The organism is Stenotrophomonas maltophilia (assembly GCF_006970445.1).
In the GTDB taxonomy this organism is placed as follows: domain Bacteria; phylum Pseudomonadota; class Gammaproteobacteria; order Xanthomonadales; family Xanthomonadaceae; genus Stenotrophomonas; species Stenotrophomonas maltophilia_AU.
In genome coordinates, this window is the sequence record NZ_CP033877.1 from 1 (window position 1) to 230,101 (window position 230,101).

Here is a 230,101-nt window from a genome sequence, read left to right on the forward strand (position 1 = left end):
GATGGATGCTTGGTCCCGTAGTCTCGAGCGCCTCGAAGCGGAGTTCCCGCCGGAAGACGTTCATACCTGGTTGAAGCCGCTGCAGGCCGATCTGCGCGTGGACAGCCTGGTGCTGTATGCACCGAATGCCTTCATCGTCGACCAGGTCCGCGAGCTGTACCTGGCCCGGATCCGCGAACTGCTGGCTCATTTCGCCGGTTTCAGCGACGTTTTTCTTGAAATCGGCTCGCGCCCGCGTCCCGTGGAGGCGCAGAATGCGCCGGTTTCCACGCCCTCGGCGCATGTGTCCAGCGAACCGCAGGTGCCCTTCGCCGGCAACCTGGACAATCACTACACGTTCGCCAACTTCGTCGAAGGCCGCAGCAACCAGCTGGGCCTGGCCGCCGCCTTCCAGGCAGCGCAGAAGCCGGGCGACCGGGCGCACAACCCGCTGCTGCTGTACGGAGGCACCGGCCTGGGCAAGACCCACCTGATGTTCGCCGCCGGCAACGCGATGCGCCAGGCCAATCCGGGGGCGAAGGTGCTGTACCTGCGTTCGGAGCAGTTCTTCAGCGCGATGATCCGGGCCCTGCAGGAAAAGACCATGGATCAGTTCAAGCGCCAGTTCCAGCAGGTGGACGCGCTGTTGATCGATGACATCCAGTTCTTCGCCGGCAAGGACCGCACGCAGGAAGAGTTCTTCCACACGTTCAACGCGTTGTTCGATGGCAAGCAGCAGATCATCCTGACCTGCGACCGCTATCCGCGCGAAGTCGAGGGCCTGGAAGCGCGCCTGAAGTCGCGGCTTGCCTGGGGCCTGTCGGTCGCGATCGAACCGCCGGACTTCGAGACCCGCGCCGCGATCGTGCTGGCCAAGGCACGCGAACGCGGTGCCGAGATTCCCGATGATGTTGCGTTCCTGATCGCCAAGAAGATGCGCTCCAACGTGCGCGACCTCGAAGGTGCGCTCAATACCCTGACCGCCCGCGCCAACTTCACCGGCCGCGCGATCACCACCGAATTTGCCCAGGAAACCCTGCGCGACCTGCTGCGCGCCCAGCAGCAGGCGATCAGCATTCCCAACATCCAGAAAACCGTTGCCGACTACTACGGCCTGCAGATCAAGGATCTGCTGTCGAAGCGTCGGACCCGCTCGCTGGCCCGCCCCCGCCAGGTCGCCATGGCCCTGACCAAGGAACTGACCGAGCACAGCCTGCCCGAGATCGGCGACGCCTTTGCCGGTCGCGATCACACCACGGTGCTGCACGCCTGCCGCCAGATCCGGACCCTGATGGAAACCGACGGCAAGCTCCGCGAGGACTGGGACAAGCTGATCCGGAAGCTGAGCGAATGATGCACGGATGCCGATGAGGCGTCATCGCACAAAACGGTGCAGAATCCGGTAGCAAGCGCGGGACACGTTGTGGATAAAAATGGCGTTTGAAATCGCGCCAGATTTATCCACAGCTTTCCCCACCCCCTGGGGGTCGGTAATACAGAGGGTTTCGATGTCTGAAATCTCTTTATTTACAAAGACTTAGCATTGTTTTCCAGCGATTCTGTCTCTACCAGCACCACCAAGCTTTTGATTTATTCCACATTTTTTTAAAGCATAGGGGCACGGAACCACATGCGTTTCACACTGCAGCGCGAAGCCTTTCTCAAGCCGTTGGCACAGGTCGTCAACGTGGTCGAACGCCGCCAGACCCTTCCGGTTCTGGCCAATTTCCTGGTCCAGGTGCAGAACGGCCAGCTGTCGCTGACCGGTACCGACCTGGAAGTGGAGATGGTGTCGCGGATCGCGGTTGAAGATGCCCAGGACGGCGAAACCACCATTCCCGCCCGCAAGCTGTTCGAGATCATCCGTGCCCTGCCCGACGGCAGCCGGATCAGCGTCTCGCAGACCGGTGACAAGATCACCGTGCAGGCCGGTCGCAGCCGCTTCACCCTGGCGACCCTACCCTCCAATGACTTCCCGTCGGTTGACGAAGTGGAAGCCACCGAGCGCGTGGCCATCGGCGAAGCGACCCTGAAGGAACTGATCGAGCGCACCGCGTTCGCGATGGCCCAGCAGGACGTGCGCTACTACCTCAACGGCCTGCTGTTCGACCTGCGCGGCGATGCCCTGCGTACCGTCGCCACCGACGGCCACCGCCTGGCGCTGTGTGAAACCGACCTGGCCAAGCCCAGCGGTTCCAAGCGCCAGATCATCGTGCCGCGCAAGGGCGTGACCGAACTGCAGCGCCTGCTGGAGAGCGGCGATCGCGAGATCGAGCTGGAAGTCGGCCGCAGCCACGTTCGCGTCAAGCGCGACGATGTGACCTTCACCTCCAAGCTGATCGACGGCCGCTTCCCGGATTACGAAGCGGTGATTCCGATCGGCGCCGACCGCGAAGTGAAGGTTGATCGCGAAGCGCTGCGCGCCTCGCTGCAGCGCGCCGCGATCCTGTCCAACGAGAAGTACCGCGGCATCCGCGTGGAAGTCTCGCCGGGCAACCTGAAGATCAGCGCGCACAACCCGGAACAGGAAGAAGCCCAGGAAGAGATCGAAGCCGATACCACGGTCAGCGATCTGGCCATTGGCTTCAACGTGAACTACCTGCTGGACGCCCTCTCCGCCCTGCGCGATGAGGAAGTCATCATCCAGCTGCGCGATTCCAACTCCTCTGCGCTGGTGCGTGAATCCAGCAGCGAGAAGTCGCGTCACGTGGTGATGCCGCTGCGTCTCTGACAGCAGCGCTGTTCCACGTGGAACCGAACGACGCCTGGGATCTTCCCGGGCGTTTTTTTTTTGCAGGTTCCACGTGGAGCATCGAGAAGACGTGGTCCTCCGGACGACGTCACTTCCGTCGACGAGATCGGTTGGACCGGTTGCCCTTACGGGCTGTTCGTCTCGAGCGTTCGGATCAGGATCACTGGGCAGGAACAACATTCAGCTGCGTTTGGTCGAGAGCCCAGTTGCCGACTCCTCGACCTGGTCGCACATGACCAGATCTGGCTGGACAGGAAACGACCACACGCCATTGTGCCTCCCTCTGCAAATGTCTCTGTCCACAGGCAGGATTCGAGGCAGATCGGGGCAAGCCTAGCTTCTAAATCTGGGTATAAATCTAAAGCATGGTGGTGATGGTAGAGCCAGATTTCGTGGAAAAATGCCTTATCTACATGATTTAAAAGAAATTTATGCACCTGAAACCCCCTGTATATCGGCCTCTCAGCCTGGGGGGGAACCTGTGGATAGTTTCGAAGGCATGGCAAAAGGGCTTTTTTATCCACAGATTGCCCATACCTTGTGTATAAGTCATACAAACCTGCTGTGGACAGCGTGGAACGATTGCTCTGAATTCTTTGAAATCTGTGGAACCGCCCAGGGCACGGGATCGTAGATTTCAAGGAATCTGCAGGGTCCCCCGCTGATACGAGGCGGCGACGAGGCAAATGCTGTCCTCGGCATCCCCTGAAATTGATGAAATCTGAAGGGCTGCACCCAGCAACCCCGCGCAGAATGGAAGGATTTTCGGGCTCACCGGGGGCGGCACCTGTCGGAACGAGATAGCAGCACCACGTGGAACCAGCGATCGGGAATCTGGCAGACCCGCGGCATCCGGCTCGACAGCCGGCCCGGCACGTCCGGCTTGACCGATGCAGTAAGCTGATGGATTCCCTGCCCCTCTACCGCCCCGTGCGGATGGTCCTTCGCGCCCCATGCTTATCCGCCGCCTCGCCTTGCACCAACTGCGTCGCTTCAGTGCGGTGGACCTGTCGCCCCAGCCGGGATTGAACCTGCTGACCGGCGACAACGGTGCCGGCAAGACCAGTGTGCTCGAGGCCCTGCATCTGATGGCCTATGGGCGCAGCTTCCGTGGCCGGGTCCGTGATGGGTTGGTGCGTCAGGGCCAGGAGGCGCTGGAGATCTTCGTGGAATGGGACGAACAGCGCGCCAATCACCCCCCGCACCGTCGAAAGGCCGGCCTGCGCCATAGTGGGCAGGACTGGAAGGGACGATTGGACGGCGAAGACGTGGCCCAGCTCGGCAATCTGTGCGCTGCGCTGGCAGTCGTAACCTTCGAGCCTGGCAGCCATGCACTGGTCAGCGGAGGGGGCGAACCCCGTCGCCGTTTCCTGGATTGGGGCTTGTTCCACGTGGAACCTGATTTCCTGTCCTTGTGGCGCCGCTACTCGCGGGCGTTGAAGCAGCGAAACGCCCTGCTCAAGCAAGGCGGCCCGTCGCGGATGCTGGATACGTGGGATCACGAGCTGGCCGAGGCCGGAGAACCCCTGACCAGCCGCCGCCAGCACTACCTTGAGCGCCTGCAGCAGCGCACCGTGGCGCTGGCTGCCAGCCTGGCCCCGCAACTCGGTATCCAGGCCCTGGAACTCAGCCCGGGGTGGCGTCGGCACGAGCTTCCGCTGGCCGATGCCCTGCTTCTGGCCCGGGAACGTGATCGCCAGGCCGGGTACACCTCGGTTGGCCCGCACCGGGCAGACTGGAGTGTGGATTTCCACAGCATTCCGGGCCGCGATGCACTGTCACGTGGTCAGGCAAAGCTGACGGCATTGGCTTGCCTGTTGGCGCAGGCCGAGGACTATGCGGAACAACGCGGCGAATGGCCGGTGATCGCGCTGGATGATCTGGCCTCCGAACTGGATCGCACCCATCAGGCGCGGGTACTGGAGCGACTGCTCAGTGGACCGGCACAGATCTTCATCACCGCGACTGAAACCCCGGCGGCGCTGCAGGAACTGACCCACATCACCCGGTTCCACGTGGAACATGCACAGATCGTGGCTGTGCCATAGTGGGCACATCAGGGCCACTCGACCCCGGCTGGTATAATTCGGGTTGGAATCCTTTCATTCTCGGCTCATCGCTCCAAGCGGTGGCCGACCTGCGGAGCCTACGGCAAGCGCAATGAGCGACGAACAGAACACCCCGGCAAACAACGGCAATTACGACGCCAACAGCATTACCGCCCTGGAAGGCCTGGAGGCTGTCCGCAAGCGACCCGGCATGTACATCGGTGACGTGCATGACGGCACCGGTCTGCACCACATGGTGTTCGAGGTCGTCGACAACTCGATCGACGAAGCGCTGGCCGGCCACGCCGACCATGTTGCGGTGACGATCCATGCTGACGGCTCGGTCTCGGTGTCGGACAACGGTCGCGGCATTCCGACCGGCAAGCATGAGCAGATGAGCGCCAAGCTCGGCCGCGAAGTCTCCGCCGCCGAAGTGGTGATGACCGTCCTGCATGCAGGCGGCAAGTTCGACGACAACAGCTACAAGGTTTCCGGCGGCCTGCACGGCGTCGGCGTCAGCGTGGTCAACGCGCTGTCGCAGAAGCTGCTGGTGGACGTGTTCCAGAATGGCTCCCACTACCAGCAGGAATTCAGCAACGGCGCCGCCGTGACCGCGCTGGCCAAGCTGGAAGCCACCACCAAGCGTGGCACCACCGTGCGCTTCTGGCCGTCGACCGTCGCCTTCCACGACAACGTGGAATTCCACTACGACATCCTGGCCCGCCGCCTGCGCGAGCTGTCGTTCCTGAACTCCGGCGTCAAGATCGTCCTTGCCGACGAGCGCGGCGATGGCCGTCGCGATGACTTCCACTACGAAGGCGGCATCCGCAGCTTCGTGGAGCATCTGGCCCAGCTGAAGACCCCGCTGCACCCGAACGTCATCTCGGTTACCGGCGAGCACAACGGCATCGTCGTGGATGTGGCGCTGCAGTGGACCGACTCCTACCAGGAGACGATGTACTGCTTCACCAACAACATTCCGCAGAAGGACGGCGGCACCCACCTTGCCGGTTTCCGTGGTGCGCTGACCCGCGTGCTCAACAACTACATCGAGCAGAACGGCATCGCCAAGCAGGCCAAGATCAACCTGACCGGCGACGACATGCGCGAAGGCATGATCGCGGTGCTGTCGGTGAAGGTGCCGGACCCGAGCTTCTCCAGCCAGACCAAGGAAAAGCTGGTCAGCTCCGACGTGCGCCCGGCGGTGGAAAACGCCTTCGGTGCGCGCCTGGAAGAGTTCCTGCAGGAAAACCCGAACGAAGCCAAGGCAATTGCCGGCAAGATCGTCGACGCCGCGCGTGCACGTGAAGCCGCCCGCAAGGCCCGCGACCTGACCCGCCGCAAAGGCGCGCTGGACATCGCCGGCCTGCCGGGCAAGCTGGCCGACTGCCAGGAAAAGGATCCGGCGCTGTCCGAACTGTTCATCGTCGAGGGTGACTCGGCAGGTGGCTCGGCCAAGCAGGGCCGCAACCGAAAGAACCAGGCCGTGCTGCCGCTGCGCGGCAAGATCCTCAACGTGGAACGCGCACGCTTCGATCGCATGCTGTCCTCCGACCAGGTCGGTACGCTGATCACCGCGCTGGGCACCGGCATCGGCCGCGACGAGTACAACCCGGACAAGCTGCGTTACCACAAGATCATCATCATGACCGACGCCGACGTCGACGGCGCCCACATCCGCACCCTGCTGCTGACGTTCTTCTACCGTCAGATGCCGGAGCTGATCGAGCGCGGTTACGTCTACATCGGCCTGCCGCCGCTGTACAAGATCAAGCAGGGCAAGCAGGAGCTGTACCTGAAGGATGATCCGGCGCTGGACAGCTACCTGGCCAGCAGTGCGGTGGAAAACGCCGCCCTGGTGCCGGCTACCGGCGAACCGGGCATCGAAGGCCTGGCGCTGGAAAAGCTGCTGCTGGCCTATGCCGCCGCGCTCGATTCCATCGAACGCAACGCCCACCGCTATGACCGCAACCTGCTCGAAGCGCTGGTCGATTTCGTGCCGATGGACATGGACAGCCTGCGCAATGCGGGCGAAGGCGAAGGCCTGGATGCGCTGGCCAAGCGCCTCAACCAGGGCAGCCTGGGCAGCCCGCGTTTCAGCCTGGAACTGCAGGACGCCAACGAGGAGCGCCCCGCCGCCGTGCTGGTGACCCGTCGTCACATGGGCGAGCAGCACATCCAGGTGCTGCCGATGTCGGCGTTCGAAAGCGGCGAGCTGCGCGCGATCCATCAGGCCTCCAAGCTGCTGCACGGCCTGGTGCGCGAAGGCGCGACGATTTCCCGCGGCGCCAAGTCGATCGAAGTCGACAGCTTTGCCAAGGCGCAGAACTGGTTGCTCGAGGAGGCCAAGCGCGGCCGTCAGATCCAGCGATTCAAGGGTCTGGGTGAAATGAATCCGGAGCAGCTGTGGGATACCACGGTGAATCCGGAGACCCGTCGCCTGCTGCAGGTGCGTATTGAAGATGCGGTCGCTGCCGACCAGATCTTCAGCACCCTGATGGGCGATGTCGTCGAGCCGCGTCGCGACTTCATCGAAGACAATGCGCTGAAGGTCGCCAACCTGGATATCTGACACAATCGGGACCTGGCCGGTGCGCGGGGAGCTGCACCGGCCTTCGTCCCTTGAACGCAGGTACCTGATGTCCGCATCCGCTCCGGTCTCCGCCGCCCCGCCTCCGGTTCCGCCGGCGTCTAACCCGCCGCGCGCCGTGGCACCGTTGGCAGGTTTCTTCATCGACCTGGGCATCGCCGCCGTCACCCTGGTCGGGCTGAGCATGGTCACCGGTCTGTTCTGGGGCTTCTACCGTGCGATCGTGGTCAGCCGCGCCAACGCCGAGGCCAATGGCGGCGGACTGACACCTGACACTGTCGGGGCGGCAGTGGGCCAGCCCGGTGCGCTGGCGCAGATCCTGATGGCCCTGATCGCCACCGGTGGCGCCGCACTGCTGCTGTACTTCTGGCGACGCCCGGCAAACGCCGGCGAACGCCTGGCCTCGCGACAGGCGTTGCTGCGGCCTTCCACCTGGGGCTGGACCCTGCTGGTGGCCACGCTGATCGTGCTTGGCAGCAACGGCATCGCCTTCCTTTCCAAACAGTTCGGCATCGAGCCGGTGCCCACCAACGTGGAACTGATGCAGAGCGCGATCGCTCGCTTCCCGTTGTTCCTGGTGCTGTTTGCGGTCGTCCTTGCCCCCGCCTACGAAGAGCTGCTGTTCCGCCGCGTTCTGTTCGGGCGCCTGTGGCAGGCCGGCCGCCCCTGGCTGGGCCTCATCCTGAGCAGCCTGGCGTTCGCCCTGGTCCATGAAGTGCCCGGTGTCAGCAAGAACTCATTGCTGGGCATGGCGCAGCTGTGGCTGGTGTACGGTGGCATGGGCGCCGCCTTCTGCTGGCTGTACCGCCGCACCGGCACGCTGTGGGCGGCGATCGCCGCGCACGCACTGAACAACGCTGTCGCCCTTGCCGCCATGGTGTTTCTTGGCGCAACGTAACGCCGTGTCCGCTTGACGAAAGATTAAGCAGGTACGTTACACACTGCACTTATGAACACGGGGGTGGACCCATGAAACAACTGCTGCTGGCCCTTGTCGTCACCACCCTGCTCAGCGCCTGCGCGACGACCACGTCGCCGACCGGGCGTCGGCAGATGGTCGGCGGCGTGTCGCAGGCGCAGCTGGACCAACTGGGTGCGCAGGCGTTCGCCGAGACCAAGCAGAAAGAGAAGATCAGCACTGATGGCCGCCAGAACGGCTATGTGCAGTGCGTGGTCAACGCGTTGGTCGCACAGTTGCCGCCTCAGTACCGTGGCGTACGGTGGGAGACCGCCGTGTTCGTCGACAAGGAACCCAACGCCTTTGCCCTGCCCGGCGGCAAAGTGGGCGTGAACACCGGCATCTTCACCGTCGCCAAGAACCAGGACCAGCTGGCTGCCGTGATCGGCCATGAGATCGGCCATGTCATCGCGCGCCACCACGAAGAACGCATTACCCGGCAGATGGGCGCGCAGACCGGCCTGGCCGTGCTGGGTGCGCTGGCCGGTGCCGCTTATGGCGATGGTGCCGCCAGTACGGTCAACCAGCTGGGCGGCATGGGCGCGCAGACGGCGTTCCTGCTGCCAGGCTCGCGGACCCAGGAAAGCGAGGCCGATGTCATCGGCCAGCGACTGATGGCACAGGCCGGATTCAACCCGGCCCAGGCCGTGGACCTGTGGCAGAACATGATGGCCGCCAGCGGCGGTCGAAGCCCGCAATGGCTGTCTACCCACCCCGATCCGGCCAACCGGATCCAGGAGCTGCGACGTGATGCACCGGGCCTGACCCCGGTCTATCAGCAGGCGCAGGCGGCCGGGCTGCGGCCAAAGTGCGGATGAGTGCGCAGTTCTATGCTGTATTGCAGCACATAAAACGATTTCTCACGCCATCTGTTTCTGATACGTTTGGCGGCTCAGATTTTTCTGACAGTCCGACTTTGCCGCTATCCGGCGGTTCGATCGAGGTGAACGATGATTTTCCGTAACCACAAAGCTGTGCTTTCCGTCCTCGTCGCGACCGCCCTGACCGGCGCCGTGGTCACCGATGCCTTTGCGCAGTCCTCGCGTTCCTCCGACCGTGGCAGCCGCGGCGGCAGCAGCAAGCAGGCCAAGGCCGAACCGCTGTACCCGAATGCGACCCGCCAGGAGCCGGCCGCCAAGGCCTCGGCCAAGATGGGCAGCAAGCTGCAGAAGATGATCGACAGCTACAACAAGGAAAAGTTCCCAGAGACGCGCGAGCAGGCTGACGCGATCCTGGCCGACAGTGCCTCCAACGAGTACGACAAGTCGCTGGCCGCGCAGCTGGCCTCGCAGGCTGCCTACCAGACCGACGACACGCCGGGCGCCATCGCCTACCTGAAGCAGGTCATCCAGTTCAACGGCCTGGACAACAACGGCCACTTCCAGTCGATGCTGATGCTGGGCCAGCTGCAGCTGCAGGAAGACAAGACCGCCGAAGGCCTGGCCACCCTGGACAAGTACTTCGCCGAGAGCAAGTCGACCAAGCCGGAAGAGCTGATCGCCAAGGGCCAGGCGCTGTACCAGCTGGAGCGCTACCAGGAAGCGATCCCGGTGCTGAAGCAGGCCATCGCCGGCGCCGCCGAGCCGAAGGACAACTGGAACCAGCTGTTGATGGCGGCCCTGTCCGAAGCCGGCCAGACCGGTGAAGCCGTGCAGGCCGCAGAAGCGCTGGCGGCCAAGAACCCGACGGACAAGAAGGCCCAGCTGAATCTGGCCAACATGTACATGCAGGCTGACCAGATGCCGAAGGCCGCCGCGGTGATGGACAAGCTGCGCAGCAGCGGCCAGCTCACCGAAGAGCGCGAGTACAAGCAGCTGTACTCGATCTATGCCAACACCGAGAACAAGGAAAAGGACGTCATCGCGGTCATCAACGAAGGGTTGCAGAAGGGCATCCTGAAGCCGGACTACCAGGTCTACCTGGCGCTGGCCCAGTCCTACTACTACTCCGACCAGGTGCCGCAGGCGATCGATGCGTGGCAGAAGGCCGCCCCGCTCTCCAAGGACGGTGAGACCTACCTGAACCTGGCACGCGTCCTGCATGCCGAAGGTCGCGTACCCGAGGCCAAGCAGGCCGCCCAGCAGGCGCTGGCGAAGGGCGTGAAGAACCAGGCTGATGCCAAAAAAATCATCAACCTGAAGTAAGTAGGAATAACGCCTGAATGCCTGCTCAGTTGATGCGCAGGCGCTCAGGATTGGTATAAGCTTGGAGGTTCCTGCGGTGTCATGCACCGCTGATCAGGGATCCCGCCCCCGGGATTCCGGCCCCACTATTGAGCTCTTGGCGCATGACGGAACAACTAGTCGTTCACCGGTACGAACAACCCGATGACAAGGGGCTGAGCTGGCCTCGCATCGTCGGCATCGCGTTTGTAATCGCCCTGCATCTGGCCGCCTTCATGATGCTCCTGATCCCCGCCGTGGCCCCCAAGGCCGTGGCTGAGAAGGAGCGTAACGTCATGGTGACCATCGTCGACGCACCGCCGCCGCCGCCCCCGCCGCCGCCGCCCCCGCCGCCGACCGATACTCCGCCGCCGCCGGTGAAGAATCTGTCGCCGCCGAAGCCGTCGCCGGTCCCGCCGCCGCCGCAGGCGCCGGTCGTGGACGTGCCGGAACCGCGTCCGAACGATATCGTCACCCCGCCCTCGCCCCCGTCGCCGCCGGCTCCGCCGACCTCGATCGAGGCCAGCGTGGACATCTCGTCGAAGGCCATGAATCCGCCGCGCTACCCGCCGGCAGCCTTCCGCGCTGGTATCCAGGGCGAAGTGATCCTGATCATTGATGTCGATGCCAGCGGCAACGTCACCAATGTCACGGTGGAAAAGTCCAGCCGTAACCGCGACCTGGACCGTGCTGCGATGGAAGCGGCTCGCAAGTGGCGCTTCAACGCCGCTGAATCTGGCGGTAAGAAGGCGGCAGGTCGCGTTCGCGTCCCGGTCAACTTTGCGCTGAACTGATGCGCCCGGGTGGCCGCCTGGCCACCCCCGCTCCCAGTTCGATTGTTTAGCTTAGCTACACCCTTTATCACCACACACAACAAAGGTAAGCGTCATGCTGCAGGAAATTTTCATCGCCGCTGCTGCCGGGGGCAATCCGTCCAACGCCCTGTCGCAGATGGGCTTCGAGCACCTGATCCACGAAATGACCACCAAGCCGGGTGATTTCGCGGTTTCCTGGGTCGTGCTGCTGACCCTGATCGTGATGTCGGCCATGTCCTGGTACTGGACCGTCATCAACATCTTCCGTTCGGTCCGTCTGAAGAGCGCTGCCGATCGCGTCGTCAGCCTGTTCTGGGACACCCCGAACGCACAGGACGCCATCCGTGCGATGGAAGAGCAGCCGGCTTCGGAGCCGTTCTCGAAGATCGCCCTGGACGCTGCCCAGGCAGCTGCCCACCACCAGCGCGCTGAAGGCGGTGCTACCGGCGGCGTCGGTGAGAACCTGAGCCGTTCGGAGTTCGTCGACCGCGCTCTGCGTCAGGCCGTCACCCGCGAAAGCAACAAGCTGCAGTCGGGCATGACCCTGCTGGCCACCGTCGGCGCGACCGCTCCGTTCGTCGGTCTGCTGGGTACCGTGTGGGGCATCTACGGCGCGCTGATCAAGATCGGTGCCACTGGCTCCGCTTCGATCGACGCCGTTGCCGGCCCGGTGGGTGAAGCGCTGATCATGACCGCGATCGGTCTGTTCGTCGCAATCCCGGCCGTGTTCGCCTTCAACTTCTTCAGCAAGATCAACAGCGCGACCATCAGCAAGTTCGATACCTTCGCGCACGACCTGCACGACTTCTTCGCCACCGGCTCGCGCGTCCGCTAATTGCGGCGCGCGTCACCCAGCGACGAAGTAAGTAGTCACCAAGATCTAGACGGAGCCCGTTATGGCTTTCAGTAGTGGTAACAGCGGCGGCCCCATGGCCGACATCAACGTTACGCCCCTCGTGGACGTGATGCTGGTGCTGCTGATCATCTTCATCATCACGGCGCCCCTGATGTCCCACAAGGTCAAGGTGGATCTGCCGGAAGCCAACCTGATCCAGAAGCCGGAAGATGCTGAAAAGCGTCCGAACCCGATCACGCTGGCAGTCAAGGAAGACGGCTCGATCTACTGGAACGACGAAGAAATCAACAAGCAGACTCTCGAGTCCCGCTTGGCGACCGCCGCACAGCAGACCCCGCAGCCGCCGCTGAACCTGCGTGGTGACCGCACCACCAAGATGCGCGTCATCAACGACCTGACCAAGGTCGCGCAGGAACAGGGCATGCTGGACGTCGGCTTCGTTGCGACCAAAGAAAAGGGGCAATAAGCCATGGCATTCAGTAGTGGTGGTGGCAAGGGCCCCATGGCAGACATCAACGTCACGCCCCTCGTGGACGTGATGCTGGTTCTGCTGATCATCTTCATCGTGACCGCGCCGATCATGACGTACCCGATCGCCGTGGACCTGCCGCAGCGCGTGCTCAACCCACCGCCGCAGCTGGTCGAACCGCCGCCGCCGATCGAGCTGAAGATCGACGCCAGCAACCAGGTCTCGTGGAACAACAGCCCGATCAATACCAGCGAGCTGCAGCAGCGGATGGAGCAGGAGGTCCAGCGTGACCCGACCAACCAGCCGGAACTGCGCATCGACGCCAGCCCGGATTCCGAGTACGACGTGATGGCCAAGGTTCTGGCCGCCGCGAAGAATGCTCAGATGAAGAAGATCGGTTTTGTGCAGCAGTAAACGCTACATCGCAACACAACAGTCATGACGCGACTGCAGACGCCCCTGGAGACAGGGGCGTCTTTTTTGTGCCCGTGGGGTCCTGTCGAGGGCACCGATGGGGTCAGATCCCTTTTCGCAGGAAAAGGGATCTGACCCCAACAGGCAGCAGGCGCCGCTATGATCGGCGGATGCTCGCCCTCTTCGACTCCCTGCGCCACTGGCTCGACGGCATCGCCCACCTCGGCACGATCCTGGCGGTGGCCTACCTGCTGTACCTGTTCGCGCTGGCAGGCTGGATCATGCTGCAGAAGCGCGAGCCGGTGGCCACGCTGAGCTGGATCCTTTCGCTGGCACTGCTGCCCTATCTCGGGCTCTTCATCTACTACCTGCTGGGGCCGCAGAAGGTGAAGCGGCAACGGCTGCGGCGTGGCCGTGCACGCTCGGGCATGGAGCACTACAGCGATGTCTGCCCGCCCGATTCGGACTGCACCGAGCTGGCCAAGATTGCCCAGGCGACCACCGGACTGGCGCCAAGCAGTGCCACCGAGGTGACCTGGCTGGTCGACGGCGCAGCCACCTATGCCGCGCTGCTCGACGCGATCGCGCAGGCGCGCGACCACGTGCACCTGGAGTACTACATCTTCAATCCCGACCATGCCGGCACCGCCCTGCGTGATGCCCTGGTCGAACGTGCGCAGGCCGGTGTGCAGGTGCGCCTGCTGCTGGATGCGGTCGGCTCTTCCGCCCTGCCCCATCGCTTCCTGCAGCCACTGCTGGACGCCGGCGGTGAAGCGATCTGGTTCCATCCGCGGCAGCTGCTGAAGCCGTTCAAGCGCCCGTGGCTGAACCTGCGCACCCACCGCAAGCTGGTGATCGTCGACGGCCGCGTCGCCTTCACCGGCGGCATCAACATCACCGACGAGGAAGACGAGAGCCGCAGGCCGGACGCCTACCGCGACCTGCACATGCGTATCCGCGGCCATGTGGTGCGCAGCCTGCAGCTGGTGTTCGCCGAGGACTGGCTCTATGCCAGTGGCCAGGACCACTCCCGTTTCGACATCGCCCGCCTGTGGCCGGCCGACATGCCGCTGCGCGCGGATGGACCGATCAGCGCACAGGTGCTGGTGTCCGGGCCCGACTCGGGCTGGGAGACCATCCATCGCCTGCATGTGGCGGCGATCCAGGAAGCGCATGAGCGGGTGTGGCTGGTCACGCCCTATTTCGTGCCGGGCGAAGCGGCGCGGATGGCACTGACCTCGGCTGCACTGGGCGGCCTGGACGTGCGCCTGCTGGTACCGAAGATGAGCGATTCCTGGTTCGTCACCCAGGCCGCACGCTCCTACTTCGATGAGCTGCTGCATGCTGGCGTGAAGATCTACGAATACGGCCCGCGGATGCTGCATACCAAGGCGTTCATTGCCGATGACGATGTCTGCATTGTCGGCAGTGCCAACTTCGACCACCGCAGCTTCCGGCTGAACTTCGAGCTGTCGATGATGATCAGCGACCATGACCGTGTCGCCGCACTGGCCGAACTGCTGCAGGGCGAATTCGACCGCGCCACCCGGGTGCATGACCAGGCCGGCCGCTCGCTATGGCTGCACCGCCTGCCCGAGGCCTTCGCCCGGCTGGCCTCGCCGCTGCTCTGACGCAGCGCTACACTGCGGCGATCATCCGGGGAGCCCGACTATGTACTGGTTGTACCTGCTGCTGGCGCTGGGCTGCTTTGCCTTCGCGCTGAAGACCCCGAGCGCGGGGTTGATGACCCTGTGCCTGCTGGCTGCCCTCGCCTTCCTGCTGGCCTGGGTACGCGGCCGCTACGTGGCCCGTTTCGGCGACCTGCAGCGCGACCCCGCCACCCTGATCGATGCCGAAGAGCTGCGCCGCTTGCGCGAACAGGCCCAGGCCCGTCGCGGTGACAACCACAACGACCACGACCCATCCCCTCTTTCCAAGTAGTCCCGTTCCATGACCCAGCTCAGCGTCAACGTCAACAAGATCGCCGTCCTGCGCAATTCGCGCGGCGGCGCCGAACCGGACGTGGTGCGCGCCGCCCAGGCCTGCCTGGATGCCGGTGCACATGGCATCACCGTGCACCCGCGGCCAGACCGCCGCCACATCACCGCCGAGGACGTGCTGGCCCTGTCCACGTTGACCCGCGCGCGTGGCGTTGAATTCAACATCGAAGGCAATCCGTTTGCGCCGCCGCGCGAGGGCTACCCGGGGCTGCTGCCGCTGTGCGAACAGACCCGCCCGGCGCAGGCCACCCTGGTGCCCGACGGCGACGGCCAGATCACCTCCGACCACGGTTTCGACTTCGAACGCGATGCCGAGCGCCTGCGTCCGCTGGTGGCCGCGCTGAAGGCGATGGGGTGCCGGGTCAGTCTGTTTGTCGACGCGGGCAACCCATTGCTGGAGCAGGCAGCCGAGGTGGGAGCAGACCGCATTGAGCTGTATACCGGGCCCTATGCGGAGGCGCATGCGGCCGGCGACGCCGACGCGATGCTGGCGTTGTTCGCCACTGCCGCCCGCCGTGCGCAGGCCGTTGGCCTGGGCGTCAATGCTGGCCACGACCTGTCGCAGGACAACCTGCGCGACTTCCTGGCCCACGTGCCGGAGGTGCTGGAGGTGTCGATCGGCCACGCGCTGATCGGCGAGGCACTGTATGACGGGCTGGATGCCACCGTGCGCGGGTACCTGGCGCTGCTCTGACCCTTCCCCTGCAGCGTCGAGCCCTGCTCGACTCCGCACCGCCCTGAACCCTTCAGGCGGCCGTCGCAGCCATTGAGACGGTGGCGACGTACGCTGCCGCAATGGGTATCGCGATCAAGGGCCGAGGTTCCACGTCCCACCTTGCCGGGCGCTTTGAAAGCACCGTCAGCGAGGCGGTGGACGACGGCTGGGCGGTCGACGAAAGCGAGGAATTCCTCGCCCCGCGCCTGCGCACCGAAGTGCGTGCCGAAACCGCGCGCAGCATCATCACCCGCAACAATTCACCGGACGTCGGCTTCAGCCAGTCGGTGAATCCGTACCGCGGTTGTGAGCATGGGTGCTCGTACTGCTTTGCGCGCCCCTCGCATGCCTATCTGAATCTGTCGCCGGGCCTGGACTTCGAGACCAAGCTGTTCGCCAAGACCAATGCGCCGCAACTGCTGCGCAAGGAGCTGTCGAAGCCGGGTTACGTGCCGCAGCCGATCGCGCTGGGCATCAACACCGATGCGTACCAGCCGATCGAACGCAAGTTCAAGCTGACGCGCCAACTGATCGAAGTGATGCTGGAAACCAAGCATCCGTTCTCGCTGATCACCAAGAACGCACTGGTCGAGCGCGACATCGATCTGCTCGCGCCGCTGGCCGCGGAGAACCTGGTCAGCGTGCACTTCTCGGTGACCTCGCTGGATCCGCATCTCTCCGCGAAGCTGGAACCGCGTGCATCGGCACCGCATGCAAGGCTGCGCGCGATGAAGCGCCTGCATGACGCTGGCATTCCGGTCGGTGTGATGGTGGCGCCGGTGATTCCGTGGATCAACGACAGCGAGCTGGAAGCCGTGCTGGAGGCAGCGCACGACGCAGGTGCGAGCACCGCAGGCTACGTGCTGCTGCGCCTGCCACTGGAAGTGGCGCCGCTGTTCCGCGACTGGCTGGATACGCACCATCCCGATCGCGCCGCGCACGTGATGAGCACCATCCAGCAGCTGCGCGGCGGCAAGGACTACGACAGCCAGTTCGGCACCCGCATGCGCGGACAGGGCGTATATGCAGATCTGTTGAACAACCGCTTCAAGCTGGCGCGCAAACGGTTGGGATTCAATGCACAGAACAGCCACTGGCCGAAGCTGGATTGCAGCCGGTTCGTGAAGCCGCTGCCGCCGCGGAAGGATTCGCCGCAGGGTTCGCTGTTCTGAGTCCTTCAGTCGAGCATGGCTTGACTCTACATCCGAGGCCGAAGAGCAGCTCGGCATTACCCCCCAAACAACTTCTGCGCACTCTGGAACAGGATCCAGCTGGTGGCGATGAACTTGTCCCCACCCTGCGGCCGATTGCCACGATGGGTATGAGTAAACGCCGTCGGCGCAATCAGCAGGCTGCCGGTACGTGGCGCGATCTTGCGGCCCTGGAACAGGAACTCGGTTTCGCCTTCGTCGAAGTCGTCGTTGAGGTACAGCGTCCACAGCACATGCCGGTGCAGGGTCTCGGCCTGGGCATCCTTGGGGTACAGCTCGCAGTGCCAGTACGGGTAGCCGCCCTCGCCTGCCGCATACCATTGCAGGTTGATTGCACCCGGACGCAGGCAGGTACGGGCCAGGTCGGCCAGCTGCTGCGGCGGCATGTCGGGAAAGTCCTCGGCAGACAGGCGTCGCGGTTGGCCGTTGCTGTCCTGGATCTGCAACATCAGCGGAGCGATCAACGCCTGTGGATAACGGCGTAGATAAGTCAGCAGGCCGTTGAACACCGCGATCTGCAGCTGCTGGTCGACATCCTGCCAGCCATCCAGGCCACTGATGCGCAGATCCTTGCTGTGCTTGAGTTCCGGGAACACGCCACTGCCCACCGCACCGGGCAGCAGGCCACGCGTGGCACGCATGCGCTCGACGATGGCCGCGCAGACCTCGCTGGGGACGGCGTTGTGGATGACTTCGATGAAATCGACCGGGCCCTGCTCGTGCATGCGTGCATTCCTTAGGCGGCAACGGCTTGATGGTGCCGTTTGCCGCCCTCGGTGTCACCCCACGGTCATGTCATCGTTCCGCCATGACCGCTGTCGGAGGACCTGCCTCAGCCCTGCGCGTCGTCGTGCGCGTGGTGGTAGCGCACGGCCTCGGCCACTTCCTCGCGCGAACCGAGGAACACCGGCACGCGCTGGTGCAGCTGGTCGGGCTGGATGTCGAGGATGCGCTCGCGGCCGGTCCAGGCAGCGCCGCCGGCCTGTTCGACCAGCAGGCCCATCGGATTGGCTTCGTACATCAGGCGCAGCTTGCCGGCCTTGGACGGGTCCTTCTTGTCCCACGGGTAGATGAAGATGCCGCCGCGGGTCAGGATGCGATGCACGTCGGCCACCATGCTGGCGATCCAGCGCATGTTGAAGTTCTTGCCGCGCGCGCCTTCCTTGCCCGCCAGCAGGTCGCCGACGTAGGCCTGCATCGGCGCTTCCCAGTGGCGCTGGTTGGACATGTTGATGGCGAATTCCTGGGTGGCCGCCGGAATCTGCATGTTCTCGGTGGTCAGCACGAACTCGCCCTTCTCGCGATCGAGGGTGAAGGCGTGGGTGCCATGGCCGACGGTCAGCACCAGCTGGGTGCTGGGCCCATAGATGCAGTAACCGGCGGCGATCTGCTTGCTGCCCGGCTGCAGGAAGGCGTCATCGCCCGGCAGTTCGACGTTGGTCGGGCAGCGCAGCACCGAGAAGATGGTGCCGACGGAGACGTTGACGTCGATGTTGGAGCTGCCATCGAGGGGATCGAACAGCAGCAGGAAATCGCCGCGCGGATAGATGTCCGGCACCGGCTGGCTGTGGTCCATTTCCTCCGAGGCGCAGGCGGCCAGGTGGCCACCCCAGGCGTTGGCCTCGAGCAGGATCTCGTTGCTGATGACGTCCAGCTTCTTCTGCGCTTCACCCTGCACGTTGCCGGTACCGGCGTCGCCGAGCACGCCACCAAGGGCGCCCTTGCTGACGGCGATGGAGATGCTGGTGCAGGCGCGGGCGACGACCGCGATCAGCTGGCGCAGGTCGGCATTGATGCGGCCGGCGTGCTGTTCCTGGATCAGGAAGCGGGTCAACGAAGTACGGGACATGAGCGGGCAGGTCTCGGCAGCGGGAAAACGCCTATTGTCGCCCGTCTGGTGGGGGCGTGCGTGAGCGCGGGAAGGCGTAATCGTTTCCAGAGGCGTTGCGCTGATGGCGCCTCCGCTGATCGAGGCTCGCGGGAGCGAGAGACGATGCAGGACACGCTGCAAGTACCTCCATATAAGCTCGATGGCGCCATCCATGGCGCCAACGGTCCTGCATCGCCTCCCCCTCCCGCGCGCTTCAGGGTTCGCCGCGAGCGCGGTGGGGGTAGCAAAGGCAGAGGCAGGAGCAAAAACAAAGGCGCCTCGCGGCGCCTTTGTGATCAAACCACTGGAGCGTTGTTTCAGCCGTTGGCGACGGTGGCCACGGCCTTGGCGACGTATTCCAGGTTGTTCTGGTTCAGCGCGGCCACGCAGATGCGGCCGGTGCCGACGGCGTAGATGCCGAACTCGTCGCGCAGGCGCTCGACCTGCTCACGGCTCAGGCCGGAGTAGGAGAACATGCCGGCCTGCTCGTTGATGAAGCCGAACTGCGGTGCACCTGCAGCGGCCAGCTTCTCGACCAGGCCGTGGCGCAGGGCGTGGATGCGCTCGCGCATCTCGGTCAGCTCCTGTTCCCACATCGCGCGCAGTTCCGGGTTGGTCAGCACGCCAGCCACCAGCGCAGCACCGTGGGTGGACGGGCTGGAGTAGATGGTGCGGATCACGCGCTTGACCTGCGACTGCACGGCCTTGGCGTCCGCGGCGGTCGGCGCCACCATCGACAGCGCACCCACGCGCTCGCCATACAGCGAGAACGACTTGGAGTACGAGTTGGCGACGATGAAGCTGTCGATGCCGGCTTCGGCTATGATGCGCACGGCGGCGCCGTCCTGCTCGATGCCCTTGTCGAAGCCCTGGTAGGCCATGTCGATGAAGGGGAACAGCTGGCGGTCCTTCAGCAGCTGTGCGACCTGCTTCCACTGGCTGACCGTGAGGTCGGCACCGGTGGGGTTGTGGCAGCAGGCATGCAGCAGCACCACGGTGCCGGCGTCCAGCTTGCCCAGGTCGGCCAGCAGGGCGTCGAAGTTGACGCCATGGGTGGTCGGGTCGAAGTAGGAATACTCCACCACCTCGAAGCCGGCCGCGCTGAACACGGCGCGGTGGTTTTCCCAGCTCGGGTTGCTCAGCGCAACGGTGGCGTGCGGCAGCAGCTTCTTCAGCACGTCGGCGCCGACGCGCAGCGCACCGCTGCCACCGACGGTCTGTGCGGTGGTGACGCGGCCGGCGGCCAGCAGCGGCGAATCCTTGCCGAACACCAGCTCACGCGTGGCCTGCGTGTACGCGGGCAGGCCATCGATCGGCAGGTAGCCGCGCGGTTTCGCTTCAGCGGCAAGCTGCTGCTCGATCTGCTTGACGGCGCGCAGCAGCGGAATGCGGCCGCTCTCGTCGTAGTAGATGCCCACACCCAGGTTGACCTTGGTCGGGCGGCTGTCGGCGTTGTACGCCTCGGTCAGGCCCAGGATCGGGTCGCCTGGGACCAGTTCCACGTTTGCAAAGAAGGACACGGCGGTACTCGTTCGGTAGACGGAAAGGGGGAGGAAGTGCGCTACGCGGTCTGCGGCATTTCAGCCGGAAACAGCCCATCGTAACAAAGCCTGCCGGGGCTGGCCGCCGCCATCGTCATCCGTGGCCCCGTACCATGGCGTGCGTTGCCGCCTGATCCATCAACCTGAATCATGAATCCCGCCGCACGCCGCCGTTGCCTGCCGTTGTCCGTCCTGCTGCTGTCGCCCTGGGCGGCCGTGGCCGAGCCCGCACCGACCGCCCTGCCCAGCGTGCAGGTGCAGGCTGCGCGGGTGCCGGGCATCGACCCGTTCGCGCTGCCCGCCAGCCAGGATACGGTCTGGATCGATGCCAGCCGCGCCGGCGCCGGCGCGCAGTTGTCCGAGGCGTTGGCCGGGGTCCCGGGCCTGGTCGCGCGCGACCGGCAGAACTTCGCGCAGGACACGCAGCTGTCGATCCGTGGCTTCGGTGCGCGCTCGACCTTCGGTGTGCGCGGGGTGCGGGTATTGATCGACGGGGTACCGGCGACCATGCCCGACGGCCAGGGCCAGCTGTCGCACGCCAGCCTGTTGGGCGCCGAACGCATCGAGGTGCTGCGCGGGCCGTTCTCGGCGCTGTACGGCAACTCCTCCGGTGGCGTGCTGCAGGTCTGGAGCGCACAGGGCCAGGCCGGCGACCCGTGGCGGCTGCGGCTCAACGCCGGGGCCGACAACACGCTCAGCGTCGGCGCGCAATTGAAGGGTGCCGGCCGTGTTCTGGATTACAACATCGCCGCCAACCACTTCCGCACCGATGGCTGGCGCGACCACAGCCGTGCGCGCCGCGAATCGCTCACCGCGCGTATCGGTGGCGATCTCGGTGGGGGCCGGCTGGAGCTGCTGCTCAATGCCCTGGATGCCCCTGATGCGCAGGACCCGCTGGGCCTGAGCCGTGCCCAGGTGGCGGCCGATCCGCGCCAGGCCACTGCCGTGGCGTACCAGTACAACACCCGAAAATCGGTGCGCCAGCAGCAGGCCGGTCTGCGCTGGACCCGGGAGACCGGGGCGCAGCGCTGGCAGCTGATGGGCTATGCCGGCCAGCGCGCGGTGACCCAATACCTGCCGATTCCGCCGACTGCCCAGGCCAACCCACTGCATGCCGGCGGGGTGATCGATCTGGAGGGCGGCTATGGTGGGCTGGACGCGCGCTGGGGCTGGCACGGCGACCTCGCCGGTCGACCGCTGGATCTGGTGGCCGGGCTCAGCGCCGACCGTCAGCGCCAGCACCGCACCGGCTACGAGAACTTCATCGGCAGCGCCCTGGGCGTGCGCGGGCGCCTGCGCCGTGACCAGATCGACGTCGTGCAGAACGTGGACCAGTTCGCCCAGGCCTGGTGGCAGTGGAGCCTGCGCTGGTCGTTGCTGGCCGGCGTGCGCCACAGCGCGGTGCGCTTCGCGTCCGACGACCGCTACATCGTCGGCGCCAACCCCGATGACAGTGGCCGCCGCCGCTACCAGGCGACCACGCCGGTGGCCGGGATCAGCTTCGAGGCCAGCCCGCAGTGGCGCCTGCATGCCGCCGTGGGCCGCGGCTTCGAGACACCCACCTTCAACGAGCTGGGTTATCGCGCCGACGGCCAGGCGGGACTGGCGCTGGACCTGGCGGCGGCGCGCAGCCGCAGCCTGGAGGTGGGCAGCAAATGGCACGCACAGGATGGGACCCAGCTCGATATCAGCCTGTTCCGCGCAGATACCGACGATGAGCTGGCAGTTGCCAGCAACATCGGAGGTCGCAGCACCTATCGCAACATCGGCCGTACTCGCCGCCAGGGCGTGGAACTGCAGTACCGCCAGCCGTTGGCCGAACAGCTGGAACTGCAGCTGGCCTGGACCTGGCTGCAGGCACAGGTGCGTGCGCCGTACCTGACTTCGAACACCTGGGTTGCCGCAGGCAGCCGCCTGCCCGGGGTACCGCGCCAGCAGGCCTTCGCCCGGCTGCAGTGGACCCCCGGCGACTGGCAGTGGGCGCTGGAGGCCTCCGCCAGCAGCGATACCGTGGTCAACGACCTGGCCACCGAGCGCGCGCCGGGCTACGCATTGCTGAACCTGGAAGCCGGCCGCCGCTGGACGCTGCCGGGGGGCGAGCTGCGCGCCTTTGCCCGGCTGGAGAACGTGCTGGACCAGGCCTATATCGGTTCGGTGATCGTCAATGACGGCAACGGGCGCTTCTACGAGCCGGGACCGGGACGACGGGCCAACGTCGGCCTGCAATGGTCGTGGCGCTGAAGGGGTAGTGCCGGCCGCTGGCCGGCATCGCGCCGTCCAGGACGTCAGGAGGCTGCCGGCCAGCGGCCGGCACCACCCTTAAATCGGGGGGCCTTGGCCGGCGTTGCTCCGTGCACAGCAGTTCAGACGTTGCCGGTCAGCGGCCGGCGCCACCGGTCAGTCGGGCGCCTTGGCCGGCACGAACGGCGAGGTCGGGTCGCTGGCCGGGAAGGTCTCCTCCAGCGCCTCGTCCTGGTTGTCGCTGGCGCGCTGCTTGCGTTCGCGGCGCTTGAGCGGGCTTTCCTGGCCGCCGCGATGGCGGTCGCCGCCGTCCTTGCGATCCTGGGCCGCCTGTTCAGCCTCGTGCTTCACCGGCAGGTGGTCGCCACCGTGCTCAGCGTCGAAGAAGGGCGCACCGGTACCACGGTAATCGGCATTGTCGGCATCGTGCTTGCCGCGCTGCTCGCCGGGAATGGGCGGGTGGTTCGCGCGCAGCGGGTCGCGGGAGGTCTCTCGGCTCATGGTCTGGCTACCTGCGCTCGGGGCGACCACTACACCGCGCCACAGGTAAAGCCGCCGCGAACCCGGCGTCATGAACATCTCGCTCACCCCCCGGTAACGGCACCGCGCGTATTCCTGCCCACCCGCCCCCGCTGCAGGAGCCGGCCATGCCCCGTCTTGAACGACCCGCACCGTCCGTGTTCAACGCCCTGCTCGATCCGCTCGGCCAGCGCACGGCGCAACGCCGCACGCGCCGCCATGAGGATCCGCAGGCGGTGGCGCAGGACTACCTGCAGTACATGCTCAGCGATTACGAGGAGCGTCGCGGGCAGAACCACCGCAACTGGCGTGATCTGTGCCCGGTCTATGCCTTTGCGCTGACCACCCATGCTGCCGACTGGCCGCGCGGTGACGCCGCCGATACCTGCGAGGAACTGGCCGAGCACTGGGAACAGATGCGCGGGCAGTCGCGGTTGAGCTGGTCGCAGGCACGGCCGGTGGTGGAAGACGCCTGGCGCGCGCTGGACCACATTCCGACGGCGGCGGTGAGGCCCTTGCTGCAGTAGTGTAGGGGTTCGGCATGCACACTCGGCTGTCCTGTGGTTGCCGGCCAGCGGCCGGCACTCCCGGATCTGCGTAGAACCCACGTGCACGGCACGGACACGGCTGGTTTACGCCCTCCGGACCACGCTGGGCACCCTGCCCTGCGCCAAAGGTGCACCCATGGCTCGTCCGATCTGGACCGGCACGCTGTCGTTTGGCCTGCTCAACGTGCCGGTGTCGCTGATGTCCGGCGAACGCAAGGTCGACCTGCAGTTCCGCATGCTCGACTCGCGCGACCGCAAGCCGATCCGGTTTGAGCGGGTCAACGCCGATACCGGCGAGGAAGTGCCCTGGAAGGACATCGTCAAAGCCTACGAGTACGACAAGGGGAGCTATGTCGTGCTGGAGGAAGGCGATATCCGCTCGGCGGCACCGGAAAGCCACGAAGCAGTGGAAGTGGAATCGTTCGTGGATGCGGCGCAGATCGACCCGCGCTATTACGAGAAACCGTATCTGCTGGTACCCGGCAAGAAGGCCGAAAAGGGCTACGTGCTGCTGCGCGAGACGTTGCGCAGCACCGGCAAGGTGGGCATCGCACGGGTGGTGGTGCGCACACGCGAATACCTGTGTGCGGTGATGCCACAGCAGGACGCGCTGGTGCTGATGATCCTGCGTTATCCGCAGGAACTGGTGGATCCCGAGGACTACAAACTGCCCACCGGCAAACTGTCCGACTACCGCATCACCAGCAAGGAAACGGCAATGGCCGAGCAGCTGATCGAGTCGATGGCCGGTGATTGGGACCCATCCCAATACCACGACGAGTTCCGCGAGCGACTGCAGCAGGTGTTGAACAAGCGCATCAAGTCCAAGGGCGGCACCACCCGGGTGGAGGATGAGCCTGCACCACGCGAGGATGCGACAACGAACGTTGTTGACTTCATGGCGTTGCTGCAGAAGAGCCTTGATGCGAACAAACGTACGCCGGCGAAGAAGACCGCAACGCGCAAGGCAGCCACAAAGTCGACGGTGAAGAAGGCCGCAAAAAAGGCGACGAAGAAAGCTGCAAAGAAGACCGCACCACGGCGCAAGGCAGGTTGAGCCATGTCGTTGCACCAGTACAGGCGCAAGCGCCGACTTGGAGGTGGCGCCGGGCAGACGCCGGAACCTGACGGAACGCCTGCACGCGCTGATCCCAAGCGGCGGCCGGTCTTCGTCATCCAGCTGCATCACGCAAGCTCGCGTCACTACGATTTCCGTTTGGAGATGGACGGTGTACTGAAGAGCTGGGCGGTGCCGAAGGGGCCGTCGCTGCGTGTCGGTGAGAAGCGACTGGCCGTGGAAGTGGAAGACCATCCGCTGTCCTACGCCGGGTTCGAAGGAGACATTCCTGAAGGCCACTATGGTGCTGGCCACGTGGATGTGTTCGATCACGGCACCTGGGCCTGTGAAGGCGATCCACTGCAGGCGCTGGCTGCTGGAAAGATCGACTTCGTGCTGCATGGGCAACGCCTGGCCGGTGGCTGGAAGCTGGTGCGGACCGCGATGAAAGGACGCCAGGTGCAGTGGCTGCTGATCAAGCGTGACGACGGCGAAGCGCGCGACGCCGAAGCAGATGATCTGCTGGGCGTGCCCGCGCCGAAGCGCGCGTCCGCAGTGATGAAGCGCACTGCGGGCAAGACGGGGCGTGCTGCACCAGCCGCACGCACTTCTATCCGCAAGGCCGATGCACGCTGGCATGCGCACGCGCTGAAACTGGACGGCGCACGTGACGCGCCCTACCCGCAGGGGTTCAAACCGCAATTGACCGATCATCGCGACAGTGCGCCGGACGGCGAGCGCTGGCTGCACGAGATCAAATGGGACGGCTATCGCCTGCTGGCCGATCTGCACGACGGCGAGGTGAAGCTGCGCTCCCGCAATGGCCTGGACTGGACCGATGATTTTCCCGAGGTGGTACAGGCCGTGCAGGCGCTGCCGGTGCGCGATGCACGCCTGGACGGCGAGTTGGTAGTGCTGGACAAGGAAGGACGCAGTGACTTCGCAACGTTGCAGCGCGTGATCGATGGCAGTTCAAAACAACCGCTGCGCTACATCGTGTTCGATCTTCCGGGTGTGGCCGGCGTGGACATCAGCCGTGCGCCGCTGGTGGAGCGCAAGGCGCTGCTGAAGGAGCTCATCGGGCCCGCGCCCGGCACTCTGGCCTTCAGCGAACACGTGATCGACCATGGACCGCAGGTGTTCGACGCCAGCGGTGGGGCCGGCTTCGAAGGCATCGTCAGCAAACAGGTGGATGCGCCCTATGTGAACACCCGCGCGCGCAGCTGGGTGAAGGTGAAGCACGAAGACACCGACGAGTTCGTGATTGTCGGCTATACGGCGCCGAAGGGTTCACGCGTGGGCTTCGGATCGTTGCTGCTGGCAACGCCGGACAAGGGTGGATTGCGCTACGTGGGCCGGGTCGGTACCGGCTTCGATGACGAGAACCTGCGCGCGCTGCTCAAGGCACTGCAGCCACTGGCAATAAAGACGCCCGTGCTGCAGCTTCCGGCGCATGTTCCGTTCCGCGCCGCCAGCGTGCGCTGGGTGAAGCCGGTGACGGTGGCGGAAGTGGCATTCCGTGGCTGGGGCAAGGAAGGCTTGCTGCGCCAGGCCAGTTTCAAGCGGCTGCGCAGCGACAAGCAGAAGGAGGACCTGGGAATGAGCACAGCAACAGCAGATGCTGAAGTCGGGGGCGAGGTCCAGATCACTCATCCGGAGCGGGTGGTGTTTCCCAGTCAGAGACTGAGCAAAGGCGACGTGGCCGACTATTACCGGCGCATGGCGCGCTGGATCCTGCCCGAGATCGTCGGACGTCCGCTGTCATTGCTGCGCTGTCCGGATGGCGCCGGCAAAGTCTGCTTCTTCCAGAAGCATCATGGCCCCGGCCTGGGTGACGCGGTGCATGCAGTGCCCCTGCAGCAGAAGAGTGGCCGCGAGGATTACGTCTACATCGATGATGCGCGGGGCTTGCTGCAGCTGGTGCAGATGAACACGCTGGAGCTGCATCCATGGGGTGCGACCGTGGCCGACCCGGAGCATCCGGATCGACTGGTGTTCGACCTCGACCCTGGTGACCGCGTCAGCTGGGCACAGGTGAAAGCCGGTGCACGCGATGTGCGTGACCGCCTGCAGCAGGTAGGTCTCGAGAGCTTCGTGCGGCTGTCCGGTGGCAAGGGCGTACATGTGGTGGTACCGCTGCAGCCCAAGGCGGACTGGGAACAGGCGAAGGCATTCTGCGAGGCGTTTGCGCAGGCAATGGCACAGGAGCAACCTGAGCGCTACGTGGCGACGATGAGCAAGGCCAAGCGCAGTGGTGTCATCTTCATCGACTGGCTGCGCAACACGCGCGGGGCCACCAGCGTGTGTTCGTGGTCGCTGCGCGCGCGCGATTCCGCCGGTGTGGCGGTGCCGCTGCGCTGGGAGGAACTGGCTCGTATCAGTGCCGCCGACGCATTTCCCATGGGCAAGGCGCTGGCGAGGGCGAAGCGCTTGAAGGGTGACCCTTGGCAGGGCATCGAGCGGTTGAAGCAGACGCTGCCGTCGCTGAAGCGGTAGTGCCGGCCGCTGGGCGGCAACAGCAGGATGGCCGAGGTTGCCGGCCAGCGGCCGGCACTACCTGTATGCGCTCAGCGCGGATCGCGCGAGGCGCGACGGCCGAACCACCAGCCGACCAGCAGTTGCAACGGCAGCGATGCCAGCAGCGAAATGACGAACCAGAACGGGTAATCCGCACCTACCGTCCACATGGCGTAGCCACAGCCCAGCGCGATCAGCGACCAGATCGAGAAGCCGTGCGAACGCGGCCAGCAGGGCGCGTAATAGGTGGCGAAGGAAATGCCCGCGATGCCACCGAGCACGCTGAAGGTGAGATCCCAGCCCAGCTGCACGCTGTTGCTGTCCGGCGACATGCCCAGCAACGGGGGCAGCCAGCTGGCGACGCTGCTGACCAGCGCAAGCGACAGCACGCCGCCGATCAGGGCGACGATGGACAGGAACAGGGTCTTGAGCAGGCCGGGCATGCGCGCATTGTACGGCTGCGCGAAGTGCCTGGGGTTCCCGGCCAGCGGCCGGCACTACCGATGGGTCGGCATGGCCGCCGCGTCCGTGGGAGAGGGGGACGGAGCGACGGCGGCCATGCACAGGCGGTCAGGCGGCGAAGTCGAGCACCACGCGGCCTTCGATGGTGCCCGCACGCATGCGCGCGAACACGTCGTTGATGTTTTCCAGGCGGTCGGTGCTGACTGTCGCCGCGACCTTGCCCTCGGCGGCGAACTGCAGCGATTCCTGCAGGTCCAGCCGGGTGCCGACGATCGAACCGCGCACGGTGATGCCGTTGAGCACCATGCCGAAGATATCCAGCGGGAAGTTGCCCGGTGGCAGGCCATTGAGCGAGACGGTGCCGCCACGGCGGACCATGCCCAGTGCCTGCTCGAACGCCTTTGGCGACACCGCGGTGACCAGGGCGCCGTGCGCGCCGCCGATCTCCTTCCTGAGGAACGCGGCCGGGTCGGTGGTACGCGCGTTGACGGTGACCTGCGCGCCCAGCTGCCGCGCAAGTGCAAGCTTGGTGTCGTCCACGTCCACCGCGGCCACGTTCAGCCCCATCGCGCGGGCGTACTGCACCGCCATGTGGCCCAGGCCACCGATGCCGGAAATCGCCACCCAGTCACCGGGTTGGGTATCGGTGACCTTCAGGCCCTTGTAGACGGTCACGCCGGCGCACAGCACCGGCGCGATCTCGACGAAGCCCACGTCCTTCGGAAGCAGGCCGACATAGTTGGCATCGGCCAGTGCGTATTCGGCGAAGCCGCCGTTGACCGAGTAGCCGGTGTTGCGCTGCGTCTCGCACAGCGTTTCCCAGCCCCCCAGGCAGTGTTCGCAATGACCACACGCCGAGTACAACCAGGGGATGCCGACCCTGTCGCCTTCCTTGACGTGCCCTACCCCGCCTCCCACGGCCACGATGTGCCCCACGCCCTCGTGACCGGGGATGAACGGCGGGTTCGGTTTCACCGGCCAGTCGCCCTCGGCGGCGTGCAGGTCGGTGTGGCAGACGCCACAGGCCTCGATCTTGACCAGCACCTCGCCCGCCCCCGGGCGCGGTACCGAGACTTCCTCGATCACCAGTGGCTTGCCGAACTCGCGCACCACGGCGGCCTTCATGGTCGAATTCATGTTCGGATCTCCGTAGTGCGCTTGCCCACAGAATGACGCCGGCTCGAGGCCGGCGCTTTGATCACGATCAAACCTTTGAAGATTCCTGCGCCGGGTTCAGCTGGCCAGCACAGAGGCCTCGCGGGCCAGGCGTTCAATGGCATCCCAGTCACGGGTCTGCAGCAGCGCCGGGGTGGTCAGCCACGAACCGCCCACGCACAACACGTTGGGCAGGTGCAGGAACTGCGGCGCGGTCTGCGCACTGATGCCGCCGGTCGGGCAGAACCGCACATCGGCGAACGGGCCGTGCCAGGCGGCCAGCAGCGCGGCGCCGCCGGCCTGCACTGCGGGGAAGAACTTGAAGGTGTCCGAGCCGTGCTCCAGGCCCAGGATCAGGTCCGAGGCGGTGGCGGCACCGGGCAGGTACGGCAGGTCGGCATCGCGCGCGGCGGCATACAGCGCCGGCGTGGCACCGGGGGAAACGGCAAAACGTGCACCAGCCTGCTTCGCCGCCTGCATCTGCGCGGCGTTGAGCACGGTGCCGGCACCGATCACGGCATCGGGCACTGCCTCGACCATGGCCTTGATCGCATCCAGCGCCTGCGGTGTGCGCAGGGTCACTTCGATCACCGGCAGGCCGCCGCGGAACAGCGCCTGGGCCACTTCGACCGCTTCGTTCACATCTTCGGGGGTGTACACCGGGATCACCGGTGCCAGCTTCAACAGCGCGCGCAGGCGCGGATCAGCGCTGGACATCGTCTTGCTCCTTGCCCGACCGGGCATCGCGGATGCTGCCGGGCCCGGCAGCGCAGCGGCGCATGATGCCACGCGGGCCGCGACGGTGCCCTGCCCCGCACCGCGCCGGATTCAGGCCGGGTCGGCCTGCAGTGCCTGGATGCGACGCTGGTACCAGTCGCCGCCGAGCGGATCGAACACCGCCGAGCGCTCCATCTGCGCCTCGTACACGTGTACCGAGATCGCCAGTGCGTCATCGCTGGCGTTGCGCAGGGTGTGGTACTCGTGCGGCGGGATCAGGCTGCCGGCACTGCCGCAACCCCCGCGCAGCGCAGCGTGGCGGCGGAAGCGCCAGCGCTCGCCGGCGCACTCCAGCAGTTCGTAACGGGTGATCTCCAGTTCGCCCAACCACACTCCCTCCACACACCACATGGCATCGTGGTCGTGCAGCGGCGTGCCCTGCCCTGGGCCCCAGCTCATGGCAATCACGCTGTAGCCGTGTTCGCGGCTGTGGTACAGCGGACGTCGTGCGTAATGATCACTGACCGGCCGATGCACGCATTCGGGCAACTCGATGCGGCTGTCGGCTATGGCCTCCTGCAGCGCCAGCTGCAGGTCGGCGGTGATGCGCCCGGCATCACCGGAGGTCATCGCCGCGTCGACGGCAGCGATCAACCGGTCGCGGCCACGGAACGGCGGAAACGGAGAAGTCTGCAGGTCCATGCCCCGAATGTAGCGAAGCATGGTTAAGGGAATGTTGGCGTTCGCGCGCGTCGCGTCCGCATTCAGGGTGAACACGCGCGGAAGAACGGTTCAGATGCAGAGGCAGTAGAGCGATCACAATGGAACCTCGCGCAGCAGAACGTGTCGAACACGACGCGATTCAGTTCCGCTGCGACATTCCGCAACTTCGCGCCCGACGGGCGCAAGGCTAGAATTCTCCGACTTACCTGGTTCTATACATGTCAGTGCGAAATATTAGCGATGCCGCGTTGCCGGCATCGAAGGGCAAGGCTGCCACGATCAACGACATCGCACGACTGTCGGGAGTTTCCAAGAAAACGGTTTCAAGAATCATCAACAACTCGCCGCTGGTGCGCAAAGACACCCGCGACAAGGTCGAGGCGTTGATGCGCGAGGTCGGTTACGTGCCCGACCCCCTGGCGCGCGGACTCGCGTTCCGCCGCTCCTTCCTGATCGGCCTGGTGTACGACGACCCCGGCGCCCAATGCATTGTCGACCTGCAGCACGGCGCGCTGGAAGCGCTGCGCGGCACCGGCTATGAGCTGGTGGTACACCCGTGCAACAGCCAGGATCCGGACTGTGCCGACGGCGTGCGCCGCTTCGTGCAGCAGCAGAAACTGCATGGCGTGATCCTGGGCCCGCGCGCATCCGAATCGATGGCGCTGGCGCAGATGCTCGACGCGATCGACTGCCGCTACATCCGCATCAACGCGCATGCGTCGGAAGAAGACGTGCAGGCGGTGGTCACCCACGATCGCGACGGTGCCGCTGCAGCTGCGGGCTATCTGCTCTCGCTCGGCCACCGCGATATCGCGGTGATTGCGGGTCCGGGAGATCGTCGTAGCGCACGCGAGCGTACCCATGGTTTCCTCGATCGGCTGGCCCAGGTGGGGCTGACCCTGCCGGGCGAGCGCGTGCTGGAAGCGGGCGACACCTTCGAGTCCGGCGTGCATGCCGCCGAGCGGCTGCTGATGGGCGGACAACGCCCCAGTGCGATCTTCGCCGGTAACGATGAAATGGCCGCTGGCGTCTACCAGGTGGCATTGCGCGCGGGCATCGCGGTGCCGCAGCAGTTGTCGATCGTCAGCTACGACGACAGCCCGCTGGCGTCGCGGCTGTGGCCGCCGCTGACGTCGGTGCGCCGCCACGTCTCCGACATCGGCCGCATGGCTGCCGCGATGCTGGTGCAGACCGACGTACCGGAGGCGCCGACTGCGGCCAGCGTGCATCCGCAGCTGATGGTGCGCGGTTCCTGCCGGGCCGTGGACGGCTGAGTGCCCTGCCCTCGCCTGCGCCGTGGCAACGGTGCAGGCCGGTGGAAACGAGAACGGCGCACCAGGGTGCGCCGTTCCAGTGCGAAGCGGTGTGCGTTGCGCGCTTACACGTCGCCGCCGTCGGCCCAGCCTTCGCCCGTGCCGGCCTGGAATACGCGGTCATCGCCCTGCACTTCACCGGCCGGAAGATGCGCCTGGTCGGCCAGTGCCGCGTAGATCGGGGTGAAGTCGGGTGACGTCGCCTGCATCAGCTGTTCGAAGCTGTCGATGACGAAGTAGGTCTTCTGGAAGGTGTCGATGCGGTACTTCGTGCGCATGATCCGCTGCAGGTCGAAGCCGATACGGTTGGGTGCGGCCGATTCCAGCGAGTACAGCGACTCGCCCTTCGACGACACGATGCCGGCGCCGTAGATGCGCAGGCCGTCGGGCGTATTGATCAGGCCGAATTCCACCGTGTACCAGTACAGGCGGGTCAGGTTCTGCAGCGCATCCGGGCCGATCGCGTGGGCTTTGACACCGCCACGGCCGTACGCCTCCATGTAGTCGGCGAACACCGGGTTCATCAGCAGCGGCACGTGGCCGAACAGATCGTGGAACAGGTCCGGTTCGGCGATGTAGTCGATCTGGTCCGGGCGACGGATCCACCAGGTCACCGGGAAGCGTCGATTGGCCAGGTGGTCGAAGAAATCCAGTTCCGGCAGCAGGCCTTCAACGCCGACCAGGGTCCAGCCGGTGGCGGCGCCGAGCACTTCGTTGAGCTGGTCGAAGCGCGGAATCATGTGCGCGTTCATGCCCATCTCGTCCTGCGCGTCCAGGAATTCCTGGCAGGCGCGGCCGACCAGCAGTTCGCGCTGGCGCTGGTACAGGGTGCTCCAGGTGGCGTGGTCGTCGGCGCTATAGGTGTCCCACGGCTGCTCGACGAGCGCGGTGGTATACACCGGCACGTAGCCCTTGTCGGTCTGCTGGTGTTCGACGCGGCGGGGCTGTGCGAGGTCCATGGGGCACTCCTTGACGGGATACCCGAGATGCTAGGGCAGGGCGCGCGCAACAGGGTTGCAAAAGTTGCGTCGATTGGCCTTGTTGGCGCAATATCCTTGCGTACTCACCATGTTGCGGGGCAACAATGGCCGGAGAAGTCCAGTTCGATCGCACGGATATACGCCTGCTGGCTGAAATCCAGCGGGATGGTCGCGCCACCAACGCCGAGCTGGCGACGCGGGTGAACCTCTCACCCTCGGCCTGCCTGCGCCGCCTGCAGCGGCTGGAAAGCGAGGGCGTGATCGTCGGCTATGGCGCGCGGCTGGAACCGCGTCAGCTGCGGCTGGGCCTGCAGGCCTTCGTGCGCGTGCAGCTGGAAAAGCACGACCAGGCCGCCATCGGCCACTTCGTGGACAGCGTGCAGGGCTGGGATGAGGTGGTGGCCTGCCATGCACTGACCGGCGACATGGACTACCTGCTGCACGTCTACGTGCGCGACCTGGAGCACTTCTCGCACTTCCTGCTGGACCGGCTGCTCAACGCCGGTGGCGTGGCCGATGCCAATTCCAGTTTCGTGCTGCGCACGGTGAAGGGCTTCCAGGCATTGCCGCTGTCGCAGCTGGAGCCCTGAGCGACCACCGGGCGTGCCCGGTGGCCACGCATCAAGGAATCAACACTTGTCCTTGCGGCCCATCAGCTTGCCCAGGCGCGAGGCTTCCTCGCACTTCGGCGCGGCCACCGGGGCCGGTGCAGCTGCAGCGGCACGCGCGCGCTGCAGTTGCTGGATCTTCGCGCGGATCTGCGGCATGGCTGCCATCGCGGCCTTTTCGCCTTCCAGGATCGCGGTGCCACGCTGGCTGAAATCGGCGGCACCGATGTCCAGTACCTTCGGGCGGATGACGATGTCGGCGCGCGCCAGTTCCTGCTCACCCAGCCGCTGGCCCATGATCGAGATGGACTGGTTGACGATGCCCAGCATGTCCGTCGGCGCCTTGCCGCTGGCCTTGCTGGAGATGTCCACGGCAATCACGAAGTCGGCGCCGAGCTGGCGTGCGGCGTCCACCGGCACCGGACTGACCACGCCGCCGTCGATGTAGTTGCGGCCACCGATCTTCACCGGCTCGAACACACCGGGGATGCTGCTCGACGCGCGCACGGCCTGGCCGACGTTGCCGCGCACGAAGATCGAGCGCTCGCCGGTTTCCAGCTGGGTGGCAACGGCGGCGAACGGCTTTTTCAGACGCTCGGCGGGACGGTTGGCGACCTGCTCGTTGACGTAGTCCTGCAGCTTCTGGCCCTGCACCAGGCCACCGGAGAACAGGCGCACGTCGCGGATGCTGGCTTCGTCCAGCGCCACCGCCTTGCTCTGCATCTGGAAGGCGTCCATGCCGCTGGCATACAGCGCACCGACCACGCTGCCGGCGCTGGTGCCGGAGACCACGGCCGGCTCGAAGCCGTTGGCTTCCAGCATCTTGATCACGCCGATGTGCGCGAAGCCCTTGGCTGCGCCACCACCGAGAGCGATGCCGATCCTGATCGGCTTGGCCTGCGGCACCACGGTCGGCGCAGGCGGCGGCGTGGGACGGACCGGATCGCCACCGCAGCCGGCCAGCAGGCCGATCAGGGCGACGGACAGCAGCATGCGGGGGCGGAACAGGCTCATCGGCAGTGCGCTCGCGGCGCCGGATTCAGGAAAGGGCGCCAGCATACCGAAGCGATGGCGGGCCGGGCAGGGTGGGGGAGTTCCCTATTCATAAAGGTAGTGCCGGCCGCTGGCCGGCAATTGCTGGGATGCTGGCAGAGGTGCAGGAGGTTGCCGGCCAGCGGCCGGCACTACCGGAGCCGGTCAGAACCGGTTGTCGCCGTCCAGCATCCGGCCCAGGCCGCCCAGCACCGAGCCTTCGCCGCGGCTCTGGCCGCCGCCCTGCGGCGCGGCCATCCACATGCGGCCGGCCAGGCGCGAGAACGGCAGCGACTGCAGCCAGACCTTGCCCGGGCCGGTCAGCGTGGCCAGGAACACGCCTTCGCCGCCGAACAGCATGCTCTTGATGCCGGCCACCCGGCGCACGTCCATGTCCACGCTGGAGTGGTAGGCGACCACGCAGCCGGTGTCCACGTCCAGGCGCTCGCCGGCGGCCAGCTCGCGCTCGATCACGCAGCCACCGGCGTGGATGAACACCCAGCCGTCGCCTTCCAGCTTCTGCATGATGAAGCCCTCGCCGCCGAACAGGCCGGTCATGATCTTGCGCTGGAACTGCACGCCGATCTGCACGCCGCGCGCGCCGGCCAGGAAGCTGTCCTTCTGGCAGATCAGGCGGCCGCCGTGCTGGTCCAGCTTCATCGCCAGGACCGTGCCGGGGTAGGGCGCGGCGAACGCGACCTTGCCCTTGCCATGGCCGCTCTGGGTGTAGACGGTGGCGAACAGGCTCTCGCCGGTCAGCACCCGCTTGCCTGCGGCCATCACCTTGCCCATGAAGCCGCCGCCCTGGTCGCCATTGGCGGCGCCGAACACCGTATCCATCTGCACGGTCGCGTCCTTGAACATCAATGCGCCGGCCTCGGCAATAGCGCTCTCGCCGGGGTCGAGCTCGATTTCAACGAACTGCATTTCATGGCCAACGATGCGGAACTCGATGTCATCGGCGCGGCCACTGGCGGCCGCCGGAACCGGCGGTGGAGAGTTGGGCATGCCCGGGGCCGCTGACTGCAGTTCGGGCACCTCGGCAATCGACGTCCACCCGCTCATGCCCTGGCACCAGGCCAGCGCACGCGGGTTGGCCTGCGCATAGCGGCGCGCGGCCTGGTCATCAAGCGGTCCGATGCGGTCGGCCTGGGCGGAGGCATGGAAGTACCACTGGGTCATTGCGGCGGCTCCGCGGCGCTGGAAAACCCCGAGTCTAGCGAGCCGGCCGGGGCCAGGGCGACGGGGCCATGAACGGCCGGCATTTGCGAGGCAGGTGCTGTATTGCAACAATTATCTGGTAGCGCCGTTTTACCACCCCTCCAAACACAGCCTACCGCCATGTCCCCGACCCGCACTTCCCGTGGCCGATTTCCGGTCGCGCGCCCCCTCGTTGCCGCTCTTTCCGCCCTGCTGCCGCTGGTAGCAGCCGCCCAGGAAACCCCCGCTGCCAAGGATCCGGTTGCCCTCGACGCCCTGCAGGTGACCGCGCAGCGCCGTGTCGAGAACGCCAAGGACGTGCCGGTCGCGGTCTCCGCGATCCAGGGCGAGAAGCTGGATGTGCTCGGCTCGGCCGGCGATGACATCCGCTTCCTGGCCGCACGCGTGCCCAGCCTCAACATCGAGTCGTCCTACGGTCGTGCCTTCCCGCGCTTCTACATCCGCGGCCTGGGCAACACCGACTTCGATCTCAATGCATCGCAGCCGGTGTCGCTGGTGTACGACGACGTGGTGCAGGAAAGCCCGCTGCTGAAGGGCTTCCCGCTGTTTGACCTGGCCAACGTGGAAGTGCTGCGTGGCCCGCAGGGCACCCTGTTCGGCCGCAACACGCCGGCCGGTGTGGTCAAGTTCGATTCGGCGCGCCCGTCGCAGGATGCCGATGGCTACATCCGCGTCGGCTACGGCAGCTACAACAGCTGGAACGTGCAGGGCGCCTACGGCGGCCCGCTGACCGACCGCTGGTCGGCACGCGTCTCGGCGATCTACCAGCGCCGCGACGACTGGGTCGACAATACCCGTGTCGGCGCTCCCAACAGCGGCTTCGAAGGCTATGACGAAGCCGCCGGCCGCGTGCAGTTCCTGTACGAAGGCGACGACTTCGAAGCGCTGTTCAACCTGCACAAGCGCAAGCTCAACGGCACCGCACGCCTGTTCCGCGCCAACATCATCGAGAAGGGTGGCAACTCGCTGGTCGAGAACTTCGATCGCGACAAGGTGGCCAACGATGGCGTCAACTTCTCCGACCTGAAGACCTGGGGCGGCAGCGCGCGCCTGCAGTGGAACCTCGGCTCGGTGACGCTGCACTCGATCACCGGCTATGAAACCGCCGAATCGCTCAACCGCGGTGACATCGACGGTGGTTACGGCGCGGCGTTCCTTGGTGCCGGCAACTACGGCCCGGGCCTGATTCCGTTCTCGTCGGAGTCGGCTGATGGCCTGCCGCATCACCGCCAGTGGACGCAGGAATTCCGCATCGAGTCCAACGAGTGGGGCCGCTTCGACTGGCAGGCCGGCGTCTTCTACTTCGATGAAGACGTGACCATCAACAACTTCAACTACGACTCGCTGGCCCCGGGCAATCCGCAGACCGGCCACGTGGTGCAGAACCAGCGCAACAAGGCCTGGGCGGTGTTCGCCTCGGGTGACTTCGACGTTACCGACCGCTTCAAGCTGCGTGCCGGCGTGCGTTACACCCAGGACAAGAAGGACTTCAGCGCGAGCGTGCTGCAGGCCGTTCCGTTCGGCACCCCGGTCAGTGGCCCGTACCTGGCCAACACCGACGTCAACGACGTCAGCTGGGACCTCAGCGGCGTCTACAAGCTGACCGACGACATCAACGCCTACGCCCGCGTGGCCAAGGGCTTCCGCGCGCCGTCCATCCAGGGCCGCCTGGCCTTCGCGCCGGGCCTGTCGCAGGCTGATTCGGAGAAGGTGATCTCGTACGAGGCCGGCATCAAGGCCGACCTGTTCGAGCGCCGCGCGCGCCTGGGCCTGAGCGTGTTCCGCTACAACGTCGATGGCCAGCAGCTGATCGCGGTGGGCGGCACCAACAACACCGCCACCCTGCTCAACGCCAACAAGACCATCGGCCAGGGCGTCGAGCTGGACCTGGAGGCCTACCTGGCCGACAACGTCCTGCTGACCTTTGGCAGCAGCTACAACGACACCGAGATCAAGGACAAGAACCTGGCGGTGGCGATCTGTGGCGGCGGCTGCACCATCACCGACCCGACCACCGTGATCAACGGCCAGACCTATGCGCTGGTGAACGGCAACCCGCTGCCGCAGGCGCCGAAGTGGATCCACAACGCGACCCTGCGCGTGGGCTTCCCGCTCAGCGATGGCAGCGAGCTGTACGCCTACACCGATTGGGCCTACCGCAGCGCGGTGAACTTCTTCATCTACGAGTCGCCGGAATTCCGCGGCCGTAGTTCGCTGGAGGGCGGCCTGCGCCTGGGCTACAACTGGGATTACGGCCAGTACGACGTAGCCGTGTTCGGCCGCAACCTGACCAACCAGACCCGCGTGGTCGGCGCGATCGACTTCAACAACCTGACCGGCTTCCTCAACGAGCCGCGTACCTGGGGCGTGGAGTTCACCGCGAAGTTCTGATGCGGTGGCTGCGGTAATGCAATGAAGAAGGGCCGGCGCAATGCCGGCCCTTCTGCTTCATACCGTCAGATCCCTTCCCTTCGGAAAGGGCTCTGACCCAGGATCGTTGCTTACAGCGCGCTCTGCGGGCGGATCTTCAGCACGGCATTTTCGGTAGCGCAGTCGCGGCTGGAGTGCAGGCCGGCCTTGCGCGCGGCAGCGATTTCCCTGCGTGCGGCCAGCAGGTCCTTGTTGAACGCGGCGTTGTCATGCAGGCGGGCCACGGCGGCGGCGCCCATGAAGCGGCCTTCGAGGATGTCGCTCTGCCAGTGCACGTTGCACACCAGGCGGCTCTCGCCGTAGTTGCGGCCGCGGGCCTGGATGGCATCGGCGCGGTCCGGCGCGATCTCGGACAGGATCAGTGCCCAGGCCCAGCCGATCGAGGTGTGGCCGGACGGGTAGGAACCGTTCTTGCGCAGGCCTTCCTCGTCCTTCGGCGAGCAGGTCGGCTCACCGTTGACCATGAACGGGCGCGGGCGCTGGTAGTGGTTCTTGGCCGCCTTGGTGGCGGCGCTGGCATCGATCCGGCTGCGCTCGAGCAGTCGGTACAGCGCCGGGGTCTTCACCGCATCGACGTCGATGTCGGCGGCGCAGGAGAAGTGGTTGGCGCCTTCGGGGAAGCCGAGTTCGGCATCGACGCCGGCCTGGGCGAAGCGCGGGCTGCCACGCAGCGCGCGGGCTTCACGGCTGACCTGTTCGTCCAGGGCGAGGGCGGCCGAACCGGCGACCGGTGGTGCCGGCACCAGGTCCAGGCTGGCCGGTACCGCGCTCTTGTCGAGATAGCCCACCGCCTTGGTGGTGATGTTGGCTTCGACAGCGGTCGGCTTGGCGGCGGTGGCGGCGCAACCGGCCAGGGCCGCGACGACGGCGAGGCCGAGCAGTGGGCGGGCAGGGTGGGAAATCAGCGACATGGGCAGGCTCCGGGCAGAAAACATCGCGCCATGATCGCAGCCCCCATACGACACCGCAGTGGCCATCGGTCATACGGCCAGACCCGGCATGGTCATCGCAGCGGTATGAAAAACGTCATCGACTGTCGTCAGTCTCCTGAATCCGGGCGCAGCGCACGGACTTTCACACGGCCGCGCCATGAGCATCGGCACAACGGTGATCGACAGGCCGTCCAGTTCCAGCCGGGTCGGGGGGATCCGCTGACAGAGGGAGAGAAGCGATGCGCAGCACCGCAACAGGAAGTACCGTCCTGGCCCTGCTCCTCGGGCTGGCAACCGCCCCGGCGCAGGCCGCCGACGTGGTCGGCGTGGCCTTCGTGCATGGCACCGGCGCGCAGACCAATGCCACCCAGGACTACTGGCAGCCGGCGATCATCGACACCGTGCGCCAGGGCCTGCCGAACAGCAGCAACTACGTCGTCATCAACTGTGACTTCACCCAGTACATGTGGAAGCCGGAAGCCGCCGGCTGCCTGGCCAACCAGTTGACCAGCTTCATCGACAGCCGTGGCATCACCCAGCTGGTGGTGATCACCCACTCCAACGGCGGCAACGTGATGCGCTGGATCCTGTCCAACCCGACCTACGACAGCCGCTATCCGAAGATCATCCGCACGGTGCGCAAGGTCAATGCGCTGGCTCCGTCCTCGGCCGGTACACCGCTGGCCGATGCGGTGCTCAACGGCAATACCTTCGAAACGTCGCTGGGCTGGCTGCTGGGCTACAAGAACGACGCGGTACGCCAGCAGCAGGTGGCGAGCATGGCCACCTACAACGCGCAGAACCTGTACGGCACGGCCGGTCGCCCGGCGCTGCCCAAACCGTTCCGTGCGGTGGTCGGCAGCGATGTGGAATCGGCGGTGTGGGACAGCAACAGTTACTGCGGTGGCTATGCAGCCAATGTCGGCCTGGAGTTCACCCAGAACTGGCTGTCGTCCTGCTCCGATGGCTTCCTGGAGTGCAGCAGCCAGAAGGCCGCAGGCACCACCTGGTTCACCGACAAGGCGCGCACCCAGGGCGCGGAACCACTCAGCCATAACCAGAGCCGGCGCGAGTGCTTCGGCCTCGGCACCCTGCTGCGCAACGACCTGAACCAGTGAGGGAGACGACCATGACGATCCATTCCACCCTGCTGGCCAGTGCGGTGCTGGCCGTGCTGTCCCTGTCCCTGTCCACGGCGCAGGCCGCGCAGCCTCTGCAGGCCGCCCGCGCGGGCGATCAGGTGCCTGCCGCATTGGTGGCCGCGCCGCTGCCGGCTGATGAAAGCGAACACGCACCGTTGTCGTTTGCCTGGGCGCTGGACCCGGCACAGCCGCTGCAGGCGGCCACGCCGTATGCCTCGGTCAGCCGCAGCTACTGGCAGCAGGTCGATGGCACGCAGCTGCAGCGCGGCCTGGACCTGCCGCTGACGGCGCCCGATGCGGTGATCCAGCTGAGCCCGGCCGCAGGTGCCCGCGCAGTGCCGGCCAACACCCTGCAGGTGCGCGATCCGGCTGGCCGCAGTAGCGTGGCGCGTAGCGTCGATGCGCGCGCGCTGCAGGATGCCGGCATGCCGGTGGGTGATGGCAGCAGCATGCTGCGTACCGGCGCGACCAGTGCGGCCGGTGCGTACACCCTGCAGAGCGCACAGGCGCAGGGTCGCTATGTGGTGCAGGTGCTGGAGCCGAACAGCCCGCTGCGGCTGGAAGTGCAGGCCAACCAGGCGCAGGTGCTGGCCGGTGGGAACGTGCAGCTGCAGGCACGCCTGCTGGAAGACGGCGCCACCACCGCGCAGCTGGCATCGCGTCGTGGCGGCCTGGGCGGTGAAGCCCTGCTGGTCGCGCCGGATGGCCGCAGCTGGCCGCAGCGCCTGCTGCGCACCACCGATGGCAGCCTGCGCGCGCAGGTACGGATCCCGGCCGATGTCGGCACTGTGCAGGGCCTATGGGAACTGCAGGTGTTCGCCCAGGCCGATGGCGTGCTGCGCGATGGCAAGGTGGCCTTCGCGGTGGCACGGCCGACCGCGCGCTTCAGCGGCCAGGCGGCACCGGACCCGGCCAGCCGCCAGGTGGCGCTGCCGCTGCAGGTGGCAGCGGCCGGACGCTACGAGGCGCGGGGCACGCTGTATGCCACAGCCCGCGATGGCCAGTTGAAGCCGGTCGCGCAGGCACATGCGGCCGCGTGGTTCGATGGCCCGGGCGCAGGCCAGCTGGTGCTGCCGTTCGACCAGGCCGCATTGCCGGCCGGTTTCGGTGCGCCGTACGAGTTGCGCGACCTGCAGCTGCAGGACCAGAGCCGGATGGCACCGATCGAGTCGCGTGCGCTGGCGTTGAAGTTCTGAGCAAGGGTGCAGTGGGCCGGGATATCCGGCCCGCTGCACTGCGCATGTCGATCACCCCGCATATGCGGTCAGCCGGCCTTCCTGCTCGCAGACGGTGATCGCGCCGCCGAACACCGCCGACAACGGTTCGTTGCGCAGCAGTTCGGCACGTGTGCCGTCGGCCAGTACGCGGCCGTCGCGCAGCAGCACCACCCGTTCGATCTCGGGAATGATCTCTTCGATGTGGTGGGTCACCAGCACCAGGGTGATGCCCTGCTGCGCCAGCACCCGCATGGTTGCCACCAGCTGTTCGCGGGCAACCAGGTCCAGCCCGGTGGAAGGTTCGTCCAGCAGGAGTGCCTGCGGCCGATTGACCAGCGCGCGGGCGATCAGCACGCGGCGGGTCTCGCCGGCGGACAACTCGGCGTAGGCGCGGTCGCGCAGGGACAGCGCGCCGGTCATCGCCAGTGTCTCGCCGACGCGTGCACGCATGTCAGCGGTCACCTCGCGGAAGGCTGGTACCACGTAGCTGGCAAAGAAGCCGGACAGCACCGCCTGTTCCACGGTCAGCCCGGGCATGTCGGCCAGGTTGCTGCTGAGGTCGCCGGTGACGATGCCCAGCTGAGAGCGCAGCCGGTCCACCTGCCAGCGGTTCTGGCCCAGGACCTTCACCGCCACCGAGCCGTCGCCCTGGGCCAGCGGGTACAGCTCGCGGGTGATCAGCTTGATGAAGGTCGACTTGCCGCAGCCATTGGGGCCGAGCAGGGCGGTGTGCTGGCCCTGCGCGATGCGCAGGCTGAGCCCGTGCAGCACCTTCACCTGGCCGCGCACCACGGTGGCACGGTCCAGTTCGATCAACGGGGGCTGCTCCGCGACGGGCGGGGCGGCGGTCATGGCGCTGGCGCGTGGATCAAGGCTCGACAACTCAGGTCCCCAACTGTGAACGGTGCCACGGATGGCGATGCGAAGCACCGCCGCAGGGATGCAGTTTGCAACGCAAGCGCCCATCATGTCTGCCATCCCCGCGTCGATCCGGAGAGCTGCCATGCCTGATGCCCTGATGTCCCTGTTGACCGGTGGTGTGCTCGGCCTGGGCTGGTGGGCCATGCTGGCGGTGTTGCTGGTCTTCACCCAGATCACCATCTTTTCGGTGACCCTGTACCTGCACCGCAGCCAGGCCCATCGCGGGGTCGATTTCCACCCGGCGCTGGCCCACGTGTTCCGCTTCTGGCTGTGGCTGACCACTTCGATGATCACCCGCGAGTGGGTGGCCATCCACCGCAAGCACCACGCCAAGGTGGAGACCGAGGACGACCCGCACAGCCCGGTCACCCGCGGCATCGGCAAGGTGTTCTGGCACGGCGTGGAGCTGTACCGGGAGGCACGCGGCATGCGCGCGGACATCGAGCAGTACGGGCGCGGTACCCCGGACGATGCGGTCGAGCGCCATCTGTATACCCCGCACGCCACGCTGGGCCCGGTGCTGCTGCTGGCGATCAACAGCGTGCTGTTCGGCCTGCCCGGCGTGGCCCTGTGGGCGATCCAGATGGCGTGGATCCCGTTCTGGGCCGCGGGCGTGGTCAATGGCCTGGGCCACTGGTGGGGGTACCGCAACTACGAGTCGGCCGATACCTCCACCAACCTCACGCCGTGGGGGTTCTGGATCGGTGGCGAGGAGCTGCACAACAACCATCATGCCTTCCCCAGTTCGGCGCGCTTTGCGATGCGGCGCTGGGAATTCGACATCGGCTGGAGTGCGATCCGCCTGCTGCAGGCGCTGCGCCTGGCGAAGGTGCTGCGGGTGGCGCCGGCCATGGACGTGCGCCCGAACATCGCTGTGCCCGATGCCGAGACCCTGAAGGCGCTGCTGTCGCACCGCTTCCAGGCGATGACCGATTACCAGCGCAACGTGTTCATGCCGGCCCTGCGCGAGGAAGCCGCGCAGGCTGGGGCCAAACTGCGTCGCCTGCTGCCACGCCGGTTGCGCAGCGGCCTGGTCAACGATGGCCGCTGGCTGAAGCCGGACAGCCGTGCCCAGCTCAGCGCATGGGTGGAACAACGGCCGCGCATCCGCACGCTGGTCGAGTACCGCGGGCGATTGGCTGCGTTGCTGGAAGCCCGTGGCCACGATGCCGCCGAGCGCCTGCATCAGCTGCAGGCGTGGTGCCGAGAGGCCGAGGAAAGCGGTATCGCGGCGTTGCAGGCCTACGCCGCACGGTTGAAGGGCTACAGCCTGGTGGGCGCGTGAGGGCAGGGTACGGGTTTCTGCTGGCGGTGCTGCTGCCGGGCGCGGCGCTGGCCCAGGTCACCGACACCGCCAGCTATCTGCAGCGGATGGACAGCGATGGTGACGGCAAGGTCAGCGAGGCCGAGTACGTTCAGTGGATGCTGTATGCCTTCGACCGCATGGACCGCAATGGTGATGGTGTGTTGACGGCCGAGGAGCTGCCCGGCGGCAAGGGGAGGGCGATCAGCCGCGAGCAGCAGCGGCAGGTGATCGTGCAGCGCTTCCACAAGCAGGATGCCAACGGTGACGGCTTCCTGGATGCGCGCGAACTGGCGGCGCCTCCGCGCTAAAGATTCCCGGCGCGCTGCCGATGGTGGGTTCGACGCGATCCCGGGGTGCCGGTCGATCCGCACGGGTAAGGCGAGCTGGCATGTCGACCGCGATGGATCACGGTAGGGGGAAGGACATGGAAGGGAGTGCAGTGCCATTTCGATGATCGATGCCGAACGGAATCGCCTGCACTGGCCTGACACGACCCAAGGATCCCCCATGAAATCGAACCCACCGCTGCTGGCGGCCGCGCTGCTCGGCAGCCTCGTTATCGCCGCGCCCGTGCTGGCCAATGAGCCGCCCCCGTCCGACGCGGCGACGGCTGCAGACGTTCCCGTCGCTGATGCCGGCGTTGTTGCCGCCACGGAAGACACTGTGGCGGCCACCGTGGCCGAGGTACCCGCCTGGGAAGGCCGGGTGCCGTTGAGCGTCAAGCTGCAGATGGGCGCAGATGGCCAGCCGGTCGGCGACAAGACGCTGCGCCTGGTGCAGCGTTCCACCACCGGCAAGCTGGTGGCCGCGCAGGTTGCCGTCTCTTTGTTTTCCGGCACGCTCGGTGGCAGCTCGTTCAAGAAGGACCAGCTGAAGGGAACCCGGGTCGAGACCGTTCCGAACCCGGCCTTCGGCTATCTGCAGGACCAGGTGCGCCTGCGCCTGGCCGAGTACTTCACCGCGCATCCGGGCGCCGTGCCGGCAGAAGCACGGCCGGTGCAGATCACCGCCGATGGCTTCACCCTGATCTACAAGGAACTGGGCGATGCCGATACCCAGTACGAGCTGCGCCAGACCCAGCACGTCGGCTTCCCTTATACCCGCAAGCTGTTGCGCCTGGTCGGTGGCGAAGGCGTGCAGTGCCAGGTGGACGAGCCGGTGGCCGCCCCCCTGGACGCCTGGCAGGCTGACGACTACGCTTTGGTCAAGCAGACGGCCGAGCGCTACAGCGACCAGTGCCTGGCCCGGTTCGTGGAAACGCTGCCGTCGCTGTTCCCGGACCGTTCCGCCGCTGCGGCACCGGTTCCGGCGGAGCCGGCGCGCGCCGGGCAGGACGCCTGATACCCGTCGCTGCCGGGGATCATTCGCTGGCAGCGACGGCCAGGTGCCGACGGCAGAGCAGGGATAGAATCCCTGCATGCCTGAATTGCCCGAAGTCGAAACCACCCGCCGCGGCCTGGCGCCGCACCTGCAGGGCCGCCGCGTGCATGGGGTGATCCTGCGCCGTGCCGACCTGCGCTGGCCGATTCCACCGGAAGTGGCCGAGCTGCTGCCGGGGCAGCGCATCGAGGACATCCGCCGGCGCGCCAAGTACCTGCTGCTGGATACCGCCATCGGCAGCGCGCTGCTGCACCTGGGCATGTCCGGCAGCCTGCGCGTGCTGCCCGGTGATACCCCGCTGCGCGCACACGACCACGTCGACATCAGCCTGGACAACGGCCGCCTGCTGCGTTTCAACGACCCGCGCCGCTTCGGCAGCCTGCTCTGGCAGCCGGCCGGCGAGATCCACCCGCTGCTGCAGGGGTTGGGCCCGGAGCCGCTGGACGAAGAGTTCGACGGCGACTACCTGTTTGCGCGCAGCCGTGGCCGCAGTGCGCCGGTGAAGACCTTCCTGATGGACCAGGCGGTGGTGGTGGGCGTGGGCAACATCTACGCGGCCGAGAGCCTGTTCAAGGCCGGCATCAGTCCGCTGCGCGAGGCGGGAAAGATCTCGCGCGAACGCTACCAGCGGCTGGCCGACGCGGTGAAGGAGATCCTGGGCTACGCCATCACCCGCGGCGGCACCACCCTGCGCGATTTCATCAGCCCCGATGGCGCGCCGGGCTACTTCGAACAGGAACTGCTGGTGTACGGCCGCGACGGGCTGCCCTGCCCGAACTGCGGCCGCGCGCTGAAGCACGCCACCATCGGCCAGCGCGCCAGCGTCTGGTGCAGCCACTGCCAGCGCTGAGCCGGCGGCCAGCGGTAGCTGAACGGGCAGGGCGTGTCTCCGCTGCCCGTTAACGTTTGTCTGCCTATGATGGCCGACCTTCCTTCTGTGCCTGACGCGCCTGCATGCAACGACGCGACTTCATCCGCAATGCCTCCCTCGCCCTGGCTGCATTCGGCCTGCCGTCCCTGCCCGCGTGCGCGGCCAGCAAGAGCGGCCAGATGGGCCTGCGCCGCCTCGGCCAGCCGCAGCCGTTCGACTTCGCCACCCTGAAGGGCCAGGCGCGCGCGCTGGCACAGGCGCCCTACAAGAGCCACAAGCGGGTGCTGCCGGGCCGTCTGGAAGGACTGGACTGGGACCAGTACCAGTCGATCGGCTACCGCCAGGACCACGCCCTGTGGGCCGACCAGCCGGGCAAGTTCCAGGCCAAGTTCTTCCACCTGGGCCTGTACTTCCATTCGCCGGTGCGCATGTTCGACGTGGTCGACGGCAAGGCGCAGGAGCTGGCCTATGACGGCGCGGCGTTCAACTACGGCAAGAGCGGCATCAAGGATGGCGAGCTGCCGGCTGACCTCGGCTTCGCCGGTTTCCGCCTGAACACCCGCAAGGATACCGACCGCGATTTCGCTGCCTTCCTCGGCGCCAGCTACTTCCGCGCGGTCGGCAAGGAAGGCCAGTACGGCCAGTCCGCGCGTGGCCTGGCGATCGACACCGGTATGGGCAAGCCGGAGGAATTCCCGGACTTCATCGCCTACTACCTGGAACAGCCGTCGGCCGATTCGGAGACGATCGTGGTTTACGGCCTGCTGGACTCGCCCAGCGTGGCCGGCGCCTACCGCTTCGCGATCACCAATGGCGACGTGCTGCTGATGGACATCGACAGCGCGCTGTACCCGCGCAAGGCGATCGAGCGGTTGGGCATCGCCCCGTGCACCAGCATGTACCAGGTGGGCGAGAACGACCGCCGCATGGCATGGGACTGGCGCCCGGAGATCCACGATACCGATGGTCTGTCGCTGTGGACCGGTGCCGGTGAATGGATCTGGCGCCCGCTGCTGAACCCGCGCAACCTGCGTTTCAACATGTTCGTGGACCGCAACCCGCGCGGCTTCGGCCTGCTGCAGCGCGACCGCAACTTCGACCACTACCAGGACGACGGCGTGTTCTACGAGAAGCGCCCGTGCCTGTGGGTGGAGCCGAAGGGCGAATGGGGCGAGGGCTCGGTGCAGCTGGTGGAGATTCCCACCGTGGACGAGACCTTCGACAACATCGTGGCGTTCTGGAACCCGAAGGAAAAGCCGCAACCGGGCCAGGAGCTGCTGGTCGGCTACCGCCTGTACTGGGGCGCCGAGCCGCCGGCGCGCCCGCCGCTGGCGCACTGCGTGGCCAGCCGTACCGGCCTGGGCGGCGTGGTCGGCAAGAAGCGCGAGTACTTCAGCTGGCGCTTCGCGGTGGACTTCGAAGGCGGCGAACTGGCCAGGCTGATCGACAAGGGCGAGGTTGAAGCGGTGGTGGAAGCCAGCCGCGGCCGGGTCGAGATCGTGTCGGCGCGCCCGCTGCGCGAGATCAACGGCTACCGCGCGATGTTCGACCTGGTGCCGCCGGAAGGCAGTACCGAGCAGATCGACATCCGCCTGTTCCTGCGCAGTGGCGGCAAGACCCTCACCGAAACCTGGCTGTACCAGTACACCCCGCCGCCGGCCGGCGCACCGGAGCGGACGCTGTACTAAGAAGGGGCTGGGTTTGCAGGGCTTGCAGCCCTGCACCTGCTGACGTCAACGTCAACGTCAACGTCAAAAGCGGGCATTCCGTGGGATGGCGGGGTGGGTCCGGTTGAGGGGGACGGCGTAAATACGTCCATGTAGCCTCGGTCGCGCCATCCATGGCGCTCACGCCCCCTCAACCGGACCCACCCCGCCTTCGACAGATTTCTGCGATCTGTCGGAGCAACTCGTGGGGTCAGATCCGTTTTCCGAAGGAAAACGGATCTGACCCAGAATTTCATTCGATACCTGACAGATGTGTCGACCAAGGTCGACACCTACCAACAGCCGTGGGGATCTGTCGAAGGCGGGGTACTGTGGGTTTGCGGGGTGTGAGCGGCATGGATGCCGCGACCAAGCCCCCATGGACGGGTTTACGGCGTCCCCGCAAACCCACAGTGCCCCGCCATCCCATGGATAGCCCGCTTTTGCCGTTGCTCTGGCTCCGGCCTCGGCAGGTGCAGGGCTGCAAGCCCTGCAAAAGAACACCCCTTACAGCGGCAGGGGTGCCTGCGCCGGATCGATCCGTCCTTCGCCGCGGGTGATCTTCTTGAACTCGGCACGGCTGACCGACACGTAGCGGTCGTTGCCACCGATCTCCACCTGTGGGCCGTCCTGCACGGCGTGGCCATGCTCGTCCACGCGCACCGTCATCGTCGCCTTCTTGCCGCTGTGGCAGATGGTCTTGATCTCCTGCATCTCGTCGGCCCAGGCCAGCAGGTACTGGCTGCCCTCGAACAGCTCGCCGCGGAAGTCGGTACGCAGGCCGTAGCACAGCACCGGAATGCGCAGCTGGTCGACCACTTCGCTGAGCTGCCAGACCTGGGCGCGGGTCAGGAACTGCGCCTCGTCCACCAGCACGCAGCCCATCGGGCCGTTGGCTGCCAGATCCTGCTCGACCCAGCGCTGCAGGTCGGTATCGCGGTCGAAGGCCATGCCATCGGCACGCAGGCCGATCCGCGAAGCGACCACGCCGGCGCCGGCACGGTCGTCCAGGCGCGGGGTCAGGATCGCCACCCGCATGCCGCGTTCGCGGTAGTTGTGTGCGCTCTGCAGCAGGGTGGTGGTCTTGCCGGCGTTCATCGCCGAATAGTAGAAGTAGAGCTTGGCCATCGGCCAATTCTAGTCGCCACCCGGCCCGCCGTCGCGGATCTGCCGCGGTGCACCGATCTCGATGCTGGGCCGCAGCCGGGTGTTCTGCCAGATCTGTTCCTGCAGGCACCAGTAGGCCGCCGGTTCCCAGAAGGCATCGCGGTAGTAGTCATTGCCGGTGACCGGCCGGTTGGCCTCCGGCCCCTCGCCCAGCGCCATGCGCAGGCCCGGGTTGACGAAGCCGGTGCGGCTGCCGGTCATCGCATTGCGGGCGGTCCGCAGCGCGGTTTCCATGCGCGGCTTGGCCACGGCATCGCCGTACTGCGCGTAGAGCGCAGGGCCTTCGGCCAGCACCCGTTGGCGCTGCCCCGCATCCAGCCGTTGCCAGTAGCGCTCGCGTTCAACCAGCAGGTCGCGGTAGCCGCGCTCGGCGGCCAGGTCCATCCAGATGTAGGCCAGCACCGGGTCGGCGTCGATGCCGATGCCTTCCTGGTACATGCGGGCAACCAGTGACTGCGAGAACTTGTCGGCGTACAGGCTGGCGCGCTGGAACCGCAGCCGTGCCTGTGCCGGCTTGCCGCGTCGCCACGACAGCTGGCCCAGGTCGCGCCAGTACAGGTCGGGATGGGCCTGCAGGAAACCCTCGGTCAGCAACGCCGAGGGGATCGACGCGGCCGGGTCGAGCGCGCAGGCGCTGGCGGCGGCGTACCCGGGCGCCAGCAGTGCCAGCGCCAAGGCAACGATGGCCTGGCAGGCGCGGATCATCGCCCCGACCTGGCCAGTTCCTCGTCCTGCCATTGCCGGTAGGCCACCGGATCCCAGTAGCGGGCCAACTGGTGCTTCTCCGGTTGCAGCACACGGGACCCGGCATCGCCGCGGCCCTGGCTGCGCATGGCGCCGCTCCAGCCGGCGCGGCTGCCGGTCTGCTGCATGCTGCCGGCCCGCAGTTCGCGTTCCAGCCGTGGCGTCGCCGCCGGGTCGCCGAATTCGGCGTACAGCGCGCGGCCCTCGCGCACCGCGCGCTCGCGTTCGTCGGCGGACAGCGCCTCCCAGAAGCGTTCGCGCTGCACCACCAGCCACTCGGTGCCGCGCTCGGCCGCCAGGTCCATCCACGCGTAGCCCAGCGCGCGGTCGACCGGGCCGCCTTGCCCGTTCCACAGCATGTCGGCCAGCGCCGCCTGTGACAGCTTGTCGCCGTAGCGCGCGGCGTTGCGGAAGTCGTTGCGGGCTTCTTCATGGCGGCCCCGTTCGCGGGCCTGCATGCCGAGCCCACGGAAGCGCAGGTCCGGATGGTAGACAAGAAACTCGTGCGACTGCAGCACGATCGTTTCATAGGCATCGGCGGGCGGCGCCGGGCTGGACCCGGCCGCAGGCAGGGCCAGCAGGCCGAGCAGGGTGGCCGCCAACGGGCGGGCGATGATGCTCAAGGACATGGACCACGCTCCTGTGTTCCGGTGCCGATTCAATACCTTACGGCCGGGCACCATGCAAGTCAGGTGGGCCTGCCGGCACCCCGCTACAATCCTGTCCCCATGCACGGTCTCAATCCTCCCCAAGCTGCCGCGGTCCTGCACATCGAAGGCCCGTTGCTGGTGCTCGCCGGCGCCGGCAGCGGCAAGACGCGCGTGATCGTGGAGAAGATCGCCCACCTGATCGGCTGTGGCCGCTACCCGGCCCGCCGCATCGCCGCGATCACCTTCACCAACAAGTCGGCCAAGGAAATGCGCGAGCGCGTGGCCAAGCGCCTGCGCGAGCAGGACGCCGACGAGGTGACCATCTGCACCTTCCATGCGCTGGGCCTGAAGTTCCTGCAGATCGAACATGCCGCCGTGGGCCTGAAGCGCGGCTTCTCGATCTTCGATGCCGATGATGCCGCCGCGCAGATCAAGGACCTGATGTACGGCGCCAAGCCCGATGACATCGAGGACATGAAGAACCTGGTGTCGCGTGCGAAGAACGCCGGCCTGTCGCCCGAACAGGCGATGGCTGCCGCGCGCAGCAACCGCGAAAAGGAAGCGGCCAGCGTCTACGAGCGTTACCAGCTGCGGTTGACCGCGTTCAATGCGGTCGACTTCGACGACCTGATCCGTCTGCCGGTGCAGATCCTGGAAGAGAACCCGGAGATCGCCCTGGCCTGGCGCGAGCGCATCGGCTACCTGCTGGTGGACGAATGCCAGGATACCAATGACGCGCAGTACCGCCTGCTCAAGCAGCTGGCCGGTGACAAGGGCAATTTCACCTGCGTGGGCGACGATGACCAGTCGATCTACGCCTGGCGCGGCGCCAACCCGGAAAACCTGCAGCAGATGGGGCGTGATTACCCCGCACTGGAGATCATCAAGCTGGAGCAGAACTACCGCTGCTCCAACCGCGTGCTGCGCGCGGCCAACGCGCTGATCGCCAACAATCCGCACGAGCACCTGAAGAAGCTGTGGAGCGACCAGGCCGACGGCGAGCGCATCCGCGTGTGGGAATGCCGCAACAGCGAACACGAAGCGGAAAAGGTTGCGGCCGAGATCGCCTTCGTGGCGCAGTCGCGCAACGTGCCGTGGAGCGATTTCTGCATCCTGTTCCGCGGTAACTTCCAGTCGCGCCCGCTGGAAAAGGCGATGCAGCTGCTGCGCATTCCCTACCACCTGACCGGCGGCACGATGTTCCTGGAGCGCCAGGAAGTGAAGGACACGCTGGCCTGGCTGCGGTTGCTGGTGAACCCGGACGACGACACCGCGTTCATGCGTGCGGTGCAGTCGCCCAAGCGCGATGTCGGTGCCGGCACGCTGGCCAAGCTGGCTGAACTGGCGCAGGAAAAGGACATGCCGATGGCGCAGGCCGCCGAGGCGATCGGCGCCCTGCAGCAGTTGCCGCCGCGTGCGGCCAACAGCCTGGCGCGCTTCACCGACATTCTGCGTGACCTGCGCGCGCAGACGCGCCAGATCAGTTCCGGCGACATGATCCGCAAGGTGGCCAAAGAGTCGGGCCTGCTCAGCGAACTTCGCCAGCAGGCGAAGGAAGAAGCCAGTTACCAGCGCCGAGCCAACAACATCGAGGAACTGGCGCAGTGGTTCGAGGGCGGCCCGCGCGGTGCCACCGCCGCCGACCTGACTGGTCAGCTGGCGCTGCTGTCGCGCAGCGACAAGGACGAGGGCGGCAACCAGGTGCGCATGATGACCATGCACGCCTCCAAGGGCCTGGAATTCCCGTACGTGTTCATCGTCGGCTGCGAGGATGGCGTGCTGCCGCACCAGGTCAGCCTGGACGAAGGCAACCTGCAGGAAGAGCGTCGCCTGCTGTACGTGGGCATCACCCGCGCCAAGATCCAGCTGTGGATGAGTTACAGCAAGCTGACCCGCAAGTTCGGCGAGCACGTGCGGTTGAAGCCGAGCCGGTTCTTCGAGGAGATTCCGGCCGAGGAGATCCAGCGCGATGGTGCTGATCCGGTGGCCGATGCGGCGCGCAAGAAGGAGCGGGCGAGCGCGGGGTTGGCGGCGATCGAGGCGTTGTTCGACTAAGCCGCTCCAACGGCGCCGCCCCTCCGTGGTGGAGTGCGCGTTGGTCCTGCGGTGTGGCCGGTCGGGGTGGGTTCGCGGGGGACGCCGTAAACCCCCAGACCGGCCCAGCCACTGGGGGCTGTGCGTTCGGGCGCTTGCGAAGCAGTACTTCGCAAGCAAAGCGCCCTCACCCCTGGGGGCTTAGCCGCGCCATCCATGGCGCGGATACCCCCGCGAACCCACCCCGACCGGCCTCTGACAGATTCCGGGCGCGTCCTTCCACGGCAATGCAAGGAAAATCAAATTCAACAGCCGGGGGTTGAGGCAGAATCGGGGTTTCGGCTGGAGGTCTGCGCGTGCATCCGATTGAAAGTGAACGCCTGCGACTGCGTGCGATCGAACCTGATCGCGATGCGGCGCCGATGCTGGCGCTGTTGAATGATCCGGGCTTCCTGCGCTTCATCGGCGACCGAGATGTGCGCAGTGAAGAGCAGGCGAGGGAGTACATCGCGCTGCGGGTGCTGCACAGCTATGCGTTGAACGGGTTCGGCATGTATGCCATCGAGCGCTTGTCCGATGGTGCCTGGCTGGGCAATGCCGGGCTGGTGCGGCGGGATGGCCTGCCGGGGCCGGATATCGGCTATGCAGTGCTGTCGGAATTCGCCGGGCAGGGCTATGCCGGCGAGGCGGCGCGGGCGGTGTTCGCGCATGCACGTGCGGAGCTGGGCATCGTGGATCTGTACGGCATCACCGACCTGGACAATGTGGTGTCCGGGAAGATCCTGCTGGGCCTGGGCATGCAGGAACGCGGGGTGATCCAGCTGCCGGGCGTGGACAGCCCGAGCCGGTTATATGCCTCGCCGGGTGCGGCCGAGGTTTGATCGTGGTGGGTGCCGACCGTTGGTCGGCACTGCATCGGCAGGACATCCGGTAGTGCCGGCCGCTGGCCGGCATCACGGTGAACCTGGGTTGCCGGCCAGCGGCCGGCACTACCGCATGTGGACGTTCAACCGCGCAGTTCGGCCAGCTGTGCCTGCAGATCGGCCACGGCCGCTTCCAGCTGGGCCACGCGCTCGGCCAGGCCCGGGTCGGCGGCCTCGCTGCCACCGCCGCTGCCGGCGTACTTGGCCGCCAGCGCCGCGCCGTCCACCTCGCCGCACAGCAGGTGCATGTAGCGGTCTTCGCGCTGGCCGCTGGCGCGCGGCAGCACCACCAGCAGCGCGCGCTGCTGCAGGCGCTCGATGGCGTGGCGGGCTTCGTCGGTGTCGGCGAAGCGATGCAGGCGTTCGCAGCGCGTCACCAGCTCGCCCAGCGTCTGCGGCCCACGCAGCAGCAGCAGCGCGAGCAGCACGGTCTGCTGCCGGGTCAGGTCCAGCGCGGCCTGCAGGCGGTGCTCGTAGCGGTCGGCACGCGAGGAGAAGTGCTGGCGGGCCAGGCCCAACGCCTCCAGCTGGCGCAGCGCGTGCTGCACGCTGCCGGCGTCCACGTTCATCACCGGCTCGCGCGCGGTCTTCTGGTTGGCCGCCGATTGGGCGGCGTTGACCGTCAGCGGGTAGGTGTCCGGGGTGGTCGCCTCCTTCTCCACCAGGCAGCCCAGCAGGCGGGCCTGCACGGCGTCGAGCAGGGGGACGTCGGGGATCTGGGTGGAATCGGTCATGGCGGCCTCCGGAAGGGCAACGGGTCAACCGCCAAGCATAGCCGTCCCAGGGCCGGCTTTGCCGGTAAAATGCGCCGGTATATCTGATTGCCGGTGAACCCATGCGTCGTCCCGTTTCCCTGTCCCTGACCCTGCTCGCCACCGCGGCGCTGGGCCTGTCCGCCTGCAAGCGCGTGGATGCGCCTGCCGCTGAAGCCGCGGCCCCGGAGGCCCCGGCCGCCGCCGCCAAGGCCGGTGGTGCGCTTGATGCCACCGCCAACGACAACCTCAACGCGGTGCTGTGGATGCAGCGCGCGCAGGAGTACAAGGCGATCACCGAGCAGACCTACCGTGCCGCCGCCGACCACCTGGATGCGGCGCTGAAGGAAGCCCACTGGGACGCACTGGTGCCGGAAGAGCGCGGCAACGACGCCAAGGGCCTGAAGCCGGCCGTGGTGCTGGACGTGGACGAGACCGTGCTGGACAACTCGCCCTACCAGGCGCGCCTGGTGCGCGACGGCAAGGAATACGACGAGCTGACCTGGGACCAGTGGGTGGCCGAAAAGAAGGCCAAGGCGATCCCGGGCGTGGTTGATTTCGCCAAGGCCGCCAACGCCAAGGGCGTGACCCTGCTGTACATCTCCAACCGTGCCGTGCACCTGAAGGACGCGACCCTGGCCAACCTGCGCGAGCAGGGCCTGCCGGTGGCCGATGACAGCGTGTTCCTCGGCCTGGGCACGGTGGTGCCGGGGTGCGAGCAGAACGGCAGCGAGAAGAACTGCCGCCGCCGCCTGGCCGGGCAGAAGTACCGCGTGCTGATGCAGTTCGGCGACCAGCTGGGTGACTTCGTCGAAGTGACCGCCAACACCAACGATGGCCGCGACGCGCTGCTGCAGCAGTACCACGACTGGTTCGGTGAGCGCTGGTGGATGCTGCCGAACCCGACCTACGGCGGCTTCGAGCCGGCGCAGTTCAACAACGACTACAGCCAGTCGCGCCAGGCCCGCCACGACGCCAAGCGCGCCGCGCTGGACTACGCACCGTGAGCCGCGCACCGCTGCCGCTGCGCGATGACGAGCGCCTGATCTTCGCGCTGGACGTGCCTGACCGCGCGCAGGCGCTGGCGTGGGTCGATCGCCTCGGCGACAGCGTGGCGTTCTACAAGATCGGCATGGAACTGCTTGCCTCCGGCGAGTACTTCCAGGTGCTCGATGAGCTGGCCCGCCGCGACAAGCGCGTATTCGTCGACCTGAAGTTCTTCGACATCCCGGCCACCGCTGCGGCCGTGATCAAGCGCCTGTCGCAGTGGCCGGTCAGCTACGCCACCATCCATGGCTGGCACCCGGCCATGATGGAGGCCTGCGCGGCTGCCAACAGCAGCGACATGCGCCTGCTGGCGGTGACCGTGCTGACCTCGATGGGGCGCCCCGACCTGGCGCAGATGGGCATCGACCGCGAGCCGGTGGACGTGGTGGTCGAGCGCGCGCTGGCCGCCCAGGCCGCCGGCATCGACGGCGTGATTGCGTCGGGCCAGGAAGCCGCTCCGATCCGTGCCGCCACCGGCGCTGGGTTCTCGATCGTCTGCCCGGGCATCCGCCCCGGTGGTCCGGTCGGCGATGACCAGAAGCGCACCGTTGGCGTGGCGCAGGCCTTTGCCGATGGCGCCGATGCCATCGTGGTCGGCCGCCCGATCCGCCTGGCGGCCGATCCGCAGGCTGCAGCACGGGCAATCCAGCAGGAAATCGCGTCGGCTCTGGCTGCCCGCTGAGCCCAGCGCCGACGCCGGTCACGCCGGCACCACGAACGCCATCCCGATCCATGCGGGATGGCGTTCGCATTTGTGGGTCTGCACCTGTCGCACACAGCGTCACGCACCGGAACTGTGCGCGCGTTCGCGCTGTGGGCCTCTCCACTGTTCCCCAATCGATGCACCGGCACGGACCGCGGCCGCGCCGGTTTCAACCATCGATAGAGGAGTACAGGGATATGTATCGCAGCACCTCTTTGTTCATCGGCCTGCTGTTGGCCGCGTCTGCCGTACCCGCCATCGCTGCGCCGCAGGCACGCGAAGTACCGCGCATCATCGGCGGTGAAGCGGCTCCGGCCGGCGAATACCCGTTCATGGTCAGCATCCAGGGCATCTTCGACGGCGATTCGGATCATGACCGCCACTTCTGCGGGGGCACCCTCATCTCACCCTCGTGGGTGCTCACCGCCGCGCATTGCCTGCAGGGCGAACAACCGATGGGGTTGGCGGTGCTGGGGGGCCAGGCCGCACTCTCCACCGACGCCACGCGACGACCGTCCAACGTCAAGGCGATCCACGTCCATCCCGCATTCAACAGCGGCAATTCGCTGGAGCACGACGTGGCCCTGATCCAGCTCAGCACCCCCCTGGACGGTGCACAGCCGGTGGCACTGCGGCTGCGGCCCGACGCCAGTTATCTCAAGCCGGGCCGCGAATTCACCGTGATCGGCTGGGGGGACACCGACATCGGCGATGGCCGGATCTACCCGACTCAGCTGCAGACCGTGCAGGTGCCGTTCGTTTCCTTCACCGAATGCCAGCAGGCCTATGGCGGTGAATTGTCACGCGGCAAGGTCATCTGCGCCGGCCGCGAGGGTATCGACAGCTGCCAGGGCGATTCCGGCGGGCCACTGCTGCTGCGCCTGCGCGATGGCTGGACCCAGTTCGGCATCGTCAGCTGGGGTGAGGGCTGCGCGCTTGCTGGCTACCCGGGCGTTTATGCCCGAATCGCCGAAAAACATGCCGTAGATTTCATCGAGGCCGTCTGGCAACGTGATTTATTCAATAAAATCAATTAGATACATCGCATTACGTGAAGTGTTGCCTTAACTTGAGCGGCAGCGTAGGATCGCCGCCATCCGGTCCTTGGACCGGACATGTGCCACAACACTGTCCTCCGGCCTCGTGCCGGCTTGAAGAGCCTGTGATCCCCGTGATCCGGGCTCTTTTTTTATCCCGGTGGCGGCTCTGCGGTCAGATCCCTCCTGCCCGCGGCAGAAGGGATCTGACCCCCTTGGCTGGAAACCGTGACCGCGCGGCTTGCCGCTGTCACGTCGCAGGCCGCAAGATGCGGGCCGGTCCGGGGAGTCCGAGTGCATGAGCGTGGCGGTGCGAGGAAGGTCTGCGCGTGGATGGGGGCTGGCGGCCATGCTGCTGCTGGCCGTGGCGGCGTGCCGCGAGTCTGCCAACGATCCGGCCCGGCCGGCGGCCGAGCCGGTGGCTGCGGTACAGGCGATGGCGTTGCGCCTGGCCGAGGATGATCTGGTCGGCTACGCAAAGCTGTCGGTGCCGCCGGGCCAGTACCAGCGCCTGCAGCAGGCCTGGGCGGAGGGCCACAGCCAGTGGCCGCTGACCGAACTGCCGCTGGGTGACCAGCTGCTACCGATGCTGGCCGCGCTGCGCAAGCCTGATGCCAGCACCGAACTGCAGCGCAGCTTCGATCGCCAGCTGGCCGGCCAGGCCAGCGCCGTGCGCCAGGCTGCGCAGTCGATGGGCAACTTCGGCGTGCAGTACCTGCGCCACCAGAAGGGCTACACGGCGGGCCAGCAGGCCCACTACATCGCCCTGGTCGAGACCTTGGCGGTTTGGGCGCAGGGCGCCCCGATCAGCGACCGCGCACGTGCCCGCAGCACCATCGCCGCGCTGGTCGGTGCCGCCAACAAGGTCGGTTTCGATGACGAAGCCGGCCTGCAGGCCGCCGGCATGGAAGGCAGCCTGCAGCAGCTGGCGCCGTTCATCCACACCCTCAAGGCAGTGCTCGGCAGTTACGGGCTGGGCGTGGACGACGCGCTGCGCAGCGTGCGTGGCGAGCTGCTCTCGGTGGAGGGCGACAATGCGCTGGTGCGCCTGCACTACGACCTGGCCGGCCGCGAGATGACCCTGCAGCTGCCGCTGAGCCGGCGCGAGGGCCACTGGTACCTGACCCGCACCCTGGCCGACACCGACGCGCTGCTGCGCAAGGCCGACGCGGCCCGCGCTGCTGCGTCGCCAGCACCGGCTGAAGCCCCCGCCGAGGGTGGGGAAGCGGCAACGCCGCCGCCTAAGCCATAATGGCGCCGATGTCGAAACAGAACCCGCTGCCGTTCCCCGGCGAAGAATCCCAGTCGACGCCCGCCGATACGGTGCCGGCGTCCCCCTCGACCGGTACCGGCCCGAACCCGGTTCCGCCGCCCGCGCACGCGCGTCCGGCTGGCCGCCGCCCGCTGTGGGCACGGTTGCTGGGCCGCCTGGTCGAGCCGTGGCTGTCGCTGAAGATCGAGCCGGAAGACCCGGGCCAGTACAACGATGGCCGCCCGGTCATGTACGTGCTGGAAGACTACGGCCTGTCCAACGCACTGATCCTGGACAAGGCCTGCCGCCAGGCCGGCCTGCCGTCGCCGCTGGTGCCGCTGGCCGGTGACCCGACCGGCCGCAAGCGCGCCTACCTGGCGCTGTCGCGGCGCAGCTCCAGCAACTCGCTGATCCCTGAGCAGCGCGGCGCCAAGACCCATTCCGATTCGCTGGCCAAGGTCCTGCAGGCGCACCGCGTGCGCGATGACCTGGACGTGCACCTGGTGCCGGTGTCGATCTTCGTCGGCCGCGCGCCGGACAAGCAGAGCGGCTGGTTCGCGGTGCTGTTTTCGGAAAACTGGGCGCTGGTCGGCCGCTTCCGCCGCCTGCTGGCGGTGCTGCTGAACGGCCGCAGCACCATTGTCCGCTTCGCCCCGCCGATCTCGCTGCGCAGCACCGTGGACGAAGGCCTGGAGCCGGAACGCACGGTGCGCAAGCTGCAGCGCGTGCTGCGTACGCACTTCCGCCGCATCCGTGAATCGGTGATCGGTCCTGACCTGTCGACCCGGCGCCTGCTGGTGGACCAGGTGCTGGCCGCCGAGCCGGTGCGCGAAGCGATCGCCTCGCAGGCCAAGCGTGACAACTCGAAGCCGGCCGATGCCTGGAAGAAGGCGCACGCCTACGCCTGGGAAATCGCCGCGGACTATTCCAGCCCGGTGGTGCGCTCGGCCAGCTTCATGCTCAGCCATGTGTGGAACCGCATCTATGCGGGCGTGCTGGTGCACCACCTGGACAAGTTCAAGGCTGCCGCGCCGGGCCACGAAGTGGTCTACGTGCCCAGCCACCGCAGCCACATGGACTACCTGCTGCTGTCCTACCTGTTGTACGACCGTGGCATCGTGCCGCCGCACATCGTGGCCGGCATCAACCTGAACCTGCCGGTGGTCGGCACCCTGCTGCGCAAGGGCGGTGCGTTCTTCATTCGGCGCTCGATCCGCGGCAACGCGCTGTACTCGGCGGTGCTCAGTGAATACGTCGCGCAGCTGGTGGCCGGTGGCTATTCGCTGGAGTACTTCGTCGAAGGCGGCCGCTCGCGTACCGGGCGCCTGCTGCAGCCCAAGGGCGGCATGATCTCGATGACGCTGCGTGCGTTCCTGCGCCAGCCGCGCAAGCCGGTGCTGTTCCAGCCCATCTACATCGGCTACGAGAAGCTGATGGAAGGCGGCAGCTACCTGGACGAACTGTCCGGCCGGCCGAAGGAAAAGGAATCGATCTGGTCGCTGCTGTGGGGCATTCCCAAGGTGCTCAAGCAGAACTACGGCCAGGTGGTGGTGAACTTCGGCGAGCCGATCGCGCTGAACGACGTGCTGGCCGAGAAAGCGCCGGAATGGAAGGGCGAGGCGGTGTCCGAGGACGAGAAGCCGGCCTGGCTGTCGACCACGGTGGATACGCTGGCCGAACGCATCCAGGTGCGCATCAACGGCGCCGCCGACGTCAACCCGATCAACCTGCTGGCGCTGGCCCTGCTGTCCACGCCGAAGCACGCGATGGGCGAGGCCGACCTGATCGCGCAGATCGAGCTGTGCAAGACCCTGCTGGTCGAGATGCCGTATTCGGACCGGGTGACGGTGACCCCGCACTCGCCGGAGCGGATCATCGCCCATGCCGAGGAAATCAACGTCCTCACCCGCATCAAGCACCCGCTGGGCGATGTGCTCAGCGTCAGCGGCGACACCGCGGTGCTGCTCAGCTACTTCCGCAACAACGTGGTGCACCTGTTCACCGCCTCGTCGTGGGTGGCCTGCTGCTTCCAGAACAACCGCCGCATGAGCCGTACCGGCCTGGTCCAGCTGGGCCGTACCGTGTACCCGTTCCTGCAGGCCGAACTGTTCCTGCCGTGGAGCGAGGACGAGTTCGCCCAGCGCATCGACCGGACTATCGACGTGTTCGTGCGCGAGGGCCTGCTGCAGAACGTCAATGATGACGACGGCGGCATCCTGGCACGCAACACCGGGCAGACCGACGAGGTGTTCCGCCTGCGTGCGATCGGCCATTCGCTGCAGCAGGCGTTCGAGCGCTACTACATCGCCATTTCGGTGCTGGTGAAGAACGGCCCGGGCGTGCTCGGCGCCGCCGAGCTGGAAAGCCTCTGCCAGCAGGCCGCGCAGCGGCTGAGCCTGCTGTACGCGCCGGCCGCACCGGAGTTCTTCGACAAGTCCCTGTTCCGCGGCTTCATCCAGAAGCTGCGCGAACTGCGCCTGGTGTGGCCGGACGAAAACAGCAAGCTGCTGTTCGACGAACGCCTGGATGCCTGGGCCAAGGATGCCAAGTTCATCCTCGGCCGCGAGCTGCGCCACACCATCGAACGGGTGAGCCCGGAAGCGGCTCGTCCGGACGAGCCTGCGCCGCAGGATTGAAGGTAGCGCCGGGTCCTGCCCGGCGAACGGCATGCCAACCAAGGTTGGCATCTACCGGGGGCGAAGCAGTAGATCCACGCCATGCGTAGATGGGCCACCGCTCAGGCCGGCTCGTCGGGAATCTGCAGGCTTTCCAGCTTGGCGATGCAGTCCTTCAGCTGCAGCTTGCGCCGCTTCAGCCGCTTGGACTCCAGCTCGTCCTCACCGTTGGCGGCCATGCGGGTGATCTGTTCATCCAGCAGGCGGTGCTCGGCACGCAGGGCGGCGAGGTGTTCGACGATCTCGGCGGGGCTGTAGGTGTCCACAGCCTCCGAGCATACACAGCGATGATGACTGCCGGGAGAGGGAAACCCCGACACGGGGCCCAGGCTGCCGCAAGCCGTTAGAATGGACCGATGACCGCCGTGATTTCCCTGCCCGATCCTTCGCAGCGCGCTTCGCGTGGTCCGCGCGTGGCCGGACCGGGGCTGGACAGGCTGGGCAGGCGCCTGCGCCGCCAGGTCGGCCAGGCCATCTCCGACTTCGGCATGATCGAAGCGGGCGACAAGGTCATGGTCTGCCTGTCCGGCGGCAAGGACAGCTACACCCTGCTGGACCTGCTGCTGCAGCTGCAGAAGAAGGCGCCGGTGCCGTTCGAACTGGTCGCGGTGAACCTGGACCAGAAGCAGCCCGGTTTCCCGGAGCATGTCCTGCCGGAGTACCTGGCCGCGCTGGGTGTGCCGTACCAGATCATCGAGCAGGACACCTATTCGGTGGTCAGCCGGGTCATCCCGGAAGGCCGCACGATGTGTTCGCTGTGCTCGCGGCTGCGCCGGGGGGCGCTGTACAACCACGCCAAGGCGCATGGCTTCACCCGGATCGCGCTGGGCCATCATTGCGACGACATGGTGGCTACGTTGTTCATGAACCTGTTCCACCATGCCAGGCTGGCGGCCATGCCACCGAAGCTGCTCAGCGACGATGGCCAGCACGTGGTGATCCGCCCGCTGGCGTATGTGCGCGAGCACGATATCGCCGAGTACGCGCAGGCCCGCCGTTTCCCGATCATTCCCTGCACCCTGTGTGGCAGCCAGGAAAACCTGCAGCGTCGGCAGGTTGGCCTGATGCTCAAGCAGTGGGACCAGGACCATCCGGGCCGCATCGAACAGATCGCACGCGCCATGGCCGATGTGCGGCCAGCGCAACTGGCCGATGCCACGCTGTTCGATTTCAGGGCCCTGGGCCGCAGCGGGCATGCGGCGCATGCCGATGCCTGGCTGGCCGACGCAGCCCCCGAGACGCCTGCCGTTTAAGGTCGGGCGCCCTTCTACTTCAGACACCGGAATTCCATGTTCTTTCGCAACCTGACGTTCTTCCGTTTCCCGACCACCACCGATTTTTCCGAAGTCGACACCCTGCTGCCGCACGCCCTGCTGAAGCCGGTCGGCGCACTGGAAATGAATTCGCGCGGCTTCATCTCGCCGTTCGGCCGCGAAGAGAAGGAACTGCTGTCCCACCGTATCGCCGAGCACCTGTGGCTGACCGTGGGCGGCGAGGACAAGATCCTGCCGGCGGCCGTGGTCAACGACCTGCTCGAGCGCAAGCTGGAGGAGATCGAGGAGAAGGAAGGCCGCCGCCCGGGTGGCCGCGAGCGCAAGCGCATGAAGGACGACCTGCTGCATGAACTGCTGCCGCGCGCCTTCGTGAAGTCCTCGCGCAACGATGCCTTCATCGACCTGCAGCACGGTTACGTGGCGGTGGATACCTCCAGCCGCAAGACCGGCGAGTACTTCATGTCCGACATCCGCGGCCTGCTTGGCAGCTTCCCGGCGATGCCGCTGAACGCCGAAGTCGCGCCGCGCTCGATCCTGACCGGCTGGATCGCCGGCGAGCCGCTGCCGACCGGGCTGAGCCTGGGCGAAGAGTGCGAGATGAAGGATCCGGTCGAAGGCGGTGCGGTGGTCAAGTGCCAGCACCAGGAACTGCGCTGCGACGAGATCGACAAGCACCTGGACGCCGGCAAGCAGGTGACCAAGCTGGCGCTGATCTTCGAGGACAACCTATCCTTCGTGATCGGCGACGACCTGATCGTGCGCAAGCTGAAGTTCCTCGACGGTGCCCTGGACCAGCTGGAGCATGCCGACGAAGACGGCCGCCGCGCCGAGTTCGATGCCCGCTTCGCCCTGCAGAGCGCCGAGATCCGCCGCCTGTTCCTGTTGCTGGAAGAAGCCTTCAAGCTCAGCAAGGCTGACTGAACAGGCAGCCCGACGGCCGCCGGTCATCCGGCGGCCCGAAGCGGCGCTATGCTGGGCGCATGAGCCGTCTGCTGCGCCGCCTGATCAGCCCGACCCCGCCCGCTACCGTGCAGCGCGACACCGTTCGCCTGCGCCTGGAGGATGCCGAGATCGAGGTGCTGCGCGTGCGCGATCCGCGTGCGCGCCGGATCAAGCTGAGCGTGGACGAGCGTGGCGCACGACTGACCCTGCCGCTGCGGGCCAGCCTGGTGATGGGCGAGCGTTTCCTGGAGCAGCACCGCGACTGGCTGGCGCTGCAGCTGCGCCAGTATCAGGGCCAGGGCCTGCCGGCCCCGCTGCAGCCCGGCGAAGACGGCGTGCTGCCATTGCGTGGCGAACTGTTGCCGCTGCGCTGGCAGGAAGGCCGCTACGCGCGGCTGGAGATCGATGAACACGGCGCCTGCGTGCAGTGGCCGACCCGGGGCGGCGATGCCACCCTGCGGCGCCTGCTGCGCGAGTTCTACGAAGCCCAGACCCGCGCCGACGTCGGCCGCTGGTTGCCGAAGTACCTGCCCTCCCTGCCACGCGCACCCAGCCGCCTGCGGCTGAAGGTGATGTCCTCGCAGTGGGGCTCGCTGGCGCCGGACGGCAGCATGGCACTGGACCTGGCCCTGGTGCTGGGTCGTTCGGAAGCGTTCGAGTACGTGCTGGTGCACGAACTCTGCCACCTGATCCAGCCGAACCACTCGCCCGCGTTCTGGCATGAAGTGGAACAACGCTTTCCTGCCTGGCGCGAACAGCGCGACTACTTCCAGCTCGAAGGGCGCAGACTCAAGGCCATGCTCCGGCAACTGCTGTAGCGCCAGCGCTACAGCAGTTGCCCACGCATTCTTCCTCTACCCCCGCCTTCGGCGCGCCCCTTCAACAGAAGGGGCTTTCCTCCAGACCGTGTGCTGAGCAGTCGAGCAAGCTCGACGCTACAGAGTGAAGAACAACAACTCCGCGGAATGGGAGCGCGCCGCAGAGCGCGCGCAGCGCGCGACCCGCTCCTGCTCTTCCTTCTTTCTTCCGTGGTGGGCACACCGGAATCTGTCGAAGGACGGGCGGGTGGGCCATGCAGGGGCGTTGGCGCCATCAAGCTTACAGGGACGTACTTGCAGCGTCCCCTGCATGGCTCACCCGCCCGGCCAAGCACGGCTTTGCCGTCGGATGCCACCCACCACGAGGGGCTCAGCTGTTGGCCGAAACCCTCACCCCGCCCGCAACGCCGCCGCCGCCGCCCACCGTGCCGCCACCCGCGGTGCCGTGATGCACACCGCCTGGTCGGTCACCGTTGTCACCGCGCGCTCCAGCAGCTGGATATCCGCCTCGTGCTGGCGCGCCACATGCGGGTCCTCGAAGAAGATCGCGCGCTGGCAGCGTCCCTCCAGCACCCGGTCGGCAATCTGCGCATCACCGCCCATCGGGCCGCTCTGGTAACGCGTCACCCACGGTGTATCACTGGGCCAACCCCGGCTCCAGGCCAGCTCGTTCAAGCGCTGGCCGGTGGTACCGGTGGCAACGCGCTGGCCAAACCGAGCCAGCACGTCGAAGTGTTCATCGGCAAAGGCCAGCATCGCCGGCTTCATCGCATCATGCGCGATCAGTGCCAGTGTCTGTTCCTGGAAGGCATGCAGATCGTCGGCACCGGGATCGGCAGCCCGTCCGGCGTGGATGCGTTCCACCTCGATCCAGTCACGCGCGGTGGCCACGGTTGAAATGAACGGCTTGCCGTGGATGACGCACTGCCGCTTGAGCGCGGTTGCCTCCGGAAACACCGAGGAAGGATCGACCGGGTCGATCAGGTAGATCGCACCGTCCAGTGTCCGCTCCGGCCCCATGCCGACCACTTCGGCCACCAGCTTCATCAGGCCACCCTCGCGTCCGTAGGGATACCGGTGCAGGCCACCGTAGCCGGCCAGGAATCCCTGCCGTTCGATCGCATCGTGGGTGCGCCCGACCGCATGCAGTGACACCCCCAGTTCACGCAGGCCTGCCTCGCTGGCACGCAGCCAACGGAACAGCGCGGCGCGCGCATCGTGGTGATGGAGACGGTTGGCGGCCAGGCCGATACGCATCGAGCGCTCCGTAGGGACGGGTAGATGCGGCAGTGTATGTCGGCATTCGCCGATGCGGATGCTTTTCCAATTTTTCTCATTGTCGCGGAAGCCTGCCTCGCTAGCGTGGCTGTCAGCGGTACCGCTGCGCGGCCGTGGTTCCTGCCCGCGAAATGAGGACGTCTACCGTGAATGTCGCCGGCCGCCGTGCCGTCGCCGCTGTCATGGCATCGCTGCTGCTGCCCGGCATCGCCGCCGCGTCCGGCTGCGCGAGTCCCCCGCAGGTGGCATGGCGCTCCGATCGGCCGCCGTTGTCATACGGCGTGCAGGGCGAGCTTGCGGGCCTGGCCGCGAACTATCTGCCGCTGTTGGGCATGCAGGCGGTACAGCATGCGCAGCCGTTGCCCGCTGCGACGCTCGCCGATGGCTCGCTGCCGGCCGGCACCCAGGTGCTGCTGGGCTGGCCGCGCGCGCAGCTGCCGGCCGGCTGGGTGTCCAGCAGGGCCTACCTGGAAGTGCCACAGGTGATCGTGCGGCGCGAGGGCGCAGCGGCGGTGCTGGGGCTGGAGGGCCTGCGTGGCCGCAGCGTGGCCAGCCCGGACCGGCTGCCACTGGACGCGTTGCTGGCCGAACAGGCCCCGGGTGCACAGCTGCTGGCACCGACGCCGCTGGACCACGCGCTGTCACTGCTGCGCGCCGGGCTGGTCGATGCCGTGGTCGCCAATCTCGCTGAAGTCGAAGCCGCGCTCCGCGCGGAGCCGGGTGACCCCCTGGCGATCGCAGCCCCCGCTGGCTTCGGCGATGCGCTGGTGGTGGCAGCCGTGCCGGCCTGTGCCGAGGTGGTCGCTGCCTTCGATCGGCAGCTGATGCAGGAGAGCGAGGCACGTCGCGCGTCGGACCGCAGCGCCTGGCTGCCGGACCTGCCGCGCGCGCGGCTCACCGACTCGGCATTGCGTTGGCTGGTGCCGGTGTCGCTGATCCTGCTTGCGCTGGTGCTGCTGCATGCCTTCGGCTACTGGCGTGTGCATCGCGAGAGCGTGCGTCGCCGGGTGCTGGAGCAGCGGTTGCACGAAGTCACCGCGAACCTGCCGGCGGTGGTCTACCAGGCGCGCCGTTCGGCAACCGGCCACTACAGCCTGGCGCAGATCGCCGGCGACATGCAGGCATTGTTCGGGGTAGGTAAGGAGGCCGCGCGGATCGACCATCTGCAGCTGCTGGCGGCCGTGCATGCCGATGATCGCAGCCGGGTGATGGCGAGCATCGAAGCGGCTGCACTCGTGCGCGGTCCGATCGACGTTACCTTCCGTACCCGGTCGGCGCAGGGCTGGCGCTGAGTCCGTTCGCAGGGGCGACCCCTGCAGTGCGATGACAGCAGCGTGGAGTGGAGCGGCTACTGGATGGATGTCAGCGAAGCGCAGGTGCGTGCGGCGGCGCTGGCCGATGCGCGCCGTGCGGCCGAGCAGGCGGCGCTGGCCAAGAGCCATTTCCTGGCGACCATGAGCCACGAGATCCGCACACCGATGAGCACCCTGCTGGGCATGCTGGAGCGGCTGGCTGGCAGTGACCTGGACGCGGGCCAGCGGCAGGTGCTGACCACCGTGGGTGAGGCCGCGCAGATGCTGCGGCAGATCCTCGACGATGTGCTGCACAGCCAGCGCCTGCAGCCGGCGCCACTGCAGCTGCGGCCGATCGACCTGGCGGCGCTGGTGCGCGCGGTGCAGCAGCTGTTGATGCCCGTTGCGGCCAGCCGCGGCCTGCACCTGCACAGCGAGATCGACCCGACGTTGCAGGCCTGGTCGCTGGCCGATGGGCTGCGCCTGCGGCAGGTCCTGTTCAACCTGGCCGGCAATGCACTCAAATTCACCCTGCAGGGAAGCGTGGTGTTGCAGGCCCACGTGCTGCAGCAGCGCGATGGCGGCCAGCGGTTGCGCCTGCAGGTGACCGATACGGGCGTGGGCATCAGCGTGGAGCGGCAGCAGGCGGTGTTCGCCGCCTACGAACAGGCTGAGACCTCGACCACGCGCCGCTTCGGTGGCAGTGGCCTGGGCCTGTCGATCTGCCGCGAGCTGGCGGCATCGATGGGCGGGCACCTGCACCTGCGCAGCGTGCCCGGCAAGGGCACCGCTGTATGGTTGGAGCTGGATCTGGCGGGCTGTGCGGCACCCAGGGCGGCACCGGCGCTCACAATGGCCACGCAACGCGCGCTGCCGCCAGCGCGGTTGCTGGTTGTTGAAGACCATCCGACCAACCTGCAGTTGCTGGAGCAACGCCTGTGCGAGCTGGGGCTGCAGGTGCACGCCTGTAGCGACGGGCTGCAGGCATGGGAGGCCTGGCAGGCGCAGCCGTTCGACCTGGTGATCACCGACTGCCATATGCCGCACATGGACGGCTTCGCGCTGGCACGTGCGATCCGCAGCGATACCTGCGCTGCCCGTGCGCTGGTGCCGATCATCGCGCTGACCGCCAGCGTGCTGGAGCGCACGCGCGAGGCCTGCCGTGAGGCGGGCATCGACCATTTCCTGGCCAAGCCGGTAGAGGCGCGCGAACTGCGCGCGCTGCTGGAAGCGCTGCTGCTGCCGGACTCAGTGCGCCAGTAGGCGGACGATGCTGGCCGCGGCATCGCGGCCTTCGGCCACGGCAGTCACCACCAGATCGGCACCGCGTACCGCGTCGCCACCGGCGAACAGGCGCGGATGCGCGGTCTGGAAGGGCAGGCGGTCCTTGCCACCTGCGAGGATGCGGCCGTTGGACTGGCCTTCCACGCCCAGCTCTGCCAGCCACGCCGGCACGCTCGGCGAGAAGCCGAAGGCGATGATCACCACATCCGCCTCGAGCAGCGATTCACTGCCTTCGATCGGCACGGCATTCTGGCGGCCATTGGCATCGGGCTCACCCAGCCGGGTTTCGACCACGGTCACGCCGATCACTTCATCGTCGGCGCCGGCTTCGATCGACAGCGGCTGGCGGTTGAACAGGAAGCGGACGCCTTCCTCGCGCGCATTGGCCACTTCGCGCGCGCTGCCGGGCATGTTGGCTTCGTCGCGGCGGTAGGCACAGGTGACCTTGGCCGCGCCCAGCCGCACCGCGCTGCGCACGCAATCCATGCCGGTATCGCCACCACCAAGTACCACCACGCGCTTGCCGTTGAGGTCGGGAAGGGCGATGGTGTCTTCCCAGCCGGCAATCGGCCGGCCCTTCGGATCGTCGCCGCCGACGATGCGGCTGTTCTGCACCAGGAATGGCAGTGCCGGCAGCACGCCCTTCAGGTCCTGGCCGTCGAGGCCACCATCGGTGTAGCGGTAGGCGCCGGTGCCGACGAACACCGCATCATGGGCATCCAGCAGCTGCTGCACGCTGAGGTCGCGGCCGATCTCCACGCCGAGGCGGAACTGCACGCCCATGCCCTCCAGCACTTCGCGGCGGCGATGGATCACATCCTTGTCCAGCTTGAAGCTGGGAATGCCGAACTGCAGCAGGCCGCCGATCTGTTCGTAGCGGTCGTAGACCACGGCGGCGATGCCAGCCCGGGCCAGGCGGTCGGCGCAGGCCAGGCCGGCCGGACCGGCGCCGATCACGGCCACGCTGCGGCCGCTGGGCTGCACTGCGCCCAGGTCCGGGCGCCAGCCGGTAGCCAGCGCGGTATCGACGATGTACTTCTCCACCGCACCGATGGTGACCGCACCGAATTCCTCCAGCGTGCAGCTGCCTTCGCACAGCCGATCCTGCGGGCAGACCCGGCCGCACACTTCCGGCAGCGGGTTGGTGCTGTGGCACAGCGTGGCGGCTTCGTGGATGCGGTTCTCCTGCACCAGCTGCAGCCATTGCGGAATGGCGTTGTGCACCGGGCACTTCCAACTGCAGTACGGGTTGCCGCAGTCCAGGCAGCGGCCGGCCTGGTACTGGGCGTCTTCCTTGCCGAACTTGCCGTACAGCTCGCCCCAGTCGCCGGACGTGCGCAGTTCCACCGGAATGCGCTGCGGCATGGTGCGGGGCAGGTCGAGGAACTGGAAGGCGTGCTTGCGGCTCATGGCGGGCTCTGGAATGCGAGGGGGAACGTTGCCGGCCGGCGGCCGGCACTACCGGAAAACATCACGCAGCGCGTCGCAGGGTTTCGGTCAGCGACTCGATGCTGGCGGCCTTCGGTTTGACCAGCCAGAACTTGCCGATGTAATCGCGGAACTCGTCCAGGATCTGCTGTGCCCAGATGCTGCCGGTCAGTTCGCGATGGCGGCCGATCAGGCGGTGCAGGTGCTGGCGGTAGTTCTCGAAGCCTTCGGCGGATACGCGATGGATGTCGATCAGTTCGTGGTTGTAGCGGTCGACGAAATCGCGGTCCACGTCCAGCACGTAGGCCAGGCCGCCGGTGAAGCCGGCACCGAAGTTCAGGCCGACCTTGCCCAGCACCAGCACCACGCCGTCGGTCATGTACTCGCAGCAGTGGTCACCGGCCCCTTCGACCACCGCCAGCGCGCCGGAATTGCGCACCGCGAAGCGCTCGCCGGCACGACCGGCAGCGAACAGTTCACCGCCGGTGGCGCCGTACAGGCAGGTGTTGCCGATGATCGCGGTACTGCGTGCCTCGAAGCGGGCACCACGCGGCGGGCGCACCACCAGGCGGCCACCGGCCATGCCCTTGCCGACGTAATCGTTGGCCTCGCCTTCCACTTCCAGGTGCAGGCCGCCCACGTTGAAGGCGCCGAAGCTCTGCCCGGCGCTGCCGCGGAAGCGCAGTTCCAGTGGCGCCTCGGCCATGCCCTGGTTGCCATGCGCACGCGCCACCGCCCCGGCCAGGCGGGTGCCGATGCTGCGGTCGGTGTTGTGGATCAGGAAGCGATGCTCGCCACCGCGCTTGTGCTCGATGGCCGGCGCCAGCAGGCCATCCATCTGCGTGGCCAGGCTGTCCGGCGATTCGTACAGGCGCTGCGCGGCGCAGTGGCTGCCCTCGTAGCGGCTGTCGGCCAGCAGGCGCGACAGATCCACGCGCACGCCGTCGCGCGGTGCGGCGTCGATCTGCCGCAGCAGGTCGGTACGGCCGACGATCTCTTCCAGCGAACGCGCGCCCAGGTACGACAGCCAGCCACGCACTTCCTCGGCCAGCAGGCGGAAGAAGTTCTCCACGCGCTCGGGCTGGCCGGTGAAGTGGTTCTCGCGCAGGCGCTCATCCTGGGTGGCCACGCCGGTGGCGCAGTTGTTGAGGTGGCAGATGCGCAGGTACTTGCAGCCCAGCACGATCATCGGCGCGGTGCCGAAGCCGAAGCTGTCCGCGCCCAGCAACGCCGCCTTGACCACGTCCAGGCCGGTCTTCAGGCCGCCGTCGGTCTGCAGCAGGGTCCGCCCGCGCAGGTCGTTGGCCAGCAGTGCCTGGTGCGCTTCGGCCACGCCCAGTTCCCACGGCACGCCGGCGTAGCGGATCGAGCTGACCGGCGAGGCACCGGTGCCGCCGTCATGGCCTGAGATGGTGATCAGGTCCGCACCGGCCTTGACCACGCCCGCCGCAATCGTGCCGACGCCGGCATGGCTGACCAGCTTCACCGACACCAGCGCGGTCGGGTTGACCTGCTTGAGATCGTAGATCAGCTGCGCCAGGTCCTCGATCGAATAGATGTCGTGGTGCGGTGGCGGCGAGATCAGGCCGATGCCCGGGCGCGCATAGCGCAACCGCGCGATCAGCTCGTTGACCTTGTGGCCGGGCAGCTGGCCGCCCTCGCCGGGCTTGGCGCCCTGCGCGACCTTGATCTGCAGCACCTCGGCGTTGACCAGATACTCGGCGGTCACGCCGAAGCGGCCCGAGGCCACCTGCTTGATCTTGCTGCGCTTGGCAGTGCCATAGCGTGCGGGGTCTTCGCCGCCTTCGCCGGAATTGCTGCGGCCACCCAGGCGGTTCATCGCAATCGCCAGCGCCTCGTGCGCCTCAGGTGACAGTGCACCCAGGCTGATCGCCGCGGTATCGAAGCGCGGGAACAGTGCACTGGCCGGTGCCACTTCATCGAGCGGCGTGGGCGTGGCGGCCGGCACCAGTTCCAGCAGGTCGCGTAGTGCCGACGGCGGACGCGCGTGCACCGCATCGCAGTACTGCTGCCAGGCGCGCGGATCACCGCTGCGTGCTGCGCGCTGCAGGGTGGTGACCACGTCCGGGTTGTACATGTGGTACTCGCCGCCGTGCACATACTTCAGCAGGCCGCCGACATCCACGTCCTGCTGCGCGTCCCACGCCTGCGCGCACAGTTCGCGTGCGTCGGTATCCAGGCGCGCGAAGCCGGCGCCACCGATGCGCGAGGCGGTATCCGGGAAGCACAGGTCCACGACCTCCGGTTCCAGGCCGATGATCTCGAACAGCTGCGCGCCGCGGTAGCTGGCCACGGTGCAGATGCCCATCTTCGAGATGATCTTGGACAGGCCCTTGTAGACGCCCTTGCGGTAGCGGCGACCGATCTGCGACTGCTCGCCGCCCTTGCTGAGCTTGAGGATGCCGCGGCGGCCCAGGTCGAACAGGGTCTGGTAGGCCAGGTACGGATACACCGCCGTGGCGCCGAAGCCGAGCAGGCAGGCCATGTGGTGCGGGTCGCGTGCGGTGCCGGTTTCGACGATCAGGTTGACGTCGCAGCGCAGGCCCAGCCGCGAGAGGTGGTGGTGGATGGCGCTGGTGGCGAGCAGGGCATGCACCATCGGCCGCCCGGCCACCGGGTAGCGGTCGGACAGCAGCAGCATCACCATGCCCTCGCGCGCGGCCTGTTCGGCCTCGGCGCAGATGCGCTCGATGCCGGCGCGCAGGCCCTCGTCTTCGCTGTAGGACAGGTCGAGCAGGCGGTTGGCCTGCACGTACTGGTCCATCTTCAGCAGCTGGCGCAGCTTGCGCTGGCTGAGCACCGGTGAGTTGAGGATGACGTGGTTCACCGTCTCCGGACCGGCATGGAAGATGTTGGTCTCCTTGCCGAGCTGGGTGGACAGGGACATCGCGCAGTCTTCGCGCAGTGGATCGATCGGCGGGTTGGTGACCTGCGCGAAGGCCTGGCGGAAATAGTCGTACAGCGGACGGCTGCGCTGGCTCAGCACCGCCATCGGCGTGTCGTCGCCCATCGAGCCGGTGGCTTCCTGTTCGGTCTCGGCCAGCGGCCGCAGCACCTGTTCCACTTCCTCGCTGCTGAGCTGATAGAGCTTGTGGTAACTGCGCAGGGTGCCTTCATCGAACGGCTCCTCTACCAGCGAGGGGTCGATCAGTTCGGTCTGCAGGTAGGTCACGCCCTGCTGCAGCCACTGCTTGTACGGCGCGCGGCCACGGTTGATGCGGTCCACCGCGTCGGAGTCGAGCAGGTCGCCGCGCTTGAGGTCGATGGCGATCATCTCGCCGGGGCCCAGCTTGCCCTTGCGCACCACGCGCTCGGTCGGTACTTCCCACACGCCCGCTTCGGAGGCGACCAGGAAGTGGCGGTCGGCGGTCAGCATCCAGCGTGCCGGGCGCAGGCCGTTGCGGTCGAGGGTACATACGGCGTAGCGGCTGTCGCAGGCGACGATGCCGGCCGGGCCATCCCACGGCTCGCTGTTGAGGCCATGGAATTCGTAGAACGCGGCCAGGTCGGGGTCCTTGAACTCCAGCGACTGGGTGGCCGGGGGCACCAGGATGCGCAGTGCCTGGATCAGTTCCATGCCACCGGACACCATCAGCTCCAGCATGTTGTCCAGGCTCTGCGAGTCTGAACCGTGCATGGAGATCACCGGGTCGAACTCGCCAATGTCGAAGCGCGGCGTCTTCCACACCTTGCTGCGTGCCTGCGCCCAGCGACGGTTGCCCTCGATGGTGTTGATCTCGCCGTTGTGGGCGAGCATCCGGAACGGGTGGGCCAGCGGCCAGCGCGGCAGCGTGTTGGTGGAGAAACGCTGGTGGAACACGATCGCGCTGGAGGCCAGTTCGCGGCGCTGCAGGTCCGGATAGAAACGGCTGAGCTTGTCCGGCAGCACCATGCCCTTGTAGCTGATCGCATCCGGGGTGAGGGTGGTGACGTAGAAATCGGCGTGTTCGCGCAGCTGCTGTTCGCTGCGGCGACGGGCCAGGAACAGCGCCAGCGCGAAGCCGCCGTCATCCTGGCCGACGCCGGCATCGACGAACACCTGCTCGATGCGCGGCAGCGTATCGCGCGCCAGCTGGCCGCAGACGCTGTCGTCGATGGGTACCTCGCGCCAGCCGGCGACCTTGCAGCCGACCGCTTCGACCTGCGCCTGCAGCTGGGTGCGGCAGGCGTGGGCCGCATCGGCATCGTGTGGCAGGAACACGACGCCGGCAGCGAACCGCGCAGCGGGCGTGATGCCGGCTTCGCCGGCCAGCAGTTTCAGGAACGCATCGGGGCGGCGCAGCAGCAGGCCGCAGCCATCACCGGTCAGGCCGTCGGCGGCGACGCCACCACGGTGGGTCATGCGCGAAAGCGCGGCGATGGCGGTATCAACCAACAGGCGCGAAGGTTGATCGTCGAGCTGGGCGACCATGCCAAATCCACAGGCATCGCGCTCGGAGCGCGGGTCGTAAAGCCCTTGGCGGTTGCGGGGGGCCATCTCTACCTCGATGCGGGATGAATTGAACGGGGACACTCAAGCCCGCTCAATCCCTGGAGCGCATCGTGAGGCCACCGGATGCCTCGACTAGATCACAGGTTGCTGCAGCGCCGCAATACACGGTTGCAGGTGCAACAGAACGCGCCGGCAACTCCGTGCCGGCGCGGGGTCGAACTCAGCCGCAGCGCACGCCGCTGACCAGGCCCTTGTCGTCCACTTCGATGTTCAGGCGGTCGCCGAGGAACTCCATCGTGGCCACATCATTGGGCTTCATGACGCGCAGCTGGTGGGCACCGGCATCTTCCTGCGCCTGCTTGCCCAGCGCGTCGGCGTAGGCCTGGCCGACCAGGCTCTGCACCTGGCTGGCATCGCAGGTGCCGACCGGCGGTGCCTCGGTGGCCTTGCCGGCTTCATCGGCCGGTGCCTTGGCGGCTTCGGCAGCCTGCTGGGCATGGGCCGTGGCCGAATCCTGTTCATCCAGCGCCGGTGCCTGGCAGGCGGTCAGGGCCAGCACGGCCGGCAGCAGCAGGGCGGAGAGCGAACGGGCGCGAATCGGGAACGACATCATGACTCCGGAAGGGATTGTGAAAGCCCGAGCATAGCGGCGAACCGACCCTCACGTGTTTGTCTTGTGTTATCGACAGGTTCGCGGCATCGCGGCGGCGACACTGCGGGCATGCCAACCCCCTCTACCCCCGAACGACAGGCTGCGCGTGCTGCAGGCCTGCGCTATGTCGATGACACCCAGCCGGGCATCAGCCGGCGCCGCGCTGGCAAGGGTTTCAGCTATCGCGATGCCGATGGCCACGCGGTCCGCGATGCCGCCACCCTGCAGCGCATCCGCGCGCTGGCGATTCCACCTGCGTATACCGCCGTGTGGATCTGCGCCCACGCCAATGGCCATCTGCAGGCCACCGGCCGCGATGCCCGCGGGCGCAAGCAGTACCGCTACCACGCCAACTGGGCGAAGGAGCGCGACGCCGGCAAGTTCGACCGCATCATCGCCTTTGGCGAGGCGTTGCCCACGCTGCGGCGGCGGCTGTCGCGGGATCTCAAACGGCCCGGGTTTCCGCAGGAAAAGGTACTGGCGATGGTGGTCGCGCTGCTGGCCGATACACTGGTGCGGGTCGGCAACGAAACCTATGCACAGCAGAACCGTTCGTTCGGGCTGACCACACTGCGCAACCGGCATCTGGAACTGCTGCGCGGCGGCCGCGTGCGCATGCGCTTCCGTGGCAAGTCCGGGCAGCTGCAGGAGGTGACCGTGGGCGATCGCAGGCTGGGGCTGCTGGTGCGGCGCCTGCAGCAGCTGCCGGGACAAGCGCTGTTCCAGTACCGCGATGACGACGGTGCGCTGCAGCCGGTGGACTCCGGTGCGGTGAACGATTACCTGCGCGAGGTGATGGGCGAGGACTTCACCGCCAAGGATTTCCGCACCTGGGGCGGTACGGTGGCGGCCGTGCAGGCGTTCGCCGCCACCGAGCTGCCGGAACCGGCCAGCCAGCGTGCCCTGGCGCAGGCGCAGCGTGCGGTGGTGTGCGAGGTGGCGTCGCTGCTGGGCAACACCCCGGCGGTGTGCCGCAAGGCGTACATCGACCCGTGCGTGTTCGCCGGTTGGGAGCGCGGCGAACTGGCCAGGCTGGCCGGCCTGCGTGGGCCGCGCCAGTGGGAACAGGCCACCCTGCGTGTGCTGCGCAGGGCGCGCCGGCTCAGCCGCAGTCGTCAGCCGCAGTAGATCGCGACGATGTTGTTGGTGCGGCCTTTCTCGATGGTCAGGCGGTCGCCGCCTTCGTGTGCCGGAGGCACCCGCGGACCATCGTGGCGCAGCACCCGTACGTGCAGGCTGTCGCTGTCCACGCGTGCGCGGGCCACGGTGGCATCCGACGCAGCAAGACCGAGTGCGCCGCGCACCATGTCGCTGTGGCACTGGCCGGAAATCACGCCGTCGATCGGCTGCACCTGGGCCACCGGCGTGCTGCTGCAGGCGGCGAGGGCAAAGCAGACGGCGGCGGTGGCGATGGCATGTTTCATGGAGGCGTTCCTCGTGTGGTTGCGTGCAGCCTGCGGCGGTGCACGTGGTGGCGCAATGAATACCGTGCACATCGTGGACACGGCGTATTCACCGCTGCCCACAGCATGGGTGGAGACACTGCAGGCGCGGCGGATGCCACCCCCGGTACTGCGGCGCATGCGCCCGGTAGTGCCGGCCGCTGGCCGGCAACCCCATTCCCCCTCGAGGAGACCTGCATGGCCACCACCCGAAAGACCCCCGTCCGCCGCAAGGCCTCGCCCAAAGTGCGCAAAGGCAGCACCGCGACGCAGACCGCTGCCGACCCCGCTCGCCCACGGGTGGTGAAGACCGCGACCCGCAAGGCGGCCGCTAGCGATCCACGGGCCGCGCGCGTGGCGGCCCGGCAGCGACGCCTGCAGGACCAGGAAAAGGCGAAGGATGTGCGCGCGGCAAAGAAGGCTACAAAGAAGACTGCAACCCAGGCCGGCGCACGCCGGCAACCGGAGGCGATGCCGGCCCAGCAGCTGGCCAAGCCCGGGCACGAACACGAACTGCAGCTGGCGCCGCGTTTCCTGGCACCGGACTACGCCGGTAGCGGCAAGCTGCAGGGCATGCGCGCGATCGTCACCGGCGGCGATTCCGGCATCGGCCGTGCGGTGGCGGTACTGTTCGCACGCGAAGGCGCGGATGTGGCGGTGCTGCACCTGGACGAGGCCGAGGATGCCGATGTCACCCGCCAGCATGTGGAACGCGAAGGCGGCCGCTGCGTGGTGATCGCCGGCGACGTGCGCGACCCGCGCTTCTGCAACAAGGCGGTGAAGCAGGTGGCCAAGGCGTTCGGCGGCATCGACATCCTGGTCAACAACGCCGCGTTCCAGCTGCATTGCGAGCGGCTGGAAGACCTGGAAGACGCGCACCTGCAGGAAACCCTGCAGACCAACATCGGCGGTTATATCCAGATGGCGCGCGCGGTGCTGCCGCATCTGGGCGAAGGCGCCAGCATCATCAACACCGGTTCGGAAACCGGCATTTTCGGCAGCAAGGCGCTGATCGATTACTCGGCCACCAAGGGCGCCATCCATGCCTTCACCAAGGCGCTGGCCAGCCAGCTGTTGCCACGCGGCATCCGGGTCAACTGCGTAGCGCCGGGGCCGGTGTGGACGCCGTTGAACCCGGCCGACAAGCAGGCCGAGGATGTCGCCGAATTCGGCAGGGACAGTGACATGGGCCGGCCTGCACAGCCCGAAGAGCTGTCACCCGCCTATGTGTTCCTGGCCTCGCCGGTCTGTGCCAGTTACATCAGCGGGGTGATCCTGCCGGTGATGGGCGGGCCGCGAGGCTGAACCGCCGGGCTGTGCGGAGCCTCCTGAACGAGGCTTCGCGCGGCTGTGTGGCAGGTGTCAAAGGCCCGGCAGGCGCTCTGGAGTAGGCTGGACCCCCACGCCGATCACGTTCAAGGACCGACCATGCCCGAACTGGATATCAACGCAGCGGCCGACGAAGTCGCTGCCCTGTTGCGGCAGAACGACGTGCGCGGTGCCGCCGCCCGCCTGGACGCCCTGCACAGCGGCCAGACCGCGGTGGTGCAGGAAGCGCTGGACCGCTACGTGTCGGTGCGCGCCGCTACCGAGCTCGAGGCGTTGCGGCGCAGCGGAGGTGTTGCCGCAGCAGATGCGGCCACGGTGAACCCGATGCTGGACCGTCTGGGCAACGCGGCGCGTCCACCACGGATGCCCGATGCGGCTGAGACCGCGGGCCTGAGCCAGGCCCAGCAGTACGACGTGTACGGCAGCATCGTGGCCCAGCGCGGCAATACCGCTGCGAATGACGCGATGGCAACGCAGGACCGCGTGGTGCTGGGGCTGCGCGACGAGAACCGCACCACCGAGGCACGTGGGCGTGGCGTCTATGACGATCGCATCGTAGTGCTGTGGAAGGATGCGCAGGGCCATGGCCATGTGCGCGAGTTCAACCAGGCCACGACCGAGCCGACCGCCCAGTACGACGGTCATGCCAAGACCACGCCGCGCAGCCCGGGGTTCGGCGACGTGGCGCCGCGCACCAAGACCGAGGGTGAGGATGTCAACGGCGACCGGGTCAAGGACCTCGGGCGCCTGGGCGAAGGCACCACCGAGATGCGCGCGACCACCCATCCACGCAATGGCCATCCCGATGAGTTCGCGCTGCGTCCTTCGCAGGACGCGATCACCGCGGGCGCCGGACGGGTGGAGCGCGACAGCAATGGCGACGGCTGGTTCGATGCGCGCGATACCCAGGGCGTGCAGGACCTCAACGACACCTTCAAGATCCATCGCGGCAGCCGGTCCAACACCGATTCGGCCGGCTGCCAGACCATCGGCGGCGGAGAGTACGACGACTTCGTGTCGACGGTACGCGGCACGCCTGGGCAGAACCGCTGGCAGTACGTGCTGACCTCGGTTGCACCCGGCCAGACGCGCGAGCTGGGGCAGGACGTGCCGCTCGCGGCCAACGACGACCCCCGCCAGCCGCAGCATCGCGATCATGCCCTGCAGCAGCAGATCAGCACGCGCCTGCAAGCCCTGGGCGGACGCTACGCCGAGCATGCCGAGGACTACAGTCTGGTGATGCTGCGCGAAGCGAAGGCTGCGGGCATCACCCGGGTCGACCAGATCGTGGCCAGCAATCCCAGCGCCGGCCGTGCGGCGGGCGAGACACTGTTCCTGGTGCAGGGCAGCCCTGCTGATCCTGCGGCGCTGCGCGCAGGGGTCAATGCGGCCGAGGTGCGCGAGACCGCGGTGGAATCCAGCCTGCGCCAGCTGCAGCAGCAAACGCGCGAACAGGCTGCGCCTACACCCGCGCCTGCACAACCGCAGGAAGCGCCGGCGATGGGAGGGCGTTGAGCGATGATCCGATCACACCTGATGCCGAGCGTTTCGTTGATGCTGCTGCTGGTCTGCAGCGCCTGTGCGCCCGCTGGAGAGCGCGCCGCGCCGGTAGCGCCCGCCGCCAGCCCGGCGGCGAAACCGGAGGGCTTGCCTGCGCAGACCGTGCCCACTGATCGCGGATTGCCCGCACTGCCGGTAGCCTCCGGCAGCGCCCACCCCGGTGGCCGCTACGAAGCACTGCCGGAACCGGCCAGGCAGGTGCTGGCGCAGTTGAAGTGCAACGTGGAGGGCACCAGCAACGTGCAGGTGCTTTCCATTCCCGCACAGGGTGGCCAGCAGGACGTCATGGTCACCGACAGCAGCGGGCCGCGTTTCCGCTACTGGATGCGGTCGTTCTCCGGCAGTGGCGGTACCACCGGGTATCTGGTGCAGCTGCAGGACTGCCCGGCAACCACCACGGGCATGCGCGCCTACATCGCACAGGGAGCGGCACCGCTGCAGGATGTCACCGCGTCGTTGCTGGCGCAGGCCGAGCTGCCCGACGCGGCGGCGATGGCGGCCTATCAGGGCAAGGGCGCGGGCGATCTGTTCGCCTTCATCGGGCAGCTGGACAAGGTGCCGGTGCTGCGTTGGGTGGCCGAGGCCGATCCCGAACAGCCACTGGCCGCCGATGCGCGCAGCTTCGACCATGGCAATGCGGTTCATGCAGGCTTCCTGCGCTGGAACGAGGACCATTTCGAGGTGGCCAGGACCGTACCTGCCGCGCTGTGGCCCTGCGACGACAGCCCGTTGCTGCCGTGCAAGGGCGACCCGTTCGTGACCGGGCGCTGAGTCGGCAGGTCATCCCCCTACCGTTCGTCGGCCCATGACTTTCGGGGGGTTGACTACAGTTGTCGTCACGCAGACAGTGGCGACACGTGTAGTCAAGGGAGTGGTGTCATGCGTGGCAAGACGATCGGGGACCAGGAACTGGCCCTGCTGCAGTACATCGATGAGCATGCGCCGGCCAGCGTCGGCGAGGTTGCCAGCGGCTACGGCGAGGCCCGCGGCCTGGCCCGCTCCACCGTGCTGACGATGATGGAGCGGCTGCGGGCGAAGGGGTATCTTCAGCGCCAGCAGCAGGACGGCGTCTACCGCTACCAGGCCACCCGTGGCCCGGAGAGCGTTCTGCAGGGCGCGGTGGCGCAGTTCGTCGACAACACCCTGCAGGGCTCGGTGTCGCCGTTCGTGGCCTACCTGTCGAAGCGCCAGCAGGTCAGCGACAACGAACTGGCCGAGCTGGAAGCGCTGGTCGCCCAACTCCAATCGCGCCGCCACGAGGGCTGAGCCATGGACACCACGATGCTGATCCCGATGTTGGAACGCCTGGGCTGGACCAGCCTGCAGACCGTGCTGCTGGTGGCCCTGGTGTATGGCGTGTGCCGCGCGCTGCCATCATTGTCGGCGGCGACCCGCTGCCGCCTGTGGTGGCTGGTGTCGCTGCAGGCCGTGCTCGGCCTGTTCTGGAGCCAGCCGTTGCAGCTGGCCTGGCTGCCGGCACCGCAGGCGGTGGCGATGACCGCGACCGATGTGGCCGCCGATATGGTCTACCCGCTGGCTCCGGAAGCTTCGGCACAGCTGCTGGCCGCAATGCCGATGCCGGCGCCGGACGTGCCGGCGGTGGCGTGGTGGGCCGTCGCACTGGCCGCGCTGTGGGCGTCCGGCGTGCTGCTGATGGCGCTGCGTACCTTCGGTGAGTGGCGTCGCTGCCGCGCGCTGCTGGCAGCGGCCTATCCCTGTGAGGACGAGGCGCTGGTGCAGGCCCTGCAGCTGGCCTCCGATGCGCACGGCGTGCGTCCTGCGCCGCGGTTGTGGATGAGCACGCAGGTGGACGCACCGCAGCTGGTCGGTCCGTTCCGTCCGGTGCTGCTGCTGCCGGCCGGCGACAACGCCCTTCAGGGCGATGCCCTGGACCTGGCCCTGACCCACGAACTGCAGCACCTGCAGCGGCGTGACCTGCAGTGGGGCCTGCTGCCCGCACTGGCCCAGCACCTGTTCTTCTTCCACCCGCTGCTGCGCCTGTCGGTGCGTGAATATGCACAGGCCCGCGAGGAAGCGGTGGATGCAGCGGTGGTTGGCCAGCACGGCGCCAGCCGCCAGGCCTATGGCCGCCTGCTGCTGCAGCTGGGCGTGGCACCGCAGCCGCACCTGGGCGTGGCCAGTGCCGCACCGGATACCACCAGCCTCAAGCGTCGCCTGCTCTCGCTGCAGTCGCGCCGGTCTTGCCCGCGCATCCTGGCGATGGCGTTGACCGCTGTGGTGGTGCTGGTGGGCGTGGCGCCGATGCGACTGGTCGCTGCGCCGGTGCCGCCGGCCCCGCCCGCGCCTCCTGCGGCGCCGAAGGCCGTGGTGCCGCCGCCGCCGAAGGCTCCGAAAGCGCCGCCCGCACCGCCTTCGGCTGCGCGTGTTCCGGCCGCGCCGGTGGCGCCCGTGCCGCCCGCCGAGCCGGCTGACGTCGAGGCGTTGTCAGGTCCGGACGATGTGGATGTGGCGGTCGACGTGGATGTCGATGCCGATGTCGATACCGGCATGCACAGTGAGCACACGACTTCCCGCACCACGTCCATCACCACCTACGGCCGCCTGGACCTGGGCAAATCGCCGCCGGAGGCCTTCGTGCTGGTCGATGGCGATTCGACCTTCGCCAACGGCGGCATGGACGACGTGACGGTCGCCCGCAGGCAGCTCGGCAAGGGCCCGGCGCTGTGGTTCCGCCAGGGTGACAAGCGCTACGTGGTGCGTGACCCGATGATGATCCAGACCCTGCAGCGTGCCTACAGCGGCGCGGTGGATCTGGGCCGCCAGCAGAGCGAACTGGGCCGCCAGCAGAGTGTGCTGGGTCGCCAGCAGGGCGAACTCGGCAGGCAGATGGGCGAGATGGGCCGCCTGCAGGGCGAGGAGGCGCGTCGCATCGCACTGGCCGCCACCGAGGCTGCGCGCAGCGCGATGGCGGCGCATGACATCAACCGCGAAGCGGCGGCGGAAGCGGCGAAGGCGGCGCGCGGTGCGGCCCACGATGCGGCGGCTGCGGCGGAAGCGGTGAAGGCGGTGCGTGGCTTGACCGTAGACGTGGCCGGTGTGCGTGAGGCGGCGCGCAGCGTGACCAACGACATGGCGGGCGCGCGTGAGGCCGCTGCCGAGGCACGTCGTGCGATGCAGGAAGCCCGTGCCGATGCTGCGCAGTCCAGTCGCAGCCGCGACATGCAGCGCCTGGCCAGCCAGCAGTCTGAACTGGCCAGCCGCCAGGCGGCGCTGGGCAGCCAGCAGGCCGCGTTGGGCGAGCGCCAGGCACGCGTGCAGGCCCAGGCATCGCAGCAGGCGCAGCAAGTGATCGCACGCGCACTGGCCAGTGGCAAGGCCGAGCGACTCTGATCGGTAGTGCCGGCCACTGGCCGGCGATGTGGGGTGCCGGCCAGCGGCCGGCACTACCCTGAGCGATCAACCGCAGCTGGCGCGTTCGATCCGGTTCTGCGCGTCCACCTGCACGGTCACGCGGTCCTGGCGGAAGTCCATGGTGACCGCCATGCCCGGCTTGACCACCCGTGCGTTGCGCGCGCCGCTGTCGGCCACCAGCTTCCTGATCGTGGCTTCGTCGGCGGTCTTGCCGGTGAAGGCCTCGAGTGCCTCCGGTTTGCATTCGTGTGCGGCGTCGGCCACGGGCGCTGGCGCGGCATCGTGAGTGGTGCTGCTGCCGGCGTGGCTGCAGGCGGCCAGCGGCAGGATGGCGAGCAGGGCAAACGGAGTGAGGCGCATCGTCGGGCTCCAGGCGTGGATGGTGGCGGCAGTGTCACCGCTGCCACCGTCAGGGCGTGTCAACGCGGCCCTGCGCCATTACTGCCCGACCAGCGCCAGCGTTTCGCGCTCGCGCTGTTCCTCATGCACCAGCCGTTGCAGCAGCAGGGCCAGGGTCACCACGTCCTGGTGGTTGTGATCGGCTACCCGGCGCAGGTTCACCGCATCACCGCCGCGCAGGAAGCGCAGCCATGCACCGGGTGCTTCCGAGCCGGGCAGGTCGTCTTCGCGCACCACGCGCAACAGCTGGCGTTCGATGGTGGACAGCTTGCAGTTCTCCCAGCTGCCGCGATAGCGACGGCGCGTGGGGTAGAGCAGGTCGACATGATCCAGCGCGGTGATCGGGTCTGGCTGCCGGGCCAGCCGGTAGCGCGCCTTCAGCAGGGGCGCATCGTAGCTGCGGCCGTTGTAGCTGCAGAACACGGTGGACGGCTGCAGCCAGCGGGCGAAGGTGGCCAGCATGGCGTCCTCGGCGGCCATCGTGGCCATCAGCAACTGGCGGATGCGCAGGCCTTCGCCACGCTGCGGGCACACGTGCCAGTCGGCCGCGCCGATCATGAAGGCACGCGTGCCGGTGCCACCGGCCAGGCCGGTGGTTTCGGTATCGAAGAACAACAGATCGCGCGCAGCCACGTGCTGGTCTTCGCGCCTGGCGAAGGCCAGCGACAGTGGGGCGGTCGGGATCGGCTGCGGTTGCAGCGATTCGATCAGGAACAGTCCCGGCGCGATCTCCTCGCCGGGCAGTTGTCGATCCTGCGCGCTGGCACGCGTCGGCGCGGCACCGCCGCGCGAGCGCAGGCCGAGCAGGCGATGCAGGCTGCCTACTTCCGGCCGACGCAGCGATGCGGGTGCTGGTGTGGAGGCCGCAGCGCCGGTCGGCTTGTGGCGGATCTCCTGTTCGACCCAGGCGAACACCGAACGTTCGGCCGGTGGTTGCCGCGCATCATTGGCGGCCACGGGTACCGGTGGCGCAGGGGGCACGTCCGGCGCCACCGGCATGGCCGCTTTCGGGTCGCCGGCCTGCTTGCGCAGCAGGCGCAGCTTGTCCAGGCTCAGGCTCACGGTGCCAGCAGCTCCATCGGGTCGCGCGCGGTTACCACCACGTCGGGCACATGCTGGCAGGCGTCGGCATCGAACAGGTCGAGCACACGCAGTGCCAGCGCACGCGGCGAGGTTTCATCTTCTTCCTGCGCGGCCAGTACCGGGCCGACACAGGCCGGGCAGCCGGCCTTGCAGTCACAGCGCTGCACCAGTTCGCGCGCGCGCTGCACCAGCTCGGCCTGGCGTTGCCACAACGGCTCGCTGAGGCCGACGCCGCCCGGGAAGTTGTCGTACAGGTAAACCGTCGGCACGAACTCCTGCAGCAGCTCCACCGCCCCCGGGTCGCCATTGCTGCCGCGCAGCTGGCCACGACCGCTCTGGTCGGCGATCGCAAACCATGCACCATCGCCGTTGCCGACCGACTTCTGCAGGTCGCGCGCATCGGCCATCACCGCGACGGTGGCGACGATGTGCAGCGCATACGCTGCGCCGAGGAAACCATCCAGCGCATCCTGCTTGCTGGCGAACGCACGCAGCAGCAACGCCTGCGGCAACTGCCACCACACCGCGGTGGTGTGCAGTTCCTGGTCGGGCAGGTTCACCGGTCCATAGCCGATGTTCTCGTGGGTGTAGTAGCGGATCTTCTTGTAGCCGGCCACGCGGCGCACCACGTGCACTTCGCCATGGTGCGAATCGCCACGGCCGGCCACGCCACCGTCGAAACGGTCCAGCACCTTGAGCTTGGTGAAGTCGATGCTGTCGGTGTAGTAATCCACATGCGTGCGGGTGACGTAGGCCTTGCGGCCGTCCCAGTCCAGCGTCTCCACCTGGTACGGAGTGGACTGCACCATGTGGATGGCGCCTTCGTACAGGGTGAGTGCGGCGGCGGAATAATCGACCTCGGCGATGATCTGCTGGCGGCCATCGCTGCGGTCGACCACCACGAAGTTGCCGTCGGCCACCGCGCGCAGGCTGACCGCGTTGGCCGGATAGCTGTCGGCGATCCACTCCCAGCGTTCGCCTTCGCGGTGGATCACCTCGGTTTCGGCCAGTGCTTCCAGGAATACCTCCGGATCGATCGGGCCGAAGCCATCGCCGACCCGGAACGGCAGCTCGAACGCTGCGCAGCGGATATGGTCGAACAGGATCAACGGCTGGTCCGGCGCGATGCGCGCGTGCTCGGGCGAGGCCTCGGCGAAGAAGTCCGGATGGCGCACCACGTACTGGTCCAGCGGTTGCGAGCTGGCCACCATCACTCCCAGCGCCGGTTGCTGGCGGCGGCCGGCGCGGCCGAAGCGCTGCCAGGTGGCGGCCACGCTGCCGGGGTAGCCATTGAGGATGACCACGTCCAGGCTGCCGATATCCACGCCCAGTTCCAGCGCCGAGGTGCTGACGATGCCGTCGATGTTGCCGGCACGCATCGCACGCTCGGTCTCGCGGCGTTCGGTGGGCAGGTAACCGCCGCGGTAGGCGCGGATGCGCGGTGGCTTGCGCGGGTCGTGGTCGAAGATGTCCTTCAGGTACTTGGTCAGCACTTCGACCATCAAGCGGGTCTGCGCGAACACCAGGGTCTTCAGCCCGGACTTGATCGCGATGCGCGCGATGCGGTTGCTCTGCGAGCGCGCCGAGGCGCGCAGGCCGAGGTCGGGGTTGATCACCGGCGGATTCCACAACAGCACCTGTTTCGGCCCGCTGGGCGCACCGGATTCAGTGATGGCGGTGACCGGGGCCTCGATCAGCGCCTCGGCATGCGCCTGCGGGTTGCCGATGGTGGCCGAGCACAGGATGAACTGCGGTTGCACGCCGTAGAACGCACAGATGCGCTTGAGCCGACGCAGCACGTTGGTGACATGGCTGCCGAACACGCCGCGGTAGGTGTGTACCTCGTCGATGACGATGTAGCGCAGGTTCTCGAAGAACTGCGCCCACTTGGTGTGATGCGGCAGGATCGCCTGGTGCAGCATGTCCGGGTTGGACACCACGATGTCGCCATGCAGGCGGATCGCCTGCCGCGCATCGCCGGGGGTGTCGCCGTCGAAGGTGAAGGCCTTTACGCCCAGGTCGCCGGCACGGTTGAGTTCCAGCAGCTCGGCCACCTGGTCCTGGGCCAGCGCCTTGGTCGGGAACAGGTACAGCGCCTTGTCCTTGTCCTGCATCGCTGCGCTGACCACCGGCAGGGTGTAGCACAGCGACTTGCCGCTGGCGGTGGGGGTGACGATGGCCACGTGCTCGCCGCGCTGGCTGGCCTCCCAGGCCTCGGCCTGGTGGCTGTAGAGCTGCTCGATGCCACGTGCCTTCAGTGCCGCGGCCAGCGCCGGTGGCACCGAGTCGGGAATGGGGGCGTAGCGGCCCTCGCGGCCGGGAATGGCGAAGCTGCCGGTGATGCGGTCATGGTAGCGGCGCTGCAGTCGCGCGCTGAGCAGGGCGCCGTCGCGGGCGGGCAGGCCATCGCGGGTGGCGAGCTTCTGCTCGGCATCGGCGGTGCGCTTGGCGAGTTCGTAGGCCATGGAAGAGGGAGCCGGGACGGATTGCGAGGGGTCACATGGCACCACACTCACGTCTCAGGATGTGAGACACCGGCATGGGACGGAGTGAACCGTTCAGTGCGCTGGCGGCGGCCGTTCGGCCAGTGCAGCGGAGTACAGGGCCGTCCGACGCAGCGCATGCCGTGTCCTGCGCACGACGCGGATGGGCTGCCACAGCGTGATGGCCAGGGCCAGCAGCCACCACAGCCGCCACGCGTCCGCACGCGCAGCGCCCGCATCGCTGATCAGGTCCGAGCTTGTCCAGCCGAACAACAGCACCACCAGCATCATCCCCAGCCAGGCCAGTGGCCACAGCGCGCCGCTGGGCGGATGGTGGAGGTGGTCCTCCACGCGGGACCAATGCGGTCCCGCGCCCAGTACGACGCCGTCGCTCTCGCGCACGTCCAGCCGTATGCATCTGCCGCTGACGAAGTGCCCGCTGCCCAGCCACTCTGCCGGCAGTTCAATGCGCCGGTCACTGCCGATCAGCCACAACGGCGGATGCTGTGGGTGGAGCGCGAAGTCGGCGAGCCTGCCGCGGACCTGCAGGACACGCTGCGGCGCCGCTGGCCCGTGCCGTCGCGGCCGCGCCAACCAGAACGCAAGCGCGGCGATCGCAAGCAGTGGACTGCACAGCAGCAGCTGCAACCAGAACGGTGAGTCGTCATGCAGGGCGACCGCAGCACCGAGGGCGAGCAATGCCACCAGCAGTCCCGTCCAGCGCGGCGGCCGGTGGCGGCGAAGACGGACTTCCGCAGCATTCTCCATTCGCATGCCAAGTACTTCACTGGGTGCCAGCGAATGCACCCGGTGCCGCCGGGGCCGCAGGACCAGGGGTTCGAAAGGGGCCTCTTCGGCTGCAGTGGTGCGAGCGGCACGCCGCTGAGCGCCGACGATATGGAAGCCGTTCAGGCGCACGACCAGGGCCATGCCATCGGCCAGTACCACCTCGGCGCGATTGTCGGTGGCGATGTGGCGCCAGGCATCGAAGGGCAGCAGGACCGCGATCTCCCCCAGGTCGGCATGATTGATCGCACGCGCACCGAACAGCGAGGCATTGCCGAATGCACCGGACACCACGCGGACCTGGTGGTCGTGGGCGCAACCGGTCAATGCGCGCACCACCGCCAGGGCCGCGTTTTCGTCGTCGCTGAGCACCCGGCAAGGTGGCTGCCGGCGCAGCTCGGCAAAGGCCCGCCTGCGGCGTGACGCCCATTCGGCGTGGGCGACCAGCACCATCGGGGCCAGCAGGAATACCAGGACCAACGCCAGTGCCGGCGACATCAGCAACGGCCGTGGCGTGGAAGACGGGAGGGGAGCGGCATGGGCTTCATCGGCAGCGGATGCAGGGTAGTCCGCAGACTGGGTTTTTCTGCCTGCAAGGGGAATGCAAGTAGTTGCAGATCACCGTCGGGGCCACCACGCAGGGTGCGCCGATGGAAGCTGAACACCGGCGCAGGCCACAACGAAATCTGAAGCCGGCATCCGTATCCTTGAGCGCTGGACGCAACCAACAGGGTGGATGGCTGTGGCACGACGTGGAACGCAGGGAGCACTCCTGGCCAGCATGCTGCTGGCGGGCATCGCGCAGGCACAGCAGGCCACGCCGACAGCGGCGCCCGATCCTGCGCCCGTTCCCCCCGCAGATGCGCCGGCTGCAACCACCGCACCGGTCTCCACCACCTTGCCGCAGGACAACGTCACCACCCTCGGCGAAGTGCGTGCACTCAAGCCCGATGACGAACCGCTGGACCTGTACCGCTTCAAGAACCCGGTGAAGTTCGGCGACAACCGCTTCAGCCGCGACTGGAGCGAGCCGCCGTCGCCAGAGCAGGTCAGCATGGGCGGCGGCTACATCATGATGGGCGTGGTCAAGGGCGTGTTGGCGGCGGGCCGAGGGTTGAACAAGCTCACCGGCGGCCCCGACCAGATCCAGTCCGCCATTGCCCGGCCACCGCCGGAGCTGAGCGCTGAACAGCAGCGGCGGGCGTTGCAGTTCTGCCAGGAGCAGCAGGGCTGCGGCGCACCGCCGGTGAAGTAGGCCGGTATATCCTGCCGGTTCCTCAACCGGTAGCGCTGCCATGTTCCTGCGTTCGTTCTGCCTGCTGGCTGCATTGCTGCCCGCGTCCGCCTTTGCTTCCGGCATCGCCGGGGATGGCGCCTGCCGCAATGGCGCGTTCCCCTCCGAACAGAGCCAGTTCGCGCTGGCACGCGTGGTCGATGCGCCGCGCCTGTATCTGCTCGGCGACATGGACGGCTGCCCTGCCAAGGGCGAACCGGCCTGCCGCCAGCGCAGCTATGTGGTCAACGGCGATACGGTGGTGACCGGTCGCGATCTGGGTCGTTACCGCTGCGCGTTCTTCCCGAACAAGGTGGGTGGCAGCGCCGGCTGGGTCGACCGCAGCAAGCTGCAGCCGTTGCCGGCGGCCGTGCCAACGCTGCAGGACTGGGCGGGCGACTGGAAGGATGGCGACAACGGCCTGCGCATCACTGTGCGTGGCGGGCAGCTGCTGGTGGACGGCGACGCTTATTGGCCCTCTGCCAACCCCACGCCGGAACAGCGCCCGTACGGCCCGAACATGGGCCAGGTGGAAGCGCGTGCGACGCCGCACGGCGCCGACGTCGAGTTCGTCGAGGACACGTGCCGGGTGCGCGTGCATTCGCTGGGCGACGTGCTGATCGTGGCCGACAACAGCGAATGCGGTGGCATGAACGTGCGCTTCAATGGCGTGTACCGGCGCGCGGGCACGCGTTGACCCCGTGGAAAGGCGCCAACCAAGGTTGGCATCTACCCGGCCAACCGGTCAGTAGATCCACGCCATGCGTGGATGCCATTCGCGATCCGATCAGTAGGGTCAGCGCCGCCGCTCCAGCCACCACAGCAGCGATGCGCAGAGCACGAACGCCAGCCACCACGGCCAGCGCGATCCCGGCACGAGCTGCATCACCGACGCGTTCGCCGGTGCACTGGTCGCCAGTACGCGTGTAGTCGCATCGATCATCGCCTGCCGATGCAGTGCAGGTGCATCGGCAGGGTCGAACACATAGCGCCAGACGGTCGTGTCAGCCTGCTGCAGGCGCTGCCAGCCCGCCTCACGCGGCCACCAGCCGGCGCAGCGCAGGGCTGACGTCGCGCCATCGACGATCAGCGGCGTGCCGTCGCCGCGCGCGTTGAATACCTGCAGTGGCGCCTGCACGCCGCACAGTGCCTGCCGTTCGCCCGCCCAGCTGATCGGCTGTGGCGACCACAGCGCATCACTGCTGTCCTGTGCTCGCGCCAGTGTGGCAACCACACCGCTCCAGAGTTCACCGTGTCGATCATCGCGCCCGGCCAGCACCCAGCGCCAGCTGTCGGTGATGGGTAGCTGGCCGATGCGGCCCTTGCCGGTACCGCGCCAGCCGCCGACAGCCCTGCCAGCGCGATCATGCAGCAGCGCATTGCTGCCCGGCGCCTGCAGCGCCACTGCTTCCAGCGTGGGCAGGGCCGCGCTGTGTGAGCTGCGGTCCGCCTCTTCGCCGTAGCCGGTTGGCAGCGTACCTGCGGCGAGTGGGCCACGCCGTGCGGCGAGGATCACGCTTTCGCCGTCGCCGCGAAGGTCGAGGACGTGGCTGCTGCCATCGCCCTGCACCGGCAGGCCCAGATCGTGCAGGCGCTGGCGCGCGCTGGCCGAGGGTGCGCCGGCACTGCGTACCAGCACGCCCAGTCCCTCACGCAGCGCCTGGCGCACGGCGGCCAGCTGGCCTGCACTCAATGCCGCCAGGCTGCGCTCGTCCAGCAGCAGCAGATCGCTGCGCGCCAGTGACGCCGCATCCAGCGGCAAGGCACCGTCGCCGACGCTCACGCCGGCGCCGGTATCTGCCTGCACCTGCACACGGATGCCGGCATCGGCGGCCCAGCGGCGCAGGTACTTCAGTTCGGGCCCCGGCGCGCTGGCACGCACCATCAGGCGCAGCGGTGCCGCCGGCAGGGTCTGCTGCGGCACCGGTGCGCTGTCCACCACATGACCGTCGGCATCAAGCAGGCGCAGCTGGAACACGCTGCGGCCTTCGGCGCGGGTGATGCCACTCAACTGAACGTGGCCGTCTTCGGCAACATCCGTGCGATCGACCACGCTGTCGGCCGGGTCCAGCAGCTCCGCCTTTGCCCCGGCAACGCCGCGCGCCTGCGCCTGTACCTCGAAGCGTGCGCCGGGCGCGGCGTCGGCCGGTGGCTGCAATGCGACCCAACCGCGCGGCGGTGCTGCCGGCTGCCAACGCATGTCGCGTGGCAGGACCGCATCGCGATCGCGTGCGACCAGGCCGGCACCGACCAGGGTGAGCGTGGCGGCTGGATGCTGGCGCAGCGCGGTGGCCAGGTCAGGAACGCGCTGTGCGCCGGGCACAGCGCTCGCTTCCGGCAGCAGCAGCGGTGGGCTGTCGCTGGCCGGTAGCGGGCCGGCCTTGTTGGCGTCAGCCGCAAGTACCACCAGTCCTGCGGCCGGTTGCGGATGGCGGGGAGGGAACAGGCAGACGGACAGCAATGCAGCGGCAATGACCTGCAGCCCGATCACGATCCAGCGGCGGCCACGATGCGGGGTGCTTCCACGCAGCTGGCGCACGCTGGCGATGGCCACGACCACAGCGAGTGCCAGGGCGATCCACAGATTCAGGCCGGAGGGGGTCATGGCTGCGCCTCCAGCGCGTCGAGGTAGCGCTGGCCCATCGCATCGGCGCCACTGCGCCGCATCGCCTGCGGCAGTGGACGCTGCAGCGCCCGCCACAGCTGCGCGCGCAGGCGCTGGCGGCAGTCGCGGCAACCGGGTTCGATGCGCAGCTGCTCGATGGCAGCAGCCAGATCGAGTGCGTCGGACAGGTAGGCGGCATTGCGCTGCTGCCAGCTGGCGAGTGCGTCGAGGTCGGGCACGCTGGTGTCATCGCCGAGGCGCTGCCAGGCTTCGACGATGGCCGGATCGGGCGGGGTGCGGGCGGCCAACGGCAGTTCACGGCTGGCCAGCCCGGCGCGATCGCCGCCCAGCCGGCGGCCTTCATCGATCGGCGGCAGCTCCGGCCCGACCCGGGCCAGGTAGATGCGCTCGGCCTGCTGCACCTGCTTGATGAAAGCCAGCGCTTTATAGGCGAACGGCAGCGCCTGCTCCGGACGGCCCTGGCGCAGTTCGCCTTCGGCCGACCACATCTGGTCCAGTGCGGCCTTCAGCGTGGCACGGGTCTGTGGGTCGAGCAGGGTCGCGGCCTCGGCATGGTCGTGGGTGTGGCCGTACTCCGACAGCACATCGGTGGCGCTGCCGAATACGGGCGGCGAATCGGCATTGGCCGCCTTGCCGCCGTGATCATGGCCATGCTCGTCGTGCGCACCGGCCTCGGCGCCATGGTCGTGATCGTGTTCGTCGTCGTGGCTGTCTGCGGTCGGCGCATCGCTGGTGGGCAGGTCGCTGGTCGGCGGCGGCTTCGGTGCGCCTTCGCTTTCTTCGCCCAGGAACTGGCCATAGCGCAGGCGCAGGATGCGCTGGTCGACGCCGATCGCATCGCTGCGTTTCACGAAGTCGTCGGCGGCGAGGCTGCGACGCTGCCGGATCAGTGCTTCGGCATCGATGATGATCTGCCGCTGGCTGCGGAAGTAGGCGGGCAGGGTCTTCTTGATGCGGCCTTCCAGTTCCGCACCGAGTGCAACCTCGGCGCTGGGCAGGCGCAGGATCACGCTGCTGCTGCGCCCGCTCTGCGGTGTTGGCGCATGGTTGTCGCGCACTTCCAGCTGGGCGATGACATCGCTGCCGGGCTGCGCGCCGAGCGCAGCCAGGTCGAGGGTATGCGCGAAACGTCGTGCAGTCGCTTCGCCGCTGCCGGTGAGGCCGACACTGCGGCGAACGAAGGTGATGTTCTCGCCGCTGCCCTGGGTAACGGTGATCGACAGCGTTGCCTGCGTGGCCACGGCGTAGTCATCGCTGGCTTCGAAGCGCAGCGACCACTGGCGTTGCCCGGGCGTGCCCAGCACCAGGGTCGCGGCCGGCTCCAGCACGCGCACGCTGGGCGCGCGGTCAGCGACCACATCCAGCCGATGCAGGCGGGTTTCAGCCAGTGCGGGCTCGCTCACCACCCGGTACAGCACAGGCGTGCGGGCCACATCCTGCGCCTGCCACTGTCCATCCTGCTCGCGCAGCGAAAGCCGGCGGCCGTCGTGGAACTGCAACCATGCCTTGTCCGGCGCGCGATCGAAGCGCAGCGACCACGACAGCCGGCTGTCAGCGGCAACCTTGGCATCCAGTGCGTTCTGGGTGAGCGTGGGCTGGCCGGTATAGGCCGGCGCGTCGATGCGCAGGCGGGTGGACTGCAGGTGCAACGGACCCGCAGCAGCCGCGCCGCCATGCGCCGGCGTGCGGGCCGGCGCGGAGCCGGGGCTGGAGCGCGGCCAGCCGAATGCCAGCGCGGCGATTGCCAGGCCTGCGACCCAGCCCAGGGCCAACGCCCTGCGCGGCCAGCGCGGACGCAGGTCCGGTGTCGTGCGCTCCAACATGGCCAGCACATGGGCGCGCTGGCGCTGCTGCAGCGGATTGAGCGTTGCGATATCGGCGAACAGCAGGTCGGCACTGTCCTCGCTGGTACCGCCGGCATCGAGCTGGCGCTGCACCCACTGCGGGTCCAGCTGGCGGGAACGTGCCGTGGCGAGCGCTGCGCAGGCGAGCAGGCTGACCGTGCCGACCACGCAGGCGATATCGAAGCCCGCCAGGCGCAGTGCCAGCGTCGTCGCGGCCAGCGCCCACGGCAGGCCCAGCAGCAGGGTGATGAGCGCACGGCGGCGGCGCGCGCGTTGCCAGGCGCGCTGCAGGGTGTTCATGCGGCCACCCTGCGTCGGCTACTGCTGGCCATCCAGCGCTCCAGCGCGAACAGCAGCACGATGGTCAGCAGCAACCAGGGGGTTGGCTCCCGCACCGGCGGTGTTGCCGCAGGCAGCGCAGATCGATAGGGCGCCTGGTCCCGTGCATCGCCGAGGCGCGGCGGAGGGGGCGCTTGCAGCGCCAGCAGCAGGGCACGCGGCAACTGCGGGTCGCGCAGCGCAGCGTTGCTTGAGGCATCCCAGTCGCCGGGCAGTGACAGCAGGACGCCGTGGCCGATGCGTTGCTGCCACAGCAGTGGGGTGCCTTCGGCATTGCGCAGCAGGATGCTGGCGCCGGCAGCAGGTTTGCCAGCGCTCACTGCACGACCGCCGTCGCGCAGCCATGTCTGCCATCTCGCCGGCAGTGCATCGCTGCGGCTCCAGACGCCGATCTCGCCGCGTTCGGGCAGGGCATCCCCCGCCAAGGGCGAGGGCAGTGCCTGCACGCCCCACGCGCGCTGCAGTGCGTTCAACCAGTGCTGGGCTGTGGCGGATGCCTCGCCGTGTACGCGTAGCTGCGGCAGTGCCGCTGCAGTCTGTGGCGGTGCGACCGGCATCGGCTGCGTATGCCATTGCGCCTCGCGCGACAGCTGCAGGCGGGCGCCATCCAGACCGGGCAGGGGATCGGGAACGTGCACGGTCAACGCGGTGCCCGCGGGCAGCTGTGCATCCAGCTCACGCAGCAGGCTGGGCAGCGATGCGCTGGATGCCGGCGGTGCCTGATCGATGGCGGGGAAGCCGGGTGCCAGCCAACGCCAGTTGCCCGATTCGGCGGTGCCGCGCAGTGCGGTCGCGTCCAGTCCGGGAGCCACTACCGTCCAGGCAGTGGGGACCGGGGCAGGGCCGATCAACGCAGGTCGTGCCAGCAGCAAGGCCAATGCCGCCAGCAGCAACAGGCGCACCAGCAGCAACGGCCAGTCATCGAAGCGGATGCGCTGGCGCGGACGGATCTGTGCACGCAGCCAGCGCAGCGCGGCGAAATCCAGCGGCGTATACGGATGGCGCCGGGCGAGGTGGATCAACAGCGGCAACAGCCCTGCGGCGAGCGCGGCCAGGCCCAACGGGAACAGCAGGATCATGCACCGCCCCCACGCCCGAACAGCGCCTGCAGTGGTTGATCCAGCGGCTGGTCGAGCCAGCCGGTGGCACTGGCGATGCCACTGGCCTGCAGGCGCGACTGCAGCGCACTGCGTGCGTCGGCGAAGCGCTGCAGGTAGTCGGCGCGGATCGCCGCACCATCGCCCAGCAGTTCCTCGCCGGTTTCCGGATCGCGGAAGCGGTGGCCGGCATCGAACGGGAAGTCGCGCTCGTCGGCGGTGAGGATCTGCAGCAGTGCCACTTCGCGGCGTGCGCCGGCCAGCTGTTCCAGCAACACGATGCCGGCTTCGTCGAAGCCGTCGCCGATCGCCAGCAGCAGGTCGCCCGGGCGCACACGCTCCCACAGTGGACGCAGGCGATCGGCCGCAGGCCAGGCGCCGCGCGCCTGCAGGGCATGCAGCTGCAGGTGCACGCGATCCCGCTGGCGTGCGCCGTTCGCCGCGGGCACCAGTTGCAGTCCATCGCCATTGATTGCCAGCAGGCCGAAACGGTCGCCCTGCTGCAGGGCCAGTTCAACCATGCAGGCGGCCACGCCGCGCATGTGATCCAGGCGCGTGCGCTGTGGTGCCGCGCGGTCGGCCTGGCCGGCCGAGGCGGTGGCATCGAGCAGCAGCCAGACCGTGATCGGGCTTTCGCGCTCGGATTCGCGTACGAAGAAGCGGTCCGAGCGGGCGTACAGCTTCCAGTCGATCTGGCGCAGTTCGTCACCGGGCTCATAGGCACGGTACTGGGCGAACTCGAGGCCGGCACCGCGGCTGCGGCTGGCGTGCTGGCCGATGCCACTGGCACCGCTGGCCAGGCGCGGCCGCAGCCGCAACATGCGCAGGCGCGCACGCAGTTCCGGTGGCAACGTCAGCGGGGCACCTGCGTTCACGCGTGGATCAACCCGGGAACGGCACGGCCTGCAGCAGGGCGGCGACCACGTCGTCGGCACGCTTCTGCTCGGCCTCGGCGGCGAACGACAGCAGCAGGCGATGGCGCATCACCGGCGCGGCCAGTGCCTGCACGTCCTCGCGGGTGGCGGCGAAGCGGCCCTGCAGCAACGCGCGTGCCTTCGCCGCAAGTACCAGCGACTGCCCGGCGCGCGGGCCGGCGCCCCACTTCACCCATTGGTTGATGGCCGCCGGTGCGCCTTCGCCGGGCCGGCTGGCGCGCACCAGGCGCGTGATCCAGGCCAGCACATCCGGGCTGACATGCACCTGGCGTACTGCGGCCTGCAGTGCGATCACCGCGTCGGCATCCATCACCTTCGGCACCGCGTCGGTGGCACCGCCGGTGGTCTGTTCCAGGATCTGCCGCTCCTCGTCCTCGCTGGGATAGTCCACCAGCACGTGCAGCAGGAAGCGGTCCAGCTGCGCTTCCGGCAGTGGGTAGGTGCCGGCCTGCTCGATCGGGTTCTGCGTGGCCAGCACGAAGAACGGCGCGGGCAGCGCGTAGGTGGTACCGGCGTAGCTGACCGTGCGTTCCTGCATGGCTTCCAGCAGTGCGGCCTGGGTCTTGGGCGGAGTGCGGTTGAGTTCGTCAGCCAACAGCAGGTGGGTGAAGATCGGACCCTGCTGGAAGCGGAAATGGCGATGGCCGGTGCCGTGGTCTTCTTCCAGCAGCTCGGTGCCGAGGATGTCGCTGGGCATCAGGTCGGGGGTGAACTGCACGCGCCGGAACTGCAGCTCCAGGGCCTGGCCGAGCGAGCGCACCAGCAGGGTCTTGCCGAGCCCGGGCGCACCTTCCAGCAGGCAGTGGCCGCCGGCCAGCAGGCCGATCAGCAGCTGCTCGACCACCGTGTGCTGGCCCACCACGGCGCGTGCGAGCGCGGCGCGCAGTTCATCCAGGCGCGGCAGCAGGGAATCGAGGTCGGGGGTGGTCATGGGCGTGCAGGTCCTATCAATTGTTCAACGCGTACATCACGATGTTGACGCCGAAGCGGGTGTTGTCTTCGGCCAGGAAACGCTTGTTGCGCCAGTCGTAGTCCCACTCGCAGCCGTAGTCCTTGTTGCTGTACAGCAGACCCAGGCGGCCGTCGACGTCGATGCCCTTCAGGTAGTCGTGCACCAGGTCGTCGCCCCAGCCGTTGAGTTCGAAGCTGGTGGCAGGCGGGCCATCGGGGAAGCGGAAGAAACTGCGGTACAGCGGATGGCTGTTGGGCAGCTTCTGCAGTGCCTTCGGACCGAACAGGCGACCCATCTGCGCCTCGAACGAGGTGGCGAACAGGCCGTCGATATCGTGGTTGCAGTCGTCGACGAAGACGAAGCCGCCATTGCGCACGTAGCGCACGAAGTTCTGCCGCTCGGCGGCATTGAACTCCACCAGCGTGTGCCCGGCCAGGTAGCAGAACGGCGCTTCCAGCATGCGCGGGTCGGCCAGCGCCACCACGTGTTCCTGCGGGTCTACGCGCAGCGAGGTGTAATCGATCAGCGAGGTGATCAGGTTGGACGGCATGCGCGCGTCCACGTCCCAGTCACCGGAGTCGTACTGCAGGCGGGTGAACCAGAAGTCGTAGCGCGAACTGCGCGGGCCTGACTGCGCCCAGGTTGGCAGCGCCGCCGCCGAAGCGGCAGCGGCCAACCAGCGCAGGCAGGCCCGGCGATCCATCAGACGGCGTCGGACAGCGAGGTGAAGGTGAAATCGCGCAGCTTCATCGGCGGGATCATCATCACGTAGCTGGATTCATCACCGGCCACGCGCACCGGCTTGCCCAGCTCCTCGATGTTGTTGAGCATGATCACCGGCGACTCGTTGAAGCGGAAGTTCTTCACCGGGTGCTTGATCTGGCCGTTCTCGATGTAGAAGGTGCCGTCGCGGGTCAGGCCGGTCAGCAGCACGGTCTGCGGATCGACCATGCGGATGTACCAGGTACGGGTGACCAGGATGCCCTTCTGGGTGCCGCGCACCAGCTCGGCGGTGCTCTTGTCGCCACCGCTCATCAGCAGGTTGCCCGGCGAGGCCTTGGCGGTCTTGCCCTGCTTCTGTGCCCAGAAACGCGAGTAGTCCAGGTTGGCGATCTTGCCGTTCTCGATGATGGCGATGCGCTCGCGCGGCATGCCTTCGTTGTCCCACGGCAGCACCGGTGCATCCGGATGCCACGGGTCGGCGATCATGGTCACGCGCGGGTCGTAGACCTGCTCGCCCAGCTTGTTGCCACCGCCCTTCTTCGACAGGAAGCTGCGGCCTTCATCGGCCGAGCGTGCACTGAAGAAGTTCATCATGAAGCTGATCAGGCCTGCGGCCGCAGCCGGCTCCAGGATGACCGTGTACTTGCCCGGCTCCAGCGCCTTGGCTTCGGCCGATTCGGTGGCCTTGCGCATGGCGATGCGGATGTCCTGGTCAGCCTTGAAGTCGGCCGCATCCTTCAGGTTGCGGCCGACCCAGCCCGAACCGCGGCCATCTTCGGTGCGCACGGTGCAGGTGTAATCGAAGTTGGTGGTGCGCTGGTAGGCGAAGTTGCCGTTGCTGTTGGCGGTGGCCTGGAAGCCCTGGCCGTCCTCGAGGAAGCCGGCGGCGATCAGGCCGTGGCCACGGCACGGGGCGATCGAATCGGCGGCGACCTTGGCGCGGAAGGCCGGATCGATCGCGGCGGTGGATTCGCTGAAGGTCGGGCTGGCGCGGTAGCTCTGCTTGCCGATGGCCGGCATGAACTCCGGGTTCTCCGGGGCCAGGCGCGCCAGGTCTTCGGCACGGCGCACCACGCGTTCCAGCGCGGCATCGTCGAACTCGTTGATCGAGGCGGTGCCGACGCGCTTGCCGAAGGCGACGGTGACCGCCAATTCGGTGTTGTCGACGATGCCGCTGGTGGAGACATTGTTCAGCGCGAAACGGATGTTGCCGCTGATCGCGCCTGCCAGCACGGCGGTGCACTCGTCGGCCTTGGACAGGGCGATGACCTTGTCGAGGATGGCCTTGGCCTGGGCTTCGGTGAAGATACTCATGGTGTAAGGGCTCCTGACCGGTCAGCCGAGGCTGCGTGCGGTGTTGATGACGTTGATGCCGTTGAAGCGCGCGGTGGACGAGCCGTGCGAGACCGCCGAAACCTGGCCCGGCTGGCCCTTGCCGTCGAAGAACGAACCGCCCAGGCGGTAGTCGCGCTCGTCGGCCACGGCGGTGCAGGCATTCCAGAACTCCGGCGTGCGGATCTGGTAGGCCACGTCTTCCAGCATGCGGGTGATCTGGCCGTTCTTGATCTCGTAGAACAGCTGGCCGCCGAACTGCGCGTTGTAGCGCTGCTGGTCGATCGAGAACGAACCGTCACCGATGATGTAGATGCCGTTCTCCACGTCCTTGATCAGGTCGGGCACGCTCAGCGGCTTCTTGCCCGGTGCCATCGACACGTTGGCCATGCGCTGGAACTGCACGCTGGACCACGAGTCGGCATAGCAGCAGCCGTCGGACTCGGTCTTGCCGAGGATGTGGGCCTGGTCGCGGATGGTCTGGTAGTCCACCAGCTTGCCGTTGCTGATCAGGTCCCAGCGCTTGCACTTCACGCCTTCGTCGTCGTACGCCACCGCGCCGAGGCTGCCCTGCTGGGTCTTGTCGGCGAAGATGTTGACCAGCTCGCTGCCGTACTGGAAATGCTGTTCGCGCTTGTCCAGGGTGGCGAAGCTGGTACCGGCGTAGTTGGCTTCGTAGCCGAGCACGCGGTCCAGTTCCAGCGGGTGGCCGATCGACTCGTGGATGGTCAGCCAGGTGTGCGACGGGTCGAGCACCAGATCGTACTTGCCCGGCTTCACCGACGGCGCCTTCAGCTTCTCCTGCGCCTGCTTGGCGGCGGCGATGGCGTCTTCCTTCATGTCGTAGGAAGAACTGTAGTTGACCACGCCATTGGGGCTGACCACCTTGCCGGCGGCGGCGCCATCCAGGTACTCGTAGCCCAGGCCCATCGGCGAGGACAGGCCCGAACGGGTGCGGAACTTGCCGCTGGTCTTGTCGATGGCGGTGACCGTCATCGGCGCCCAGATGCGGTGCACGTCCTGGTCGATGTAGGAACCATCGGTGGAAGCGAAGTACTTCTGCTCGTTGACCAGGAACAGCATCGAGTTGACGAAGCTGGCACCGGCACCCATTGCTGCAGCGTTGACGTCCAGCAGCAGGCCGACCTTGTCCTTGATCGGCACCTCCATCGCATTCTTGCGGATCGGTGTGCGCCAGCTCACCTCACCCACGCCCGGCGCCTTGGCCAGCTGCACGGGTGCGGTCTGCACGCCGGCATTGGCCTTGGCGATCGCCGCAGCCTGCTGTGCGGCCTTGGCCACGTCGGCGGTGCCCAGCGCATTGGTGGCGGCAAAGCCCCAGGCACCGTTGACGATCACGCGGATGCCCACGCCGGTGGACTCGGTGTTCACCACGTTCTGCACCTTGTCCTCGCGGGTGATCACGAACTGCCGCAGGTAGCGGCCGATGCGCACGTCGCAGTAGGTGGCACCGGCGCTGCGCGCGGCCTGCAGGGCGGCGTCGGCCAGGCGCTTCTTCAGCGCCGGGTCGAGGCTGGACTGCAGCTGTTCGGCGGCGATCACCTTGCCGAAGAAGGAGGGCACGATCAGCCCGCCCGCGGTAAGCCCGGTCAGGGCCAGGAAGTCACGTCTTTGCAAGGCTGCTCTCCATGTCGAAGGATGGGTGGCTCAAGCGCCGAGACTGCGCGCGGTGTTGATGATGTTGATGCCGTTGAAGCGGGTGGTGGACGAACCGTGCGAGACCGCCGAGACCTGGCCGGGCTGGCCCTTTCCGTCGAAGAACGAACCGCCCAGGCGGAAGTCACGCTCATCGCAGATGGCGGTGCAGGCATTCCAGAATTCCGGCGTGCGGATCTGGTAGGCCGCATCCTCGACCATGCCGGCGATCTTTCCGTCCTTGATCTGGTAGTACAGCTGGCCACCGAACTGCGCGTTGTAGCGCTGCTGGTCGATCGAGTACGAACCGCGGCCGTGGATGTAGATGCCGTTCTCCACGTCCTTGACCATGTCCTCGACGCTGAGCGGCTGCTTGCCCGGCGCCAGCGAGACATTGGCCATGCGCTGGAACTGCACGCTGGACCAGGAATCGGCGTAACTGCAGCCATGCGATGCATCGCGGCCGAGGATATGGGCTTCATCGCGGGTGGCCTGGTAGTCGATCAGGATGCCGTCGCGCACCAGGTCCCAGCGCTGGGTCTTGACGCCTTCGTCGTCGTAGCCGACCGCACCGAGGCTGCCCGGCTGGGTCTTGTCGGCGAAGAAGGTGACGATGTCGCTGCCCCAGCGGAAACCGGCATCGCGCTTGTCCAGCGTGGCGAAGCTGGTGCCGGCGTAGTTGGCTTCGTAGCCGAGCACGCGGTCCAGCTCCAGCGGGTGGCCGACGTTCTCGTGAATGGTCAGGAACAGGTTGGACGGGTCCAGCACCAGGTCGTACTTGCCGGGCTTCACCGACGGCGCCTTCAGTTTCTCGCGCGCGTGGCGGGCGGCGGCGATGGCATCCTCGACCGGGTCGTAGGAATCGCGGTAGGCGGTGATGCCACCGGGCAGCTGCACCTTGCCGCGCGCATCGCCATCAAGGAACTCGTAGCCCATGCCCATCGGCGACGACAGGCCGGCGCGGGTGCGGAACTTGCCGCTGGCCTTGTCGATGGCGGTGGCAGTGAACGGCAGCCAGATACGATGGATGTCCTGGTCGATGAACGAGCCGTCGCTGGACGCGAAGTACTTCTGTTCGTTGACCAGGAACAGGGTGGAATTGATGTAGTCGGCGCCCGCATTCAGCGCGGCGGCATTGAGTGCCAGCAGCAGCTCGACCTTGTCCTGGATCGGCACCGCCATCGCGTTCCTGCGGACGGGCGTCTGCCAGCGCACCTCACCGACCGAGGGCGTCGGCGCCAGCTGCACCGGCCGGGTCTGGATGCCGGCGTTGGCGCGGGCGATGGCCGCCGCCTGCTCGACCGCAGCGCGCACGGCGGCCTCGGTCTGCTGATGGGTTGCAGCGAAGCCCCAGGCACCGTTGACGATCACCCGCACGCCCACGCCGGACGATTCGCGGTTGGTCACATTGCCGACCTGATGCTCGCGGGTGATGACCGACTGGTTGAGGTAGCGGCCAATGCGCACATCGCAGTAGCTGGCCTTGGCCGTGCGTGCGGTGGCCAGCGCCACGTCCGCCAGTCGCCTGCGCTGGAGGGTGTCGACCGGGGCGAGCAGTTGCTCGGCGGCGATGGCACGGGAATGCGGCAGCAGCAGGCCCGCCAGGCCCAGACCGGAAAAAGCCAGGAACTCACGTCGTTGCACAGCGTTTCTCTCTCTCGCTTGCGTGCGGCTGGCAACAGGCCGAGCCGATCACGTCAACTGCCTGACTTTCGCCAGCGCGGCGCGTCCGGACAAGTGACTGCAGTCATGGTTGGGGAGGGTTTCGGCAGGGCTTGCAGCCCTGCACCTGCTCAATGCAACGGCAACGGCAACGGCAACGGCCAAAGCCAGAGCGAGAGCCAGAGCGGCATTCCGTGGGTTGGCGGGGCGGTGTCGGATTGCGGGGACGCCGCAAGTACGTCCATGTAGGCTTGGCAGCCGCATCCATGCGGCTGACACCCCGCAATCCGACACCGCCCCACCTTCGACAGGTTCACTCGGCTGTTGGTAGGTGTCGACCTTGGTCGACACATCTGTCAGATATCGAAATGAATCCGGGGTCAGATCCGTTTTCCGTAGGAAAACGGATCTGACCCCAATGCCATTCCAACAGACCGCTGGAAACTGTCGAAGGCGGGGTGGGTCCGGTTGCGGGGGTGTCCGCGGCATGGATGCCGCGGCCAAGCCCCCAAGGACGGGTTTACGGCGTCCCCCGCAACCGGACCCACCCCGCCACCCCACGGAATGCCAGCTTTTGACGTTGCTCTGGCTCTGGCTCCGGCTTCGGCGGGTGCAGGGCGCAGCCCTGCTCAGTAATCCCCCCTCGTGCACAATGGGGCCGACCCCGCCTGGACACCGTCCTGATGTCGAGCAAGCCGTATTCAGAAGCCTGCGAGCGCAACCGCGATCCCATCGCCACCGCGCTCGACCCGTGGATGGGCGACCGCCATCGGGTGCTGGAAATCGGCAGCGGCACCGGCCAGCATGCGGCCTTCTTCGCCGAGCGCTGGCCATGGCTGCGCTGGCAGCCCAGCGACCATCCGGACCATCTGCCGGGCATCGAGGCCTGGCGCGCGGAGGCGGCGCTGCTGAACCTGCTGCCGCCGGTGGCACTGCAGGTGGAACTGCCGCCGGCGCCCGGCCTGAGCCTGCCGGAAGGCAGCATGTTCGACGCCGCATTCAGTGCCAACACGCTGCACATCATGGGCTGGGAGTACGTGCAGGCGCTGTTCGCCGCGCTGCCACCGGTGCTGCGCCATGGTGCGTTGTTGGCGGTGTACGGCCCGTTCAACTACGGCGGTCGCTACACCAGCGACAGCAACGCGCAGTTCGATGCCTGGCTGAAGGCGCGCGATCCGCGCAGCGGTATCCGCGATAGCGAGGCAGTGCAGGCGCTGGCCGCCGACAACGGATTCACCCGCCTGGGGGATGTGGCGATGCCGGCCAACAATCGCCTGCTGCTGTGGCGGCTGGGCTGAGCCGCCGGTAGTGCCGGCCGCTGGCCGGCAACCGATTGCCAGGATGGTGCCGGCCAGCGGCCGGCACTACGTTCAAGCCACCTGCACGATGTGCAGCGCCTTCGGGTTGCGCCACTGTGCCAGCAGCGTGGCCTCGCGCGCCTTGGCCTGCTCGAAATGCGCTTCCTTGACGTGGCCGAAGCCGCGGATGTGCTCGGGCACGCTGGCGATCTCCACCGCCAGCGCCAGGCGGTCGTCATCCAGGCCGTCCAGCAGCACCTGCACGGTCGCCTCGTAGTCACCGATCAGCTTGCGCTCCATGCGGCGTTCCCCGGTGCGGCCGAACACATCGAGTCGGCCGCCACGCAGGAACTTCAGCTTGGCCAGCAGGCCAAACGCCTTGAACATCCACGGGCCGTATTCCTTCTTCAGCAACCGGCCCTGCTCATCCTTCTTGGCGAACAGCGGCGGCGCCAGGTGGAAGCGCAGCTGGTAGTCGCCCTCGAACTGCTGCTGCAGGCGGCGCTGGAAGTCGCCGCTGGTATACAGGCGGGCCACTTCGTACTCGTCCTTGTAGGCCATCAGCTTGAACAGGTAGCGGGCCACGGTCTCGGTCAGCGCAGTGGAGCCGCCGATGCGGTCGGCTTCGGCAGCGCGTACGCGCTCGACCAGGCTGCGATAGCGATTGGCGTAGGCAGCGTCCTGGTACTCGACCAGGAACGCGGCACGGCGCTCGATCATTTCATCCAGCGAGCGCGACAGGCGCGCGTCGTCCAGCGGCAGGAACGCCACGTCGCCACCGTGCGAGGGCAGGCCACGCAGTTCGCGTTCGTCGCCGGTGTTGCGCGGTGCCGCGGTGGCGCCCCATTCGTTGCCCTCCCACTCGCCCGGCGGCAGCGGATGCAGCGGGCCCGGGGTGGATTCGGTATCGGTGTGGCGGTTGCGCACCAGGCCGGCCGCCTGCTGCACGGCCTGCGGATCGACCACGGCCAGGCGGCCCCAGGCGAAGGCCTGCTGGTTCATCGCCACGGCTGCGCCATTGAGTTCGATGGCGCGCATCAGCGAGTCGAACGACAGCGGCACCAGGCCCTGCTGCCACGCATAGCCCAGGATGAACAGGTTGGCGGCGATGGCATCGCCCAGCAGTGCGGTGGCCAATTGGGTGGCATCGAGCAGCAGCGGCTCCTGGCCGCCCAGCGCCACGCGCACACCGGCAACGATATCGGCGGCGGGGAACTGCATGTCCGGGCGGGTGGTGAAAGTGCCCGGCATCGCTTCATAGGTGTTCAGCACCACCTGCGAACGGCCGGCGCGCACCTTCGACAGCGCCCAGTAATCGTTCACCACCACCATGTCGCAGCCCAGCACCAGGTCGGCCTCACCGGCGGCGATACGCACGGCGTGGATGTCTTCAGGGCGACGGGCAATGCGGATGTGCGTGGTCACCGCGCCGCCCTTCTGCGCCAGGCCGGTCTGGTCGAGCACGGTCGCGCCCTTGCCTTCCAGGTGGCCGGCCATGCCCAGCAGCGCACCGATGGTCACCACGCCAGTACCGCCGACGCCGGTGATCAGGATGTTCCATGGCTGTTCCAGGCTGCCGCGGAGGGTCGGTGCGGGCAGGTTGTCCAGCAGCGTAGACGCATCGCGCTTGCTGCCCTTGCGCGGCTGGCCACCGTGCACGGTGACGAAGCTCGGGCAGAAGCCGTTCACGCAGGAATAGTCCTTGTTGCAGTTGGACTGGTCGATCTCGCGCTTGCGCCCGAACTCGGTTTCCTTCGGCAGCACCGACACGCAGAAGCTCTTCTTGCCGCAGTCGCCGCAGCCTTCGCAGACCAGCGAATTGATCAGCACCCGCTTCTGCGGATCTTCCAGCTTGCCGCGCTTGCGGCGGCGGCGCTTCTCGGTGGCGCAGGTCTGTTCGTAGATCAGGATCGAAACACCCTTCACTTCGCGCAGGCGCTTCTGCACTTCGTCCAGCTCGCTGCGGTCATGGAACTCGACGTCGCTGGGGAAGTGCTCGCGCTGGCCGGTCCACTTGCCGATGTTGTCCGACAGCACCACGATGGTGTGGATGCCTTCGGCGCGCATCTGCTTTGCAATGTCCGGCACGCTCAGCGGGCCGTCCACCGGCTGGCCGCCGGTCATCGCTACCGCATCGTTGTAGAGGATCTTGTAGGTGATGTTGACGCCGGCGGCGACCGCCTGGCGGATCGCCAGCGAACCGCTGTGGAAGTAGGTCCCGTCGCCGAGGTTCTGGAACACGTGCGGGGTATCGGTGAACGGCGCCTGCCCGGCCCAGGTCACGCCTTCGCCGCCCATGTGGGTGAAGGTGTCGGTGCTGCGGTCCATCCAGGTCACCATGTAGTGGCAACCGATGCCGGCCAGCGCACGCGAACCTTCCGGCACCTGGGTGGAGGTGTTGTGCGGGCAACCGGAGCAGTAGTGCGGCACGCGCGGGAAGCTGGCGCGCGGCAGCGCAAGCTCGGCTTCCTTCTCCTGCATCCACTGCAGGCGCTGCTCGATCGATTCGTTGTTGAAGAACTTCTGGATGCGGCGGCCGATCACGCCGGCAATGGTGGCCGGGGTCAGTTCACCGGTGGACGGCAGGATCCACTCACCGCTCTCGTCGTACTTGCCGACGATCGACGGGCGCTGGCCCCAGCTGGCCGGCCAGTTGAAGAACTGCTCCTTCATCTGGCGCTCGATGAAGGCACGCTTCTCCTCCACCACGATGATGTCTTCCAGGCCCTGCGCGAAACGCGCGATGCCCTGCGGCTCCAGCGGCCAGGTCATGCCGACCTTGTATACGCGGATGCCGATGTCGGCGCACGCGGCTTCGTCCAGGCCCAGGTATTCCAGCGCCTGCAGCACGTCCAGGTAGCTCTTGCCGGTGGTGACGATGCCCAGCCGCGCGCGCGGCGCGTCCATCACCACCTTGTCGATGCCGTTGGCGCGGGCGAAGGCCTGTGCGGCCTTCACCGCATAGCGGTGCAGGCGCATTTCCTGGTCCAGCGGCGGGTCCGGCCAGCGGATGTTGAGGCCACCCGTCGGCATCTCGAAGTCTTCCGGCAGCACGATACGGCGCGCCATCGGGTCGACCTCGACCGAGGCCGACGATTCGACCGTCTCCGCGATCGTCTTGAAGCCGACCCAGCGTCCGGTATAGCGGCTCATCGCCCAGCCCAGCAGGCCCATGTCGAGGATGTCCTGCACGCCGGCCGGATTCAGTACCGGCATCATCGCGCTGACGAACTCATCCTCGCTGCCATGTGGCAGGGTTGAACTGCGGCAGGCATGGTCGTCGGCGGCCAGCGCCAGCACGCCGCCATGGCGCGAGGTGCCGGCGGCATTGGCGTGCTTGAACACGTCGCCGCAGCGGTCCACGCCCGGGCCCTTGCCGTACCACATGCCGAACACGCCCTGCACGTTGGCGCCGGGGAACAGGTTGGTCTGCTGGGTGCCCCATACCATGGTGGCGCCCAGGTCCTCGTTCAGGCCGGGGGTGAACTTCACCTTGGCCGCGTCCAGGTGCTTGCGCGCCCGCCACAGCTCCAGGTCGAAACCGCCCAGCGGGCTGCCACGGTAGCCGCTGACAAACCCGGCGCTGTCGATGCCTTCGTGCGCGTCGCGCAGCCGCTGCATCAGCGGCAGTTTCACCAGCGCCTGCACGCCACTCAGGTAGATCCGCCCCTCGTTGCGGGTGTACTTGTGGTCGAGCGTGTAGTCACGGTCGATCAGGTCGGCGGAAGAGGGCGAAGTGAGTTGCGCGGTACTGGTCATGGCTGGCCCGGTCAGGATCGGCTGGCACCGGCCGCATGCAGGCACGCGGCGGGAAAGGCGCGAATTGTAGCAGCGAGGCCCGACCGGCCCGGCACTCGCGCCGGCGGCCATGCTGGGGTTAGGATCGGGGAGAGAGAGGGAGGCTGCGGTTGCGGCCTGGGGAGAAGGGATGTCAGTTGCAGGAAAGATCCTGGGCAGCATGTTGCTGGTCTCGGGAACGGCCCCGGTGTGGGCCGCGCCGGCGGTGCCGGCACCACAGGAGTTCTACTTCGACAGCGATGCGGCCGCCGTGCCGATGGTCGTGGTCCAGTCCGACGGGGATGAACTGGTGGCGCAGCTGCTCAAGCAGCGCGAGCGCGGCCGGCGTACCGTGGAGGCCACCGTGCAGCTGGCGTCGGTGGCCATTGCGCAGGGCCGTACCGAACTGGGTGAACAGCTGTATCGCGAAGCGCTGAAGGATGCGCCGGTGCAGGGCAGCCTGGGCCGTGGCGTGCGCTGGAATTACGGCTGGGACCTGCTGCGGCAGGGCCAGGCCGAGGCCGCCCTGGAGCAATGGCAGGCCGCCGCAGGTGGTTCGCTGAGCAAGCCGGGCTGGTTGCCGCCCACCTATGCGCTGGCGCTGTGGCGGGCCGGGCAGAAGCAGGAGGCGGTGCAGTGGTATGCCGCAGCGGTGCGTACCGAGCCGACGCAATGGAGCGACAGCAGCCGCTATGCGCAGTTGTTGCCGTTGTGGCGTGACGACGAGCGCGCCTCGCTGGCGGAAGTGCAGCAGGCCTGGGCGGCCGCCCCGCCGGCCTGGCCCTGAGGGAAGGGGGTTGGCCGGGTTGCACCCGGCACCCGCAGAGGCAACGGCTGGAGCCGAAGCCAAAGCCAAAGCAACGGCAGACTTCCCGAGGAAGGCGGGGCGGTATGGACAGGCAGGACACGCCGTGAACCCATCCCTGGGGGCTCGATGGCGCCATCCATGGCGCCAACGGTCCTGCCAACCCACACCGCCCCACCTCTGACGGTTCGACGCTGCTGTTGGTAGGTGTCGACCTTGGTCGACACGGTAGATCCACGCCATGCGTGGATGCATCCGCATCGGAATCGAGTATTCGATATCTGATCGAAAGGCAGCCGAGCGTGGGCTCGGCTCTACAAAGAGCGGCCAGCCAAGCGCTTTTGCTTCTGCTCTTCTACTTTCTTCTACGTGGATGGACGCCCCGGGAACTGTCAGAGGCCGGGCGGGTAGGCTGCGCAGGGGTGTGAGCCGCATGGATGCGGCGATCGAGCTTACAGGGACGTACTTGCAGCGCCCCCTGCGCAGCCTACCCGCCCGGCCCTACCCGGCATCTGCGTTGAGCGACCAGCCACGAGGGGCTGCGCCGTTCGCTGGAAGCCCCTCAATCGTCCGCGGAAACCGTCCGCCCCGACGCCCACGCCCGCAATGCCTCGACCTGCTCGGCCATCAGCACCGACAGCGGCCGCGTCGCACGGATCTCGTTCATCAGCAGCTCGGTATCCAGCGGCCGGCCTTCGGCGTGCGCCGCGTACAGCCCGGCCACGATCGCCTGCTCGATCTCGGCGCCGGAGAAACCATTCGCCGCGGCCGCCAGCGCCGGCAGCGCGAAGTCGTCGCCATTGAGCTGGCGTCGCCCCAGGTGCAGCCGCAGCAGTTCCACGCGCACTTCGGGGGTGGGCAGGTCGACGAAGAAGATCTCGTCGAAGCGGCCCTTGCGCAGCAGTTCGGCCGGCAGCTCGTGCACCTGGTTGGCCGTGGCGACGATGAAGACCGGCGCCTTGCGTTCGGCCATCCAGGTCAGCAGGTAGCCGAGCACGCGGCGCGATACGCCACCGTCCTCGCCACCACTGGCCAGGCCCTTCTCGATTTCGTCCATCCACAACACGCAGGGCGCCAACTGCTCGGCCGAGGCCAGTGCCTGGCGCAGGTTGGCCTCGGTCTCGCCGTGGTACTTGTTGTACAGCGCGCCCACGTCCAGACGCAGCAGCGGCACGCCGAAGCCGGCGGCGGTGGCCTTGGCCAGCATCGATTTGCCGCAGCCCTGCACGCCCAGCAGCAACATGCCGCGCGGCGGGTCCAGGCCGGCCGGTGCCGAGCCGGCGATGAAGGCCACCCGGCGCTGGCTGATCCAGCGCTTGAGCCGGTTGGCGCCGGCCACGTCGCCGAAGCGCGCGCTGTCATGCTCGAAGAACAGGTGGCCGCTACGGTTGAGCAGCTCGAACTTCAGCCGTGCCAGCTGCGGCAGGTCGTCGTCGCGCAGCGCGCCATCGGCGTAGATCAGCTGGCGGGCGATGCGGCGGGCATCGACCAGGCTCAGGCCCTGCAGGTTCTTCAGGATCTTCTTCACCGCCTCGCTGTCGACCTCGACGCGGCGGCCGCCGTGCTCGCGCGCATAGGCGTCGGCCTCCTCGCGCAGCATCTTCAGCAGGGCGTTGGCATCGGGCAGGCGCGGGTTGAAGCGCACCGCCAGTGCTTCCAGCTCGGCCGGCAGCTCGACCTTGGCGCCGATCAGCACGAGCACGTGCGGTTCGCTGTGGCGGCGCTGGATCAGGTCGCGCAGCGCGCGCTGGTGGCTGGCGTAGCCCAGGTAGGGGTGGAAATCGAGCAGCAGGTAGACGCCACGCTGGTCGGCCTGGCGGATCATCTGCAGCGCGGCGCTGGCATCGGGCGGGCCGACCGGCGGATCCTCGCGGTCCAGGTCGATGCGACGCAGGCCCTCGGTGATGGACCAGCGGTGCAGGGCCCGCCACACGTGCATCAGCGTCTGCCGGAACAGCTCGACGATGCGACCCTCATCCTGGGTCTCGATCACGATCAGGGGGGTGTTGGCGCGGATCAGTGCGCTCAGGTCCTGCAGTTCGCTCATGCCGGTTCGATCCTTCGGGGGCGCCACGATAGCAAAGGCGATGGCCACAGGTTCAGCACGGCGCTACCTCCCGTCACCACCGCCGGTGTACGCTCGGGGCACGTACCCGGAAGCGAGGCTGGCATGAAGACGATCCTGGTGGCCGGTTCCAAGGGCGGGGTGGGCAAGACCACCGTCGCCACCCACCTGGCCGCGTACGCGGCATTGCAGGGCAAGGCCACGGTGATCGCCGATGCCGACCCGCAGGGCTCCAGCACCCGCTGGGCACAACGGCGTGCCGGGCTGGAAAGCGCGGTGCTCCCCATCGACGTGTATCGCAAGAAGCAGTGGGCGCAGAAGCTGCCGGACGGTACCGATACCGTCATCATCGACGCACCAGCCGGTGCGCTGGCCGACGATATCCCCCATTTCCTGGATGCGGCCGACGCCGTGGTGGTGCCGGTGCTGCCCTCTGCGCTGGATATCGAAGCCATCGTCGGTTTCCTCAACAGCCTGGCCCAGAACCCGCGCGTGCACAGCCGCAAGCTGCCGGTGGGGCTGGTCCTCAACCGCACCAAACCCTGGACCCAGACTTCGCAGCAGGCGCTGCAGATGCTGGCCGAATGGCCGTACCCGGTGGTCGCGCAGCTGCGTGACAGCCAGAGCTACGTGGTCATGACCGGCCTGGGCCGCAGCCTGTTCGACTACCGCTCGGCCCAGGTGCGCGAGCACCAGGCCGACTGGGAGCCGCTGCTGTCCTGGTTGAAGCTGTAACGCTGCACGTCTCCACCCTCTTTTCATGGAAACCCGCGATGCGTGAATTGATCCTGCTGCGCCATGCCCATGCCGAACCCGCCGTTTCCGGCCAGGCCGACCTCGACCGGCCGCTGTCGCCGGTAGGGCTCGCCGAAGCCGAAGCCGCCGGCAAGTGGTTGAAGGAAAACAACCTGTTGCCCGACTGCGTGCTGTGCTCGCCGTCGCGACGTACCCGCGAGACCCTGGAAGCGGTGATGACGGCCATCGGCTATGTCGAAAAGCGCCTGGAAGACCGGATCTACGAAGCCACCCCGGGCACCCTGGCGGCGCTGGTGGACGAGCGTCGTGACCTGGACCGGGTGTTGATCGTCGGCCACAACCCGGGCCTGGAGCAGCTGGTGGCGCTGATGACCGACGGCACCAGCAGCGACTATCGCGGCATGCCGCCGGGCGGCGTGGCGGTCCTCGGCTTCCCGCGCGAGGCCTCGATCGAACCGGGCGTGGCCAGCCTGAACGCGTTCTGGTGGCCGTGATCCGATGAGCCTGGCGCGGCGCAGCCGCTTCCTGCTGCCCGCGTTGCTGGCGCTCGGCCCGGCCTGGGCCGCGGCGCCCCCACCGACCCCGTTGCCGCCCGTGTCCGCCGAAGCGCCACGGGTATTGCGCCTGGATACCGAGCGCTCGCGGATCGGCTTCGAGGTGCGTACCCGCTTCGGCCAGCGCATCGAAGGCGTATTCCCGCACTTCGAGGGGCGCATCGAGATCCTGTCCGACGGCCGCCACCAGGTGCACCTGAAGATGTTCACCCGTTCGGTGGAGATCCCCGGCAAGGCGCGCTACACCGGCTGGATGCGCGGCGAAGAGTTCTTCGATGCCGGGCGCCATCCGGTGGTCGAGTTCGACTCGCTGCCGTATTGGCCAGAGACGGTGGAACAGGGCGGCGACATCAATGGCCGGCTGACCCTGCGCGGCATCAGCCACCCCGAGTCGTTGCAGGTCGAGAAGGCGGAGTGCGCCCGACCGGGCTATGATTGCGATGTCGTCAGCCGCGGTACCGTGCAGCGAGGCCGGTATGGAATGGACAGCTGGCAGCTAGCCTTGAGTGACCGAGTGACCTTCGTATTGCGTGCGCGCCTGAGCGAGGCGCCGAAACCGTGAACCTCCTGCTGCGTGTCCTGGCGCTGGCAACCGTGTTGCTGGGCAGTGGTTGCGCATCGCTCTCGCATGCCGAGCGCGACCGTGCCGAAGCGATCGCCGTGCAGGCGCGCTCGACCGACGTCGACTGCCAGCGCGCCGATCGCTGCGCGCAGGACTCGCCGCTGCGTGCGCTGGCCGGCCGGGCGTTCACCGAATCCACCCCGGAACAGCCGCGCCACTACGCCACCCTGCTCGACGAGGGCGAGGGCGCCCTGGTGGCGCGCCTGAACCTGCTGCGCAGCGCCACCCGCAGCATCGATCTGCAGACCTACATCTTCGACAAGGACGACAGCGCCCGGCTGGTCATCGACGAGCTGCTGGCCGCGTCGCGGCGCGGGGTGAAGGTGCGGGTGCTGATCGACCAGCTCTCGGCGATCTCCGACCTGCAGATCCTTGGCGCGCTGTCCGGCGCGCACCAGAACTTCCAGCTGCGGGTCTACAACCCGACCTTCGGCAAGGCCCGGCTGAACTACTTCGACTATGCCGGCAGCGTGCTGTGCTGCTTCCGCCGCTTCAACCAGCGCATGCACAACAAGCTGCTGGTGATCGACGATGCGATCGGCGTGGTCGGCGGCCGCAACTACCAGGACGACTATTACGACTGGGACCGCGAGTACAACTTCCGCGACCGCGACGTGCTGATCGCCGGCCCGGAGGCGCGGGCGATGGCCGCCAACTTCGATGCCTTCTGGCGCGCCAAGCGCAGCGTGCCGGCCGAGCGCCTGAACGATGTCGGCCGAACCCTGCTGCGCGAGGGCGTGCCGACCCTGCCGCCGGCCAGCTTCCGCCGCCCCGAGCGGGTACAGCGGGTCAGTGCCGAAGCCAGCGACACGGACTTCGTCACCCGCTCCTTCGTCGATACCGCATTGCCGGTGGCCTCGGTGCGCTATGTTGCCGACCTGCCGCGCAAGCACCGGCGCGAGAAGGCCGATGCGCCGCTGGCCGGCCAGCACGTGACCGAGCCGCAGCTGGATGCGCTGATCGCTGGCGCGCAGAAGGAAGTGATCCTGCAGACGCCGTACCTGGTGCTGTCCAAGCCGGCGCAGAAGCTGTTCCGCGAGCTGCGCAAGCGCCCGCAGCCGCCGCGCGTGGTGGTGTCCAGCAACAGCCTGGCAGCCACCGACAACCCGATCGTGTATGCGCTGTCGTACAAGTACAAGCGGCGCAACATGCGCGAACTGGGCTTCAACATCTTCGAATACAAGCCGTTCCCGCTGGATGCGCCGGTCGACTACCGCAACCTGCTGCCCGACCCGATCGCGGCGGCCGCGGGCGACGGGGACCATGAGCGCAATCCGCTGATCGGCGGCAGCGCCGCTGGCAGCAATGCCGGCGACAGCCGCGATCGCGATGAGCCCCCGGCAGCCACCGGCAAGCAGGGGCCGGTGAACCATCCGCGCACCGGCAGTGCTTACCAGAACGCGCGCGAGCGCCGCCGCGCGGCCGGCAGCGAGGTTGAGACCCGCCTGCTGCGCACCGAGACCCGTCCCTCGTTCCTGGGCAGCAAGGCGGTCAACAAGCCGTTGCCGGTCACCCGCAAGGGCGCGCGCATGGGCCTGCATGCCAAGTCGCTGGTGGTCGATCGCCGCATCGGTGTGGTCGGCACCCACAACTTCGATCCGCGCAGCGAGAACTACAACACCGAAGGTGCGGTGATCATCGATGACCCGGCCTTCGCCGAGCAGCTGGCCGAGAGCATCCTGCGCGACACCCACCCGCAGAACTCGTGGACGGTGGCGCCGCGGGCCAAGCCGCCGGTGCTGTCCGGGCTCAACTACAGCGTCGGCAAGGCCTCCGAAGCACTGCCGATCCTCGACTTCTGGCCGTGGCGCTATGCCACCGACTACGAGTTCAAGCCCGGCCCGGACTGCCCGCAGCCGCTGCCACGGCAGGACCCGGACTTCCACCGCTGCTATGTCGCCGTGGGCGATTTCCCCGAGGTCAATGTCGGCCCGAAGTGGCTGCTGGTACGCATGCTGACCGCATTCGGCGCTGGCCTCGTTCCCATCCTCTGAAGGTGCCCGCATGACCCAGGTGTTCCGCGAAGCCGTTTCCCTCGAGCAGCTCAACACGCTCAGCCGCAACACCGCGATCGAGTCGCTGGGCATCGTCTTCAGCGCGGCCGGTGACGACTGGCTGCAGGCCACCATGCCGGTGGACGAGCGCACCCGCCAGCCCTACGGCATCCTGCATGGCGGCGCGTCGGTGGTGCTGGCCGAGACCCTGGGCAGCAGCGCCGGCAACCTCTGCGTGGATACTGCGAAACAGATCTGCGTAGGGCTGGAAATCAACGCCAACCATGTCCGCGCAGTGCGCTCTGGCACCGTGACCGGCACTGCCCGCGCGCTGCACGTGGGCCGCAGCACCCAGCTGTGGGAGATCCGCATCGAAGACGGGCAGGGCCGGTTGGTGTGCATCTCGCGGCTGACCCTGGCGGTGGTGGCGGCCGGCCACGGCTGAGCCCCGGACGGCCGGTGACGGCAGCGGAACCCAGCGTTCCCCGCCGATTGCCCCGGTCGATCGGTGTTATGGCCTAAATCGGCTGGCAGCGATGACGGCCCTCCGGTATCGTGCGCGGATGACTTCCCCCACTCCGGCCCCCCGTGGCGGCGTGGCGCGTGTGTGCCGTTACCTGTACCGCGTACCGCTGCTGTTGGTCCACATCCTCGTGTTCCTGCCGCTCATCCTGATCGGCATGCTTCGGCCGTGGGGCGAACTGCGCGTGGGCGAAGCCACCTTCGGCGCCAAAGTGGTCAACTGGTGGCAGGGCGGGCTGATGTGGATCTTCGGCTTCCGCCTGGTGCAGATCGGCAGGCCGCTACCCGGTGCCGTGCTGTTCGTCGCCAACCACGTCAGCTGGGTCGACATCTGCATCCTGCACAGCCAGCGCATGATGGGCTTCGTCGCCAAGCGCGAGATCGCCAGCTGGCCGCTGGTCGGGTGGCTGGCCGCGCGTGGCCAGACCATCTTCCACCAGCGCGGCAACACCGAATCGCTCGGTGGCGTGATGCAGGTGATGGCCGATCGCCTGCGCGAAGGCAAGGCGGTGGGCGTGTTCCCGGAAGGGCGTACCCGCGGTGGCCACGAAGTGGGCCCGTTCCATGCCCGCATCTTCCAGGCCGCGGTTGAAACCGGCGTGCCGGTGCAGCCGGTGGCTCTGGTGTACGGGGTCAAGGGCGATGCGCAGACCATTGTCGCGTTCGGCCCCGGCGAGAGTTTCTTCGCCAATTTCCTGCGCCTGCTCGGTGAGCCGGCGCGGCGTGCGGAAGTGCATTTCCTGGCACCGATCGGTGCGCAGGACCTGGAAGGCCGTCGGCGCATCGCGGAGACTTCGCGCGCGCGCATCGTGGCGGCCATGAGCACGCAGTGAGGGTGCGGTGGCCCTGATCCCGCCACCCGTCCTGGACGCCGGCACGCCGACGCTGCATGCGGCTGACTACCAGCCACCGCGCTGGCTGCGCAATCCGCACCTGCAGTCGATGCTCAGCTCCAGCCGCATGCGCCTGCAGCGCGGCCTGCTGCTGCTGGCCGCGACCGGCGCGATCAGCGAAGAACTGATCCTCGACGGCGGCGATGGCGTGCGCCTGCAGGGCTGGCACAGCCACGTCGAAGGCCGCGAACCCAAGGGCATGGCCCTGCTGCTGCACGGCTGGGAAGGCAGCGCCGAATCCAGCTACATGCGCATGGCGGCCGCGCGCATGCTCGAACAGGGCTTCGACGTGGTGCGGCTGAATTTCCGCGACCACGGCAATACCCATCATCTCAACCCCGGCATCTTCCACTCCAACCTGATCGACGAAGTGGTGCATGCCGCGGGCGATATCGCCCAGCGCTGGCCGCAGTTGCCGCTGGTGGCCGCCGGTTACTCGCTGGGCGGCAACTTCGTGCTGCGCCTGGCCCTGCGTGCGCCGGCGGCCGGCGTGCCGCTGCTGCGCGTGGCCTCGGTATGCCCGGTGCTGGACCCGGCGCTGACCATGGAAAGCATCGAGAACGGCCCGGCGATGTACGACTGGTACTTCCGCCGCAAGTGGGCCGGTTCGCTGCGGCGCAAGCGCGACCTGTTCCCCGAGCTGAGCGACTGCGACGACCGCGTGCTGAAGCTGGACATCCGCGCGTTGACCGCCTGGCTGGTCGAACGCCACACCAGTTTCGGCTCGTTGCAGGCCTATTTCGATGGCTACTCGATTGCCGGCGATCGCCTGTCCACGCTGCAGGTACCGGCCGACATCCTGATGGCGCAGGACGACCCGGTGATCCCGTACGCGACCTTCAGCGACTGGCGGCTGCCGCGCCAGGCACACCTGGAAACCGCCTGCTGGGGTGGCCACTGTGGCTTCCTGGAAAACTGGCGCGGTGACGGCTTCTCCGAGCGCTGGGTGGCGCAGCGCCTGCAGCGGGTGCTGCAAGGCTGAACCGGCACGGGCGCGCAGGCCGCTACAATGCGGGTTTGCCCTTGAACCGGACCGCCATGCAAGACCAGATCATCCAAGCGTTGCGCCAGAACGAGGCCGACCAGGCCGTGCAGCTGGCCCAGGCGTGGACCCGTGATGAACCCGGCCAGGCCGAGGCCCACCGCTGGCTGGCGCTTGCGCTGCAGCAGCAGGGCAAGGCCGAGGACGCGATGGTGGCCCTGCAGCAGGCGCTGCAGCTGGCCCCGGACAATGCCCAGCTGCACCTGCAGCACGCCGGCCTGCTGCTGGCCCTGCGCCAGTTCGACGGCGCCGGCGAAGCACTGACGCGCACCACCGGGCTGGACCCGAACGCATTCGCCGCGTACCTGATGCAGGCCCATCTGGCGATCGGCCGCAACGATTTCGATGAAGCGCAGCGCCTGTCCACCCTGGCCTCGCGCGTCGAACCGGACCACCCGGAACTGCTGACCATCGACGGCATGATCGCGCTGCGCCGCGATGATGCCGATCGCGCGCTGACGCTGCTGTCGGCGGCCAACCAGGCCCAGCCCAACGACATTCGCGTGCTCTACGCACTGGGTTTCGCCTACCTGGGCAAGAACATGCTGGCCTTCGCCGAGCAGGCGTTTCGCCGCGTGCTGGAGCTGAATCCGACCATCGCCTCGTTGCATGGCCTGGTGGTGCAGCTGGCCATGCGCCAGGGCAACCTGGAAGCCGCCGCCGAAGCGATGCAGATCGCGCTGCAGCAGCAGGGCCTGGATACGCCGTCGATGCGCCGCCTGGCCGGCGAACTGGCACTTCGCAGCGGCCAGCCGCTGCAGGCGCTGGAGCACCTGCTGCCGTTGCTGGAGTCGCTGCCTGACGACCGCGACGTGCTGCAGCTGCTGCTGATGTCCTGGCAGCGCCTGGGCCGCGAAGACGAGGCCCGCGCCCGCCTGGATGCCGCCCTGGAGCAGCACCCGCAGCTGCACGACCTGTGGCTGGCACGCCTGGCGGTGGAAGAGGTCGGCAGTGCCACCGCCGCCGCCACGGTCGAGCGCTGGATGGACGCGATGCCGGGCCACCTGCCGGCGCTGGAAGCGCGCCTGCGCCTGCACGACATGGTCGGCGAACATGCCCAGGCCGAAGCAATCGCCGAGCGCATCGTCAGCCTCGAACCGGGCCGCGTCAGCGGCGAAACCCGTTTGGTCGAAGGCCTGCTGCAACGTGATCCGGCCGCCGCGGTCGCCCGCGTGCAGGCGCTGATCGACATGGCACCGGAAGGCCACCGCGCCGACCTGCGCACCTGGCTGGGTGAGATCCAGGATCGCGCCGGGCAGCACGAAGACGCGCTGCAGACCTGGCTGGCACTGCAGGCCGACCAGGCCTCGCAGCGCCTGCCGCTGCCGCCGCAGGCCAAGGCGCCGCCGAGCTGGCCGGACAAGGGCGAGATCGACGGCGATGCCACCTCCGCGCCGATCTTCCTGTGGGGCGCGCCGGGTTCGGGCGTGGAGCGCGTGGCGACCGGCCTGGCCGCCGCCAGCCCGGTGCTGCGCAGCGACCGCTATACCTCCAATGCACCCGACGACGCCTTCCAGAACTACCACACGCTGCAGGACCTCGCCTCGGGCGTGCTGACCCCGGAGCGGCTGGTGCAGCGCTGGCGCGAACAGCTGCCGTCGCGCGGCGTGCAGGACGACGCGATCATCGACTGGCTGCTGTGGTGGGACAACGCGCTGCTGTGGGCGCTGCGCCCGCAGCTGCCGCAGGGCCGCCTGCTGGTGGTGCTGCGCGATCCGCGCGACATGCTGCTGGACTGGGTGGCCTACGGTGCCGCCGCACCGCTGGCAATGACCTCCCTGGCCGAAGCCAGCGAATGGCTGGCGCGCGCGCTGGCCCAGGTCGCCGCCCTGCACGAAGACGATCTGTACCCGCAGGTACTGCTGCGCATCGATCAGATCGGCAACGATCCGCAGGCGATGGCCGAACTGCTGGGCCGCCTGTTCGAGCGGCCGATGCCGCCGGCCGCGCAGCTGGGTGCGCCGCGCTTCCCGCCGGGCCACTGGCGCAACTACCGCGACGTGATGAGCGCCGCCTTCGCCAAGCTCACCCCGATCGCGGTGCGCCTGGGTTACCCGGAAGAGTGAGGACACGCCGATGCAATTGAGCAGCCACAGCCTGACCAACGGTGCACCGATCGACCGCGAATTCGCCGCCGGCGATGCCGCTGGCTTTGCGCCGGACCGCAATCCGCACCTGGCCTGGAGCGGCGTGCCGGAGGGCACCCGCTCGTTCCTGCTGGTGTGCGTCGATCCGGACGTGCCGACCGTGCCGGAAACGGTCGGCCGCACCGACATGAGCGTGCCGCGCGACCAGCCGCGCTGTGATTTCGTGCATTGGGTAATGGCCGACATTCCGGCCTCGGTACACGAGATCGCCGCAGGCAGCTGCAGCGATGGCTTCGTGGTGAAGGGCCGGACCCGTCCGGCCGGGCCGGCCGGCAGCCGCCAGGGCCTGAACGACTTCACCGGCTGGTTCGCCGGCAACCCGGACATGGCCGGCGACTACCTGGGCTACGACGGTCCGTACCCGCCGTTCAACGACGAACGCCTGCACCACTACTTCTTCCGCGTTTTCGCGCTGGACGTGGCGTCGCTGCAGCTGCCGGAACGCTTCACCGCCGCCGACGCGTACCGGGCCATGCACGGCCACGTGCTGGCCGAAGCGGCACTGCACGGCACCTACACGTTGAATCCGGCGCTGGGCTGAAGCTGCATATCGGGTCGTGCCGGCCGCTGGCCGGCCACGTCCGTGTGTTGCTGCATTCGCCCGTGGCAGCCGGCCAGCGGCCGGCTCTACCGCTGACGAAGACGGGCGGCCCTGCGGCCGCCCTTTTCATTCGTCCGTACCGGCTACCGGCGCGAACACCAGCACATCGCCGTGCGCATTGCGCAGCAGCAGGCGGCCACGCTCATCCAGCGCAAGCGTCATCTCTGCGCGTGCATTCACCAGCGTGCCGGCGACACGTTCCTGTTCGGCCACCTCGGCCCGGAGGCAAGCGGCTGTGGTGATGACGCCGCCCTCAAGAACCAGCCGGTCACCTTGCAGGTGATAGGTGCTGCTTGACTGGTTGCACAGGTTCAACTCGCTCATGTAGCCGGGTTGGAAGCGCAGCGTGTAGGGCGGTCGACCGCGCACGAACAACGCATCAATGCGCCGGCCCTGCGCGTCGGTGGCGCGCGCAAGTTGCCACGGATGTGCCTCGAGCTGCCCGGTGGTGGGCGTGCTGGCAGCGGCCACATCCGTAGACAGGGCCAGCAGCGCGGCAATGATGAGGGCGGGGACGTGCTTCATGCCGATCTCCCTGATGCATGCGGGTAGTGCCGGCCGCTGGCCGGCAATATCCGTGTGTTGGCGGTGCTCCGCAGGGCAGCCGGCCAGCGGCCGGCTCTACCCACCACGAAGAAGGGCGACCTCGCGGCCGCCCTTCTGTCGTCTTACTTCTTCTCGATGGCCGACTCGACCACCATGTCCAGCACGTACGCCTGCGACGGCGCATCGGCCGGCGGGTTCTTCACTTCGTAGCGCTTCACGCGCACCACGTTGCGCACGCCGTCTTCGTGGGTGTAGCCCTCGATGTTGCCGTAGAAGTTCTCGAACTTGCCCGGCTCACCCTGCTTCAGGCCCTTGTCGTCGAACTTCACTTCGCGCACCTGCAGGCACTGGTAGTCCGGGATCAGCGGGTGCGAGCACTTCTCGGTCTTGGCGGCTACTTCCAGGAACACGGTTTCGCCGGCGCCGCCGTAGCGGGTTTCAGCGGTCGGCTCCGGGTTGAACACCAGCACGTCGCCCTTGGCGTTGGTCAGGGTCAGCTTGCCATCGGCATCCTGCTCGGCCTTCAGCTCACCCTGCAGGCGGCTCGACACGGCTTCGTCCAGCGCCATCAGCGCCTTGTCGGTGCAGGCCATCATGGTCGAGGCCATCGCACTGACCGTCAGCTTGCCGTCGGCCAGGGTGTAGCCGCCGCCCATGTGGTTGCAGGCGTTGCTGACCGACAGGCGGCCATCAGCGAAGTCCAGGGTGACCGGCTTGTCTTCGCGGGCGAACAGCGCGTCGATGCGCTTGCCGTCGGCGCCGGTGGCCTGCTGCAGCAGCCAGTGCTGGCTCTGCAGGCGCTGCGCATCCAGGTGCGCCAGCGTCTGCTGGTCTGCTGCCTTGGCCGCGGCCGGGGCCACGTCGTCGCCGCCATTGCCGGCCGGGGCCGGGGTCTGGCTGCAGGCGGCCATCAGGGCCAGCGGGAGGAGCAGGGTGAGCTTGCGGTTCATGGTGATTCTCCTTGGGGAACCGTGGGGGAAACGGGGTGGGACCGGCAATGGGGTTACCGTGCCCCGGCGCTGTTCAGCTGCCGGACGGCAACCACAGCAGCAGCGCCGCGCCCAGCGCGATGCGGTAGATCGCGAAGGCAGTGAACCTGTGCGACTTGATGTAGCCCATCAGCCACTTCACTACGACGAAGCCGGTGATGGCCGCGGCAACGAAGGCCACGCCCACGTCGGTCCAGTTCTCGCTGCCCAGCTGCCCGGCCTTGGCCATTTCCAGGAAGGTGTAGGCGCTGGCGGCGAACATGGTGGGAATGCCGACCAGGAACACGAACTCGGCGGCAGCGGCGCGGCGGCTAAGGCCCAGCAGCATGGCCAGGAAGATCGCCGAGGCCGAGCGTGAGGTGCCGGGGAACACACCGGCCACCACCTGCGCCAGGCCCACGCCGATCGCCACCGTCCAGGTCACCTGGTCGCGGTCGGGCAGGCGCGCGGTGTAGGCCTCCACCAGCAGCATCCAGACGCCACCGATGATCAGCGCCCAGGCCACCGGGCTGACCGTCTCCGGCAGCGACCAGCCGGCCTTGCGCACCACCAGGCCGACCACCGCGGTGACCAGGAAGGCGGCGCCCAGCTTGAACACGTACTCGCGGTTCTCGCGCTGGTTGAAGCCGGTGGCGAGCTGCAGCAGGCGCTGCCGGAACACCAGCACCACCGCCACGATCGCGCCGGCCTGGATGACGATGTTGAAGAAGTCCGAGCGGGCACCCAGCCAGTGCTGGGCGATGAGCAGGTGGCCGGTGCTGGAGATCGGCAGGAATTCGGTCAAGCCTTCGAGGATGCCCAGCAGCAGGGCGGAGAGCAGGTCGGACATGGACGGTGCGTGCACGCGCGGCGGAAGGAAGAAGGTCGAGAGGATAGACGATCCCTGCTGCACCAAACGGGTGCGTCTGGTGCTGGGCGCACCCGTTTGGTGCGCACCGTTCTGCACCGCCACGGGGCGCCCTTTTTTAAATCAATGACTTGCGGCCAGTGAAAAGTTGGCACGGTCGTTGCTGTACCTCAGCAGGCATTCATCCCCATCCGAGGTCGTACCGATGTCCGTGGAAAACGTTGAGAAGCTGATCAAGGACAACCAGATCGAGTTCGTCGACCTGCGTTTCGTCGACATGCGTGGCGTCGAGCAGCACGTGACCTTCCCGGTCAGCATCGTCGAGCCGTCGCTGTTCGAAGAAGGCAAGATGTTCGATGGCAGCTCGATCGCCGGCTGGAAGGGCATCGCCGAATCGGACATGGTGCTGCTGCCGGATACCGCCAGCGCCTACGTCGACCCGTTCTACGCCGATCCGACCATCGTGATCAGCTGCGACATCCTCGATCCGGCCACCATGCAGCCGTACGGCCGCTGCCCGCGCGGCATCGCCAAGCGCGCCGAGGCCTACCTGAAGTCCTCCGGCATCGCCGAAACCGCGTTCTTCGGCCCGGAGCCGGAGTTCTTCATCTTCGACTCGGTCCGCTTCGCCAATGAAATGGGCCACACCTTCTTCCAGGTTGACTCGGAAGAAGCGGCGTGGAACAGCGGCGCCAAGTACGACGGTGCCAACAGCGGCTACCGTCCGGGCGTGAAGGGCGGCTACTTCCCGGTGCCGCCGACCGACACCCTGCACGACCTGCGCGCCGAGATGTGCAAGACCCTGGAACAGGTCGGCATCGAAGTGGAAGTGCAGCACCACGAAGTGGCCACCGCCGGCCAGTGCGAGATCGGCACCAAGTTCAGCACCCTGGTGCAGAAGGCCGACGAACTGCTGCGCATGAAGTACGTGATCAAGAACGTCGCGCACCGCAACGGCAAGACCGTCACCTTCATGCCCAAGCCGATCGTCGGCGACAACGGCAGCGGCATGCACGTGCACCAGTCGCTGTCCAAGGGCGGCACCAACCTGTTCTCCGGTGACGGCTACGGTGGCCTGAGCCAGCTGGCACTGTGGTACATCGGCGGCATCTTCAAGCATGCCAAGGCCATCAATGCCTTCGCCAACTCGGGCACCAACAGCTACAAGCGCCTGGTGCCGGGCTACGAAGCACCGGTGATGCTGGCCTACTCGGCCCGCAACCGTTCGGCGTCGTGCCGCATTCCGTGGGTCTCCAACCCGAAGGCGCGCCGCATCGAAATGCGCTTCCCGGATCCGATCCAGTCGGGTTACCTCACCTTCACCGCGCTGATGATGGCCGGCCTGGACGGCATCAAGAACCAGATCGACCCGGGCGCACCGAGCGACAAGGACCTGTACGACCTGCCGCCGGAAGAAGAGAAGCTGATCCCGCAGGTCTGCTCTTCGCTGGACCAGGCGCTGGAAGCGCTGGACAAGGACCGCGAGTTCCTGAAGGCCGGTGGCGTGATGAGCGATGACTTCATCGACGGCTACATCGCGCTGAAGATGCAGGAAGTGACCAAGTTCCGCGCGGCCACCCACCCGCTGGAATACCAGCTGTACTACGCCAGCTGACCGGGCGCGATGGCGGTGGGCATCCCCCTCCCACCCGCCGCCATCGCACCCGTTTTCGCGGCTGGGGAGCCGCGGTCAGATCGGGGTCGGATGCCGTTCGTTTACGAATGGGCTCTGACCCCTGATCCAGGGGCAAGAGAGAGACCGGATACGCGACCAGGGCCGCCCTCCCTCCCGCGTCGGTCGTGCAAGGAGAGAGGCACGGCCGTCCCGGCCCTGTACGTGTCCGGTGCAACAGCCAGGGCCATCACCCTGATGGCCGCTGGTTGCCTGATGCCAACGCGCGCTGGCGCGCTGGCCCCATCCACCCTCGGGACATGCGCATGAAACTGATCTCCGCCATCATCCGGCCGTTCAAGCTCGACGAGGTCCGCGAGGCCCTGTCCGACGCGGGCGTGTCGGGCATCACCGTGACCGAAGTGAAAGGCTTCGGCCGCCAGAAGGGCCACACCGAGCTGTATCGCGGCGCCGAGTACGTCGTCGATTTCCTGCCCAAGATCAAGATCGAAACCGTGGTCACCGACGAGCGTGCCGACGCGGTGATCGAAGCGATCCAGTCGTCGGCAGGCACCGGCAAGATCGGTGACGGCAAGATCTTCGTCACTGCCGTCGAACAGGTCATCCGCATCCGCACCGGCGAGATCGGTGCCGACGCGCTGTAACCCCCTTCCGGAGACTCCCCCATGAAGATGCGCCTTCTCACCGGGTGGCAAGCCCGGTTCCATCTGGTGTGCCTGTTGATGCTGCTCAGCGCGCTGGCGGCCGGTGCCTGGCCGGGCAGTGCCCATGCCCAGGTGCAGGTGTCGCCGTTGCCGAGCGAGAGCGTGGCGGTTGAACCGCTGCAGGATCCGGTTGCCGCAGCGGCTGCACCGGCCGTGGCCGAAGCGGCGGCCGCCTATGACCGCGGCGACGTCGCGTGGATGCTCACCTCCACCCTGCTGGTGCTGCTGATGGTGGTGCCGGGCCTGGCCCTGTTCTACGGCGGTCTGGTGCGTTCGAAGAACGTGCTGTCGGTGCTCAGCCAGATCCTGGTGGTGTTCTCGCTGGTGCTGCTGCTGTGGGTGGCCTATGGCTACAGCGCGGTGTTCAGCGCCGGCAATCCGTTCTTCGGCTCGTTCACCGAATTCGCCTTCCTCAAGGGCTTCACGCCCGACTCGGTCGGCAATACGCCGATCAAGGGCCTGCCGGACTACCTGTTCGTCGCCTTCCAGTCGACCTTCGCCGGCATCACCACTGCGCTGATCGTCGGTGCTTTCGCCGAACGCATCAAATTCCGCGCGGTGCTGCTGTTCTCGGCGCTGTGGTTCACCCTCAGCTACATCCCGATGGCGCACATCGTCTGGGGTGGCGGCTACCTGGGTGAGATGGGCGCGATCGATTTCGCCGGTGGCACCGTGGTCCACATCAACGCAGGTGTGGCCGGCCTGGTCGCTGCGTGGTTTGTCGGCAAGCGCCTGGGCTATGGCCAGACCGCGCTGAAGCCGCACAACGTGCCGTTCACCTACATCGGCGCGATGCTGCTGTGGGTCGGCTGGTTCGGCTTCAACGCCGGCTCCGCCGCCGCTGCCGATACCGTTGCCTCGCTGGCCTTCCTCAACACCGTGCTGGCCACCGCCGCCGCCGTACTCGGCTGGACCCTGGTGGAAGCGATCGGCAAGGGCAAGCCGTCGGCACTGGGCGCGGCCTCGGGTGCGGTAGCCGGCCTGGTCGGCATCACCCCGGCCTGCGGCACCGTCGGCCCGCTGGGTGCGATCGTCATTGGCTTCGTCGCCGGCATGGTCTGCGTGTGGGGCGTGACCGGTTTGAAGCGCCTGCTGAAGGTGGACGACACCGCCGACGTGTTCGGTGTGCATGGTGTCGGCGGTATCGTCGGCGCGATTCTCACCGGTGTGTTCAGTGCACAGTCGCTGGGTGGCACCAAGGCCGATCTGGATATCGCCCATCAGGTCTGGGTGCAGGTGGTCAGCGTCGGCCTCACTGTGGTGTGGTCGGCGGTGGTGACCACGCTGATCCTGCTGGTGGTGCGCAGCGTGGTCGGCCTGCGCGTGACCGAGGAAGCAGAGCGCACCGGCCTGGATGTGACTTCGCACGGCGAGTCCGCCTACGAGGCCTGATCGGTTTCACGGTTTCGTGGACGCCCCGTCACTGCTGCGCTGCAGTCAGTGGCGGGCGTCCGTCACCGGCAGCCCTAGTGCGGCCGGTGCCTGCTGGCACGCGGGCAGTTCCGGTACAGATTCCAAGCGTTGCCGGCCCGCGGAAGGTGCTCCGTCGGACATCACACTTTGCCGGGAAAGCCCCGCTCCGCTTGGCTCGCCGGCCCTGTTGCCTGCGATGCGATTCCCCTAAAGTGCTGCCTCTTCCAGCCGGCTATTCGTCGGACTGGCAGCTATCCGCAGGGAACAGAGCATCGTGAAACAGGGACGTAGTGTGCGCAGCCGCGCGTTGCAGTGGCGGTTGTCCGTGGGCGTGGCACTGGCCATCGTTGGCATCCCGGCACCTGTCCTGGCGCAGGCAGTGTCACCGGAGCAGGAGCTGCTCCGGCAGCAGGAGCGCGAGCGCGCGCTGCGGGAACAACAGGAATCCGCGCCGGATGTCCGGCTGCAGCCGGCCACCGAAGACCTCGGCCATCTGCCGGCGGACGAGTCGCCCTGCTTCACCATCAACCGCATCGCGCTGCAGGGTGATCTGGCCGAACGCTTCCGCTGGGCACTGGCGGCGGCCGATCCGCGCAGCGACCCTGCCACCGGGCGTTGCCTGGGCACCGCCGGCGTGGACATCGTGATGAAGCGCGTGCAGAACGCAATCATCGAGCGTGGCTACGTCACTACCCGCATTCTCGCTGCGCCGCAGGACCTGAAGTCCGGCGTGCTGACGCTCACGGTCGTGCCAGGGCGCGTCAATGCCATCCGCTTCGCCGATGGCGAAGGCCGTACACCCGCGCTCTGGAACGCGGTGCGGGTCGCGCGCGGCGAAGTACTGAACCTGCGTGACATCGAGCAGGCGCTGGAAAACCTGCAGCGTGTGCCGACCGCTTCGGTGGACATCCAGATCGCCCCCCCGGCCGATGGCGCGGCGGCCAAGCCGGGCGAGAGCGACCTGGTGATCAGCTGGCAGCAGGCACATCTGGTACGGGTCAACCTGACCCTGGACGATGCCGGCAGCCAGTCCACCGGCAAGATGCAGGCCGGTACCACGGTGTCGGTGGACAACGCGGCCGGTCTCAGCGACCTGTTCTACATCAACGTGGGCAAATCGGTGTTCAACGGCAGCGAGCGCGGCACCGACAGCTGGGCAGTGCATTACAGCGTGCCGCTGGGCGGATGGCTGCTGGGCGCCAACGCCAGCAACTTCGACTATGAGCAGACCGTTGCCGGCGCGTTCGAAAACTACGTCTACAGTGGCTCCAGCCGCAACGCCGAGCTGCGCCTGACACGCATGCTGTTCCGCAATGCGCATGCCAAGACCAGCATGTACGCGCGTGGCTGGTATCGCGAATCGGACAACTTCATCAACGATACCGAGATCGAAGTGCAGCGTCGCCGCATGGCCGGCTGGGAGCTGGGCCTGGGCCATCGTCACTTCATCGGCAAGGCGACGCTGGATGTGAACCTGGCATACCGCCAGGGTACCGGCGCCTTCAATGCGCTGCGTGCGCCGGAAGAGGCGTTTGGCGAAGGTACGGCGCATGGCCGCATCTACACCGCCGACGCGCAGCTGGTGCTGCCGATGCAATGGGGCCGCCAGAGCCTGCGCTACACCGGCAGCTGGCGAGCGCAGTGGAACCGCTCGCCGCTGGTGCCGCAGGATCGATTCTCGATTGGTGGCCGCTACACGGTGCGTGGCTTCGATGGCGAAATGTCGCTGACCGGCGAGCGCGGCTGGTTGCTGCGCAATGAACTCGGCGTGCCTCTGGGCGGCGGCGTGGAGGCCTATGTCGCCGTCGATCACGGGCGTGTCGGTGGACCTTCCACGGCGCGATTGGCGGGCGACCGGCTCACCGGCACGGCCCTCGGGCTTCGCGGCGGCACCCGCCACATCAACTGGGACGCGTTCGTCGGCAGCCCCCTGTCCAAGCCGCGCGGCTTCCAGACTGCCTACACCACGTTCGGAATGAACATGGGTGTCTCGTTCTGACGCCTGCACATGACCGGCCTGCGCTGCCTGCCGCGCGGCCAACACGATGCGGTACCGCGCAGCCTGCTGCGCATACAACCCAACAGCACCGAAAGGAATCAGCGCCGTGAACAAAATCTACCGTCTGGTCTTCAACCGTACGCTCGGGGTCATGCAGGTTGTGTCCGAGCTGGTCAACGCCGCGCACGGCGGCGCCGACAATCGCGAAGGCCGTTCGGTCAGCACGCTACGTCCGATCAGTTTCGCGCTGTGGCTGATGCTGGGGTGGGTGGGTCTGGTGCAGCCGTTGTCCGCGCAGCAGGCGCCGGCCGACCCGGGCCGAATTGCCGCAGACCCCGGCGCGCCGGCGAACCAGCGCCCGACGGTGATCACCTCGGCCAACGGCACGCCCCAGGTGAACATCACCACGCCCAGCGCTGGTGGGGTGTCGCGCAATACCTACCAGCAGTTCGACGTCGGCCAGCAGGGCGTCATCCTCAACAACTCGCGCGGTGAGGTGCAGACCCAGCTGGGCGGCTGGGTACAGGGCAATCCGTGGCTGGCTACAGGTACCGCGCGCGTCATCCTCAACGAGGTCAACAGCAGCAATCCGAGCCACCTCAATGGCTATGTGGAAGTGGCGGGTGCGCGGGCGCAGGTGGTCATCGCCAACCCGGCCGGCATCCAGGTCAATGGCGCGGGCTTCCTCAATGCCAGCCGGGTGACCCTCACCACCGGTACGCCGATCGTGAACAATGGCGTGCTGGAGGGCTATCGCGTGCAGGGCGGCAGCATCGGTGTCGGTGGCGCAGGCCTGGATACCAGTCGCGCCGACTACACCGACATCATCACCCGTTCGCTGCAGGTCAACGCCGGCATCTGGGCCAACCAGCTGCAGGCCAGCCTGGGCAGCAACGTGGTCAGCGCTGACCACAGCAGCGTGCAGCTGCAGAAGCCTGCATCTGCGGCGCCCACCTTTGCCCTGGATGTGGGCGCGCTGGGTGGCATGTATGCCAACCGCATCTGGCTGGTCGGCAACGAACACGGCGTGGGTGTGAGCAATGCCGGCAAGATCGGCGCACAGGCCGGCGAGCTGGTGGTCACCGCCGACGGCCGGCTGCAGAACACCGGCGCGATGCATGCGCAGCAGGACCTGCGCATCGACGCCAGCGCGGGTATCGCCAATGCAGGCACGCTCAGTGCCGAGCGCGAGCTGCGCCTGCAGACCCCGGCAGACGTCGATAACAGCGGCGGCACGCTCAACGCACGGCGCATCGAAGTGAATGCCGATGCGCTGCGCAACCGCGGTGGCAGCATCGAACAGCTTGGAGCGCAGGCGCTGCAGCTGCAGGCGGCCGACGTCAGCAATCTGCAGGGCCGTATCGGCAACGTGGCCAGTGCGTCGCCGGGTACCGGCACCCCTCCGGGCACGGGTACGCCGGGAACCGGAACACCGGGCACCGGCAACCCGGGCACCGGCACGCCAGGCACGGGTACTCCGGGCACCGGCTCCCCTGGCACCGGCACCCCGCCGGTCACGCCGCTCCCGTCTCTGGCAACCGGCCTGCTCAACATCGCCGGAACCCTGAGCAACGATGGCGGCCGCATTGAAGCCAGTGGTGACCTGCAGCTCAGCGCCCGCAACAGCCTGGACAACAGCGACGGCATGCTGGGCGCAAGCACCCTGCAGGTGCAGGGAGAAGCGCTGCGCAACATGCGTGGCACCCTGCAGGTCCAGGGCGCGGCCAGCGCGCAGGTGCAACAGCTGGACAACAGCGGCGGCCGCATGACCTTCGCCCGTGGTTTCGAGTTGAAGGCGCAGTCGGCGATCAATCGCGGCGGCAGCCTTGCCCACGGTGGCAGCGCCGAGACGACCTGGACGATTGGCCAGCTCGACAACAGCGAGGGCAACATCTCCAGCAATGCCGCGCACCTGGGTCTGGACATCGGCACCCTGGTCAACACGCGAGGCAGCATCAACCACGCTGGCAGCGAGGGCTTGCTGCTGCGTGCGGGGGTGCTGGATGGCGTGCAGGGCAGCATCGCCACTGCTGGCGTGGCAGGCCTGCAGCTGGGCCGTGCCGACCACCGCGGTGCGCAGCTGGTCGCCCGCCAGCTCGAGCTGACCGCACAGGACTTCGACAACCGTGGCGGCCGCGTGCTGTCCACCGGGCAGCAGGCCAGTACGCTCAACGTCCGCAATCACCTGGACAACAGCGACGGTGGCCTGCTGGCCAGCAATGCCGACCTGCAGATCGATGCAGCGTCCTTCGGCAATGCTGCCGGCACCGTGCAGCAGGCGGGCGCTGGCAACCTGCGCATTGCCACCGCCAACCTGCAGGGCCAGGGCGGCACTGTTCTCAGCAACGGCACCCTGCAGCTGCACGGCGATACCCTGAACCTGCGCAACGGCACCACCGCCGCGCAGCGCATCGATGTGCGCGCCGGCGACCTGACCACCGCCGGTGGCATGCTGACCTCGACGGGCGGCGACGCGCTGCAGCTGCAGGTATCGCGCACCCTGGACAACAGCGGCGGCACCGTCGGCGCCAATGGTGCGCTGGACATCAACGGCGGCATCCTCATCAACGATGGCGGCAAACTGATCGCCGCAGGCACCGGCACCAGCCACATCCATGCCAGCCAGCGGCTGCAGAACCAGCGCGGCCTGCTGTCCGGCAATGGCGATCTGGACATCAAGGCCGATGGCCTGCTGAACGAGGGCGGCAGCATCGATCATGCCGGCACCGGCACGCTGCAGATCGAGGTGACCACCATGCAGGGCGCTGGCGGCAGCATCGCCAGCAACGGCCATCTGCAGTTGAGCGGGCAGCAGCTGGACCTGCAGAAGGGCAACACCCGCGCCCGTGACGTCAAGATCACTGCCACGGGCCTGGACACCAGCGGCGGCAGCCTGTTGTCACTGGGCAACAACGCGATGCAGCTGCAGGTGCAGGGCCTGCTGCGCAACGACGGCGGCAGCATCAGCGCCAATGGCGCGCAGCAGGTCCAGGCGGGCGCGCTGTCCAACCGCGGCGGTGCGCTCAATTCGGCGGGCACTGCAGCGTCGCAGATCCGGGTCGACGGCACGCTCGACAACAGCGGCGGCAGCATCGCCAGCAATGCGGCCAATCTGCAGCTGAAGAGCGGCACGCTGGTCAATGCCAACGGAACCCTTAGCCATGCGGGCAGCGCCGGCCTGGTGATCGACACGGGACGTCTGGACGGGGCGAAGGGACAGATCGCCACCGCCGGTGCCCTGCAACTCACTGCGGCCGAGGTCGATCACCAGGGCGCGTCGCTGGCTGCCGCGCAGCTGGATATCACGGCGACCGGGTTGGACAACCGCGGCGGGCGCATCATCGCCACCGGCACCAGTGGCAATACACTGCGCGTGCAGGGCGCGCTGGACAACGGTAATGGCGGCACCCTCGCCAGCAATGGCGATCTCGATATCCACGCGCGTACCTTCGGCAATGCCGGCGGAACCGTGCAGCAGGCCGGTTCCGGCAGCCTGGCCATCACCACGCAGGAACTGACCGGCGCCGGTGGCACCCTGCTCAGCAACGGTTCGCTGGACCTGCAGGGCGACACGCTCGATCTGCGCGATGGCACCACGACCGCGCAACGCATCAGCATCGACGGTGACAGCGTGATCACCGCGGGCGGCAAACTGAGTGCGCTTGGCACCCAGGCACTGCAACTGCAGGCCCGCAGCCTGCTCGACAATACCGGCGGAACGCTGGGCAGCAATGGCGCCGTCGATGTACGCGCAGGCCGCTTCGTCAACGACCATGGCAAGCTGATTGCAGCGGGTGAAGCGGCCTCTGCGATCCGGGCCGCACAGCTGGAGAACCGCAGCGGCGCGATCTCTGCAAACGGCAACCTGCACATCGAGGCGGAAACACTGTCGGGCCAGGGCGGCAGCATCGGTGCTGCCAGCGCGCTGTCTCTGCAGGGCGGGTCGCTGGACCTCCGCGGCGGCAGCGTGGCGGCCGAGCAGCTCGACATCGTGGCCGACAGCCTGGACAACAGTGCAGGCGCGCTGCGCGCGACCGGTAGCGGGACGCTGGTGCTGCAGGTCAGCGGTCGGTTGGCCAATGACGCGGGCACCATTGCCAGCAACGGTGCCCAGCACATCGAAGCCGGCGAGCTCTCCAACCGTGGCGGCACACTCAGTTCGGCAGGCAGCGCCACTACCGAGCTTCAGGTAGCGGGTCTGTTCGACAACAGCAACGGCGTGCTGGCCAGCAATGGTGCGGCGCTGAAGATCGACGCTGGCAGCATGGCCAACGTCAAGGGCACGCTCAGCCACGCTGGCGCCCAGGGCCTGCTGCTGCGCACCGGGCAACTGGATGGCCAGGGCGGCACTATCGCCACCGCAGGCGGCATCACCCTGCAGGCGGGCAGCGTGGACCATCGCGGCGCCACCCTGCAGGCCGAGCGCATCGAACTGGACGCACAGTCGTTCGACAACCGGGCCGGCAAGGTCATCGCGACCGGTGCAGAGGGTAGCCGGATCGACGTGGTCGGCAACCTGGACAACGGTGAGGGCGGTCTGCTGGCCAGCAACGGCGACCTGGATGTCCAGGCGGCGGTGTTCGGCAATGCCGGCGGTACCGTGCAGCACGCCGGCGAAGGGGTGCTGTCGATCAACGCCGGAACGCTCGACGGTACTGGCGGCACGCTGGTCAGCAATGGCAGCCTGCTGCTCAAGGGCACCACCACCAACCTGCGGGCGGGTGTCACCTCGGCCAAGCGGATCGAGGTGGATACCGGCACCCTGATCACCGCCGGCGGTACGCTCACTGCGACCGGCAGCGACATGCTGAGGCTGAGCGCGCGCGAGCGCATCGACAACAGCGGCGGCACCGTATCCAGCAACGGTGGGCTGGATCTGCGCAGCGCCGTGCTGGTCAACGCTGGCGGTACGCTGCAGTCCGCTGGCACGGCGGCCAGCCAGCTGATCATCGGCCAGGACCTCAACAACCGCGGCGGCCGCATCGTGGCCAACGGCGGGCTCGGCATCACCTCCGGCAGCATCGACAACCAGGGCGGCACGCTGCACAGCGCAGCACGGCTGGTGGTCAAGGCCGATGGCCTGCTCGACAACAGCAACAAGGGCACCATCGCCAGCGGCGCGGGCATGCAGGTGGCGGCGGCTTCGCTGGACAACCGCAGCGGCAGCATCGAGCAGGCGGGCGACGGCCTGCTGCAGATCGATGCCACCACACTGCAGGGCCACGCCGGCCGCATCGTCAGCAACGGCGAGCTGCAGCTGAAGGGTGAGACGCTGGATCTCAGCGCAGGCACCACTGCCGCGCAGCAGGTCAGCATCGAGGCCGGGCAGCTGGACAACACGGGCGGCAAGCTGAACGCCACCGGCAACCAGGCGATGTCGCTGCAGGTGCGCGGCGCGCTGGGCAATGACGGCGGCACCATTGCCGCCAACGGCGCGCAGCAGATCAGTGCCGATTCGCTGTCGAATGCAGGCGGCACGTTGAGCTCGGCAGGTACGTCCGACAGCCGGATCTCCGTCACCGGCCGATTCAACAACGGTGGCGGCACCATCGCCAGCAATGCCGCCAACCTGCGTATCGATGCTGGGCAGCTGGTCAACGCCGCAGGCAGCATCGTCCATGCAGGCAAGGGCGTGTTGAACGTGCATGCCGACCAGCTGGATGGAGCCGCCGGAAGCATCGCCACGGCAGGCGCATTGCAGCTGGATGCGATGGCTGTGGACCATCGCGGCGCCACGCTCAGTGCCGATCACTTCAACATCAATGCCGACCGCTTCGACAACCAGAACGGCAAGCTGCTGGCGACGGGCACGCAGGCCAGCAGCGTGCAGGCCGCCACCTCACTGGACAATGGCGGCAACGGTCTGATCGCCAGCAATGGCGACCTGACCCTGACCAGCGCACGGTTCGGCAATGCCGGCGGCACCGTGCAGCAGGCCGGTACCGGCACGCTGGCCATCAACGCGCACACCTTGAATGGCCAGGGCGGCAAGCTGCTCAGCAATGGCGCCCTGCAGTTGACCGGCGAGACCACCGACCTGCGTGATGGCACGCTGTCCGCGGCCCGCATCGCCGTGGATACGGGCACGCTGCTCAACGCGGGCGGTTCGATCATCGCCTCCGGCACCGATGCGTTGAAGGTGTCCGCCCGCGATCGGCTGGACAACAGCGGAGGCACCCTTGCCGGCAACGGCGCGCTGGATCTGCGCAGCGCGCAACTGCTCAACAACCGGGGAACGATCCAGGCCGCCGGCAGCGGCAGCAGTACCTTGGCGATCACCCACGCGCTGGACAATCGCGGCGGCCGCATCCTGACCACAGGCAACGCAGGCATCAGCGCGGGCACGCTCGACAATCGTGGCGGCACCGTGCACAGCGATGGCAACAGCGCATTGACCGTGCGCGTGGACGGACTGCTCGACAACAGTGACAAGGGCACGCTGTCCGCGGGAGGCACGCTGCTGGCCGAGGCACAGGCCATCAACAACAGCGGCGGTACCGTGGCCGCGGGGCAGGATCTGCAGCTGACCAGTGCCGATCTGCTGCGCAACGACGGCGGCCTGGTCCAGGCCGGCAAACACCTGCAGGTCTCGGCCGGTGGCCTGAACAACAACAGTGGCCGGATCATTGCCAACGACCTGCAGCTGGATAGCCGCGGCCAGGCGCTGGACAACCGCAGCGGGATCATTGCCAGTCTTTCCGGAAATGCGGAGCTGCGCAGTGGTGCGCTGGACAATACCGGCGGCTTGTTGCAGTCGGCGGGGGCGCTCAGCATCAACACCGCGGGACAGCGGCTGACCAATGCAAGTTCCAATGGCAACGGCATCGTCAGCAGCGGCACGCTGCAGATCCGCAGCGGCGATCTCGACAATCGTGGCGGCGCCGTGTTCGCCAAGGCCGGCGCCGACGTGCAGGCCATCAACATCGACAACAGTGGCGGTGGCTCGCTGGTGAGTGCTGCTGACCTGCTGCTGCGCGCGCAGCAGCTGGCCAACAGCGGTGGCAATGTGACCGCCGGCGGCAATGCCGATATCGGCTTGCAGGGCGCGCTGCTCAACAGTGGCGGCCTCGTGGCCGCGACCGGCCGCCTCGACCTGCAGGCCAGCCATGTCGACAACCGCAATACGCTCAGCCCGGGCAATGGTCCTGTGCTGGGGTTGCAGGGCAAGACCCTGCAGGTAATCACCAGCAACCTGGACAACCAGAACGGCCAGGTGATTGCCGACAACCTGCTGCTGCAGGTGAACCAGCGCCTGGACAACAGCGGTGGCCAGGTGTCGGCGGCGCTGACCTCCGATGTCCGCGCCGATACTCTGGTCAACAGCGGTGGCACCCTGGCGGCCGGCAGGCAGCAGACCCTCCGCACCCGCGAGATCATCGGCGACGGCCGGCTGATGTCGCAGGGTGACATGACCCTGGAGCTGGGCCAGAGCCACACCAACCGCGGCGAGATGGTGGCCAACGGCACGCTGAGCCTGTCCATCCAGGGCAACCTGGACAACAGCGGCAAGCTGGCGGGCGCCAACGTCAACATCAACGCCGGCAACATCACCAACGCCGCCACCGGCGAGATCAGCAGCATCGGCCTGACCCGCCTTGCAGCGGGGGGCGCACTGGTCAACTACGGCCTGCTGGATGGCAACGTCACCCATATCACCGCCGCGTCGGTCGACAACATCGGCAGCGGCCGCATCTACGGTGACCGCGTCGCCATCCAGGCGGGATCGCTCAACAACCTCGCCGCCAACATCGGTGGCGCGGACCGTGCGGGCACCATCGCCGCGCGCCAGCGCCTGGACCTCGGCGTCGGCACGCTGACCAACAGCGGCAAGAGCCTGATCTTCAGTGATGGCGACGCCGCGATCGGCGGCGCCCTGAACGGCCTGGGCGCGGTAGGCAGTGCCCAGAAGGTGGACAACATCGGTTCCACCATCGAGGTCAGCGGCAATCTGGACCTGTCCGCACTGGCAGTGAACAACATCCGCGAGAACGTAGTCGTGGAGAAGGTCACCACCGTGCACGCGCCGGTCCGGCTGGAGCAGCCCGGCTGGTTCAAGAACGCCACCAACAACAACCGGGATTTCCGCGCGACTTCGAACTACCAGCCGTACGAGATCTACTACCTTGATCCGTCGGACATCCTCGAGGACACCCCGTATGTCACGCCGGATGGCCAGCAGATCCGCAAGGCGGTCATCCGGCTGACCAGCAACACCAGCGCCTATGCCTTTGCCCGCGGCGGCGCGTATGGTGCGCGCGCTTCACGCGAACGCCTCAACGTGCAGGACGGTACCGTCACGGTCTACTACATCGGCCGAGCCGACAACCGCAACAACCCCGATCAGCTCGGTGCGGGCGCAGAAGATCCGTTCCGCGACCTGTCCACCCGCGGTCCCGGTTCGCCGCCGGTCGAGTACGTGACCGACACCCTCAGGTACAACAACGCCTACGGCACCTGCACCACCACCTGCGTGCAGATCATCACCTATCCGGACTATGACAATCCGGACGCGACGCTGATCAACATGCAGCGCCACCCGCAGGAGACCAGCGGCAACGAGAAGACCCGCGTCGCCACCCGCACCACCGTGGAAGATGTGGTGGTCTCGGCAGGCAACAACGCCGTGATCAATGCGGGTGGCAACATGCGGATCAGCACCGATCGGCTGGAGAACCGTTTCGCCAACATCGCCGCGGGTCGCGACCTGGCCATTGTCGGCCTGAACCGTGACCAGTCCGAGGTGATCAATGCCGCCGAGCAGCTGACCCGCACCAGTACCTTCGACAACGTGTCCATCACCTACGGTGGCTCCTCCAGCCGCTGGAAGGCGGCCCCCATCACCGAAAAGACCGGCGCGTTGGGTTCGTCGATAACGGCCGGTGGCAAGCTCACCATCGATGTCGGCAACCTGCGCAACGACAACACCGGTGGCAGCAACCCCAACGCCGGTGGTGGCAAGGGAACCGCGCAGCTGGATACTGGCGGCCGCGGTGCGGGTGCGGTCGGTCCAGGCGCGGGCAGCGTGCAGGGGCCTGGCCAGAGCACCGGCCAGGGGGCAGGCAGCGTGGACGCGCAGGGGCCGGGCACGGCCGGCGCGGCGCAGGGCGCCAATGGCGGCCACCAGCAGGCGGTAGCCCAGGCCGACGGTGTGCGCGCGGATGCAGCCAGTGCACAAGGACCGGGCCAGGCCGGTAATGCCGGCACCGGTGCCGGCACGGCGCAGGACATCAGTGCGGCACAGGCCGGGCAGGCCAATGCCAACGGCCCGGGCACGGTCCGCGCTGGGGAGCACACGGGAAGTGGTGGCAACACCGCCGTGGAGGGCAAGCAGGCCACCACGACGACCGGTTCTGACCCGCGCGTGGTGGTGACCACCCGCCCGAATGCCAGTGCGCCCACGGCCAGCCTGTTCAACGTGGACGCCAACCGTGGCAGCCACATCGTGGAAACCGATCCGCGCTTTACCAGCTACCGTGACTGGCTCAGCTCGGATTACCTTCTGCAGCGCGCCGGCTTCGATCCCGCGCAGATGCAGAAGCGCCTGGGTGATGGCTTCTACGAGCAGAAGCTGGTGCGCGAACAGATCGGCGAACTCACCGGCCGCCGCTTCCTTACCGGCCACGCCAGCGACGAGGAGCAGTACCGCGCGCTGCTGGAGGCCGGTGCCACGGTGGCGAGCGAATGGGGCCTGCGCCCTGGCGTAGCGCTTACGGCCGAGCAGATGGCACGCCTGACCAGCGACATCGTCTGGCTGGTGGAAAAGGACGTCACCCTCGCCGATGGCTCGGTGGTTCGCGCGTTGGTCCCGCAGGTCTACCTGCGGGTGCTGCCGGGCGACCTTGGCAACGATGGCGCATTGCTGGCCGGCGCAGAGGTGGACGTCAAGCTGCGCGGTGACCTGGTCAACAGCGGCACGATTGCCGGCCGGCAGCTGGTCAGCATCGATGCCGGCAACATCCGCAACCTGTCCGGTGGCCAGATCAGCGGTGCCCAGGTGGGCCTGTCGGCACGGCAGGACATCGACATCATCGGCAGCACCGTCAAGGCTACCGACGCGCTGGCGTTGAAGGCCGGCGGCAACATCACCGTGGCCTCGACCACCACGGAATGGAAGGACCAGGGCGATCGCCTGTCGCAGCAGAAGACCACGCTCGACCGCGTGGCAGGCCTGTATGTCACCCATCCCAGCGGCGACGGTGTGCTGTCGGTGGTGGCTGGCGGTGACATCGGCCTCAAGGCGGCGGAGATCCGCAATGCCGGCAAGGATGGCATCACCCAGCTGGTTGCCGGCGGCAACCTGGACCTCGGCGCACAGACGCTGGGCCAGAGCAGCGCGCTGAACCACGACAGCCGCAACCACACCAGCAACAGCCAGACCACGCACGCGGTGACTTCGATTGAGGGCGCCGGCGATGTGGTGCTGGCAGCGGGCAAGGACATCAACCTGGCTGCGACCCGCATCACGGCCGATGGCGGCATGGCCCTGCAGGCCGGCGGCGATATCAACAGCCAGGTGCTGGTGGACAGCCGCAGCAGCGACTTCAATGCAGGCGGCAAGCGCAGTTCGCTGCAGATCAGCCAGAGTGATGAGACCGTGCGCGGCAGCCAGTTGCTGGCTGGCGACAACATGGTGCTGAGGGCAAACCGCGATATCAATCTGACCGCTACCCAGGCCACCAGCTCGGATGGCACGTTGAGTGTCACCGCCGGTCGCGACGTCAACCTGCTCTCGGCCAGCGAGACGCATGACTTCAGCCTGGACAGTTACGATAAGAAAAAGAAGACACTTTCGAGCACCACCACCACCCGCCATGCCGAGAGCAGCGACAGCTACGCGATCGGCACCGGTCTGATGGGCGAGAGCGTGAGCGTCACCGCCGGCCGTGACCTGACCGCGGTGGGTGCGGTAGTCGATGCCACCGGTACGGTCGTTCTCGGCGCCGGCAACAATGTGCTGATCACCTCCGCTGAAGACCATCACAGCAGCGAGTCCAGTGAGAGCAGGAAGAAGTCCGGCTTCACCGGTGGCTTCTCCAATGGCACCGCCTCGATCGGTTACGGCAGCTCGAAGAACAGCAGCAGCACTTCCGAGCAGTCGACCACCCAGGTCGGCTCGGCGATTGCCTCACGCGAAGGCAGCGTGCTGATCAACGCGGGCAACCAGTTGACCCTCTCAGCGTCGGACGTGGCGGCGGGCAAGGATCTGACCCTGGTAGGCAAGGACATCAACTTGCTTGCCCGCCAGGATACGGCGGACACCCAGTCCAGCCAGTCGAGCAAGTCCAGCGGGTTCTCGGTGGGCGTCACCTACGATCCCGCCAAGGCCTACCGCACCGCACGCGACAAGGCCACCGAAGGCATGGCCGACAGCGGCACGATGATGGGCCGGATCACGCGCACCGCCGAAGGCGTGGCGGCCGGTGTGGCCGCCGTGCTGCCGGCGATCACGGCCGGCAGCCAGCGCTCGAACAGCAACCAGAGCCACTCCAGCAGTGATGCCCGGGTCAGCAACCTCAATGCAGGCGGCAATCTCTCGCTGATCGCCAACGGCGGCTCCATCACCAGCCAGGGCGCGCAGATGTCGGCCGAGGGCGATGCTGTCCTGCTGGCCACCAAGGACATCGTCTTCGACGTCGCGCACAACACCGAGCGTAGTGGCAGCGACAGCCGTGGCAAGGGTTGGGGTATCGCCACCAACTCCGCAGGCCTGCCGTTCGGCACCAACAACTCACGCAGCGATGGCGCCGGACAGAGCGACACCATCACCGGCACGCAGCTGTCGGTCGGTGGTGGCGTGCGCATGGCCACCACCGAGGGTGATATCAGCCTGACCGCCGCCAACATCGCGGCTGAGAATGATGTCAACATCCGCGCCGCGGGCGACCTGACGATCCGTAGCGGGCAGGATACGGTCAGCAATGCCAACCGCTCGGACAGCAAGGCGATCGGCACTGTGCAGATCTCCGACACCGAGAAGTTCTCCGGCTGGCATCGCGAACAGCATCGCGATGACAGCGCGCAGGTCTCACAGGTGGCCAGCACGGTCGGCAGCCTTGGCGGCAACGTCAACCTCACCGCAGGTGGCAAGTACACGCAGAGCGCCAGCAATGTAGTGGCCGCCAAGGACGTGAACATCACCGCTGCCGAGATCGAGCTGCTGACCGCCGACGAAAGCGGTCACTACTCGCAGAGCGACAAGGATCTGAAGATCGGTGCCTTCGCGCGGGTGAAGTCGCCGCTGATCGATCTGTTGAACAACGTCGACGCCGCGCGCAAGTCCGACGATCGCCTGCAGAAGATGCAGGGACTTGCTGCTGGTGCCAATGCCTATCAAGCGGCCAGTGCCATCTCCAGCATGGCCGGCAAGGGCGGAGGCGGGGCACTGCTCAGTGCCGAGGCCGGCGTCGGCTTCAAGACCTCCAGCAGCAGTGCCGATGGCAGCAGCCAGGTCTCGCGCGGCTCCACCATCCAGGGTGGCGGCAACGTCAACCTGACCAGTACCCAGGGCGACATCCACGTGGTGCAGGGCAATCTGAGCGCGGGCAACACGCTCAGTCTGGATTCGGCCGGCGACATCCTGCTGGAAGCGGGCAAGGCGCATGTGGCCGACCGCAGCAAGAGCAGCAATGCCGGCGCCGAAGTCGGCGTGGGCGTTGCGGTGGGCGCGCAGACCGGTGTGTATGTGTACGCCGAAGCGAGCGTCGGGAGCAGCAAGTCCAATGCCGAGAGCAGCACCTGGCAGAACACCACGCTGACTGGCAAGAACATTTCGATGAAGGCCGAGGGCGATACCACGCTGCGTGGTGCCACGGCGACCGCTGATCGCATCGACGTCAAGACCGGCGGGACGCTGACCATCGAATCGCTGCAGGACATCGCCGAGAGCATGTCGAAGAACAGCCAGGTGGGCGGTCGCGTGCAGGTGTCGTTCGGTACCGCATGGAATGCTGACGGGTATGCCAGTGCGGGCAAGGCCAACGGCAGCTATCAGGGTGTTGGCCAGCAGAGCGGCCTGTTTGCCGGCAATGGCGGGTACCACGTCGATGCAGGTCACGTGAACCTGGTGGGCGGCGCGATTGCCAGCACCAATGCGGGCAACAGTGAACTGACTGCGGATTCGCTGACGTTCACCGACCTGCAGAACCACATGGACTACAAGGCCACGTCGGGCAGCATCAGTGGTGGCTTCGGCAGCAGTGGCAAGGGCCCGACGGACAAGGGTGTGGGAGCGGTTGAGCAGCTGCAAGGCATCGGCAGCAGCATCAAATCCGGAACGTTCGGCGGCGTGGATGGTGTCGCGTTCGGCGGTGGACTGCCGATGCATGAAAGTGGCAGCGACAGCTCAAGCACGCGTGCAACACTGACCGAGGGCAATATCACCATCGGCGGCAGGAAGACCACGGCGGCCGAACTTGGTGTCAATACCGATGCGGCTGCGGCACACCGTGCGCTGGAGGCGATGCCTGATGCCAACAAGATGCTGGCCGACCAGCAGGCACTGGCGAACGCAGCAGGCACAGTACTGGCCACCAGCAAGCAGATCGCATCGGACATTGGCAGCTACGGGATCAACAAGATCACCGATGCCTACCTGGAGGGTAAGAGCGCCGCAGAGAAGGAGGCCTTTGCCAACCTCAGTCCCAAGGACCAGTACACCGCCCTTGCCGGCTTTGACAGCTCTTACCCTGATGCGCTGGTCACGCAGCAGAAGTGGGCACCCGACGGTACCTATGGCCGTGCGCTCAACGCGGTCTCCACCGCGCTGGTCGGCGGCGTGGCAGGGCAGGCGGGTGGTCAGGTCATCTCGAACACACTCGCGCCCTACGCCGCTGAGCTGATTGGAAAGACATTCGATCCCAACAAGCAGAGCGCCGTCCCCAGTGAGGCGATGCAGATGCTCTCGCATGCGCTTCTGGGCGCGCTGCTTGCGGAGGCGAATGGGGGTTCGGCGGGTACCGGAGCCGCTGCTGCCGGAGGGGGTGAACTGGCAGCCAAATTCCTGGGTGACTACTACGCGCGGCAGAATGGCGGGCAGCTGACTCCGGAGCAGGAACAGCAGATCAAGGCATTGGGCCAGGCGGTCGGCGCGATGGCAGGTGGGATTGGTGGAGACGGAGCCATGGGTGCGGCGTTGGGAGCCACCATCGCCAGGAACTCCGTCGAGAACAACTATCTGAATCATGCCGAGCGCATGCAGTTCCTCGACGCCATGCTGAGCTGCATGAAGAGCGGGAAGCGTTGCGGCGAGCAGAAGGAGCTGGCAGCACTGTCGGACGCGCGCAATGCGGCACTGATTGCTGCATGTACCGCGGCTGCCGATTCGCCTGCCTGCCGCGCAGAGCAGACGAAGCTGGGTGACGCCTATTGGTCACTTACCCAGAATGATTCCGCCTATCTGCGATGGATCAAGGACAATGGCCTTGATCTGGCCCAGGCGGCACTGACGAAGGGCAATGGTGGCCAGGTCGCCTCCGATCTGCTGACGCATACGTCCTCGCTGGATGCCCGTTACAAGATCACCTGTGCAGCGGCAGGGCGCTGCGATCCATTCACCGCCGGCATGCTCGCGTTGAATGGGAAGACACAGGAGGCGGCAGCCAACGCGGCACTGAATCTGCTGTTCGACAAGGTGGGCTCGGGAGCAGGCGTGGTGACCAACGCGGGTGGAATGGTCATGGACATGGCGAAGATGAATGCCATCTACATGTCCATTGAGAGCACCAAGCAGGCCTTGAACGACTTCCAGCGCATCGGCGAAATTGGCGGCTGGGGTGTCGTGAAGGAAAAGGGTGCCGGCGCCTGGTCGTCCATTTCAGGCTACTTCGGGAACGGCTGGGATGCGGCGACCTACGAGCTGGGCCTGAACCAGAAGTGGAACCTGGCAGATGTGGCAGCAAACGGCTTCATCAAGGGCGACATGGGACTGGACGTCGCATTGGCCGTGGTCAGCCTGGGTGATGTCACCGCGATGCGGGCGGCCGCGAAGGCCAGGAAGCTGGCGGCGTTGGAGCGTGAGGCCGCCAAGGCGGATGGGTTGCCACCCATGTTGCCCGACGAGATCAAAGACCATGGAACAATTCCTCATCCGGTGAAACCGGATCCGCGTGTCGCTCAAGCGGAACGAACAAGAGTTTCAGATGCGGAAATGACAAGATTGGAAGGTCTATTCAATACAAGTTCAATTCATCCTCGAGATTTCGATGTCGTGGTAAATGGAAGAACCTTGAAGGCTGATCAGACCGTGAGTGTCGGTGCGCCTGTGTTCCCCGGCGCGTCGACGCCGGAAGTCATGGGGTATTACAAGGAGTTGGCTGGAATTGATGCGATGCCGACTGTCAAGACTATTCCCGGCAAAGGTGATGTCTACGTTGCAACTCGGCCTGACGGTTCAAAGGTTACTCTGCGAAGCTTCTCTTCATCAGCCCAGCAGACAGGCGCAGTGTGGACTATTGAAATCAGGCATCCTCTGATTAACAACAATAGAATTGTGGAGATCAAGTTCAAATGATGACTGACGCGATCAGGAATGTTCTTCATTACTCCTATGGATACTCCATGGGAGTCCTATGGAGAAATATGAATATGGAATTTGAGGGGGGCGATATTAATTTTGAGCAGCAGACGGAAGAGTTCTTCTCAATGCTTAGGATGTTGATGGAGGAAGGGAAGCTGAAGCTTGCCTCGGATGGTGTCTTCGCCGATGGCGATATCGATGCGCAATTGGGTGTTCTGCGTCACGCTTGGCCTGCTACAAGAGATCAGGAAGATCTCGATGAGGATGGATTCTGGTTTCTTACGGATGCTCCGTTTGGATTGGTTTGGATCACGCCTGAGGGAGACGTCTGGACCTGATTTGAGCGTGGACTTCATCGGATACAGCCCTTGAATCAACTCGCTTGGCGTGAACAAAAGCGGGGTAATGTTTTGAAGCCAAAGTCCGCTCTTGCGAGTGACTTTTCAGGATTCCGGATCGCGATGGCGCGGTGATCTAAGTCGCCGGGTGGTGTATGTGACTACTGTCGAAGGATGATTGCTATCCACATGCGCTGTTGGGCGCCCTCGCAAAGGAGGGGGCACAAATAGCAGTTGATGCCGAGGCCGGGGAATGAAGCAATCTACAACGAGGCAATCATCAAGTCGGGCTGCAGATCTATGGATGAAAGAATTAGAAAGCTCTGCGGTGAGATGTCTGCAATGGACGCTACGGCCGCATCAGAGTGGCTGATGAGTTACGCGCCATTGAAGTCGGACAATTATCGGGACGCATTTGTTCTGATGAAGTGCCGATCTTGGCCAAGGGCAGAGCAGAAGAGGCTGGCAAACTACTATTTGCAGGGTGTTCCTTTTGCGAGTTCATATCCCTACGAGGTGTTTCTTTCGTTTATGTCGGTGAGGTCGTTCTTGAGTTGTCTTGATGCCTTCATTCCAGAGGCGGGTGCCTATCGTGACCTTCTTTCCTACCATATTGGTCCAGTTCTGGATCGGGCTGGAAAGAATGATTCGGATCGGGTGTTGATTGCGGAATTCATGGGTAGGATCAGCGGATAAAAGGATCATTACGTCCGAATGCCCGATACGTGGATGAGACCGCTCTGCCGCAGCACAAGACCTTTGATGATGACGGCGCTATAACGGTTCGACGATGAGCATTTCGCTGTTTCTCGAAGTCGAGGTCGGTTCCAGCTTCGAGGCCGTGCTACAAGTCTTGGATTCGATCCAGGCCGAGTATTCCGATGATCTGGACAAGCTGCAGGGGCATCTTCCAGCGTCCAACACGGGATTCGGTTTCCGCATCGTTGAACCGCCGGAGGCTGTCGTCGCGGAAGGGCTGGAGGCCGACTGGCGTGTGGGGCTGCTGGGTTCGTTCCATTTCCGCGCAAGCGGATTTGAATGCGCCTGGGAGGAAATTTGCCGTTTCGTCAAGCGCTATGCTGCGGCAAGTGAATCGCGGTTCGTGCTTTCCTTCCAGTTCGAGAGCATCTATGCCGCAAGATTTGGGCAAGATCTGATCTTCCCGGGCCCTGCTGCCCCATAGTGCCGCTTCGATCTTTTCATGTGATCCGCTACATCTTCATGATCAGGCACTGCCATCAGCACGCGGACTGCGGAGCCGTCAGCGATGTCGTTCGGCGCGCTGCGCCGAACCACGGCTGCGGTCCATGGTTACAATCTGCCCATGATCAGCCCCCGCCTCCTGGCTTCCACACTGTTGGCGCTGGCCCTGGCGGCCTGCACCGCCACCGCGCCCGTGCAGCACAACCCGCTCGCCACCTGGGTGCCATCACCCAACCAGAACGCGCGCACGCCGGTCATCATCGTCATCCACCACACCGAGCAGAAGTCGGTGCAGCAGAGCCTGCATACGCTGCGCACGGCCAACAGCGGTGGACCGGTCAGTGCGCACTACCTGATCGGCGCCGATGGCCATCGTTACCAGCTGGTCGCCGATGAGCGCCGTGCCTGGCACGCCGGGGCCGGGCGCTGGGGCACCATCACCGATCTCAACTCCGCCTCGATCGGCATCGAGCTCGACAACGATGGCCGCAGCCCGTTCAGTGCGGCGCAGATCGAATCGCTGATCGTGCTGCTGCGCGATCTCACCACGCGCCTGAACATTCCGCCGCGACAGGTGATCGGCCATGCCGACCTGGCGCCGACGCGCAAGCAGGATCCGAGCCGGTTCTTCCCGTGGCAGCAGCTGGCCGAGGCCGGATTCGGCGTCTGGCCGCGTGCGGCCGATGGTGCTGCGCCGGAAGGCTTCGACGCGTGGAATGCGCTGGCCCGTTTCGGCTATCCGCTGGACAACCGTGAGGCCACCGTTGCGGCCTTCCACCGCCGTTTCCGTGGTCGCGACGACCTGCCGAAGATGCTGGATGCCGAAGACGCCCGCATCCTGCACTCGCTGCTGCTGCAGACGCCGTGACCACGCGCATGAACGCTTGACCCCGCGCTGGGTTGCCGCCCAGCGGCCGGCCCGCCACCATGGCGGCATGATCGATTCCGCCACCTTCTTCAAGCGCAAGCACTGCATCCTGCTGGCAGCGGCCGTGCTCGCAGGCTGCTCCACCACCGCTCCCCGCACCGGATCTGAAGTGCCGACGCCGGTCAACCCGCCCGCGGCCACCTATGCCAAGGCTGCATGGAGTGCACTGCCACTGGTCTCCGACAGCGACCTGCAGGCCGGCTTCGTTGCCTGGCGCAGCAGCTGCACCCGCCTGAAGAACGATGCGGTCTGGGCCAAGCCCTGCGCCGTCGCCGCCGCGGTATCGGACAAGGACCCGGCCGCGATCCGCCAGTTCCTGCAGCGCGACCTCGATGTCTATGCGCTGCGTGCCGGCGGCCACCAGGCCGACGGGCTGATTACCGGCTACTACGAGCCGATCTACGCCGGCAGCCTCACCCGCACCGACAAGGCGACGGTGCCGGTCTACGGCACACCGGATGATCTGGTGGTGGTGCAGCTGGAGAGCCTCTACCCGGAACTGAAGGGCAAGCGCCTGCGCGGGCGCGTCGAAGGCAAGGTGCTCAAGCCCTATGACGACGCCGGCACCATCGCGGCCAAGGGTGCCAAAGCCCCGGTGCTGGCCTGGCTGACCGACCCGATGGACCTGCAACTGCTGCAGATCCAGGGGTCCGGCCGCGTGCGCCTGGCCGATGGCACGCAGGTGCGGCTGGCCTATGCGGAACAGAACGGCCACCCGTACCGTGCCATCGGCCGCTGGCTGGTGGACCAGGGCCAGCTGAAGAAGGAAGACGTCACCATGGACGCCATCCGCGCCTGGGCACGGGCCAACCCCGCGCGCGTGCCGGAACTGCTGCGCAGCAACCCCAGCTACGTGTTCTTCGTGCGCAACCCGGACAGCCCGGAGGGGCCACGCGGTTCACTGAATGTGCCGCTCACCGCCGGCTACAGCGTGGCGGTGGATCGCACCGTGGTGCCGCTGGGCAGCCTGCTGTGGCTGTCCACCACGCGCCCGGACGGCAGCCCGGTGGTGCGACCGGTGGCCGCGCAGGACACCGGCGGCGCCATCGCCGGTGAAGTGCGCGCCGACCTGTACTGGGGCAGCGGCGATGCCGCCGGCAAGCTCGCCGGCGACATGAAGCAGAAGGGCAACATCTGGATGCTGTGGCCGAAGGGCGTGGCGTTGCCGCAGTAGGTTGGCCCCCGGATGCCTGATAATGGCGCCATTCCGAACTTTCCGGCCGCGCCTGCGGCCAGGACCCCTGCAATGACCTACGCAAAGCACAACGCAAGATCCGGCGCCAAATCGGCCGCAAAGAAGTACTACAAGCACTGGGCCGAATCGGGCCTGGGCAAGGGCAACGTGCTGATGGAAGCGCGTGGCGAGAAGATCGTGCGCCAGGTGGAAATCTACGGCACCAAGATGGTCTGGGCCGACGAGCATGCCCACAGCGACGACCGCTTCCTGCTGGCCGACCAGCCGGTGTCGTTCCTGGATTTCGACGAAGACGACGAAATCTCCGCGCGCGAATTCGAAAGCGCCTGGAAGAAGGCCCGGGAAGCCACCGGCTACCCGGTGTAACGCTGCCCGGCCGGGGTCAGAGCCCTTTCCTGACGGAAGGGGATCCGACCCCGAACCCACGTTTTGCACTACATTGGTGCAATGTCCGACCCCGCACCCCCGCCGTCCCTCGATGCCCTGGGCACGCCGCTGGCCTGGGCCGGGGCCGATGGCTGCATTGCCGGCTGCAATCCGGCCTTTGCCCGCTGGCTGGGTGTCAGTGTCCGGCGCCTGCTGGGCCGGCCGCTGGCCGCACTGGAAGTGCAGGGCGAGGCGCTGGCCCATTTCCTGGCCCGCGATGAGCGCGACAGCCTGCGCCTGAACCGGCTGGCGCTGGCGGTGCCCGGCGAGGCACCGCGCTTCGCCGAGGGCTGGATGAGCCGCCGCGACGATGGTGGCTGGCTGCTGGAGGCGCATCCGGTCGATGAATTTCCCGGGCTCGACCCGACCCAGGCCCTGCCCAGCGCGCTCAGCGCAGCGCTGAAGGGGCTGGCCCATGAACTGCGCAACCCGTTGGCCGGGCTGAAGGGCGCGGCCCAGCTGCTGGCCCGCCGCGCGGCCCAGCGCGATGCCAGCGAACGCGAGCTGATCGAGCTGATCGGCTCGGAGATCGAACGCCTCAACGGCCTGCTCGACCAGCTGCTGTCGCCGGCCCCGGCCGCGCCGCATGCCGAATTGAACATCCATGCTGCGCTCGAACGTGTGCTGCGCCTGGCCGAGAACGAGGCCGGCTGGGCGGTACGCCTGCAGCGCGACTACGACCCCAGCATTCCCGAATTCCATGGCGACGCAGACCGCCTCACCCAGGCGGTGTGGAACCTGGTGCGCAACGCGATCCAGGCCGGCGCCGGCAGCATCACCCTGCGCACCCGCGTGGAGCATGGCGTGCGCATCGCCGAGCAGCTGCACACGCTGGCGCTGCGCCTGGAGATCGCCGACGACGGCCGTGGGGTGCCCGAGGAGCTGGCCGAACACCTGTTCCTGCCGCTGGTCAGTGGCCGTGCCGAAGGCACCGGGCTGGGCCTGGCACTGGCCCAGCAGGTCGCGCGCGAGCATCGCGGCACGCTGACCTACCGTTCGCGTCCGGGCCATACCGTGTTCACCCTGCTGTTGCCGATTGGCAACGGCGCCGCCCCGGCCGAGGAGGCCCCGCGCGATGTCTGAGTCCCCAACCACCGCGCAGCGCATCTGGGTGGTCGACGATGACCGTGCGGTGCGCTTCGTACTGTGCACGGCGCTGCGCGAGGCGGGCTATCAGGTCGTCGATTTCGACAGTGCCGCCCCCGCCCTGCAGGCCTTGAGCGAAGGCCCGCCGCCGGCGCTGCTGTTCACCGATGTGCGCATGCCCGGCGACGATGGCCTGGTGCTGCTGGACAAGCTCAAGGCCGCGCTGCCGCAGCTGCCGGTGGTGGTGATGTCGGCCTATACCGATGTCGCCAGTACTGCCGGTGCGTTCCGCGGTGGCGCGCATGAATTCCTGTCCAAACCGTTCGACCTGGACGATGCCGTGGCGCTGGCGCAGCGTGTGCTGCCGGCGGTGGCGCCCGCGCTGGCCGCTCCCAGCCCCGCCGCCGAAACGTCCAGCGACCAGCCGCCGCAACTGGTGGGTGATACGCCGCCGATGCGCGCGCTGTTCCGCGCCATCGGTCGCCTGGCGCAGGCGCCGCTGGCGGTGCTGATCACCGGCGAGACCGGCACCGGCAAGGAACTGGTGGCCAATGCGCTGCATCGCGAATCGCCGCGTGCGCAGGGTCCGTTCGTCGCGCTCAATACCGCCGCGATCCCCGCCGAACTGCTGGAAAGTGAGTTGTTCGGCCACGAAGCGGGTGCCTTCACCGGTGCGCAGCGCCGCCACATCGGCCGCTTCGAGCAGGCCAACGGTGGCACGCTGTTCCTGGATGAGATCGGCGACATGCCGTTGCCGCTGCAGACCCGCCTGCTGCGTGTGCTGGCGCAGGGTGAGTTCTTCCGCGTCGGTGGCCGCGAGCTGATCCGCGTCGACGTGCGCGTGGTGGCCGCCACCCACCAGGATCTGGAAGGGCTGGTCGCGCAGGGGAAGTTCCGCGCCGATCTGCTGCACCGCCTGGACGTGGTGCGCCTGCAGCTGCCACCGCTGCGCGAGCGCCGCGAGGACATCGCGCAACTGGCCAGCACCTTCCTGGCCGCCGCCGCACGCAAGCTGGATACGCCGCCGAAGCGCCTCACTGCCGCGGCGCTGCAGGCGCTGCGCGAGCACGACTGGCCGGGCAACGTGCGCGAGCTGGAGAACGTGTGCTGGCGGATGGCCGCGCTGGCCGCCGCCGACACCATCGGCGTGGCCGATGTCGATACCGCGCTGAACCGCGCGCGCGGCCGCCGCAACAGTGCCAGCGCAGCCGATCCGGGCCAGTGGGAAGCGCTGCTGGCCGAATGGGCGCGCCGTCAGCTGGCCGAAGGCGTGGAAGGGCTGCACGCGCAGGTGCGCGAGCGGGTCGACCATGCCCTGCTGGAGGCCGCGCTGCAGATCACCCATGGCCGCCGCGCCGAAGCCGCTGCCCGCCTGGGACTCGGCCGCAATACCCTTACCCGCAAGCTGGGCGCCGGGCGCCGCCGCGGGGGCCATTGAACGGTCCCTGCACGCGATCCTCGCGCCCGCTTGCCGAACCGTTGATCGTTCATGGACGATGCCGTCCGTAGTGTCACCTGCAAGGAGTCTTCGATGCGTCTGTCCTTTGCCATCCTGCCGTTGTCTGCCGCCGTGCTGCTGTCTGCCTGTGGCAGTGCGCCGAAGAAGGCTGAACCCACCCCGCCACCGCCGGTCGCGGTCAGCGCCGCGAAACAGGCCGAGGCCAATCTGTCGCCGGCCTCGGCCAGCATCGTCAGTGGCCGCATCGCGCTGATGGTGGAACCGGGCGGCATCCATATCACCGGCCTGGTCGGTGGCCTGCAGCCGATGCAGCAGGCTGGCTTCCACATCCACGAACGCGGTGACTGCAGCGCGGTGGATGCCAGCAGTGCCGGCAATCACTTCAATCCCGGTGGCGCTGCGCATGGCCGCGCTGGCACCGGCAAGCACCACCTGGGCGACATGGACAATCTGCGTGCCGACGCCCAGGGCCGCGCCAACGTCGATATCCACCTCAAGGGCGTTACCCTTGGCGGAGGCGCCGCCACCGATATCGCCGGACGTGCACTGGTCGTGCATGCCAACGCCGACGACTATCGCAGCCAGCCCGCCGGCAATGCCGGCGTCCGCATCGCCTGTGGCGTGATCCGGGTCGTCCGCTGATCACTGCAGGCAACATCCAGGGAGAGAATCCAATGCGTCTGATCCACACTTCGCTGTTCGCAGCCATTGCTGCACTGGGCCTGGCGGCCTGCAACCAGCAGCCGGCCGCGCCGCAGGCTGAAACGCCGCCGGCCGCACCGGCTGACGGCGCTACCACCGAACCGGCCGCAGCGCCGGCACCGGCGGCTGCACCGGCTGGCGATGCCTCGGCCACCGCTGAGCTGGCACCGACCCAGGGCAACGAGGCCAAGGGTAGCGTCACCTTCAAGGTGGTCGACGGCAAGGTCCACGTGACCGGCCAGATCACCGGCCTGAAGCCGGGCAGCGAGCACGGCTTCCACATCCACGAAAAGGGCGACTGCAGCGCGCCGGATGGCATGAGCGCCGGCGGCCACTTCAACCCCGGCCACCAGGATCACGGCAACGTCGCGACCGATCCTCACCACGGCGGCGACATGCCCAACATCAAGGCCGACGACAAGGGCGTGGCCACCATCGATGGCCCGGTGTCGAGCAACGTCAACATCGGCAAGGGTGATGACTTCGACATCGTCGGCCGCGGCCTGATCGTCCACGCCGATGCGGACGACTACAAGACCCAGCCGACCGGCAACGCCGGCGCGCGCCTGGCGTGTGCGGTGATCCAGAAGGCCCCGTAAGGACGCTTTTGCTGGAAACGGAAAACGCCGGCTTTTGCCGGCGTTTTTCTTGATCGGTAGTGCCGGCCGCTGGCCGGCAATCGCGAATCCGGAGGTTGCCGGCCAGCGGCCGGCACTACCATCAGGCCACCCGCATCAGCGCGCCAGCAGTTCGCGCGCGTCCTGGCCGGCTTCGCAGTGCACGAACAGCACCGGCACGCCGTGCGCTTCCAGCACCGCGGCCATCTGCCGCTGGCGCATCAGGAACTGCTCGTAGATGCCCTTCAGGCGGTCGCAGTCGTTCTTGCCGTGGTTGTAGTGCGCGCACCAGCCGGCCGGGTCGAACAGCGCCATGCGTGCTTCGCCATGGGTGTAGCGCAGCAGCGGCTCGGGCGCGGCATTGAGCCACTCGTCCTCGCCCGGCGCCATGATCGCGGTCTCGATCAGCGGCCACAGCGCGGCCAGACCCTGGTTGTCGTACTGCATCGACATCATCGCGGCCAGGTCGTTCACGGTGAAATAGCGCGCGTGCTCGATGCGGGCACCGAAGCTGTTCTGCGCCATCAACGCGGTGTCGGCATGCGCCATGCCGTTGGCCAGCAGTGTCTCTTCCAGCGCATTGGCCACTGCATTGGTGGTGGCCACATCGCTGCCGGTCAGCAGGAACGGCACCACGCGCAGTCCACCGCCCACCAGGCTGGCATCGGCCTGGAACGGCAGCGGCACGTCACCCTCGGCATCGGTACCGAACGCCAGCAGGCGCGGGCCCTGGTTGCGGCCCGGGGCACGCATCTGCAGTTCTTCCAGGCGGCGATGGATCGGCCAGCCGGGGCGCAGTACTTCGGCCGGGTCGAAATGGGCGGCGGCGAACACCAGGTCCAGCTCGGCCACCTGCGGCACCAGCTTGGACAGGTCACGGCCGACGCGTTCGGCCAGTTCACCGGCCTGTTCAGCGCTGAGCACCGCCTGGCGGGGGATTTCGCCGCCGGCCAGTTCCAGGGCCAGCACGCCAAGGGCATTCATCGCGGGGTCGGGTTTGCTCATGGTTCCACGGTTGGCCCATCACAGGGCGGCAGCTACACTTGGCTCCATTATGCCTGCTCCGTCGTGCAGGCCATGTTGCAGACACCCTCATCCATGCCAGGTATCTCCATGCCCAACGCTCGTCCCGTCGCCATCCTCGGTGGCGTCCGCATTCCGTTCTGCCGCCAGAACACCGCGTATTCGGATGTCGGCAACCTCGGCATGTCGGTCCGTACGCTGGGCGCGCTGGTCGAACGTTTCGGCCTGCATGGCCAGCAGCTGGGTGAAGTGGCGATGGGTGCGGTGATCAAGCACTCCAGCGACTGGAACCTGGGCCGCGAAGCCACGCTGTCTTCCGGCCTGTCGCCGTTGACCCCGGGCATCACCCTGCAGCGCGCCTGTGGCACCTCGCTGGACAGCATCATCACTGTCGCCAACAAGATCGCGCTGGGCCAGATCGAATCGGGCATCGGCGGCGGTTCGGACACCACCTCCGACGTGCCGATCGTCTACGGCAAGAAGCTGCGCGCGCGCCTGCTGGCTGCCAACCGTGCCAAGAGCACCGGCGACAAGATCCGTGCGCTTACCGCCGGCTTCAAGTTCTCCGAGCTCAAGCCCGAGTTCCCCGGCGTGGCCGAGCCGCGCACCGGCAAGAGCATGGGCGACCACTGCGAGGACATGGCCAAGGAGTGGAACATCTCGCGCGACTCGCAGGACGAGTGGGCGGTGTCGTCGCACAAGAAGCTGGCTGCCGCCTATGAGCGTGGCTTCTTCAACGACCTGATCGCACCGTTCCGTGGCGTCGAGCGTGACAACATCCTGCGCCCGGATACCTCGCTGGAGAAGCTCGCGACGCTGAAGCCGGCATTCGACAAGGTCTCCGGCCGCGGCACGCTGACCGCCGCCAACTCCACCCCGCTGACCGACGGTGCCGCCGCAGTGCTGCTGGCCAGCGAGGAGTGGGCGCGTGCCCACGGCCACGAGCCGCAGGCCTACCTGCGCGACGCGCACGTTTCGGCAGTGGATTTCGTGCATGGCGAAGGCCTGCTGATGGCGCCGACCGTGGCCGTGCCGGAGATGCTCAAGCGCAACGGCCTGACCCTGCAGGACTTCGACATCTACGAGATCCACGAGGCCTTCGCCGCACAGGTGCTGTGCACCCTGCGTGCGTGGGAGAGCGAGGATTACTGCCGCAACCGCCTGGGCCTGGATGCACCGATGGGTCGCATCGACCCGGACAAGATCAACCTGCTGGGCTCGTCGCTGGCCACCGGCCACCCGTTCGCCGCCACCGGCGCACGCGTGATCGCCACCGCAGCCAAGCAGCTCGCCGAACGCGGCGGTGGCCGTGCGCTGGTGTCGATCTGCACCGCCGGCGGCATGGGCGTGGTGGCGATCGTCGAACGCTGAGCATCACGGTAGTGCCGGCCGCTGGCCGGCAGCGCTGGTACGAAAACGCCGCCCGATGGGCGGCGTTTTTTTCTTGCTACGGTGGGTGCCGTCCGTTGGTCGGCACACCTCAGCCATGCTTACGGCAACCGCGGATTACCGAATTCGTCGCGCTCTTTGTTGGCGTCATACACCGGCGGCTGCACCGTAACCGGCTGCTCCTCCACCGTGGCACGCAGCGGCGCTTCGCTGCCGCGCACCAGTTCCACGCTGTCCTCGCCGCGCTGCAGGCGCAGCGCATTGGCCAGGCACTGCGCGGCCAGCGCATGATCGCCACGCTGTGCGAACAGTTCACCCAGCGCTTCCCACGCCGGTGCACCCGCGCCCGCGGCGATGGCTTCGTGCAGGAACGCATCGGCGGCATCCCACTGCTGCTGGCCCAGGGCCACGCGGCCCTGTGCCAGGCGCAGCGCGGCCGAGTCGTCATGCACGTTGCGCCAGCGCGCCAGATTGCTCTGGCGCGTGGCCAGGCGCTCGGCGGGAAGGCGACCATACAGCGTCACCAGTTCGTCGTCCCAGCGATGGTCCAGGGCCTGTTCCAGCGCCAGCAATGCAGGCTCATCCCAGTTCAGTGCCACCGCACGGCTGGCATAGGCGCCCACCACGTCCGGGGTGGGGCGCAATGCTTTCGGCGTAGCTTCCCATTGCGCGGCCAGCGCATTGACGTCGGCCGCTTCCAGCAGCGCCTGTGCGGCCAGGCGCGCTTCCAGTTCGCTGTTCGCGTCGGCCGGAAGCACTTTGCTCTGGCGCAGCGCACCCAACTGGCCATACGCCTCGTGGGCGCGGCCGGCCTGTGCCAGCGCTTCGGTGCGCAGCCACAGGCCGCGCGGCGGCAGCGGCTGGATTGCCGCTACGTCCAATGCGTTGATCGCATCCACCGGCAGATCGCGCGCCAGCAGCTGTTCGGCGCGCAGCAGCGCCTGCAGGGTGGCATCACTTTCGCCCAGGCGCTGCAGCAGCGCCTCTCCGGCGGGGCCGTCGGCCCGTGCCTGCGCGCTGCGCACGGCATTGGCCAGCGCCACCGCGCTCACTTCCGCGTCCTTGGCGGCGCCGTCCAGCAGTTTTTCCGCACGCTGCCACTGGCCATGCTCATAGGCCTGCAGGCCGTCGATCAGGCGCACCCGGCCCTGCTTGCGACGGTAGCGGCCCCAGGCACGGAACGGTGCAGCGATCAGGCTCCACAGCAGCCACAGCACCAGCACCGTGATCACCGCCAGCAGTGCCACCTTCGGCAGGTTGCTGTGGTAGTCGTAGCCGCCGTAGCGCAGGGTCACTTCGCCAAAGCGGTTCAGGTCATCGGCGCCGAGCCATTGCGCGGCGACCACGCCGATGGCCACGGCCAGCAACAGCACGACCAGGGATTGCAGGGGTTTCATGCGGGCTTACCTCCGGTCGGTCTGGGTGCGCAGTTGTTGCAGGGTGCTGCCAAGAACAGCGTCGTTGGCCTGCAGTGGAAGTTCGCGCAAGGCCTTCAGTTCAGCACGTTGTGCGCGCAGGGCTGGTGAATCCGGCCAACGCCGCTGTGCCCAGTGCTCCACGCGGTCCAGTGCAGTATTGCGGCCCGCGCGGTCGCCGCGCTCGATGGCGGCACGTGCCAATGTCAGTTCCAGCTGCAGGGCATCGTCGGCGTTGCGTTGTTCGGCGGCAGTCAGCGGGCCGTTCTGGCGGCTCGGGGTGATGTCCACGAATGGCGCCAGCGTGGCCTGCCACCAGGGTTTGGCGGTGCTGCTGCCGGTCGTGCCGGTGATCTGCGAGGGCAGGCCCTGCAGCGCGCGGGCCACGGCATCCAGGCGCTGCAGCGACTGCACGCGTGGGCCGGTGCCGAGCGCATCCAGTGCCTCGCGCTCCTGCACCAGCGCCTGGCGCAGGTTCAGGCCATCAGTGTCGGGCAGTTCGGCCAGCGCGGTGGCCGCCTGCGCGTACAGACGGCGTGCGCCGTCCACGTCGTCGGCGTAGTTCAGGCGTTGCGCGGCCTGGGTCAGCAGCAGCTCGGCCTCATCGCGCTGCACCGCCTGGCGGCCCTGGTTGGCGCTGTCAGCCAGCTTGGCCAGGTTCTCTTCCAGCAACGCGCTACGCTGTGAGAGTCCCAGCATCTCGTCGCGCAGCACGCGATTGGTGGTCGCCGCGTCCTGCAGGCGCTGGCTGGTCGCGCGCTGGTCACGGCGCAGCGCATCCAGCGTGGCCTCCAGGCCCTTCAGCTGTACGGCCGTGGTCTGGGCCTGCGCTTGCTGTTCGTGCTGTTGCTGCTGCCAGACGTACCAGCCGGCATAGCCGCCCGCGCCGAGCACGACCACAGCGGCCAGCGGCAACAGCCAGCGCACGGGTCGATGGGATGGGGGAGCGGGCGGAGTGTCGTTCATCGGGCTTCCTTGTCGGCAGCGTCGCCGGTCGGGGGCCGGCAGGCCGCGTTGTGCACAGCATCACTGTTGCCGACGACAGCGGCAAGCGTGATCCACGTCCCTGTTCAGGTCGCTGCCGGGACGGTGAGCGTGGCGTGTGCAGCGGCCACCAGCTGCGCAGCGGTGGGGCCGGCGCTGCGCGTGATGCGCTGCAGGCCGAGCGCCTGCGCCTGTTCGCCGAGGCGGTCACTGGCGACCACCACGCGGGCACAGGCCCGCAGGCGCTGCTGCTCGGCCGGCGGGAGCTGCTGCCAGAAATGCTGCAGCGCTTCGCCACTGCTCACGGCCAGCACCCACGGCTGTGCTGAATGCGCCAATCGAGCCAGCGCGCGCGGCGGCAGGCGCAGCAGGCGACGCTGGTAGACGTCGGCGCGTTCGATCGTGGCGCCCGCGGCCTGCAGCTGCGCGGCAATCAGGCCACGCCCGCCGGGCGCGGTCACCAGGCCGATGCGCAGGCCCTGTACGTCGGCCAGCACCGGCATCGCGAGCAGCCCCTCGCTGTCCATCCGCTGCGGCGCATGCACCTCGTCGACGCCCAGTGCCTGCAGCGCACGCGCGGTGCCTTCGCCCACGGTCAGCCACGGGCTGCACTGCGCATCGGCCAGCGGCAGCAGCGATGCCGCCGCGGCGACGGCGGCCGGGCTGGTGAACACCACCCGATCGCAGTTCAGCGCGCGTTGCAGCTGGCGCACCACAGGCGTGCCGTGCAGACGCTGCAGGCGCCAGGGCGCCAGGGCCAGTACATCCCCGCCCAGCCCAGCAGCGGCGCGGCGCAGCGCCGCGTTCTGGCCCTGCGGGCGCAGCGAGATCAGGGTCCAGCGCGCGCCGGAACGGGTGGCGCCAGTGGGTATCGTATGGTCGACCATTGCCTGCATTATGCGGGCCCTTCGTTGTCGTGGTCGCTGCTCCGATGTCCGTTGATGCCCTGACTTCCTCGTTGGCCGCCCTGCAGGACGTGCTGGACTGCATGCCGGCGGTGCGCGCCATGCAGATCCGCCTCGATGGTTATGCCGATGGCGTGCTGCGCATCACCGCGCCGCTGGCTGCCAACGTCAACGACAAGGGCAACGCCTTCGGCGGCAGCCTGGCCTCGGTGCTGACCCTGTCCGGCTGGGCCCTGGTCAGCCTGCGCCTGCGCCTGGCCGGCCACGATGCCGAGGTCTATGTGGCCGACAGCAACCTGCGCTACCTGGCGCCGGTCTACGAAGACCTGCATGCCCACGCCGAAGCGGCCGAAGCCACCGGCTGGGACGCCTTCCTGAATACCTTCCGGCAGCGCCGCAAGGCCCGCATCAGCATCATCGCCACCCAGCCCGGTGCCGATGGCAAGCCTGCCGCCGAGTTCAGCGGTCGCTTTGTTGCCTTCGCCAAAGGGTAGGATGGCAGGCTGACGTTCTGGGGAAACCACCGATGCGCCGCCTCATCCAGTTCCTGATGTGTTCCCTGCTGCTGGTCAGCGCCGTGGTTTCGGCCGACGACCTCAGCCGCAAGCAGCGCAAGCTGCTGGAAGAGACCCAGGTCGCCTATGGCGCCACCATCCGCTGGGGCAGCATGGACGATGCCATCGGCTATCTCGACCCCAAGCTGCGCAAGGAAAAGCCGCCGACCGAGTTCGAGCTCAACCGTTACGCGCAGCTGCGCGTGTCGTCCTACCGCGAGCGCAGCAGCGCCGCGCTGGACGGGGGCCTGGTCGAGCGCCGGGTCGAAATCGGGGTGATCAACCAGAACACCCAGGCCGAGCGCACCGTGGTCGTGGTCGAGCGCTGGCGCTGGGACTCCGAGGCCAAGCGCTGGTGGCAGACTGCCGGCCTGCCGGACCTGTGGAAGGGGCAGTGACGGGCTGCGTCCGGCTTGTGCGACAATCGGCGCCCGCTTAATCGACCCGTGACCTGAGTGAATTACGAAGAGTTGCTGGCCTTTGCAGGCCGAAACCCGATGCTGTCCGCGGCCCTGGTCGGCCTGACCGTGGCCATCATCGTCACCGAGATCCGCCGCCTGTTCCGGGGCTTCAAGGGCATCAAGCCCGCCGAACTGACCCAGCTGATCAACGCGGGCGGCACGGTGGTGGTCGACCTGTCGGCCAGCGGTGACTTCGAGAAGGGCCACATTGCCGGCAGCCGCAATGCCCAGGCCAGTGCCTTCGGCCCGGAGAACAAGCTGGTGGCCAATGCCAAGCAGTCGCCGGTGGTGCTGGTGTGCCGCAGCGGCAACGCTTCGGAAACCGCCGCGAAGGCGCTGAAGAAGGCCGGCTTCGAGAAGGTCTACGTGCTCGACGGCGGCATTCCCGCCTGGCAGCAGGCCGAACTGCCGCTGGTCAAGGGCCGCAACTGATTGTCGCAGGTGGCGGATCCGGCCTTGTTTGGGCCTGATCCCGCCCCCATCGCAGTAGTTCGACCATCGTTTTCATTGCATTCACCTGGAGTTACTGGAAATGTCCGAAGAGATCACCAACGGCGCCGCTGCGCCGGTCGATGCCGCTACCGGCCCCGCTTTCACCGTCGAGAAGATCTACGTCAAGGACGTCTCCTTCGAGTCGCCGAACGCCCCGACCATCTTCAATGACCAGGTGCAGCCGGAGCTGCAGCTGAACCTGAACCAGCAGGTGCAGCGCCTGGGTGAGAACGCCTTCGAAGTCGTGCTGGCCGTGACCCTGACCTGCCAGGCCGGTGAGCGCACCGCCTACGTGGCCGAAGTGAAGCAGGCCGGCGTGTTCGGCCTGGTCGGCCTGGACCCGCAGTCGATCGACGTACTGCTCGGCACCCAGTGCCCGAACATCCTGTTCCCGTACGTGCGCCAGCTGATCAGCGACCTGATCCAGGCCGGCGGCTTCCCGCCGTTCTTCCTGCAGCCGATCAACTTCGAAGGCCTGTACGCAGAAACCCTGCGCCAGCGCCAGGAGCAGGGCGACGCACCGTCGCTGGCTGACTCCGAGCCGGCTGGCAACGCCTGATTCCTGCCGCGACGTCACGGATGAGCACTCCCGCTGACAAGATCGCCGTGCTGGGCGCCGGTTCCTGGGGAACCGCGCTGGCCAGCCTGCTCGCACGGCACGGTCACCCGACCGTGCTGTGGGGGCGCGACGCTGCCGTGGTCGAGGCCATCGACCAGCGCCACGAGAACCCGCGCTACCTGCCGGGCATCCCGCTGCCGGACAGCCTGCGTGCCACCACCGACCTGGCGTCGGCCGTGGAGGGCGCGGCCTGGATCCTGGTGGTGACGCCGTCGCATGCGTTCGGCGAGACCGTGCGTGCGCTGGCGCCGCTGCGTCCGGCCGGTGCCGGTGTGGCGTGGGCCACCAAGGGCTTCGAACCCGGTTCGGGCCGCTTCCTGCATGAAGTGGCACGCGAAGTGCTGGGTGAGGACGTGCCGCTGGCCGTCGTCACCGGGCCGTCGTTCGCCAAGGAAGTGACCCAGGGCCTGCCGACGGCGATCACCGTGCATGGCGACGTGCCCGAGTTCGCGCAGACGGTGGCCGAGGCGATGCATGGCCCGGCGTTCCGCGCCTACACCGGCGACGACATGGTCGGTGCCGAGCTGGGCGGCGCGATGAAGAACGTGCTGGCCGTGGCCACCGGCGTGGCCGATGGCATGCAGCTGGGCCTCAACGCCCGTGCCGGCCTGATCACCCGTGGTCTGAACGAGATGCTGCGCCTGGCCGCTGCGATCGGCGCCAAGCCGGAAACGCTGATGGGCCTGGCCGGCCTCGGCGATCTGGTGCTGACCTGCACCGGCGACCTGTCGCGCAACCGCCGCCTGGGCCTGGCCCTGGGCCGTGGCCAGACGCTGCAGGATGCCGTGCGCGAAATCGGCCAGGTGGTCGAGTCGGTGCAGACCGCCGACGAAGTGATGCGACAGGCGCGCCGTCATGGCATCGACCTGCCGATCTCCGACCGCGTGCGTGCTGTGCTGCACGGCGAGCAGACGCCGGAAGAAGGCCTGCGCGCACTGCTGGCGCGGGAACAGAAACCGGAGTATCCGGATACGCTGTTCAAGTGAATCGAAAAACCCCGGCTACGTGCCGGGTTTTTTTTTTGTGCGCGACCCATCCACGCATGGCGTGGATCTACTGCCGAACCCGCTTCTGGCAGCTGCCGACCTTGGTTGGCGCCCGGCGGCAGCAATCACAGCGCCCGTGGCGGCACGCTGGTGTTGTCCATGTCCGAGAAGATCAACCACGGCCCATCGCCCACGCGCTTCAGCGTCAGCGTGAACTTGCCGGTGTCCCCCACGTTATTGCCGTAGCGGTAGGCACCAATGATGTAGCCCGTGCTCCCGTCCACCGAATATGCCAGGGCACGCAGCCGCAACGGACTGCCGCCCTGGCTGGCGTAGGCGCCTGCAATCGCGTCGCGCCCGCGCACGGGAGGCTGGTTGCTCTGCAGGATGAACCCATCCTCGGCGAACAACCCGGCCAGCGCCTTGGCGTCGCCCGTGTGCCACGCCTGCTCGTAGTCGCGCAGCACGCGATCCAGCGAAGGGGGCAGCGTTACATCCGGCAGCGCAGTGGCAGCCGGTGCCGAGGGTGGGCCATCGGCGGCCAGCAGCGGGCCGGACAGGGCGAGAAGCAGCAGGCAGATACGCATCGGCTCAGTCCTTGGGTGCGCCGGTGAGCGCCAGGGCGAGTATCCCCCATCCGCGCCCGACCGGCGGAGGCACGGGCCCCATTGAAAGCACGCGGACCCTTCGGCATGCTCGACGTCAACCGGGGGAGGGGACGCATGCATTTTTTCCAGCTGGACCAGTTCGCAGGTCATCTCAACGAAACCTTCAGCGCCGACATCGAGAACACCGGTGTTCCGTTCGTGCTGGTGGAAGCCGCGCCGATGCCCGATCGGCAGATTGCAGGCCAGATGCGTGCACCGTTCTCGCTGCTGTTCCGCAATGAATCGGCGGTCCTGTTCCCGCAGCGCACCTACACCATGCGCCACCACGGGCTCGGCGAGTTCGGCATTTTCCTGGTACCGATCGCGCGCGATCGGACCGGCTTCATCTACCAGGCACTGTTCAACTGACCGCTGTCGCCACCCAGCGCATGCGCAGGTGGCTGCCGGTATCGCCTTCGGTGTGGAACGCGAGCCGTTCGTAGAGCCGGCGCGCGGCCAGGTTTTCCCAGGCGACATGCAGGACGACGCTGTGCAGCGGCACGGCGTGCGCCGCGCGTTGTACCCAGCGCACCAGGGCCGAGCCGATGCCGCAGCCACGCACGGCGTCCAGCAGGGCGATATCGATGAGGGTGGCTTCGTGTTCGTCGCAATGCAGGTACAGGCGCCCGATCGGCCGCCCGGCCTGCTCGACCAGCAGATAGTGCGCAGGCTGGTAATGCCGGGTGTAGTGCAGGTGCTGCAGTGCAAACTGGTTGTCGAGGAACGCCTGGCGCAGCGAGTCGGGCCACCCGACATGGGCCAGCTCGGCCGCGCGCGACTCTGCATAGAGCCGCTGCAGGAACGGCAGGTCGCCATCCTGTGCTTCGCGCACGCTCACTCCTGCGGGAAGACCGTCCCCCGTTGCGGGCAGCCAGGCCGCCCGCAGCGAAGGAAAGGCCAGTGCCACGTTCGCAGTCATGGCCGCTGCGGGAAGACGCCGAACAGGCAGATGCAGAAGTTCACGGTGAGATAAGGCTGCTGATTCGGGTGCGGTGCGGTGCCGCCCGTCATTCCGACCGTGTTGGGCGGAAAGACGCTGTTGGCGGTGGTGGTGGGGGTGAGGATCGACGCCTTTTCCGGCGTGATCAGCGCATCGTTGGCCGCGGGGACGCCGCTGCGATGGGCCTTGTTGGGCTGGTTGTAGATGCGGGCTCCGTGCGAGTGCGCCGGCATTTCGGTGGAGAGCAGCGTCACCGTGTCCGACCCGAAGACCTCGCCCATGACGCGTGGCGTCAGGCCGGGTCCGTTGCCCTGTCCGCAGGCGGCATTGCCGGAGAAATCAGGCAGCTGGAAGTTACTGGTTCCGTTGCCTCCAAACGTTACGCCAAGCAGCGAGAACAGCGCTGTGTTCTGCTGGATGGGAATCAGCTGGCCCTGGCTCATGGCCCAGTTGTTGGGAGCGAAATTGAAGCCGAACATCTGGATTTCGCCGGTAAAGGGATCGCTCATGATGGAATCCTTGTAGCCGAACGGAGTGAGTCAGCCCTGCGAGGGGAAAACGCCGGCCCACGCGATGCAGTAGCGCGCGACCAGCGAAGGCATGGTGTTGTCGTGCGGCTGGTTGCCGCCGGCACTGCCCACCGCCGCAGGCGCGAGCAGGCCACCTGCGATGCCGGTGACACTGTCGGTGTACAGCGTCTCGCCACTGACCGCCCCCAACTGCAGGTTGGACCCCGGTGTCGCTGAACTGGCTACCGCATCGACGGCATTGAAGGCGTGCGTATGAGCGGGAAGGTGCGCGCTGGTCAACGTCACCGATTCACTGCCGGCGGCCTGCCCCATCACGTAGGTTCCCAACCCAAGGCCTGTGCCCTGGTGGATCGGTACACGGCCTGAAAGGTTGGGCAACTGGAACGTCACCGCGCCATCGCCGCCGTAGGTGGTGCCGATCAAGGTGTACAGCACTTCGTACTCTGAAATCTGCAATGTCTGGCCATTGCAGTCGAGCCATCCCACCGGCGCGAAGTTGTAGGGAAACAAGCGGATCTCGCCAACAAAGGGTTGCGACATGGCACTGGCTCCGGTCAGCTGCGCGAGGGGAATACGCCTTGCAGCGCAATGCAGAAATTGATTGCCAGGTACGGCTGCATATTGGAATGCGCCGCCGATTGGCCTGCAGGGTCGAGCGGTGCGAGTGCTACTGGAGTGCCACCGGATGGGCCATAGACATTCTGCGTTCCGGTTGCTCCCAGCAGTACGTTGCCGGCCGGAATCCGGGTACTGGCAGGGCTGGTCGTACCGTTGAAACTGTGGTTGTGCGCAGGTATCTGGGAAACGTTCAACACCACACTTTCCACGCCACCGGGCTGGCCGATATTGGTGCCAGCGTTGCTGCCGACAGGCGTGCGGCTACGCAGGTCAGGCAACTGGAAATTGGTCGTGCCGTTGCCGCCGTAGAACGTGCCCAGCAGCGAAAAAAGTGCCTGGTTCTGCGCGATGGGCATCAGCTGCCCATTGCAGAAGGCAAAGGTTCTTGGCGCGAACGCGAACGCCAAGGGCATTATCTGCCCGAGAAAGGGTTGCGACATACGTTTTCCCCTTGAGATTTAGTGCCGGCACGTGGCCCCCTGCCGGTCGCGGCACTCTTGCGCATTTACCGGGGTCTTGACAAGTGTCTTGTCATTTGTAAGAGAATATTGCGCAGCCGCCCGGGGGGGAGACCCGGGGGGAGCGGTCGCCAGGCGCGGCAAGGGATTATCTGGCGGTGAAAACCGGAACCGCGGCCGCTCGTTCGCGAGCCACGGCAGCTTTCTCATCCGCGCCGGCAGGCGCATCGCCCATCGGGAAGATGGGCACCAGGGGGCAGGTCATGTGGCATGCGGAGTCGATGCATCGCGACGCGATGCGCCATGGGCTCGGCCGTGGTGTTTCCGGCCGCCTGGGAGCGTTCCTCCTGCTGTTCCTGGTGCTGGCAGCGCCAGGCGTCGTTCACGCAGCGTGCACCACCTTCACGCCGACCAACGCCAGCGCGGGGTCGCCGATGGCCTCCGGCGGGACGATCACCATTGATGCAAGCACCTGCCAGGGCGCGCCAGGGTTCGGCATCGGCAATGTGATCGCGGCTGCCGGCCATGGCACGGCCACCACCACCAATGGTGCTGCGTCTGAGATCACCTACAGCAACAACGGCGACGGCGCGACGACCGACACCTTCACCTTCGATGACGGGACGGGCTCCAACAACGTCAGCGTCACCGTGCACATCCAGGCCGCCACCTCGCCGATCTTGATTTCCCCGGCAAGCGTTCCTGGCGGAACGGTAGGCGTGGCGTATGCAAGCACCACCTTCAGCGCCAGCGGCGGTACCGCGCCCTACGCATTCACGGTCCCGCCCGGCACGTTGCCCAGCGGCTTGACGTTGGTGGGCGGCGTCCTGTCGGGCACGCCGACCGTGGAGGGTACGTTCTCGTTCTCGATCACCGCGACTGACAGTGCTGTTACGCCGCTCACCCGCGTCGCCAGCTATTCGATCACCATTGCGCCACCGACCATCAGCGTGACCAACACGCCCCCGGCCGCAGCCATCAACACACCGTATTCCTTCACGCTGACTGCCAGTGGCGGTAATGGGCCGTATACCTATGCGATGGATGGTGGCACCACGCTGCCGACCGGCCTGACGCTGGCCAGCAATGGCACGATCAGTGGTACGCCGACCGTCCTGGGTAACAAGATCTTCAGCGTGCGCGTCACCGACAGCAGCACGCCCACGCACTTCTTCGCAGCGGCCAGTCTGTCCATCGACGTGCAGAACGTGGTGCCGCCGGTCGCCAATCCGGTCAGTGCGACGGTTGCCTACGGCAGTACCAGCAACCCGATCACCTTGAACATCACCGGTGGCGTCCCGGCATCGGTTGCGGTCGGTACGCAGGCCACGCATGGCACTGCAACCGCCTCGGGAACGTCGATCACCTACACCCCCACGCCGGGCTATGCCGGGCCGGACAGCTTCACCTACACCGCCACCAATGCCGGTGGTACATCGGCGCCGGCGACCGTGACGATTACCGTCTCGCCGCCAACCGTCACCTACACCCCCACCAGCCCTCCTGCAGGCACCGTCGGCGCGGCGTACAGCCAGTCGCTGGCCGGTGCCAGCGGCGGCGCTACGCCATACAGCTACACGCTCAACTCGGGCAGCCTGCCGCCTGGGTTGACCCTGGCCGGCAACGGCATCCTGTCCGGCACGCCGACCGCCAACGGCAGCTTCAGTTTCACCGTACGCGCCACTGACAGCAGCACCGGAATCGGCCCGTTCAGCGCCAACAGCGGCACATTGACGCTGAACATCGCCGCGCCGGCACTCACCTATGCGCCTGGCAATCCGACTGCTGCAACGGTCGGTACCGCATACAGCGGCTCGTTGGCCAGCGCAGGCGGCGGCACCGGGCCCTACACTTATTCGATCGCCTCGGGCAGCCTGCCGGCCGGCATCACCCTGGCCAGCAACGGCAGCCTGGCAGGCACGCCGACCGCAGGCGGTACCTTCAACTTCACGGTGACCGCCACCGACAGCAGCGGTGGCACCGGACCCTTCAGTGCGACCAGTCCTGCGCTGACGCTGACGGTGAACCCGCCGACGATCTCGATCGCGCCGAACACGCTGGCCAACGCGACGGTGGGAGTTGCCTATTCGCGGACGGTGACCGCTTCCGATGGCACCGCCGGCTACAGCTACGCAGTGACCGCCGGTGCGCTGCCGCCGGGCTTGAGCCTGTCGAGCGCGGGTGCGATCACCGGCACGCCCACCAGTGCTGGCAATTTCAACGTCACCCTGACCGCCACCGACAGCAGTACCGGCACCGGTCCGTACACCGGCAGCCATCCCTATCTGCTCATCGTGAATGCGCCAACGCTGGTGCTGTCACCGGCCTCCGGTGCCACGCTCAATGCAACGGCTGGCATCGCGCTGGGCAGCATCGGCTTTACCGCCGCCAACGGCACGGCACCCTACAGCTATGCGATCACCTCGGGTGCCTTGCCGCCCGGCGTCAGCCTGGCGTCGAGCGGTGGCCTGTCAGGTACGCCGACCGCAGCCGGCAGCTTCAGCTTCAGCGTGACTGCCACCGATGTGTCCAGCGGTACCGGTGCTCCGTTCTCCGTCACCGGCGGCTACACCATGGTGGTGGTTGCCCCGACCATCACCCTGACACCCGCAACCCTGCCGGCCATGTCCGTGGGCACGGCCTTCAACCAGACCGTGGTTGCCAGCGGAGGCCAGCCGGCCTTCAGCTACGCCATCGTCGCAGGCGCGTTGCCTGCAGGCCTGTTGTTGAACACGACCAGCGGGGTGATCAGTGGTACGCCCACCCAGGCGGGCGCCTACAACTTCACCGTCGGGGCAACCGACAACGGCGGGTTCAGCGGCAACCAGCCTTACTCGGGTACCGTCGGTGGCGGTGTCGTGGTACTGCCGGCGGCGAGCCTGAGCAATGCCACTGCCGGCACTGCCTACAGCTACACGTTCTCCGCCAGTGGTGGCACGCCCGGCTACAGCTACGTGCTGCAGACCGGTCTGCTGCCCGCGGGTGTCTCGCTGACCAGCGCCGGCGTGCTGTCTGGCACGCCAACCCAGGTTGGCAACTTCACTTTCACCGTGCGGGCGACTGACAGCAGTACCGGTACCGGCGCACCGTTCAGCGCAAGCCAGTCCTATGCGCTGACCGTGAACGCGCCGACGATCTCGCTGACGCCGTCGACGCTGCCGGCCGCGACCGGCGGCACGGCTTACTCGCAGACGATCACTGCCAGCGGGGGCACCGGCAGCCATACCTTCAGCCTGTCCGCGGGCGCGTTGCCACCTGGTGTCGGCCTGACCAGTGGCGGCATCCTGTCGGGCACACCGACCACCGCAGGCAGCCACGTCTTCACGATCACGGCCACCGACAGCCTCGGCTTCACCGGCAGCCAGGCCTACAGCTTCACGATCAATGCGCCGGCGATCACGCTCACGCCGGCCACGTTGCCTGCCGCAACCGGCAGCACCGCCTACAACCAGACGCTGACGGCCAGCGGCGGCAACGGCGGCTACACCTTCAGCCTGAGCACCGGGGCGCTGCCACCGGGCATCGGGTTGAGCAGCGCCGGCGTGATCAGTGGCACGCCGACCACCACCGGCAGCTATACCTTCACCGTGCAGGCGACCGATGGCTTCGGCTTCAGCGGCAGTCAGGCCTACACGGTGGCGGTGAATGCGCCGGCGATCGTCTTCGTCCAGACCACGCTGCCCGGCGGGCAGGTGGCGACCGCCTACAGCCAGACGCTGAGCGCCGGCGGCGGAAGTAGCAGCTTCACCTACAGCCTGAGCGCAGGCGCATTGCCGCCCGGTATCGCGTTGAGCAGTGCCGGTGCGCTCAGTGGCACGCCCACGGCGGCGGGCAGCTACAGCTTCACCGTCACCGCGACCGATACCTTCGGCTTCACCGGAAGCCAGGCATTCACAGTGGGCATCAACCAGCCGGTGCCGGTGGTGGTCAATGATGCGGCCAGTACGCCGGCCAATGCGGCGGTGACCGTCAACGTCACCGCCAACGACACCGGGCCGATCACCAGCATCGCGATCGCACAGGCACCCGCGCATGGCACGGTGGTGGTCAGCGGGCTGGACGTGGTGTACACCCCGGCAACCAGCTTCTTTGGCAGCGACAGCCTGACCTACACCGCCACCGGCCCCGGCGGCACTTCCACGGTGGCCACAGTGAGCATCACCGTCACACCGCTGGCAGTACCGGTGGCGGCGGCGCACAGCGCCACGGTCCTGGCCGGGCAATCGGTCACCGTGCAGGCTGAAGCCGGGGCGCTCAATGGTCCGTTCACCGCGGTCACGATCGCCCGGGCGCCATCGTCAGGCACTGCCGTGGTGCAGGGCACCAGCATCGTCTACAGCGCCGCTGCCGATGCCTCCGGCGCGGTCGATTTCGATTACACGCTCAGCAACCCGTTCGGGGCATCGGCCCCGGCAAGGATCAGCGTCAACGTCAATCCGCGCCCGGTGGCACCGGCACTGACCGCCTCGGCGATTGCCGGCACCGTGGTCAACGTGGACCTGACCACGACCGCACGCGGCGGACCGTTCACCGCCGCCAGCGTGGTTTCGGTCTCGCCGGCAGAAGCGGGCACGGCCAGCGTCTCCGCCAGTGGCACCGGCTACACGTTGGCCTTCACCGCGGCGGCGACGTTCGGGGGAGCGGTGCGCATCACCTACACGCTGAGCAACGCCTTCGCCACGTCGGCACCCGGCACGGTGGATGTGATGGTCAAGCCGCGCAGCGACCCCTCACGTGATGCGGAAGTGCTGGGCGTGCTCGACGCACAGGTCGAAGGCGCGCGGCGCATGGCGATCGGCCAGATCGGCAACTTGCAGCGGCGCCTGGAAAGCCTGCGGGCCGGCGGCGGTCGCAGTGGCTTCAGCAACGGCATCACCTTCAGTTCGGCCAGCAGCCAGCGCCGTGCGCAGCAGACGGAGCTGCTGCAGAAGGGCATCGGCGCCACCGGCGAGGCACTGTCGATGGTCGAGGAACCGGCGCTGCAGGGCGATACCGCGCCTGCGGCCACGTCGGCCGACGGCTTTGCGTTCTGGACCGGCGGTGCGGTGAACTTTGGAACGCTGAAGCCGGGTGCAGGCAGCAACGGCATCGACTTCACCACCTCCGGCGTCAGCCTGGGTGCGGACCGCCAGCTGGGTCCGTCGTTGAGCCTGGGCGCGGGCATCGGCTATGGCCATGACGCGTCGGATATCGGCCGCAATGGCAGCCGCAGCACGGTGGATGGCTACAGCATCGCCGGCTATGCCAGCTTCCATCCGGAAGGTGGGTTCTATGTGGATGGCCTGCTTGGCTATCAGTGGCTGAGTTTTGATGCGCGCCGCTTCATCACCGACAACGGCAATACCGCCTACGGCAGTCGCGACGGCACGCAGTGGTTCGCCTCGTTCTCCACCGGCTTCCAGCACCGCCTCGACAACCTGCTGCTGACACCCTACGGGCGCCTGGACCTGGCCCGCGCAACGCTGGATGGCTATCGCGAGCGCGGTGATGCGGTGTACGCGCTCGACTACGGGAAGCAGACGGTGAACACCAGCACCGCTACCGCCGGTGTGCTGGCGCAGTGGCTGGTGAAGCGCGACTACGGCATGTGGACGCCGCAGCTGCGCGCCGAGTTCGGCCATGACATGCAGGGCTCCAGCGAGGCCTTCATGCGCTACGCCGACCTGATGTCCGGCCCGGTCTATCGCGCCACCCTGGGCCGGCAGTCGCGCAACCACACGCTGCTGGGGGCGGGTATCGGCCTGCAGACGCTGAAGGGCTGGTCGCTGCGCGCCGAATACCAGAGCCAGCTCGACAGCAGCAGCCGTGACAACCAGGGCATCCAGATCAGCGTGCAGAAGACCCTGCCGCCGTGACGGTGCCCGCGGTGGCGGCTGTTGTGCCGCCACCGCGCGCTGCGGCGCAACCCGGTACCCGTACAATCGCAGTCCCGCCAGGTGTGCTGACCGCACCTGGCGTTGACCTCGATTGGATGGAACAGGACAGGGAATGAAGATTCGAATCACAGGGATGGCACTGACGGTCGCATTGCTGGCCGCCTGCGGGCAGGAACCGGCACCGGCCGCAGCACCGGCCGCACCGGCACCGACCACGGAAGCACCGGCCGCCACAGCGACGGTCGTCGAGAAGGAACCGGCCATCGAAGACGGCGTGGACCCCTCGGTGTGGGACAACGAAGGCGAACCGGAAGACCCGAGTGCCGGCGGCGAACTGACCTGCGCGGACAATCCGCTGGCGACCCATTTCTTCACCCTGGTCGGCGGCAACACCGTGGATGACTGCGGCCGCAAGGACCCGAAGGTGCTGGCGGCCTTCAACACCCTGATGAAGGGCACCGCGGCAGCCGAATCCAGCGACAAGGAGATTCCCTCGCTGCGCCAACGCCTGTTGAGCGGACCCAGCGGGCCCGGCGAGCTGCTGGTGCTGCAGGGCGAGCCATGGTGGTTCTACACCGCCTGCCAGGCCCACGACTGCCCCGGCACCGCGTTGGCGATGCTGTATTCGCCGACGGAAGCGAAGATGGTCGGCCGTCTTACCGCGCGCTGCCGTGTGTGGTGGCTGGGCGAGCCGACGGCGGAACAACGTGCGCAGATCGAACAGCGCCAGCCACTGCAGGATGCCGCCTTGAAGGAAGACAGCGCGCTCTGCGAGTGAGGTGGTGCCCGCGGTAGCGCCGGGCCGTGCCCGGCGGAACCGCGGGCGCTGCTGCCCGGGTCACCTTTCCGGCCGCGTTTGCCGGGCTCGGCTGCCTGTCCTGGTGTGTGCAGGCACGCAATCCGTGCTCAATCCGGAATCGACAGGCTGGCCGGATCCGCGTGCGCGCCTCTGGGGTGGGGCTCCGCCGTCGAAAGTGCCACTGCCGTGCCACTTCGTGTCCCCAGGTCGTACACGACCAGCGCATCATCCCCAGCCCCGGTGCTGCATATCAAGGCGCCGGTGCTGTCCCAGGCAGCAGACTGGCCGGCCATCTCAAAGCCGTCGGCCAGGCCTACACCATTGGATACCATCACCGTCATCCCCAGCTCCCGCGCGACTGCAGCGTAATGGCGGTGAGCACGCTGCATACCGGCCAGGTGCTTTGCAACACTGGCAACGTAGATCGTTGCGCCGGCCTTCTTCGCCTGCACGGCGCTTTCCAACTGCAGCGACTCGAAGCAGATGGCAGGAACCAGGGTTTCCTTTCCCATGGACACCGGAAGCAGCGCGGTTCCCGGTCTGAAGTAAGGCAGCTCGTCGGCATGAAGAATCTGCTTGGTATAGACAGCGGGTGCCTGATTGCAGCGGAAGATGAACATGCCGATCTCTGGCCCGTCCATGCCGCGGAACGGTGCGCCGACTGCAATAAGAATCCGGTGGCGATCACTGAGCGACTGGAACACGGCCAGGCGAGCATCATCTGCCGTCAGCGCCAACCGCTCCGCCATTCGTGGCTCATAGCCAGTGAGCGACATCTCCGGAAAGAAGACGGCCGCACCGCCACAGCAAACAGCCAGATCGATCAAGGGGACATGCCGCTCGATGTTGCCATCGATGTCCCCAGGCGATGACCGAATCTGCGCAGCAACAATCTTCATTCCTGTCCTCTCGATCCAGACGCAGGCCGAGGTGAGGATGGCCTTGTTGGCCGGATTATGCAGCTGGGGCTCTGGCGCAGCCAGCAGGCTTCATCGATCCAACCAGCCGTTCCACTGTTGGGGCAGTTGCGCGTGGGCCGCACACCATGCAATCGACCACGAAGTATCAGACCGCCGTCCAGTCGATGACGAGAGGCGAGGAGACTTTCCCCAAGTCGACATCCGAGCAGTCGGTGTGGTCTCCCAGGAACAGGAATCGATTGCCGCCCGTCACTTCAAAGAGGCGGCTTCCAGCTTCGGCGTACTCGGCCGGTGGCAGGATGGATGAAACCTGCATGGAGTTGAGTCCCACGGTCTGCATCAGCCTGGCAGCATCCTCGGGCGAGATCAGCTGAGGATCGCTTGGCGTGCCGTAGGCCCAGCCGCAGTAGCCATTGTGGACATAGTAGTGCGACATGTTTCACCGTGAGCCTGGGCGGCGAGCCGAGGCAACACACTAGCGCGATCTACTTGCTCGCGCGCCGTGCACCTTTCTCGTCTTCGTCCTTTGCATCGCCCCGGCTCTGCGCGAACTCCGGGAACGTCTTCGCGATCGAATCCTTGTCCGGCAGGATGTAGAACACGCCGCCCTTCTCGAACGTGGACTGCACGATCTGCTCATAGAACGCGGGCGAGACATTGATGCAGCCGTGGGTGACGCGGTTGTCGTCCGGCGTGGGCGATGCCAACCGCGCGGCGCGCTTCTCCTTCGGGCTACCCGGCGGCAGCGGATGCATCGACACGGCGGAATCGTAGTCCACCCACAGCACGCGCCCGGCATCGTCGGAGGGGCCGTAGCCACCAATGAAGCGGCCGGCAGGCGTGGTGCGGTCGTGGCCGGGAATCGCACTCAGTGCGAGCTTGGCGACGCCCGGTGCGGAGTGATCGCCGATGGCCGAACCGAACAGCGCCGGTGCTGCGCCGCGTAGCTTGCCGTCGCCGCCGAAGACCAGAACCTGCGCCGCTGCCTTGTCCATGACCGCAAACGGATAGCCTTGGTTGTCCTTGCTGGCGACGACCCAGCCAGCCAGCTCGATCACTGTTTCGGACACGCTCTGGTCGGGCGGAAGTTCATCAACGGCGGCCACCGGTGGTGCAGGTGCGTCCTTGTCCCTGGCGTTGGCTACGCCGCTGCACGCAACGGCCAGTGCCATGGCCAGTGCGGCATGGAGGGCGCGGCGTGCAGGGGAGGAGGAGGTACGAATGGGACGGCTCCTTGCAATGCAATCTTGGGTGGAAGGATGCCAGTGGCCGGCGAAGGCCACTGGGTCCCGATACAGATGTGGATCAATTCAAACGGTGAGGGAGCGATTACCCGCGCGGCTTGCGGCCGGCAGGTGCCCTTTCAAGCTGCTGGACGCGGCCTTCGATCTGGTCCAGGCGCTGATTGGCCTGCTGTGCGGACTGGTTGGCGGACTCCGCGCTCTGCGCAGCACCCTGCACCTTGACGTCGAGCTGATCGAGACGCGAGTTGATGGTTGCAAACTCGTTCTTGTATGAGGCGCAGGCGCCAAGGCTCACGGTGGCGATGAGCGCTACAGCAAGTGCGCGGGCCGTCTTCATGTGTTGCGGGTTCAGGTTCATTGCACTCCCTCCTTCGTCTGGGGAAGCTGGAATATAGCGGCGTTTGTTCCCGCTGCTACCAAGCGCTTTCAGCTGGAATTTGAATACGTGGATGCACTGTGAAGCCCGCTTCTGACCCAACATTAACAAGCGGGATCAGGCGAGCTGATCTGCGTCGGCGGCGCGCCTTGCGCCTGTTCAAGATCGCCAATTCATCAGTATGAAGCGGGTGTCACAGCGGTTGCGTTTCCGCACCTTTTCCAGCGCTACATGCAGGATGCCATCCGCTCGCCTGAAGCACGGTTGCGGCGGTTTCGGGGCGCACATCGAGCAGCGTGGCGATGGCCCGGGACCTGTCCGGCGCACGGGAAATGTAGGCGCGGGCGATGCGGTAGCCGATCCAGTATCCGAGATCTCCGCGTCGTGCTTCATCGCCAGCGCCGTTGTACAACCACTGCGAAAGATCGGTGCCTGCGCTGTCCTGCACGAACGTACGTTCGAGTGCGCATTCGCGGCCCTGCGTCCAACGACGCAGATGCGCGTTGGCTGGTTCCCCTGAGATCAGCTCGCCCACGTACTCGGCGCCGCCTTCAAGCAACGTCTGATAGAGCAGGGTGGGCCGCGCAACATCGACGCTCGCACCGGGCTGCTGTACATGCACGTACTCATGCGCGATCAGGTGTACGAATCGGTCGCCCACGTCGGGCTGCATCCAGTCAGCGTTGCACAGTGCTTCCAGTCCGATCACCACGCCGTCTTCAGTGGTGACACCGCCGCTGTTTCCCCGACCGACCAGCACGGTGACCGGCGGAAAACGTGCGGAGGGAAGCAGCGTGCCCAACCGATCGAGTGCCTTGGCAACCCGCTCGCGGATCGCCGGCAATGCCGCTGCACAGGTCCGCGCCCTGGCGAACAACGCCGGCTTGTCCTGGATGGTCCTGGCCAAACGCTCCATCGAACCGATGCGGCTATCGGTGAAGCTGCGCAATGCATCCGTGCCGGTGTCCAGATAGCCGCGCTGCAGATCTTCGGCACTCGGTTTTCCTCCACTGGCATCCAGCACGCTGAAGAATCGCGTGACATCGTCTGTCTGAACCACGATGCGCGCAGAAGGTTGGGCGCGCTCGGCGGCGTTGGCTGACAGCTGCATCATCGGCAGGACGACCAGCAGCAGCACCCGCACTGCGCGGCGCGCATGGGGCGGAAACAGCAGTGATGCGGCGAACGCGTGCGGCATGTGGAGTTCCCTGAACGCCAGCCTTATTTATACACCAGTCAGTTCAATATTCAGGGTTGATTAGACCCCCTAACGGATAATTCACACCTGTCGACCGCCTCTTCTCTCTCCCCCTCCCGGGAGGCGGCCGACGAAACCAAAATAATTAAAGGTGTGTCCCGATGAACAAGAATTCGCTGCTTGCCCTGGGTCTTCTGGCTGCTCTGCCGTTCGCTGCATCGGCAACCGATGGCCTGTCGTACAACTACGTTGAAGGCGGCTACGTGAACACCGATGCCAAGGGCGGCGACGCCGACGGCTGGAAGGTGAAGGGTTCCGTGGCGGTGCACCCGAACTTCCACATCTTCGGCGACTACAGCGCGCAGGAGACCGACAAGTTCAAGAATGACGTTGACCAGTGGCGCCTGGGTGTCGGCTACAACTACGGCATCGCACCGAACACCGACCTGGTGGCTCGCGTTGCGTACCAGAAGTTCGACATGAAGCACGGCCTTGACTTCAACGGTTACTCGACCGAAGTCGGCGTGCGCACCGCGTTCAACCCGTACGTGGAAGGCTACGTGATGGCCGGCTACGAGGACTACACCAAGAAGCACGGCATCAACCCGGACGGCGAGTTCTACGGCCGTGTCGGCGCCACCGCCAAGTTCAACCAGAACTGGGGCCTGAGTGGCGAAGTGAAGCTGGCCAAGGCCGGCGACCGCGAGTGGTTCGTGGGCCCGCGCTTCACCTGGTAACAAACGCCTGTCGTTAGTGCGTGTTGTGCTGGCGTGTGACTCTCTCTCTCTCCCACACGCCAACCGAAGCCCGGCCTCGCGCCGGGCTTCACTTTTATGGGCTGCGTGGCGCGACAATGCGGCATGGGCGACCCTTCCTCTCTCGCAGGTACCGGCACGGCCTACCAGGAGCATTTGGCACCTGCCCCGCTGCGTGGCCGCTTCGGCCAGCTGTGGCAGAGCCAGCTTCCTGACGATGCTGATGGGCACATCACCGTGCTGCCCGATGGCTGCGTGGATATCCTCTGGCGCGACGGTGCGCTGTTCGTCGTCGGCCCTGACCGGGTCGCCGCACATCCGGTGCTTGCACCGGGCGCGCAGGTGCTGGGTGCGCGCTTCCGGCCTGGGCAGGCGCTGGCCGCGCTGGGCCTGCCGTTGGCCGAGATCATCGGCCAGGCGGTGCCGCTGGCTGATCTGAAGGGTCGATGGGCGCTAGAGGCTGCGGCTTCCATCGGCGATACCGCGCCTGCGCAGCGCCTGCAGCGGATGGCGCACTGCCTGCAGCCGCACCTCGGGGGCGCGGCGCTCGACAGCCGGTCACAGCGGGCGCACGTCCTGTTCCAGGCGCTTGCCAGCGGGCATGCCACGCTGGATGAGCTCGCGGCACGCCTGAGCCTGAGTCCACGCAGCCTGCGGCGCTTCAGCCAGGTGCAGTTCGGCTACGGGGCCAAGACGCTGGAGCGGATCCTGCGCCTGCAACGCTTCTTGCGGCACAGCCGCGCGCTGCCGCAGCACTCGTTGGCGATGCTGGCCGCCAATGCCGGCTATGCCGACCAGGCGCATCTCAGCCGCGAGGCGCGCGAGCTTGCCAGCATGACCGCACGGCAGCTGCGCGTGGAATGGGGGCGATGATGGCCGTTCCGTTCAAGACCGCCGCACCGCGCTGACCGAAGCTGGGGTTCCAACCACGGAGCCACCCCATGAGCCATGCTGCCACCCACGATGCCGAACGCCGCATCGACAACATCGAATTCAACGTCGCCGACATCGCCCGCAGCAAACGTTTCTACAGCGAGGTGTTCGGCTGGAACTTCACCGACTATGGCCCGGCCTACACCGAGTTCGACGATGGCCGCCTGAAAGGTGGCTTCGTGGCCGACGCACCGGTGCGTGCGCATGGCGGTCCGCTGGTGATCCTGTACTGCGCGGACCTGGCCGGTGCGCAGCTACGCGTGGTCGCCGCAGGTGGCGAAGTGGTGCAGGCGGTGTTCGCCTTCCCCGGTGGCCGCCGCTTCCACTTCCGCGATCTGGATGGCTATGAGCTGGCGGTCTGGAGTGACGTGGATTGAGGTCTTCCGACCTTTGTCGGTGGACGGAACGAGAACCGCTCCGTCCCCGGTCAGGCGGTTCCGCTATGATCGCCGGCACATCGCCACGGGCGATGCACCCGTCTGAAGCCAGCAGGAACTGCCGTGAATTCCCAGCCCGCACCGATCACCGCCCTCAACCACACGCTCGACAACGAGCCGCAGCAGATCACTGCACCGCTCACCCATTCGGCGGCGTTCCTGGTGCTGAAGGTGAAGGATGACGAGGCGTCGATCGCCAAGGCGCGCGAGGTGCTGGCCAGCACCGATGACCTGATCAAGAACACCGCCATCCGCGAGATCGAGCGCACCTTCACCTGCAACGTGGCCATCGGCCACCGCGTGTGGCAGCCGCTGGTGGGCACCACGCCGCCGCGCGAGCTGGCGCCGTTCCGCGAGATCAAGGGCGCCACCCACACGGCCGTGTCCACGCCGGGCGACCTGCTTTACCACATCCGCGCGCGCACCATGGACCTGATCGTGGCGTTCGAGCGCAACCTGCTGATGGCCTTCGGCGATGCGGTGGAAACGGTCGATGATGTGGCCGGCTTCCGCTACTTCGATGGTCGCGACCTGCTCGACTTCGTCGATGGCACCGCCAACCCCGAAGGGCTGTCGCTGCCGGAAGCTACCATCGTGGGCGATGAAGACCCCGCACATGCCGGCGGTAGCTACGTGGTGGTGCAGAAGTACCTGCACAACCTCGATGCCTGGCGCGCACAGAAGACCGAGGCGCAGGAAGCGATCATCGGCCGCACCAAGCACGACAACATCGAGCTGGACGATGCGCCAGCCGATGCACAGAAATCGCACAAGACGCTGTGCACCATCGAGGACGCCGACGGCGAGCACGAGATCCTGCGTGACAACATGCCGTTCGCCAACCCGGGCCGTGGCGAATACGGCACCTACTTCATTGGTTACACGCGCCGCCTGTGGGTGATCGAGACGATGCTCGAGCGCATGTTCATCGGCAATCCCGCGCCGCTGCACGACCGCATCCTCGACTTCTCCACCGCCACCACCGGCGTGACCTTCTTCGCGCCCTCGCGCAAGGTGCTGGCCGACCTGGGCGAGTGATCAACGCATGCACCTGGAGGACGTATGTCTGTCTTGAGAGCCCCATTCCTGGCGGCATTGTTCATGGGCATCGCCGGCTGCTCGACAGCACCTGGTCTGCTTGAACAAGTACCCGAGTCATTTGGTTCTTCTAAATCGGTACAGCAGGTCACCGTGTGCCTGTCCCAAACGTGGACACAGCGCAACAAGGTCGTGCGCGTGCTGCCCACCGAATCCGGGCAGCGCATTGTCATCGACAACCCTGTCAACCATGGGGTGATTGCCATTGTCGAGCTTGCCTCTGTACCGGCTGGTACGTCTGCACGCTACTGGAAGGGCGCAGGCCTCACCGGCTGGACTCGTGATGATCTGAAGGCCTGCCTGGGCTGATCGAAGGCAATTCCTCGCAGTCGGGCAAGCTCGAAGCGCCGGGCCATCACCGGCCGCCATCTGCCTGTCATCTAGGGCGCCGACCATGGCGCGCTGGATGGGAGTGCAGGAGGCAGGCGATGGTCATGGCAGGGAACAGGACCGGCATGCGCCGCTGGTGGCGGCCACTGGCCGCGTTGTTCGGTGCGTTGGCACTGGGGAGTGCCAGCGTTTCCGCGCAGGAAGCTCCTGCGCACTGGGTGGCCTATGCCGCCGCCGTGGGCGGCCAGCTGCAGCAGCGCCTGCAGCAGGAGCAGGACCCGCAGGCGCAGCGTGTACTGGAATGGCTGCAGGCACACCCGGACACGCCCACGCCGCTGCCGGTGAGCGTGTGGATCGCGGCGGATGGCCGTATCTCGAAACTGGAATTCGACAGCCTGGGTGACGCCCGGGTCGACGCCGACCTGCGCGCGACGCTGCAGGCCGCGCCGCTGCAGGCGGCACCGCCGGCCGACATGCGCCAGCCGATGCGGCTGGGCCTGGTGCTGGAGCCGAAGTAGATCCACGCCATGCGTGGATGTGGTGGGTAGATGCCGACCTTGGTCGGCAGGCGCGCCAACCAAGGTTGGCGACTACCGGTGGCCCAGCCACGCATGGCGTGGCTCTAGTGCGTTGCCACCTGTGGCTCGCGCGCGGCCGCGCTCCATGCGCGCAGGCCGAACACGGCCAGGCCGAGGAAGAACACGTACAGCGCGGCGGTCACGTGCAGTGACTTGAACAGGTACGCACCCACATAGACCACGTCCACCGCGATCCACACCCACCAGCAGGCCACGTGGCGGCGTGCCTGCCACCATTGCCCGACCAGGCTCAGACCGGTCAGCAGCGCATCCAACCACGGCAGGGCAGCGTCGGTGAAGCTGTGCATGGCCGCGCCCAGCGCCACGCCACCGCACACGCCGATGGCCAGGTCGCGCAGCAGCTTGCCGCCCGCCAGTGGCACGATGCGGATGCTGCCCTCATCGGCGGCATGCTGCCGCCAGTTGAGCCAGCCATAGACCAGGAAGCCGCCGAAGATCACCTGCAACAGCGTGTCCGAGTACAGCTTGGCCTCGGCGAACACCAGCCCGTACAGCGCCACCGACAGCAGGCCGACCGGCCACGCTGCCAGCCGGCGCCGGGCCATCAGCCAGACGCCGAGGATGCTGCACAGCGCGGCGGTCCATTCCAGCATCACGCCGCTCACAGTGCGAACGTCACCGACAGGCGGGCCTGTCGTGGTGCGCCGGGGAACAGGTAGTAGTCACCGCCGCTGCTGCCGGTATCGCGCCAGTAGAAGCGGTTGAACACGTTGTCCACCGACAGGTTCCAGGTCACCGCACGCTCGTGCAGGCGATGCTGGAAGCGCAGGCCAGCATCGAACACCGAGTAGTCCGGTGCGCGTACGCCACCGTCGGCGCGTGCCACGTTGGCACCGGCATAGCGCCAGCCGCCGGTCACATCCAGGCCCTGCACGAACGGCAGCGCGTAGGCCACGTGCACGCTGGCACGCACCTTCGGCACATTCACCAACTGATGGCCTTCATAGGCCGGTGTGCCGGTGTCGCGCGCGCGCGCCTGCAGCACGCTGGCGCTGGCCACGATCTGCAGCGCATCGGTCAGCTGCCCGTTGGCAGTCAGCTCCAGGCCGGTGTGGGTCTGTGTGCCTTCCTCGACGAAGGTGTAGCCGACGTCGCTGCTGTCGGGCTTGGCGTACTGGTACGGCTGCGAAATGCGGAACACGGCTGCGCCCAGGCTCAGCGCCTCGACCGGCACGTACTTCACGCCCACTTCCAGCTGGCGCGACTGCACCGACGGCAGGAAGGTGTCGGCATTGCTGGTCCAGAACGGCGCTTCCTGGCCCAGCGAGATGCCGCGCACATAGCTGGCATAGGCGTTGAGCTGGTCGGTGGCCTTCCACACCAGCGCGGTCTGCGGCAGGAAGCGCGACAGGCGGCTGTGCCGCTGCGGGATGCCGCGCTTGTCGTAGGCGCGCTCGTCCAGGCGCACGAAGCGGCCACCGGCCAGCCACTGCCAGTCATCGCCGAAGCTCATCCGGTCCAACGCGAAGAACGCGGTCTGGCGGCTGTCCAGGCGCCGAGCGGACGGCCCCGGCATTTTCGGCGAGGGCTCGAACACCGGCACCTGTGCGTCGTGGATGTTGGTGGTGCCGACGTACTCGTTGACGCTCGGGCGCTTGTCCACGGTGCGGCGGAAGTAGTCGGCACCAACGGTCAGCTGGTGGCCGACGCTGCCGGTCTCGAAGTGGCCGCGCAGCTCCGCACGGGCCTGCTGGTTGCGGCGGGTATCGTCCGGGCTGCGGTAGTCGTAGACATCGTAGTCGCCGTTGGGCGCGAAGTAGTTGCCCGGTACGCTGCCATCGGCGCACTGCGCGGCGTAGTAGCAGCCATAGGCGAAGGCGACGTTGTCATCGATCACCGAGCGGCTGTGGCCGACCGAGACACGCGACTGCCAGGCGTCATTGAATTCGTAGGTGTGCAGGGCGGTGATATTGGTGCTGGCGATATCCACCGGGCGCTGCCACGGCTGGTAGCCCAGCAGGTGTTCGCGGTCGACGCCGCGCGGCAGTTCGCGTGCGCCCAGCAGCTGGTAGCCGGACACCGAACGCTGCGAGCTGGTCTGGTAGTTGGCATCCACCTCCAGCTTGCCGCGCTCGCCGATCAGCCAGTCGGCGGCCAGCGAATAGAAATTGCGGCGGCCATCGGCGTGCTCGACATAGGAATTGCTGGAATCCCATGCGGCATTCAGGCGCAGGCCGAAACGCGGGGTGATCCAGTGGCCGACGTCGACAGCGACGTAGCGCGAGCCTTCCGAATCGGTGCCGAGCGTGGCGGTGCGCACTTCGGCCGGGCGCTTGCCGATGTAGTTGATGATCCCGCCGGGTGCCATCACGCCTGCGGCCAGGCCGGCTTCACCCTTGAGGATCTCCACCGACTGCACGTTCTCCAACGCCAGGCGCTGTTCGCCGGCGATGGACAGGCCGTTGAAGCGGTAGCCGGTGGCGGCGTCCAGTGCGAAGCCGCGGATGGCGATGTTCTGGTAGTAGCCCACCGGCGCATAGGCATCCCCCAGCGAGGCATCGTTGCTGGCCAGCTCGGACAGCGAACGCACCTGGCGGCGGTCGAGGTAGTCGCGCTCGAGCACGTTCACCGACGCCGGCGTGTCCTTCCAGCTGCCGCCACCGAAGGCGTTCACGCGCGAGGTATCGGCCTTCGGTTTGCCGGCCTCCACGCGCACCGCCGCCAGTTCGGTCGGCGAGCGTTCGGCGCCTGTGGCAGCCGCATCGGTGGTGGCCTCGGCCTCGCTGGCATGCAGCGGCAGCGCGGCGCAGAGGGCGAGGGAGAGCAGGGTGGGGCGCAGGCAGCGGTTCATTCGGTTCGTCTTCGGACAACAAGGGAGACGAAGCGACGGCGCGCAGGTGCACCGGCCCATGATGGGGGTGTGGCTGCGGCTCAAAGCTCCCTACGCCGGTGCAAACCGGATCAGGTTCCAAGGGACTCTCTCAGCCTGGCAGATCCAGGCACCCCCGCTTCAGGTGACCATTTCACTACAAATGGTACGGATTTGCGAGCCGGTGTCCTTCAGGCTGCGGGGTCAGATCCCGTTCCGCAGGAAAGGGATCTGACCCCAACGGGGCGCCAAGCGGGTCACGCCGCCGCGTGCAGGGCCTGCAGCAGCGCCTGCCCTGGCGCGGTGCGGAACCATGCCGGGTGCCCCAGCATGAAGGGCTGCCAGGCCACGTCGGCATTTGCGGTCGAGCCGGTGACACCTTCGAAGTACTCCACTTCGGACAGTGCGAAGTCGAAATGCACCATCGGCAGCAGGTCGGTCAGCAGGTGCACGCGTGCCGCCGACAGCGGCAGCACCTCGCGGTAGCCGTCGAGCAACGCCAGTGCGACGTCGATGCGCACTGCCTCCATGCCGCGTTCCAGTTCCAGCCACGCCACGGCGTTGCGCTCGATCGCGGTGGCGAGGTCGAACAGGGCGCTGGTGGGCGAGGCCAGGCCGAAATCCAGCACGGTGCTGACCTGCCCGTCGCGCCACAGCAGGTTGGAGACATGCCAGTCGTTGTGCGCCCACAGCCGGGGCTCGGCGTGCAGGCGCTCGGCCAGCCCGGCATGCCATGGCAGCACGTCGCGCTGCAGCTGCGCTTCCCATGGAATGCGCGCGAGATAGCGTGCCAGCCCGGGGCGCTCGTGCAGCTCTGCTTTGATGGCCGCGATCGGATCATCGGCGCGGATCAGATCGTCGCGCGCGACCAGCAGGTGGGTGCTGCGCTGTGGCGCGTGGTAGCTGGCGGCGGCACGGTGAAGTTGTGCGAGTGCGCGCCCGGCTTCGCGGGCCTGCGCGACATCGGTCAGCAGCGACCACGACACCGCGTCGCGGTACAGGTCCTCGCCCACGCCGACGTCGTGCAGTTCAAACGTCCATTCCCCGTGTTCGACCGCAGTGTGGCCATCGGCGGCCGGCAGCACCTGCACCACCGGCACGCCGGCAGCGGCGAGATGGGCGATGAAGTGGTGTTCTTCTTCCAGGCAGGCCGCGCTGCGCACGCTGTGGTGATGGCGCTTGATGAACACCGCGCCGCGCGTGCCGTCGACGATGGCGGCGGCAGACAGCGGCCGCGGGCTGTGCCAGCGCGGTTGGCTGCCGCTGTCCAGCTGCGGGTAGCGCTGGCGCAGCCACGCGATGTCCGCCGCGCTGATCGGTGGCCAGTCAGCAGCGACCTCGTCGTTGTTGAGGCCCTGTACGCGGTGGGAGGAAGACGTCATGCCGCAGCCCGAGAGGGGAAAGTCACATCCAAGGCTGCGCATTCAACGCCATGCGCGCGGCCAACGCAAACGGGCGGGTCATCGACCCGCCCGTCTCCGCATCGGCATGGGTAATACCGCCGTGCCGCTTACCAGCCGCGATGGCGACCGCGGTCGTTGTAGTAGCGGTTGTCGTAGTAGCGCTCGCGCTGCCAGCGGCGGTCGTCGCCACGGTCGTAGTAGCCGCGATCGTAGCGACGGTCGTAGCGGTTGTCGTAGTAGCGATTGTCGTAATAGCGACGGTCGCGGCGGTCGGAGGTGGTCAGGTTGCCGATCGCGCCGCCGGCCACGGCACCGCCGACGGTGGCCGCAGGGTCGCCGTTGGAGAGCAGATTGCCGGCCACGCCACCGACCACGGCGCCGACCAGGGTGCGCTTGTCCTTCCTCGACATCGCGCTGGCATCGCTGACCACGGCGACACCGGCAACCAGTGCCAGGGCCATCGCCAGACCACGGAAGCTGAGTGTGGAAGTACTGAGCATGTTCGGTTCTCCTGTGAGGTGCATGCCACGCTGGGCAGGGAGGGCGCGGGGCGCCCCGGCTGCCGTGGAGACCACGCTGGCGTTCCAACATTGCCGGAACATTGCCTGGCCTACCGGGCGGCTTGCGCATTCATCTAGCGGCAGGCGGCATGAAGCAAGGCTGAAAGCGGCCGCGGCCGCTCAGCTGGCAGAAAGGGAAAGGGCCGCACATGGCGCGGCCCCTCCCCGGTCTGCAAGGCGCTGCGGGCTCAGACGCCCATGGCCTTCTGCGCCTGGCGGGTCTGCTCCTGCTGCGCGTCCTGCTGCTGGTGCAGCACGTTCGGCGTGCCCTGCACTGCGCCGCTGCTGAGCGCCAGGCTCTGCTCGCTGGCGGCCCGCGTCTCCACCGCGACACGGCTGGCCGCCGGGTCACCGATCGTGCCCTGCACGGCGAACAGACGCTCACCGTTCGGGCTGGGCACCACCGAGTCGATGCGCTGCAGGCCGGCGGCATGCGCCTCCCTGGTCAGCGCCGCTGCGGCGCTTTCCAGCGCGTGGCGGTCCTTGAAGGTGCCCGCCGGCATCCGCTCCAGGCCTTCGGTGGCCTGCAAGTACATCGGATTGCGCGGGTGCCGCTCGTCGTTCAGCAGCGGGCGCTCGCGGGCCTCCTTGATCGCGTCCAGCGTCTTCGCACCAACGATGCCGTCGGCGACCAGCCCGTTGTCCTTCTGCAGCTGGCGCACCGCCGCTTCGGTATTGCGGCCGAAGCGGCCGTCCTCGACCAGCGGCTTGCCGTCGGCCCCGGTATAGCCGAGGTGGCCCAGCTGCTCCTGCACCTTGCGCACGCCCTCGCTGTGCGCGCCCGGCTTGTACAGCTCGGCGTGCGGGGTGGCGGCGGCCTTGTGCTCGGCGGCAGGCTTGCCCTGGGTCTGCTCGTGCGATTGGGTGCGGTTTTCCAGCAGGTCGCGGGCCTTGGACAACGGGTCCGACGCGAACAGCTTCCAGTTCGGGTGGTCCTTCACCTGCTTGAGGTAGTCCTCCACCGGCATGGTGTGCACGCCCTTGCTGCCGGTGGACTGGCTGATCAGCAGTTTGTCGGTGTTCGGGTCGCGCACCACCATCACGATGTGGTCGATGCCATTCCAGTGCTCGTGGCGGGTCCTGGCCGTATCCAGGCCGATGACCATGCCCTCCTTCAGCGCACCGGGCTTGAGGATGGCGTCGCGCTCGAGCAGTACACCGGACTGTTCGACGGCCTTGTGCACGATGCCGCCGGAACCGAGGTTGCCCAGGTCGATGCGGTCGGCCTTGCTGAAGACAGCGTGCCCGGCCTTCTGGTTGATCTCGTCCATGGTCCGGTTCTGCAGGGTGCCGACCCAGCCGGAGCAATCGATGTAGCCCTGGTCCACGTTCTTGCCGGTCTTGCCCGGCACGTACAGCGCGTGGCCCGGGATGTTGATGGCGTACTTCACATCGTCGTACTTCACGCCGGCGTCGTAGGCGGCGTGCAGTTCGATGCCCGGCTTCGGCGTGGCGGCAGCCGTTGCGGTTGCGGCCAGCGTAGCGGCGGCGGCGCCCACTGCAGCAGTCTGCGCTGGGGTGGCCGTAGCCTGGGCCTGGCCCGGTGCCGGTGCCGGTGCCACCGCCTGCGGTTCGATGTGCTTTTCCGGGATGCTGATCGCCGCGTACTTGTGGATGTAGTAGCTGGAGAAGGTCCGCGCCAGGTCGCCGTCGTTCATGCCACGCATCTCGGCCAGGGTGTGGCCGGTCAGGGCCTTGGCATCGGAGCCGATCTGGTTGAGCACGTTGCGGCGCATGTTGATCTCTTCGCCATGGCCGTTGCGGACCACGCCGAAGGTGCCGGTAGCGATCGCGGTCTGCACCGAGCCATAGCCGGCGCTGCCCTGCTGGTGGGCCAGGTACAGGTCCAGGCCGGTCGGCGTGTCGCCGCCGGACAGGTACGGGTGGCCGGTGCGCTCATTGCGGCGCGCCATCGATGCCAGGTTGTCCTGGTACATCTGCGCGGCGGCTTCGGTGTTTCGGGTCGGGTCGAACTCGTGGCCGGTCAGGTGGTACTGGCGGGCCGAGCCGGGCACGAACTGGAACAGGCCCTTGGCCCCGGTCGAGGTGTTGTGGGCGCGCTCGTTGAAGGTGCCGCCGGTCTCGATGTGCGCGAAACGCATGAAGTCATCGACCGGAATGCCCTTCTGCCGGGCGACCTGCTCGACGATGTCCAGGACTTCCTTTTTGCTGTAGTCATGCTGTGCCATGACGTTTTCCTCGGGGTTGATGGAGCGGCCGATGCCGCGAATCGCCAACCGGACTCATCCGTGAGTCAAGAACATGTCGGTCAACTGGTAACCCGCCTGCGGCGGATGGAAATCAGGGCGCGATGTACTGCTGGGCCTTGCTGTCGAAGCGGTAGTGGACCGCGTCGCCGACGCCGAGCGCACGGGTCTTGCCCGGACCTTCGATGGTGGTGCCCTTGAAGGACACGGTCAGCTGCGGCAGCCCATTGCCGTCGGCCACGAAGGCCAGTTCGCCATCGCTGTCAGTGCACGGCATCACGTTGTCGTCGTCGCAGGCCGCGCTGTTGTCTTCGCCGGTGCGCACCGAGCCGACGTAGCGCCAGACCTTGCTGTCCAGGTCGTCCTCGCTGCGCTTGGGGTTGAACAGCAGCAGGGCGTAACCGCTGCTGTTGATGCCGCGGTCGAAGCTGCTGGTCGGCACCGCCAGCAGCAGGCGGCCGTCGGTGGTGCGGTGTTCGATCGGCTTGCGCCGGGTATCGATGTCGTCGGCCTTGTCGTAGGCGCCGAGCGCACCGATGGTCCATTCCTGGCCACGGAACTTCCACGGCTTCTTCGCGTCGCCGCCGGCCAGCACGAAGGTGGCCTCGGCGAGATTGGCGCGGTCGTCGGGGCCGGCCGGCTGCTGTTCGCCCGGCTTGCCGTAATGCTCGCGGGTATCCCAGGAAAAACCGGTGTAGTAGGTGGTGCCGTCCAGGGTGAAGGTGTGGCCGAACCAGAAGGTCGCTACGCTGCCGTTCTGGACCTCATAGGACGTCGCACCGTCGCCATCGACCTGGTAGATGAAATACATCACGGTCGGCGCGTCGGGCGGGGTGACGGCGGCATCGGGAGAGGGGTTCTGCATCGGGGCAACATCCTGTCGGGGCGCGTTGGCAGCCTGCGCAGGCGCAGGCTGGGAGGACGAGGGGGCCGGATCGGCGGCGCTGCAGGCGGCAGCGGAAAGAGAGACGAGCAGGCATGCCGCGAATGCGCGCAGGGGCCGCAACGGCAGGGTCCAACGTAGCTCGGGGGGGGACTGCATGCGCCTCTCCATGGTCAGCGTTGCCGGGCCAGACGGCCGGCAGGAAGCCGCACCCCATCCACCAGGGACGGGAGCGAGGACATGAGCCGGTCGATTCCTTCGACCTCGCATTGAGAACTCATGCGCGACCATCTTGGCACAGATCCGCGGGCCATCAAAGAGGGCGATGGCGGACGGCGCAGTTATGTGAGTTGCGTCTCAGATCTTGCCGTCACGCAGATAGTCGAACAATTCGGCATCACCCTTCAGGCCCAGCTTGAGCATGGCGTCACCCTTCTGCCGGCTGATGGTGCTGACGCTCTTGTGCAGCTGCAGCGAAATCTCCTTCACCGTCATGCCGGTGCCGAGCAGCCGCAGCACTTCCACTTCGCGCGGCGACAGCGGCTTGCCATCGCCCTCGCGCATGCGCCAGCTGCCGGCCGCTTCCACCCGCTCGCGCAGGCTGCGGCTGATGTAGGGCTGACCGCGGTAGACCGACTGGATGGCCTGCGGCAGCTCGTCCATCGACGAACTCTTGTCGACCAGGCCGAGCACGCCACTGTCGAGCACCATGCGCAGGATCGCCAGGTTGCTGGAGACGCTGAGCATCAGCACCGGCAGGTCCGGATGGCGGCGGCGGATCATCCCGATCATGGCGAAGCCATCGGCCTGTGGGCTGCCCGGCATGGAGTAATCGGTGACCAGCAGGTCGCAGGGCTGGGCGGCGAGCAGGGTCATCAGCGCCTGCGCGCTGTCGGCCTCGCCGACCACGCGGCCCACGCCGCTCGACTCGATGACGGCGCGGGTGCCGATACGGACCACGGGGTGATCGTCTGCGATGATGATGCGCAAGCTCATGCTCTAGTATGGCCATCGGGCACGCCGGACCGCGACCATCGCGGTCCCTGGCAGGATTCTAGGAGATCGACGCAGATGCGTAGGTGGGCTGTTCGCGGGCTGCTCCTGCTGCTGGCGGTGCTGGCCCTGCCTGTGGCCCAGGCACAGCCGGCTCCTGGCCTGCTGCCGCTCAGCCCGTTGCAGCGCGAATACCTGGTGGCGCATCCGACCATCGTCGTCGGGCAGTATGACAGTGGCTGGCCGCCCTTCGAGTCCCTCCGTGATGGCGAACAGGTCGGCCTGGGGCCGGACTACCTGTCGCATCTTGCACGCCAGCTCGGCGTGAAGGTCGAGATGCGCCGCTATCCCGACTGGACATCCGTGCTGGATGCGACATGTCGTGGCGAGATCGACGTGGTGATGAATGTCGGTCTCAGTGCCGACCGCACCCGCTGCATGGTCTATACCGCTGCGTATTCCGAAGCGCCGCTGGCGCTGGTGGGGCGACCGGCCGACCTTCGTGCGTCCGAGATACCCGACCTGGATGGCCTGCGGGTGGTAATCGAGCAGGATTTCCTGACCGGTCCGCAGGTACGTGCGCGTTTTCCGCGTGCCCGCCAGCTTGTCGCAAACGACACGTTGACGGCGTTGCAGATGGTCAGAGACGACAAGGCCGATGTCTACATCGGCAATGCCTTCGTCGCCACCGAGCTGATCGCCAGCCGACGCCTGCAGGGCGTGGCACTGCTGCGCCCGAGCGACCTGCCACCCGAACGGCTGCACTTCGGCATTCCCAACGGCAAGCAACCCCTGGCTGAAGCCCTGGACCTGGCGCTGGCCGCCACCAGCCAGGCCCAGCGGGATGCGCTGGCGCAGCGCTGGCTGCCCCCTCCGCATTGGTCGGCGTCGGCGCAGCTGGCGTTGAGCCAGGCCGAGAAGCGTGTGCTGGAGCAGCCGCTGAAGATCGGGTTCGCCCCGAATGCCGCGCCGCTGTCGTTCACCGGCGAGGATGGCCGGCCCAGTGGCCTGGCCAGCGAGTACCTGCAGCGCTTGATGCAGGCGGGCGCCAACCTGCAGATCGAGAACAGCCACGACTGGTACGACGTGCGTGAGAAGGCCCGCCGCGGTGAACTGCAGGCCGTGATGGGCATGCCCGCCGATTCGCGCTACCTGGGCCCGGACTGGGTGTTCAGCCAGCCCTTCATCAGCGTGCCGAACGTGATCGTGACCCGGAACGACGGTGCGGCGCTGCTGGGACTGGCCGACCTGCAGGGCAAGCGGGTGCTGCTTTCCGATCCGGAGCGCCTGCGCCGCTACGTGCTGCAGCAGGCACCGCAGGCCCGGATCATCGCCGCGCGCAGCGGCGAGCAGGCGTTGCAACGACTGATCGATGGCGAAGCCGATGCCTATGTCGGCAATCTTGCACTGGTCGATCACCTGCTGCGCAGCCGTTTCCCGGCGCGGCTGCAGGTGGCGGCTCCGGCCGGCTTCAACGACCAGCTGGCATTGGCGGTGGATCGACGACATGCAGCGTTGGCCACTACCTTCGACCGTCTGTTGTTGCAGATGACCCCACGCAAGCGCGAAGCGCTGCGCAGCGCCTGGCTGGCCGTGGAGTACCGCAACGGCGTCAATTGGAACAACGTGCTGCGGTGGGGCATACCGGTGCTGCTGGTGCTGCTGACCGCGATGCTGGTGCATGGTGTCGGCCATTGGCGGCTGCGCCGTGAGGTGGCCGGACGCCGCCATCTGGAACAGCGCCTGGCCGAGGTGACCGACAACCTGCCTGCGGTGGTGTACCAGGCACGTCGCGATGCGGATGGCACGCTCAGCTTCCCGTTCATTGCCGGCGACCTGCCTGCCTTGTTCGGTATTACCCGGCAGCAGGCCGAACAGGACGCGAGGGTGTTGCTGGAACGCATCGAAGAAGAGGACCGCGCGCACATCCTGCTCTCCATCGAGCAGGCCGCGCGCCAGTTCGCGCCGTTGATCCTGGAGTTCCGCCTGCGTAGCGATGAGGAAGGCGTGCGCTGGGTGCGCAGCCAGGCTCACCCCTACGGCGCCGAAGAAGGCGCGGTGATCTGGAGTGGCTACTGGGTGGACGTGAGCGAAGCGCGGATGCAGGCCGATGCACTGACGGCGGCGAAGGCGGAGGCGGAGCAGGCCGCCGAGGCCAAATCACGCTTCCTGGCCACGATGAGCCATGAGATCCGCACGCCGATGAGCGGCGTACTGGGCATGCTGGAAGTGCTGGCGCATTCCCCACTGGACAGCGAACAGCAGCGCATCCTCGGCGTGATCGAGGATTCGGCGCAGATGCTGCGGCAGATCCTCGACGACATCCTCGACTACTCGCGGCTGGAAGCGGGTGCAATGCGCCTGGAGCCGGTGCCGCAGCCGCTCCGGCCCCTGCTGGAAAGCGTGTGCCGCCTGTTGTCCGCACAGGCCAGCGCGCGTGGCCTGGCGCTGCACGTGCAGATCGACCCACAGCTGGCGCCTGCCCACGAAGTGGATGGCGTGCGACTGCGCCAGATCGTGTTCAACCTGCTCAGCAATGCCATCAAGTTCACCACGCAGGGCGAAGTACGCCTGCAGCTGGAGGTGCTGGGCCCGACCAGCGAAGACGGTGTGCAACCGCTGTGCCTGAGCGTAACCGACACCGGCATGGGCATCGCGCCGGAACAACTGCAGCACCTGTTCGCGCCGTTCACCCAGGCTGGCGCCTATATCCAGCGCGACCACGGTGGCACCGGCCTGGGCCTGAGCATCTGCCAGCGCCTGGTGCAGATGATGCAGGGCGAACTGACCCTGCACAGCACGCTGGGCGAAGGAACCCGTGCCGAAGTGCGGGTATCGCTGGTGGAGGCTGGCAGCGAGGACGCGGCGGCACTGCTGGCCGAGCAGGACCAGACCGCGCTGCTGCCCGCTGCGTTGCGCCAGGCGCGGGTGCTGGTGATCGAGGATCACCCGACCAACCAGGCGATGATGGCGTGGCGGCTGCAGCAGCTGGGCGTGCCCCATGTACTGCTGGGCGATGGCCAGCAGGCGCTGGACCGCTTGTCGACGGAGTCCTTCGATCTGGTCATTACCGATTGCCGCATGCCGGTGCTCGACGGGTTCGGCTTCACCCGCCTGCTGCGCGAGCGCGAGGGCCGTAGCGGCCAGCCGCGGCTGACGGTGCTGGCGCTGACCGCCAGCGTGCTGGACGACGATGCGCGCCGCTGCCGCGAGGCCGGCATGGACGAGGTGCTGGCCAAGCCGCTGTCGCTGGCCACGCTGCGCACCGCGTTGCTGCGCTGGCTGCCGCAGGCACAGGGCCAGTCGTTCGAGGTGCCGGTGCAGGAGGCCGTCGCCGACGACGGTGAAGTGCTGCCTGATCTGGCCACCCTGCAGCAGCGCTATGGTTCACGCGCAGTAGCCGAGCAGCTGCGTGACAGCCTGCTGCAGGCCAGCGAAGGCGATCTGGCGGCCGTGCAGCGCGCCGTGCAGGCTGGTGACCGCGAGACCGCGGCGCTGCACCTGCATCGCCAGGCGGGCGGCCTGGGGGCCATCGGGGCACGGGCACTGGCTGGGCAGGCCAATGCGCTGGTCGAGCGGCTGCAGGATGCGGCCGAGACCGACCCGGCGCCGCTGTTCGCGGCGGTAACGGCGTTCGTGGCACGGCTGCAGCACCAGCTGCAGCGCCTGGCTCACTGAGCCGACTGCTGCTGCAGGTAGGCGATCACCAGGGCGCGGCGTTCGGCGCTGGGGAAGGCGTTGTACATGCGCGTGCCGGGCACCACATGGGTGGGCGACTGCAGGAACGCATCCAGGGTCTGCGCGGTCCAGGTGATGTCGGCGCGGCGCATGCCGTCGGAATAGCCGTAGTCGGGCAGGCTGCCGGCGCGACGGCCGATCACGCCGTGCAGGTTCGGCCCGAAGCGGTGGATGCCGCCGGGCTGCACGGTGTGGCAGCCGGCGCACAGCTCGAACGCGCGCTGCATGGCCTGCTGCTGCGCCTGTTCGGGCGTGGCCGGCACCGCAGGCGGGCGCTGGCAGGCCGTGGCAAGCAGGGCCACGGCAACGGCGGTGAGCAGGCGGGAGGCACGCATGGGCGGGCAGGATAGCGGTGCGGCAGAGCAGCCGGGCTGCGACACGCGGTCGCAGCCCGGGGCGATCACATGCCCGAGTAGTTCGGGCCGCCGCCGCCCTGCGGGGTCACCCAGACGATGTTCTGGGTCGGGTCCTTGATGTCGCAGGTCTTGCAGTGCACGCAGTTCTGCGCGTTGATCTGCAGGCGCGCGTTGTCGGCTTCGCCGACGAATTCGTAGACGCCGGCCGGGCAGTAGCGTGCTTCAGGACCGGCGTACTCGGCCAGGTTCACCTTCACCGGAATGCTCGGGTCCTTCAGCGTCAGGTGGCTGGGCTGGTTCTCGTCGTGGTTGGTGCTGCTGAGGAACACCGAGCTGAGACGGTCGAAGGTCAGCACACCATCCGGCTTCGGGTAGGTGATGCGGGTGTGCTTGGCCGCCGGTTCCAGGCAGGCATGGTCCGGCAGCGTGCGGTGCAGGTTCCACGGTGGGTTGCGCACGCCCAGCTTCGGCAGCAGCCACTGCTCCACGCCGGTCATCAGCGTGGCCACGGTCTGGCCCTTCTTGAACCACTGCTTGAAGTTCTTGGCCTGCTGCAGCTCGGTGAACAGCCAGCTGGCTTCGAAGGCCTTCGGGTAGGCGCTCAGTTCATCGTGCTGGCGGTCGGCAGCCAGTGCATCGAACGCGGCATCGGCGCACAGCATGCCGGTCTTGATCGCGGCATGGCTGCCCTTGATGCGGCTGGCGTTGAGGTAGCCGGCCTCGCAGCCGACCAGCGCGCCACCGGGGAACACGGTCTTGGGCAGCGACAGCAGGCCGCCGGCGGTGATCGCACGCGCGCCGTAGCCGATGCGGGTGCCGCCTTCCAGGTGCTTGCGGATGTCCGGATGGGTCTTGAAGCGCTGGAACTCCTCGAACGGGCTCAGCCACGGGTTCCTGTAGTCCAGGCCGACCACGTAGCCGATGGCAACCTTGCCGCCGTCAGCGTGGTACAGGAACGCGCCGCCATAGGTGTCGCTGTCCAGCGGCCAGCCGGCGGCGTGCACCACCAGGCCCGGCTCATGCTTGGCCGGGTCGATCTGCCACAGTTCCTTGATGCCGATGCCGTAGGCCTGCGGATCCTTGCCTTCATCCAGCTTGAAACGGCTGATCAGCTGGCGACCGAGATGCCCACGCGCGCCTTCGGCGAAGATCGTGTACTTGGCCTGCAAGGCCATGCCGCGCTCGAAGGCCGGGCCGATGCTGCCGTCCTTTTCGATGCCCATGTCGCCGGTGGCCACGCCGATCACTTCACCGTTGTCGCCGTACAGCACCTCGGCGGCGGCGAAGCCCGGGAAGATCGCCACTTCCAGCGCCTCGGCCTGCTGCGCCAGCCAGCGGGTCACTTCGCCCAGGCTGATGATGTAGTTGCCTTCGTTGTGGAAGCACTCCGGCAGCAGCGCGTGGGGGGTGCTGCGCGAACCGGTCTCGCTGAGGAACAGGAATTCGTCGCGGGTGACCTTCTGCTTCAGCGGCGCGCCGCGCTCGGCCCAGTCCGGGAACAATTCGGTCAGTGCGCGCGGGTCCATCACCGCGCCGGACAGCACGTGCGCGCCCGGTTCGGAGCCCTTTTCCAGCACGCAGACCGACAGTTCACGGCCGGCCTCGATCGCGCGCTGGCGCAGGCGGATCGCAGTGGCCAGGCCGGCGGGGCCGGCGCCGACGATCACCACGTCGAACTCCATTACTTCACGCGGGGGCAGGGCGTTGGCTTCAGCGCTCATCGATTGCATGACTCGTGGGTAGGGCCGGCATCGGGGCCACCGGCGGTGCCTGGGAATCGCGCGTGCGGCCACGGGCGAAACGGTTGTTTGAATGTGTCAGGGTACCGGGCTGCGCCGGATCCAGCTAGATCGGCGATGTTCACGCCCGTATTGCTGCAATGCAGCGTAATGCTCGTGCCCGGGTAGGTGCCAACCTGGGTTGGCACAGTGTTTCACCGCCCGGACCCGCTTCCGTGTGGACCAAGGTCCACCTCTACCAGACGCGATGCTTGCGGATGACCGACAATGGCCGGGTCCTGACTGCGTGTGAGTGCCATGGCTTTGCATCCGTACGATCTGTTCGATGTCGGTTCCCTGCTCAACGAGGAAGAGCGCGCGGTGCAGGAGAGCGTCGCCCGCTTCACCAATGAACGCGTCCTGCCGATCATTGGCGATGCCTTCGACCAGGCCCGTTTCCCCGCCGAACTGGTGCCGGAGATCGCGTCTCTGGGCCTGCTCGGTGCGACCCTGCCGGCCGAGTACGGCGGCGGCGACCTGGGTGCGGTCAGCTATGGCCTTATCTGCCAGGAGCTGGAGCGCGGCGATTCAGGCCTGCGCAGCTTCGTCTCGGTGCAGAGCTCGCTGTGCATGTACCCGATCTACGCTTACGGCAGTGAGGAGCAGCGGCAGCAGTGGCTGCCGGCGATGGCACGCGGCGAGCTGATCGGCTGTTTCGGCCTGACCGAGGCGCATGGCGGTTCCGATCCGGCCAGCATGAAGACCCGCGCGGTGCGGGACGGCAGCGACTGGCGCATCAGCGGCAGCAAGATGTGGATCACCAGCGGCCCGGTGGCCGACCTGGCCATCGTCTGGGCGCAGACCGAGGACGGCATCCAGGGCTTCGTGCTGGAGAAGGGCATGGCCGGCTTCACCACGCAGGAAATCAAGCACAAGATGAGCCTGCGCGCGTCGCTGACCGGAGCGCTGTTCTTTGACGACGTGCGTGTGCCCGACAGCCACCGCCTGCCGAACGTGAAGGGCCTGAAGGGGCCACTGGGCTGCCTGACCCAGGCCCGCTATGGCATCAGCTGGGGGCCGATCGGTGCGGCGATTGCCTGCCTGGATGAAGCACTGGGTTATGCCAAGGAGCGCGTGCTGTTCGGTCGCCCGCTGGCGGCCACGCAGAGCGCGCAGATCAAGCTGGCCGAGATGGCCCGCCGCATCACCACCGCGCAGCTGCTGGCACTGCAGCTGGGCCGCCTGAAGGAAGCCGGCCAGTTGCAGCCGCAGCAGGTCAGCCTGGCCAAGTGGAACAACTGCCGCATGGCCATCGACATCGCCCGCGAGTGTCGCGATCTGCTGGGCGGCGCCGGCATCACCACCGAACACGTGGCGATCCGGCATGCACTGAACCTGGAATCGGTGATCACCTATGAAGGCACCGAGACCGTGCACCAGCTGGTGATCGGCCGCGAACTGACCGGCATCAACGCGTTCTAAGCGGTGCGGGGATCGCCATCCACGCATGGCGTGGATCTACTGCACATGGCACCTGCTACGGCCACCTGGATGTGCTTTGGTAGGTGCCAACCTTGGTTGGCACATTCCTTCAGCGCCCGACCAGGCATTTGTGCGGACCAAGGTCCGCACCCACCAGGAGCGGTTCACACCCACCTGAGGCGGCTACGCGCCGCCAGCAAACCCGTGCTGCCGCCACGCTTCGTACATCACCACGGCAACGGTGTTGGAAAGGTTGAGGCTGCGGTTGTCCGGCCGCATCGGCAGGCGCAGGCGACGGCCATCGGGCAATGCATCGAGCACGTCCTGCGGCAGGCCGCGGCTTTCCGGGCCGAACAGGAACGCATCACCGTCTTCAAAGGCCACGCTGTCATAGCGGACGCTGGCGCGCGTACTCAGGGCGAACAACCGCTTCGCTGCGATCCGCGCCAACGCGGTGTCCAGGTCGGGGTGCACCTGCAGGCGCGAGTACTCGTGGTAATCCAGGCCGGCGCGCTTGAGCTGCTTGTCTTCCAGTGCGAAGCCGAGCGGCTCGACCAGGTGCAGCTGCGCGCCGGTGTTGGCGCAGAGCCGGATCACATTGCCCGTGTTGGGCGGGATTTCCGGTTGGAACAGGATCACGTGGAACTGGGGCGCGGCATTCATCGGCGCAGTGTACCTGCGACGGCGGCCGCCTTTACGGCGCACGCCCTGCACGGGGCAGGGCGGCACCGCTTACGGGCGCAGCAGGACCTGGGCGGTTTCGGTGGCCAGGGCCTGCAGGTCGGCGGCGCTCGGACGCACCTGCAGGGCCGGCAGGTTGACGATGACCGAGTGGGCGACGTTGGTAGCGGCGACAGCCAGGGTGGCGGCGTAGCGCTGGGCTTCCAGTTCGGCGGCCAGGGCGACGCGCTGTTCCAGGCTCGGGCGCACTTCCACCGAGGCCAGGGTGGTGATCGGCATCGCGGCGGCGACCGGGGCGGCGACGTAGCCGCTGCGCTCGGCCAGCTGGTCGGCGCTCGGGCGCACTTCCACGGTGGCCAGGGTCGGGATGCCGCTGGCCTGTTCCCAGGCCTGCTGGGCCAGCTGGTCGGCGGCCGGGCGGACCTGCACGGTGGACAGGGTCTTGATGGATTCGGAGGCCTGCACCGACGAAACAACCGCGGTGCCGGCGATCAGGGCGATGGCGATGGCAATGGTCTTGGCGTTCATGACGGGGCCTGTTTAGTGTTGGTGATCAGTGGTGTGGTAGTAAGGTAGTACACCAATTCTGGGGATGCAAGGAGAATTTTCGATTTCCTGCATTTGTTCAGCCTTCAGTCATCTTTCGTCTGAAGCCCTTCCTGGCGCAGGAAATACCAAGCAATCCCCGTGCCAACTTTTAGTTATTGATTTGCAAGGCTTTTATGTGGTTCCGAAAGTGTCCGGTGGGCGGACACCTGTCCATTCGATACGCCGCGGACACTGTCCGGACGCCTTGAGCCGGCGCATGTGACGTTTCAGAAGTGCCCGTGGGCGCCGGGCTGGATGGCCATCGGGGCAAACACCCCCAGTGACTGGCGACCGATTCCTGCCGCTGCCTGCGCAGGCTAGGATCGGGGTTCACCTATGTGACCAAGGATCCGGATATGTCTCTCGCCCTTCGCCCGCGCGCTGCACTGCTGGCCGTCGCCCTCAGCACCGCCCTGGGTACGCTTGCGCCCACCTCTGCGCTTGCCGCCAAGCCGGCGGCACCGGCCAAGGTCGATATCCCGTACGAGCAGTTCACCCTGCCCAACGGCCTGCGCGTGATCGTGCATACCGATCGCAAGGCGCCGATCGTCGCGGTCAATGTCTGGTACCACGTGGGCAGCAAGGACGAGCCGGCGGGCCGTACCGGCTTCGCGCACCTGTTTGAACACCTGATGTTCCAGGGCAGCGAAAACCACGACGGCGAATTCTTCGAACCGTTCAAGCAGGTCGGTGCCACCAACCAGAACGGCACCACCAACACCGATCGCACCAACTATTTCGAGAACGTGCCGACCACTGCGCTGGACATGGCGCTGTGGATGGAATCGGACCGCATGGGCCATCTGGTCGGTGCGATTGACCAGGCCGCGCTGGACGAGCAGCGTGGGGTGGTGCAGAACGAGAAGCGCCAGGGCGAGAACCAGCCCTACGGCCAGGCCTGGGACCAGCTCAACAAGGCGATGTATCCGGCCGGACACCCGTACCACCACGGCGTGATCGGTTCGATGAACGATCTCAACGCTGCTTCGCTGGATGACGTGAAGACCTGGTTCCGCACCTGGTACGGCCCGAACAATGCAGTGCTGGTGCTGGCCGGCGACATCGACCTGGCCACCGCCAAGGAAAAGGTCGGCAAGTACTTCGGCAGCATCCCGGCCGGCCCGACCATGGCGCAGCCGGCCGTGAACGTGGCCAAGCGCAGCGCCGACACCCGCGAGACGATGACCGACAAGGTGCCGCAGGCGCGCATCTACCGCGCCTGGAACGTGCCGCAGGTCGGCACCACCGAGGTCGATCAGCTGCAGCTGTTCGCGCAGGTGCTGGGCGGTGCCAAGTCCTCGCGCCTGAGCCAGCGCCTGCAGCACCAGGACAAGCTGGTGGACAGCATCGCGTCGGGCCTGTCGACCTCGCAGCTGGGTTCGAACTTCGTGATCATGGCGACGGTCAAGCAGGGCCAGGACCCGGCCAAGGTCGAGAAGATCATCGACGAGGAACTGGACCGGCTGATCAAGCAGGGCCCGACCGCGGCCGAGCTGGAGCGCGCGAAGACCGGTGCCCGCGCCGGTTTCATCCGCGGCATCGAGCGCATCGGTGGCTTCGGCGGCAAGGCCGACGCACTGGCCGAGTGCGCGGTGTTCACCGGCGACCCGGGCTGCTTCCGCACCTCGCTGGCCAACATCGAAAAGGCCAGTGCCGCTGATCTGAGCCGGCTCGGCGCGCAGTGGCTGGACAAGGGCAGCCACACCCTGGTGATCGCACCGGGTGAACGCGTGGCACTGAAGGAAGATCCCAGCCAGGCACCGAAGCCGTTCAATGTGCCGGCAGTGGACCCGAAGTACAGCACCCTGCCGGAGCAGGTCGACCGCAAGGCCGGCGTGCCGCAGACCCGCGAGTTCCCGCAGCTGAAGTTCCCGGCACTGCAGCGCGCCACGCTGAAGAACGGTACGCAGGTGATCCTGGCCGAGCGCCACGAGATCCCGGTGGTGCAGTTCAGCTACCAGTTCCCGGGCGGCTTCAGTGCCGACCAGGGCCGCAAGCCGGGCACTGCCAACTTCACCATGAGCCTGATGACCGAAGGCGCCGGCAAGCTGGGTTCGCTGGCCTTCGCCGATGCCGCTGACGCACTGGGCGCCAGCCTGGATGCCTCGGCCGGCCTGGATTCGATGAGCGTGGACCTGTCGGCGCTGAAGGAAAACCTGGCACCGTCGCTGGCGCTGTACCGCGACCTGCTGCGCGAACCGCGCTTCGAGCAGGGCGAGATCGACCGGGTCAAGGCGACCTGGATCGCCGGCATCCAGCAGGAGAAGGTCAACCCGGGTGCGGTGGCGATGCGCGTGCTGCCGCCGCTGCTGTACGGCAAGGGCCACCCGTATGCCATTCCGTTCACCGGTAGTGGTGACGAGGCGGCGATCAACGGCCTGACCCGCGAAGATCTGGTCGATTTCCACCACGACTGGCTGCGCCCGCAGAACGGCACCCTGATCGTGGTCGGTGACACCACCCTGGCCGAGATCGTGCCGCTGCTGGACAAGCAGCTGGCCGACTGGAAGGCCAGCGGCGATGCCCCGCAGGTGAAGGCGGCCACCGATGTCGCGCTGCCGAAGGGACCGCGCGTGTTCCTGATCGACCAGCCAGGCGCGGTGCAGGCCAATCTGTTCGCTGGCCAGGTGGTCGCGCCCTCCAGCGCATCCAGCTCGACCCGCTTCGACATCGCCAATGGCGTGATCGGCGGTGACTTCACCTCGCGCCTGAACATGAACCTGCGTGAGGACAAGCACTGGTCGTATGGTGCGCGCAGCAGCGCGATCAACTCGGTGGGCCAGCGCCCGTGGATGGCCAGTGCGCCGGTGCAGATCGACAAGACCGGCCCGGCGATGGCGGAAATGCGCAAGGAAATCGCCGCGTTCGCTGATGGCAGCAAGCCGGCCACCGCCGCCGAGGTCAACCGCATCCGCAACATCCAGACCCTGAGCTTGCCCGGTGCCTACGAGACCGCCAGTGCGGTGGCCGCGACCATCGGCTCGATCGTGCAGTTCAAGCGCCCGGACGACTACGTGCTGCGCCGTAAGGCCGAGATCGAGGCGATGACCCCGGCGCAGGTGCAGCAGGCCGCCACCGAGATCAAGCCGCAGGCCCTGACCTGGGTGGTGGTGGGTGACCTCAAGCAGACCGAAGCGGCCGTGCGTGCGCTGAACCTGGGCGAGGTGACGGTGATCGACGCCGAAGGCAACCCGGTCAAGAAGTAAGGCAATACCCGGCCCGCCATGTGGCGGGCCGGCTCCCCCGGTAGTGCCGGCCGCTGGCCGGCAACTCCGTGACCCGACGGCGGGGTCAGCGCCCCCTGCGGGGAATCCGACCCGCACCGGCTACCCCCGATTCAGGCTGTTCAGGCAGAATCCCCCCATACCCTTCCAGGATCTGCCCATGCGCGTTCTGCTGCTTTCTTCCCTGCTGCTCACCGTCACCGCCTGTACCTGGGTGCCGATCGAACCGGCCGGCAAGGCGACCCGCGTGCTGCCGGCAGGGCCGGTTCCGGCCGGCTGCATCGCCAAGGGCGAGGTGGTGGTGACCGTGAAGAGCAAGGTCGGCTTCTACAACCGCAACCCGCTGCGGGTGCAGGAAGAGCTGGAAACCCTGGCCCGCAACGAGGCCCCGAGCGCCGGCGCCAATGCCGTGCAGGCCGCCGCGGCCCCCGCAGATGGCAGCCAGCGTTTCGCCGCCTTCCAGTGCCCGCCGCGCTGAACGCTTCACCATACGGCCAAGGCTGAATTCGTAAAGATGCGGTGAAAGCCCGGGGGTTATAGAATAGCGCCCCCTTTTGCCTGAGCCTTGGCGCTAACCTCGATGCTCTTCAAGAATGTCTCGATCGCCGGCCTGGCACACGTCGACGCGCCGCATACGCTGACGACCAAGGAAATCAACGAACGCCTGCAGCCGACGTTGGATCGCCTGGGTATCCGCACCGATGTGCTCGGCGACATCGCCGGCATCCACGCCCGCCGCCTGTGGGACAACGGCGTGCTTGCGTCGGACGCTGCCACCATGGCCGGCCGCAAGGCACTGGAAGATGCGGGCATCACCGCGACCCAGGTTGGCCTGCTGGTCAACACCTCGGTCAGCCGCGACTACCTGGAGCCGTCCACCGCCTCCATCGTGTCGGGCAACCTCGGCGTCAGCGACGAATGCATGACCTTCGACGTCGCCAATGCCTGCCTGGCCTTCATCAACGGCATGGATATCGCCGCGCGCATGATCGAGCGTGGTGATATCGACTACGCGCTGGTGGTGGACGGCGAGACCGCCAACCTGGTGTACGAAAAGACCCTGGAGCGCATGACCGCCCCGGACGTCACCGCCGACGACTTCCGCAACGAGCTGGCCGCCCTGACCACCGGTTCAGGCGCCGCCGCGATGGTGATGGCGCGCTCGGAGCTGGTGCCTGACGCCCCGCGCTACAAGGGCGGCGTGACCCGCTCGGCCACCGAGTGGAACCAGCTGTGCCTGGGCAACCTGGACCGCATGGTCACCGATACCCGCCTGCTGCTGATCGAAGGCATCAAGCTGGCGCAGAAGACCTTCAGCGCCGCCAAGATCGCACTCGGCTGGGCCGTGGAAGAGCTCGACCAGTTCGTCATCCACCAGGTCAGCCAGCCGCACACCGCCGCGTTCATCAAGAACTTCGGCATCGACCCGAAGAAGGTCATGACCATCTTCGGCGAGCACGGCAACATCGGCCCCGCCTCGGTGCCGATCGTGCTGAGCAAGCTCAAGCAGCTGGGCAAGCTGAAGAAGGGCGATCGCATCGCGCTTCTGGGTATCGGCTCGGGCCTGAACTGCTCGATGGCAGAAGTGGTCTGGTAAAAAAGTCACCGCTGGCCTGCTGAGCGTTTGGCAGCGATGATTTTTCCAAGTGTCCAGGGGCCGGTTCTACCGGCCCTTTCTACAGGTGCGATTCGATGTCCCAGCTTCCCGGTTACCCCGCCCACCCGCAGCGCTTCGAGGTACGCCCCGGCCTGTCGATGAACTATCTCGACGAGGGCCCGCGCGATGGCGAGGTGGTGGTGATGGTGCACGGCAACCCGTCGTGGAGCTATTACTGGCGCACGCTGGTGGCCGGCCTGTCGGACACGTACCGCTGCATCGTGCCGGACCACATCGGCATGGGCCTGTCGGACAAGCCGGACGATAGCCGCTACGAGTACACCCTGCAGTCGCGCGTGGACGATCTCGACGCGCTGCTGAAGCACCTGGGCATCACCGGTCCGGTGACGCTGGCGGTGCACGACTGGGGCGGCATGATCGGCTTCGGCTGGGCGCTGTCGCACCACGACCAGGTGAAGCGGCTGGTGGTGCTCAACACCGCCGCGTTCCCGATGCCGGCGGCGAAGACGATGCCGTGGCAGATCGCGCTGGGCCGCCACTGGAAGATCGGCGAGTGGATCATCCGCACCTTCAACGCGTTCTCGTCCGGTGCCTCGTGGCTGGGCGTGGAACGGAAGATGCCGGCTGATGTGCGCCGCGCCTACGTGTCGCCGTACAACAGCTGGGCCAATCGCATCAGCACCATCCGCTTCATGCAGGACATCCCGCTGTCGCCGGCCGACAAGGCCTGGTCGCTGCTGGAACGCGCCGGCAAGGCACTGCCCTCGTTCGCCGACCGCCCGGCCTTCCTCGGCTGGGGCCTGCGCGACTTCGTGTTCGACCATCACTTCCTGAAGGGCTTCCAGGCCGCGCTGCCTCGGGCCCAGGTGCATGCCTTCGAGGACGCCGGCCACTACGTGCTGGAAGACAAGCAGGACGTGCTGGTGCCGGAGATCCGCGCGTTCCTGGACAAGAACCCGATCTGATCGGTTCCCGGGGCGGATCCCGGTAGTGCCGGCGGCTGGCCGGCAACCTCATGAACCCGGCGCGCATAGCGCGCTTGCCGGCCAGCGGCCGGCCCTACCACTACGCGGCGACCGGAGCCTGTGGTGGCGAGGACGGGCTGTTGCCGTTGTCGTCCGGATGGTCGTCGTCATTGTCGGCGTCATCGCGCCAGCGCCAGTCGGCCAGCGTCAGCGGGTCCAGGCCATAGGCGATGCGCGCCTTGTCGCACTGCGGGCTGGCCTTGCCGTACTCCCACGATGCATCCACCTCGCGGCACACGCTGGGCCGGTTGGGATGGATGGTGCAGCGTGAATACACGCCGATCTGCGCATCAAGCGCTACGCAGCGCACCGGCTTGGAATGGGTGCCGCGCATGCACAGGCGATGTGGGTCCAGCACTTCGGTGAGCTGGTGTGGCACGCCGCCAGGGGTGACCTCGTCCGATTCCATCCAGTGGAAGGCCACGCGGTATTGAGTGCAGCAGGCGCCGCAGGTCATGCAGGGATGTTGCATGGGCAAGCCGCCTCGGGCGGCAGTCGGAATCAGGAACGAGGGTGCGGATTTTCCACGAAGTGGGCCGCCGCGCAAGAAATTCCGTAAGCGGCGACAATGAACGGATGAACCGACCCTGCAACATTGCCGCGCGCCTGCCTGAACTGGCGCGTGAACGCCCCGACCAGATCGCCATCCGCTGCCCGGGCCGCCGCGGCGCTGGCAACGGCATGGCGGCCTACGACGTCACCCTGGACTACCGCCAGCTGGACGCCCGCAGTGATGCCATGGCCGCCGGCCTGGCCGGCTATGGGATCGGTCGCGGGGTGCGCACGGTGGTGATGGTGCGGCCGTCGCCGGAGTTCTTCCTGCTGATGTTCGCCCTGTTCAAGCTGGGCGCAGTGCCGGTGCTGGTCGACCCGGGCATCGACAAGCGCGCGCTGAAACAGTGCCTGGACGAGGCACAGCCGCAGGCCTTCATCGGCATTCCGCTGGCGCACGTGGCGCGGCTGGTGCTGCGCTGGGCGCCGTCGGCGACCCGCCTGGTGACGGTCGGCCGCCGCCTCGGCTGGGGCGGTACCAGCCTGGCCGCGCTGGAGCGCGCCGGCGCCAAGGGGGGGCCGATGCTGGCCGACACCGATGGCGAGGACATGGCCGCGATCCTGTTCACCAGCGGCTCCACCGGCGTGCCCAAGGGCGTGGTCTACCGCCACCGCCACTTCGTCGGCCAGATCCAGCTGCTGGGCAGCGCGTTCGGCATGGAGGCGGGCGGCGTGGACCTGCCGACCTTCCCGCCGTTCGCGCTGTTCGACCCGGCGCTGGGCCTGACCTCGGTGATTCCGGACATGGACCCGACGCGGCCGGCGCAGGCCGACCCGGCTCGCCTGCACGATGCCATCCAGCGCTTCGGCGTGACCCAGCTGTTCGGCTCGCCGGCGCTGATGCGGGTGCTGGCCCGGCACGGGCGGCCACTGCCGACGGTAACCCGGGTGACCTCGGCCGGTGCGCCGGTGCCCCCGGATGTGGTGGCCACCATCCGCAGCCTGTTGCCGGCCGATGCGCAGTTCTGGACCCCGTACGGTGCCACCGAGTGCCTGCCGGTGGCGGTGGTGGAGGGACGCGAGTTGGAACGCACCCGCGCGGCGACCGAGGCCGGTGCCGGCACCTGCGTCGGCAACGTGGTGGCTCCCAACGAGGTACGCATCATCGCCATCGACGACGCCCCGCTGCCGGACTGGTCGCAGGTGCGTGTGCTGGCCACCGGCGAGGTGGGCGAGATCACCGTGGCGGGGCCGACCGCCACCGACAGTTACTTCAACCGCCCGCAGGCCACGGCCGCAGCGAAGATCAGTGAGACGCTGGCTGATGGCAGCACTCGCGTGGTGCATCGCATGGGCGATGTGGGTTACTTCGATGCGCAGGGCCGACTGTGGTTCTGCGGACGCAAGACGCAGCGCGTGGAAACCGCGCGCGGGCCGCTGTACACCGAGCAGGTCGAGCCGATGTTCAACACCGTGGCCGGCGTGGCGCGCACTGCGCTGGTCGGCGTCGGCGCTGCCGGTGCGCAGGTGCCGGTGCTGTGCGTGGAGCTGCAGCGTGGCCAGGCCGACAGCCCGGCACTGCAGGAAGCGCTGCGTGCCAAGGCAGCGGCATGCCTGGCCGAGGCTGGCCTGCAGTACTTCCTGATACATCCTGCGTTCCCCGTCGATATCCGTCACAACGCCAAGATCGGCCGCGAGAAGCTCGCCGTCTGGGCCAGCGCCGAACTGGAGAAGCGCGTATGAAGATCCTGGTCACCGGTGGTGGTGGTTTCCTTGGCCAGGCACTGTGCCGCGGCCTGGTCGAGCGTGGCCACCAGGTGCTGGCGTTCAACCGCAGTCATTACCCGGAACTGCAGGCGATGGGCGTCGGCCAGATCCGTGGCGACCTGGCCGATGCGCAGGCGGTGCTGCATGCGGTGGCCGGTGTCGATGCGGTGTTCCACAACGGCGCCAAGGCCGGCGCTTGGGGCAGCTATGACAGCTACCACCAGGCCAACGTGGTCGGCACCGACAACGTCCTCGCGGCCTGCCGCGCGCACGGCATCAACCGGCTGGTCTACACCTCCACGCCCAGCGTGACCCATCGTGCCACGCACCCGGTGGAAGGCCTGGGGGCTGACGAGGTGCCGTACGGCGAAGATTTCCAGGCGCCGTATGCGGCCACCAAGGCGATCGCCGAACAGCGCGTGCTTGCCGCCAACGATGCGTCACTGGCTACCGTGGCGCTGCGCCCGCGCCTGATCTGGGGCCCGGGTGACCAGCAGCTGGTGCCGAGGCTGGCCGAGCGTGCGCGGCAGGGCCGCCTGCGCCTGGTGGGTGATGGCAACAACAAGGTAGACACCACCTACATCGACAACGCCGCGCTCGCCCACTTCCTCGCCTTCGAGGCATTGGCACCGGGCGCTGCGTGCGCGGGCAAGGCCTACTTCATTTCCAACGGCGAACCGCTGCCGATGCGCGAGCTGGTCAACAAGCTGCTGTCCGCTGTGGGTGCACCAACGGTAGACAAGGCGATCAGCTTCAAGACCGCTTATCGCATCGGTGCGGTCTGCGAGCGGCTGTGGCCGCTGCTGCGCCTGCGTGGCGAGCCGCCGCTGACCCGCTTCCTGGCCGAGCAGCTGTGCACGCCGCACTGGTACAGCATGGAGCCGGCGCGCCGCGACTTCGGCTACGTGCCGCAGGTCAGCATCGAGGAAGGGCTGCGCAGGCTGAAGGCTTCATCTGCTGCATAGGTCGCCATCACTGGTTGCACACCGCCAGATCGGGAGGATGGACCCACGCCATCCAACGGCCCGGACATCTGCGAGGAGCACCATGCTGCATTACGCCGTTATTTTCTTCGTCATCGCCATCATTGCCGCCGTGCTCGGCTTCTCCGGCATCGCCGGTGCCGCCAGCAACATCGCCTGGATCCTGTTCGTTGTGTTCCTGGTACTGGCAGTGATCTCGATGTTCCGCAAACGCGGCTAGACGAACGCAGGGTGGTGCCGGCCGCTGGCCGGCACGCCCCTTCTGTAGCGTCGAGCATGGCTCGACGCTACACAGAGCACCGCTACACGGCGCTGTGCAATCCGCGATCGGCGGCATGGCGCTCCTGCGCCAGCTCGATCAGGCGGGTGATCAGCGTGGTGTAGTCGACACCGCTGGCACCCCACAGCTTCGGGTACATGCTGATGCGGGTGAAGCCCGGCAGCGTGTTGACCTCGTTGATGACGATCTCGCCGGCTGCGGTGAGGAACACGTCCACGCGCGCCATGCCTGCACACTCCAGCGTTTGGTAGGCCTGCAATGCGACCTGCTGGATGCGTGCCTGGGTGTGGCCATCGATATCCGCCGGCACCACCACTTCGGCGCCATCTTCGTTGATGTACTTGGTGTCGTAGGCGTAGAACTCGTCGTGCACCACTACTTCACCGCACAGGCTGGCCTGCGGATGCGCGTTGCCCAGCACCGCACATTCGATCTCGCGGCCGACCACCGCCGATTCCACCAGCACCTTGTGGTCGTAGCGCAGTGCCAGCGCCAGCGCTTCGGCAAAGCCCGCTGCATCCTTGACCTTGCTCACGCCCACCGACGAACCCTGGTTGGCCGGCTTCACGAACAGCGGCAGGCCGAGCTGGGCGATCACCGCATCGACATCAACGTCCGCTGCCTGGTGGCGTCGGATGCACAACCACGGCGCTACCTGCAGGCCGGCGTCGCGCAACAGGCGCTTGGTCACGTCCTTGTCCATCGCCACTGCCGAGCCCAGTACCGGCGAGCCGACGAAGGGCAGGTTGGCCATGCGCAGCAGGCCCTGCAGCGCGCCGTCCTCGCCCAGCGGCCCGTGCACGATCGGCAGCACCACATCGATCTGGCCCAGCACGCTGGCCGCATCGGAGGGCTGCAGCTGTGCCTGTTCGGCACCGGGAAGGACCGCCAGCGACTGGCCGGAGCGATGCAGCGCGATGCGTGCCGGATCATCGGCATTGAGCAGGAAGGTCGCAGGCTCGCTCAGATGCCACTGGCCCTGCTTGTCGATGCCGACCAGAACCGGCTCGAAGCGCTCCCGATCGAGGGCGTCGAGGATGTTCTTCGCCGACTGCAGTGAAACTTCGTGCTCGGAGGACTTGCCCCCGAAGATGATGCCGACCCGGGTCCGTGCCATGGTGCTGCGATGTCCTGTGCGTTGCGTGGCCGTACAGCATGAACCTTCCATAGCCACCCAGGTGAGGCACAGATGAATCACCGGGCTGCCGGCTCGGGTAGCGGCCAACCTTGGTTGGCCCTCCTGACATCCAGCGCCGACCAAGGTCGGCATCTACCAACGCGAGATCCCATCAGCATTGGGGTCAGAGCCCGTTGCGCAGCAACGGGACCCACCCCGCCATCCCACGGAATGCATGCTGTTGGTGTTGAGGTTGCCGGCCAGCGGCCGGCACTACCGCGGGTGCCGGGCGGCAGCCCGGCCCAAGCCCCCCACCCACGCGGGTAGAATGCGCACATGGCTCTTTCCCTGCTCAAGTCCCTCAAGCCGGTCGCTGGCCGCGCCCTGCAGATCGCCCTGAACCGCGCACTGGCGCTGGATCCGGATACCCGCCATGCCCTGGCCAGCCTCGAGGGGCGGCACATCGACCTGACCCTGGAAGCGCCGTCGTTGGCGATGCGCATCAGCGTCGACGGCGACCAGCTGCGGGTCGGCCCGGTAGATGCGCAGGAAGCCGACCTGGCCGTGCGCAGCAGCCTGGCCGGCGTGTTGGCGCAGCTGCCACTGCTCGCCAATGCACGGCGCAGCGATACCAACAGCAAGGGCCGGGTGCGCGTGGCTGGTGACGCCGAACTGGCGCGCCGCCTGCAGCAGCTGGCCAAGGGCTTCGATCCGGACTGGCAGCAGCCATTCGTCAGCGTGTTCGGCGAGGTGCTGGGTGTGCAGGTGGCCAACACCCTGCGCAGCGCCCTGCAGCATGCGCGCCAGGGCGTGATCGACCTGGCCCACAGCGCCGCCGAATTCATCACCGAGGAATCACGCGACGTGGTGCCACGCGCCGAACTGGATGCCTTCCATGATGATGTGGACGTGCTGCGCGACGACGTCGAGCGTCTTGGCGCGCGCGTGCTGCGCCTGCGGGGTGCCGCATGAAGGCCGTGCTGCGGGCCAGCCGCATCGGCCGGGTGATCCTGCGCTACCGCCTTGACGACCTGCTGCAGGGCACGCCGGCCGAGCGCTGGCTGCGTCTGGCCAAGCCGTTCGTGCCGCGTGCCTCGGCCGACATTGCCGCACAGTCGCGCGGTGCGCGCCTGCGCCTGGCGCTGCAGGATCTCGGCCCGATCTTCGTCAAGTTCGGCCAGATCCTGTCCACCCGCCGCGACCTGGTGCCGCCGGACGTGGCCAACGAGCTGACCCTGCTGCAGGACCGGGTCAAGCCGTTCGACGGCGATACCGCGCGCCGCATCGTCGAGGAAGCACTTGGTCTGCCGGTCAGCGAGGCGTTCGCCAGCTTCGATACCGAACCGCTGGCCTCGGCCTCGATCGCGCAGGTGCATGCGGCCACGCTGGCCGATGGCCGCCAGGTGGTGGTCAAGGTGCTGCGCCCGGGCATCGAGAAGCAGATCGACGCCGACATCGCGTTGCTCAACTCGCTGGCCGCCCTGGTCGAGCGCACCCACCCGCGTGCCGACAAGATCCGCCCGCGCGAAGTGGTGGCCGAAGTCGAGAACACCTTGGCCGCCGAGCTGGACCTGCAGCGCGAAGGCGCCAATGCCAGCGTGCTGCGCCGCTTCTGGGAAAACAGCGACGACCTGTACGTGCCGGAAGTGATCTGGAGCCATACCGCCGAGCGTGCGCTGACCCTGGAGCGCGTGTGGGGCATTCCGTCCGACGACATCGCCGCGCTGGACAAGGCGGGCATCGACCGCAAGGCGCTGGCCGCCAAGGGTGTGCGGGTGTTCTACACCCAGGTGTTCCGCGACAACTTCTTCCACGCCGATGCGCACGCCGGCAACATCTGGGTCGACACCGATCCGTCACGCCGCGCCAATCCGCGCTTCATCGCGCTGGACTTCGGCATCATGGGCCAGCTCTCGCAGGAAGATCAGTACTACCTGGCCGAGAATTTCATGGCCATCTTCAATCGCGATTACCGCCGCATCGCCGAACTGCATGTGCAGGCGCGCTGGATGCCCGACAACGTGCGCATCGATGATCTGGAAGCGGCCGTGCGTTCGGTGTGCGAGCCGTACTTCACCCGTCCGCTGTCGCAGATCTCGTTGGCCGAAGTGTTGATGAAGCTGTTCCGCGTGGCGCAGCGCTACCAGCTGACATTGCAGCCGCAGCTGATCCTGCTGCAGAAGACCCTGCTGAACATCGAAGGTGTCGGCCGCCAGCTGGATCCGCAGATCGATATCTGGGCGGTGGCCAAGCCGGTGCTGGCGAAGATCCTGCGCGAGCGCTACAGCCCGCGCAGGGTGGTACGCGAGATCGGCAAGCGCCTGCCGGAGATCATGACCCACGCGCCGGACATGCCGCGCCTGGTACACGCCTGGCTGACCCAGCAGGTGGAGGGCCGCCATGAGCTGGCGATGCGCTCGCGCGATCTGGTCGCGCTGGATGCCAGCGTGCAGCGCCTGCAGAAGCGCGCGGTCGGCGCGATCACCGGCGTCGGCCTGCTGGCCATCGCCGCGCTGGTGTACGTGCTGCAGCCGCCAGGCTGGTACTGGGGCGACCTGCCGATGTGGAGCTGGGTGTCCGGTGCCGTCGGCGCGCTGGCGCTGGCGCGCGCGTGGTGGCGTTGATCCCTGTTTATCCAGAGTCGGCGGCGTCACACGCCGCCGACCGGCCACGCCTCTACCAGTGATAGCCCAGGCCCAGGTGCGACTGCACGCTCTGGAAGCTGTCCAGGCGCGTCTTGTGCCAGGTCTTGCCGATGCCCATGTCCAGCACCAGATGCTCACCCAGCGGCTGGCTGCGGCGCAGGAAGGCACGACGTGCATCGTGTTCGCGCAGCAGCAGCGGATCGGAATCGGCGGTGTAGCCGGAGGTACCGCTTCCCAGCCACAACTGGGTCGAACCACGGCCCTGCGCATCCTTCAGGCGCAGTGACAGCGTGGTGCCATGGCCATCGGGGCCATTGGACTGGCGATGCCGCTCGTGGCGCAGTGAGGCGGTCACGCGTGGGAAGTAGTGCGAGGCACCGACAGACCAGCCGCTCACGTATGCACCGGCATGGTACTGGGCGTACTTGCCGCCCACGCTCAGCACGGTCTGCGGTGCCACCTTCCACTGGATGTCCTGGTTGACCTGGCGGTTGACGAATACCGGATCATCGTTGGACGCAGTGAAGGCGGTGCGGGTCGAAAAGCGTGGACTCCAGCGCTGCTGCAGCGAACCCTGCACCCGGTTGCCGCCGAAGCGTTTGCTGCCGTAGTCGCGTTCGCCATGGGCCAGGCCCAGATGCCAGCGGCTGTCACCGCTGCGACCGGCCACATCCACGGTCTGTACGTCGCGCTTGCCGAAGCCATCGGTGTAGTCGGCATGATCCAGCTGCACCGAGACCCGGTCGATGCCGGCATGGGCGCTGGACACGGCCAGCAGCAGGGCGCACGGCAGTGCGCCACGGATGATCAATCGCATGGGGTTACTCCAGGGGTTGGGAATGCAGCGACTGCAGCAGCCGGTAGCGACCGGGCGGCAGGTTTCGTTCCACGGTGATGCGCGGTCCGAACTGGCTGCCCGGCGCGACGATGCGACCGGGCAGGATGATCACGCCGACACCCAGCGCGGCGCCTTCGCCGATCCAGGCGCCGAGCTTGTCGCGCTGGCTGTCGATGACGGTATCGCCGATGTGGACGGCGACCGTTGCACCATCCAGGCGATGGTTGCTGGTGCGCACCAGCGCACCCAGGTAGGCACGGGCGTCGACGCGGCTGTCGGCGATGAAGCACTGCGGGCCGATGCAGGCGCCGTCGCCGATCAGCGCGTTCTTCAGTTCACTGGCAAAGCCGACGCGGACACCATCGCCAATGTGCAGCGGGCCGCGCAGCAGCGCGTTGTTGCCGATGAGGCAGTCGCGGCCGATCGATACCGGTCCCTGCAGCTGGGCGCCGTCGCAGATGCGGCTGCCGGCGCCGATCTGCACGTGGCCCCGCACTGCCGCGCGTGGCGAAACCTGTGCACTGGGATCGACGTGGGGTGGCAGCGTCGAAAGCGCGTCGGCCATGGCGGCGAGATCATTCCACCACATGTGGATACCTGGTCGGTTTGTCGCGCACCGGTTCGCGGCCGGTGCACAGCCCGGCCACGCCGTGCATCAGCCAGATCGCGTAGGCGAGGAGCACGTACAGCATCGAGAACGCGGCGGCGGGTACCAGCCACACGCGACGGTGATGGATCGCACTGATCACCGCCAGCAACATGACGATGCCAATCCAGAACAACGGCATCACCGACAGGGCGAGGCCACCAGGCCCGTGCAGCAGGGCCGCACCGAACCAGACCTGCAGCGACAGCGCGATGCCGGCAAGGGCGAGCAGCATCATCGGCAGGATGCTGAACAGGCCGAAACGGGTCAGCAACAGGCCGCGGTGCAGGCGCATGCATACCGCATAGCCGACGATCCAGCGCCGCCAGCGTCGCCATTCCTCCACCAGCGTGTTGCATTCCTGCGGGTAGACCACGCAGCGCACGCTCTGGCGGACACGGTAGCCCTGCGCGACCAGCGACCAGGACATGTCCAGGTCTTCCACGCGGGTGCGGTCGGAGAAACCGACCTTGCGCAGCACCGAGGTACGGAACAGGCCACACGAGCCGGAGACGATGAACGGCGCGCCGCCGAGCCACTGCTGGAAGCTGCGCTTGATGACGATCATCGGCAGCTTCAGACTGGCACGCACATGCGGCAGGAAGCCGGCACCCTGCAGGCTGGACGAGGGCACGCCACCGACCGCATCGGCACCGCGTTCGATCTCGTCCAGCAGATGGCCCAGGCCATGGCCGTGCGGATCGATATGGGTGTCGGCGTCGGTCAGGAACACCTGCTCGGCGGTAGCGTGCTGCAGGCCATGCATCAGCGCACCGCCCTTGCCTGTGTTGGCCTGGTGCACCGCCACCAGCCGCCCGGGCCAGCGCGCCTGCAGCGCATCGAGTACCTGGGCCGTGTTGTCGGTGGAACCATCGTTCACGCAGATCACCCGCGCCACGTAGGGGTTCTGCAGCAGGCTGGTCAACGAGCGCTCCAGGCACGGCGCTTCGTTGTAGGCCGGCACGATCGCATCGATGCTGTACAGGCGCGTGCTCGGGCGGCGCGAGGCCTGCACGCAAACACGCACCAGGATGAAGGCACACATGGCCAGGAACAGCAGGGTTTTCATCACAGCACCAGCCGGTAGGGCACGAAGCCCTCGCTGGGGCCGATGCCGATCTGCTGGCCGCGGAACTGCGCGTGGCAGCGCAGGTGGTCCTCCTGCATGTAGTGGCGATCGCCCTGGCTGGCATGCTCGCGCAATGCGTGGATCTTCAGGTCCAGCTGTGCGCTGATGTCCTCGAACACCTGCGGTGCGAACTGCGGCAGGGTGCTGGGGCTCTCGTAGCAGAGGATCTGCGGGATGCTGCGGCAGGCGATGATCGACGCTTCGTGGACGGTGCGATGGTCCTGGTGGTGGTCTTCGCCGCACATCGTGTAGACGCGATGCGGTGCGATCTGCGCGCAGGCCTGCTCGATCACCGCGACGATGTCGTTGCGGCAGGCGGGAAAGCGCGTATCCGGAAAGTCCTGCTGGATCACCCCGGTCACGCCCAGGCGGCGCAGCGCACGATGCGATTCATCGCTGCGATCGATGCCGGCGTGGCAGCCACGGCCACCACGGCTGAGCACCAGCGCACGGATGCGTGCACCGTCGCGGGCCAGTTTGGCCAGGCTGCCGCCGCAACCGAGTTCGATGTCGTCGGGGTGGGCGCCGATTGCCAGAATGTCGAGAACCATGGCCGTGTCCTTGCGGAAACCAAGAGGGCAGCGGGCAGGTGGAGCGTCCCGCGTGAAGAAGGCGGGAACTATCGCAACGTGAACGCAGCGCCGGGCTAGGAGGAATACGAAATGTGGCCGGACAAGCCACAATGCCCACCCTTGCTGCGGCAAATGAAAGAAGCGATGACGATGCAGCTTTCGGAATTGAAGAACGAACTGGCGCGCTTCGGTGCTGAAAACGACGCGCATGAAACCGAGCGCGGTCGGCGCATGCTCAACATCACGCCGGACACCGGTGAATTCCTGTCGGTGCTGGTGCGCTTCGGCACTGCGCGCCGGGTGCTGGAGATCGGCACCTCCAACGGCTATTCCACGCTATGGCTGGCCGAAGCCGCCGCCGCCATCGATGGCCACGTGACCACGCTGGAATACGCCGAGGACAAGGTGGCGATGGCGCATGCCACGTTCGCGCGCAGCGGGCTGGCCGGGTACATCACGCTGGTGCAGGGCGATGCCGGGCAGTGGTTGACGCAGGCCGCCGATGCCAGCATCGATCTGCTGTTCCTCGATTCGGACCGCGAACAATACGCCGGCTGGTGGCCGCAGCTGCGCCGCGTGCTGCGTCCGGGTGGCCTGCTGGTGGTGGACAACGCCACCTCGCACGCCACGCAGATGGAGCCGTTGCGGATGCTGCTGGACGCTGATCCGGACTTCAGCACCAGCCTGGTCCCGGTGGGCAATGGCGAGCTGCTGGCCGTGCGCAACGCCTGACCGGCGCACCTGCCTATCTGGGGTCAGATCCCTTTTCCTGTGGAAAAGGGATCTGACCCCGATCAGGGCACCCGTATAATCCCGCGGTGAGTACCGAACCTGACACCCTCGCTGCGGTCGAGACTGAAACCGCGCCCCTGCAGCTGCTGCACCTGGATGAGCGCCTGGCCGTGGTCAACAAGCCCGCCGGGCTGATGGTCCACGACAGCAAGCTGGCCCGTGGCGAAGATGATTTCCTGGCCGACCGCCTGCGTGAGCAGCTGGGGCGGCCGATCTTCCTCGTGCACCGCCTGGACCGGGCCACCAGTGGCTGCCTGCTGCTGGCCTTCGACCGCGAGACCGCCAGTGCGCTGGGCAAGGCGCTGATGGGCGGTGAAGTGGCCAAGGACTACCTGACGGTCTGCCGTGGCTGGCCGGCCGAGCTGTCCTGGCGGGTGGACCATGATCTGGACGGTGGGCCGGGCAAGCCGGTGAAGAAGCCGGCGATCACCGATTTCCAGCGGCTGGCCACCGGCGAGCTGTCGGTGCCGGTGGGTGAATTCACCAGCTCACGCTACGCGCTGCTGCGCTGCCAGCCGCAGACCGGGCGCTTCCGGCAGATCCGCCGGCACCTCAAGCATCTCTCGCACCACATGATCGGCGACACCAGCCACGGTGATGGCCGGCACAACCGGATCTTCCGCATGCAGGGCGTGCACCGCATGCTGCTGCACGCCGAGCGCCTGCGTTTTCCGCATCCGGACGGTGGCAGCGTGGATGTCAGTGCGCCGCTGGATCGCGAATTCCAGAAGGCGCTGGACCTGTTCGGCTGGCAGGTGGACTGAAGGTGGCGCCGGGCTGTGCCCGGCGGCGGCCTGATTCCCGTTGCGCTGGCATTGCCGGCCAGCGGCCGGCACTACCTCATTTCTTTTCCGGCTCGTTGACGATCGCTTCCAGGTCCTTCTGCAGGTCCGCGAACAGCGGCTGCATGCGGGCCTGGATCGCCACCATCACGTTCTGCATCAGGGCCGGGGTCTTGTCCAGCAGGCTCTGGCCGGCGGCGCTCTCGTAGAACTCGGCCATCGCCAGCACGTCTTCCTTGCTGAAGGTCTTCTTGTACAGGTCCACGTACATCGGCCGCAGCTGCTGCCAGGACATGGCCTGGCGCAGGGTCTGGCTGGTCCGTGCCTGGATCCGCTTCAGCTGTTCCTGCTGCTGGGCAGTGAGCTGGCGCTGCGCAGCCACCTGCTGGAACTGCTGCTGCTGCATGGCTTCGATCTGCGGCACCATGGTGTCGATCATGCTCTGCGCGCGCGAGGCCGACAGCAGGCGGTTGATGTCGCCGTCGGTCGGCGGGGCGGCCAGGGCCGGGACGCTGGCTACGGCCAGTGCCAGCAGCAGGGCGGCGCGGCGCAGCAGGGACGGCAGGGCGGGTGCGAAGCGGGTCATGCGGGGCTTCCTGCGGTACATGGGACGGCCAGCATACCCGCAGCCAAGGCGAAGGCGGCGTGTTCGGTGCCTGATCGGCGGCATACGGGGCGCGATGCCGCACTCTGTCGCGTGCCTGCCGCTACAATGCGCGGATGGGCAGTGGACCGGTCACCATCAGCGCGCAGCTTGAAATCCCCGACGGCGAGATCGTCGAGCGGTTCGTGCGTGCCAGTGGCGCCGGTGGCCAGAACGTCAACAAGGTTTCCACCGCGGTGGAACTGCGTTTCGACGTGGCCAACTCGCCCTCGTTGCCCGAACCGTTGCGCACGCGCCTGCTGGCGCGGCGTGACCGGCGCATGACCGGCGAAGGCGTGCTGGTCATCGACGCGCAACGATTCCGCACCCAGGATCGCAATCGCGAGGATGCGCGCGAGCGGCTGGCGGCCTTCATCCAGGCCGGGCTGAGCGTGCCCAAACCGCGCAAGGCCACCAAGCCGACCCTCGGGTCGAAACTGCGTCGTCTGGACGCCAAACGCGGGCGCGCGCAGATCAAGCGCGGGCGCTCATCACGTGACTGGGAGTGATTGCTTGAACAACCCGACTTCGTTGCTGCCGGCCGTGCCGCCGCAGATGCCACAGGTCAAACCCAATGCCTTCCTGCGCTGGCTGGCGCGCTGCACCCTGCGCATGGGTGGCTGGAAGGTGACCGGCACACTGCCTGACATCCCCAGGCTGGTCTTCATCATCGCCCCGCATTCGTCCAACTGGGACGGCCTGTGGGGCATGGCGGCGAAGATCGCGCTGGGCATGAAGGTGAAGGTGCTGGGCAAGGCATCGCTGTTCTGGTGGCCGCTGGGCCCGCTGCTGCACAAGCTGGGCGTGATCCCGCTCGATCGCAGCTCGCCGCAGGGCACGGTGGGCCAGGCGGTGGACCTGCTGCGCAACAACGAGAAGATGTGGTTCGCCATCACGCCCGAGGGCACCCGCAAGGCGGTGAAGGACTGGAAGGCCGGCTTCCTGAAGATCGCCCGGATGGCCGACGTGCCGATCCTGGCCGCGTATTTCCACTACCCCGAAAAGACCATCGGCATCGGCCCGGTGTTCACGCCGACCGGTGATGACGCTGCCGACATGGCCGCCATCCGCGAGTTCTACCGGCCGTGGATCGGCAAGACCCGCGGCACGGTCTGAGCCGGCCGCAAGGCCGCCGAATAGACGCCACGTCCGGCACATGCCGGGCGAGCGCGACAGGAGTAGGGTGGAGGGCTGGTATCCCGTACCGTCTGCCCAAGGAGCGTTTCACATGTCGCGTACCGTAGTCCTGGCCGCCGCCATCAGCCTGGCGCTGGCGGCCTGTTCCGGCAAGGAGTCCACCCCCGTGTCCGAAGCCCAGAAGACCCCGGCCCAGCAGCCGGCGGAAGCCTCCACCAATCCGCTGCTGAGCGCGAGCACGCTGCCGTTCCAGGCACCGCAGTTCGACAAGATCAAGGACAGCGATTACCTGCCGGCCTTCGAAGAAGGCATGCGCCAGCACCTGGCCGACGTGCGCAAGATCGCCGACAGCAGCGAGCCGGCCACCTTCGACAACACCATCGTGGCGATGGAGCGCAGCGGCGAGACCCTGACCCGCGTGTCGCGCATCTTCTTCGGCTTGGTCCAGGCCGACACCAATGATGCGCGCCAGAAGATCCAGGAAGAAGTGGCGCCGAAGCTGGCCGCGCACCAGGACGAGATCAATCTCGATCCGAAGCTGTTCGCGCGCGTGAAGTCGCTGTACGATCAGCGTGACACGCTGGAGCTGGACCCGGTGCAGAAGCGCCTGGTCGAGCACTACTACGACGGCCTGGTGCGCGCCGGTGCGCAGCTGTCCGACGCCGACAAGGCCAGCCTGCGCAAGCTCAACGTGGAAGAGACCACCCTTTCCACCCAGTTCCATACCCGCCTGGTGGCCGCCACCGCCGCTGCGGCCGTCGTTGTCGACGACAAGGCCAAGCTGGCCGGCCTGGACGAGGACGCGATCAACAACGCCGCCAACGCCGCCAAGGACCGCAAGCTGGATGGCAAGTTCCTGCTGCCGCTGCAGAACACCACCCAGCAGCCGGTGCTCGGCTCGCTGAGCGACCGCGACCAGCGCGCCGCCGTGCTGAAGGCTTCGGAAACCCGCGCCGAGCGTGGCGATGCCAACGACACCCGGCAGACCGTGCAGCGCCTGGCCCAGCTGCGTGCGCAGAAGGCCAAGCTGCTCGGCTTTGACACCTTCGCCGACTACCAGCTGGGCGACCAGATGGCCAAGACCCCGGCCGCCGCGCTCAAGCTGCTGACCGACACCGTGCCGGCCGCCACCGCCAAGGCGCGTGCCGAAGCCGGCGAGATCCAGAAGGTGATCGACGCGCAGAAGGGTGGGTTCCAGGTAGCCGCTTCGGACTGGGACTTCTACGCCGAGCAGGTGCGCAAGGCCAAATACGATCTGGATGAGTCGCAGATCAAGCCGTACTTCGAACTGGACAACGTGCTGCAGAACGGCGTCTTCTACGCTGCCACCCAGCTGTACGGCATCACCTTCAAGCCGCGCACCGACATTCCGACCTACAACCCGGACATGAAGGTGTACGAAGTGTTCGACAAGGACGGCACCTCGCTGGCGCTGTTCTACACCGACTACTTCAAGCGTGACAGCAAGTCCGGTGGCGCCTGGATGGACGTGTTCGTCGAACAGGATGGCCTGACCGGTGCCAAGCCGGTGGTCTACAACGTCTGCAACTTCACCAAGCCGGCCGCCGGCCAGCCTGCGCTGATCAGCTTCGACGACGTCACCACCATGTTCCATGAGTTCGGCCATGCGCTGCACGGCATGTTCTCGAACGTGAAGTACCCGTCGATCGCGGGCACCGCCACCTCGCGCGACTTCGTCGAGTTCCCGTCGCAGTTCAACGAGCACTGGGCACTGGATCCGAAGGTGTTCGCCAACTACGCCAAGCACTACAAGACCGGCGAGGCGATGCCGCAGGAACTGGTCGACAAGATCCTCAAGGCACGCAGCTTCAACCAGGGTTATGCGACCACCGAGTACCTGTCGGCCGCGCTGCTGGACCTGGCCTGGCATACGCAGAAGGCCGATGCGCCGCTGCAGGATGTCGGCGCCTTTGAAGCCAGCGCGCTGAAGAAGTTCAAGGTCGACCTGCCGCAGGTGCCGCCGCGCTACCGCACCACCTACTTCGACCACATCTGGGGTGGCGGTTACTCGGCCGGTTACTACGCCTACTTCTGGGCCGAAGTGCTCGACCATGACGCCTACCAGTGGTTCACCGAACACGGTGGCCTGACCGCCGCCAACGGCCAGGAATTCCGTGACAAGATCCTCTCGCGCGGCAACAGCGTGGAGCTGTCGACCCTGTACCGCGACTTCCGCGGCAAGGACCCGTCGGTGGAACCGCTGCTGAAGTTCCGCGGCCTGAAGTAAGCGTGACCTGAAGTACGAAAGAAATAACGGCGGGGGCACCCCCGCCGTTTTTCTTTCTGTAGCGTCGAGCCATGCTCGACGTTCTTCTGTAGAGCCGAGCCATGCTCGGCTGCCTTTCCACGAAAAGCCAGTCGAGCATGGCTCGACGCTACAGAAGCGCGTTATGTCCCCACGTGCACCCGGTTGGCCTGCTCGGCCAGGCCCAGGTGATCCAGCGCGATATCCAGCGCCAGCACATAGCTCTGCGCGCCATAGCCGGCAGCGATGCCCAGGCGCTGGCCTACACCGGCCGGCAGGCACGGCTCGGCTACCGCGCCGTCGTCATGCACTTCCACATAGGCGTTGTGCAGGTAGGGCAGCAGGCGCTGCAGGCGCAGGCTGTTGGCACACGCACCCGGGTCAAGCAGGGTCACCTCGCCGCGGCTGTGGTCGGCCACGCGCAGCGCATCGAGCAGTTCCTGTTCCGAGCCACAGGCACGGATCGCCACGCTGGTCCCGGCGTCGATCGCGCGATGCACCAGCGACTTCAGTACCGGCGCCGGCAGTGGCATCGCGGTGCGGATCAATGCGCCGGCGGCTTCCGGGCCGCGGATGATGAAGATCGACATGGCTCAGCCCTCCTGCGCCAGGCGGCGGCCAACGATGGCCAGCGACAACGGGTAGCCGGCCTGTTGGCTGCGCTGGTCGACCACCACGGCGGCGGGGCCGTGCTGCAGGCGCAGGCGAACATCCAGACCCGGCTCGCTGGGCGACTGCAGCTCAATGTACTGCGCCGGCAGCCGTTCCAGTGCTGCCTGCAGCGCGCCACCTTCGGCCTGCCATTGCGCTTCGTCGGCGGCACCGACATCCAGCAGTACCCAGTCGGCCGAGCGCGCCTGCGGCTGGCACAGGCACTGGCGTACCTCGGACAGGCTGGCGCAGTCGCTGCACAGCACGCGATGGCCGGCCAGCTGTGCCGGCAGCTGCGGGCGCGGCGCCGACGAAGATGCGTGGCGGATCACCAGGAGGGTCATACAACACCTTGCGGAATGCGCCCTTTGGCGCGGTGGGCACACGATGCGCGTGCTGCCCGTAAAGGTGCGATGCCCGCTGCCGGGCCGGGGCGTAAAACCTGCGTAACCCCTTTTGTAGTGCCGAGCCCATGCTCGAAGGGCGGCGCGGGAACCTCTCCCGCCCGGATGTGGTCTGATGCAGCTACCACTCACCCGGAGCCTGTCATGGATGCTGTTGCCCGTCCTCCCTTTTCCGAACGCGCGCTGGTCTGGCTGAAGAAGGAAGCATTGCCGCTGCTGGTGATGCTGGGCCTGCTCGCCGCCGCCCGCGATACCCTGGCCAACCACTACGTGGTGCCGAGTGGCTCGATGCAGCCGACCCTGCAGCCCGGCGACCGGGTGGTGGTGGACATGCGTGCCTATGGCCTGCGTCTGCCGTTCACCGGCAAGGAACTGATGCCCACCGGTGTTCCGCAGCGCGGTGAAGTGGCGGTGTTCGATTCACCGGCCGACGGCACCCGCCTGATCAAGCGCGTGGCGGCGGTGGCCGGTGACCATGTGCAGATGCGCGAGGGCCATCTGAGCATCAACGGCCAGCCGCTGCAGATCGCCGACCTGCAGGACGTGGAAGCCTTCGGCGAGCGCCGTGCCCGCCTCGACCTGGACATGGGCGGTGGTCCGGACATCGCCGATCTGGTGGTGCCGGCCGGCAAGGTGCTGGTGCTGGGTGACCACCGCGGCAACAGCTTCGACGGCCGCTTCTTCGGCTTCGTCGACGCCGACAAGCTCTACGGTCGTGCAGTGGCGGTGTACTACCGCTCCGGCGACGGCTTCGAGTGGCAGCAGCTGTAAGCTGAATTGATACTTTCTGCATATCAATCGTGACCTATCAGGTTATGGATCGACTGGATCGACCGGCCTAGTCTGAGGCCCGTTCCCTCCCATGCCCGGCCGTCCCCACCGGCCCATCGATCCCATGACTGGCGAAACCGTGGCGGCCGTCGAACGCCGCCCCCACACTGTCGATTCCAGTGCCGAGACCCGCATCCAGCAGGGTACGCCGGCCTTCCGCCGCACCGCGCTGGCGCTGTTCCTGGCCGGCTTCTCCACCTTCGGCCTGCTGTACACGGTGCAGCCGCTGCTGCCCGAGTTCAGCCGTCACTTCGGCGTTTCTGCTGCCGGCAGCGCGATGTCGTTGTCGCTGACCACCGGTACCCTGGCTGTGGCGATGCTGCTGGCCGGCCTGCTGTCCGATGCGGTCGGCCGTCGCCCGTTGATGATCGTCGCGTTGCTGGCCTCGGCCATGCTGTCGCTGAGCACGGCGCTGGTGGACGACTGGACCACGCTGCTGGTGCTGCGGACCCTGCTCGGCCTGGCGCTGAGCGGCGTGCCGGCAGTGGCGATGACCTACCTGGTGGAGGAAATGGACAGCCGCGCGCTGGGCCTGGCGATGGGCCTGTACATCGGCGGCAACGCCATCGGTGGCATGAGCGGGCGCCTGCTGGCCGGCATCATCGCCGACCACTGGGGCTGGCGCTGGGGCATCGGCGTGGTCTCGATCATCGCCGTGGCCAGCACCGTGCTGCTGTGGCTGCAGCTGCCGCCGTCGCGCCACTTCCATCCGCGTCGTGACGGCCTGCGCCAGTTGCCGTCGCGCTGGCGCACGCTGTTCGCCGACCCGGGCCTGCCGTGGCTGTTCGCCACCTCGTTCGTGCTGATGGGCGTGTTCGTCACCCTCTACAACTACCTGGGCTACCACCTGCTGGCGCCGCCGTACCACCTCAGCCAGACCGTGGTCGGCCTGATCTTCAGCGTCTACCTGGTGGGCACCTTCAGTTCGGCGTGGATGGGCCAGCAGGCGACGCGTTACGGACGCGGCCGCATCCTGTCGATCTCGTTCGCGCTGATCGGCGCCGGCATCGCGTTGCTGGCGATGCCGTGGCTGAGCACGATGGCACTGGGCATCGCGCTGGTGACCTTCGGCTTCTTCGGCGGCCACTCGGTGGCCAGCAGCTGGGTCGGCAGCCGCGCCGGTACGATGCGCGCCGAAGCCTCGGCGCTGTACCTGTTCGCCTACTACCTCGGGTCCAGCGTGCTGGGCGGAGTCGGTGGCCTGGCCTATGCGGCCTGGGATTGGCTGGGTGTGTGCCTGTTCGCCGCCGTGCTGACCCTGATCGGTGGTGGCATCGTCTGGGCGCTGCAGCAGCGCGCGCCGCAGCCGGTCACGGCTTGATCCTGCTCTGGTAGAGGCCGACCTTGGTCGGCGCTGTGGCCGTGGGCCAACCAAGGTTGGCCACTACCGGGTGGATTGCACGTTCACCCTTCGGCGAACGCTTCACGCAGCAGCCCGGCGAAGTTGCGGATCAGTGGCGTCACAGCCTCGCGATGCCACGCCAGCTGCACTTCCGAATGCGCGCCGGCATCGGCCAGCGCCACGAAGCGCGCGCCCTCCACCCGGATGTGATCGCAGGACGACGGCAGGATTGCCGCACCCAGACCGGCAGCCGCAAGACTGATCAATGTCGATGCCTCACCGGCTTCCTGCACGATGCGCGGAGTGAATCCGGCGGCCGCGCACAACGCGATCATGTGGTCATGGATGCCCGCACCGGCGCTGCGGCGGAATGCCACGAACGGCTCCTGCGCGAAATCGCGCAGCGACAGCGTGCCCTGCTTCGACAGCCTGCGCAGGGCAGGGTGGTCGGCATGCACGATCAGCGCCAACGGGTCGACGAACAGGCTGTGCGCCACCAGTTCTGGTGGCAGCGCGCGCTTGCGGATGATGCCCACGTCCAGGCTGCCGTCGAGCAGCGCATCGATCTGCTGCAGCGTGTTCATCTCGCTCAGCTGCAGCCGCACCTGCGGGTACTGCTGGCGGTAGCGCAGGATCGAACGCGGAATCTGCGGTGACAGTGGCGTCGCCCGGGTCAGGCCGATACGCAGTTCGCCCTGCTCGCCGCGCTGCGCGCGCTGCACCTCGTCCACCGCAGTCTCCACCTGCTGCACGATGGCGCGTGCACGTTCCTGCAGCAGCTCGCCCGCAGGCGTCAGCTGCACACGGCGATGGCTGCGCACGAACAGGCGGGCCCCGATCAGGTCTTCCAGCTGGCGGATCTGCTGGCTGAGCGGTGGCTGCGACATGCCCAGCCGCTCCGCCGCCTGTCCGAAGTGCAGCGTGTCGGCGACGGCAAGGAAGTAACGCAGATGGCGGAGTTCGATGGACATGGGGCCAGTTTATTCATCGTCAGCCGGAAATGGGGTCAGAGCCCGTTGCGCAGCAACGGGATCCGACCCCGCCAGATCGCGGGAATCTGTCAGAGGCGGGGCGGTGTGGGTGGGCAGGACCGTTGGCACCATGGATGGCGCCATCGAGCCCCCAGGGATGGGTTCACGGCGTGTCCTGCCCACCCACACCGCCCGGCCATCCCACGGATAGCCCGCTGTTGCTGTTGCCGGCCAGCGGCCGGCACTACCGCAGGTGCAGGGCGCAGCCCTGCCGAACACCCCTCACCGCTCGGAATGCCCGCTCTGGTCGTAATCGCGCGGACTGAACAACTCCGGCTGGATCAGCTCGATGAACGCCCGCGCCTGCGCCGACAACGCCTTGCCCCGGCGCACGATCACCCCGTAACTGCGTTCCGGGAACCAGCGCTTCATCGACCGCGCCGCCAGCCGCTCGCGGTCGGCCTCGTTCAGGCACAGCGCCGGCACGATGGAAATGCCCATGCCCATCGCCACGTACTGTTTGATCACCTCCCAGCCCCCCACCTCCAGCGCCACGGTGTAGGCGATGCGGTGGCGCTGGAACACCTGGTCGACCAGCCGGTAGGTGATCTGTCGCTTCGGCGGCAGCACCAGTGGATAGCGCGCGATGTCGGCCAGTTCCAGCTCGCCACCGCTGGCCAGCGGATGGTCGTGCGGCGCGATCAGCACCTGCTCGAAGCGGTAGGCCGGGGCGTAGCTGAGGTCGGCCGGCACATCGGTCATCGAACCGATCGCCAGGTCGGCGGCATCCTCGCGCAGCAGGTCGGTGCCGTCGGCGCTGATCGCGTTGTGCAGGGTCAGGCGCACGTCCGGGTGGTGCAGGCGGAAGCGTTCGACGATCTTCGGCAGCAGGTACAGGATGGTCGAGCTGTTGGCGGCGATGTTCAGCTCGCCCGCGTCCAGGCCGCGCACCTTGTCGCGGAAGCGCGCCTCCAGACCGTCCAGGTTCTCCACCAGCGGCTGCGCCATCTCGTACAGCAGCTGGCCTTCGCGGCTGGGCACCAGGCGCCGCCCGCTGCGCTCGAACAATGGCACCCCCAGCTCGCGTTCCAGGGCCTGCAACTGCAGGCTGATCGCCGGCTGGCTGACGAAAAGCGCCTCAGCCGCCCGTGAGACCGAGCCCAGGCGCACGGTCTGGCAGAACGCGCGCAGCGGCTTCAGCCGGTCGGATTTGTAGGAAAAACGAGGGCTTGGCGGGGTGCGTGTGCTCATCGTGTCACAAGTATTAGCACAACTTATGTAGAACATTGCAAAAACTGTTTTGCCAAATACTCAAATCCAGCGGCACCGTGGAGGCGTTCCCCCACCGCTGGAGTCGCCCCATGTCCGCCGTCGCTTCCGCTGTTCCCACCCCCGCCACCAAGGCCACCCCCGGCATCGCCCTGGCGACCCGCGTGGCTGGCCAGGACACCCTGCTGCCGGCGCCGCTGCTGGCCCTGCTGGTGTCGCTGCACCGCGCGGTGGAACCGGGCCGGCAGGCACGGCTGCAGGCCCGTCGCGGGCGCCAGGCGTTCTTCGACCAGGGCGGCCTGCCGGACTTCCGCGAAGACACCACCGCGATCCGCAGCGGCGACTGGACCGTCGCGCCACTGCCGGCCGCGCTGCAGGACCGCCGCGTCGAGATCACCGGCCCGACCGATCCGAAGATGGTCATCAACGCGCTGAACTCGGGCGCCAAGGTGTTCATGGCCGACTTCGAGGATTCGACCTCGCCGACCTGGCGCAACCTGCTGGCCGGCCAGCAGTCGCTGGCCGCTGCGGTGCGCGGCGAGCTGGAATACACCGCACCGGCGTCCAACGGGAAGGCCGGCAAGCACTACCGCCTGCGCCCGTACGACGAGCAGGCGGTGCTGATCGTGCGCCCGCGTGGCTGGCACCTGGACGAGAAGCATGTGCGCATCGATGGCCAGTTCATTGCCGGTGGCCTGTTCGACGCGGCGGTGTTCGCCTTCCACAACGCCCGCACCCTGCAGGCGAAGGATCGTGGCCCGTACTTCTACCTGCCCAAGCTGCAGAGCATGGAAGAGGCGGCGCTGTGGGAGACCGCGCTGTCGCACATCGAGGGCATGCTCGGCCTGCCGCACGGCCAGATCAAGGTGACCGTGCTGATTGAAACCTTGCCGGCAGTGTTCGAGATGGACGAGATCCTGCACGCGCTGCGTGACCGCATCGTCGGCCTGAACTGCGGGCGCTGGGATTACATCTTCTCGTACCTGAAGACCTTCCGCCGCCATGCCGACCGCGTGCTGCCCGAGCGCGGCCAGGTGACCATGACCCAGCCGTTCCTGAAGGCGTATTCGGAACTGCTGATCCAGACCTGCCACCGCCGCGGTGCGCATGCGATGGGCGGCATGGCCGCGCAGATCCCGATCAACAACGATGCCGCTGCCAACGAACAGGCGATGGCCCGCGTGCGCGCCGACAAGCTGCGTGAAGTCAGCGCCGGCCACGACGGCACCTGGGTCGCGCACCCGGCGCTGATTCCGGTGGCGATGGCGATCTTCGACGAGCACATGCCCGGTGCGAACCAGCACAGCGTGCTGCGCCAGGATGTGCGCGTCGGCCGCGACGAACTGATCGCGCGGCCGCCGGGCACCATCACCCGCGCCGGATTCGAAGGCAACGTGGAAGTCTGCGTGCGCTATCTGGCGGCGTGGCTGGATGGCAACGGCTGCGTGCCGATCCACCACCTGATGGAGGACGCGGCCACCGCCGAGATCAGCCGCAGCCAGCTGTGGCAGTGGCTGCATACGCCGGGCCAGCAGCTGGACGATGGCACCGCGATCGACCTGGCCCTGCTGGATTCCACCCTGTCGCAGCTGCCGGCACGGCTGGGCGATAACGCTGCGTTGCCCGGTGGCGCGCGCATCAGCGAGGCCATCGCCCTGCTCGGCGAACTGAGCCGCAGCGAAGAACTGACCGATTTCCTGACCCTGCCGGCCTACGCGCGCATCGATTGACTGCCGCCCGCGTCTACCGCCGTTTCCCTCCCCGCTGCACGCACGAACCGAACTGGAGAAAGACATGAGCAAGCTGCCCACTGCCGAACAGATCCAGCACGACTGGGATACCAACCCGCGTTGGGAAGGCATCCAGCGCAACTACAGCGCCGCCGACGTGGTGCGCCTGCGCGGCACCGTCCACATCGAGCATTCGCTGGCCCGCCTGGGTGCGGAGAAGCTGTGGGCGTCGCTGCATGAGCGCGAGTTCGTCAACGCGCTGGGTGCACTGACCGGCAACCAGGCCATGCAGCAGGTCAAGGCCGGCCTGAAGGCGATCTACCTGTCCGGTTGGCAGGTGGCGGCCGACGCCAACCTGGCCGGCCAGATGTATCCGGACCAGTCGCTGTACCCGGCCGATTCGGTGCCGGCGGTGGTCAAACGCATCAACAACACGCTGCTGCGCGCCGACCAGCTGCACCACGCCGAAGGCAAGGATGACATCGACTTCCTGCAGCCGATCGTGGCCGATGCCGAGGCCGGCTTCGGCGGCGTGCTCAACGCCTTCGAACTGATGAAGGCGATGATCGAGGCCGGTGCCGCCGGCGTGCACTTCGAGGACCAGCTGGCCTCGGTGAAGAAGTGCGGCCACATGGGTGGCAAGGTGCTGGTGCCGACCCGCGAGGCGATCGAGAAGCTCAACGCCGCGCGCCTGGCTGCCGACGTGCTGGGCGTGCCGACCCTGCTGGTGGCGCGTACCGACGCCGAAGCGGCCGATCTGCTGACCAGCGACATCGACGGCAACGACAAGCCGTTCGCCACCGGCGAGCGCACGGTGGAAGGCTTCTACAAGACCCGCAACGGCCTGGACCAGGCGATCAGCCGTGGCCTGGCCTATGCACCGTATGCCGACCTGGTGTGGTGCGAGACCGGCAAGCCCGACCTGGAATTCGCACGCAAGTTCGCCGAGGCGATCCATGCGAAGTTCCCGGGCAAGCTGCTGGCCTACAACTGCTCGCCCAGCTTCAACTGGAAGAAGAACCTGGACGACGCCACCATCGCCAAGTTCCAGCGCGAACTGGGCAGCTATGGCTACAAGTTCCAGTTCATCACCCTGGCTGGTTTCCATGCGCTGAACTACGGCATGTTCAATCTGGCCCACGGCTACGCACGCCGCCAGATGAGCGCGTTCGTGGAACTGCAGGAAGCCGAATTCGAAGCGGCCGAGCGCGGCTTCACTGCGGTCAAGCATCAGCGTGAGGTCGGTACCGGCTATTTCGATGCGGTGACCCAGGCGATCCAGCAGGGCCAGTCGTCGACCACCGCGCTGACCGGCTCGACCGAGGAGGAGCAGTTCCACGGCGGGCGCAGCGAACGCGCCGCATGATGCGGTAGTGCCGGCCGCTGGCCGGCAACCACGTGCTCCTTCGGGCACCGCAGGGAAGCCGGCCAGCGGCCGGCACTACCGGAGCCCCGAAATCCGATCAGGGTGGCCAGGGAAGGGCCAGACAACGCCGGCCGGTCGGGGGACCTGCCGGCGTTGTTGTATCGATGCAAGGGTGCAGCGCGCGGGCAGCGTCAATCAGGCGCACCCCCGGCCCCGGCAACTTGGCCGAAACCCTGTGAAACCCGGCATCGGATTGATCCAGCAGGAGTTTTGCCCGGACACCCGTGACCAGAACGGGCCACCACCGATCTTCACATCAATCAAGATCGGCAGAAGGGTCAAAATGAGATAGGGCGCACACTTTAAAGCGGTGCTATGCTCCGCGGCTCACCAGGGGACGCTGGCGGCGGGTGCAGGGAATGACCGGCAGGGGTGCGGCCGAGAACAGTGATGTGACGACAGGTATCGCCCGGGTGGCGATGGCCGAGATCGTGCACGCTCTGTTGTCAGATGCCGAGGTGGCATTGTTTGCCAGATTCGCCCGCGCATGCAAGCTCCGTGCCGGACAGTGGCTGTTCCAGCGTGGCCACCGCGGCGAGCGCATGTATGTGATCCTCGAAGGCCAGATCGAACTGGACTTCGGCGAGGACCTGGTGATCAAGACGCTCGGGCAGCACGAGTTCTTCGGAGAACTGGGCCTGCTGGTCGGCGACCACCTGCGCAGCGCCAGTGCGCGCGCGCTGGTCGACTGCGATGTGCTGGAACTGGGGCCGGCTGATTTCCATCGGCTGGTCGAATCCGATCCCGGGCTGGTGGCCTACTTCCTGCGCCGCACGATCATGCGCGTGCTGACCAACGAGCAGGCACTGATCAGCCAGTTGCGCCGGCGCAACCACGATCTGGAAACCGCGCTGGACAACCTCTACATCACCACCCACCAGCTGACCCACACCCGTGAGCTGGTGCGCACCGATGAACTGACCGGCCTGCACAACCGCCGTGGCCTCACCCTGTACCTGCAGGAGTGCCGTGAGCATGCCGAGGGGCCGCCGCAGGCGCTGCTGCTGATCGACTGCGACCGTTTCAAGCAGATCAACGACCGCCACGGCCACCAGGCCGGCGACCGCGTGCTGCAGAGCATGGGCAACATCCTGCGCTCGATGGCCGGCGAACAGGACCTGGCCTGCCGGCTCGGCGGCGATGAGTTCTGCCTGATGCTGCGCCGTGGCAACCACGAGATCGTGCAGCACGCCGCCGAGTTCATCCTCAGCGCGGTGCACGGCCTGCTAGAGCGCAGCCATGGCACGCCGCACGTAAGCCTGGTCAGCATCGGAGCCAGCCTGCTGGATGCCGACGCGGACTGGAGCGAGTGGTATGCCAGCGCCGATCGGGCGCTGTACCGGGCCAAGCGCGATGGCGGCAACTGCCTGCGCTGGGTGGATGATCCGGACGACCAATAGGGAGATGCAGGCGATGAATGGCGACAACGGAACGTCAGCCCCGCATAGCCCACAGCTACGCGCCCTGCTGTTCACCGATCTGTGTGATTCGCTGCAACTGGTCGAGCGGATCGGCGATGTGGCGGCGGCGAGCCTGTTCCAGGAACACGACCGCCTGGTGCTGGTGCTGCAGCACCGCTGGAATGGCCAGCTGATCGATCGCTCCGACGGCCTGTTCATGCTGTTCGAGCGCGCCATCGATGCATTGGGCTTCGCCCTGGACTACCAGCGCGAACTGCATGCGCTGGGCCAGCAGCGCGCGATTGAACTGCGCGCGCGTGCCGGCCTGCACGTGGGTGACGTGCTGACCTGGGAAAACAGTGCCGAGGCGGTCCGCGTCGGCGCCAAGTCGATGGAAGTGGAAGGCCTGGCCAAGCCGATGGCGGCGCGCCTGATGATGCTGGCCCGCCCCGGCCAGATCCTGTTGTCGGCGGTAGCCGAATCGCTGACCCGCCGTGCCACCGATGCACTGGGCGAGCGCGGTACGCGCCTGCTGTGGAAATCGCACGGGCGCTGGCGCTTCAAGGGCGTGCCGGTGGTGCAGGAAGTGATCGAAGTGGGCGAGATCGGTGCGGCGCCGTTGCGCATGCCGCGCGCCAATGCCAAGGCGCGCCGTGACCTGCCGTTGTGGCGGCAGCCGCTGGTGCTGGCCGCTGAAGGTCTGGTACTGACGGTGGTGGTGCTGGGCGGCTGGCTGCTGCTGCGGCCGGAACCGGCAATCGCGTTTGCCGAGCGCGACTGGGTGGTGCTCGGCGATGTCGACAACCTCACCGGCGACCCGATCTTCGACGACTCGATGCGGCACGCGATCCGGATTGCGCTGGAGCAGTCGCGTTACGTGAACGTGCTGTCGGAGGGCAAGATCCGCGAAAGCCTGGAAATGGCGCGGCTCTCGGGCGATACCCGGCTCAACCGCGATACCGCGGCCGACGTGGCGGTGCGTGAGGGTGCGCGCGCCGTGCTGTTGCCAACCGTGCGGCAGAAGATCGGTGGCTACGAGCTGGCCATCGATGTCGCTGCACCCGGCACCGGCCAGGTGATCCAGACGTTCACCGCCACCGTGGATCGATCCGATCAGATGGTGTTCGCGGTGGACGATGTGGTCGGGCGCCTGCGGCGCGGACTGGGCGAATCGGTGGCGAGCCTGGAACAGTCGTTGCCGCTGCCGCGGGCATCGACCCAGGACCTGCGCGCACTGCGTGCATTCGCGCTGGCGGAAAGTGCACTGGGCCAGCGTCGCTTCGAGGAAGCACGCAACCTCTACCAGGCCGCGATCGATATCGATCCTGGTTTCGCCCTGGCCTACATGGGCGTGGCCAAACTGCATGCGCGCGTCGAGGAAGGGCGGCGCGCACGCGAAGCCATGCAGCACGCGCTGGACCTGCAGGATCGGCTGCCGCCGCGCGAGCGGCTGTACCTGAAAGCCTGGATGGCCGAGCTGGAGCCGGGCGGCTGGGCGCTGGAGCAATGGCGCACCCTGGCCAAGGTCTATCCGGATTCGTTCGCGGGGCTGTCCAACACGTCCTGGTACCTGCTGCAGGCCAACCAGTTCAGCGAGGCCGAACCCTATGCGCGTGCGGCCGCAGTGCCGCAGGATCCGCTGCGGCTGTATCCGCTGGTCCATCTGGTGCGGATACAGATCGCCGCCAACCAACCGCAGCTTGCCGCCGAAACACTGGCCCAGGCGCAGGTCCTGCGCGGTCGTGATGATGCTGATGAGACCGGCGTGGATGTGCTGGTGGCGCAGGGGCAGTACGCGAAGGCCGCGAAGCTGTTGCCGCAGATCCATGCCAGCGATGCCCTGCAGCAGCGGATGAAGCTGCGTGCGCAGCTCCTGCTGGCTGCCGCGCAGCGCGATTGCGCGGCCATGCAGCAGGCGGTACGCGAAGATGCACCGGCGCCGACGCTGATCGACCTCCAGGTACAGCGGCGCCTGCAGCACGCCAGCGTGGCGGCATTGTGCCCGGGCGCTGACCGCGCCGAGCTGCAGGCCATTGCCGCGCTGCTGCAGCCGATGCTGCAGGAGCGCGATGATCCCATGCTGCATGCCCGTGGCCTGCAGTGGCTGGCGCTGGTCCACCTGGCGCAGCGGCAGGGCCAGTTCGAACTGGCCAGGCGCTGGCTGGACGAGCAGCGGCCCCTGCTGCGCAGCCTGCGCAGTCCGGTCGCGGACCGCTGGCTGCGCATCGTCAGCGCCATGGATGAGCTGCAGTTGCAGCGGCCCGAGGCTGCCCGCACCCTGATCGAGCCGATGCTCGATGGCAACGAGCCGGTGCAGGCGCACGTCGTGCTGCTGCTCGCGCTGCGCGCACAGGGCGATGAAGCCGCCGTACGCCGCCAGCAGGCCTGGCTGGCCCAGCATCGCGGCCAGGCCATTGCCGAGGTCACTGCCCTGCAGGTGTGGCAACCGCTGAACGTATATGACGTCTCCACGTGGGCAACGCCGGCCACGGCCGGCGCACCCTGATGGCGGGTCAGCCGTCGATGCGCTCGCCGACCTTGCCGGCTTCGAAGCAGAACACCACGGTCATGGCCGCCACCGACCCGGACAGGTGGGCCTGCAGCCCATCACGCACTCGGCTCAGCTCCTCGACCGAGGCCAGGGTGCCGATCTTCATGCAGTCGTTCTCGCCGACCGCACCGTCCAGGCCGATCGAGGCCAGGGCCTTGGCCGGCGAAGCGGTGAAGTGGCTGCGGAAGTCGTCGTTGCCGATCAGGTGGTCCAGCAGGGTGCTGGCGTCTGCGGCGGAAAGGCGGGGATGGGTGCTCATGGGGATCGTCCGTAGGTGGAGTTTCTCGTATCGGCCGCGACAGCCTGCCATTGAGGGCCGCGCTGTGCACGTCGCTAAAGTTGGCCGCGCTGCGGTCGTTGCTGCTATGCCGGTTGTGCGGCAGAAGGAAGGAAACCCATGCGCCTGCGCCGCTGCGCCAGCCTGATGTTCGAGCCCCGCGAGGCGGTCACCCTTGACCTGCGCGCGATGCTGGCCGGCCAGGCCGAGATGGACAGCCAGATCAGCTGGGTAGCCCTGGCTGCCCATCTGGACCAGCCGCTGCCGGTGGACGCCGAGGAGCGCCAGCTGCTGGGCGAGCTCAGCGCGCACCGCTGGAGTGAACCGCCCGCCGATGCCTCCCCGGCCATGCTGGCCCGCCTGGTCGAGCAGGGCCTGCTGCTGACCGACCCGCCCAGCGAGGTGGGGCACCAGCTGCGCGACGAGGCGCTGCGGCGCAGCCAGTGGTGGCCACTGGCCGCGCTGGCCCATCGCCACGCGCGCTGGCAGGCCGTGGACAGCGTGGAGGACATGCGTCGGCAGGGGTTGGATACCGCTGCCGGCCTGCGCCAGCGCCTCGGGCCGCCGCCACCCGTGGTGCAGCCCATGCAGGGCGATTACCAGCCCCTGCCGCGCAGCGAAGAGGCCGCGTTCGACGCACTGCTGGCGCGCCGCACCACCTGCCGCAACTTCGACCCGCAGCGCGCGCTGCCGCTGCCGCTGCTGGCCCAGGTGCTGCAGCGCACGCTGATGGCCCAGGCGGTGCAGAAGGTCGAGCGCGATACCGAGTTCCTGAAGAAGAACGTGCCCTCCGGTGGTGGCCTGCACCCCACCGAAGGCTTCCTGCTGGTGCAGAACGTGGAAGGACTGGTACCGGGCCTGTACCACTACCACCCGGTGCAGCACGCCGTGCTGCCGCTGCCCTCGCCACCGCCGCAGGCACTGCCGGCGCTGGCGCGGCGGATGCTGTCCGGGCAGGAGTGGTTCGCCGATGCGCCGGCGCTGCTGGTGCTGGCGCCGCGTTATGACCGCTGCTTCTGGAAGTACCGCAACCACGCCAAGGCGCACCGTGCGGTGACGCTGGATGTCGGCCACATCTCGCAGCTGCTGTATCTGTGCGCGACCGAGCGCGGGCTGGCGGCGTTCGTGACAGCGGCCATCAACGACGCCGATGTCGATCGCGCCTTCGGCTTCGATGGCATCGGCCAGAGCGCGATGGCCATCTGTGGCCTGGGCTGGCGCAGTGCCACGCTGGACACGGCCGAATTCGATCCCGCCGGGCGGGTGGCGACGGGCGACGACCGCTGAGCGGCCGCCGCCCCGGCGTTCACGCCGCCTCGAAATCGACCAGCACCGCACCGTCGCCGACCTGGTCGCCGGCCTTGGCGCGGTAACCCTTGACCGTGCCATCGGCCGGCGCCTGCAAGGTGTGCTCCATCTTCATCGCTTCGAGCACCACCAGCGGCGTGCCGCGCTTGACCTCGGTGCCGGCGGCGACCAGCGTGGCCACGATCCTGCCCGGCATCGGTGCCAACAGGCTGCCGGCGTCGGCGACGGCGTGGTCCGATTCGCCCACCGGATCGTGCAGGGTGAAGCGGTGCTGGCCGTCGGTGCCGAACAGGTACAGCTGGTCACCGTCGCGCAGCAGCTGCAGCGACCAGCGACGTTCACCCAGCTGCACCGCCAGGCCCTGCACATCGGCCGTGCCGATCACCTGCACCGGTGCCGCGTCGTCGCACTGCACACGCCAACCGTCGGCCTGTACCCACACCTTCAGCGCGTGCCGGCGTTCGCCCTGCTGCAGCGGCAGCACGCGCGGCGCGGACGCGCCGAGGCGCCAGCCGTCCTGCGCCTGCCACGGCGAATGCGGGTCGCGCGCATCGCTGCCGGCGCGCGCGGTCGTGGCCACGGCGGCAACCGCCGCCAGCAGCCACAGGGCATCATCGCTGTCGCCCACCG

General features: G+C 67.3%; 189 protein-coding genes, 1 pseudogene and 1 riboswitch (1 of these 191 cut by a window edge). Of the genes and pseudogenes, 111 read left to right on the top strand and 79 right to left on the bottom strand.

Annotated features, from left to right (window positions below; translation table 11 throughout):
- Position 1: 1 nt before the first annotated feature.
- The 15 genes from dnaA (at position 2) to EGM71_RS00075 (ending at position 16,930) form a co-directional block, all read left to right on the top strand.
- Positions 2-1,333: a chromosomal replication initiator protein DnaA gene (gene dnaA, locus EGM71_RS00005; protein WP_005411730.1), complete on the top strand. Its 1,332-nt coding sequence runs from the start codon at positions 2-4 to the stop codon at positions 1,331-1,333.
- Between the two features lie 276 nt (positions 1,334-1,609).
- On the top strand, positions 1,610-2,710 hold the full coding sequence (dnaN, locus tag EGM71_RS00010) for a DNA polymerase III subunit beta (protein ID WP_188486881.1): 1,101 nt from the start codon (positions 1,610-1,612) through the stop codon (positions 2,708-2,710).
- A gap of 974 nt (positions 2,711-3,684) precedes the next feature.
- On the top strand, positions 3,685-4,779 hold the full coding sequence (recF, locus tag EGM71_RS00015) for a DNA replication/repair protein RecF (protein WP_188486883.1): 1,095 nt from the start codon (positions 3,685-3,687) through the stop codon (positions 4,777-4,779).
- 112 nt (positions 4,780-4,891) lie between these two features.
- On the top strand, positions 4,892-7,351 hold the full coding sequence (gene gyrB, locus EGM71_RS00020) for a DNA topoisomerase (ATP-hydrolyzing) subunit B (RefSeq protein WP_014035416.1): 2,460 nt from the start codon (positions 4,892-4,894) through the stop codon (positions 7,349-7,351).
- Between the two features lie 67 nt (positions 7,352-7,418).
- A complete protein-coding gene (locus tag EGM71_RS00025; protein ID WP_188486885.1) occupies positions 7,419-8,267 on the top strand; it encodes a CPBP family intramembrane glutamic endopeptidase in 849 nt (282 codons plus the stop codon).
- A gap of 71 nt (positions 8,268-8,338) precedes the next feature.
- Positions 8,339-9,145, top strand: a complete 807-nt coding sequence (locus tag EGM71_RS00030; RefSeq protein WP_188486887.1) for a M48 family metallopeptidase — start codon at positions 8,339-8,341, stop codon at positions 9,143-9,145.
- A 132-nt stretch (positions 9,146-9,277) separates the two neighbouring features.
- A complete protein-coding gene (locus EGM71_RS00035) occupies positions 9,278-10,471 on the top strand; it encodes a tetratricopeptide repeat protein (protein ID WP_188486889.1) in 1,194 nt (397 codons plus the stop codon).
- 143 nt (positions 10,472-10,614) lie between these two features.
- A complete protein-coding gene (locus EGM71_RS00040; RefSeq protein WP_008265902.1) occupies positions 10,615-11,283 on the top strand; it encodes an energy transducer TonB in 669 nt (222 codons plus the stop codon).
- 94 nt (positions 11,284-11,377) lie between these two features.
- The gene (gene exbB / locus EGM71_RS00045) at positions 11,378-12,139 is read left to right on the top strand and encodes a TonB-system energizer ExbB (RefSeq protein WP_188486891.1); all 762 of its coding nucleotides are present in this window, start codon (positions 11,378-11,380) and stop codon (positions 12,137-12,139) included.
- Between the two features lie 61 nt (positions 12,140-12,200).
- Entirely contained in the window at positions 12,201-12,626 is a 426-nt protein-coding gene (locus tag EGM71_RS00050) for an ExbD/TolR family protein (protein ID WP_005421196.1), read from the top strand.
- 3 nt (positions 12,627-12,629) lie between these two features.
- Positions 12,630-13,043, top strand: a complete 414-nt coding sequence (locus EGM71_RS00055) for an ExbD/TolR family protein (protein WP_005411740.1) — start codon at positions 12,630-12,632, stop codon at positions 13,041-13,043.
- Between the two features lie 170 nt (positions 13,044-13,213).
- Complete coding sequence (cls, locus tag EGM71_RS00060) at positions 13,214-14,674, top strand: cardiolipin synthase (RefSeq protein ID WP_188486893.1); 1,461 nt, start codon at positions 13,214-13,216, stop codon at positions 14,672-14,674.
- A gap of 40 nt (positions 14,675-14,714) precedes the next feature.
- Positions 14,715-14,984, top strand: a complete 270-nt coding sequence (locus EGM71_RS00065; RefSeq protein ID WP_100441003.1) for a hypothetical protein — start codon at positions 14,715-14,717, stop codon at positions 14,982-14,984.
- 9 nt (positions 14,985-14,993) lie between these two features.
- On the top strand, positions 14,994-15,737 hold the full coding sequence (locus EGM71_RS00070) for a pyridoxine 5'-phosphate synthase (protein WP_188486895.1): 744 nt from the start codon (positions 14,994-14,996) through the stop codon (positions 15,735-15,737).
- Positions 15,738-15,838: 101 nt separating this feature from the next.
- The gene (locus tag EGM71_RS00075; protein WP_188486897.1) at positions 15,839-16,930 is read left to right on the top strand and encodes a PA0069 family radical SAM protein; all 1,092 of its coding nucleotides are present in this window, start codon (positions 15,839-15,841) and stop codon (positions 16,928-16,930) included.
- A 56-nt stretch (positions 16,931-16,986) separates the two neighbouring features.
- Here the strand turns inward: EGM71_RS00075 and EGM71_RS00080 are convergent, their stop codons facing one another.
- From EGM71_RS00080 to EGM71_RS00090, 3 genes are all read right to left on the bottom strand, one after another.
- On the bottom strand, positions 16,987-17,694 hold the full coding sequence (locus EGM71_RS00080; RefSeq protein ID WP_049413404.1) for a 2OG-Fe(II) oxygenase: 708 nt from the start codon (positions 17,692-17,694) through the stop codon (positions 16,987-16,989).
- 107 nt (positions 17,695-17,801) lie between these two features.
- The gene (locus EGM71_RS00085) at positions 17,802-18,818 is read right to left on the bottom strand and encodes a class 1 fructose-bisphosphatase (RefSeq protein WP_014035428.1); all 1,017 of its coding nucleotides are present in this window, start codon (positions 18,816-18,818) and stop codon (positions 17,802-17,804) included.
- A gap of 338 nt (positions 18,819-19,156) precedes the next feature.
- The gene (locus EGM71_RS00090; RefSeq protein ID WP_188486899.1) at positions 19,157-20,359 is read right to left on the bottom strand and encodes an aromatic amino acid transaminase; all 1,203 of its coding nucleotides are present in this window, start codon (positions 20,357-20,359) and stop codon (positions 19,157-19,159) included.
- Between the two features lie 171 nt (positions 20,360-20,530).
- Between EGM71_RS00090 and EGM71_RS00095 the strand changes: the two genes are divergently transcribed.
- Positions 20,531-22,621: a TonB-dependent receptor family protein gene (locus EGM71_RS00095; protein ID WP_188486901.1), complete on the top strand. Its 2,091-nt coding sequence runs from the start codon at positions 20,531-20,533 to the stop codon at positions 22,619-22,621.
- A 156-nt stretch (positions 22,622-22,777) separates the two neighbouring features.
- On the opposite strand, the gene EGM71_RS00100 is transcribed toward EGM71_RS00095, so the two are convergent.
- The gene (locus EGM71_RS00100; protein WP_100441050.1) at positions 22,778-23,122 is read right to left on the bottom strand and encodes a hypothetical protein; all 345 of its coding nucleotides are present in this window, start codon (positions 23,120-23,122) and stop codon (positions 22,778-22,780) included.
- A 146-nt stretch (positions 23,123-23,268) separates the two neighbouring features.
- On the opposite strand from EGM71_RS00100, the gene EGM71_RS00105 reads away from it, so the two are divergent.
- The 3 genes from EGM71_RS00105 to ligD all read left to right on the top strand — a co-directional run bounded on the left by EGM71_RS00105 (position 23,269) and on the right by ligD (position 27,241).
- Positions 23,269-23,667, top strand: coding sequence for a hypothetical protein (locus EGM71_RS00105; RefSeq protein WP_100441051.1), 399 nt, complete (start codon positions 23,269-23,271; stop codon positions 23,665-23,667).
- Between the two features lie 157 nt (positions 23,668-23,824).
- On the top strand, positions 23,825-24,745 hold the full coding sequence (locus EGM71_RS00110; RefSeq protein ID WP_188486903.1) for a Ku protein: 921 nt from the start codon (positions 23,825-23,827) through the stop codon (positions 24,743-24,745).
- Between the two features lie 3 nt (positions 24,746-24,748).
- Positions 24,749-27,241 carry a DNA ligase D gene (gene ligD / locus EGM71_RS00115; protein ID WP_188486905.1) on the top strand — a complete coding sequence of 831 codons (2,493 nt, stop codon included), beginning with the start codon at positions 24,749-24,751 and terminating at the stop codon, positions 27,239-27,241.
- Between the two features lie 71 nt (positions 27,242-27,312).
- On the opposite strand, the gene EGM71_RS00120 is transcribed toward ligD, so the two are convergent.
- The 4 genes from EGM71_RS00120 to EGM71_RS00135 form a co-directional block, all read right to left on the bottom strand.
- Positions 27,313-27,705 carry a hypothetical protein gene (locus EGM71_RS00120; RefSeq protein ID WP_188486907.1) on the bottom strand — a complete coding sequence of 131 codons (393 nt, stop codon included), beginning with the start codon at positions 27,703-27,705 and terminating at the stop codon, positions 27,313-27,315.
- Positions 27,706-27,832: 127 nt separating this feature from the next.
- Positions 27,833-28,861, bottom strand: a complete 1,029-nt coding sequence (adhP, locus tag EGM71_RS00125; RefSeq protein ID WP_188486909.1) for an alcohol dehydrogenase AdhP — start codon at positions 28,859-28,861, stop codon at positions 27,833-27,835.
- Between the two features lie 96 nt (positions 28,862-28,957).
- Positions 28,958-29,596 (bottom strand): bifunctional 4-hydroxy-2-oxoglutarate aldolase/2-dehydro-3-deoxy-phosphogluconate aldolase, encoded by a 639-nt coding sequence (eda, locus tag EGM71_RS00130; RefSeq protein WP_188486911.1) that lies wholly within the window; start codon positions 29,594-29,596, stop codon positions 28,958-28,960.
- 111 nt (positions 29,597-29,707) lie between these two features.
- Complete coding sequence (locus tag EGM71_RS00135; RefSeq protein ID WP_188486913.1) at positions 29,708-30,298, bottom strand: cysteine dioxygenase family protein; 591 nt, start codon at positions 30,296-30,298, stop codon at positions 29,708-29,710.
- Positions 30,299-30,537: 239 nt separating this feature from the next.
- On the opposite strand from EGM71_RS00135, the gene EGM71_RS00140 reads away from it, so the two are divergent.
- The gene (locus EGM71_RS00140; RefSeq protein WP_188486915.1) at positions 30,538-31,593 is read left to right on the top strand and encodes a LacI family DNA-binding transcriptional regulator; all 1,056 of its coding nucleotides are present in this window, start codon (positions 30,538-30,540) and stop codon (positions 31,591-31,593) included.
- A gap of 104 nt (positions 31,594-31,697) precedes the next feature.
- On the opposite strand, the gene phhA is transcribed toward EGM71_RS00140, so the two are convergent.
- Positions 31,698-32,591 (bottom strand): phenylalanine 4-monooxygenase, encoded by an 894-nt coding sequence (gene phhA, locus EGM71_RS00145; protein WP_188486917.1) that lies wholly within the window; start codon positions 32,589-32,591, stop codon positions 31,698-31,700.
- 125 nt (positions 32,592-32,716) lie between these two features.
- Here phhA and EGM71_RS00150 point away from each other — a divergent pair, with 125 nt between their 5' ends.
- Positions 32,717-33,202: an Lrp/AsnC family transcriptional regulator gene (locus EGM71_RS00150; RefSeq protein WP_049446786.1), complete on the top strand. Its 486-nt coding sequence runs from the start codon at positions 32,717-32,719 to the stop codon at positions 33,200-33,202.
- A gap of 39 nt (positions 33,203-33,241) precedes the next feature.
- Here EGM71_RS00150 and EGM71_RS00155 read toward each other — a convergent pair whose 3' ends face one another.
- Both EGM71_RS00155 and EGM71_RS00160 read right to left on the bottom strand, forming a co-directional pair.
- Positions 33,242-34,234: a patatin-like phospholipase family protein gene (locus tag EGM71_RS00155; RefSeq protein WP_087921052.1), complete on the bottom strand. Its 993-nt coding sequence runs from the start codon at positions 34,232-34,234 to the stop codon at positions 33,242-33,244.
- Positions 34,235-34,417: 183 nt separating this feature from the next.
- The gene (locus EGM71_RS00160) at positions 34,418-35,434 is read right to left on the bottom strand and encodes a TIGR00266 family protein (protein ID WP_188486919.1); all 1,017 of its coding nucleotides are present in this window, start codon (positions 35,432-35,434) and stop codon (positions 34,418-34,420) included.
- A 159-nt stretch (positions 35,435-35,593) separates the two neighbouring features.
- Here EGM71_RS00160 and EGM71_RS00165 point away from each other — a divergent pair, with 159 nt between their 5' ends.
- Entirely contained in the window at positions 35,594-37,864 is a 2,271-nt protein-coding gene (locus tag EGM71_RS00165) for a TonB-dependent receptor (RefSeq protein ID WP_188486921.1), read from the top strand.
- A gap of 110 nt (positions 37,865-37,974) precedes the next feature.
- Here EGM71_RS00165 and EGM71_RS00170 read toward each other — a convergent pair whose 3' ends face one another.
- Entirely contained in the window at positions 37,975-38,814 is an 840-nt protein-coding gene (locus EGM71_RS00170) for an acid phosphatase (RefSeq protein WP_188486923.1), read from the bottom strand.
- A 260-nt stretch (positions 38,815-39,074) separates the two neighbouring features.
- Between EGM71_RS00170 and EGM71_RS00175 the strand changes: the two genes are divergently transcribed.
- Complete coding sequence (locus tag EGM71_RS00175; RefSeq protein ID WP_188486925.1) at positions 39,075-39,953, top strand: hypothetical protein; 879 nt, start codon at positions 39,075-39,077, stop codon at positions 39,951-39,953.
- Between the two features lie 11 nt (positions 39,954-39,964).
- Positions 39,965-41,173 carry a DUF4785 domain-containing protein gene (locus EGM71_RS00180; RefSeq protein WP_188486927.1) on the top strand — a complete coding sequence of 403 codons (1,209 nt, stop codon included), beginning with the start codon at positions 39,965-39,967 and terminating at the stop codon, positions 41,171-41,173.
- 51 nt (positions 41,174-41,224) lie between these two features.
- On the opposite strand, the gene EGM71_RS00185 is transcribed toward EGM71_RS00180, so the two are convergent.
- Complete coding sequence (locus EGM71_RS00185; RefSeq protein ID WP_100441066.1) at positions 41,225-42,046, bottom strand: ABC transporter ATP-binding protein; 822 nt, start codon at positions 42,044-42,046, stop codon at positions 41,225-41,227.
- A gap of 151 nt (positions 42,047-42,197) precedes the next feature.
- Between EGM71_RS00185 and EGM71_RS00190 the strand changes: the two genes are divergently transcribed.
- The 5 genes from EGM71_RS00190 (at position 42,198) to EGM71_RS00210 (ending at position 47,360) form a co-directional block, all read left to right on the top strand.
- A complete protein-coding gene (locus EGM71_RS00190) occupies positions 42,198-43,400 on the top strand; it encodes a DesA family fatty acid desaturase (RefSeq protein WP_188486928.1) in 1,203 nt (400 codons plus the stop codon).
- The gene (locus tag EGM71_RS00195) at positions 43,397-43,729 is read left to right on the top strand and encodes an EF-hand domain-containing protein (RefSeq protein WP_109814673.1); all 333 of its coding nucleotides are present in this window, start codon (positions 43,397-43,399) and stop codon (positions 43,727-43,729) included. The genes EGM71_RS00190 and EGM71_RS00195 overlap by 4 nt, the downstream gene beginning before the upstream one ends.
- A gap of 199 nt (positions 43,730-43,928) precedes the next feature.
- A complete protein-coding gene (locus EGM71_RS00200; protein WP_188486930.1) occupies positions 43,929-44,762 on the top strand; it encodes a hypothetical protein in 834 nt (277 codons plus the stop codon).
- Positions 44,763-44,838: 76 nt separating this feature from the next.
- Positions 44,839-45,651, top strand: a complete 813-nt coding sequence (gene mutM / locus EGM71_RS00205) for a bifunctional DNA-formamidopyrimidine glycosylase/DNA-(apurinic or apyrimidinic site) lyase (protein WP_188486932.1) — start codon at positions 44,839-44,841, stop codon at positions 45,649-45,651.
- A gap of 104 nt (positions 45,652-45,755) precedes the next feature.
- Positions 45,756-47,360 (top strand): glucan biosynthesis protein, encoded by a 1,605-nt coding sequence (locus EGM71_RS00210; RefSeq protein ID WP_012509627.1) that lies wholly within the window; start codon positions 45,756-45,758, stop codon positions 47,358-47,360.
- A gap of 525 nt (positions 47,361-47,885) precedes the next feature.
- Here EGM71_RS00210 and EGM71_RS00215 read toward each other — a convergent pair.
- Genes EGM71_RS00215 through EGM71_RS00225 form a run of 3 tightly spaced genes read right to left on the bottom strand, consistent with a single transcriptional unit; the run spans position 47,886 to position 49,918 of the window.
- The gene (locus tag EGM71_RS00215; RefSeq protein WP_008264720.1) at positions 47,886-48,506 is read right to left on the bottom strand and encodes a thymidine kinase; all 621 of its coding nucleotides are present in this window, start codon (positions 48,504-48,506) and stop codon (positions 47,886-47,888) included.
- Between the two features lie 9 nt (positions 48,507-48,515).
- On the bottom strand, positions 48,516-49,250 hold the full coding sequence (locus EGM71_RS00220; protein WP_223224516.1) for an SEL1-like repeat protein: 735 nt from the start codon (positions 49,248-49,250) through the stop codon (positions 48,516-48,518).
- On the bottom strand, positions 49,247-49,918 hold the full coding sequence (locus EGM71_RS00225) for an SEL1-like repeat protein (protein ID WP_188486934.1): 672 nt from the start codon (positions 49,916-49,918) through the stop codon (positions 49,247-49,249). Before EGM71_RS00225 ends, EGM71_RS00220 begins: the two co-directional genes overlap by 4 nt.
- A 99-nt stretch (positions 49,919-50,017) precedes the next feature.
- Between EGM71_RS00225 and EGM71_RS00230 the strand changes: the two genes are divergently transcribed.
- Together EGM71_RS00230 and EGM71_RS00235 are read left to right on the top strand one after the other, a co-directional pair.
- The gene (locus tag EGM71_RS00230) at positions 50,018-51,994 is read left to right on the top strand and encodes a UvrD-helicase domain-containing protein (protein ID WP_188486936.1); all 1,977 of its coding nucleotides are present in this window, start codon (positions 50,018-50,020) and stop codon (positions 51,992-51,994) included.
- Positions 51,995-52,329: 335 nt separating this feature from the next.
- A complete protein-coding gene (locus tag EGM71_RS00235; protein WP_188486938.1) occupies positions 52,330-52,854 on the top strand; it encodes a GNAT family N-acetyltransferase in 525 nt (174 codons plus the stop codon).
- Positions 52,855-52,979: 125 nt separating this feature from the next.
- Here the strand turns inward: EGM71_RS00235 and EGM71_RS00240 are convergent, their stop codons facing one another.
- Positions 52,980-53,630 (bottom strand): YceH family protein, encoded by a 651-nt coding sequence (locus EGM71_RS00240; RefSeq protein ID WP_188486939.1) that lies wholly within the window; start codon positions 53,628-53,630, stop codon positions 52,980-52,982.
- A 101-nt stretch (positions 53,631-53,731) separates the two neighbouring features.
- Between EGM71_RS00240 and EGM71_RS00245 the strand changes: the two genes are divergently transcribed.
- From EGM71_RS00245 to plsB, 5 genes are all read left to right on the top strand, one after another.
- Positions 53,732-54,655 carry a 5'-nucleotidase, lipoprotein e(P4) family gene (locus EGM71_RS00245; RefSeq protein WP_188486941.1) on the top strand — a complete coding sequence of 308 codons (924 nt, stop codon included), beginning with the start codon at positions 53,732-53,734 and terminating at the stop codon, positions 54,653-54,655.
- On the top strand, positions 54,652-55,377 hold the full coding sequence (gene pyrF / locus EGM71_RS00250; RefSeq protein WP_188486943.1) for an orotidine-5'-phosphate decarboxylase: 726 nt from the start codon (positions 54,652-54,654) through the stop codon (positions 55,375-55,377). Before EGM71_RS00245 ends, pyrF begins: the two co-directional genes overlap by 4 nt.
- A gap of 218 nt (positions 55,378-55,595) precedes the next feature.
- Entirely contained in the window at positions 55,596-56,435 is an 840-nt protein-coding gene (locus EGM71_RS00255; protein WP_188486945.1) for a S1 family peptidase, read from the top strand.
- Between the two features lie 298 nt (positions 56,436-56,733).
- Entirely contained in the window at positions 56,734-57,687 is a 954-nt protein-coding gene (locus EGM71_RS00260; protein WP_188486947.1) for a hypothetical protein, read from the top strand.
- Entirely contained in the window at positions 57,687-60,323 is a 2,637-nt protein-coding gene (plsB, locus tag EGM71_RS00265; protein ID WP_188486949.1) for a glycerol-3-phosphate 1-O-acyltransferase PlsB, read from the top strand. Before EGM71_RS00260 ends, plsB begins: the two co-directional genes overlap by 1 nt.
- Before the next feature lie 101 nt (positions 60,324-60,424).
- Here plsB and EGM71_RS00270 read toward each other — a convergent pair whose 3' ends face one another.
- Entirely contained in the window at positions 60,425-60,628 is a 204-nt protein-coding gene (locus EGM71_RS00270) for a YdcH family protein (protein WP_012509637.1), read from the bottom strand.
- Positions 60,629-60,718: 90 nt separating this feature from the next.
- Between EGM71_RS00270 and ttcA the strand changes: the two genes are divergently transcribed.
- Genes ttcA through EGM71_RS00285 form a run of 3 tightly spaced genes read left to right on the top strand, consistent with a single transcriptional unit; the run spans position 60,719 to position 63,396 of the window.
- Entirely contained in the window at positions 60,719-61,615 is an 897-nt protein-coding gene (ttcA, locus tag EGM71_RS00275; RefSeq protein WP_188486951.1) for a tRNA 2-thiocytidine(32) synthetase TtcA, read from the top strand.
- Between the two features lie 36 nt (positions 61,616-61,651).
- A complete protein-coding gene (locus EGM71_RS00280) occupies positions 61,652-62,557 on the top strand; it encodes a recombination-associated protein RdgC (protein WP_005411825.1) in 906 nt (301 codons plus the stop codon).
- Positions 62,558-62,616: 59 nt separating this feature from the next.
- The gene (locus tag EGM71_RS00285; protein WP_188486953.1) at positions 62,617-63,396 is read left to right on the top strand and encodes a M48 family metallopeptidase; all 780 of its coding nucleotides are present in this window, start codon (positions 62,617-62,619) and stop codon (positions 63,394-63,396) included.
- Between the two features lie 390 nt (positions 63,397-63,786).
- Here EGM71_RS00285 and EGM71_RS00290 read toward each other — a convergent pair whose 3' ends face one another.
- Complete coding sequence (locus tag EGM71_RS00290) at positions 63,787-64,653, bottom strand: methylglyoxal synthase (protein ID WP_188486955.1); 867 nt, start codon at positions 64,651-64,653, stop codon at positions 63,787-63,789.
- 167 nt (positions 64,654-64,820) lie between these two features.
- Here EGM71_RS00290 and EGM71_RS00295 point away from each other — a divergent pair.
- Positions 64,821-67,229 (top strand): annotated as a pseudogene (locus EGM71_RS00295) (ATP-binding protein).
- Here EGM71_RS00295 and EGM71_RS00300 read toward each other — a convergent pair.
- The 3 genes from EGM71_RS00300 to EGM71_RS00310 all read right to left on the bottom strand — a co-directional run bounded on the left by EGM71_RS00300 (position 67,215) and on the right by EGM71_RS00310 (position 73,741).
- Positions 67,215-68,660 carry an FAD-dependent oxidoreductase gene (locus EGM71_RS00300; RefSeq protein ID WP_188486963.1) on the bottom strand — a complete coding sequence of 482 codons (1,446 nt, stop codon included), beginning with the start codon at positions 68,658-68,660 and terminating at the stop codon, positions 67,215-67,217. The pseudogene EGM71_RS00295 and the gene EGM71_RS00300 overlap by 15 nt on opposite strands.
- Positions 68,661-68,721: 61 nt before the next feature.
- Positions 68,722-73,176 carry a glutamate synthase large subunit gene (gene gltB / locus EGM71_RS00305; protein ID WP_188486965.1) on the bottom strand — a complete coding sequence of 1,485 codons (4,455 nt, stop codon included), beginning with the start codon at positions 73,174-73,176 and terminating at the stop codon, positions 68,722-68,724.
- 175 nt (positions 73,177-73,351) lie between these two features.
- Positions 73,352-73,741, bottom strand: coding sequence for an I78 family peptidase inhibitor (locus tag EGM71_RS00310; RefSeq protein WP_014035471.1), 390 nt, complete (start codon positions 73,739-73,741; stop codon positions 73,352-73,354).
- Between the two features lie 111 nt (positions 73,742-73,852).
- Here EGM71_RS00310 and EGM71_RS00315 point away from each other — a divergent pair, with 111 nt between their 5' ends.
- The gene (locus tag EGM71_RS00315) at positions 73,853-74,911 is read left to right on the top strand and encodes a DNA topoisomerase IB (RefSeq protein WP_188486967.1); all 1,059 of its coding nucleotides are present in this window, start codon (positions 73,853-73,855) and stop codon (positions 74,909-74,911) included.
- Here EGM71_RS00315 and EGM71_RS00320 read toward each other — a convergent pair.
- Positions 74,899-75,207 carry a hypothetical protein gene (locus tag EGM71_RS00320; protein WP_075675743.1) on the bottom strand — a complete coding sequence of 103 codons (309 nt, stop codon included), beginning with the start codon at positions 75,205-75,207 and terminating at the stop codon, positions 74,899-74,901. The two genes, EGM71_RS00315 and EGM71_RS00320, sit on opposite strands and share 13 nt — an antisense overlap.
- 216 nt (positions 75,208-75,423) lie before the next feature.
- Here EGM71_RS00320 and EGM71_RS00325 point away from each other — a divergent pair, with 216 nt between their 5' ends.
- The 5 genes from EGM71_RS00325 (at position 75,424) to EGM71_RS00345 (ending at position 81,465) form a co-directional block, all read left to right on the top strand.
- Positions 75,424-76,530 carry an SDR family oxidoreductase gene (locus EGM71_RS00325; protein ID WP_188486969.1) on the top strand — a complete coding sequence of 369 codons (1,107 nt, stop codon included), beginning with the start codon at positions 75,424-75,426 and terminating at the stop codon, positions 76,528-76,530.
- 123 nt (positions 76,531-76,653) lie between these two features.
- A complete protein-coding gene (locus tag EGM71_RS00330; protein WP_188486971.1) occupies positions 76,654-78,069 on the top strand; it encodes an XVIPCD domain-containing protein in 1,416 nt (471 codons plus the stop codon).
- A gap of 3 nt (positions 78,070-78,072) precedes the next feature.
- Complete coding sequence (locus EGM71_RS00335; RefSeq protein ID WP_188486973.1) at positions 78,073-78,885, top strand: hypothetical protein; 813 nt, start codon at positions 78,073-78,075, stop codon at positions 78,883-78,885.
- A gap of 108 nt (positions 78,886-78,993) precedes the next feature.
- Complete coding sequence (locus EGM71_RS00340; RefSeq protein WP_075675736.1) at positions 78,994-79,380, top strand: BlaI/MecI/CopY family transcriptional regulator; 387 nt, start codon at positions 78,994-78,996, stop codon at positions 79,378-79,380.
- A gap of 3 nt (positions 79,381-79,383) precedes the next feature.
- The gene (locus EGM71_RS00345) at positions 79,384-81,465 is read left to right on the top strand and encodes a M56 family metallopeptidase (protein ID WP_188486975.1); all 2,082 of its coding nucleotides are present in this window, start codon (positions 79,384-79,386) and stop codon (positions 81,463-81,465) included.
- 66 nt (positions 81,466-81,531) lie between these two features.
- Here the strand turns inward: EGM71_RS00345 and EGM71_RS00350 are convergent, their stop codons facing one another.
- From EGM71_RS00350 to EGM71_RS00365, 4 genes are all read right to left on the bottom strand, one after another.
- Positions 81,532-81,846, bottom strand: a complete 315-nt coding sequence (locus EGM71_RS00350; RefSeq protein ID WP_188486977.1) for an I78 family peptidase inhibitor — start codon at positions 81,844-81,846, stop codon at positions 81,532-81,534.
- Between the two features lie 78 nt (positions 81,847-81,924).
- Complete coding sequence (locus tag EGM71_RS00355) at positions 81,925-82,947, bottom strand: ribonuclease H-like domain-containing protein (RefSeq protein WP_188486979.1); 1,023 nt, start codon at positions 82,945-82,947, stop codon at positions 81,925-81,927.
- On the bottom strand, positions 82,944-85,433 hold the full coding sequence (locus EGM71_RS00360; protein ID WP_188486981.1) for a DEAD/DEAH box helicase: 2,490 nt from the start codon (positions 85,431-85,433) through the stop codon (positions 82,944-82,946). The genes EGM71_RS00355 and EGM71_RS00360 overlap by 4 nt, the downstream gene beginning before the upstream one ends.
- Positions 85,434-85,526: 93 nt before the next feature.
- Positions 85,527-86,735, bottom strand: coding sequence for a hypothetical protein (locus tag EGM71_RS00365; RefSeq protein WP_188486983.1), 1,209 nt, complete (start codon positions 86,733-86,735; stop codon positions 85,527-85,529).
- A gap of 238 nt (positions 86,736-86,973) precedes the next feature.
- On the opposite strand from EGM71_RS00365, the gene EGM71_RS00370 reads away from it, so the two are divergent.
- On the top strand, positions 86,974-87,492 hold the full coding sequence (locus EGM71_RS00370) for a hypothetical protein (RefSeq protein WP_188486985.1): 519 nt from the start codon (positions 86,974-86,976) through the stop codon (positions 87,490-87,492).
- Between the two features lie 40 nt (positions 87,493-87,532).
- Entirely contained in the window at positions 87,533-88,207 is a 675-nt protein-coding gene (locus EGM71_RS00375) for a hypothetical protein (RefSeq protein ID WP_188486987.1), read from the top strand.
- 99 nt (positions 88,208-88,306) lie between these two features.
- On the opposite strand, the gene EGM71_RS00380 is transcribed toward EGM71_RS00375, so the two are convergent.
- Genes EGM71_RS00380 through EGM71_RS00420 form a run of 9 tightly spaced genes read right to left on the bottom strand, consistent with a single transcriptional unit; the run spans position 88,307 to position 100,658 of the window.
- Entirely contained in the window at positions 88,307-90,115 is a 1,809-nt protein-coding gene (locus tag EGM71_RS00380; RefSeq protein WP_188486989.1) for a hypothetical protein, read from the bottom strand.
- A complete protein-coding gene (locus tag EGM71_RS00385) occupies positions 90,112-92,280 on the bottom strand; it encodes a hypothetical protein (protein ID WP_188486991.1) in 2,169 nt (722 codons plus the stop codon). The genes EGM71_RS00380 and EGM71_RS00385 overlap by 4 nt, the downstream gene beginning before the upstream one ends.
- Positions 92,277-93,398: a BatA domain-containing protein gene (locus EGM71_RS00390; protein ID WP_188486993.1), complete on the bottom strand. Its 1,122-nt coding sequence runs from the start codon at positions 93,396-93,398 to the stop codon at positions 92,277-92,279. The genes EGM71_RS00385 and EGM71_RS00390 overlap by 4 nt, the downstream gene beginning before the upstream one ends.
- Complete coding sequence (locus EGM71_RS00395) at positions 93,395-94,291, bottom strand: DUF58 domain-containing protein (protein WP_188486995.1); 897 nt, start codon at positions 94,289-94,291, stop codon at positions 93,395-93,397. Before EGM71_RS00395 ends, EGM71_RS00390 begins: the two co-directional genes overlap by 4 nt.
- Before the next feature lie 7 nt (positions 94,292-94,298).
- On the bottom strand, positions 94,299-95,282 hold the full coding sequence (locus tag EGM71_RS00400; RefSeq protein ID WP_188486997.1) for an AAA family ATPase: 984 nt from the start codon (positions 95,280-95,282) through the stop codon (positions 94,299-94,301).
- Between the two features lie 16 nt (positions 95,283-95,298).
- Positions 95,299-96,006 (bottom strand): DUF4159 domain-containing protein, encoded by a 708-nt coding sequence (locus tag EGM71_RS00405; RefSeq protein ID WP_188486999.1) that lies wholly within the window; start codon positions 96,004-96,006, stop codon positions 95,299-95,301.
- Positions 96,006-97,340 (bottom strand): TldD/PmbA family protein, encoded by a 1,335-nt coding sequence (locus tag EGM71_RS00410; RefSeq protein WP_100441104.1) that lies wholly within the window; start codon positions 97,338-97,340, stop codon positions 96,006-96,008. The genes EGM71_RS00405 and EGM71_RS00410 overlap by 1 nt, the downstream gene beginning before the upstream one ends.
- Before the next feature lie 21 nt (positions 97,341-97,361).
- Entirely contained in the window at positions 97,362-98,996 is a 1,635-nt protein-coding gene (locus EGM71_RS00415; RefSeq protein ID WP_100435612.1) for a TldD/PmbA family protein, read from the bottom strand.
- Between the two features lie 30 nt (positions 98,997-99,026).
- Entirely contained in the window at positions 99,027-100,658 is a 1,632-nt protein-coding gene (locus tag EGM71_RS00420) for a TldD/PmbA family protein (protein WP_188487001.1), read from the bottom strand.
- A gap of 701 nt (positions 100,659-101,359) precedes the next feature.
- On the opposite strand from EGM71_RS00420, the gene EGM71_RS00425 reads away from it, so the two are divergent.
- The gene (locus tag EGM71_RS00425) at positions 101,360-101,974 is read left to right on the top strand and encodes a DUF938 domain-containing protein (RefSeq protein ID WP_188487002.1); all 615 of its coding nucleotides are present in this window, start codon (positions 101,360-101,362) and stop codon (positions 101,972-101,974) included.
- A 72-nt stretch (positions 101,975-102,046) separates the two neighbouring features.
- Here EGM71_RS00425 and EGM71_RS00430 read toward each other — a convergent pair whose 3' ends face one another.
- Positions 102,047-105,733, bottom strand: coding sequence for an indolepyruvate ferredoxin oxidoreductase family protein (locus tag EGM71_RS00430; RefSeq protein ID WP_188487004.1), 3,687 nt, complete (start codon positions 105,731-105,733; stop codon positions 102,047-102,049).
- Positions 105,734-105,902: 169 nt separating this feature from the next.
- On the opposite strand from EGM71_RS00430, the gene EGM71_RS00435 reads away from it, so the two are divergent.
- Positions 105,903-106,538, top strand: a complete 636-nt coding sequence (locus tag EGM71_RS00435; protein ID WP_049444419.1) for a tetratricopeptide repeat protein — start codon at positions 105,903-105,905, stop codon at positions 106,536-106,538.
- Between the two features lie 580 nt (positions 106,539-107,118).
- Here EGM71_RS00435 and EGM71_RS00440 read toward each other — a convergent pair.
- Positions 107,119-108,603: an AAA family ATPase gene (locus EGM71_RS00440; RefSeq protein WP_005420987.1), complete on the bottom strand. Its 1,485-nt coding sequence runs from the start codon at positions 108,601-108,603 to the stop codon at positions 107,119-107,121.
- Between the two features lie 123 nt (positions 108,604-108,726).
- On the opposite strand from EGM71_RS00440, the gene EGM71_RS00445 reads away from it, so the two are divergent.
- The 9 genes from EGM71_RS00445 (at position 108,727) to EGM71_RS00485 (ending at position 117,692) form a co-directional block, all read left to right on the top strand.
- The gene (locus EGM71_RS00445) at positions 108,727-109,356 is read left to right on the top strand and encodes a ParA family protein (protein ID WP_005420986.1); all 630 of its coding nucleotides are present in this window, start codon (positions 108,727-108,729) and stop codon (positions 109,354-109,356) included.
- Between the two features lie 38 nt (positions 109,357-109,394).
- Positions 109,395-109,871, top strand: coding sequence for a SixA phosphatase family protein (locus EGM71_RS00450; protein ID WP_014035499.1), 477 nt, complete (start codon positions 109,395-109,397; stop codon positions 109,869-109,871).
- Between the two features lie 4 nt (positions 109,872-109,875).
- The gene (locus EGM71_RS00455; protein WP_188487006.1) at positions 109,876-110,493 is read left to right on the top strand and encodes a YceI family protein; all 618 of its coding nucleotides are present in this window, start codon (positions 109,876-109,878) and stop codon (positions 110,491-110,493) included.
- Positions 110,490-112,547, top strand: coding sequence for a phospholipase D family protein (locus tag EGM71_RS00460; RefSeq protein ID WP_188487008.1), 2,058 nt, complete (start codon positions 110,490-110,492; stop codon positions 112,545-112,547). Before EGM71_RS00455 ends, EGM71_RS00460 begins: the two co-directional genes overlap by 4 nt.
- Positions 112,548-112,557: 10 nt before the next feature.
- Complete coding sequence (locus EGM71_RS00465; RefSeq protein WP_188487010.1) at positions 112,558-112,992, top strand: hotdog fold thioesterase; 435 nt, start codon at positions 112,558-112,560, stop codon at positions 112,990-112,992.
- A gap of 118 nt (positions 112,993-113,110) precedes the next feature.
- Positions 113,111-113,902 (top strand): lysophospholipid acyltransferase family protein, encoded by a 792-nt coding sequence (locus EGM71_RS00470; RefSeq protein ID WP_049444428.1) that lies wholly within the window; start codon positions 113,111-113,113, stop codon positions 113,900-113,902.
- Between the two features lie 52 nt (positions 113,903-113,954).
- Positions 113,955-114,944: a YheT family hydrolase gene (locus EGM71_RS00475; protein WP_188489716.1), complete on the top strand. Its 990-nt coding sequence runs from the start codon at positions 113,955-113,957 to the stop codon at positions 114,942-114,944.
- Between the two features lie 56 nt (positions 114,945-115,000).
- Positions 115,001-117,070, top strand: coding sequence for a tetratricopeptide repeat protein (locus EGM71_RS00480; RefSeq protein WP_188487012.1), 2,070 nt, complete (start codon positions 115,001-115,003; stop codon positions 117,068-117,070).
- 10 nt (positions 117,071-117,080) lie between these two features.
- Positions 117,081-117,692: a YbhB/YbcL family Raf kinase inhibitor-like protein gene (locus EGM71_RS00485; protein ID WP_188487014.1), complete on the top strand. Its 612-nt coding sequence runs from the start codon at positions 117,081-117,083 to the stop codon at positions 117,690-117,692.
- A 126-nt stretch (positions 117,693-117,818) separates the two neighbouring features.
- On the opposite strand, the gene EGM71_RS00490 is transcribed toward EGM71_RS00485, so the two are convergent.
- The 3 genes from EGM71_RS00490 to EGM71_RS00500 all read right to left on the bottom strand — a co-directional run bounded on the left by EGM71_RS00490 (position 117,819) and on the right by EGM71_RS00500 (position 120,116).
- Positions 117,819-118,277: an META domain-containing protein gene (locus tag EGM71_RS00490; protein ID WP_188487016.1), complete on the bottom strand. Its 459-nt coding sequence runs from the start codon at positions 118,275-118,277 to the stop codon at positions 117,819-117,821.
- Positions 118,278-118,420: 143 nt separating this feature from the next.
- Positions 118,421-119,248 carry an META and DUF4377 domain-containing protein gene (locus EGM71_RS00495; protein ID WP_188487018.1) on the bottom strand — a complete coding sequence of 276 codons (828 nt, stop codon included), beginning with the start codon at positions 119,246-119,248 and terminating at the stop codon, positions 118,421-118,423.
- A 73-nt stretch (positions 119,249-119,321) separates the two neighbouring features.
- A complete protein-coding gene (locus EGM71_RS00500) occupies positions 119,322-120,116 on the bottom strand; it encodes an undecaprenyl-diphosphate phosphatase (protein WP_049444436.1) in 795 nt (264 codons plus the stop codon).
- Positions 120,117-120,339: 223 nt separating this feature from the next.
- On the opposite strand from EGM71_RS00500, the gene glnA reads away from it, so the two are divergent.
- The 14 genes from glnA to EGM71_RS00570 all read left to right on the top strand — a co-directional run bounded on the left by glnA (position 120,340) and on the right by EGM71_RS00570 (position 149,333).
- Positions 120,340-121,749: a type I glutamate--ammonia ligase gene (gene glnA / locus EGM71_RS00505; RefSeq protein ID WP_004153533.1), complete on the top strand. Its 1,410-nt coding sequence runs from the start codon at positions 120,340-120,342 to the stop codon at positions 121,747-121,749.
- A 323-nt stretch (positions 121,750-122,072) separates the two neighbouring features.
- Positions 122,073-122,411, top strand: a complete 339-nt coding sequence (locus EGM71_RS00510; RefSeq protein WP_004134334.1) for a P-II family nitrogen regulator — start codon at positions 122,073-122,075, stop codon at positions 122,409-122,411.
- A 21-nt stretch (positions 122,412-122,432) separates the two neighbouring features.
- Positions 122,433-123,863 carry an ammonium transporter gene (locus EGM71_RS00515; protein ID WP_188487020.1) on the top strand — a complete coding sequence of 477 codons (1,431 nt, stop codon included), beginning with the start codon at positions 122,433-122,435 and terminating at the stop codon, positions 123,861-123,863.
- A 295-nt stretch (positions 123,864-124,158) separates the two neighbouring features.
- Positions 124,159-125,883, top strand: coding sequence for a ShlB/FhaC/HecB family hemolysin secretion/activation protein (locus EGM71_RS00520; protein ID WP_188487022.1), 1,725 nt, complete (start codon positions 124,159-124,161; stop codon positions 125,881-125,883).
- Between the two features lie 106 nt (positions 125,884-125,989).
- On the top strand, positions 125,990-141,391 hold the full coding sequence (locus EGM71_RS00525) for a hemagglutinin repeat-containing protein (protein ID WP_188487023.1): 15,402 nt from the start codon (positions 125,990-125,992) through the stop codon (positions 141,389-141,391).
- Positions 141,392-141,459: 68 nt separating this feature from the next.
- Entirely contained in the window at positions 141,460-141,735 is a 276-nt protein-coding gene (locus tag EGM71_RS00530) for a DUF596 domain-containing protein (RefSeq protein ID WP_188487025.1), read from the top strand.
- 790 nt (positions 141,736-142,525) lie between these two features.
- On the top strand, positions 142,526-142,918 hold the full coding sequence (locus tag EGM71_RS00535) for a hypothetical protein (protein WP_188487027.1): 393 nt from the start codon (positions 142,526-142,528) through the stop codon (positions 142,916-142,918).
- 141 nt (positions 142,919-143,059) lie between these two features.
- A complete protein-coding gene (locus EGM71_RS00540) occupies positions 143,060-143,806 on the top strand; it encodes an N-acetylmuramoyl-L-alanine amidase (RefSeq protein ID WP_188487029.1) in 747 nt (248 codons plus the stop codon).
- A 67-nt stretch (positions 143,807-143,873) separates the two neighbouring features.
- Positions 143,874-145,040 (top strand): murein transglycosylase A, encoded by a 1,167-nt coding sequence (gene mltA / locus EGM71_RS00545; RefSeq protein WP_188487031.1) that lies wholly within the window; start codon positions 143,874-143,876, stop codon positions 145,038-145,040.
- Positions 145,041-145,112: 72 nt separating this feature from the next.
- Positions 145,113-145,427, top strand: a complete 315-nt coding sequence (locus EGM71_RS00550; RefSeq protein ID WP_008268793.1) for a hypothetical protein — start codon at positions 145,113-145,115, stop codon at positions 145,425-145,427.
- Between the two features lie 81 nt (positions 145,428-145,508).
- Entirely contained in the window at positions 145,509-146,570 is a 1,062-nt protein-coding gene (locus EGM71_RS00555) for a two-component system sensor histidine kinase NtrB (protein ID WP_032959394.1), read from the top strand.
- Entirely contained in the window at positions 146,563-148,011 is a 1,449-nt protein-coding gene (gene ntrC, locus EGM71_RS00560; RefSeq protein ID WP_188487033.1) for a nitrogen regulation protein NR(I), read from the top strand. Before EGM71_RS00555 ends, ntrC begins: the two co-directional genes overlap by 8 nt.
- 93 nt (positions 148,012-148,104) lie before the next feature.
- The gene (locus EGM71_RS00565) at positions 148,105-148,674 is read left to right on the top strand and encodes a superoxide dismutase family protein (protein WP_188487034.1); all 570 of its coding nucleotides are present in this window, start codon (positions 148,105-148,107) and stop codon (positions 148,672-148,674) included.
- Positions 148,675-148,706: 32 nt separating this feature from the next.
- Positions 148,707-149,333 carry a superoxide dismutase family protein gene (locus EGM71_RS00570; RefSeq protein ID WP_188487036.1) on the top strand — a complete coding sequence of 209 codons (627 nt, stop codon included), beginning with the start codon at positions 148,707-148,709 and terminating at the stop codon, positions 149,331-149,333.
- A gap of 135 nt (positions 149,334-149,468) precedes the next feature.
- On the opposite strand, the gene EGM71_RS00575 is transcribed toward EGM71_RS00570, so the two are convergent.
- Positions 149,469-150,356: a hypothetical protein gene (locus tag EGM71_RS00575; RefSeq protein ID WP_188487038.1), complete on the bottom strand. Its 888-nt coding sequence runs from the start codon at positions 150,354-150,356 to the stop codon at positions 149,469-149,471.
- Between the two features lie 93 nt (positions 150,357-150,449).
- On the opposite strand from EGM71_RS00575, the gene EGM71_RS00580 reads away from it, so the two are divergent.
- A complete protein-coding gene (locus EGM71_RS00580) occupies positions 150,450-151,745 on the top strand; it encodes an acetyl-CoA C-acetyltransferase (protein WP_029550824.1) in 1,296 nt (431 codons plus the stop codon).
- A gap of 119 nt (positions 151,746-151,864) precedes the next feature.
- On the opposite strand, the gene EGM71_RS00585 is transcribed toward EGM71_RS00580, so the two are convergent.
- From EGM71_RS00585 to EGM71_RS00595, 3 genes are all read right to left on the bottom strand, one after another.
- Positions 151,865-153,160 carry a heme biosynthesis HemY N-terminal domain-containing protein gene (locus EGM71_RS00585; RefSeq protein ID WP_188487040.1) on the bottom strand — a complete coding sequence of 432 codons (1,296 nt, stop codon included), beginning with the start codon at positions 153,158-153,160 and terminating at the stop codon, positions 151,865-151,867.
- Positions 153,161-153,166: 6 nt separating this feature from the next.
- Complete coding sequence (locus EGM71_RS00590; RefSeq protein WP_188487042.1) at positions 153,167-154,144, bottom strand: uroporphyrinogen-III C-methyltransferase; 978 nt, start codon at positions 154,142-154,144, stop codon at positions 153,167-153,169.
- 104 nt (positions 154,145-154,248) lie between these two features.
- On the bottom strand, positions 154,249-155,058 hold the full coding sequence (locus EGM71_RS00595; protein ID WP_188487044.1) for a uroporphyrinogen-III synthase: 810 nt from the start codon (positions 155,056-155,058) through the stop codon (positions 154,249-154,251).
- 35 nt (positions 155,059-155,093) lie between these two features.
- Between EGM71_RS00595 and EGM71_RS00600 the strand changes: the two genes are divergently transcribed.
- The 5 genes from EGM71_RS00600 (at position 155,094) to EGM71_RS00620 (ending at position 158,179) form a co-directional block, all read left to right on the top strand.
- Positions 155,094-155,561: a YiiD C-terminal domain-containing protein gene (locus EGM71_RS00600; RefSeq protein WP_049416564.1), complete on the top strand. Its 468-nt coding sequence runs from the start codon at positions 155,094-155,096 to the stop codon at positions 155,559-155,561.
- Between the two features lie 32 nt (positions 155,562-155,593).
- Positions 155,594-156,019, top strand: a complete 426-nt coding sequence (locus EGM71_RS00605; protein ID WP_188487046.1) for a hypothetical protein — start codon at positions 155,594-155,596, stop codon at positions 156,017-156,019.
- A gap of 57 nt (positions 156,020-156,076) precedes the next feature.
- On the top strand, positions 156,077-156,514 hold the full coding sequence (locus tag EGM71_RS00610; protein WP_049416566.1) for a rhodanese-like domain-containing protein: 438 nt from the start codon (positions 156,077-156,079) through the stop codon (positions 156,512-156,514).
- A 100-nt stretch (positions 156,515-156,614) separates the two neighbouring features.
- Positions 156,615-157,133 carry a protein-export chaperone SecB gene (secB, locus tag EGM71_RS00615; RefSeq protein ID WP_005407596.1) on the top strand — a complete coding sequence of 173 codons (519 nt, stop codon included), beginning with the start codon at positions 156,615-156,617 and terminating at the stop codon, positions 157,131-157,133.
- Positions 157,134-157,153: 20 nt separating this feature from the next.
- Positions 157,154-158,179 carry an NAD(P)H-dependent glycerol-3-phosphate dehydrogenase gene (locus EGM71_RS00620; protein WP_010487166.1) on the top strand — a complete coding sequence of 342 codons (1,026 nt, stop codon included), beginning with the start codon at positions 157,154-157,156 and terminating at the stop codon, positions 158,177-158,179.
- Positions 158,180-158,304: 125 nt separating this feature from the next.
- On the opposite strand, the gene EGM71_RS00625 is transcribed toward EGM71_RS00620, so the two are convergent.
- Complete coding sequence (locus tag EGM71_RS00625; RefSeq protein WP_188487048.1) at positions 158,305-158,766, bottom strand: YybH family protein; 462 nt, start codon at positions 158,764-158,766, stop codon at positions 158,305-158,307.
- A gap of 135 nt (positions 158,767-158,901) precedes the next feature.
- Here EGM71_RS00625 and EGM71_RS00630 point away from each other — a divergent pair, with 135 nt between their 5' ends.
- Positions 158,902-159,195 (top strand): DUF6916 family protein, encoded by a 294-nt coding sequence (locus EGM71_RS00630; RefSeq protein WP_049470820.1) that lies wholly within the window; start codon positions 158,902-158,904, stop codon positions 159,193-159,195.
- Here EGM71_RS00630 and EGM71_RS00635 read toward each other — a convergent pair.
- From EGM71_RS00635 to EGM71_RS00650, 4 genes are all read right to left on the bottom strand, one after another.
- The gene (locus EGM71_RS00635; RefSeq protein WP_223224518.1) at positions 159,188-159,658 is read right to left on the bottom strand and encodes a GNAT family N-acetyltransferase; all 471 of its coding nucleotides are present in this window, start codon (positions 159,656-159,658) and stop codon (positions 159,188-159,190) included. The two genes, EGM71_RS00630 and EGM71_RS00635, sit on opposite strands and share 8 nt — an antisense overlap.
- An 83-nt stretch (positions 159,659-159,741) precedes the next feature.
- Positions 159,742-160,275, bottom strand: coding sequence for a phage tail protein (locus tag EGM71_RS00640; RefSeq protein WP_188487050.1), 534 nt, complete (start codon positions 160,273-160,275; stop codon positions 159,742-159,744).
- Between the two features lie 30 nt (positions 160,276-160,305).
- Complete coding sequence (locus tag EGM71_RS00645) at positions 160,306-160,836, bottom strand: phage tail protein (protein ID WP_188487052.1); 531 nt, start codon at positions 160,834-160,836, stop codon at positions 160,306-160,308.
- Between the two features lie 14 nt (positions 160,837-160,850).
- A complete protein-coding gene (locus EGM71_RS00650) occupies positions 160,851-161,354 on the bottom strand; it encodes a phage tail protein (RefSeq protein WP_188487054.1) in 504 nt (167 codons plus the stop codon).
- A gap of 281 nt (positions 161,355-161,635) precedes the next feature.
- Here EGM71_RS00650 and EGM71_RS00655 point away from each other — a divergent pair, with 281 nt between their 5' ends.
- On the top strand, positions 161,636-167,227 hold the full coding sequence (locus tag EGM71_RS00655; RefSeq protein ID WP_188487056.1) for a putative Ig domain-containing protein: 5,592 nt from the start codon (positions 161,636-161,638) through the stop codon (positions 167,225-167,227).
- Between the two features lie 133 nt (positions 167,228-167,360).
- Positions 167,361-168,026 carry a hypothetical protein gene (locus EGM71_RS00660; RefSeq protein ID WP_188487057.1) on the top strand — a complete coding sequence of 222 codons (666 nt, stop codon included), beginning with the start codon at positions 167,361-167,363 and terminating at the stop codon, positions 168,024-168,026.
- 128 nt (positions 168,027-168,154) lie between these two features.
- Here EGM71_RS00660 and EGM71_RS00665 read toward each other — a convergent pair whose 3' ends face one another.
- The 5 genes from EGM71_RS00665 to EGM71_RS00685 form a co-directional block, all read right to left on the bottom strand.
- Positions 168,155-168,946: a carbon-nitrogen hydrolase family protein gene (locus EGM71_RS00665; protein ID WP_188487059.1), complete on the bottom strand. Its 792-nt coding sequence runs from the start codon at positions 168,944-168,946 to the stop codon at positions 168,155-168,157.
- Positions 168,947-169,112: 166 nt separating this feature from the next.
- Positions 169,113-169,403, bottom strand: coding sequence for a hypothetical protein (locus EGM71_RS00670; RefSeq protein WP_188487061.1), 291 nt, complete (start codon positions 169,401-169,403; stop codon positions 169,113-169,115).
- A 49-nt stretch (positions 169,404-169,452) separates the two neighbouring features.
- Positions 169,453-170,139: a L,D-transpeptidase gene (locus tag EGM71_RS00675; RefSeq protein WP_188487063.1), complete on the bottom strand. Its 687-nt coding sequence runs from the start codon at positions 170,137-170,139 to the stop codon at positions 169,453-169,455.
- A gap of 157 nt (positions 170,140-170,296) precedes the next feature.
- Positions 170,297-170,569, bottom strand: a complete 273-nt coding sequence (locus EGM71_RS00680; protein WP_010487149.1) for a hypothetical protein — start codon at positions 170,567-170,569, stop codon at positions 170,297-170,299.
- Positions 170,570-170,780: 211 nt separating this feature from the next.
- Positions 170,781-171,785, bottom strand: a complete 1,005-nt coding sequence (locus EGM71_RS00685; protein WP_223224519.1) for a DUF2268 domain-containing putative Zn-dependent protease — start codon at positions 171,783-171,785, stop codon at positions 170,781-170,783.
- 161 nt (positions 171,786-171,946) lie between these two features.
- On the opposite strand from EGM71_RS00685, the gene EGM71_RS00690 reads away from it, so the two are divergent.
- The 6 genes from EGM71_RS00690 to EGM71_RS00715 all read left to right on the top strand — a co-directional run bounded on the left by EGM71_RS00690 (position 171,947) and on the right by EGM71_RS00715 (position 175,856).
- Positions 171,947-172,522 carry an Ax21 family protein gene (locus EGM71_RS00690; RefSeq protein WP_188487065.1) on the top strand — a complete coding sequence of 192 codons (576 nt, stop codon included), beginning with the start codon at positions 171,947-171,949 and terminating at the stop codon, positions 172,520-172,522.
- Positions 172,523-172,645: 123 nt separating this feature from the next.
- The gene (locus EGM71_RS00695) at positions 172,646-173,413 is read left to right on the top strand and encodes a helix-turn-helix transcriptional regulator (protein WP_188487067.1); all 768 of its coding nucleotides are present in this window, start codon (positions 172,646-172,648) and stop codon (positions 173,411-173,413) included.
- Positions 173,414-173,481: 68 nt separating this feature from the next.
- The gene (locus EGM71_RS00700) at positions 173,482-173,850 is read left to right on the top strand and encodes a VOC family protein (protein ID WP_188487069.1); all 369 of its coding nucleotides are present in this window, start codon (positions 173,482-173,484) and stop codon (positions 173,848-173,850) included.
- Between the two features lie 123 nt (positions 173,851-173,973).
- Positions 173,974-174,948: a Dyp-type peroxidase gene (locus EGM71_RS00705; RefSeq protein ID WP_188487070.1), complete on the top strand. Its 975-nt coding sequence runs from the start codon at positions 173,974-173,976 to the stop codon at positions 174,946-174,948.
- Between the two features lie 63 nt (positions 174,949-175,011).
- Positions 175,012-175,317, top strand: coding sequence for a hypothetical protein (locus EGM71_RS00710; protein WP_188487072.1), 306 nt, complete (start codon positions 175,012-175,014; stop codon positions 175,315-175,317).
- Between the two features lie 119 nt (positions 175,318-175,436).
- Complete coding sequence (locus EGM71_RS00715; RefSeq protein WP_188487074.1) at positions 175,437-175,856, top strand: hypothetical protein; 420 nt, start codon at positions 175,437-175,439, stop codon at positions 175,854-175,856.
- A 104-nt stretch (positions 175,857-175,960) separates the two neighbouring features.
- On the opposite strand, the gene pnuC is transcribed toward EGM71_RS00715, so the two are convergent.
- From pnuC to EGM71_RS00750, 7 genes are all read right to left on the bottom strand, one after another.
- Complete coding sequence (gene pnuC, locus EGM71_RS00720) at positions 175,961-176,530, bottom strand: nicotinamide riboside transporter PnuC (protein ID WP_188487076.1); 570 nt, start codon at positions 176,528-176,530, stop codon at positions 175,961-175,963.
- 8 nt (positions 176,531-176,538) lie between these two features.
- A complete protein-coding gene (locus EGM71_RS00725) occupies positions 176,539-178,728 on the bottom strand; it encodes a TonB-dependent receptor (RefSeq protein ID WP_188487078.1) in 2,190 nt (729 codons plus the stop codon).
- A 70-nt stretch (positions 178,729-178,798) separates the two neighbouring features.
- Positions 178,799-178,894: riboswitch (TPP riboswitch) on the bottom strand.
- Between the two features lie 109 nt (positions 178,895-179,003).
- The gene (locus tag EGM71_RS00730) at positions 179,004-180,128 is read right to left on the bottom strand and encodes a phosphotransferase enzyme family protein (RefSeq protein ID WP_188487080.1); all 1,125 of its coding nucleotides are present in this window, start codon (positions 180,126-180,128) and stop codon (positions 179,004-179,006) included.
- Between the two features lie 128 nt (positions 180,129-180,256).
- Positions 180,257-180,649, bottom strand: coding sequence for a glycine zipper 2TM domain-containing protein (locus EGM71_RS00735; RefSeq protein WP_188487082.1), 393 nt, complete (start codon positions 180,647-180,649; stop codon positions 180,257-180,259).
- Positions 180,650-180,897: 248 nt separating this feature from the next.
- A complete protein-coding gene (locus tag EGM71_RS00740; RefSeq protein ID WP_188487084.1) occupies positions 180,898-182,898 on the bottom strand; it encodes a peptidoglycan-binding domain-containing protein in 2,001 nt (666 codons plus the stop codon).
- 112 nt (positions 182,899-183,010) lie between these two features.
- Positions 183,011-183,781 (bottom strand): hypothetical protein, encoded by a 771-nt coding sequence (locus EGM71_RS00745; RefSeq protein ID WP_188487086.1) that lies wholly within the window; start codon positions 183,779-183,781, stop codon positions 183,011-183,013.
- 375 nt (positions 183,782-184,156) lie between these two features.
- Entirely contained in the window at positions 184,157-184,795 is a 639-nt protein-coding gene (locus EGM71_RS00750) for a response regulator transcription factor (protein WP_188487088.1), read from the bottom strand.
- Positions 184,796-184,870: 75 nt separating this feature from the next.
- Between EGM71_RS00750 and EGM71_RS00755 the strand changes: the two genes are divergently transcribed.
- Complete coding sequence (locus EGM71_RS00755; protein ID WP_188487090.1) at positions 184,871-188,470, top strand: ATP-binding protein; 3,600 nt, start codon at positions 184,871-184,873, stop codon at positions 188,468-188,470.
- On the opposite strand, the gene EGM71_RS00760 is transcribed toward EGM71_RS00755, so the two are convergent.
- On the bottom strand, positions 188,464-188,865 hold the full coding sequence (locus tag EGM71_RS00760) for a c-type cytochrome (RefSeq protein WP_188487092.1): 402 nt from the start codon (positions 188,863-188,865) through the stop codon (positions 188,464-188,466). The genes EGM71_RS00755 and EGM71_RS00760 overlap by 7 nt on opposite strands.
- A gap of 65 nt (positions 188,866-188,930) precedes the next feature.
- Complete coding sequence (locus tag EGM71_RS00765) at positions 188,931-190,607, bottom strand: electron transfer flavoprotein-ubiquinone oxidoreductase (protein ID WP_188487094.1); 1,677 nt, start codon at positions 190,605-190,607, stop codon at positions 188,931-188,933.
- A gap of 315 nt (positions 190,608-190,922) precedes the next feature.
- Here EGM71_RS00765 and EGM71_RS00770 point away from each other — a divergent pair, with 315 nt between their 5' ends.
- Positions 190,923-192,086, top strand: coding sequence for an acyl-CoA dehydrogenase family protein (locus tag EGM71_RS00770; RefSeq protein WP_188487096.1), 1,164 nt, complete (start codon positions 190,923-190,925; stop codon positions 192,084-192,086).
- 183 nt (positions 192,087-192,269) lie between these two features.
- Here EGM71_RS00770 and EGM71_RS00775 read toward each other — a convergent pair whose 3' ends face one another.
- Positions 192,270-192,749, bottom strand: coding sequence for a tRNA (cytidine(34)-2'-O)-methyltransferase (locus EGM71_RS00775; RefSeq protein WP_188487098.1), 480 nt, complete (start codon positions 192,747-192,749; stop codon positions 192,270-192,272).
- 69 nt (positions 192,750-192,818) lie between these two features.
- Positions 192,819-193,295 carry a hypothetical protein gene (locus EGM71_RS00780; RefSeq protein WP_188487100.1) on the bottom strand — a complete coding sequence of 159 codons (477 nt, stop codon included), beginning with the start codon at positions 193,293-193,295 and terminating at the stop codon, positions 192,819-192,821.
- A gap of 416 nt (positions 193,296-193,711) precedes the next feature.
- Here EGM71_RS00780 and EGM71_RS00785 point away from each other — a divergent pair, with 416 nt between their 5' ends.
- The 4 genes from EGM71_RS00785 to EGM71_RS00800 all read left to right on the top strand — a co-directional run bounded on the left by EGM71_RS00785 (position 193,712) and on the right by EGM71_RS00800 (position 199,162).
- On the top strand, positions 193,712-196,561 hold the full coding sequence (locus EGM71_RS00785) for a M16 family metallopeptidase (RefSeq protein WP_188487102.1): 2,850 nt from the start codon (positions 193,712-193,714) through the stop codon (positions 196,559-196,561).
- A 178-nt stretch (positions 196,562-196,739) separates the two neighbouring features.
- On the top strand, positions 196,740-197,057 hold the full coding sequence (locus EGM71_RS00790; protein ID WP_005407628.1) for a DUF4156 domain-containing protein: 318 nt from the start codon (positions 196,740-196,742) through the stop codon (positions 197,055-197,057).
- A gap of 102 nt (positions 197,058-197,159) precedes the next feature.
- Positions 197,160-198,176, top strand: coding sequence for a 3-oxoacyl-ACP synthase III (locus EGM71_RS00795; RefSeq protein ID WP_010487115.1), 1,017 nt, complete (start codon positions 197,160-197,162; stop codon positions 198,174-198,176).
- Between the two features lie 95 nt (positions 198,177-198,271).
- Positions 198,272-199,162, top strand: a complete 891-nt coding sequence (locus tag EGM71_RS00800; RefSeq protein ID WP_188487104.1) for an alpha/beta fold hydrolase — start codon at positions 198,272-198,274, stop codon at positions 199,160-199,162.
- A 100-nt stretch (positions 199,163-199,262) separates the two neighbouring features.
- Here the strand turns inward: EGM71_RS00800 and EGM71_RS00805 are convergent, their stop codons facing one another.
- A complete protein-coding gene (locus EGM71_RS00805) occupies positions 199,263-199,694 on the bottom strand; it encodes a YkgJ family cysteine cluster protein (RefSeq protein ID WP_029380125.1) in 432 nt (143 codons plus the stop codon).
- Positions 199,695-199,798: 104 nt separating this feature from the next.
- Here EGM71_RS00805 and oleC point away from each other — a divergent pair, with 104 nt between their 5' ends.
- From oleC to EGM71_RS00820, 3 genes are all read left to right on the top strand, one after another.
- Positions 199,799-201,457, top strand: a complete 1,659-nt coding sequence (oleC, locus tag EGM71_RS00810) for an olefin beta-lactone synthetase (protein ID WP_188487106.1) — start codon at positions 199,799-199,801, stop codon at positions 201,455-201,457.
- Entirely contained in the window at positions 201,454-202,446 is a 993-nt protein-coding gene (gene oleD, locus EGM71_RS00815; RefSeq protein WP_188487108.1) for a 2-alkyl-3-oxoalkanoate reductase, read from the top strand. The genes oleC and oleD overlap by 4 nt, the downstream gene beginning before the upstream one ends.
- An 82-nt stretch (positions 202,447-202,528) precedes the next feature.
- A complete protein-coding gene (locus EGM71_RS00820; RefSeq protein ID WP_004153593.1) occupies positions 202,529-202,684 on the top strand; it encodes a DUF1328 domain-containing protein in 156 nt (51 codons plus the stop codon).
- Between the two features lie 82 nt (positions 202,685-202,766).
- Here EGM71_RS00820 and ddlA read toward each other — a convergent pair whose 3' ends face one another.
- On the bottom strand, positions 202,767-203,861 hold the full coding sequence (ddlA, locus tag EGM71_RS00825; RefSeq protein WP_188487110.1) for a D-alanine--D-alanine ligase: 1,095 nt from the start codon (positions 203,859-203,861) through the stop codon (positions 202,767-202,769).
- A gap of 336 nt (positions 203,862-204,197) precedes the next feature.
- Between ddlA and EGM71_RS00830 the strand changes: the two genes are divergently transcribed.
- Positions 204,198-204,833, top strand: a complete 636-nt coding sequence (locus tag EGM71_RS00830; protein WP_188487112.1) for a ubiquinone biosynthesis accessory factor UbiJ — start codon at positions 204,198-204,200, stop codon at positions 204,831-204,833.
- Positions 204,830-206,485, top strand: coding sequence for a ubiquinone biosynthesis regulatory protein kinase UbiB (ubiB, locus tag EGM71_RS00835; RefSeq protein ID WP_188487114.1), 1,656 nt, complete (start codon positions 204,830-204,832; stop codon positions 206,483-206,485). The genes EGM71_RS00830 and ubiB overlap by 4 nt, the downstream gene beginning before the upstream one ends.
- Positions 206,486-206,537: 52 nt before the next feature.
- Here ubiB and EGM71_RS00840 read toward each other — a convergent pair whose 3' ends face one another.
- From EGM71_RS00840 to EGM71_RS00855, 4 genes are read right to left on the bottom strand one after another with little or no spacing between them, the layout of a single operon-like run.
- Positions 206,538-207,323 carry a YaiO family outer membrane beta-barrel protein gene (locus tag EGM71_RS00840; RefSeq protein ID WP_188487116.1) on the bottom strand — a complete coding sequence of 262 codons (786 nt, stop codon included), beginning with the start codon at positions 207,321-207,323 and terminating at the stop codon, positions 206,538-206,540.
- 4 nt (positions 207,324-207,327) lie between these two features.
- Positions 207,328-207,909, bottom strand: coding sequence for an acetyltransferase (locus EGM71_RS00845; protein WP_223224521.1), 582 nt, complete (start codon positions 207,907-207,909; stop codon positions 207,328-207,330).
- A 10-nt stretch (positions 207,910-207,919) separates the two neighbouring features.
- Positions 207,920-209,059, bottom strand: a complete 1,140-nt coding sequence (locus tag EGM71_RS00850) for a glycosyltransferase (RefSeq protein ID WP_188487120.1) — start codon at positions 209,057-209,059, stop codon at positions 207,920-207,922.
- Positions 209,059-209,670, bottom strand: a complete 612-nt coding sequence (locus EGM71_RS00855; RefSeq protein ID WP_188487122.1) for a PIG-L deacetylase family protein — start codon at positions 209,668-209,670, stop codon at positions 209,059-209,061. Before EGM71_RS00855 ends, EGM71_RS00850 begins: the two co-directional genes overlap by 1 nt.
- A gap of 165 nt (positions 209,671-209,835) precedes the next feature.
- Between EGM71_RS00855 and EGM71_RS00860 the strand changes: the two genes are divergently transcribed.
- Both EGM71_RS00860 and EGM71_RS00865 read left to right on the top strand, forming a co-directional pair.
- The gene (locus tag EGM71_RS00860; RefSeq protein WP_188487124.1) at positions 209,836-210,423 is read left to right on the top strand and encodes an O-methyltransferase; all 588 of its coding nucleotides are present in this window, start codon (positions 209,836-209,838) and stop codon (positions 210,421-210,423) included.
- An 86-nt stretch (positions 210,424-210,509) separates the two neighbouring features.
- The gene (locus EGM71_RS00865) at positions 210,510-211,247 is read left to right on the top strand and encodes a pseudouridine synthase (protein WP_188487126.1); all 738 of its coding nucleotides are present in this window, start codon (positions 210,510-210,512) and stop codon (positions 211,245-211,247) included.
- Positions 211,248-211,323: 76 nt separating this feature from the next.
- Here the strand turns inward: EGM71_RS00865 and EGM71_RS00870 are convergent, their stop codons facing one another.
- Positions 211,324-211,872 (bottom strand): DUF2059 domain-containing protein, encoded by a 549-nt coding sequence (locus EGM71_RS00870; RefSeq protein WP_188487128.1) that lies wholly within the window; start codon positions 211,870-211,872, stop codon positions 211,324-211,326.
- 113 nt (positions 211,873-211,985) lie between these two features.
- On the opposite strand from EGM71_RS00870, the gene arfB reads away from it, so the two are divergent.
- The 3 genes from arfB (at position 211,986) to dcp (ending at position 215,293) form a co-directional block, all read left to right on the top strand.
- Positions 211,986-212,417, top strand: a complete 432-nt coding sequence (arfB, locus tag EGM71_RS00875; protein WP_032962216.1) for an alternative ribosome rescue aminoacyl-tRNA hydrolase ArfB — start codon at positions 211,986-211,988, stop codon at positions 212,415-212,417.
- A gap of 46 nt (positions 212,418-212,463) precedes the next feature.
- On the top strand, positions 212,464-213,024 hold the full coding sequence (locus EGM71_RS00880; RefSeq protein ID WP_223224572.1) for a lysophospholipid acyltransferase family protein: 561 nt from the start codon (positions 212,464-212,466) through the stop codon (positions 213,022-213,024).
- Positions 213,025-213,136: 112 nt separating this feature from the next.
- Positions 213,137-215,293: a peptidyl-dipeptidase Dcp gene (gene dcp, locus EGM71_RS00885; protein WP_188487131.1), complete on the top strand. Its 2,157-nt coding sequence runs from the start codon at positions 213,137-213,139 to the stop codon at positions 215,291-215,293.
- Between the two features lie 161 nt (positions 215,294-215,454).
- Here dcp and EGM71_RS00890 read toward each other — a convergent pair whose 3' ends face one another.
- Both EGM71_RS00890 and EGM71_RS00895 read right to left on the bottom strand, forming a co-directional pair.
- Positions 215,455-215,901, bottom strand: coding sequence for a 3-dehydroquinate dehydratase (locus tag EGM71_RS00890; RefSeq protein ID WP_004153636.1), 447 nt, complete (start codon positions 215,899-215,901; stop codon positions 215,455-215,457).
- 3 nt (positions 215,902-215,904) lie between these two features.
- The gene (locus EGM71_RS00895) at positions 215,905-216,306 is read right to left on the bottom strand and encodes a hypothetical protein (protein ID WP_188487133.1); all 402 of its coding nucleotides are present in this window, start codon (positions 216,304-216,306) and stop codon (positions 215,905-215,907) included.
- Positions 216,307-216,510: 204 nt separating this feature from the next.
- On the opposite strand from EGM71_RS00895, the gene lepB reads away from it, so the two are divergent.
- Both lepB and EGM71_RS00905 read left to right on the top strand, forming a co-directional pair.
- Entirely contained in the window at positions 216,511-217,137 is a 627-nt protein-coding gene (lepB, locus tag EGM71_RS00900; RefSeq protein ID WP_188487135.1) for a signal peptidase I, read from the top strand.
- Between the two features lie 124 nt (positions 217,138-217,261).
- Positions 217,262-218,518, top strand: a complete 1,257-nt coding sequence (locus EGM71_RS00905) for an MFS transporter (RefSeq protein ID WP_188487137.1) — start codon at positions 217,262-217,264, stop codon at positions 218,516-218,518.
- 83 nt (positions 218,519-218,601) lie between these two features.
- On the opposite strand, the gene EGM71_RS00910 is transcribed toward EGM71_RS00905, so the two are convergent.
- Positions 218,602-219,510 carry a LysR family transcriptional regulator gene (locus EGM71_RS00910; protein WP_188487139.1) on the bottom strand — a complete coding sequence of 303 codons (909 nt, stop codon included), beginning with the start codon at positions 219,508-219,510 and terminating at the stop codon, positions 218,602-218,604.
- Between the two features lie 282 nt (positions 219,511-219,792).
- Positions 219,793-220,761, bottom strand: coding sequence for a LysR family transcriptional regulator (locus EGM71_RS00915; RefSeq protein ID WP_005407651.1), 969 nt, complete (start codon positions 220,759-220,761; stop codon positions 219,793-219,795).
- Positions 220,762-220,871: 110 nt separating this feature from the next.
- On the opposite strand from EGM71_RS00915, the gene aceB reads away from it, so the two are divergent.
- The 4 genes from aceB (at position 220,872) to EGM71_RS00935 (ending at position 227,841) form a co-directional block, all read left to right on the top strand.
- The gene (gene aceB / locus EGM71_RS00920; protein ID WP_188487141.1) at positions 220,872-222,509 is read left to right on the top strand and encodes a malate synthase A; all 1,638 of its coding nucleotides are present in this window, start codon (positions 220,872-220,874) and stop codon (positions 222,507-222,509) included.
- A gap of 64 nt (positions 222,510-222,573) precedes the next feature.
- Complete coding sequence (gene aceA / locus EGM71_RS00925; protein ID WP_004153647.1) at positions 222,574-223,875, top strand: isocitrate lyase; 1,302 nt, start codon at positions 222,574-222,576, stop codon at positions 223,873-223,875.
- 419 nt (positions 223,876-224,294) lie between these two features.
- Positions 224,295-225,335: a GGDEF domain-containing protein gene (locus EGM71_RS00930; protein ID WP_188487143.1), complete on the top strand. Its 1,041-nt coding sequence runs from the start codon at positions 224,295-224,297 to the stop codon at positions 225,333-225,335.
- Between the two features lie 13 nt (positions 225,336-225,348).
- Complete coding sequence (locus EGM71_RS00935; RefSeq protein WP_430544068.1) at positions 225,349-227,841, top strand: putative peptide modification system cyclase; 2,493 nt, start codon at positions 225,349-225,351, stop codon at positions 227,839-227,841.
- A gap of 7 nt (positions 227,842-227,848) precedes the next feature.
- Here the strand turns inward: EGM71_RS00935 and EGM71_RS00940 are convergent, their stop codons facing one another.
- The gene (locus EGM71_RS00940; RefSeq protein WP_188487147.1) at positions 227,849-228,145 is read right to left on the bottom strand and encodes an NHLP-related RiPP peptide; all 297 of its coding nucleotides are present in this window, start codon (positions 228,143-228,145) and stop codon (positions 227,849-227,851) included.
- A 138-nt stretch (positions 228,146-228,283) separates the two neighbouring features.
- Between EGM71_RS00940 and EGM71_RS00945 the strand changes: the two genes are divergently transcribed.
- Positions 228,284-229,450, top strand: a complete 1,167-nt coding sequence (locus EGM71_RS00945; RefSeq protein ID WP_188487149.1) for a putative peptide maturation dehydrogenase — start codon at positions 228,284-228,286, stop codon at positions 229,448-229,450.
- A gap of 19 nt (positions 229,451-229,469) precedes the next feature.
- Here EGM71_RS00945 and EGM71_RS00950 read toward each other — a convergent pair whose 3' ends face one another.
- Positions 229,470-230,101: the final stretch of an acetyl/propionyl/methylcrotonyl-CoA carboxylase subunit alpha gene (locus EGM71_RS00950; protein ID WP_430544069.1), read on the bottom strand. Its footprint extends 1,369 nt past the window's final position; 632 of the gene's 2,001 nt are visible here — the last part of the coding sequence; its start codon lies off the right edge, out of view; the stop codon is at positions 229,470-229,472.

What these genes read in the sequence shown, in the direction of transcription:
- EGM71_RS00640 (WP_188487050.1), bottom strand. Translation starts at nt 160,275, where the DNA reads ATGAGCGATCCCTTTACCGGCGAAATCCAGATGTTCGGCTTCAATTTC.
- EGM71_RS00180 (WP_188486927.1), top strand. Translation starts at nt 39,965, where the DNA reads ATGACGATCCATTCCACCCTGCTGGCCAGTGCGGTGCTGGCCGTGCTG.
- EGM71_RS00710 (WP_188487072.1), top strand. Translation starts at nt 175,012, where the DNA reads ATGGGCATCGCCGGCTGCTCGACAGCACCTGGTCTGCTTGAACAAGTA.
- EGM71_RS00665 (WP_188487059.1), bottom strand. Translation starts at nt 168,946, where the DNA reads ATGAAGATTGTTGCTGCGCAGATTCGGTCATCGCCTGGGGACATCGAT.
- ddlA (WP_188487110.1), bottom strand. Translation starts at nt 203,861, where the DNA reads ATGGCACGGACCCGGGTCGGCATCATCTTCGGGGGCAAGTCCTCCGAG.
- EGM71_RS00070 (WP_188486895.1), top strand. Translation starts at nt 14,994, where the DNA reads ATGACCCAGCTCAGCGTCAACGTCAACAAGATCGCCGTCCTGCGCAAT.
- EGM71_RS00770 (WP_188487096.1), top strand. Translation starts at nt 190,923, where the DNA reads ATGGCTTTGCATCCGTACGATCTGTTCGATGTCGGTTCCCTGCTCAAC.
- EGM71_RS00165 (WP_188486921.1), top strand. Translation starts at nt 35,594, where the DNA reads ATGTCCCCGACCCGCACTTCCCGTGGCCGATTTCCGGTCGCGCGCCCC.
- EGM71_RS00530 (WP_188487025.1), top strand. Translation starts at nt 141,460, where the DNA reads ATGAATATGGAATTTGAGGGGGGCGATATTAATTTTGAGCAGCAGACG.
- EGM71_RS00065 (WP_100441003.1), top strand. Translation starts at nt 14,715, where the DNA reads ATGTACTGGTTGTACCTGCTGCTGGCGCTGGGCTGCTTTGCCTTCGCG.
- EGM71_RS00425 (WP_188487002.1), top strand. Translation starts at nt 101,360, where the DNA reads ATGTCGAGCAAGCCGTATTCAGAAGCCTGCGAGCGCAACCGCGATCCC.
- EGM71_RS00025 (WP_188486885.1), top strand. Translation starts at nt 7,419, where the DNA reads ATGTCCGCATCCGCTCCGGTCTCCGCCGCCCCGCCTCCGGTTCCGCCG.
- EGM71_RS00375 (WP_188486987.1), top strand. Translation starts at nt 87,533, where the DNA reads ATGTTCCTGCGTTCGTTCTGCCTGCTGGCTGCATTGCTGCCCGCGTCC.
- EGM71_RS00830 (WP_188487112.1), top strand. Translation starts at nt 204,198, where the DNA reads ATGGCTCTTTCCCTGCTCAAGTCCCTCAAGCCGGTCGCTGGCCGCGCC.
- EGM71_RS00030 (WP_188486887.1), top strand. Translation starts at nt 8,339, where the DNA reads ATGAAACAACTGCTGCTGGCCCTTGTCGTCACCACCCTGCTCAGCGCC.
- EGM71_RS00750 (WP_188487088.1), bottom strand. Translation starts at nt 184,795, where the DNA reads ATGAGCTTGCGCATCATCATCGCAGACGATCACCCCGTGGTCCGTATC.
- EGM71_RS00455 (WP_188487006.1), top strand. Translation starts at nt 109,876, where the DNA reads ATGAGCCTGGCGCGGCGCAGCCGCTTCCTGCTGCCCGCGTTGCTGGCG.
- EGM71_RS00245 (WP_188486941.1), top strand. Translation starts at nt 53,732, where the DNA reads ATGCGTCGTCCCGTTTCCCTGTCCCTGACCCTGCTCGCCACCGCGGCG.
- EGM71_RS00780 (WP_188487100.1), bottom strand. Translation starts at nt 193,295, where the DNA reads ATGAACGCCAAGACCATTGCCATCGCCATCGCCCTGATCGCCGGCACC.
- EGM71_RS00860 (WP_188487124.1), top strand. Translation starts at nt 209,836, where the DNA reads ATGACGATGCAGCTTTCGGAATTGAAGAACGAACTGGCGCGCTTCGGT.
- EGM71_RS00655 (WP_188487056.1), top strand. Translation starts at nt 161,636, where the DNA reads ATGTGGCATGCGGAGTCGATGCATCGCGACGCGATGCGCCATGGGCTC.
- EGM71_RS00170 (WP_188486923.1), bottom strand. Translation starts at nt 38,814, where the DNA reads ATGTCGCTGATTTCCCACCCTGCCCGCCCACTGCTCGGCCTCGCCGTC.
- EGM71_RS00300 (WP_188486963.1), bottom strand. Translation starts at nt 68,660, where the DNA reads ATGAGCCGCAAGCACGCCTTCCAGTTCCTCGACCTGCCCCGCACCATG.
- EGM71_RS00775 (WP_188487098.1), bottom strand. Translation starts at nt 192,749, where the DNA reads ATGAATGCCGCGCCCCAGTTCCACGTGATCCTGTTCCAACCGGAAATC.
- EGM71_RS00730 (WP_188487080.1), bottom strand. Translation starts at nt 180,128, where the DNA reads ATGACGTCTTCCTCCCACCGCGTACAGGGCCTCAACAACGACGAGGTC.
- EGM71_RS00880 (WP_223224572.1), top strand. Translation starts at nt 212,464, where the DNA reads ATGCCACAGGTCAAACCCAATGCCTTCCTGCGCTGGCTGGCGCGCTGC.
- EGM71_RS00725 (WP_188487078.1), bottom strand. Translation starts at nt 178,728, where the DNA reads ATGAACCGCTGCCTGCGCCCCACCCTGCTCTCCCTCGCCCTCTGCGCC.
- EGM71_RS00310 (WP_014035471.1), bottom strand. Translation starts at nt 73,741, where the DNA reads ATGTCGTTCCCGATTCGCGCCCGTTCGCTCTCCGCCCTGCTGCTGCCG.
- ubiB (WP_188487114.1), top strand. Translation starts at nt 204,830, where the DNA reads ATGAAGGCCGTGCTGCGGGCCAGCCGCATCGGCCGGGTGATCCTGCGC.
- EGM71_RS00450 (WP_014035499.1), top strand. Translation starts at nt 109,395, where the DNA reads ATGCGTGAATTGATCCTGCTGCGCCATGCCCATGCCGAACCCGCCGTT.
- EGM71_RS00595 (WP_188487044.1), bottom strand. Translation starts at nt 155,058, where the DNA reads ATGCAGGCAATGGTCGACCATACGATACCCACTGGCGCCACCCGTTCC.
- EGM71_RS00345 (WP_188486975.1), top strand. Translation starts at nt 79,384, where the DNA reads ATGGACACCACGATGCTGATCCCGATGTTGGAACGCCTGGGCTGGACC.
- EGM71_RS00855 (WP_188487122.1), bottom strand. Translation starts at nt 209,670, where the DNA reads ATGGTTCTCGACATTCTGGCAATCGGCGCCCACCCCGACGACATCGAA.
- pnuC (WP_188487076.1), bottom strand. Translation starts at nt 176,530, where the DNA reads ATGCTGGAATGGACCGCCGCGCTGTGCAGCATCCTCGGCGTCTGGCTG.
- EGM71_RS00160 (WP_188486919.1), bottom strand. Translation starts at nt 35,434, where the DNA reads ATGACCCAGTGGTACTTCCATGCCTCCGCCCAGGCCGACCGCATCGGA.
- EGM71_RS00340 (WP_075675736.1), top strand. Translation starts at nt 78,994, where the DNA reads ATGCGTGGCAAGACGATCGGGGACCAGGAACTGGCCCTGCTGCAGTAC.
- EGM71_RS00105 (WP_100441051.1), top strand. Translation starts at nt 23,269, where the DNA reads ATGCCCCGTCTTGAACGACCCGCACCGTCCGTGTTCAACGCCCTGCTC.
- EGM71_RS00430 (WP_188487004.1), bottom strand. Translation starts at nt 105,733, where the DNA reads ATGACCAGTACCGCGCAACTCACTTCGCCCTCTTCCGCCGACCTGATC.
- oleC (WP_188487106.1), top strand. Translation starts at nt 199,799, where the DNA reads ATGAACCGACCCTGCAACATTGCCGCGCGCCTGCCTGAACTGGCGCGT.
- EGM71_RS00695 (WP_188487067.1), top strand. Translation starts at nt 172,646, where the DNA reads ATGGGCGACCCTTCCTCTCTCGCAGGTACCGGCACGGCCTACCAGGAG.
- EGM71_RS00805 (WP_029380125.1), bottom strand. Translation starts at nt 199,694, where the DNA reads ATGCAACATCCCTGCATGACCTGCGGCGCCTGCTGCACTCAATACCGC.
- cls (WP_188486893.1), top strand. Translation starts at nt 13,214, where the DNA reads ATGCTCGCCCTCTTCGACTCCCTGCGCCACTGGCTCGACGGCATCGCC.
- EGM71_RS00150 (WP_049446786.1), top strand. Translation starts at nt 32,717, where the DNA reads ATGGCCGGAGAAGTCCAGTTCGATCGCACGGATATACGCCTGCTGGCT.
- dnaA (WP_005411730.1), top strand. Translation starts at nt 2, where the DNA reads ATGGATGCTTGGTCCCGTAGTCTCGAGCGCCTCGAAGCGGAGTTCCCG.
- EGM71_RS00500 (WP_049444436.1), bottom strand. Translation starts at nt 120,116, where the DNA reads ATGTCCGACCTGCTCTCCGCCCTGCTGCTGGGCATCCTCGAAGGCTTG.
- EGM71_RS00240 (WP_188486939.1), bottom strand. Translation starts at nt 53,630, where the DNA reads ATGACCGATTCCACCCAGATCCCCGACGTCCCCCTGCTCGACGCCGTG.
- EGM71_RS00680 (WP_010487149.1), bottom strand. Translation starts at nt 170,569, where the DNA reads ATGAACCTGAACCCGCAACACATGAAGACGGCCCGCGCACTTGCTGTA.
- EGM71_RS00790 (WP_005407628.1), top strand. Translation starts at nt 196,740, where the DNA reads ATGCGCGTTCTGCTGCTTTCTTCCCTGCTGCTCACCGTCACCGCCTGT.
- arfB (WP_032962216.1), top strand. Translation starts at nt 211,986, where the DNA reads ATGGGCAGTGGACCGGTCACCATCAGCGCGCAGCTTGAAATCCCCGAC.
- dnaN (WP_188486881.1), top strand. Translation starts at nt 1,610, where the DNA reads ATGCGTTTCACACTGCAGCGCGAAGCCTTTCTCAAGCCGTTGGCACAG.
- lepB (WP_188487135.1), top strand. Translation starts at nt 216,511, where the DNA reads ATGGATGCTGTTGCCCGTCCTCCCTTTTCCGAACGCGCGCTGGTCTGG.
- EGM71_RS00700 (WP_188487069.1), top strand. Translation starts at nt 173,482, where the DNA reads ATGAGCCATGCTGCCACCCACGATGCCGAACGCCGCATCGACAACATC.
- adhP (WP_188486909.1), bottom strand. Translation starts at nt 28,861, where the DNA reads ATGAATTCGACCATGAAGGCCGCCGTGGTGCGCGAGTTCGGCAAGCCA.
- mutM (WP_188486932.1), top strand. Translation starts at nt 44,839, where the DNA reads ATGCCTGAATTGCCCGAAGTCGAAACCACCCGCCGCGGCCTGGCGCCG.
- EGM71_RS00365 (WP_188486983.1), bottom strand. Translation starts at nt 86,735, where the DNA reads ATGTCGCCGGCACTGGCGTTGGTCCTGGTATTCCTGCTGGCCCCGATG.
- EGM71_RS00400 (WP_188486997.1), bottom strand. Translation starts at nt 95,282, where the DNA reads ATGACCACCCCCGACCTCGATTCCCTGCTGCCGCGCCTGGATGAACTG.
- EGM71_RS00220 (WP_223224516.1), bottom strand. Translation starts at nt 49,250, where the DNA reads ATGATCCGCGCCTGCCAGGCCATCGTTGCCTTGGCGCTGGCACTGCTG.
- EGM71_RS00315 (WP_188486967.1), top strand. Translation starts at nt 73,853, where the DNA reads ATGCCAACCCCCTCTACCCCCGAACGACAGGCTGCGCGTGCTGCAGGC.
- EGM71_RS00745 (WP_188487086.1), bottom strand. Translation starts at nt 183,781, where the DNA reads ATGCAGAACCCCTCTCCCGATGCCGCCGTCACCCCGCCCGACGCGCCG.
- EGM71_RS00490 (WP_188487016.1), bottom strand. Translation starts at nt 118,277, where the DNA reads ATGAAGCACGTCCCCGCCCTCATCATTGCCGCGCTGCTGGCCCTGTCT.
- EGM71_RS00465 (WP_188487010.1), top strand. Translation starts at nt 112,558, where the DNA reads ATGACCCAGGTGTTCCGCGAAGCCGTTTCCCTCGAGCAGCTCAACACG.
- EGM71_RS00515 (WP_188487020.1), top strand. Translation starts at nt 122,433, where the DNA reads ATGAAGATGCGCCTTCTCACCGGGTGGCAAGCCCGGTTCCATCTGGTG.
- EGM71_RS00905 (WP_188487137.1), top strand. Translation starts at nt 217,262, where the DNA reads ATGACTGGCGAAACCGTGGCGGCCGTCGAACGCCGCCCCCACACTGTC.
- EGM71_RS00495 (WP_188487018.1), bottom strand. Translation starts at nt 119,248, where the DNA reads ATGAACCGCAAGCTCACCCTGCTCCTCCCGCTGGCCCTGATGGCCGCC.
- EGM71_RS00155 (WP_087921052.1), bottom strand. Translation starts at nt 34,234, where the DNA reads ATGAGCCTGTTCCGCCCCCGCATGCTGCTGTCCGTCGCCCTGATCGGC.
- EGM71_RS00080 (WP_049413404.1), bottom strand. Translation starts at nt 17,694, where the DNA reads ATGCACGAGCAGGGCCCGGTCGATTTCATCGAAGTCATCCACAACGCC.
- EGM71_RS00535 (WP_188487027.1), top strand. Translation starts at nt 142,526, where the DNA reads ATGAGCATTTCGCTGTTTCTCGAAGTCGAGGTCGGTTCCAGCTTCGAG.
- EGM71_RS00785 (WP_188487102.1), top strand. Translation starts at nt 193,712, where the DNA reads ATGTCTCTCGCCCTTCGCCCGCGCGCTGCACTGCTGGCCGTCGCCCTC.
- EGM71_RS00555 (WP_032959394.1), top strand. Translation starts at nt 145,509, where the DNA reads ATGTCCGACCCCGCACCCCCGCCGTCCCTCGATGCCCTGGGCACGCCG.
- eda (WP_188486911.1), bottom strand. Translation starts at nt 29,596, where the DNA reads ATGTCCAGCGCTGATCCGCGCCTGCGCGCGCTGTTGAAGCTGGCACCG.
- EGM71_RS00930 (WP_188487143.1), top strand. Translation starts at nt 224,295, where the DNA reads ATGACCGGCAGGGGTGCGGCCGAGAACAGTGATGTGACGACAGGTATC.
- EGM71_RS00510 (WP_004134334.1), top strand. Translation starts at nt 122,073, where the DNA reads ATGAAACTGATCTCCGCCATCATCCGGCCGTTCAAGCTCGACGAGGTC.
- EGM71_RS00550 (WP_008268793.1), top strand. Translation starts at nt 145,113, where the DNA reads ATGACCTACGCAAAGCACAACGCAAGATCCGGCGCCAAATCGGCCGCA.
- EGM71_RS00485 (WP_188487014.1), top strand. Translation starts at nt 117,081, where the DNA reads ATGCAATTGAGCAGCCACAGCCTGACCAACGGTGCACCGATCGACCGC.
- EGM71_RS00870 (WP_188487128.1), bottom strand. Translation starts at nt 211,872, where the DNA reads ATGTACCGCAGGAAGCCCCGCATGACCCGCTTCGCACCCGCCCTGCCG.
- EGM71_RS00585 (WP_188487040.1), bottom strand. Translation starts at nt 153,160, where the DNA reads ATGAAACCCCTGCAATCCCTGGTCGTGCTGTTGCTGGCCGTGGCCATC.
- phhA (WP_188486917.1), bottom strand. Translation starts at nt 32,591, where the DNA reads ATGGACCTCGCACAGCCCCGCCGCGTCGAACACCAGCAGACCGACAAG.
- EGM71_RS00605 (WP_188487046.1), top strand. Translation starts at nt 155,594, where the DNA reads ATGCGCCGCCTCATCCAGTTCCTGATGTGTTCCCTGCTGCTGGTCAGC.
- EGM71_RS00715 (WP_188487074.1), top strand. Translation starts at nt 175,437, where the DNA reads ATGGTCATGGCAGGGAACAGGACCGGCATGCGCCGCTGGTGGCGGCCA.
- EGM71_RS00600 (WP_049416564.1), top strand. Translation starts at nt 155,094, where the DNA reads ATGTCCGTTGATGCCCTGACTTCCTCGTTGGCCGCCCTGCAGGACGTG.
- ntrC (WP_188487033.1), top strand. Translation starts at nt 146,563, where the DNA reads ATGTCTGAGTCCCCAACCACCGCGCAGCGCATCTGGGTGGTCGACGAT.
- EGM71_RS00890 (WP_004153636.1), bottom strand. Translation starts at nt 215,901, where the DNA reads ATGTCGATCTTCATCATCCGCGGCCCGGAAGCCGCCGGCGCATTGATC.
- EGM71_RS00040 (WP_008265902.1), top strand. Translation starts at nt 10,615, where the DNA reads ATGACGGAACAACTAGTCGTTCACCGGTACGAACAACCCGATGACAAG.
- EGM71_RS00660 (WP_188487057.1), top strand. Translation starts at nt 167,361, where the DNA reads ATGAAGATTCGAATCACAGGGATGGCACTGACGGTCGCATTGCTGGCC.
- dcp (WP_188487131.1), top strand. Translation starts at nt 213,137, where the DNA reads ATGTCGCGTACCGTAGTCCTGGCCGCCGCCATCAGCCTGGCGCTGGCG.
- EGM71_RS00800 (WP_188487104.1), top strand. Translation starts at nt 198,272, where the DNA reads ATGTCCCAGCTTCCCGGTTACCCCGCCCACCCGCAGCGCTTCGAGGTA.
- EGM71_RS00670 (WP_188487061.1), bottom strand. Translation starts at nt 169,403, where the DNA reads ATGTCGCACTACTATGTCCACAATGGCTACTGCGGCTGGGCCTACGGC.
- EGM71_RS00755 (WP_188487090.1), top strand. Translation starts at nt 184,871, where the DNA reads ATGCGTAGGTGGGCTGTTCGCGGGCTGCTCCTGCTGCTGGCGGTGCTG.
- EGM71_RS00620 (WP_010487166.1), top strand. Translation starts at nt 157,154, where the DNA reads ATGAGCACTCCCGCTGACAAGATCGCCGTGCTGGGCGCCGGTTCCTGG.
- EGM71_RS00120 (WP_188486907.1), bottom strand. Translation starts at nt 27,705, where the DNA reads ATGCCCGGCCTGCTCAAGACCCTGTTCCTGTCCATCGTCGCCCTGATC.
- EGM71_RS00370 (WP_188486985.1), top strand. Translation starts at nt 86,974, where the DNA reads ATGGCTGTGGCACGACGTGGAACGCAGGGAGCACTCCTGGCCAGCATG.
- EGM71_RS00230 (WP_188486936.1), top strand. Translation starts at nt 50,018, where the DNA reads ATGCACGGTCTCAATCCTCCCCAAGCTGCCGCGGTCCTGCACATCGAA.
- EGM71_RS00335 (WP_188486973.1), top strand. Translation starts at nt 78,073, where the DNA reads ATGATCCGATCACACCTGATGCCGAGCGTTTCGTTGATGCTGCTGCTG.
- EGM71_RS00540 (WP_188487029.1), top strand. Translation starts at nt 143,060, where the DNA reads ATGATCAGCCCCCGCCTCCTGGCTTCCACACTGTTGGCGCTGGCCCTG.
- EGM71_RS00185 (WP_100441066.1), bottom strand. Translation starts at nt 42,046, where the DNA reads ATGACCGCCGCCCCGCCCGTCGCGGAGCAGCCCCCGTTGATCGAACTG.
- EGM71_RS00440 (WP_005420987.1), bottom strand. Translation starts at nt 108,603, where the DNA reads ATGAGCGAACTGCAGGACCTGAGCGCACTGATCCGCGCCAACACCCCC.
- EGM71_RS00225 (WP_188486934.1), bottom strand. Translation starts at nt 49,918, where the DNA reads ATGTCCTTGAGCATCATCGCCCGCCCGTTGGCGGCCACCCTGCTCGGC.
- EGM71_RS00055 (WP_005411740.1), top strand. Translation starts at nt 12,630, where the DNA reads ATGGCATTCAGTAGTGGTGGTGGCAAGGGCCCCATGGCAGACATCAAC.
- EGM71_RS00945 (WP_188487149.1), top strand. Translation starts at nt 228,284, where the DNA reads ATGCGCCTGCGCCGCTGCGCCAGCCTGATGTTCGAGCCCCGCGAGGCG.
- EGM71_RS00035 (WP_188486889.1), top strand. Translation starts at nt 9,278, where the DNA reads ATGATTTTCCGTAACCACAAAGCTGTGCTTTCCGTCCTCGTCGCGACC.
- EGM71_RS00390 (WP_188486993.1), bottom strand. Translation starts at nt 93,398, where the DNA reads ATGATCCTGCTGTTCCCGTTGGGCCTGGCCGCGCTCGCCGCAGGGCTG.
- EGM71_RS00765 (WP_188487094.1), bottom strand. Translation starts at nt 190,607, where the DNA reads ATGAGCGCTGAAGCCAACGCCCTGCCCCCGCGTGAAGTAATGGAGTTC.
- EGM71_RS00480 (WP_188487012.1), top strand. Translation starts at nt 115,001, where the DNA reads ATGCAAGACCAGATCATCCAAGCGTTGCGCCAGAACGAGGCCGACCAG.
- EGM71_RS00915 (WP_005407651.1), bottom strand. Translation starts at nt 220,761, where the DNA reads ATGAGCACACGCACCCCGCCAAGCCCTCGTTTTTCCTACAAATCCGAC.
- EGM71_RS00625 (WP_188487048.1), bottom strand. Translation starts at nt 158,766, where the DNA reads ATGCGTATCTGCCTGCTGCTTCTCGCCCTGTCCGGCCCGCTGCTGGCC.
- ligD (WP_188486905.1), top strand. Translation starts at nt 24,749, where the DNA reads ATGTCGTTGCACCAGTACAGGCGCAAGCGCCGACTTGGAGGTGGCGCC.
- EGM71_RS00575 (WP_188487038.1), bottom strand. Translation starts at nt 150,356, where the DNA reads ATGAGCAAACCCGACCCCGCGATGAATGCCCTTGGCGTGCTGGCCCTG.
- EGM71_RS00935 (WP_430544068.1), top strand. Translation starts at nt 225,349, where the DNA reads ATGAATGGCGACAACGGAACGTCAGCCCCGCATAGCCCACAGCTACGC.
- EGM71_RS00410 (WP_100441104.1), bottom strand. Translation starts at nt 97,340, where the DNA reads ATGAGTATCTTCACCGAAGCCCAGGCCAAGGCCATCCTCGACAAGGTC.
- EGM71_RS00845 (WP_223224521.1), bottom strand. Translation starts at nt 207,909, where the DNA reads ATGGCCGACGCGCTTTCGACGCTGCCACCCCACGTCGATCCCAGTGCA.
- EGM71_RS00435 (WP_049444419.1), top strand. Translation starts at nt 105,903, where the DNA reads ATGTCAGTTGCAGGAAAGATCCTGGGCAGCATGTTGCTGGTCTCGGGA.
- EGM71_RS00820 (WP_004153593.1), top strand. Translation starts at nt 202,529, where the DNA reads ATGCTGCATTACGCCGTTATTTTCTTCGTCATCGCCATCATTGCCGCC.
- secB (WP_005407596.1), top strand. Translation starts at nt 156,615, where the DNA reads ATGTCCGAAGAGATCACCAACGGCGCCGCTGCGCCGGTCGATGCCGCT.
- EGM71_RS00260 (WP_188486947.1), top strand. Translation starts at nt 56,734, where the DNA reads ATGAGCGTGGCGGTGCGAGGAAGGTCTGCGCGTGGATGGGGGCTGGCG.
- aceB (WP_188487141.1), top strand. Translation starts at nt 220,872, where the DNA reads ATGTCCGCCGTCGCTTCCGCTGTTCCCACCCCCGCCACCAAGGCCACC.
- EGM71_RS00350 (WP_188486977.1), bottom strand. Translation starts at nt 81,846, where the DNA reads ATGCGCCTCACTCCGTTTGCCCTGCTCGCCATCCTGCCGCTGGCCGCC.
- EGM71_RS00050 (WP_005421196.1), top strand. Translation starts at nt 12,201, where the DNA reads ATGGCTTTCAGTAGTGGTAACAGCGGCGGCCCCATGGCCGACATCAAC.
- plsB (WP_188486949.1), top strand. Translation starts at nt 57,687, where the DNA reads ATGGCGCCGATGTCGAAACAGAACCCGCTGCCGTTCCCCGGCGAAGAA.
- aceA (WP_004153647.1), top strand. Translation starts at nt 222,574, where the DNA reads ATGAGCAAGCTGCCCACTGCCGAACAGATCCAGCACGACTGGGATACC.
- EGM71_RS00175 (WP_188486925.1), top strand. Translation starts at nt 39,075, where the DNA reads ATGCGCAGCACCGCAACAGGAAGTACCGTCCTGGCCCTGCTCCTCGGG.
- EGM71_RS00940 (WP_188487147.1), bottom strand. Translation starts at nt 228,145, where the DNA reads ATGAGCACCCATCCCCGCCTTTCCGCCGCAGACGCCAGCACCCTGCTG.
- EGM71_RS00325 (WP_188486969.1), top strand. Translation starts at nt 75,424, where the DNA reads ATGGCCACCACCCGAAAGACCCCCGTCCGCCGCAAGGCCTCGCCCAAA.
- EGM71_RS00380 (WP_188486989.1), bottom strand. Translation starts at nt 90,115, where the DNA reads ATGACCCCCTCCGGCCTGAATCTGTGGATCGCCCTGGCACTCGCTGTG.
- EGM71_RS00740 (WP_188487084.1), bottom strand. Translation starts at nt 182,898, where the DNA reads ATGGCACAGCATGACTACAGCAAAAAGGAAGTCCTGGACATCGTCGAG.
- EGM71_RS00565 (WP_188487034.1), top strand. Translation starts at nt 148,105, where the DNA reads ATGCGTCTGTCCTTTGCCATCCTGCCGTTGTCTGCCGCCGTGCTGCTG.
- EGM71_RS00795 (WP_010487115.1), top strand. Translation starts at nt 197,160, where the DNA reads ATGCTCTTCAAGAATGTCTCGATCGCCGGCCTGGCACACGTCGACGCG.
- EGM71_RS00690 (WP_188487065.1), top strand. Translation starts at nt 171,947, where the DNA reads ATGAACAAGAATTCGCTGCTTGCCCTGGGTCTTCTGGCTGCTCTGCCG.
- EGM71_RS00255 (WP_188486945.1), top strand. Translation starts at nt 55,596, where the DNA reads ATGTATCGCAGCACCTCTTTGTTCATCGGCCTGCTGTTGGCCGCGTCT.
- EGM71_RS00190 (WP_188486928.1), top strand. Translation starts at nt 42,198, where the DNA reads ATGCCTGATGCCCTGATGTCCCTGTTGACCGGTGGTGTGCTCGGCCTG.
- EGM71_RS00630 (WP_049470820.1), top strand. Translation starts at nt 158,902, where the DNA reads ATGCATTTTTTCCAGCTGGACCAGTTCGCAGGTCATCTCAACGAAACC.
- EGM71_RS00140 (WP_188486915.1), top strand. Translation starts at nt 30,538, where the DNA reads ATGTCAGTGCGAAATATTAGCGATGCCGCGTTGCCGGCATCGAAGGGC.
- EGM71_RS00330 (WP_188486971.1), top strand. Translation starts at nt 76,654, where the DNA reads ATGCCCGAACTGGATATCAACGCAGCGGCCGACGAAGTCGCTGCCCTG.
- EGM71_RS00285 (WP_188486953.1), top strand. Translation starts at nt 62,617, where the DNA reads ATGAGCCGTCTGCTGCGCCGCCTGATCAGCCCGACCCCGCCCGCTACC.
- EGM71_RS00280 (WP_005411825.1), top strand. Translation starts at nt 61,652, where the DNA reads ATGTTCTTTCGCAACCTGACGTTCTTCCGTTTCCCGACCACCACCGAT.
- EGM71_RS00385 (WP_188486991.1), bottom strand. Translation starts at nt 92,280, where the DNA reads ATGAACACCCTGCAGCGCGCCTGGCAACGCGCGCGCCGCCGCCGTGCG.
- exbB (WP_188486891.1), top strand. Translation starts at nt 11,378, where the DNA reads ATGCTGCAGGAAATTTTCATCGCCGCTGCTGCCGGGGGCAATCCGTCC.
- EGM71_RS00200 (WP_188486930.1), top strand. Translation starts at nt 43,929, where the DNA reads ATGAAATCGAACCCACCGCTGCTGGCGGCCGCGCTGCTCGGCAGCCTC.
- EGM71_RS00675 (WP_188487063.1), bottom strand. Translation starts at nt 170,139, where the DNA reads ATGGCACTGGCCGTTGCGTGCAGCGGCGTAGCCAACGCCAGGGACAAG.
- EGM71_RS00360 (WP_188486981.1), bottom strand. Translation starts at nt 85,433, where the DNA reads ATGGCCTACGAACTCGCCAAGCGCACCGCCGATGCCGAGCAGAAGCTC.
- EGM71_RS00095 (WP_188486901.1), top strand. Translation starts at nt 20,531, where the DNA reads ATGAATCCCGCCGCACGCCGCCGTTGCCTGCCGTTGTCCGTCCTGCTG.
- EGM71_RS00685 (WP_223224519.1), bottom strand. Translation starts at nt 171,785, where the DNA reads ATGCCGCACGCGTTCGCCGCATCACTGCTGTTTCCGCCCCATGCGCGC.
- EGM71_RS00760 (WP_188487092.1), bottom strand. Translation starts at nt 188,865, where the DNA reads ATGCGTGCCTCCCGCCTGCTCACCGCCGTTGCCGTGGCCCTGCTTGCC.
- EGM71_RS00590 (WP_188487042.1), bottom strand. Translation starts at nt 154,144, where the DNA reads ATGAACGACACTCCGCCCGCTCCCCCATCCCATCGACCCGTGCGCTGG.
- EGM71_RS00075 (WP_188486897.1), top strand. Translation starts at nt 15,839, where the DNA reads ATGGGTATCGCGATCAAGGGCCGAGGTTCCACGTCCCACCTTGCCGGG.
- EGM71_RS00840 (WP_188487116.1), bottom strand. Translation starts at nt 207,323, where the DNA reads ATGCGATTGATCATCCGTGGCGCACTGCCGTGCGCCCTGCTGCTGGCC.
- EGM71_RS00645 (WP_188487052.1), bottom strand. Translation starts at nt 160,836, where the DNA reads ATGTCGCAACCCTTTGTTGGCGAGATCCGCTTGTTTCCCTACAACTTC.
- gltB (WP_188486965.1), bottom strand. Translation starts at nt 73,176, where the DNA reads ATGGCCCCCCGCAACCGCCAAGGGCTTTACGACCCGCGCTCCGAGCGC.
- EGM71_RS00320 (WP_075675743.1), bottom strand. Translation starts at nt 75,207, where the DNA reads ATGAAACATGCCATCGCCACCGCCGCCGTCTGCTTTGCCCTCGCCGCC.
- glnA (WP_004153533.1), top strand. Translation starts at nt 120,340, where the DNA reads ATGTCCGTGGAAAACGTTGAGAAGCTGATCAAGGACAACCAGATCGAG.
- EGM71_RS00135 (WP_188486913.1), bottom strand. Translation starts at nt 30,298, where the DNA reads ATGGACCTGCAGACTTCTCCGTTTCCGCCGTTCCGTGGCCGCGACCGG.
- EGM71_RS00290 (WP_188486955.1), bottom strand. Translation starts at nt 64,653, where the DNA reads ATGCGTATCGGCCTGGCCGCCAACCGTCTCCATCACCACGATGCGCGC.
- EGM71_RS00910 (WP_188487139.1), bottom strand. Translation starts at nt 219,510, where the DNA reads ATGTCCATCGAACTCCGCCATCTGCGTTACTTCCTTGCCGTCGCCGAC.
- EGM71_RS00580 (WP_029550824.1), top strand. Translation starts at nt 150,450, where the DNA reads ATGCCAGGTATCTCCATGCCCAACGCTCGTCCCGTCGCCATCCTCGGT.
- EGM71_RS00650 (WP_188487054.1), bottom strand. Translation starts at nt 161,354, where the DNA reads ATGTCGCAACCCTTTCTCGGGCAGATAATGCCCTTGGCGTTCGCGTTC.
- EGM71_RS00215 (WP_008264720.1), bottom strand. Translation starts at nt 48,506, where the DNA reads ATGGCCAAGCTCTACTTCTACTATTCGGCGATGAACGCCGGCAAGACC.
- EGM71_RS00895 (WP_188487133.1), bottom strand. Translation starts at nt 216,306, where the DNA reads ATGACCCTCCTGGTGATCCGCCACGCATCTTCGTCGGCGCCGCGCCCG.
- EGM71_RS00210 (WP_012509627.1), top strand. Translation starts at nt 45,756, where the DNA reads ATGCAACGACGCGACTTCATCCGCAATGCCTCCCTCGCCCTGGCTGCA.
- EGM71_RS00445 (WP_005420986.1), top strand. Translation starts at nt 108,727, where the DNA reads ATGAAGACGATCCTGGTGGCCGGTTCCAAGGGCGGGGTGGGCAAGACC.
- EGM71_RS00850 (WP_188487120.1), bottom strand. Translation starts at nt 209,059, where the DNA reads ATGAAAACCCTGCTGTTCCTGGCCATGTGTGCCTTCATCCTGGTGCGT.
- EGM71_RS00100 (WP_100441050.1), bottom strand. Translation starts at nt 23,122, where the DNA reads ATGAGCCGAGAGACCTCCCGCGACCCGCTGCGCGCGAACCACCCGCCC.
- oleD (WP_188487108.1), top strand. Translation starts at nt 201,454, where the DNA reads ATGAAGATCCTGGTCACCGGTGGTGGTGGTTTCCTTGGCCAGGCACTG.
- EGM71_RS00735 (WP_188487082.1), bottom strand. Translation starts at nt 180,649, where the DNA reads ATGCTCAGTACTTCCACACTCAGCTTCCGTGGTCTGGCGATGGCCCTG.
- gyrB (WP_014035416.1), top strand. Translation starts at nt 4,892, where the DNA reads ATGAGCGACGAACAGAACACCCCGGCAAACAACGGCAATTACGACGCC.
- mltA (WP_188487031.1), top strand. Translation starts at nt 143,874, where the DNA reads ATGATCGATTCCGCCACCTTCTTCAAGCGCAAGCACTGCATCCTGCTG.
- EGM71_RS00110 (WP_188486903.1), top strand. Translation starts at nt 23,825, where the DNA reads ATGGCTCGTCCGATCTGGACCGGCACGCTGTCGTTTGGCCTGCTCAAC.
- recF (WP_188486883.1), top strand. Translation starts at nt 3,685, where the DNA reads ATGCTTATCCGCCGCCTCGCCTTGCACCAACTGCGTCGCTTCAGTGCG.
- EGM71_RS00570 (WP_188487036.1), top strand. Translation starts at nt 148,707, where the DNA reads ATGCGTCTGATCCACACTTCGCTGTTCGCAGCCATTGCTGCACTGGGC.
- ttcA (WP_188486951.1), top strand. Translation starts at nt 60,719, where the DNA reads ATGACCGCCGTGATTTCCCTGCCCGATCCTTCGCAGCGCGCTTCGCGT.
- EGM71_RS00085 (WP_014035428.1), bottom strand. Translation starts at nt 18,818, where the DNA reads ATGTCCCGTACTTCGTTGACCCGCTTCCTGATCCAGGAACAGCACGCC.
- EGM71_RS00405 (WP_188486999.1), bottom strand. Translation starts at nt 96,006, where the DNA reads ATGGATCGCCGGGCCTGCCTGCGCTGGTTGGCCGCTGCCGCTTCGGCG.
- EGM71_RS00470 (WP_049444428.1), top strand. Translation starts at nt 113,111, where the DNA reads ATGACTTCCCCCACTCCGGCCCCCCGTGGCGGCGTGGCGCGTGTGTGC.